Origin of the sequence: Rothia similimucilaginosa (genome assembly GCF_029850875.1) — a bacterium.
In the GTDB taxonomy this organism is placed as follows: domain Bacteria; phylum Actinomycetota; class Actinomycetes; order Actinomycetales; family Micrococcaceae; genus Rothia.
This window is the reverse complement of the sequence record NZ_JAOVAM010000003.1, coordinates 57672-228915: the sequence shown is the minus strand read 5'-3', so window position 1 is coordinate 228915 and position 171244 is coordinate 57672. Positions and strand designations below refer to the sequence as shown.

Genomic DNA, 171244 nt, shown 5'->3' with positions numbered 1-171244 from the left:
ATACCCCGCCCCCCCCCCACAGTCGTTTTCTGTCTTCTCAAGGAGAAGCTCCACTCAGATGATTCCTAGAGCGAGATGAGCACTGTATCGCCCTGGGCGACCTCGCGTGCCAGAGAGTCCGCTAGCAGCCCCGCGTAGCAGCGCTGCAGCTGTTCGGCGGCGGGGGAGAGCGCATACAACGCCTTGAGTGGGTGGTGCACCGCGGCGGGTGCATCCGAGGGGAACGCCAAGTCAGGCGAAGAAGCTGCAGCGGGTGAAGAGGCCGTGCCGCCAGCCGAGGCTACACCCGCACCCAGGATGAGCTCGCGGTCCACCGGCTCATGCGCCGCACGCAACACCGCCATAACCGCCCCGCGTACCTGACGGTCCGTGCCGTGCCAGCTCTGGCCCTTGGGGGCGTAGTCCGCCTCCGGCTTGCCCGCCGCAACCCAGGCACACAGATCCTCCACGGGGCAGAGCTCGCAGGTTGGGGACTTCGCCGTACAGACCAGCGCACCAAGCTCCATGGTTGCCGCATTCCACAGGCAGGAGGTGGGGGTGTCGGCGGGCATGAGCGCCTCCGCCAGGCGAGTCTCAGCCGCCGTCAACGAACGGGAGGGCAGCGCCTTGCCGGACACGGCGCGCGCATGCACGCGACGGATATTTGTATCAATGACCGTGGCGCGCAGACCAAACGCGAACACGCTAATCGCCGCCGCCGTGTAAGAACCTACGCCCGGCAGAGCCAGTAGCGCCTCATAGTCGGCGGGAACTTCACCGCTGTGCTGCTCCACAATCGCGACAGCGGTACCGTGCAGACGCTGCGCACGGCGCGGGTAACCCAGGCGGCCCCAGGCGCGCACCGCCTCCGATGCGGGCTCGGCGGCAAGGTCGGCGGGGGTGGGCCAGCGGCGCATCCACTCCTCCCACACGGGTAGCACGCGCTTGACGGGGGTCTGCTGCAGCATGAATTCGCTGACCATCACTCCCCAGGGGGTGCACTCGTCACGACGCCACGGCAAATCGCGTGCCTGGTTGAGGAACCACTGGTTGATTCGGTGGTGGAGTGCTTTGATGTTCGTGTCTTCAGCCAGGGTAGGTTCGGGGCGCGTGCGTGTGGTGCGTTTGGGCTCTGAGGTCATCCGAAAAGCCTACGCCACAGAATATATATTCCCAAAATTGCATGAACAGAGTTCACTGTGAATCTCAAGGTTAAACCCGGTATCCTAGAGGTATGTCTGAAAATGGTCCCGTTCTGCCTCCCGAAGTGTACCGTCGTCGTCGTATCGTGGCGGTTATTGCTCTGCTCGCTATTATTTTGCTGCTGGTTGCTGGCGTGACCTCCATGATCGGCATGATTAACGGCAAGAAGGACGCCACTGTAGCCTCTACTGCGACGCCTTCCGGTGCGCCCTTCCAGAGCTTCAGTGCTCGCCCTACAGAAACTGCTTCGGCTACCCCGTCCACTAGTGCGACTGCCTCTGCAACCGCGTCTGCTTCGGCTACTGCTTCGGTAACCCCCTCGGTGACCGCTTCTGCGGCACCCACTGCAAGCGTGACCACCCCCGCACCGGTCCCTTCGGTGACCACTGCGGCTGCTGTTGCGGCCTGCACCGCGAACGACCTGAAGGTGACCGTCACCCCCGCGAAGCATACCTTCGCAACCGGTGAGCAGGTGTCCTTCCACGTGACCTACACGAACTCCTCGAAGACCCCCTGCGCTGTGGGTGGCGAGGGTGCGAACACCGGCGTGGACCTGAACATCACCTCCGGTGCGGCTCGGGTGTACACCCGTAGCCTGTGCGCGGCGACCACCCTGCCTAAGGCGGACGTGGCTGCAGGCTCTGAGGGTGCGACCGACCTGGCGTGGGACCGTAAGATCAACGTTCTGGGCTGCTCCTCCGCTTCGAATGCTCAGAAGGGTTCTTACTGGGCGACTGCTACGGTGAATGGTGTGACTTCGACTCAAGTGAACTTCGTGATTCAGTAGTTCACGTCTATAGTTTTCACCCCTGTGTGAGTGTACAAAGCCCCTTCGCTGGATATTTTCCGGCGCGGGGGCTTTAGCTTTTATATGGTTATTACTTGGAGGTGCGAGGTTTGGCGAAGCGGCGCTCGCCCAGGTACCCGAGCAGACTACCGAAAGCGGTCCACTGCAGTGCCGCCAAGAGCAGGGTGGACAGGTCGGTCACCTCAAAGGAGTTGGGGATGACCTTGAACCATAGTAGTGGCAGGTAAATCAGGAACAGGATGGGGGATGCCCATACAAAGAACGGGACGGGACGCTTGGTGCGTGAGTATGACATTGTGACCTCCTTGGGGTGCCAAGGTACGGAGAGAACTCCACTGTCACTGCATCATATCGTAAAACTATTTTTGAGGGATGGATAATCTGTTCTCTTAGAGGTACTTCTCCAAGCTGCTCTCCGCCATGCGGGACAGCTGCTCGCGCACCGTGCGGGCACGAGCCTCACCCACACCGTCCACGGCGCGCAGATCCTCAAGGGACGCCGCCATCAGAGCCTGCAGGCTGCCGAAGCGCTCCACCAGACGCTCAGAAATAGCGTTCGGGATGCTCGGAATGCCGGCGAGCAGGCGGAAACCGCGAGGCTGCAAAGGGAGCTCCAGGTCGGGGTTCTCGCCAAAGCCGACAGTGCGGGCAATCGTGCGCAGATCCACGATGTCCATATCGTTCAGGTTCTGAAGCGCCTCAACGCCAGCAGTCATCAGCTCGTCGTTTACCTCGGGCAGATAGTCGCGCAGAATTAGGTCGCTAGCGGTCATCTCGGGGGCGCGTAGCTCCTCCAACTGCAGGGCAATCAGGCGGCCGTGCACGCCGAGCTCCAGCACGTAGTGGCTGACCTCGCGGATAATGCGGTTCACCATCTCCATGCGCTGCAGGGTCATCGCCACATCGCCCAGGGAAACGTTCGATTCAATCTCCAGGGCAGACAGGCTGGAGAGCACAGAACGCAGGCGCTTCTTATAGCTTTCAAGGGTCTGAATCGCCTGGTTTGCGCGAGCCATCATGTACTGGCTGTCTTCAACCATGTAGCGGGTGCCGTCAACGTACACCGAAATCACGGACATCGACGCGCTTACTGAAATCACCGGGAAACCGGTCTGAATCGCCGTGCGTTCGGCGGTGCGGTGGCGGGTGCCGGACTCGTTCGTGTCAATGGAGGCGTCCGGCATGAGCTGCACGCCGGCGTGCAACAGGCGGGTGGCGTCGCGGTCGCAGATAATAGCGCCATCCATCTTCGCCAGCTCGCGCAGACGGGTTGCCGAGAACTCGGTGTCGATATTGAAACCGCCCGAGGACATGGAAGATACGGTGCGGTCGGATCCGAGGACGATGAGTGCGCCCGTACGGCCACGCATGATGCGTTCCAGACCCTCACGGAGCTCGGTGCCGGGGGCGATTCGGGCGATAGTTTTAATCAATAGGTCACTATAATTCATCTGCACAAAAAACATTGTACCCGTAAGGGTGGTTATTGAGCCAGGTCAGCGGCGGAACGGCGGGCTAAAGTGCCTTAAAAACGAACGGATATTCTCAATATTTATGTGGGAGTGTACAGGTCTAAACTATCTGCATTTAAGAGTAAAAATGTATTCTGTGGTGCCCTATTTCGCCGTGACCAAACACCGCGCACCATATCGTCCCAGACCCTAAAATAGACCCATGACCGCGCGCACGAAAAACACCAAAAACGCACCCGCCTACCGCTGCACCGAATGCGGCTGGACCACCGCCAAATGGGTAGGCCGCTGCGGCCAATGCCAAACCTGGGGCACCGTCGAAGAGGCCGCCGGGGGCACCCGCGCGCGCACTCGCGCCGCATCCAGTGTACAGAAACCCGCCCAGCCCATCGCAGAAGTCGACTCGCGCGTAGCCGCCTACATGAGCACCGGAAACCCCGAATTTGATCGCGTGCTTGGCGGCGGACTTGTACCCGGCGCGGTCATCCTCATGGCGGGCGAACCCGGCGTGGGCAAATCCACCCTGCTGCTGGACGTCGCCGCCACCTTCGCGCGCGGCACCACCCGGAATGCGGGGCAGAATAACCCGGCACACAACACCCAGCCTCCGCGCCCAGTCCTGTACATTACCGGCGAGGAATCCGCCGCGCAGGTCAAGCTCCGCGCCGACCGCATCCGCGCCATCGCGGACACCCTCTACCTGACCAGCGAAACCGACCTCGGCACCGCCCTGGCGCATATTGAGCAGGTCACCCCCTCCCTACTGGTCATCGACTCCGTGCAGACCCTCGCCTCCGCTGAAGTTGAGGGTAGCGCCGGTGGCGTGACCCAGGTGCGTGAGGTTGCCGCCTCCGTCATTGCTGCCGCAAAGGAACGCAATATGTGCACTCTGCTCGTGGGTCACGTGACCAAGGAAGGTACCATTGCGGGTCCGCGCCTACTCGAACACCTAGTGGACGTGGTCTGCCAGTTCGAGGGCGATAAGCACTCGAATATCCGTATGCTACGCGCTATCAAGAACCGCTTCGGACCCACCGACGAGGTCGGTTGCTTCGATATGGACGAAGACGGTATCGCGCCGGTGCTGGACCCCTCCGGCATGTTCGTCTCCAGCACTCCGCACCCCGTACCCGGTACCTGCGTGACCGTCACAATGGAGGGCCGCCGACCCCTGCTCGCGGAGGTGCAGGCCCTGCTGGATCAGGCGGTGGCACCCGCCCCTCGCCGTACCGTTTCGGGTCTGGATTCGGCGCGTATTCAAATGCTATTGGCGGTGCTACAGCGCCGCGCCGGTCTGAATGTGGGCAAGCTCGACTGCTACGTTTCTACCGTGGGTGGCGCAAAGATTACCGAACCCGCCGCTGACCTGGCCTGCGTGATGGCGTTGGCTTCAGCGGCCCAGAATAAGCCGCTCCCGCGTAAGCTCGCGGTCTTTGGCGAAGTCGGTCTGGCCGGTGAGGTGCGCGCCGTGCCGGGCATCCGCCAGCGTATTGCGGAAGTGGGCCGACTGGGCTTCACACACGTGCTGGTGCCAGCCTCCCCGGCAGGCGTAGGGGATGTACCCGAAGGTGTCACCGTACGTGAGGTAACCACCCTGGGTGAGGCGTTGGCTCTGCTCTTCCCGCAGAAATAAAACACTCTAAAAATAGCAAGAAAGGGGGCTCCCGGCTGGCGTCATGCCCTCGGGAGCCCCTCTGTGGGAAATACCGCTAAGAGCGGCTCTCCTCCTCGTTCTCATGCAGCATAATGTTGATCGAACGGGTATTCAGATTATTCGTGTGGTGGGCGTTGACCGCGCTATCGGCTGTGTCGTTAACCACCATCAGGTCGTCCACGTCAGTATCAACAATTGGGATGGCCGAGGTGCGCGGCGCATGCTGTGTGACCGCCTCGCCCAGGGGTACCAGAACATCGACAGCGTCCTTGTGTGACATGCCAGTGGCCTCCATAAAGTCGACCACAATCAGACGAAGCATCAGCACTAGCGACTCACCCTCAAAGGTTTCCACACCCATCGCACGCGGCTCAAGGGTGCCTGCGAGCTTCACCATGCGTTTGCGGGCTTCCATCATGTAGTGTTCGCGTTCGCCTTCGGTCGGGGCAGACATACCCAAGCCGAGACTCTGCGCCGCGAGCGATAGCTCAGTCAGTGCGTCACTGAGCGAAATCTGCGCGGCGGTGCGCAGTTGCACGTGGCGAATCGTGGACGCCATACGGCGGTTGAGGACGCGGTCGTTACGAATTGCCAAATCCACCGCGGCTAGGGTCTTCGACAAGCGCGCCAGCTCGCCTTTGCTTTTACGGCTATTCCAGGACAGCTCGCTCATACCCTGCGCAGTAATTAGATCGCCACGGCAGCTATCGTAGAGCGGCTGCAGAGCGCGCGCGTCGAGTAGGCTCTGGTACGCCTTGTCGTAGTTGTAGTAGCGGATTGCCTCAGAGGAAAGAGCGAAAACCTTTGCGAAAGCATCCATCAGAGTCATAGCGCGGGCACGCGGGTTCTTACGCGGATCACGCGGCATCAGATACATGGCAAGGAACGCGAAGGCACCACCGACAATGCCGTCAAAACTGCGGGTGAACGCGTCATCAGGCACCGGTAGCAGTAATACAAAACACGCCTGGAAGCTGAGCTGAATCGTAAAAATAATGCCCTTATCAATAAATCGGGCAATAATCACGGATAAGAACAGCACGACCGCCGCCTGCCAGGTGCCGTGACCAAGCAGAATCAGCAGAAGGTCACCGATAAGAATACCGAGGGTTACGCCGAAGGAAACCTCAAGGATTCGGCGGGAATGCTTAGCGCCGCTCACATAGCCTAGGGACACGAGGGCAGAAACCGCCGCGAAAATAGGCTCTTGATGGCCCAGGACGCGTTCAGAGAAAAGCCAAGCACCCATAGACGCCGCAACAATCTGCACAGACTGAAAGAAGTCTGCTTGGACTCGATGAATACCCTCACGAATGAACTGACGGGTATTCTGTTCAGTAGTGCGTAGAATCTCTGCGAAGCGTGCCATGAGCACCATCATACCGGCGTGTGTGCGGTGCACAAGGGGCTAGGACAGTGGCGGGCTCAACTATGAGAGAGTCCGCGCACTGTACCCGCTCTGGAGCCGTATTTTTTCGAGGAAACCTAGCCCCGAACCGCTACTTGAGCCTCCCGTTACACAACCTAGCTGCGGAGGCGGCGAGCCACCCTCGCTAGCAGGCCCGGCTGGGCGGGGTGTGGCTGTGCGGGTGCTTCGGAAGATGACTCAGGCTCAACGGTGACGGGGTGTGTTTCTTCGGCGCCGTGTGCACCGTGAATACCCTGCGTGCTGTGCCCGCCACCGATTGCGCGGGCATGTTCGAGCTGTCGGCGGTGCTCAGCGTCCCAGGAGTGCGCTCGGTCAGACATCGCCCACTCAAACCCCGCGGTGAGGGAGGTTTCGGTGAAGAGATCGCGGGCGGCATGGACGGTCGCCGTCAAACCGGCGTTGGATGCCGCCTCCATGTTGCCGCCGGCGGTCAGCAGCTGTACGTGACCGGAATCCAGCGGGGATTCCTCAATGACGGCGCGGGCTGCCTGCTCGTCGCCTCCATCGTTAATCACGCAGACCGTGTAGTCGGTGAAGGTCTGCTGCGCAATGTTCTCCAATGTGCGGCTCAAGAAGCGGGGACGGTCCTTCGTGCGGACCAGAATAGCTACGGTAGGGGAAGACATAACCACAATCAGTCGAGGGTGAATGGGCCCATGCTAGCCCAGGAACTCAACCCATTATGAAGGTGTGCACTGTTCAGACTCAACCCGCCGCCCGTCCACGCTGCAACAGCATGCATGCAGAGGCATGCGCCGCCCCTAAAAATTAGCTGATGGACTGTAGTGCCACCATTGCCAGCACCCCAAGCACAAAGCATGCCGGAATGGTTACTAGCCACACCAGAAGAATCTGCAGAACAATCCTGGACTTCAACGCGTTAAAACGCTGGTTCACGCCCGCACCGAGCGCCGATGCAGTCGCCAGGTGCGAGGAGGAAAACGGCACCTGCAGCAGGAAGTAGCCGAGCACCTGCACCACCGCGGTCGTGCCCTGAGCGACCGCGCCACGGAACGGGTCCAGGCGCACCATCTTGTAGGCGAAGGTGTAGCCGATGCGGCGACCACCGGTCAGCGTACCCGCACCCAGGCTGAGGGCAATAATGAGGGTGCCCAGCAGCATCCCGCCCCCGGTGAGGGCTTGAATCAGCGCCGGATTAGTGATGCGTTCGCTCAGTAGCGCCCACAGCAGCAGGTACAGGTAGCCAGTCTGCAGGCCGTGCAGCAGCGAAATCGCGGAGGCAGACACCGCCAGTACCTCGCGGGCTCGCTGATTCACGAGGCGCGGGTTGTGGCCGACCACGAGCCGGTAGAACGGCACCACCATCAGCCAGGACAGCAGAAAAATGAGCGGCGGAAGGTAGAAGAGCGGTAGCAGAGTCGCCCCAAAGATATGCGGCAGGAATGCGAGGGAACCGAACCCTTCGGCGGCGCTGTCGATCTTCGTCTGGGTCCACCAGCTCACACCGGCGAGGGCACCGATCAGCGCGTGGGTCGAGGAGGACGGAAAACGCAAAAACCAGGTGAGCACACCCCAAATAGCGCAGACCAGCAGCGCAGCAACGATGCCGTTCAGGCCTGTGATGCCCTCCGGGGCGCTTACCCACGAGGCGGAATACTCGCCGAGTAGCAGGAACGCACCGAGCACGCCGAGCACGTTGAAGAGCGCGGCAAGGTACGTGGCGGAGTGCTCGCCAAGGGCGCGGGTACGCACCGGAACAGCGACGGAGTTGGAGGCATCGTGCACACCGGTAACGTAGACCGCGGCAATGAAAGCGCAGCAGGCTAGAAGACCCAGGAGCATTAGGATTCCTGAACGATAATGCGGCCGATCTCGGCGGACACATCGCGCATAGAGTTGGAGGCGGCGGTCAGCTGCGCCAGGAAGGTGGCGTAGCGGCGGTACCGTTCGGGGGTGTAGCGTTCGGCAATGTACGCATCGTATTCTTCGGCGGTTCGTAGCGCCTGGCGGGAGATGCGCAGCATGTCCATCCAGTAGTTATCGAGGCCGCGAATATCGGCAAGTTTGGGGATGACGGCGGCTGTCAGCACCGCCTGACGCTGAATGATGTCCAGGATTGAGGTGATGTGCGTGGCGAAGCCGTCAATGCTGTGCAGAGACAGCACGTGCGCGGCGCTGGTGAGCTTCTCAACGGCGTTAGTGAGCTTGCGTGCCAGCGTATACAGGTCTTCACGCGGAATCGGCGGGGAGAAGGAGCTACGCACCTCGGTGAGGGTGCGGAATAGCAGGTTCGTGGAGTCTGCCTCGTGGGTGAGCATGCGTTCGAAGAGTTCGGGGTACTCCGCGACGGGGGAGCCGACCATTTCAGAGAGCAATGCCGCAGCCTCACCGACCTGCGCTGAAATTTCAGCGAGGGAGGCGAGGGATTCGTTGGCGTGGGGGAAAAGTCGGTGCAGCATAGTTCCCAGTCTAACCAGTATTGGACGCTGCGGGTGCGCATAGCCCGTGCGTACATCACTAGAGCCCGACCTGCAAATGTTATAGCGCCGAGCTGTTTGCGGTTGCCCGTGAGGATTTTAAGCAAAAAACGGTGGGAATCGATTTCTCGACCCCCACCGGAACGTTGAGGGATGTCGGGTTGGGAGCGCCTCTCGGCGGAAGGCCGCTCGAAGCGGCTAAAGATTTGGAGCCCGGGGCTACCTATTAGCAACCCGACATCTTGTAATTATTATCCACCCGCACCCGGTACAGAGTCAATTAGAAACAGGCTTTTAACGCCTTTGCAACCCAATGTGGAACCTGTGCCAATTTACGGCACGAACCCGCATTTTTAGGCGCCCAAACGCTGAAGAAGACTAGAATATTTTGAGGTTGGTCTGCGATTTTTCCTGCGCAGAATCAGCCTCCGAAGCCCCGTCAGCCTGCTCACCAGCCTCAACGGCGCGCAGCTGGGCGGCGACCGCCTCCAAATCGTGCGCGATCTGCTCCATCTGATGAGCCTGATACGGCAGACGAGCACGACGCTCCACCGCCTCACGCTTCACCTCGTGGCTGCCCAGAACCGCACCATCCTGCCTGGCAGAGCGCGCATAATCGGTGCGAATACCCAACGCCACCACGTGCGCAAAAGCCGCGCAACGTTCCATCGCAATGTCCATATCGCCGGTGTACAGGCCCGCCAGAATCTCATCAATAGTGCGGACCACCTCGTCGGCACTCGGCGGGTCGGGAACACCCGCCACCACGTGTGAACGGTAATCCTCCGCCATGCCCAGCTCAAAAGCACGGCTCACCCCGCGCGGCGAACGATGCACCACATCCCGCAGCCAGTACATACGCCACAGCGCACCAGGCAGGGAGTGGGCGCTCGCGTGCGACCAGAGTTCGGCGAGCATCTCAATACCGTAGTCGTCGGTGAAGCTGACAAGCCGCTCGGTCATCTGTTCGTCGGTGCCGCGTCCACGCATCAGTAGGATGCGTGCGGAGGCGTGCGCCGCCTCTTCGCGTGCGGCGGGGTCCATGCCGCCTTCGTGGCGTTCAAATTTCTTGGCGGAGTAGAGGACAGGGCGGTGGTGGGTGCGGTGTCGGGTGTGCCCGGAGGCGCTGCTTGATGCTGCGGGTGTAGACATAGGATTTTCCAGTGTACCGTTTATTAGCTGGGAGTCGGTAGTGTATAGTATTTCTATCTGCACACTTTCAGTTTTGTGTGGATAGGAGCGCCTTTAGCTCAGTCGGTAGAGCTACGGACTTTTAATCCGCAGGTCGTGGGTTCGAGCCCCACAGGGCGCACTAGCCGATCCGTCGCCTCCCGCTTCGCGGGGGTCGGCGGGTTTTTGCGTCTTCACCCTCATGTTCGGGGTTTTACCCCGTGTTGATTCCGTGTGGATGGGGCGCGTCCTGCCGGATTGGCCTGGCAGTTGTTGATTTGTGTACGTTGACCCGAAAAGATGAGGAAACCCGTGAGCGTCACCATTAAGAACTCCGAAGAAATCACGATTCTTGCCACTGGCGGCACGATCGATAAGTTCTATTCGGTGGCGGGCACCATGGATATTGGAGAGCCTGCCGCTAAGGACCTGCTGGACCGCGTTATCACCGATGTGCGTTTTCACATTCGCCCGCTGATTGGTAAGGACAGCTTGGACATGACCGATGCGGATCGTGCCGAGCTGACCGAGGTGCTGAATGCTGTCACTAACGACCAGGTGCTCATCACTCACGGTACCGACACCATGCCGGAGACCGCACGTTACTTGGTGGAGCACGCCGACCTGGGCGATAAGGTTGTGGTGCTAACCGGTGCGATGCAGCCCGCCGTGATGGCTCGTTCGGATGCCAGCTTCAACCTGGGCGCCGCTATCGCTGCCCTAAACCTGCTGGAGCCTGGCGTGTACATCAGCATGAGCGGCCGTATTTTCCCTGCGGAGAGCGTGCGTAAGGACCGTTCCCGCGGCATTTTCGAGGGCTAAATGGCTGATTCCGCTCGTACGCAGCGGGGCAAACCAGTTTCTGCCGCTGAGCTTGCGCAGGTGGTGGGTTCCTCGGATCTTGTGCCGCAGGAATATATGACTCAGACACAGCTGATGCAGTTGCAGGCCTTGGAGGAGCTGGAACAGCAAGCTGACGAGTTCTGGAATGTCGCCAGTGATTACCCGTTGCCGGCTAAGAACCTGTACCTGGTGCGTGTGCTGCTACTGGTTGTACCCTCGCTGATTATTGTTTATTACTTCATCCGTGTCACGCTTTTCCCGATTGGTGCGGTACCGCTGGTCTACCTGGTGATGCACATGTGGCTTGCCATGATTTACCGGGTGAACCGTTCAGTGAAGCTGGTGCTGCTGGCGAATGTTGCTTCCGCGGTTGCTGCTGCGGTGATGACGGCGTTTTTCATCTATGTGTTGGTGGCTCTGCACGGTCCACAGACGTTGCTGGACCGTGTGGACGTGTTCTATGCGGTGAGCCTGCTGACGGTTATGGCGTCCTTTGCTGTGGAGGTTTTATTTTCGCTGTTATATAGCGTGGTGATTCGTAGGAGTCTGCGCCGGAGCAAGCTGGAGAAGCAAGCAGGCGCTGAACAATAAAAGTTATGGTCTTGAGGAGTGGCGTTCAATCACCCCAGCGGGTGGGGTGCTCCTTTCTGCATTCACGCCTCTGAGAGGGTGATGACGAGGTAGCGAAAGACAGCGGGCAATGCTTTCCGCGACGCTCAGCTACTACTCAGAAACCCCTCAAGAACGCGTGGTGATACGGTAAGACAGAAACACGACTTGCACCTGCCAGGAGACCACTCATGGGCGCTACACACCTGAACACAGATGCTGCTTCATCCGCAGAACACCCGGATGAAGATATCAGTGTACAGACTCGCTATCAGGCGCCTATCCGCCACGCGACTCCTGCCACGCCGGAGGGGTCCGTTCCGCTGAACGTGCCGCCGGTGGTGACCGGTTCGCATCCGGTTATTTCGGCGACTTCTACCGTCATTATTCAGGAAGGTGCGAACCAGCCGATTGTGGTGCGTACGCATCCGACAGGTCCTCTACCGCCGTTCCCGGGGCAGGGGCAGGTGCCCACTTTTCTACGCACCTACACCGCTAATGAGGTGAATGATCGCAAACAGAAGCTCAAGAAGAACCTGCTGGTCCGCGCCGTTATTTTGTGCATTTTGACCCTGGTTGAGGGTCTCATTATCTCCCAGTACACGCAGCCGTTGGCGATTTGCTTTGGCTTTGTTGCGGCGCTTTACCTGGTGGTTCAGATGTGGCCGCTGATGCACCCTCCGCGTGATTCAGCGGACGCCTCCGTGTATAGCGTTTGGGCTATATGCTCCCTGACTGGGTATGTTGCGGTGGGCTTGGTACTTTCACCGATTACGTTCCTGCTGCTGATGCTTGACTGGGCTGGGGTTTCGATGGGGTTGGATCCTTTGCTGGTTCTCGTCCTTTTGGGTATGGTCTGGTTGAGTGAGATCGGTTTATCCTTGCTGACTATTTACCGCTTCAGTAACTTGCGAATTGCGATGGCGAACCGGACAGATTCTCCGTCGTTATCTAAAAGCATTTCTGCGACGGTGGATCCGTCCACTTCTTCCTAATTTTTTTGAGGCGGTGAGCCCATCGAATACCGCGCCGCCACCCACATTCACACCACGTGCTTGCTCATACATCCTCCGCACACTATCAGCCGACATTCGAAAGATTCCGCCATGTCCGCCGTTGAGCCTTCGCCGCCATTCACTCCGAACACCACGTATCTTACGAAGCCTGCTACCCCGACTCTCGTGTCTGTGGCAGGTTGGGTTTTGCTCGCTATTGCTGTGGGCTGGCTGGTGCTGATTGGGTACACGGGTTTTGTGTATGCGACGACGCAACTGTCGCACCTGTCCACCTGGCGTGCCCAGTCACTGGTGGATGCGCAGGCATACTATCCGGTGCTTTTTCTGATGGTGAGTGCGGTCAGCAACGTAGCCCTGCACGGCTTCTGCACGGTGGCGTATCTGCGTGGTTACCGTTGGGCGGCGTTGGTGCTGTCAGTAGCGTTGGCGTTGGGCGTGCTGGCTTCTTTGCTGATTATGCTGGCGGTCGCAGCTCTTTTAGGTACTCTGAATGGTGCTCCGAGCCAGGATGTTGAGCTGCTGCTCAGTAGCGCTTCGCCGCTGTACACGCTGGTATATATTGCTGTGCCGTATATGCTGGTGTGTGTTGTGGCGTTGGCGTTGGTGTGGTCGCGCCAGTCGCGTACCTATATGGAGATGCGCCGTGATTGGCGTGTGCGCCGAAGCGAGGATTACCTGATTTAGCGTTATGCTGCCGATGGTGGTGGCATACGTGAGGAAGGAAGCGCATAACAGAACGTACCCCGAAGCAGTCCTTGAATAAGAATAATCCGGAGTACACGCTTTCCGAATACAGCGTGCTGCAACCCTCCGACCAGGCTGAAAACAGCACGGTAGAGAGTAACGCCGCCTCCATAACGTTGCCCCCAGTAGTACGGTAGACAATAATGCAGCAGTGGACAACGCACCCGGCGACAGCACCCCGAGTAAGCCACGACCACCAAAAGGTTCAGAGCATGAAAGGGCGGGGATACCAGACGGTATCCCCACCTTTTCTCATCCCCGACTCAGCAGCCGAGAAGGACTCACGTATTACTCAGCAGATTCCTGCTTCGCCTTTGAACGGCCACGCAGGTACTCGATAATAACCGGCACCACAGAAACCGCCACAATAATCACAGCAATGTACTCAATGTTGTTGTGTACGAACGGGATACCGCCTAGCAGCACACCCGCCAGACCAATCAAACCAATCCACGCAACCGCGCCAACAACATTCCACAGGTGGAACTTCTTACGGTCGTACGAAGAAATACCAGCCGCAAGAGACACAAAAGTACGAACAATCGGCACGAAACGACCTAGAACCAAAGCCAAACTACCGCGCTTCTGGAAGAACTCCTCAGTAGTGTGCAGGTTCTTGGTGCTCAGAATCTTCGCGTCATCCTTGAAGATCTTACGGCCGTAACGGGCACCAATCTGGTAGCCAACCTCAGCGCCAGCAATAGCAACCAGCACCAGGACCGGGAACGCCACCCACAGGGACAGGCCCATCTGCTCATGCAGCATACCCAGAGCAAAAATCAGGGAGTCACCCGGAAGAATCGGGAAAAGAACACCGGACTCAATAAATACGATAATTGCCGAAACTACCAGAACCCATGGGCCGGTATCGAGCAGGAACTGCTCAAGGTCGAGGCCCAAGAGCGCAACCGGAAGATGCGCCAAAGCGGTGGCAAGAAAAGTCATGAAAAATCCTGAACTGTGAGTGGACCGCACGCACGGATCGGCGGCGGAGTAACACCAGCATAGAAAGCGTACCTATGGCGAACATTGTGCAAAACTATGCGGAGGCTGTGTATTACTGGCACAATTCTACCGGCATTTACGCCGGATGTATGGGTGAGTGAGGTGTAAAATCTCCGGGCCGGCGGAACCGAAACCACAGGAGGTGATGCGGTGCTCGCACGCCTCCCTAGGTAGTGACCGTCCGCCAGGCTAGGGGATGCGGGGTGTGACATGATGGGAAGAGAGCACGGCGCGTCGCGGCGTAGCGATTGACCCAACCACCCACCGTTGGAGAGAACATGAATCCCCAGCAGCCAGCTTCCAGCCCCACCGATTCCCTACACGCTGAAGCCCGCGAAGTGTTGCGCCGCCTCACCGGTGTCGCCGATGCTGAGTTCCACGAGGGACAGTACGAGGCGATTCGAGCCCTCGTAGCCGATCGGGCCCGCACCCTCGTCGTGCAGCGTACTGGCTGGGGTAAGTCTGCGGTCTACTTCATTTCTTCCCTGCTCTTGCGTGCCCGCGGTATGGGTCCGGCGCTTATTGTCTCCCCGCTGCTATCCCTCATGCGTGATCAGGTTGGGGCGGCATCCCGTGCGGGGGTGCGCGCCGCTATGGTGAACTCCGCGAACGTCACCGAATGGGATGAGATTCGTACCCGCCTCGAAGCTAACGAGCTCGACGTGCTCCTGGTGGGCCCCGAGCGCCTTAACAATCTGGCGTTCCGTGAGCAGTGGCTACCGTACCTGTTGCCGCGCCTGGGTCTGCTCGTTATTGATGAGGCGCACTGTATTTCTGACTGGGGCCATGACTTCCGCCCCGATTACCGCCGTATAGGTTCGCTCATTAGATCTCTGCCGGCGGGTGTGCCAGCGCTGGCGACTACCGCAACCGCGAATGACCGTGTTAGCCGCGATATTGCCGAACAGCTCAGCACTGATACCACCGTACCCGTGCATGTGCTGCGGGGTCCGCTGTCCCGCGAGTCCCTGCGCCTGGGCGTCCTGACCCTGCCCGATGAGGCGCAACGCATCGGCTGGCTGCTCACGCACCTGAGCAGCCTGCCCGGTTCGGGCATTATTTACACGCTGACTGTCTCTGCGGCAGAAGATACCGCAAACGCCCTGCGTGCCAGTGGCCACGAGGTGCTCGCCTATACCGGTAAGACTGACCCGGATGAGCGGCTGGTTGCAGAGCAGGCACTCAAGGAGAACCGGGTGAAGGCTCTTGTGGCGACAAGTGCCCTCGGTATGGGTTTTGATAAGCCTGATTTGGGTTTTGTTGTGCACCTGGGTGCGCCGTCGTCTGCGGTGAGCTACTACCAGCACATTGGCCGCGCCGGACGAGGTGCCGTTAACGCTGATGTTCTGCTTCTGCCCGGTCGTGAAGACCGCGCCATTTGGGAGTACTTTGCGAGCGCCTCTATGCCTGATGAGGAGCAAGCATTGGCTGTTTTGGATGCCCTTGCCCAATCCCCGAAGGGGTTGAGCATTACCGCGTTGGAGGCGCGCGTTCAGTTGCGTCGCTCCACCCTGGAGCTTCTGCTGAAGGTGCTGGACGTTGAGGGTGCCGCCGTGAAGGAAGGCAACTATTGGCGTCGAACCTCTTCGCCGTGGCAGTACGATAGTGCCCGTTATGCGGCGGTGGTGCAGGCGCGTGTGGTGGAGCAGAACGCCATGCTCGACTATGAACGCACTAGTCAGTGCCGTATGGTTTTCCTGGCCCGGCAGCTTGATGATGCTTCCGCTGTTGCTTGCGGTCGTTGCGATGTGTGTGCAGGCCCCTGGTACCCGGTTGAAGTCCCCACTGAGGCGCAGCAGGTGGCACAGAGCAGCTTTAATACGGTGGGTGTGCCCCTGCAACCGCGCCGTATGTGGCCGAGCGGGCTGGATCAGCTGATGGGTGCGGATGCGCCGCGCGGTCGTTTGTCTAAGGACGAGCAGGCTGAATCCGGTTACGCTTTGGCGCGCCTGAGCGATATGGGGTACGGTACTCGTCTACGTGAGCTTCTGGCGACGAATGAGCTGGGTGAGCCGGTTGATTCTGAGGTCCCTGCCGAGCTGGGTCACGCCTGCGTGAAGGTGCTTGCCGCTTGGGAGTGGCCTGAGGCGGGTCGTCCGGTGGCGGTGTTGACTCTGCCTTCGCCGGTGCGTCCTCGTTTGGCTCAGTCTCTGGGTAGGGGCCTTGCGTCGGTGGGTCGCCTGGTGGATTTGGGCCAGGTATCTTTGGTGGGGGAGCCGCGTTTCTTTGGCGGTAATAGTGCGTTCCGTTGTGCGGATGTGCTGCGCTCGTACCGGGTGCCTGTAGAGGTTCTGGACTATGTGCGTGAGCATCGGTGCCCTGTTCTACTGGTTTCTGATGTGGTGGATTCGCGGTGGGTGTTTACGGTTGTAGCGCGTGAGCTGCGGCTGGTGGGTGCTTCTGCTGTTTATCCTTTCTCTTTGGCTGCTACCCATTAGTTGCGCCCATTATCGTTTATTTATTCCCCGACGAGGTTGTATGTCATATTCGGAATATTCAAAATTGACGGTTACAGACGGTTCTTCCGCCGTGCTCAGCGATATTCCCGCTCGCGCCGAACATAGCGAGTGGATGCTCCGCGCCCTCGCCGAGGGTGTCGCCGCAGGTGAGCGTGGTGAGATCCCTATCGGTGCTGTGGTGGTGGATGAGCAGGGTGTCATTATTGGTTCGGCAGGCAATACCCGCGAGCGGGAGCATGACCCCAGTGCCCATGCGGAGGTGAACGCGATTCGTCAGGCGGCGGCACATCGTGGTCAGTGGCGCCTGGACGGGTGTACGCTCGTCGTGACAGTTGAGCCGTGCCTGATGTGTGCCGGCACGATCCTCGCGTCGCGCGTTTCGACGGTGGTTTTTGGAGCCTGGGAGGAGAAGACGGGGGCTGCTGGCAGTCGTTACGATGTACTGCGTGACGGCAAGGTTGCGCCGGTTCCCGAGGTGTATGCGGGGGTGCGTGCTGATGAGTGTGCGCAGCTGATGGTGGACTTCTTTAAGGAACGCCGCCCCTGACGTTCCCTAAGCTTTACCCCTAAAAGATGGTTTGTATAACGCGAAAAGTCGCGTAGAGATTGCGTGGCTTTTCGCGTTATTTGTACGAAAAGCCCCATTTATTTGAAAAATACTTCAAAAATTTCAAAAATAACCCCTGTTTTTCAAGAAAAGCCCACCACATCACACATAACCGGGTCTACCATATATAGGATATAGGCATTGGAGCCTCCGCGCTGTCCGCGCCTAACGTCCAACACCCCGCGCGGTGCCCGCGGATGACTTCCAGAAACTCACCTAAACCATCCATTCTCTGAGGGGATCTAACCGTGTTAAGCGTTGACAATATTTGGGCGAAAGGGCGCCACACTCCGCTTTTTGACCGCACCACCTTCTCAGTGGGCGAGGGTGAAGTCATTATTGTTCAGGCGGATAGCCAGTTGGAGCGTACCTCTCTCTCGTTGGCGCTGACTGGTCGCCTTCCCCTGTCCGGCGGAACGATTAGCTGGAGCGAAGGCGATGATGACCCTCGCCGTATTTCGATGAAGCGTCTGCGTGCTCTCAGCAGCGTGGTGGACTCTCCTGATGTGACCGCTCCTGAGCAACATATGCGCGTACACGATTATGTGTCGGAGATGCTCTCCTATAACCTGCCGATTTTTGGTCGTTCCCGTGCGAGCCGCTGGTTGGCCGAGCGCGGTCTTGAGGACCTGGACGGCCTGTGGATGGATGAGATCAGCGGCGAGATGAATGTTGAGCTGATGGCTGCTTTGGCGCAGCATAGCCCCTCTGATTTGCTGGTTTTTGATACTCCTTCCCGTCACCTGAACCACACGTACATGTGGCTTCCGTACCTGGAGGAGCTTGCCGCCGATGAGGGTCACCCTCGCACTGTGGTGGCTGTTGTTCCGCATATTTCTGAGTCCTGGCATGGTGCGCGTGCGGTGGTCGGTCGTGCCCCTGAGGAAAACGTGTCGGCTCTTGTTGAGGGCGAGATTGAACCCTCCAATGAATCCCCCGAACATGGCGAAAACGCTGAGAAGGAGTAAGAATGACTGTTCTGCGTGTTGCACTCGTTGAGCTGAAGCGCCTGACCAGCGGTGTTTTGCCGGTTCTGGTGCTCATCGCGATGTCCTGTATTCCGCTGCTGTACGGCGCCCTGTACCTGTACGGCAACTGGGATGCTTACGGCCATGTGAATGGCATTGTGGGTGCCTTGGTGGTTGAGGATGAAGGCGCGACGGATTCTGAGGGTCAGCAGGTGAATACCGGTGCGGACGTGAAGAAGAACCTTCTAGACGCTGGCACGTTTGATTGGCGTCAGGTGCAGACTCGCACTGAGGCTGTTGAGGGCGTGGAGAACGGCACCTATGACTTTGCGATGGTGATTCCGAAGGACTTCTCCCGTAATTTGCAGAGTGCCGGTTCGTTCAAGCCTGATGCTGACGGCAAGACGGGCACTATTGATGCGCGTTCGGCGGGTATTGAGGTCATTACGAATGACGCGAACAACTATGTGCTGACGAATATTGTCACGAAGGCGGGCACTGCGGTGCGTGATTCGGTGGCTGAGAAGGTCGGTAATTCTACGGCGAATTCGCTGTTGGCTAGCTTCACGACTATTCATTCGAAGATGGGTGAGGCTGCTGATGGTGCGTCGAAGGTGAATAGCGGCACGGTGAAGCTGGCGGATGCTATCACTCAGCTGAAGGACGGCACTGCCACGGTGAATGATGGTGCCGTGAAGCTGAAGGACGGTACTTCCTCCTTGGCTGATGGTCAGTCCCAGTTGTTGGATGGTCAGAAGCAGTTGGCGGAGGGTGCTGCGAAGCTTGCTGATGGTGTTTCGACTTTGGATTCGGGTGCCGAGAAGCTGGATTCTGGTGCTGCGAAGCTTGCTGATGGTGCTTCGAGTTTGAAGGATGGTTCGTCAACTTTGGCTTCGGCTGCGGCGTCTGCTTCTGATGGTGCGGAGAAGTTGAAGGATGGTTCGGCTACCCTTGTTGAGGGTACTGCGAGCTTGAAGAGTGGTTCGGCTTCGGTGGCGAAGGGCGCGAATGATTTGGCGTCTGGTATTCATCAGTTGCGTGCCGGCATAGATCAGGCGGGTATTCGTGAGTTGCCGGCCGAGTTGAACACGATGTGCATGCACCTGCATGAGACGGATACTTCTGCCGGTAGCGGCGATTTTGGTCGTGATTTGTCGAATACTGTGGTGTCTGCGAGTGCGCAGAAGGTACGTACTCAGGTGACTCCGCTGGTTGAGGCGGGTACGTTGACTCAGGAGCAGGCTGATCAGCTGGTGTCTGCTGTTGATTCTGAGGAGACGAAGAATGAGGTTGCTGAGCTAAATCAGAAGGCTCTGCAGTCGCACCTGGCTACTCGTGATGCTGCCGCTGCTGATGCCCTGTCAAAGTTGGGCGCATTGAAGTCGAGCCATTGTATTTCTGATGGTTCGTCGTCGACTGCGGTGAAGATTCAAACTTTGGTGACTGGCGTGGATTCGCTGGATTCTGGTGCTTCGTCGCTGGCGAAGGGCGCTTCGTCGCTGGCTGAGGGTGCTGCTCGTGTGGATGCTGGCGCGTCCTCGTTGGCGTCGGGTTCGGCGAGCCTGGCTGATGGTAATTCCAAGATTGCTTCGGGTGCTTCGAGCCTTGCGAGTGGTTCTGCGACTTTGTCTGGTGGTGCTTCTGAGCTGAAGGAGGGTACTGATTCTTTGAAGAGCGGTACTGCCGAGCTGAAGGATGGTAGCGGTACTTTGGCGCAGAAGGAGCAGTCTGCGGTTGAGGGTCAGCAGAAGTTGGCTGATGGTGCGAATGAGCTGAAGGATGGTGCGTCGCAGCTTTCTAACGGTACGGCGAAGCTGTCTGATGGTTCTACTCAGCTGAATGATGGTGCTTCCGAGTTGAAGGATGGTACTTCGTCGCTGGAGAGCGGCCTGGCTTCTGGTGCTAAGCAGGTTCCGAGCCTTGCGCCGACTGATCAGGCGAAGGTTGCGGATACGATGTCGAACCCTGTGACTTTGTCGCAGGAGTCGCTGGCGTCGGGCCGTAACTATGGTGAGGGCATGGGCCCGTTCTTCATGTGCTTGGCGTTGTGGATTGGCGGCTTGATGCTGGTTCAGACGTTGCGTGTGATGAATAACCGTGCGCTGGCTTCGCATGCTCCGTCGATTCGTGTGATGCTCGGTAGCTGGATGCCGTTTGGCTTGGTGGGTATTGCGCAGGCGACTTTGATGTTTGCGGTGATTAAGTTTGGTTTGGGCTTTGAGATGGCTCATCCGTGGCTGGTATGGCTGTTCCTCTGCTATGTGGCTTTGGTCTTTACTGGCTTCATTCATGGTCTGACGGTGATTTTGGGTGCGCCGGGTAAGTTGGTGGCCTTGGTCATTCTGATTCTGCAGTTGATTACTGCGGGCGGAACGATGCCGTATGAGACTCTGCCTGATTCGATTCGTTGGATGCATGATTTCTTCCCGATGGGTTATGCGGTGACGGGTACGCGTCGTCTGGCGTATGGCATTAATGAGTCGAGCCTGTGGGGCATTATGCTGGTTTTGACGCTGTGGGGTTTGGCTGGTCTGGTGTTGGGTTACCTTGGTACCCGCCGTGATCGTACGTGGTCGTTGAAGAAGCTCGCCCCGGAGATTGAGGTATAAGGCGCCTTGTTAGCTCGCGCAGCGGAATACTGTCTAATAAAATAGAGGTATATCTGCAAAAAGGGAGGGAGGACTTCTGATGTTGCAGCGCCCAGTCGCTGAAGCTGCAAGTCGTCGTCCCGGCCGTACTGCTAGAACTCAGTTGAAGTTGTTCAATGCTGCTATGGAGATTATGACCCAGAAGGGGCTTGAGTACGCCACTGTTGAAGAGGTGGCGGCCCGGGCGGGTGTTTCTAAGGGGACCGTGTATTACAATTTCGGTTCTAAGAAGACCATGGTGGATCAGCTTGTTCAGTACGGCACGCAGTTGCTGCTGAGCGATGCGCGTCGTGCGGCGTCGGTTCATTCTGATCCGCGTGAGGCGTTGCGGAGTGCTATTCGTGCCGCTTTCCAGTATCTTGAGGACCGTCCGGGTTTTACTCGGATGTGGCTTGCGGAGGCGTGGAAGGGCGCGGATGGTTGGACTGAGGCAATGAGCGATAACCGTTTGGATCTTCTGAATTATTTGGAGGAGATGACGGAGGCTGTGGCTCGCCGCTATACGGTTGATACCGCTCAGAATCCTCGTGCGATTGCGATCTCTATGTTCGGCGCGATTTATATGCTTGCTATGGATCGTGAAGTGCATCAGGCGGAGCGCAATGCTGAGGATGCAACGCGTGCTGTCATGCTAGTTGTAGATGGGTATATCCGTCATTAGGCAGACCTGTTGGGTCTGCAGATGTAGCCGGGACTTCGGTGTCGGGTGTCGAAAAGGGCACGGTGAAAGGGACCGTGAAGAGGGCGACACCCGGCTGCCGTACGCGGTTTTTCTTGCCCTCCTGTTGGGGGGTGTGCTATAGTTTTCCACTGTTGGTGGTGTGTCCGAGCGGCCGAAGGTGCATCACTCGAAATGATGTTTGGTGTAAAAGCCAACGGGGGTTCAAATCCCTCCACCACCGCACCAACGAAAACCCGTCGAGATTTGTCTCGGCGGGTTTTTTTGCATGTCTGGCTTGTTCTGGGGTGGCGTTGGTGAGTGTCTATATGGCGGTATTTTGCTCTGGTTTATGGGGTGTGTGCCACTTCGGGGGCTTTACCGATGATTGCTGATTTGGGGGTGGGTAGAATCGTATTATGCGTATTAAGATTCTTGACCACCCGCTGGTCTCTCACAAGATTAGTGTTCTGCGTGATAAGAACACTCCGTCCCCGATTTTCCGTCAGCTGGTTGATGAGCTGGTGACCCTTCTCGCCTATGAGGCGACTCGCGAGATCCGCGTGGAAGAGATTGAGGTTGTGACTCCGGTGGCGACCACTACCGGTGTTCGTATTGCTGATCCTAGGCCGCTGGTTGTTCCGATTCTGCGTGCTGGTTTGGGTATGCTGGAGGGTATGACTCGCATGGTTCCGACCGCTGAGGTGGGTTTCCTGGGTATGGCTCGTAATGAGGAGACCCTAGACATTGTGACGTATGCGGAGCGTCTGCCTGAGGATTTGACTGGCCGTCAGGTGTACCTGTTGGATCCGATGTTGGCTACCGGTGGCACTTTGATTGAGGCTATTAAGTTCCTGCGCAAGCGTGGTGCTGAGTCTGTGACCTGTGTATGCTTGATTGCCGCTCCTGAGGGCATTGCTGCTCTGGAGAAGGGCGTTGCTGGTATGGAGAATGTTGATCTGTTCTTGGCTGCTCGTGATGAGCGTCTGAACGAGAAAGCGTACATTATTCCGGGTCTGGGCGATGCTGGTGATCGCCTGTACGGTCTGGCTGAGTAGTCTTTCAGTATAATTCACGTGATGTGAATAGGGCGCCTCTGCATATGTATGTGTGGAGGCGCTTCGCTATGTCTTATGGGTGTTTGGGTGGTTGAGTGCCGCAGGGTGGCGGTGCGTGTCTAATGCGTCCGGGGCTTGGGCGGCGATGGCACTGCTAGGGGGTCGGCGTGGGGTTTTGAGACACCCCTGCTATTATATGACGAGGAACACAATGGAGCACTAGAGGGGTGTATTAAAACTTCAAGTATATTCACAGCCTCACATGAAAATACAGAGTGATACCAGTAGATAAAAGAAGCTGTGAATATTTATAAGGGAAAAATACTGAAAGCTTCAGGCGGTTCCTGAAACCTCCCAAAATGGGGGAAAGATATTGTACTCTTCTCACCCATAAAGATGAATCCACTATGTTGAATCCGCTTGATTTATCCGTCAAATAGGAGAAATATTAAGTAAGAGGATTGAGACTCGAACAGGTATTGGGGACTGTTTGACTCTGCGTCGCTTCCGGCGCACCCCACACCACGTACGACTGGGATCCCGTACACAGACTTTGAGAGAAGGTTGAACCATGTCAGGTGCTGTACCTGGATATGTCCACATCTCCCAGCGCGGTCGTGCCGCTAAGCGTCAGGTCGTGCAGCCCCAGCGCCCCGCTGTGCAGGCCGCAACGTTGCGTCCGATGACCTTTTCAGCCAGTGATTCTGCCCATAGGCAGGCTCAGGAAAATGAGGCACGCGGCTTCGTGCTCTACGTGGGTTTGAACGAAGAACTTGCTGCCGCGAACGGCACCTCCCTGGTGCGTATCGTTCAGGATTTGCGTACTTATGCACACCATCTGGCTCCCGAGTCGGAGTCGTATGCCGCCGTGGCGTTGGCTCCGGTGAACGCTGAGGGTAGCGACCTTGAGGTGGTGCGTAACGCGTTGGGCGATCCGACCGCAATGTATATGCATCCGGAGGCAAATGCCGCCCGCGAGGCAGAGGCTACGAATAGCCACTCCTCGGGTGTATTGATTGATTTGGCGCGCCGCGAGGTGTTCCTGGACGGTGAGCCGCTCATGCTGACCTTCAAGGAATTCGAGTTGCTGGCACACCTGGTGGAGAACTCATCCCGCACCGTGGGTCGTGAGGAGCTGCTGAAGGCCCTATGGAGTTCGGGCGATGAGCATCCGCATGAGCGTACGATTGACGTGCATATCCGTCGTCTGCGTTCGAAGCTGGGTCGCCTGTCGGGTACCGTGCGTACGGTGCGCGGCCAGGGTTACCGTTTCTTTGAGCACCCCGAGGTTGTCGTCTGGGCTGCTCCGGAATACTCGATTTAGTTTTTAGCGTGCACCCCGGTGTGCTGGCGTGATGCCGGCGCGCCGGGGTTTACTTGTGCCCACCTTGTGGGTGTTAGTGCGCGTGCTGTAGCGGCGTACGGGACGTTCCGGTGCCCTCTAGCTAGAATGGGTGTATGGCTGAAAATTCTTCCAACACTGCATCTGGCTCGCACCGCCGCGAGGTTAAGCGTCTGATTATTATGCGCCATGCGGAGGCTGATTGGGGTCTGAATGATTTTGATCGTCCGCTGACGAAGCGCGGTCATGAGCAGGCTGCCGCCGCTGGTGCTTGGTTGGCTTCTCGCGGTTATATTCCGGAGCAGATTGTGTCGTCATCGGCATTGCGTACTCGACAGACGACGACTTGGGTTTCGGATGGTTTGGGGGCGAAGGCGCCTACCGCTCATTTGGATGAGGGGCTGTATGAGGTGTCTGCGTCCCGTATTATTGCGCGCATTAACAGCGTTTCGGAGAATGTTCATTCTCTGATGATGGTGTCGCATCTGCCCGGTGTGCAGGATGCAGCGCAGCGTTTGATGAGCCCGGATTCTGACCTGAATGCGTCCATGGATGTGTACTACGGTTTCCCGCCCTCTTCCATCGCGGTGTTTGAGGTGCTGGGGGAGTGGGCTCTACTTGATGGCGCGGATGCGCGCCTCGTGGACTTCAAGAGCTTCTAGGTTTCGTGCCTGAAAGGGTAAAGTAAAAGCCCCGTACCGGTTGGTACGGGGCTTTTGCGGCGGAGACGGGGGGATTTGAACCCCCGGTCGAGTTTAACCCCGACCCTTCATTAGCAGTGAAGTCCATTCGGCCGCTCTGGCACGTCTCCACGGTGCGCTCGTGAGCGCATCCCTATAAGAATATAGGCTGTTTTGCGCTTGGTCAATTTGACCCATGCTTTGGGGGATATTTCTGAGTGTGTGTTGCTCTATAGGGCGGACTATGGATTGTAGGCTTTGAGGCTTATATGCATCTTCGATAGACTGCTGCTGTCCGACCGATAAATGGAGGACGTCTCTGGCGTGTGATTTTTCCATACAGCGTTGCCAGAGTTGTCTTATGTACTCAACGAAATGAGAAATCATGTCTGAAAACCCCAACAACCCCCAGCCCCAGTTCAACCAGAACCCCCAGTTTAGCCAGCAGGCACCCCAGTTCAATCAGCAGGCACCTTACGGTGTGCCCGTTCAGAGCCCTGAGCAGCAGGCTCAGGCGAAGAAGGCAAAGACTCTGTCGATTGTTTCTTTGGTGAGCGGTATTGTGAGCTTGTTCCTCTTTGGTTACATCCTTGGTGCTGTGGCTATTGTGACCGGCCGCCTGGCTATGAACAACCCTGAGTTGAAGAATCGCGGTATGGCTATTGCCGGTACTATTCTGGGTGCCGTCGGCATTGTGTTGCTGATTGCTCTGAGGATTCTTGTAAAGTCCTAGGGTTGAAGCTACCCACTGTAACCTTATGATTTGAGGGAGCCTGCGTGTACTCCATGTGTACGTGGGCTTTTGTGTGCCTCGTCAGTTTTCTAGTTTGTGCATTATGGTACATATATCTCTAGAATGACGAATTTGTTTGTACCTACCTCATCGATAGGTTAGGGTGAATTAGGTTTAATGCATACCATTCACGCGAAAGAAGGACCATATGTCCCAGAATCCGCAGGACTCTAACTTCTACGACTACAACCCGGAATACGGCAACCTGAACCAGCAGAACGCTCAGAACGGCCAGTATGGCCAGCAGCAGTACCAGCAGCCTGGCCAGTACGGCCAGCCCCTGATGGTCCCCGTCGGCATTGTTCAGAAGACCCCTGAACAGCTCGCGGGTGAGAAGGCTGCTCAGACCTCCATGGTGCTGGGCATTATCGGCCTGGTTTGCAACTTCATCGTCAGCTGGTGGTCGTTCGGTCTGCCCTCCTTGATCCTGGGTGTTATTGGTATCTTCAAGGCGAACGAGGCAGAGCGCTACGGCGCGGCTGCTTCGGCTGGTCGCATCATGAGCTGGATTAACGCAGTTATTGGTGGTCTGTACTTGCTTTTCCTTGGAGGTTTTGTACTGCTGGGGCTTATCGGTATTGCAGGTGCTGCTTCTTCCTCGTCCAGCCACTTTGTTGAGCTGGCTAGCACCCTGGCATTCTTCTAAAAACTTCCGCCCTCACTGGAAGGTATGTAAAGAGCCCCGTTCCTCAATGTGAGGAGCGGGGCTCTTGATGTCCACACTGGAGCAGAAGCTAAAACGCGGATGGTAAGGGATTTGAACCCTTGAGACGGGGTTACCGCCTACTGGTTTTCAAGACCAGCTCCTTCGGCCGCTCGGACAACCATCCATATGCGCCAGAGACCGGCATCTTATGGCAATACCGTGCCGCAGGGCACTACGAGATTATCTCATGAGATAAGCTTTCTGTAAATCGCGCACCAATGATGGTGCTTCCGGCAATGAGGAGGACCCATGAGAGCAATTATTGAGAACAGTCACGGTGGACCTGAGGTTCTGGCAATCAGCGAAGTCCCCACCCCCGTACCCCAATCCCACGAAGTTCTCATCCGCATTCACGCTGCTGGAATCAACCGCGCCGACGCCCTGCAACGCCGTGGATTCTACCCGCCGCCCGCCGGTGCGAGTGCGATCTACGGCCTCGAAGTGGCAGGTGTGATTGAAGCTGTTGGTGATGGCGTCTCAGTTGAGAATCGCGGAACGTCAGTCATGGCGCTACTCACTGGAGGCGGCTACGCCGACTACGTGACCGTACCAATCGACCACGTGTTGCCCGTACCCGAACAGCTGAGCTTCGCCGAAGCCGCCGGTATTCCCGAAGTCGCGGCAACTGTCTACTCGAACCTGGTGCTCACCTGCGGTATGAGCATGAACCCCGCCGAAAACCTTAAGGAAGACGGCGAACCCGCGGTGGTGCTCATTCACGGCGGCACCGGCGGTATCGGTGTGCACGCTATTCAGCTGGCGCTCGCCGCGGGTACCCGTGTGTTTGCGACCGTAAGTACCGAGGAAAAAGCAGAATATGTGCGCTCACTAGGTGCTGAACCGATCATTTATACCGAATATTCGTTCTGTGAAGTTCTGTTGGCTGAAACCGGCGGACGCGGCGCCGATTATATCCTCGATGTGGTGGGTGGGAAGTACCTGGATGATAACCTGCACACCCTAGCCGACGGTGGGTACCTGTGCATTATCGGTCTCATGGGTGGCGCTAAAGCAGAAGTTAATCTGGGTTACATGCTCACCCGCCGCCTGTCGGTGCACGCCACGAGCCTGCGCACTCGTTCGGATCAGCAGAAGGCTGAGATTCTGCGCGGTGTACGCGAACACGTGCTGCCGTTGATTGAATCCGGCAGGGTTGGCGTGGGCCTGGATCGTATTTTCGATGTGGAGGAGGCGGCTGCCGCCCACGAATACTTCGACTCGGGTCAGCATTGCGGCAAGATTGTACTGCGCATGGTCTAGAAGCCGCTGTGCTCCCCCCGGTGCCGTTTCAGGTCGGTGCCGCGGGGAGTGTCGCGTGAGGGGAGAGATGAAAATCTGGGTTCGAAATAATCAGCTGACTGCTGACAGCTCGTCACTAAAAGAGATTTAGGGTAACCTAAGTATAAGGAGGTTTGCGGATCGCTGCAGGGCCCATCGTTAGCAGCCTCCACTGACCAACAAACACGGCACACACACCACGCAGAGGAGGACATATGGGACTTAAAAGCTACCTGCAATCGCGCCGCGACGACGCCGAACTCGGCAAAGGCATCTGGCGCCGATCCCACGACCGGTTCATTCGCGGCATTGACCGCTTCCACCAGGTCCTCGAACGCCTAGCGGCAACCGATTCGTCCACCTCCATGATTGAACTCATTGTGCCGGACGCAAACGCTCTCGCCGACCTCATCCCGCGCGTGCGTGCCGTCGTTATGGAAGCGCACCGCCTCGCCCCCAGCGACGGCGATATTCCCGCCTCCCCATTCGGCACCTACTCCGACCTAAATCGCGCCCTATCCAAAGCTGGTAATGCCGTGGCCCTCTGCGCCGAAGCGCTCGCCATGGCACGCTGCTTCGGCAATTGTGCGAGTGCATGCGACCGCCAGGTGAGCGTGCACCGCCGCGTAGAAACCGTCATCCAGCACATTGAGGATGCGGAACGCCTGATTCAGCGTGCCCAGAAGGAAGCTGCTGGCGAGCTGACCTTTGATGACGGAATCCCCGTCGGCCGCACCCAACTGGTTGAGGCATAACACAGGGCCTAAATTGCGATCAACAGGTGAGTTAGTTTGATGTGCACCTCAGCAGACGATAGGCTTAAAGAAGAGGTGTAGGACACTTCTTATGCGGTTCCGTCATAATGGAGGTGGCGACACAATGCGATGGTACGCGCGGAAGAACCGCAGACTTTTTCCTGTCCCTCTACGGCACAATCCAATGTATATACAATTCACGGAAGAAGTCACACACCATGTTTGAATTCCATCGCAATGAGCGTGCGCGTCAGCTGCGCCCCAGCCTCTCACGCTCCTGGCTCCTAGTGCGCGCCAACTCAACCGAAGAAGTTTTTGAAGAGGCCTTCAAATCCGAGGCTGACTCCATCATTATCGACCTGGAAGACGGTTGCCCCGCCGAAGAGAAGGACGCAGCCCGAGAACAGGTCGTTCGTATGCTCAACTCCGGTGTGGTCGCATGGGTGCGAATCAACGCCATCACCACCGAACACTGGTGGAAGGACGTCAAGGCTCTCAAGAACGTGAAAGGTCTGCGAGGCGTCATGCTCGCCACCGCAGAGCACGCCACCGACATCGACCGCACTGCTGCCGAACTGCCCGCCGGTACCCCTATTATTGCGCTGATTGAGTCCGCACTCGGCGTGCACCATTCGGTGGATATTGCCCGCGCTATCGGTACCTTCCGCCTCGCATTCGGTGCGGGTGACTACCGCCGCGATACCGGTTCTTCCGCAACCCCCATGGCACTGGCCTACGTGCGTTCGCAGCTGGTGATTGCCTCCACTCTGGGTGGTCTTCCCGGCCCCATTGACGGCCCGACCCTCGGCGCGTACGGTGGCGACCTCTCCAAGGCATGCGGCTACGCGAACGACCACGGCATGACCGGTAAGATCACCTTGGATATCCGCCAGGCGGAGACCATCAACGCGGCGTTCTCCCCCAGCGAGATCGAGATCGAAGAAGCACACCAGATGCTAGACGTGCCCCTCGACGGCCCCCGCGATGGATCCTACCTGCCGCGTTACCTGCGTGCAAAGAAGGTCAAGGAACTCGCCAAGGTGTACGGCCTGTGGGGCAAGACCGACAGCGACTTCCAGCGTGCCTCCAAGTAAGGTGCTGGCGTAAAGTATACGCATAAAAAGCCGCGCATCCGAGCTCTGAAAGGGGAATCGGAAGCGCGGCTTTTGTCTGCCTAAAACCTCACGAGGCTACAGTCTGGCGGGCTGCCGGTCAGTAGCCTAGTTGCGGGGTGATTTGCCGCCCGTCAGCGCATGAGCGCACACGTACGAAGTCACCAAAGAAATCACAATCGGTACCATGAACGTGGTGTCATTCTCATACACGGAGCGGTAGAAGAACCACACTGCCAGAGAAACGACCAGCGCCAACACATACACCAGAGTAAAACGTGTAGTCGGGCTCATTGGGCGTGCAGAGCCAGCGGAGGTGCGACCTGCCTGCGGGCGGCCCCTCTGGCGCTTAGTGGATGTGGATCGAGAAGACATGAGAATCTCCTAAAGTTCGACGGTGACATCTTCGAGAAAACAACATCTCTCAGATGCTAAAAACCGCCGCAACATACCGGAAACCGGCATGCGTTACGGCGGATGTGGAGCCTCCAGTGGGATTTGAACCCACGACCTTTTCTTTACGAGGGAAATGCTCTACCCCTGAGCTATAGAGGCGCATATGCTTCCGTTCTCAACTGCCCGAAAGCAACCGGCGAACAGTGCATACCCCGCAATAGTACCAAAAAAGGCGGGGGAGAGGCTAATTACTTTCAGCACCGGGCCCGCAGCTGAGAGCAGGCGGCAGAGCGGCTATGGTGTGCACTGCATTCACTCCGCAAACCCGCCCGAAGATAGGGAAAGTTCAGGGCAGGGGCATACAATAAAGCCTATACCCACGGCGGCCGACAGCACTTCACAGTGCACATCAACCACAGATTGATTACCCATAGGCCAGCCCGCCACCCGTAGAGAGAGGAACCCCCATGACTTCACCCCTCAACCGTCGTACCCTGCTGCTGGGCGTAGTGCCCGCCGCCGCACTGGGACTGAGCGCATGCGGTTCCAGCTCCTCCCAATCCTCCGCATCGGCGTCTGCGAGTGGTTCGGCGAGCGCATCTGCAAGCACCGCCGCTACCTCGGCGAGCGCATCCGCGAGTGCTTTGGCATCTGCTGACCCCTCGGCTACTGCTTCGGCAACCGCCGATGACGGCTACGTCGGCTACCGCCTCAATCGCGAAGTACCCGGCGCAGGCACCGCAACCCTGTACACCGACTACCAGTGCCCCTACTGCGCTAAGGCAGAACCTAAGTTTGAAGAAGCCGCCAAGAAGCTTGACGGTGTGCTGAACGTGACCGTGCGTCACATGCCGCTGAACATGCACGCCAACGCCGTACCCGCAGCGCTCGTCGTGGAGGCCGCCGAGGCGCAGGGTAAGCACGTTGAAATGGCGAACAAGCTCTTCGCCGCCCAGAACGACTGGAAGAACATCAAAGAACGCGATAAGCTGCGCACCCTCTTCAATGACTACGCCAAGGAACTGGGCCTGAATACCGAAGAATTCGACAAGGCTCTGCTCGACTCCAACACCGTCAAGCCCGTTCAGCGCGACTACGAGCACGCAGTGAAGATTGGTGTGAAGGGCACCCCCACCTTCGCCGTGAACGATAAGGTCGTTGAAGGACTGGACTCCTCCTCCTCGGTGGATGACCTGGTCAGCACCTTCAAACGTGAAGCTGGCGTGAAGTAGTGGCACATATTCAGCTCTCTGGTGGTCAGCGCGCCGAAATCCACCCCGACGGGTTCAGCGACCACGGATACGTCCTCGAAATCGGTGGCGCCGAGCAGTCCCACGTGGATGTGCAGAACCCCGACTACGTGTTCTACGAGTACCTGCGCCGCATCGCAAACACTGTGGATGTGCTTGCACCTGCCGGTGAACCCATCACTGCCGCCCACCTGGGCGCCGGTGCGCTCACCCTTGTGCGTTATATTCAGGCGACCCGCCCCGGCTCCCGCCAGATTGCCGTGGATATTGAGCCCGAGCTCATGGGCTTCGTGACGGATCGCCTGCCGCTACCCGCAGGTACCGACTGCCAGCTGGTGGTCGGTGACGCCCGCGAGCAGCTGGCAAACCTGCTCGAACTGCTGGGCGTGCCCGGCTTCGATGCGATTATCCTCGATATCTTCACCGGCATGGACGCGCCCGCCCACCTGACGAACCGCGACTTCTACCGCGAACTCAAGGACGCCCTGAGTGAGCGCGGTATGGTTGCCATCAACGTGGGTGACGATGCGGGTCTGCCCTTCTTCCAGCTGCAGGCAATCGCCATGCTGGAAGTCTTCGATCACGTGTGGTGTCTGTGCGAAAGCTCCATGATCAGCGGGCAGAACGAGGGCAACCTTGTGCTGGTTGGTACCTCCCGTAAGCTGGACGAGGACACCCAAGACCGGCTGTACGCCCTGGGCCCGCATCCGGCGGAGGTGCTCACCACCGATGAGCTGCGCGACCTGCTGGAACAACTGGATAAGAGCTAAACCGAACATACAAAACCGTTGAGGCGGGTACCTAGCTAGGTACCCGCCTCAACGGTTTTCTCTATGAGTTTTCTATAGGGGTTTTTCTATACGCCGCGCGCCGGCGGAATTTTGGTTTTTACTCAGGTAGCGGCATGGGAACGGGGTCCTTGCCGTCACCCTTCTGTGGAGGAGAACTACCCTTCGTGGTGGTGAGCGTAATGCCTATGCTCGCGGTCATCAGCAGGAAAATCGGCACCCAACGAATCGGGCCGGTCTTCTGATTCAGCAGCGCCCAACCGGCAATCGCCGCAATAGAAGAAGCCATTCATCAGACCGAAAATGATGACGGCACGCCACTGCTCCTTCGACCAGGACAGCGTACCCGGCGGCGTTTCGCCGCCGCGGCGGGTATGTCAATGCGCCGCCAACCACACGGCGCTACCCACCACAATGGAAGCAATCGTCAGGCGGCTGACGGTAATAGCCAGCGCGCCAAACAGCGGAAAGAGCGTCATCGCGAACGTGGCACCGAATTGCAGTGACAAGCAGGATATCAACACAAATATGACGCCCAGAGCGGGGCGTTGAGATGAAGTATGCGGCATGATTCTCCTTCCTGCGTCTTCGAAGGAGGCGGTGTATCTCTTAAGGTGTACAGGTGAGGTATCGATTTGGGCGGGGGCACGAACCTGACCAGCCCAGTTAAGCAGATAAAGAGTGCACCCCCGGGCAGCACGAGATACTATTCCACTCGTTACCCGGGGGTGCTAGAAACCGTTGATACGCTCAAAATCTCAGCAGGTTAGAGGCCCTTTGTCTCACGGTCAGCCTTAATCTGGCTGGCTGATGGGAGTGTAATGGAACTGGTTGCCATCTGTGCAATATCCACTGCGTGTGCATCCACCGCACCGGGCAGGTATCGATCGGAATCCTCGAAAGTACCCTCCTCCTGCGCCTTCTTTTGCGCACGAGCGTGAGAAATTGAAATGCCGATACTCGCAGCCACCAGCAGAGCAATAGCAGCCCAACGAACCAGACCGGTCGCCTCACCAAGCATCACAATACCCACAGCTGCCGCAATTGCAGGCTCCAGGGACAGTACAACACTGTAAATGTGTGCAGGGAGCAGACGCAGGGAAGAAACCTCACCCAGCGCCGGCAGAGCAGAAGCCAGCAGACCCATCACGCAGCCAATAGCTAGCAGGTTCACATCCTGGGTAACCTTCAGCAGGTTATTGCCGCTAATCAAGAATGGGAAGGGCATAACCAGTAGGGTAGAGACAACGTTACCCATGACCATGCCACCCATGCCCGGGATGAGCGCGCCCACCTTCTCCGTCGCCAGAATATAGGCGGCACGAGAAACAGCGGTCAGGACCGAGAAAAACACGCCCATCAGGGCGAAATCTTCAGGCTTAGCCTGGGACTCGGCCGTCAGAATCGCCATGCCCGTAAAGGACAACGCAATCCACACCAGGTCCAGCTTGCGGCGCGACATAACCGTCGCCAGAACCAGCGGGCCCATGAACTCAATTGCCACCGCAATCGCCAGCGGAACCTGCTCAATCGCCACATAGAAGAACGCATTTGCACCGGTCAGGGCGATACCAAGGACAATGACCGTCATCCACTGTTGGCGGGTCCACGAACGAATCTGTGGACGGAAGAACGCCCACAGGAGGACAGAAGAAGTCAGCAGGCGCAGAGCCACCACGCCCCAGGGACCCAAATCGCCCATCAGCTGCTTGGCGAGAGCCGCACCGAACTGCGCGGAAATAATCGCGCCGGTCGCGTACGCAACACCCAGCCCCTGAGTCGCCAGGGGAGAACGCGCAGCATTGGGCGTATGGGTGGAAGAAGTCATAGCAATCCTTATTAGTTCAGAAGAGGTGTCAGTCGCTATCTGTTATCAGGCGCGACCCAAATCTCCGTGAAACAGGTCACGCACTATGCAAACAATGAATAGTGTGTAATCTACGACAATTTTACGCGCTTTAAAATCCGACGCAAATAGAGACCAAAACACCTTAACAAGCGGTCAAAAAAACACACGCCCTCGGTGAAATTTCATCCCTACACCCCACCACAGGCCCCATATTCAGGAAATATTCACCAAGCCATGATTTACTGAGAGCATGCTTGACCCGAAGAAGTCTCTATTTGATAAAGACGGTAACCCCCGTCCCGCGCTAACCACCACCCTCGACAACGTACTGCGTATGCAACGACCGCTCGCGCTGTCCATCGTCAAAAAACTGCGTGAAGCGCACCCCGACGAAACCCCCGAACAAATCCACAAGCGACTCGACCGCACCTACCTGCGTGACATCACCGCCATCGGTGGCGTCACCGGCGCATCCGCATTCGTGCCCGGCGTCGGTACCGTCACCTCCATGAGCCTGTCCGCGCTAGCAGTCGGCGGTTATCTCGAACGCACTGCACTCTACGCCCAGGCCGTCGCAGAACTGCACGGCGTGCACGTACGCGACGCCGAAACCGCCCGCTCCATGGTCATGGCAATCATGCTCGGTGAAGAAGGCTCCCAGCTCATGAATACTGTGCTGCTGCAAACTGGTAAAGCAAGCGGCGTCTCCAACAAATGGGGCATGCTGCTTGGCAACTCCTCCAGCGGCAAGATGTTCAGCGTCGAACGCACCATCCGCAACCTGTTCATCCGCCGATTCCTCATCCGCCAGACCGGCGCACTGCTCGGCCGTGCCCTACCCTTCGGCGTGGGCGCAGTCGTTGGCGGCGGCGCAAACCTGGCGCTTGGCAAGGACGTTGTACGCAACACCCGCCGTGCTTTCGGCAATGCACCCGCGTACTTCCCCTCAGAGCTCATGATTACCCCACGTGCACCCCGTGTGCAGGATAGCTCCGAAGACACCTCAACCGGCGTGGCTGGCTACCTGCTCAAAGGCGTCAAGGACGCAGGTAAGGTAGCTGGCAAGGTCTTCACCCGCGGCAAGGATCACGATACCGAAACCGGCCGCCGCCGCATGCTCGGCCGCTAAACCCGCTGGCCAGCAGAACAAAGCAAAGACCCAGTACACTGAAGACCCCGGATCCCTAAGGGAACCGGGGTCTTCAGTTTTTAATCCTTCGCTACGGACTAAGCGTTCTTCGCGTGATCCAGCAGCTGAGCCGCAATACCGTTATAAGTGTGCGGAGTCAGAGCCGACAGACGTGCCTCAGCTTCGGGAGAGAGGCCCAACGTAGCCACGAACTCCGTCAGGCGAGCGGCATCCACGCGGTGGCCGCGAGTCAGCTCCTTCAGGCGCTCATACGGGTTCTCCATGCCGGGAACACCCGCGATAGCCTCAGCACGCATCACCATCTGGATCGCCTCAGCCAGGACTTCCCAATTCGCATCCAGATCAGCCGAAATAACCTCGGTTGCAATATCCAGACGCTCAAGACCCTTCACCACATTGGAGATAGCCAGCACCGAGTGACCAAATGCCACACCAATATTGCGCTGTGCTGAGGAGTCCGTCAGGTCACGCTGCCAACGAGAAGTCACCAGGGTCGAACCCAGCGAATCCAGCAGAGCGTTGGAGAGCTCCAGGTTAGCCTCCGCATTCTCAAAGCGAATCGGGTTCACCTTGTGCGGCATGGTCGACGAACCGGTTGCACCAGCCACCGGAATCTGGCGGAAGAAACCAATCGAAATGTAGCTCCACACATCGGTGCAGAGGTTGTGCAGCACGCGGTTGAAATGAGCGATATCCGAGTATAGCTCAGCCTGCCAGTCGTGTGACTCGATCTGGGTGGTCAGCGGGTTCCAGGTCAGGCCCAGGTGCTCCACAAAACCACGAGAAACATCCTGCCAATCAGCGTCAGGAACCGACGCATAGTGAGCAGCGTAGGTGCCGGTCGCACCATTAATCTTGCCCAGGAACTCGGTTGCAGCAACGTGCTTCACCTGGCGCTTCAGACGGTACGCGAGCACGCCCAGCTCCTTACCCAGGGTGGAGGGAGTTGCAGGCTGACCGTGAGTACGGCACAGCATCGGCACGTTGCGGCCTTCCTCAGCCAGCTTAAGCAGCACCTCAATCAGGTTCTCAGCGGCAGGAACCCACACGTTCTCAACAGCATCCTTGATGCCCAGCGCGTAGGCGAGGTTGTTAATGTCCTCGGAGGTGCAACCGAAGTGAACCAGCGGCACCAGGTGCCCCAGACCCAGACCCTCCAGACGGCGGCCAATGTAGTACTCGACAGCTTTCACATCGTGAACGGTGACTGCCTCAATCTCTGCCAGCTCAGCGACAGAATCAGCATCAAAATCAGTGACAATCGCGCGCAGACCATTCTTCTGCTTACCGGTGAGCGGGGACAGGCCCGGAAGAATCGAATGCTCGCACAGGTAGATGAACCACTCAACCTCAACGTGAATGCGATCGCGGTTCAGAGCGGCCTCAGAAAGGTAGTTGGTCAGGGGTGCGGTGGCGGATGCGTAGCGTCCATCCAGAGGGCCCAGCGCAAGGTCGCCGGTGCCCAGGTCGATACGGCCAGAAGGCAAAAAGGTGTTATTGATGTGAGACATAACTCTATTTTTGCACGAATCCGCCGAAAAAAAGAGGTGGGCAGAGTACATAGACGTGATGGGCGGTTCGGTTAGTTGCAGAAATATGACAAATCGAGGTGCGGCGGAAGGGGCATTTTTCGGGTTTTGAAGGCGCAAAATGTGCGAATTTTTGAAACATGCCTGAGTTATCCACAGGTTAGCGTACTCAGCCTGCACGGTCACCGCGGCAGATTTAGCCTAAAACAAACCCGCCGCGAAAGGACACACCATGAACGCCATCGTCGACACCGCACCACCTCCCGTACTCCAACTGCCCCGGATCGAACCAACCGATATCCTCCGCGCAGCAGGACACATGGGCATCGGCACCGCAGCCGGCCACACCCTCGCCACTCAGCTCATGGCTGCCGCCGCGCTCGCCCGAGCCAAAGGCGCAGAACTCTCCCACAGGATGCGCACCGAAGCCCAAGAAATCCGCATCGCACACCAACACGCCAACGAACTCAACGGCAACCACTGGGTATCCGAAGCCGGACGCGCCTACCGGCGACAACTCCAAGAACACCGCGAAAAAGTCCGCAACCAAGCTGAACAAGCCGAAGGTGCCGCTGCCATGATTGCCGCCGCTGGTGAAGAACTCGCCAACGACCTCACTGCCAAAGCGCAGGAAATCCAAGCCGCCGCCTCCGTAGTAGATAACCTACTCGGAAAACTCGCTGATAGCGCCGCCGACCTCCTCGAAAAGCTCGACCCCGGCGAAATCATAGCCCGCTCAGGCGTACAAAAAGCCCAGTCAACGCTGAATTTGCTCATGCACGTGAACCTGCCCGACGGGCTGAGCTCGCTTATCTGAACCCACTCACCTCACCCTAGGAGATACCATGATTACCGGACCCACCGTTGCACCCATCGGTGACCTCACCGACTCCGCAGGGCCCACCGCAGGCACCATCAGCGTTGAGCTTGAAGAAATGCCCGCCATTGCCGACGGCCTCGACGCCGTCAGCCGCACCTGCGTCGACCGCACCATGCCCATTCTCGGCATCGCCGCTGAAACTCGTCTCTTTCTCGGCATCAACGGACGTGCCCAGCAGGCTGCCGCTGTATGCTCCGTCCTTGCCACAGACCTCGGTCTGAGCGCCACAAAGTTCGGCGCCACTGCAGCCGCCGTCCGTGCAGCCCACAGTTCTTACCTGCAGGTTGAAAAGACCGTCGCTGGTTGGTTCGATTCGATGGGCATTGCAAAGGGCGGTAAGCTCACCGACGGACGTAGTACCCGAGACCACCTGCGCGGACTCATTGCTGGAGAACCCGGCGAAGCTACCTACCTCTTGAAGCTCACCATTCCCGAGCTCGGGTACTTCTCGGCCTATTGGCTGTTGCCGTATTCGCCTGTCGTAGCGGGTATTATCTTCGGTGTTACTGCCTACTTTGATACCAAGTGGAATCCCGAAATTGCCCGTCAGCGTATTGCTGGCCGACTCTCTGCCGTGACAAAAATACCCCAGGGATTTATTGAAAAAGTCTTAGCAATAGGCGGAGTTGGAATCGTCGGTCCCCTCCGTGATCCGGATTCTGATAAGAAAGCACATAATGTGCGCACCACCTCAGCCGATGAGTATGGGGTTAGTGCGCATTCCGGCGAGAAAGACCGTCTCACAGTGGACGCCAGTGCTGAGCGTCTTCAGGCGGCCGCCAAGGCGCAGGACCAGGAGTTTGAACGCTCCCAACAGGACCCGACTAAGGGTGAACGTGGTGCCGTGCTCGTCACCGTTATGTACAAAGCAGGACACGAAGGGGATCCCGCATATGCCCTGTACGTCGTGAGCATTCCGGGCACTAACTTTTCTTCCTTTGGTGGATCTCCTATGGATATTCCTGGGACTCTTCGTGAAGCACTGGGTAACGATACTCTGGAGAACCCCGCCTATCAGATGGTTTTGCAAGCCCTCCGTGATGCCGGAGCACCTCAGGGTGCCCGAGTGTATATGGAAGGCTTCAGTCAGGGAGGAATGATTGCCTACAATATGGCGAATAGTACTGAAGTCGCTAAAGAGATCAACATTGTGGGTGTCTATACTCAAGCCTCCCCGCTACGAGGTCTACCGGCTAAACGCCGTGATTTTGGAGTGGACTACGTGGAAGGAGATGGAGACCCGGTTCCTGACTCTGCTCTGAGGGCGTTTGGAGGTTGGCGTCCCGATGAACGCGATACCGCAATTACGGTTTCAAATTTCAAACATGACGGAGGGGCATATAGAGAAACCTTGCAACGCGAAGGATACGGAAACCAAACTCTGGGTGCTCTCAGAGCAGAAGATTATGTGCAAGGGGAACAAAGGGTTACCTCGGGCTCCGCTATGCCAGATGGTTACACGTTTGAAGAACGTCTGAATGAGTATGGATTACGTGGGGCTAGGTACACTCAACATGCTCTTGATGCCGGGGTACAACTTAACCCTCAATTTTATTACGAGGCCGCAGACCAATATACAGATGGAGAACTGCACCGAGTAGATAGTGTAGCGCGTGGCAACGTCGAAAATACTTGGCAGAAAATTGAAGATACCGTTGCAGATGTCCAGCTGGGCATGGAGATGGCCAAGCAGAGGGCCGAGGGTCTCCAACGAGAAGCTGGAGAAACCGTACAGGCGGTTACTGGGCACATTCCCGCCGTCATTGAGGGTGTCCAAAAGACCATCCCTCATCCCGAGCCGACTCCGCAGGAAAAGCCTCAGAACCCGAAGCCTACCTGGCCCGAAACCCCTGTACTGCAGATGCCGAATTCAGGTTCCTTGCCCGCACCGAACCTTACACCTGCACAACCCGCGCTATTAGCCGCAAAGCTACTGGCCTCCACTACCGAGGCACCTGCCAACCGCGGATTTATCGTCAACGCACCGCAGGACACTCAGCCCGTCAGCCGCATGCCCATGGCACCGGCAGAGGACATCGACCCCGGATTCATCGTGCGCCCGGAAGCACAACCCGCCCTTGGGAACTTCGCACCCCGCCTCATTCAGGGCCCCCCAGATGTGGTTGAATCGCTACCTCGGATTGGTGACCTAACGGCTATGCTGCATGTGGTCGGTGGCGATAGTCAAGGCGGAGACTACGACGGTGGTGAGTCGCTCATCCCGACGCTGCCAGACCTGAAGCCTGCGCCTATGTTCCCGTCTAAGAGCATTGACCCCGGGTTCCTCGCACCAACTCCGCCCGAGAACATCGACCCCGGGTTCCGCGCCCCGGGCCCTCCTGAGGACCTGACTCCCATCGAGGAGCGTGAACCACTGATGATCTAAAAGTACCAGTCTAAAAACCCAGTCTTAAGAGCCAATCTTGACGGCTCGGTCGAGGGTGGAGGGCGAGTAGAGCAGAAAAAGAGAAAGGGAGGCGTCTGCGGGAACGACCCCGGCGGCGCCCCCCATCTTTGCGTACAGCCTTTACATGTAGCCTTTGCGTACAGCGCTAGCGGCCACTATCTGCTACCTGCATAGCTACAGCTTGATCGCGACCTGCTCTCCAGGTGAGAAGCGTTAGCCTCCGAACCGCCCGCAGGCACATACTGGAACCATGAGCCAGTCAGCTGAACACGCCAATATCCCGGTCCGCCCCGTCTTTAGCACCCTGCCTAGCTACGCGGCAGGTAAACCGCCCACACCCGTTGAAGGCCTCACCCAGTACAAGCTCTCCTCGAACGAGAACCCGCTGGGCCCCGTGCCCGAGGTCGCGCGCGTCCTCGCAGAATTTGCGACCGCGCACCGCTACCCCGATCCGCTCTCTACCGCCCTGCGCCAGAAGCTCTCCGCACGGCTCGGTGTGGACGCTGACGACATTGTTACCGGTGCCGGAAGCCTCGGCGCGCTCAACCAAATCCTCAAAACCTTCGCCGGCGTAAATATCGACGGCGTGCAAGACGAAGTCATCTACGCCTGGCGTTCCTTTGAGGCATACCCGATCCTCGTCGGTATTATGGGTGCTCGCAGTGTGCAGGTGCCGAACCTGCCCGACGGTTCACACGACCTGGACGCCATGGTGGCAGCCATCACCGAACGCACCCGCCTGATCCTGGTCTGCACCCCCAACAACCCGACCGGCCCCGCCGTCACTGAAAGCCAGATCCGTGCGTTCCTGGCGAAGGTGCCCGCTCACATTCCCGTGGTGATTGACGAGGCGTACTTCGAGTTCTGCGCCGCCTCCACCGTGCCGGACAGTGAAGAAGCTCCGCTGAACGGCATGGACATTTACCACGACTACGAGAACGTCATCATTCTGCGCACCTTCTCCAAAGCGCAGGGCCTGGCGGGTCTGCGGGTGGGCTACTCGATATCTCACTCGCAGATTACGCAGCACCTGCGCGTGGCGGCAACCCCGTTCGCCGTGACGGCGCTGGCTGAGGCGGCGGCTATCGCCTCCATCAAGCATGAGGATGCGGTGATGGAGCGTGTTAGCCACCTGGTCTCTGAGCGTGAGCGCGTGACCACTCGACTGTGGGAGTTGGGCTATGATTTCCCGAGCACTTACGCGAACTTCGTGTGGCTATCCCTGGGGGAGTGCACGGGTGAGTTTGTGCAGCTGATGGCTGAACATGCGCTGTCGGTGCGTGCGTTCGGTACCGAGGGTGTTCGTGTGAGCATCGGTGAGGTGGAGGCGAATGACCGTTTTCTCTCGCTCTGTGAGGTCTTCATGAAGGAACTCTAGGGCATCTTGTGAAGGGATGGGGGTGCCCATTCGACCCTAATTGAACAATGTACTATTTTCTCTTGTCGGGGATTGTTTAGAGTTCAATATTTGTGCTTCGGAGAGAAAAATCTGGTCTCTAAAGTGGCTTTAAAAGTTAAATTAAACCTCCCATATATTCCATGAAAAGAATGTATGGGAGGTTTAATTTGATGATAATCAAATACTGAACGATAGGGCATAATACGCTGTGTTATCAGCGTAACTGCCGCGAGATAGAGCCGGAAAGAGTAGACTGGTAACTGTATATGCCCAGACCCTCACAGGCTTGCCGGAACACCTCAAATCCTGCACCATTAGGTGAAAGTTGAGACTAAAACCTAAGCCGCTGAGGGCCAAGCCCTCGTCACGTGTGGAGGTTAGATGCACGAGAACGACAAGTATCCCGGAGTGCCCGAACGTATCCAGCTCATGGATGAAAATGGCACCGTACACGAACACCCCACCTACAGCCGGTACATCGAAGACGTCAACGCAGACACTCTGCGCGAAGCATACCGTCTCATGTACACCACCCGCCGATTCGACGATGAGGCAACCGCCCTACAGCGCCAGGGACTGCTCGCCCTCTGGGTACCCAGCCGAGGCCAAGAAGCCGCGCAGATCGGCTCTGCATTTGCCTACGCACCCAACGACTACATCTTCCCGTCCTACCGTGAGCACGCCGTCGCACTGGCGCGTGGCGTGGACTTCCGCGACCTGATTACCATCTTCTGCGGAGCCACCACCCACGGCTGGGACATGAAGGCGCACAACTTCCATACCTACACCAAGGTGCTTGCCGCCCAGACCCTGCACGCCGTCGGCTACGCCATGGGCCTGAACTTTGATGCCGATATCGAGGCTGAAACCGGCACTCGCCGCACCGGCCAGGGTCAGGCAACCGACCCCGCCGAGGATACCCAGAAGCCCGCCGTGGCGGTCTACTTCGGTGACGGTTCCTCCACCGAGGGTGACGCGCACGAAGCCATGGTTTTCGCCGCCTCCTATAACGCGCCGGTGCTCTTCTTCGTGCAGAATAACCGCTGGGCTATCTCCGTGCCCTTCGAGGTGCAGTCCCGCGTGCCGGTGTCGACCCGCGCCGCAGGCTACGGCTTTGAAGGTATCCGCGTGGATGGTAACGACGTTCTCGCGGTGCTCGCCGCAACCCGCTATGCCATGGAGAAGATTCGTGCCGGTGAAGGCCCCGTGCTGATTGAAGCTGAGACCTACCGCCTCGGCCCGCACACCACTGCGGACGATCCCACCAAGTACCGCACCGATGCCGACCTGGAAGGTCCTCTGCGCCGCGACCCCATGTTGCGCCTTGAGAAGCACCTGCGCGATAACGGCTACGCCGATGATGCATTCTTTGCTGAGGTCGCAGAATCCGCACAGCAGGTTGCATCCGGCGTGCGCGAGGCACTGCTGAACATCGAAGTTGCAGACTTTGAGCATTTCTTCGACCGCGTCTACGCGCAGGAACACCAGCAGGTGGAAGATGACCGCGAGTTCTACCGTAACTACGTTGCAGGCTTTGAAGAGGAGTAAGCATGAGCGAGAAAATTGAACGTTTGACCCTCGCCAAGGCGATTACCCGCGGCCTAGAAGACGCCATGGAAGCCGACCGCACCGTCGTCATGCTCGGTGAGGATATCGGTAAGCTCGGCGGCGTGTACCGTGTGACCGAGGGTCTGCAGACACGTTTCGGTAACCGCCGCGTTATGGATGCGCCCCTGGGCGAGTCTGGCATTATCGGTACCTCCATCGGTATGGCGCTGCGTGGCTACCGTCCCGTGCCGGAGATTCAGTTCGACGGCTTCGTGTTCCCCGCCTACAACCAGATCACGAGCCAGCTGGCGAAGATTCATAACCGCACCGACAAGCAGTACACGGTGCCGGTGACTATCCGTATTCCGTATGGTGGTGTGATTGGTTCTGTGGAGCACCACTCCGAGTCCCCGGAGGCGCTGTTCGCCCACACTGCGGGTCTGCGTATTGTGACCCCCTCGACCCCGCACGAGGCGTACTGGATGACCCGTAAGGCGATTGAGTGCCCCGACCCGGTCATTATTTTTGAGCCGAAACGCCGCTACTGGCTCAAGGGCGAAGTGGATTTTAGCGACACTTCCTTTGATCCCTTTAGCGCCCAGGTGGTGCGTGAAGGTACGGATGCGACTATCGTTGCGTACGGTCCGCTGGTGCCGGTTGCTCTGGCTGCCGCTGAGGCTGCCGTGGAGGATGGCCGCTCGATCGAGGTCATTGACCTGCGCTCGATTTCGCCGCTGGATGTGCCGACCGTTGCTGCTTCGGTAGCGAAGACTGGTCGCCTGATTATTGCCCACGAGGCGCCAACCTTCGGCGGTATGGGTGGTGAGCTGGCTGCGGCGATTACGGAGCGTTGCTTCTACAGCCTGCAGGCGCCGGTGATTCGCGTGGGTGGCTACTACATGCCGTACCCGGTTTCCCGTGTTGAGGAAGAGTATGTACCCGATATTGACCGTATTCTTGAGGCGGTCGACCGTGCTTTTGACTACTAGTCACTCCCTCAGTATTAGCGTGTTGCGCTACGGCGGGTTGCAAGCCCGCACATAATATTCCGTATAGGGTATATACCCTAGTGAGAGGTAAAAATGTCCCAGATTTTCCCGCTCCCTGACGTGGGTGAAGGCCTGACCGAAGCAGAAATCCTCAGCTGGAAGGTAGCAGTCGGCGCCGAGGTCGCCATCAACGACGTCCTCGTTGAAATTGAAACCGCTAAGAGCATCGTGGAACTTCCCTCGCCCTTCGCCGGTACCGTCGAGGCGCTGCTTGTTACTGAAGGTGAAACCGTTGAGGTGGGCACCCCGATTATCAGCATCTCCGGCGGCGACAAGGCACCCGCAACCCCGATAGCTCCCACCGCCGCAGAGGCTGAGTCCGGCACCGCGCTGGTCGGCTCCGGTCCCAAGGCGGATGTGGTGAAGCGTCGCGCCCGCAAGCGCAGCGCCTCCGCAACCCAACCCGCACAGGCTACTGTGGCATCGGTTGCACCGGCTGTTCAGACACCCGTAGCGCACGCCCCCGCCGATCCGGTGAATCGCAACCAGGGCCTGTTGGGTGAGCTGGCTGAGCGCGCCTCCCGCTTTGTGGAGAACACTCCGCTGAACTCGGTGGTGCAGCGTCTAGCACCCGAGCCCGTAGCGGCTCCTGCGCCGACTCTGGCTCCCGAGCAGGTTCCGCACCGCCCAACCCTCGCGCCGCCTCCGGTGCGTCTTGCCGCAAAGGAGCTGGGTGTTGACCTGGCGAACGTGACCGCTACCGGTACGCGCGGCCAGGTGACTAAGCAAGACCTCATGAACTATGTGGCGCACCTGAACGATGTGCAGCATAGCGGTGCCCGCCAGCCCTTCTGGCAGTCTGCAACCACCCCCGGTGACCGCATCGAGCGTATCCCGGTGCGTGGCGTGCGTAAGGCTACCGCGAAGGCAATGGTTTCCTCGGCGTTTAGCGCTCCGCACGTGTCCATCTTCGTGGACGTTGATGCCTCGCGCACCATGGAGTTCGTGAAGCGTCTGAAGAAGTCTCGCCACTTTGAGGGCGTGAAGGTCACCCCGCTGCTGGTGCTTGCCGCCGCGGTTATTTGGGCTGCTGAGCGTAACCCACAGGTCAACGCAACATGGACCGATAGCGAAATTCAGATTAAGCACTTTATGAACCTGGGTATTGCTGCGGCAACCCCGCGCGGCCTGATGGTTCCGAACATTAAGGACGCGCAGGAGCTGTCCCTGCGTGAGCTGGCTATTGCACTGAACAACCTAACCTCTCGTGCTCGTGAGGGTAAGACTCAGCCTGCTGAGATGGCGAATGGCACTCTGACCATTACGAACATTGGTTCGCTGGGTATTGATACGGGTACCCCGATTATCAATCCCGGTGAGGTCGCGATTATTGCCTTTGGTACGATCAAGCAGAAGCCGTGGGTTGTTGATGGTGAAGTTATTCCTCGCTGGGTGACGACCCTGGGTGGCTCCTTCGATCACCGTGTGGTGGATGGGGACCTGTCGGCTCGTTTCATGGCTGATGTGGCTGCAATTCTAGAGGAGCCTGCACTGCTGCTGGACCACTAGGCGGTATGTTTTAGATAGCCAGCGTCGTATCGCTGGGTAGCTGAGGTTGTTGAGGATACAGATATTTAGATACAGAAAACCTCCGGTACCTTACGTAAGGTACCGGAGGTTTTCTGTACGGTTTATTCTTATCGCAACTAGGTGCAGGTGCTTAGAAGTCTAGGCGTCCTTGCGTGCCACCTGGTCGCTCGGATACTTGTCCACGCGGCGGTGGTACAGGCGTCCGCATAGACCGCCGAGGATAGCGCCGAGGAAGCTCAACGCCAGAACCAGCAGAACCGCCAGCAGACCGTTCGCAAAATCGCCCGCAATCAGCTTCTGCAGGGACAGGGACGCGACACCGTTCTGGAACAGCTGAGGCGCGAGGAAGGTCGCCAGGGACCCGATGATGAGTGCCATAATCTGCCAGAGCCATACGGCAATGCCCTGCTTCACGCCAGCGAATCGTGCCATGCGTCCGGCTGCGTAACCGCCCACCAGGTAGGCGAAGAAGATGAGCACACCCAACGCCACCGCGACCGGCACAGCGTGCGATGCGCCGCTGAACAGACTGGAGACCACCGAGGCATACTCGACGGACTCGGTCTGACCGGTCAGGGTCAGCCACGATTTGATAGCCCACAAGCCACCGTCCATGAGGGAGATGGTAATCAGCCAGCCGAGCAGACCGGGCAGCAGGTGCATGCGGGAGTAGCGGCTCTTCTGCATGGACAGCGCGGTTGCGGCGGTGAGGATGGGTTCCGAACCAGCGGCATCACCTGTGGGGGTGGAGATGATGAAGTGGTCATCTGCCGCGGGGGCAGCCTGCGGGGTGCTCGATGCAGCGGGGGCGTTGCTGGGTGTGGGCACCTCGTAGCTTGTAGCGGTAGCGGGGGCGGCAGTTGCGCCGTTGCGTACGTTGTCCGGGCTGGGGAGCGTAGGCTTGTCGAGCCAGCTGAGGTTGTCATCTCCGGGCTCGCCGAAGTTAGCGCCGGACTCTGCACCTTGATAAGTGGCATCGGGGGAGAGGGTCGGCTGGGTTGCGGTAGCCGCCCCGGTGAGGGGACGGGTTGCATCCTGTGAGGACTGCGCCGAAGAGCTCGACTTGCGCGCTTTTTCGTGGGCGTGGCGTGCCGCGTTCAGCTCCTCATCGGTCAGGACCACGGTGGGGTCGTCGGAGGAGAATGCTGCCTCCCACAGGTCACTTTCAGTGGGGGAGGACGCCGCAGCAGCCGGATGCTGCTGCGGGGTGTTGTTCTGTGCGTTCATTAAGTCCTTTATATCTCTAATCCTGGGGTCGTGGTAAGCGGGTTGCCTTAGAGTGCGCGGTTAGCGTAGAAGGCGCGTGCTTCTTCCATAGCTTCTGCGGAGAAGGTGTGCGGGTGTGCGGGGCGCTCGTTCTCATCCAGGGTGCGGATGACGCGGCCGGGGTTGCCCACCACGAGGGAGCTAGCGGGGACGTCCTTGGTGACGACAGTTCCTGCACCGATCACGGAGTTCTTGCCGATGGTCACGCCGCCCAGGATGATAGCTCCGCTACCGATCCATACGTTGTCTTCAACGGTGATGGGCGCGCCTGCTTCCCAGTAGTCGGCGCGGTCGCCGGGGTGGAGCGGATGGGTGGGGGTCATAAACTGTACGTTGCTACCAACCAGTACGGTAGAGCCGATGCGGATCGGGCAGACGTCCAGGAAGACGGTGCCGAAGTTGAAGAAGGAACCGTCACCGATGTAGGTGTTCACGCCGTAGTCAAAGCGTACGCCGGGTCGGATGTGGGCGTGTTTGCCCAGGTGGCCGAGGTGTTTACGGTAGACGTGCATTGCCTGCGCCTGCTCGCCGCGTGCGTAGTGTTCTTCGGCGAGGATGGTGGCGGCATAAATGCGTTTGAACTGTGTGGCGCATTCGGCGTCGGGCATGTAGACGGAACCGTTGGTCATACGGTTGAAGTTTTCACCGGTGGGGCGCTGCGGGGTGTGCATTAGTGGGCTCCTCCCAGAAGGTAGACTAGCGCGATGATAGCCATTCCGAACAGGATAACGACTCCTCCGGCGATAGTGAATCGTTTGGAAATTTCGCGGAGGAGCTTCTTGAACTGTTCGTCAGTGATCTCTTGCTGTCGTTTACTCATGCTTTAAGTATCCCAGAGTTGCTTGGGTTTACCTTAGTGTTTCGGCGTTTATTGCGGTATCTGGGGTGGGTGTACGGCGTGATTTTCAGCGTGGAAAGAGGCGCCACTGAGTTGAAGCGTGAGGGCGTGGGAAGGCACAATCAATGCATGACTGAGGCTCAGAAGAATACGAACCTGCAGGATGCGGTGGCACCTGCATCCCCCGCTGGCGCGCATCCGTTGGCGCATCGCCCCTGGTTGAAGAACTATACTCCGTGGACTGCACGCGATATTGAGCTCCCGGAGACGTCATTGAGTCATCTCATTGATGAGGCGGTTCGTACCGCACCGCATAAGGTGGCGCTGGAGTTTTTTGGTGCGACGACCACCTACGCTGAGTTGGGGGATCAGATTGAGCGTGCGGCGGAGGGTCTGCGTGTGGCGGGTGTGCAGCCGGGTGACCGTGTGGCGCTGATTTTGCCGAACTGTCCTCAGCATATTGCAGCGTTTTACGCGATTCTGCGTCTAGGGGCGATTGTGGTGGAGCATAACCCGCTGTATACGGGCGCGGAGTTGCGTCACATGTTTGAGGATCACGGTGCGAAGATCGCGATTGTGTGGGATAAGATTGCTTCGCATATTACGGGTCTGCCGTCGGATATCCGCCCATCTCATATTTATTCGGTGAACATGATTTCGGCGATGCCCGCGCTGATGCGTACCGCGCTGAAGTTGCCGTTGAAAAATGCACGTGCTTCGCGTGAGAAGCTGACTGGTTCCGCTCCGGGGACTATATCGTGGGCTCATTTGGTGAAGAGTGAGCGTATTGACCCGTCTCATCGCCGTCCGACCGCGTACGATATTGCGCTGTTGCAGTACACCTCGGGTACGACCGGTCGGCCGAAGGGTGTGATGCTCACCCACCGTAACCTGGAGTCTAACGGCCGTATGGGTGAGGCATGGATTAACCCGGGCGATGACGAGGTGATTTACTCGGTTCTGCCGTTGTTCCACGCGTACGGTATGACCCTGGGCGTGACGATTGCGTCGCTGTGCCGTGCCCGCCTGGTGCTGTTCCCGACCGTGGACATGGACCTGATTTTGAAGGCGATGAAGAAGACCCGCCCGACCATTCTTCCTGCGGTTCCTCCGGTGTACCGCCGGCTCATGGACGAGGCGAAGAAGCGCGGCGTGTCCCTGGAGGGTATCCGTTACGCGGTGTCTGGTGCGATGAACCTGCCGCCTGAGCTGGTTGCCGAGTGGGAGGAAGCCTCCGGTGGTTTCATGGTGGAGGGCTACGGCCTGACTGAGTGTGCCCCGCTGGTGTCCTGCAACCCGCTCAATGATACTCGCCGCGCCGGTTTCATTGGTGTTCCGTTCCCCTCCACCGATATTCGTGTGGTAGACCCGGAGACCGGTGAGGATATGCCCGATGGCGAAGAGGGGGAGCTGTGGGTGAAGGGCCCTCAGCGTTTTGCTGGCTATTGGAAGCGTGAGGACGAGACGGCAAAGACCATCACCCCTGATGGTTGGTTGCGTACCGGTGATATTGTGCGCCTGGACGAGGACTACTTCATCCAGATTGTGGACCGCATTAAGGAAGTTATTATTACCGGCGGTTTCAATGTCTCCCCGACGGAGGTTGAGGTCGCCCTCAAGCAGCATGATACGGTTGCTGATGCGGCGGTGGTGGGCATTCCGTTGCCTGCAGGTGGTGAGATGGTCGTTGCTGCTGTGATTGCCGCCCCGGGTCGAGTGGTGCAGGAGCATACTCTACGTGAGCACTGCTACTCGAAGGTGACCCGCTATAAGGTTCCGCGCCGCATCGTGGTCGTGGATGATCTGCCGCGTTCGATGCTGGGTAAGGTTCTGCGCCGTAAGGTGCGTGAGCAATTGATTGCTTCGGGCGAGTTCGATTAGTAGTACTGGTTGATTCCCCCCCCCGGTCCGTAACAGGTGGGTAGGATGAACGCCGGCTTGGGTTTGTTTTGCCCGGGCCGGCGTTTTTGTGTACGGAGGATCGAGGAGCGGGTTTTAATGACGTTGCAATAATCAATCTGTGAAGAATTATGACAAAATATGACGACCTTGACGTTCTGTGTCTCATGAATAGAGCTCAACTTCCACACCCGCCCCTGTGCGTGCTGTAATTGTCCCATCATCATTCCCATCGGACGTGCTAGTACCAACGTGAGCACCCGGTGGAACGCATCATCATTCAACAGAAAGATTCATAGCCGTGAAGAAGTTTGCTGCTGCTCTCGCAGTCGTCCCCATGGTCTTTGGCCTGGCAGCCTGCGGTTCCACCAACTCCTCCTCTTCCTCCAGCTCCAAGAAGGTCACAATCGGTGTGGTTGGTTCTGAGAAGTTCAACAAGACCCTGAAGGAAGAAGCTAAGAAGCAGGGCATCGACATTGAGTACAAGGAGTTCAGCGCGTACACTGAGCCGAACCCCGCACTGGACGCCGGTGACATCGACATGAACCGCTTCCAGCACATCGCATACCTGTCGAACTACAACGTCAGCGCCAACAAGGACCTGCAGGTTGTCGGCCCGACCGTGATTTACCCGATGGCTCTGTTCTCCAAGAAGCACTCCAAGCTGGCTGACATCCCCCAGGGTGGCGAAATCGTTATCCCGAACGACACCGTGAACGAAGCACGTGCGCTGAAGCTGCTGAAGACCAACGGTCTGGTCACCTTCAAGAGCGCTGACGTTGACTCACCTACCATCGATGACGTTGACACCTCCGCCTCTAAGGTGAAGGTTACCCCCGTTGACGCAACCCAGACCGTGGTCGGCATGGAATCTGCAGACGGTGCTGTTGTGAACAACGACTTCCTCAAGGACGCCGGCCTGAAGCCCGCAGACGCTCTAGCTCAGGACGACCCCAAGAGCGACCCCTCCGCTATCAAGTACGTGAACCTGTTCGTTGCACAGAAGGACAAGGCTGACGACGAGACCTATAAGAAGATCGTCGAAATCTTCCACACGAAGGCCGTCATGGACGTCGTCCAGGAAGAGACCCGCGGCACCGCTGTTGAGGTCAACGTAAGCACCGACGAACTCCGTCAGTCCCTGGCTAACGAAGAAGCCAAGCTGCGCGCTAAGAAGTAATCTTCTGAATACACGCCTCATCTAGGCATACGCAAAGGCGGTAAGTCTATGCACCCGATGCGGGGCACGAAAGGCTTACCGTCCTTTGCGTACCGGCGTTAAGGCCCTTGACGCCCCAACCACGACATATAACGGATACAAATTTATGAGTGAACTGACACAGAGCCTCGGCGACAGCATCGCGCCCATGGTGGTTCTGGACGGAGTCTCCAAAGTCTTCGGCACCGGCCCCAAGGCAGTAACTGCCGTCGACAGCGTCTCCCTCACCATTAACCGCGGTGAAATCTTTGCAATTATCGGCTACTCTGGTGCCGGTAAGTCCACCCTGGTCCGTCTCATCAACGGTCTGGAAACCACCACCAGCGGCACCCTGACCGTTGGCGGCTTTGAGATTTCAGGTAAGCGTGACTCCGAACTGCGTGAAGCACGCACCAATATCGGCATGATCTTTCAGCAGTTCAACCTCATGAACTCCCGCACTGTGCTCGGTAACGTTGAGTTCCCGCTAAAGATTGCTGGCTGGTCTAAGAAGGACCGCCGTGCTCGCGCCCTGGAGATGCTTGACTTCGTGGGTCTGGCAGACCGTGCAGGTCACTACCCCAACCAGCTCTCTGGCGGTCAGAAGCAGCGTGTGGGCATTGCGCGTGCGCTCGCCACTAACCCGGCTCTGCTACTGGCCGATGAGTCGACCAGTGCGCTGGATCCTGAAACCACCCATGAAGTGCTTGCACTATTGAAGAAGGTCAACCGTGAACTGGGTGTGACCGTTGTGGTCATTACCCACGAGATGGATGTGGTGTCCACTATTGCTGACCGTGTGGCAGTGATGGAGTCCGGTCGTGTGGTGGAGCAGGGCAACGTGTACGATGTCTTCTCCAACCCGCAGACTGAGGTGGCAAAACTCTTCGTGGCAACCACCGTGAAGCTTGCCCCCACTGGCAAGGAAGCGGCTGAGTTGCGTGCAAACCACAAGGGGTACCTCGTCAACGTTGAGATTGTGGAAGGTAACCAGGAGCTCGGTAAGGTGCTGTCCTACCTGGGTTCCCGTAACGTCCGCTTCAACATTGTGGGCGGTGGTATCGAGACCCTGCAGGGTAAAGCCTACGGCACCCTCACCCTGGAACTCCTCGGCGAAATCACCAGTATTGATGCTGCTGTTGCCGAACTGAAGACCGTTGCCCGCGTGCAGGAGGTGCGCTAAATGTTTGCTACTACTCTTCCGCTGGCTACCTCGAAGACGGACTGGTCTGAGTTCCTACCCGAGAAGCTACTCCCGGCTATCGGCGATACCTTCTACATGGTGTCTATTACGATGCTGTGTGCAGGTCTGGTCGGCCTGATTGTGGGCGCTCTGCTGTACACCACCCGTGCAGGTAATATCTTCCAGAACCGTTTTGTGTACACTGTCCTGAACATTCTGGTGAACGTGATTCGCCCGATTCCGTTCATTATTTTGATTGCGGCTCTGGGCCCGCTGACTAGTGCTGTGGTGGGTACCCGCCTGGGCGTGAACGCGGCGGTCTTTGCGATGAGCTTCGGTGCAGCATTCGCTATTGCTCGTATTGTGGAGCAGAATATGGTCTCCATTGATCCGGGTGTGATTGAGGCGGCTCGCGCGATGGGTGCTTCGAAGATGACCATCCTGTTTACCGTGATGATTCCGGAGGCGCTTGGCCCGCTGATCCTGGGTTACACCTTCCTCATTATCGGCGTGGTGGATATGTCCGCTATGGCCGGTTACGTGGGTGCTGGTGGTCTGGGTAAGATTGCGATTGTGGATGGCTACCAGCGCTTTAATGACGAGATTACCTGGGCTGTTGTGGCGATTATTATCGTCCTGGTTCAGCTGGTTCAGTTCATCGGTAACTCCCTGGCGAAGAAGGTTATGCGTCGATAAGTTTGTGCTCCTGTAGGTACGGCTGATAAGACAGAGAAGACCCCCGGTCTGCTCCATAAGGAGCGGGCCGGGGGTCTTTCTTCATACCGGGGGAGGGGGTGCTAATTACTTAGCCCTGCGTTGCTTGAGACTGCTGCGTCGCTTCAAGCTTGGTGATTCAGGTGCGCACCAGCGGAAAAGCATACGCACGTAGGAAAGAAGAAGAGAGGTGGGTGAAAGCAACAGGGGAAGTGAAGACTGTTTACCGCTGTATCTGCGATAAGAACCTAGAAATGTGTAAGGCAGAGGAGCATCTGAAGCGCATTAAGACGACTTAGGATGCAAGTTTGCTGAGGAGAGAGAACGGGCTGGGAGCTTTAGCCGCTAAACACTATAGTTTGTAGTGGTGCAAATTATTATTGAATTATTACTAAAATAATCTTGACTCCCATTTTGCTGATTGATATCATAAAAGTGTTCCGGTTCATATCAAACTAGAGATATCATCAACAGCGAGAGAAGGACAGGCAATGAAAAATTTTAGTAAGTCAATCGTAAGTTGTATTTCTGCGACTGTGGCGATAGGTATATCTGGGGTGGTGAGCTATCCTGCTCACGCAGAATCCACTGCTCCACAGAGCGTCTCATCTGTTTCACCTACTTTAGGTAGCTTTTCTGCAAACTCAAATGAAACGGGCGAAGCATATGCGAATCTCGTGGATACCTTAAAATATGAATTCACATTTGATCGCGATGGAAATCTAGCCCTGAAGTCCTCTATGCGGGATCTTGCTAAAAAATACTCACTGACTGATGTAGAAGTTTCTCAGCTCGATACCCTACTGAATACAGCAAATACATCTACGGGCAGCGTGGCTCAAAGCATTTCCACTGCTCCTAGAGCTGTAGTGGCGGGAGACCGTGGAGATGGCGCGCGAATTTTGTACATCGACAATGCCACCCTAACTACGGGTACAGCGTCCATGTTGTTCGCAGCTGCTCAGGTTAGCCCTGCTGCCCTCATGGCCGCTTGGACAGCCTTTACTGCCACTTTTAGTGGCCCCATCGCGATAGGTTCCTCAGTTCTGGGGGCGCTGTTCTTCGGCGACCTAGCCGCAAAAATTGTCGGAGCCGGTATAGAAGGACGTGGAATCGCGTTCTACGCAGATTGGGGTATACCACCGCTGAAAGCAAAAATTGAATAAATATCTGAGGTGATTAAGTTGGTCGACACTAGATACATACCGGTACCTGAATTATGTTTCGCAGGTTATTCTTTCTATTATTTTACATCTTCGCATGATTCAATGTTTTATAATGTTGCCGGTATTTTAATTCTTTGTGGATTTGTTGGATACTCTGCATATCGTGCAAATAAGAACTACGTACAACCTGCGGCATCCTTCATAAAATCCGTATTTTTTATGTTGGCTGTGGTAATTTTACAAGTGTATTGGCTTGACCCTTTGGCTCAGGTTGTAGTTCTACTTATGAGTATCCTGTACGCTTTTGTTTTCTATAAGCAACAGCCGAAATAAGCATCCTTGGAGTTCTAAAACACCTAGCATCACGAGAACCTGCCAATGTTCAGGTTCTCGTGATGTTTTGTATTGGTACCGTTTAGTGACACTTTGGAAAAGTAGCGCTCCGCGAGAGTGCTGATGAAGTCAAAGGGCTACAAGAGCGGGTGCTAGAGAGGCAGCTGATAAGCATAAAAGACCCCCGGTCTGCTCCATAAGGAGCAGACCGGGGGTCTTTCTTTATGCTGCTACGAGGTGGGGCGGGTGCCACTTAGCCCTGCGCCGCCTCAGACTGCTGTGCCGCCTCAAGCTTGGCGATCCAGGTGCGTGCCGCCTCCCAGAGCTGCGGGTCATTGAACGAATCGAAGCGCCCAAAACCGGCCGGTGTCTTTGCCGGGTCGGTGCCTTCCGGCACGTAAATCATGACCTTCGTACCGGCGTCACGTGCCGCCTGCGCGCCCGCGGGGGAGTCCTCGAACGCCAGCGCCTCGTGACCTTCAAAGCCGAGGCGACGTGCCGCCTCCAGGTACATGTCCGGGGCGGGCTTACCGGCCGGAACGTCGTTGCTGCTGACCCAGGTGCGCACCAGCGGGGCGTAACCGTAGCTTTCCATCTTCAGGGTCAGAATGTTCGCGGTGGAGTTCGACGCCACCGCAACCGGCATGTGCTCGCTCAGGAAGCCCAGGAACTTCTGTGCACCCTCAATCAGGTCCACGCCGGAGCTGATGACCTCGTGCTCGGTGGTGAGCAGGTCCTTCATCACGCGTTCATGGTGTTCGGCGTACTCTGCGGAGGCGGTGTCCGGCTTCTGGCCGTTCTGCGCCTCGTAGGAGAGCAGTGCAAGCTCCTCGGCGACATCGGCTGCTGCCAGGCCGGTGAGGCGATGCTCCACCTCTTCGGTGAAGGGAACAGACCAGCGTGCGAAAAGCTCACGCTGCACATCGTTCCAGACGGTCTCGGAGTCGAGGAGGATGCCGTCGCAGTCGAAGATTGCGCAGCGGGGGAACCAATCGGAGGGTACTGTGTGTTCAAACATAATGTCAGTCTCTCACAGGGGTTTAGGCTATGGAAGCGGTGGCCCGGTGCGTGAGAAAACATGCGGGGTTGCGCCTCGCCCGCAGAACGGAAAACCAGATGAAGAAACCCTCCCGCCGCATCCAGAACGGATGCAACGGGAGGCAGAAGCTAAAACAGTTTAGAGAGCGGACACCGGCTTATGAGTCACCTGACGCATAAACGGAATGGTCGCCAGCAGGCCCGCATAGACCAGCACCAGACCCAGCGCAATAGCGCCGAAGGTCAGACCGAACATCTTCGCCAGAATCTCACCGGGAAGACCCTGAGCCGCAATCAAAGCCGTCAGCGGCAGACCCAGCAGTGCAGAAATCACGCTGATGAGCACCAGCGGACCGAAGACCACGGTCAGGCGCGAAGCCTGCAGCAGCCTCGTGGGGGTACCCATCATATTCAGCGAAGAATACAGCGAAACACGCTCGTAAATGGCGGCGCTCTGGTTCAGCACTGCGGAGAGAGTGACCAGCAGGTACGAGAAGAACAGCATCATCAGCATGCCCTGAAAGATATCCTGCATGATGGTCATGAAAGGGCCGGCAGCAGGACCGGCTTCCTTTGCGTCTTTGCTCATCTCACCTGCCAGAATCAGGATGGGGCCGAAGAAGGTCACCAAGAAGGTCGACAGCGCCACACCCGAAACCTGACGCCACGCCCCGCGCGGGGATTCCAGCACCGCACGGTAACCCAGCAGAACCGACGCCTTCTGGGTCATGCGCACACGAATCTTCGCGTACGCCCACACGAGGAAAGTACCAATCAGGTCGATAGCAATCATCATCAGCACACCCGGCAACGCAATGAAAATCGCCAGGTTCTTCATTGCGCTATCGGCACCGCCGTTCTGGAAGGGCGAGAACATGCTGAAGCCTGTGGAGGTCGATGCCAGAATCATCACGGCAATAACCAAAACAACACCGATACCCAGGGCAATGTAGCCGGCGGATCCAGCCTTCGCACGGGTACGCACACCCAGCGGGCTGATACTAACCTTCGCCAGGCCGAAGAGGGAGCTGAGAGCCGCCAGGACCATACAGCCCAGGAAGCAGTAGAAAATCACGATCACCGGCAGGAGCATATTCTCAGCACCCAGCGGAACGTTCATGAAGTGCAAAGCGCCAAAGGGGAAAATCAGCACCAGGTAAAGCAACAGACCGATGATGAAACCCACAAGAGAGTACACCAGCGCGTCCGCAACAGACAGCCCCACAATCAGGGTCGTGGAGGCACCAATCAGACGCAGGGACGCCAGACGCTCATCACGGCGGCGGGCACTCAAACGAGCAGCCGAAGCGCCCAAGGTAAAGAGCGGAACAATCAGCACCAGAGCGGCAACCCACGCCAAACCCATGTAGAGCTTCTGAATGCCCATCAGGTTGATCATTTCGTGGTCAACGTTGGCGTGCTCAAGCCACGTACTCAGCGCTTGAACACCACCGGCAACCGTCAAAAACAGTGCCGAGGAGGCGGCAAAAGCCAGCACGGGAAGAATCGCCTGCGAACTCCATAGGGTTCGCTTGGCGAGTAGAGCATAGATTTGCATTATGCACCTGCCTGAGACTGAGCGCCGAAGCTCTGAGCGTGGTTCTGGGAAGCGGGAACACCGCCCTGGTTATTGCGCTGATCGCTCACAATCTGACCATCCTGCAGATACACCACCCGGGAGCACGCCGCCGCCACGTTCGGGTCGTGAGTAACCACCAGCAGAGTCTTACCCTGCTGCGGAATCATGGTCAGCAGCAGAGCCATCACCTCACGCGCGGTCTTCGAATCCAGCGCGCCGGTCGGCTCATCCGCGAAAGTCACGGGAGCACCGTTCACCTGGGAGCGAGCAATCGCCACACGCTGAGCCTGACCACCGGACATCTCACCCATACGGCGATCCAGCATCTGCCCCAGACCCAGACGGTTCAACAGATCAGCCGAAATGGAACGCGCCTGCTGGCGGGGAACACCGGCAATCATCGCGGCGAGGGAGACGTTCTCCTCCGCAGTTAGCTCGGGAACCAGCAGACCCTGCTGGAACACGAAACCAAACGAGTTAGCGCGCAGGGAGGTGCGCCCACGCTCGCTGAGGGACTCCACCGCCACCTGACCGGCTGGGCCATTAAACAGCACAGAACCGGCATCGAGCTTGATAATGCCCGAAAGCGCATGCAACAGGGTGGTCTTACCGGAACCGGAAGGACCCATAATCGCCACGGACTCGCCGGGGAAAATATCCAGGCTCACGTTACGCAGCACCGGGTTATTGCCGTACGACTTGTGCAGGTTACGTGCAGAAATAATCGCACCGCGCGCGAAGGGCGCCTGCTGCATCTGCTGAGGTGCCTGAGCCGGGTAGCCCTGCTGCCACTGATAGTAGCCTGCCTGACTCTGCTGGGTAGGCTGACCGGGCTGACCCTGCCGGGGATGACCTTGCTGAGCGGAATACTGACCGGCAGGCTGCGCCGCCTGCGGAGGGGTCATTGAGTACGGGTTCTGAGCCTGGAACTGCGGGTTCTGAGATTGAGGATTCTGCGTCATGACAACCTTCATTGGGTATGAACTAACGGAAGTACTCTTCTATCATCTCAGCTTCTCGGCAGCTCACCCCTCCGTCTGGGGGCTGAAAAATATGGGAAAACCCTGAAAAAATTCGCCCGACCGGGCGCTCAACCACCCCGCAGTTCATACCGCGGTATGAGTGCGCCTCAGCAGAAGGGATAAGTAAGCCGCACACCCCTTGAACTGCACTGAGGCTTTGAACTGCGCGGCGGCCTTGAACTGCATGGAGGCAGTGCCATACTAGAAGGATGACCGACGCACAGAACACCCCCATCATCACTCCGGTGCCCAACCTCGAAGCAGGAACCCGCATCATCTTCCTGCGTCACGGCCAGACCGACTGGAACATTGACCACCGCTTCCAGGGCGGCACCGACATCCCCCTCAACGACACCGGCAGGGAGCAGGTCCGAACCGCTATCGGCGCCCTGCAGCAGGTAGCAGCTGAGGGCATCACCGTGGACGCTATCGTCTCCTCGCCCCTTTCTCGCGCCGTAGAAAGCGCCGAAATCGTAGCCGAAGGCCTGGGCGTACCCTACCGCGGTGCCGTTGACGGCTTCCAGGAACGTTCCTTTGGTGACCTGGAAGGCCAGATCGCTACCCGCGAGCTGATTCTCGCCTCCCGCCAGTCCAACAACGCTTTCAATGTGGAACCGAAGAAGGACTTCCTCGCCCGCTCCCTCGCGGCGCTGAACCGAGTCCGCAGCGAATACGAGGGTCAGACCGTTGTGGTCGCCGCTCACGGCATGCTGATTGCCATGACCATGACCGCCCTGGTCGCTGAACGCCACCCCGAACTGCTCAATGAGGACGGCATCTACCCGATCCCCGTGAACGCCTCCCTGACCGAGGTGCCCCTGCAGTACCTGGACGACGCAATCGACCGCCTGCTCGTGCAGCACCAGGAACCCGAGCTGAGCCCTGAAGAAGTTCCGGCGGGCGCCGAAAACACGACCCTTACCCTGATTCGCCACGGCCAAACCGACTGGAACAAGGCGAACCTGATGCAGGGCATCACCGATATTCCGCTCAACGACACTGGCCGTGAGCAGGCACGCACCACAGGCCAGAAGCTGGCCGATATGGGTCTGAAATTCACCGTGCTGGTGTCCTCTCCGCTGTCCCGCGCCCACGAGACGGCGCAGCTGGTCGGTGAGCACTTCGACCTGCAGGTGCACAAGACCTACCCCGAGCTGGTGGAACGCGCCTACGGTGCCGGTGAGGGCCTGGACATTCCCATCCCCGAACGCCGCGCCCCGGAACGCTACTACCCGAACGTGGAATCCGAGCGTGACGTGTACATTCGTGCCGTGCGTACCCTGCGCGGCATCGTGCGTGAACTCTCTGAAGCCTCGGGAGACCAGAAGATTATTGCCGTCAGCCACGGCAGCTTTATCCGCCGCGCTCTCTCCGCAGCCGCCGGTGAAGAGTGGACTGTGACCGTGCCGAATGCCGAACCGCTCACCATTGACGTGCCGGGCCTGTTTGCGTGGGACTCGACCAAGCAGTTCGATGAGGCGGGTCGCCTTGTTTGGTAACGGACAACCCGGTAGCGGTTGCTCCGGAGCTCGCGTGTGGCAGCTGATTCTCTGGCCCGTCACGGCGCTGTACTGCGCGGTGGTGGCGAGTATTGTGTTCGCGCCCGTGCACGTGGACGATAACGAGATGGGCGGCCGCATGGTGCAGTTTTTGGACACCGGCCACGCCGAAGGCTGGCTGCCCGCGTTCATCACCTATTCGAGCATCGAGCAGCTCTCGAACGTCATAATGTTCATTCCGGGCGGTTTTCTCTTTGCCCTGCTGCTCAAACCGAAGGCACGCCCCCATGTGCTGTACTTGGGGTTCCTGGTCAGCGCCTGCATTGAGACGATTCAGAGTTTCATGCCGGATCGTACAGGTGACGCGGTGGATGTGCTGATGAATGGTTTGGGTGCCCTGCTGGGCGCGGCGGGTGCTTTGGGTGTGCATCGTTGGCGTCGTGTGTGTCGCGAACGTCAAGGTAAGTAAGGTGCTGCACTCGGTGGAGGCGCTGGTTTTGAGGGTTCTTGGGGCCTGCGCCTCCACTTTTTGCCTTGTTAGGGCGCTGTGTAGGGTTTAACACTGTGCGGATGGTGGGGGAGTGAGAAAACCCAACAATTTATTAGGTCAAACAGACATAAACAGGCGGTGACCTCCGATATAGTGTGGTTTCGGTAGGGAACATTCGGGTAATATTCTGGTAAATACAGCGTTTTGTATTGACTCACCCACAAAAACCCACATAAAATCAAGTATTACCCTCACGTGTTTTGCTGGCTCACTGAAACCATGTCTCTCATGGCCATATAAGCCGAGCAGAATGCAGAAAAGAACGCACAGATTTCCTCCCACTAGCCCAAAGGAACACCAGAGTTATGTTCGCAGAAGAACGCCGTGCCGAAATTGCAAAGCTTGTTGCCTCCGCACGTCGTGTCAACGGCGCTGACCTTGCGCGTCGTTACGATGTGACCATGGAGACCGTGCGTCGTGACCTCGCCGCACTGGAAGAGGCAGGTAAGCTCCGCCGCGTCCACGGTGGTGCGGTCACCATTGAGCAGTCCACCTCCCTGGAGTCCTCCATCTCCTCCCGACAGGGCATGAACACCCCCGAGAAGCGCCGCATCGCCACCAAGGCATACCAGATGTTGCGCGACTCCGAGGCAGGCTCCATCGTCCTAGATGCAGGCTCCACCATCGAAATTCTTGCCGACCACATCGGAGCCGAGAACTTCAGCCTCAAGACTGGCAACGACCGCATCATCATCACCCACGCACTGCATATTGCAGTCAAGCTCGCCGAAGCCGAGGGCGTTACCCTTGAACTGGTTGGCGGCCAGCTGCGCAAGATGACCTGGGCTGCTGTTGGTGCACGCGCCGCAGAGCACTTCGGTACCATGCGCCCCGATATTGCTTTCATCGGTGCCAACGGCATTGAAGCCCACTTCGGCATCTCCACCCCCGGCATGAACGAAGCCATCGTCAAGACCGCAATTTGTAAGGCAGCCCGCCGTGTGGTTTTGCTTTGTGACTCCGCGAAGTTCGGTCAGGAATCCCTGGTCCGCTTCGCTGGATTTGAGGATATTGACACCCTCATTACTGATCGCGAGCCCGAAGGTGCCCTTCGCCAGGCACTCGAGGCCGCAAATGTTGAGATAGTGATTGCCTAATGATTATTACTCTGACCGCCAACCCCAGCCTGGACCGCACCATTGAACTTGGTACACCCCTGGCTCACGGTGCCGTGCAGCGTGCTGTCGGTGCCGTACAGGATCCCGGTGGTAAGGGCGTGAATATTTCCCGCGCTCTGCAGGTTTCCGGTGTGTCGACCCTCGCCATTGTGCCCGGTGAAGCCAGCGACCCGGTGCTGACCGCACTGCAGGCTGTGGACGTCGAGTTCACTAACCTGCCCACCGGTGAGCCGATTCGCTCAAACATCACCGTGGTTGATCCGGATGGTACCACCACCAAACTGAATGCCCCCGGCACTGTTTTTGATGCCGAACTGCGTCAGAAGCTGGACGAGCTGGTAGTTGAGCGTTCCAAGGGTGCCGACTGGGTGGTTCTGGCTGGTTCGTTACCTCCGGGTCTGGAGCCGACCTACTACTCCGAGCTGGTGGCGGCACTGCGCGCCTCCGGCTACGAGGGCAAGATTGCTATTGATACCTCTGAAGCGCCGCTGATTGCGACCGTTGCCGGTGAGCATAAGCCGACCCTGATTAAGCCCAACTCGGAGGAGCTGGCTCAGTTGACCGGTAGCGATAACTGGGAGGAGCTGGAGGCCAGCCCCGAGCTGACCGCCCGCACCGCCCAGAAGCTACTCGGCGACGGCATCGAATATGTGCTTGCCACCCTCGGTGGCGGCGGTGCCGTGCTGGTCACTGAGCAGGGTATCTGGCACGCTGTGCACGAGCCGATTCAGGTTCGTAGCACTGTGGGTGCCGGTGACTCGTCGCTGTCCGGTTTCTTGATTGCTCACACTCGTGGTGAGGATGCCCCCGGTTGCCTGGTTCAGGCGGTAGCTCACGGTTCGGCTGCTGCTGCCCTGCCCGGTACCCGTATGCCTTCGCTAGAGCAGACCGCTCCTGAGAAGGTTAGTGTTCGTCAGTTGCAGCTCTAATTCGGCTGTTTTCACACCTCCAGCTTTTATTCTCAGAAGGGAATATAAGCTGCGGTGCTACCTAAACAGCCACACACATACGAACACAACACACTGCACACACTTTGAACCCATATAGGGGAGAAGCACCGCACCACTGAGCGAATCCCCGCCCCAACACATACCCGAGGAGGGAATATGTCTGATCTGATTACCGCAGATCTCGTCCTGTTGGACGAGAATCTCGGTGAGACCCGATTCGACGTAATTGCCAAGCTTGCCCAGGCAGTCGTAAACGCTGGACGCGCTACCGACTTCGAGCAGCTCTACGCGGCTGCCGAGGCACGCGAATCCAAGACCGACACCGGCATCCCCGGTGGTATTGCGATTCCGCACTGCCGTAGCGCTGCCGTCACCGAGCCGACCCTGGCGATGGCACGCCCCAACCCGGCAGTTTCCTTCGGCGCAAAGGACGGCCCCGCCGACCTGATTTTCTTCATCGCTGCACCCGACGGCGCTGACCAGGCTCACCTGAAACTGCTCTCCACCCTGGCACGTTCCCTGATGAAGAAGAGCTTCACCGCGTCCTTGCGTGAAGCCTCCTCGGCTGAAGAGATTGTTGAGCTGGTCAACGGTGCGCTCGGCGTAGGCGAGAAGAAGGCAGAAGCTAAGCCCCCCGAAGCTGTCCCCGCCGCCTCCGCTCAGGAAACCCCCGCTGCTTCGGCTCCGGTGAAGAAGATTGTTGCTGTGACTGCATGCCCCACCGGTATCGCCCACACCTACATGGCTGCGGACGCCCTCAAGTACGCTGCTGAAGAGCTCGGCTACGATCTGAAGGTTGAGACCCAGGGCTCCTCGGGTAATGAGAAGCTGACCCAGGCTGATATTGACGCCGCAGACGCCGTGATTTTTGCGGTGTCTGTGAACGTGCGTGAGCGTAACCGCTTCGCGGGTAAGCCCTTTGTCGAGTCTGCCGTCAAGCGCGGTATTGACGAGCCTAAGGAAATGATTGCGGAGGCTCTAGCTGAGGCTGAGAACCCCAACGGTGCACGCGTTGCTGCTGCCGCATCCAGCGGTGAGGACAGCCCAGGCGCTACCGAAGGCGCTTGGGGCTCGCGCATCTACAAGGCTGTAATGACCGGTATCTCCTACATGATTCCGTTCGTTGCTGCCGGTGGTATTCTGGTCGCCCTGGGCTTCGTTTTCGAGGCAATTACTATGCCGAATCTCGGCGATGTGAACACCAAGGCAATTCTCGATTCGGCAACCCTGTTCAACCTCGGTGATGTGCACTGGACCCTGTACCTGGGTGCTGTTCTGCAGACCATCGGTGGTTTCGGTCTGAGCCTGATGGTTCCGGCTCTTGCCGCGTACATTGCGTACGGTTTGGCTCAGCGTCCCGGTATCGCTCCGGGTTTCATTGCCGGTTCGGTGGCTCTTGCGGTGAACGCGGGCTTCCTTGGCGGTATTGTTGGCGGTATTCTCGCCGGTCTGATTGCGTACGCTCTGGGCACCCTGAAGCTGCCTCGCTGGCTTGGCTCGATGATGCCCGTGGTCATCACCCCGCTGGTAACTTCTCTGGTTGCCGGCCTGGCGATGTACCTGCTGCTCGGTGCGCCTCTGGCTTGGGTTATGACCACCCTGCAGGATTGGCTGACCTCCATGTCTGGCGGTTCTGCTCTGCTGCTGGGTCTGATTCTGGGCGCCATGATGGCTTCTGACCTGGGCGGCCCCATCAACAAGGCTGCTTACCTATTCGCAACCGCTGGCCTGTCCTCGGGGGCGACTGTGAACCAGGAAATCATGGCTGCTGTCATTATCTCCGGTATGGTTCCGCCGCTGGCTATGGCTCTGGCAACCACTCTGCGCCCCAAGCTGTTCAACGAGAACGAGCGTGAGAACGGTAAGGCTGCGTGGCTGCTGGGTGCATCCTTCATCTCTGAGGGTGCTATTCCCTTCGCTTCGGCTGACCCGGCTCGCGTGATTCCTTCGACCATTGTTGGTGGCGCTATCGCCGGTGCAATCTCCATGGGTGCGCACGTGGCTTCTCCGGCTCCGCACGGTGGTATTTGGATTATTGGTCTGGCGCAGAACCCGCTGATGTTCCTGGTGGCTGTTGCTGCCGGTACCATTGTTTCGGCGTTGCTGTACGTGGTATTGAAGTCCCTGGGTGCCCGCTCTAAGGCATCCGTGTAAAGGCCGTATAACCTCACCTTGCATTTGATCGTCTGTTTGCGGGCGTGAGTGTGAAAAAAACACGTTACACTGTAGACAAACCACAGATAGGACATGAACTCTATGACTACCTACAAGGGCGTCGGCGTATATGCCGGCCGCGTTATTGGCCCCGTTCTTCAGATGCCTAAGCCCATCGAGGAACCCAAGGATGGTCTGCGTCTGAGCGGTGAGACCGCTGAGGCTGCGGCACAGCGCATCAAGGACGCATCGGTCCGCGTCAAGGAAGACCTGCTGGCTCGCGCAGAGAATGCAGGCCGTGACGGTAAGGCTGTTCTGAAGTCCACCTCTCAGATGGCTACCGACCGTGCACTCATCAAGAGCGCTATCAAGCTAGTTGAGGCTCAGGAGATGGCTCCCGAGCGCGCAATCTGGGAGGCCGCAACCTCCTTCGCAGACCAGATGGCTGCCCTGGGCGGCTACATGGCTGAGCGCGTCACCGACATCCACGACGTGCGTGCCCGCATCGTTGCTGAGCTGACCGGCCAGCAGGCTCCCGGCATCCCCGTTTCTGACGAGCCGTTCATCCTGGCTGCTATTGACCTGGCACCGGCTGATACCGCGACTCTGGACCCCGAGAAGGTTATTGCACTGATTACCTCTGACGGTGGACCGCAGGCACACACCGCTATTCTGGCTCGCGGCTTGGGCCTGCCCGCTATTGTGGCTGCTAAGGGCGTGACCGACATTGCTGACGGCACCATCGTCTACGTGGACTCCAACGAAGGCATCGTTGACACCGAGCCCACCGACGCTGACCGCGAAGCAGCAATCAAGTACGCAAACCGCAAGCCCGTCGCTGACTTCGACGGTCAGGGTGTGCTGGCTGACGGCACCCGCGTTGAGCTCTACGCAAACGTTGGTGACGGCAAGTCCGCTGAGAAGGCTGCAAGCCTGAAGGCTGAGGGAGTTGGCCTGCTCCGCACCGAGTTTGGCTTCCTGGGCCACGACGCTGAGCCTTCCATCGAGACTCAGGCTAAGACCTACAAGTCCGTGTTTGACGCATTCCCCGGCAAGCACATTGTGGTTCGTACCCTGGACGCTGGCGCTGACAAGCCCCTACCGTTCCTGAACGTGAACCCCGAAGAGAACCCCGCACTGGGTGTTCGTGGTTTCCGTACCGACTGGACCGTTCCGGGCGTTCTGACCCGCCAGCTGGAGGCTATTAAGGCTGCTTCGGAGAACTCCGACGCTGATATCTGGGTTATGGCTCCGATGATTTCGACCACTTCGGAGGCGCGAAACTTCGCGAACATGCTCAAGGAGATTGGCCTGCCCGTTCACGGTGTGATGGTTGAGACCCCCGCAGCTGTGATGAACGCTGAGGCTATCCTGGGCGAGGTCGACTTCGTGTCCATCGGTACCAACGACCTGACCCAGTACACCATGGCGGCTGACCGTCTGCTGGGCGACCTGGCGCACCTGAACAACCCCTGGCAGCCTGCAGTGCTGAAGATGATTAAGATGACCGTTGAGGGTGCTCAGCGTGCATCGGTCACCGCGGGTAAGAAGAAGTACGTGAGCGTCTGTGGTGAGGCTGCGGCTGACCCGGCTCTGGCTGTTGTTCTGATTGGTTTGGGTGTTGACACTCTGTCCATGAATGCTGGCGCTATCCCCGCTGTGGCTGCGGTTCTGAAGTCTGTGACCAAGGAGAAGGCACAGCAGATTGCGGCTATCGCTCTGCAGCAGATTTCTTCTGCTGAGGCGAAGGAGAGCGCACGTAAGGCTCTGCCGATTCTGGACGAGCTGGGCCTCTAAGCCTTAAAACGATTCCGTGTTCTGCCTACCGCCCCTCGACGGGGTGTGGAGGTAGTGTCCGGATCCGTAAAAATGCCGGGTGCAGGGTCTTATTTTTGCATCCGGCATTTTTGTACTTGTTAGCGTATGGCTGAACGGTACAATTTATAGAGTAAGGGCGGGTCCTGAAGCGCCCCGTTCATTTAGAATAGGTACTGATATATTTTCAGTTCCTTAATCAAAGGAGAAACATAATGGCAGAGCGCGAAGCCACTATTGCAAGCCGTGTTGGCCTGCACGCACGTCCGGCAGCTATCTTCGCTGAGGCAGCTGGCGACCTCCCCGTTGAGGTGACCATTGCTGCTAAGGGTGAGCCCGCAGATGAGGCTATGGACGCTGCATCGATTCTGTCCCTGATGTCCCTGGGCGCAAAGCACGGCGACGTTGTTGTCCTGCGCGCTGAGGGCGAAGGTGCTGAAGAGGCTCTGGACTCGCTGGTTAAGATCCTCGAGACCGACCACGACGCTGAGTAATTGACTCTCGCCTCTGAGGTCAACCCTAAGCGGTGCACTTCGGAGGCTGTGAAGGCTACAGCCTTAAAGCGTGAATATCCCGTCACTTCGGTGGCGGGATATTTCTTTATTTTATTATGAATAATTCGTATTTTATTGAGTTATGAGTGAAGGTAGATGGAAGATATTTCTTTGTATAAATCTTAATGTACATATAATATTTATTTTTCCTTGAAAATATCTCCCAAAATATTTTCTGTATACTAGAAACCTATATTTCTCTCCAGTGCAACGAAGCTATCTATTGTAGATATCGTAGAGCGCTTTTTTGCTCATATAACCGCTGGATAGAAAAGCGATATTTCTGTTTGCCAGTGCTACCACAGAATCCTGCCCTTGTTAGACTAAATAGGCACTGTCTATCTGGGAGGGACATTGGCAGAATCGAGGAACACCCCCGCGAACTCCACATCGCGGGAAGCTTCGCATGCAGGCGAAGCAAACACTGCCGCGACGGAAGGAAGCGAGCAGAATACTACCGAAGGCTACATTGCCGGTAAGCGCGGTTTTCCCCTGGTTTCACTAGACCAGGTCACCGACGAGAAATTACGCCGTGTATTGGCTCGGCAGACCCCCTCTGCGAAAACTCAGGAGGGTACCGTCGCAGCAGAAGCTGTCAGCGAAGTACTCCAAGAAGTAGCTGCGGACATGGGCATCCCCGCGCAGGAGGTAGAGCCCGCCAGCGACCCCGAGCCGAGCTCTAACAGTCACGGTGCACGCACCGTTATTGATCCCTCCCTCATACCTGTGGACGACCTGGACGCATACCGTGAGGACCCGCACCCCACCACTTCAAGCAATATGGTGACTGAGGCGGCGCTGACTCGGCCCTCCCAACCGGTACCTATGACTGGCATGATTCCGCAGGTGCCGAACTCTCACGCAGCCCGACGCTACGGTGCGGAACCTACCGCCGTGCCGAAAACTGGACCTGTCTCAATGTCCACCACCTCCGTACCGCTGGTCAACGGTGGCTCTCGCGGCCTGTTTGGGCGCGGTAGTGGTGGCCGTTGGGGTTCGCGTCGCCTCCGCTCCTTCGTGCGCGCTGAGGAGGCTGCACCGGCTGCCCCGCGCGGTGCCCAGCGGATTGCTCAGCGTCAGTTTGTGCCGACTATTCGTACCGAAGACCATGAGCGTCGTGAGGCATTCCGCCGCGAGAAGGAATACGCTCGTGACACGCTGAACTTCACCTTGCGCCTGGCAGAGGCGATGTTCCACTATGGCGCGGATGCTATGGATGTTGACTCGGCGATTATTGCGGTTTCTTCGGCGTATGGTTTGGACTCGGTTGAAGTGGATATTACAAACCAGTCGGTGACCATCAACTATACGTCGGACCCCGATATTTACATGGAGTCCCGCATCGCTAAGCGCAATGTGAACGCTGAGGAGCGCTTCACCCACACTTTGGTGCGTGTGGTGCGTTCCTCTACGGAGAACTATGAGGCACTTTCTGAGGTGTACGGACTGATTTACAAGATCACTCGCGGCGGTATGACCCTGGAAATGGCTGATTTGAAGCTGAACCAGATTACGCACCGCCCTAAGCCGTTCCCGCCTCTGGTGGTGTGGCTAGCGAATCTAGCGTGTGCTGGAACCCTGACAGCGGCGCTGGGGGCGAGTTTTGCGACGGCGTTGAGCGCTGCGATTATCTTTATTCCCGTGTATCTGCTGATTCAGTGGTTGAGTTCGATTGGTATTCCGGCGTTCTTCCGCATGGCTGCTAGTGCGGGTCTGATGACTTTCTTGGCGATTTGGCTGGGCGGTGAAGGGTCCATTCTTTCGGTGCTTCAGCGTCAAGGAGAGGCGATTTCGGCACCTCTGGTGGTGGCTGCGGGCATGATTATGTTCTTGCCGACTCCTCGTCTGGTGGGCGCCGTGCAGGATGCGATCAATGGCTTCCCGGTGACGGCTGCGGGCCGTTTTGTATCGACGGGTATGAGCTTCTTGGGCCTGGTGGTTGGTATTGCCACCGCGGTGAGTGCGATTAATATTTTCAACGGACCGACCCTGGATATTGAGCAGCTGCGTTTCGAGCCGACGACCCCGCTGGCGGCGTCTTTCTTCTTCCTGGTAGCGATTGCAACTTTTGCAATTACCTTGCAGACGAAACTGGTGAAGGTCGGTTGGCTGATGGTCATTACGGGTTGCGGTTTGGCGGCGTATTACGGCTACGAGATGTTTGCCGGGCCGAGTACTGGTCGTGGTCCGACGGCGTGTGCGGCGGTTGTGATTGGTGCGTTGAGCACGTATTTTGCCTACCGTCTGCATGTGCCTCAGGCAATTTTCTCGATTCCGGCGATTACGTTCTTGCTGCCGGGTCTGTCGTTCTTCCGTGGTATGTATTTATTGACGGTTGAGACGGATGTGATTCTGGGTCTACAGAATATGATTACGGCGGTTTCAATTGTTGTGGCGATGGCTTCGGGTGTTGCCTTGGGCAATTACACGATGCAGTACGCGCTACAGCATTTTATGACTCCGCGGAATGTGGAGCCGGCAAATTCTTAACCTTATTTTCAAGGGTATATAGTCAATATTGCATATATTGGATGTAGCGAAGGGGCGGTAGCATACGAGTTCAACTCACATGCTACCGCCCCTTCGCTACATCCATTGCGTCAGTTCTTACGCTGGATCTTTTACTGTGCCTAGCGAGCCGTCCTAGTGGACTGTCCAATCCACCGGCTCCGCACCCTGCTGCACCAGCAAAGAATTTACGGTTGAAAACGGGCGCGAACCAAAGAAACCACGATGAGCAGACAGCGGCGAAGGATGCGTCGACTCCACGCTCGGGTACGGCTGCAGCATGGGTGCGCACTTGCGCGCATCCGCGCCCCACAGTAGACCCACCAGTGGCTGGTTACGCGCCACCAACGCGCTGATAGCGCACTCGGTGATCTCCTCCCAACCCTTGCCGCGGTGCGAACCCGCATCAGACTCGCGCACCGTCAAAACCCTGTTGAGCAGCATGACACCCTCATTAGCCCAACAGGACAGGTCACCGTGATCAGCCGGGGCGATACCCAAATCATCCTGCAGCTCCTTGTAAATATTATTCAGCGAACGAGGCAGAGGCATACCACGGTGCACAGAGAACGACAGACCCATCGCATTACCCGGAGTGGGGTAGGGGTCCTGACCAATAATAAGGACCTTCACCTGGCTCATTGGGCGGCGGAACGCATTGAAAATATCGGTAGCAGGTGGGAAAGTACGGTACCCCGCCGCGTGCTCCTCACGCAGGAAAGCGCCCATGGCGTGAATCTGCTCTTGGACGGGGGCGAGTGCTGCCGCCCAATCCTCGCTCATAATGCTGCTGAGGGGCTGGTTCATGAATCTCCTGAGGCTGATGCGACCCTGACGGTAACGGGAGGGGTGCGGGATGAATGCTTCTCCTCTAGACTGAGGCTTTCTCTAGACTGAGGCTTTCTCTAGGCTAGGGTTCTCTTCTAGACTAGGGGATGACGAATACATACGCTAGAGACGCCCGCCGTGGCAGGTGAGCTACAGACAGGAGGGAATGTGTCAGAACAGGAACGTACTGAAACCGTGCAGAGCCAGGCGGAAGTAGAAAACCAGTCGGAACTGCAGAGCCAACCCGGCGGCCTGAGCCCGGTGGAGCGCCGCATCATTGATGTGGAGCGCCGCCGCTTCAAGCACCAGGGCTCAAAAGAGAAGGCGATTATCGCCGCTGGATTTACCCCGATTGCATACTATCAGCGCCTGAACGTGATGCTCGATGATGAGCGGGTATGCACCGCAGCGCCGCAGATTATCGATGTTCTGCGTGCCCGCCGAGACGCTGACTAGGGGTTTGAATTGGGGGAGCTGTGAGAGCTTTCCACCTCCTGCTTTCAGATACCGTACACCTTAAGTTCAACCAGAGATTAAACACTGTGCGGTGTCTGCCTCTTTCACAGCCGGTTGCGAGGCGTTCACGTTGGTTCTCGCTAGTTGAGCCGGTACTCTAGGTACTAGAACACCAAGACCGTACCTTCTGCAGCTGCGACTGCGCGCGCGGTAGGGCGGTACGGTACCAGCCGGTAAACAGAGACCCGTGAAATGAGGATAAATGAGCTACCCCCGCGACGAATTTGATGAGGTAGACGAAAATACCGCCCGCCGCGGAACCTACCGCGCGGTCAATGCTGACCCGGCAAAGAGCCTCAAGGGCGCTATCCCCCTGGTAGCTGCAGGTGCAGTTGGTCTGCTCATCGGCGGCGCGATGTACGTGTACGCGCCGCGCACCGCCTCCCCGCAGTACTCGGCATCCGCCGCGAAGAGTAGCTCCGCCTCCGCAAGAGCATCGGCGTCCTCCGCGCCGGCTAACGCTTCCGCATCGGCAAGCGCTACGAAGACCGGTCTGGCTGAGTCCATCTCTGTGGCAGTCTACAATGCGGCGGCTCCGGCGGGTAGCGCATCTGGTGCGGCGGCTCTGCTGACCGGTTACACCATCAGCGAGACGGCAAACTACACGGGTGTGGCACCGGCAACCAGCGTGGTCTACTACGCTGAGGGATATCAGTCGCAGGCGCAGAGTATCGCCTCGAAGCTGGGCATTACTCAGGTGCGTCAGGCAACCTCCGATGTCCAGATGGGCAACCACGAGGTCATCGTAATTCTGTCGTCGGACTACACCGGCTCTGCTACTGCATCGGAATAGGTTCAGGCGGTTGCCCGGGTGAGTCTAAGCCCGCGCCCCACTGTTTCTGCTATAACGACTTCTGCTCAACCCCATCCGCGCAATTCCACTGATGCGCCGGGTGGGGTTGATGCTTTTAACGCCCCTCATGTACTCCCGGCGGGCGCACCATTAATGCCCCTGTAGGCGGGCTTGATGAGCGCAGATTAAGCACTGGGCGATTAACCCTTCAACCTTGGGCTTAAACGTTTGCTCCATGCCGGCGCGGGTGCCACAATTGATGTAGCATTCGGGTGCTTTATGCCCTACTTTGCCCGCGCTTCCGTAACGCGGGCGTTGTGGAGGGGAAACCACCCGATTTAGATGTACCGCACCCGCAGGGGTGAAGGAAAAATCCGATCGTCCAGGAGGACACTTATGGCAAAGCTCATTGCTTTTGACGAAGAGGCACGCCGCGGCCTTGAGCGCGGTTTGAACACCCTCGCCGATGCAGTGAAGGTGACCCTTGGCCCCCGCGGCCGCAACGTTGTGCTGGAGAAGGCGTGGGGCGCCCCCACCATCACCAACGACGGTGTCTCGATCGCGAAGGAAATCGAGCTGGAGGATCCGTACGAGAAGATTGGTGCGGAGCTCGTTAAGGAAGTTGCTAAGAAGACTGACGACATCGCAGGTGACGGTACCACCACCGCTACCGTTCTGGCTCAGGCACTGGTTCGCGAGGGCCTGCGCAACGTGGCTGCTGGCGCTGACCCGCTGAGCCTCAAGCGCGGCATTGAGAAGGCTGTTGAGGCTGTGACCGAGGCTCTGCTCTCCTCCGCGAAGGAAGTTGAGACTGAGGAAGAGATCGCTGCAACCGCATCTATTTCCGCTGGCGACGCTGAGATTGGCAAGCTCATTGCTGAGGCAATGGAGAAGGTAGGCAAGGAAGGCGTCATCACCGTTGAGGACTCCAACACTTTCGGTCTGCACCTTGAACTGACTGAGGGTATGCGCTTCGACAAGGGCTTCCTATCCGGTTACTTTGTGACCGACCCGGAGCGTCAGGAAGCAGTCCTGGAGGACCCCTACATCCTGGTTGTGAACCAGAAGATTTCGAATGTTAAGGACCTTGTCCCCGTCCTGGAGAAGGTCATGCAGTCCGGCAAGCCGCTGCTGATCGTTGCTGAGGACGTTGAGGGTGAGGCTCTGGCTCTGCTGGTGCTGAACAAGATGCGGGGCTCCATCAAGTCTGTTGCTGTGAAGGCTCCGGGCTTCGGCGACCGCCGTAAGGCTCAGATGGCTGATATCGCTATCCTGACCGGCGGCCAGGTCATTACCGAAGAGGTTGGTCTGTCCCTGGACGCAGCAACCCTGGATATGCTCGGTTCCGCTCGCAAGGTCGTTGTGACCAAGGACGAGACCACCATCATCGAGGGTGCAGGCGACGCAGCAGCTATCGAGGGTCGCGTTGCTCAGATTCGCGCAGAGATCGCTAACTCCGACTCCGACTACGACCGTGAGAAGCTGCAGGAGCGCCTGGCTAAGCTCGCCGGTGGCGTTGCTGTGCTGAAGGCTGGTGCCGCAACTGAGGTTGAGCTGAAGGAGCGCAAGCACCGCATTGAGGATGCTGTGCGTAACGCTAAGGCTGCTGTTGAGGAGGGTATCGTCCCCGGTGGTGGCGTTGCTCTGATTCAGGCTGGCGTGAAGGTCTTCGACAAGCTGGAGCTGACCGGTGACGAGGCTACCGGCGCAAACATTGTGCGCGTAGCTATTGATGCACCGCTGAAGCAGATCGCTGCTAACGCTGGCCTGGAGCCGGGCGTTGTGGTTGACCGCGTTCGTTCCCTGCCTGCTGGTACCGGCCTGAACGCTGCGACCGGCGAGTACGAGGACCTGATGGCTGCTGGTATTGCTGACCCGGTGAAGGTGACCCGTTCGGCTCTGCAGAACGCTGCGTCGATTGCTGGTCTGTTCCTGACCACTGAGGCTGTTGTTGCGAACAAGCCGGAGCCCGCTGGTGCTGCTGCTCCCGGTGCGGACGCAATGGGCGGCATGATGTAATAACTTTTTGTCCCTGATGGGGCAAAAAGTTATGGAATCCGAAGGGCCCGAAGTGGCCTTCGGCGGTGACCTAACGCTGGTACTTTAGCCGGCACAGGTCCACGCATCCGTACGAGGCGGGGGTGGCTACCCATGAGGGGTGACCGCCCCCGCTTTTGTGTGCCCATGCGTCCTGTCCCGGCGACGGAGGCGGTAGAATGGCTCCTTATGGAATGCGTCTATTACCGTGAGAGTCTTTGCCGCTCCTGCACCAACATCGAAACCCTGTACCCCGCGCAGGTGCAGGTGAAGCAGGAGCACGCCCGCGCCCTGCTCGCTAACTACCCGCAGTTGCAGTGGCTGGACCCGGTGACCAGCGCGGAGGCGGGCTTCCGCAACAAGGCGAAGCTCGTGGTGGGTGGTTCGGCGAAGAACCCGACCCTGGGCATCGTGGATTACCGTACGGGCACCTCCACTGATCTTGGAGAATGCCCGCTCTATATGGAGCCGATTCAGGCGGCTATTCCGGTGCTGCGTGAGCTGATTCAGCGTGCGGACCTGACCCCCTATGACATTCCGAACCGTCGTGGTGAGCTGAAGAATATTCTGGTGACTGCTTCGGCTGTGGGTGAGCTGATGGTGCGTTTCGTGCTGCGTTCAAAGAAGCTGATGGTGCCGATTCGCCGCCAGATGGACTGGCTGCAGGAGCAGCTGCCGAACTTGGCGGTGCTGTCGGTGAACCTGCTGCGTGAACCGGTGGCGCGTGTTGAGGGTGATGAGGAGATTATTCTTTCGGAGCGTCAGACTCTGCCAATGCAGGTGAATGACCTGACTCTGCATCTGCGCCCGCAGAGCTTCTTCCAGACAAACACGAAGGTTGCTGAGGCGATGTATGCGCAGGGCCGCGAGTGGGTGCGTGAGGTTGCTCCGCGCTCGCTGTGGGACCTGTACTGTGGTGTGGGCGGTTTTGCCCTACATGCCGCTTCGGTGATGGATGGCGGCTCGGTGACGGGTATTGAGATTAGTGCGGAGGCGGTTGCTTCGGCGCAGCGCACGGTGGCTGAGTACGGTCTGGAGGGCGTGAGTTTTTCGGCTCAGGATGCGCCGGAGTTCGCGGTGTCTTCGGGCACGGTGCCGCAGATGCTGGTGGTGAACCCGCCGCGTCGCGGTATTGGTGAGAGCTTGTGCGCTTGGGTTGAGGGTTCGGGTATTGACCGTGTGGTGTATTCGAGCTGTAACGCGGTGACTTTGGCGAAGGATCTGGAGTGTATGCCCTCGTATGCGCCGGTGCAGGGCCGTGTGTTGGATATGTTCCCGCATACGGACCACTATGAGGTAATGGTGCTGCTACAGAAGCAGTAGCGGCTTATAGACGTGTAGGCGGTGGCGTCTCGGATGGTTGTGTCCGAGGCACCACCGCCTTTTCGTGCCTGCTGTTGGGGCGAGGTTTAGCTCTCCGCTCTTAATTCTGCGCGGCAAGAATACCCGCCGCGTAGGCTGCCTGGCCTACGTGCTGGGCCGCGTCGTCAATCAGGCTGACCAGGCGCACACCGCGAGTTACCGGCGGAGTCCACGAAAGGTCAATAATCTCGCTCAAATCAGCCTCGCTCAGCCTATGTGCGTAGTCGGCGAGCGCTTCGCCGGTTGCCACAAGGTATTCCACCATCAGCGTAGAATTTTCAACCACGATGGAGCGTGCCTGCTCGGCGGTGTGGCCGTAGCCCATGGTGTCGCCGAGCTCGCCCAGGTTGAAACGCTCCCTGAAACCCTGAGTCTTCCAGACCTGCGGCTGACCATTCAGAGCAGAAAGCTGCATATCCATTTGTCGTCCGGCGTGCCAGAGGAGCCAGGCGATAGAGTTCGGGTGCCCGCCCGGGTGGGCGTTGAGCGCCTCGGGGGATAGCCCCTTGACGGCTACGGCGGCTTCGATACCGGGGCGGCTGGCGGCGTCGCGCAGAATCTCGTGGGTTTTCATGGAATCCTCCTGAAGATGACGGCTTCTCATAAGGAACCGGGTAGTTTCAGTCTACGCCCGCGCGGGCTCTGAGGGGTGGCTGTGGAAGGAGAGAGCCGTCTTTGTGTTTATGGCGCACGTCGTAGATATAAAACTTGACGATGTAAGCTTTTACTGCCATAGTTGTACTTGTATCCGATACGGATACAACTAAGGTATGTGGCACACAACCCAGGAGGGGACATGGACACCAAATTCTCGGTAGCACTACACGTCCTAACGATGATCAGCGAAAGCGAAAAAACGCTCAGCTCTGAAGACCTCGCGCGTAGCGTCGGCACCAACGCCAGTTACATTCGCAAAATCATCACCCTTCTCAAAAAGGCAGACATCCTCAGCTCCCAGCGCGGCAAACCCGGCTACCAGCTCACCCGCTCGGCAGAGAACATTAGCCTCCTCGACATCTACCTCGCCGTCCAGGAAAGCAGCAGCATCAACCTCTTCCACACGCACCACAACGCGAACGAAGAATGCCCGGTCGGCGCCCACATCCTCCAGGCGGTCAACCCCATCTTCGAGGAAACCCAAACTAAGCTGGCTCAAGACCTCGCGCAGCGAAGCCTGCGCAACGTCATCACAAACCTCTACACCGCGGCAGGAAAAACCCCTCCCGCATAACCGGCTCAAACACGGCTAAACCCGGCACTAGAACTTACCGAATAACACCACACCCGAAAGGACACCCCATGAAGGCAGCACAGATCGTTTCTTACAACAAGAACAACATCGCCCTCACCGTCACCGATGTACCCGCACCCCGCCCCGGCGCACAGCAGGTACTCGTCAAGATCAGCACCGCAGGCGTCAACCCCCTCGACAACATGATTTCCCGCGGTGAAGTCAAGCTCATCACCCCCTACACACTGCCTCAGATTGCAGGCAACGAAATCGTCGGCCGCGTAGAAGCCCTCGGTGAAGGCGTCACCTCCTTCAAGGTCGGCGAGCGCGTCTTCGCCCGCCTGCCGCTGAACAGCATCGGCGCTTTCGCAGAATACGTAGCCGTGGATGCGGCCGCCCTGGCACGCGTACCCGAATACCTCAGCGACGAAGAAGCGGCAGGCGTTCCCCTGACCGCCCTGACCGTCATGCAGGCATTCGACCTGATGGGTGCCCAGCCCGGCAAGACCATCTTCATCTCCGGCGGTACCGGCGGCGTGGGTGCCATGGCAATTCCCCTGGCAAAGGCAAAGGGCCTGACCGTCATCACTAACGGTAGCGCCTCCGGTAAGGAACGCGTGCTGGGTCTTGGCGCTGACCGCTTCATCGACTACAAGACCGAAAACTACGCTGAAACCCTCAGCGGTATCGACTACGTGCTCGACACCCTCGGCGGCGACGAGACTGAAAAGCAGATGAGCATCATGGCGCCCGGCGGTCAGCTCGTCTCCCTGCGCGGCATGCCCAACAAGGCATTCGCACAGCGCATGGGCATGCCCTTCTGGAAGCAGCTGCTCTTCGGTGCGGCAGGTCGCACCATGGACCGCAAGGCGCAGAAGTACGGCGTGACCTACCACTTCATCTTCGTCGAATCTAACGGCGCGCAGCTGCAGCAGGTTGCTGACATCTTCGCTGAGCGTCAGATTAAGCCCTCCATCGATACTGTCTTCCCCTTCGAAGACGTCAATGCGGCCCTGGACAAGGTCGCTAACGGCCGCTCCAACGGCAAGACCGTTATCTCCTTCGCCTCCTAAGCGCCCCACTCAACGAAAAGAAGAATCATGTCTTACCTCGAAACTCCCACCCGCTACACCACCGTTAATAACCAGGAGATTGCCTACCGAGAACTCGGAGAAGGCAACTCAGACATTCCGTTGGTTATGCTCGTGCACCTCGCCGCCACTATGGACGACTGGGACCCCAAACTACTTGACCTGCTCGCTGAGCGCCAGCACGTAATCGTGATGGATCTGCCCGGCGTGGGTTCTAGCGAAGGTTCTGTTGCGACCACTATCCCCGGTATGGCTCATCAGGCAGCAGAAATTATTCAGGCCCTCGGCTACCAGAAGGTCAACCTGCTGGGCCTGTCCATGGGCGGCATGATCGTTCAGGAAGTTGTACGCGCCTACCCCGCCCTCGTCAACCGCCTGGTGCTGGTTGGCACCGGCCCGCGCGGTGGCGCTGGAATTGATGCCGTCACCGGAACTACCTTCGGCTACATGGCGCGTGCAGCCCGCGAGAAGATCAACCCGAAGCGCTACATTTTCTACACCCACGACGCACATGGCGGTATTGAGGCGCAGCGAGTACTGGACCGTATGGGTGCCCGCACCGAGGCGCACCGCGGTACCCCGATGAAGGTTATCGGATTCCTGCGTCAGCTGGTGGCTATCCGCCGCTGGGGCAAGCAGCAGCAGGACGATATGGCATACATTGCCCAGCCCACCCTCATCGTCAACGGTGAAACCGACATGATGGTGCCCAGCGTCAACTCCTACGATATGCACCGCAAGGTTGCGCAGAGCGAGCTGAAGATTTACCGCCGTTCCGGTCGCGGCGCACTCTTCCAGTACGCAGATGAGTTCGCTGAGGACCTGCTGAAGTTCCTGAGCTAGCCACCTCCTGTGAAGCCCCTACCGTCCTGTGCGGTGCGTCCTGTGCAGTGCGATGGGGGCTTTATTTATGTCCTAGCGGTGGTTGAGGGGGGAGAAAAATATGGAGCGCGGGAATAATACTCATTTCTTCCCGTTGAACTTTGTGAAGACATCATCATCTAAATTTCACAGGAGAATATTATGACCACCCCCGCTCAGTTGCACTTTGACATGGTCGTCATCGGCTTCGGTAAGGGCGGCAAGACCCTCGCCGGAGCATACGCCAAGACTGGCAAGAACGTTGCCGTCATTGAACAGTCCACCGGCATGTACGGTGGCACCTGCATCAACATCGGTTGCGTACCCACCAAGGCGCTCGTACACCGTGCCGACGAGTTCCGTGCCAGCGGTGAGCGTACCCCTGAAGAGGTAAACGCCGCCTACGAATCCGCCGTGGTCTTCCGCGACAAGCTGACCGGCATGATGCGCGCCAAGAACCGCGAGATCCTGCTCTCCAACGAGACTGCCAAGCTCATTGATGGTCACGCACGTTTCATTTCCGACACCGAGGTTGAGGTTACCGCGGGCGAGGACACCCTGCACGTTACCGCCGATTACTTCATTGTCAACACCGGTGCCGTGTCGGTTATCCCGCCGATTGAGGGTATCCACGAATCCGAGCGTGTGCTCACCTCCACCGAGCTGCAGAAGCTCACCCCGCGCCCCAAACGCCTGGGCATTATCGGTGGCGGCCCCATCGGTGTTGAATTCGCCGGTATTTTCTCCTCCTACGGCACTGAGGTGACCATTCTTGACGGCGTACCCGCCCTCTTCGGCCGCTACGATGAGGACGTTGCCCAGGTTGCCCGCGAGATTATTGCAGATCAGGATATTACCGCTCACACCGGCGTACGTGTGCAGTCCTTCAAAGACGGCGCTGACTCGGTGACCGTGACCTACCTCGACTCCGAGGGTGCTACTCAGGAGCTGGAGGTGGACTACGTGATGGTCGCGACCGGCCGCAAACCCGCCACCGAGGGTCTGGGGCTGGAGAACACCAGCATCGAAACCAACGACCGCGGCGCAATCGTCGTGGATGAGCACCTGCGAACCACCGTGCCGAACATTTTCGCGCTCGGTGACGTGAACGGCGGCCCGCAGTTCACCTACATCTCCATGGATGACTACCGCGTGGTGCTTTCCCAGCTGGTTGGTGACGGTTCCCGCTCCACTAAGGACCGTAAGGCAGTGGCTGCAACCATCTACATGAACCCGCCGCTGTCCTCCGTGGGTCTGACTGAGCGTGAGGCAATCGAGGCTGGCCACAAGGTGAAGGTCGCTTCGAAGCCGGTTGCTGCAATTGCTGCGATGCCGCGTGCGAAGACCCAGGAGAACCCGCGCGGCATCATGAAGCTTGTGATTGACGCGCAGAGCGACCAGATTCTGGGTGCCCAGCTGTTGGTCATTGAGTCCATGGAGGTTATTAACCTGGTGGCTCTGGCGATGCGCCACGGCATTACTGCTTCGCAGCTGCGCGATGAGATTTACACTCATCCCTCAATCACTGAGGGCCTGAATGAGGTTCTTGCCGTCGCGGTGCCCGTGAACTAGTTGAACTAGAATCGCGTCTGGAGTCGCGGTTCGTATAGTGTTTCTGCTTGTCTGAGTGCTTCCCTGCCCGTTCCACCCGTTGTGCTGTCAACGGGGGTGCGGGTGGGGAAGCATTTTTGTTAAGGCTCAGATATACCTTGTAGCTAAGCATGCCCTAAGATGGTTATGAGATAAGCGCAAGCTCACTGATTTGGGGGATGTGAGAGGGATCGGAGGAGACTCCCACTCGCTACTACGCCCGCCACAGTGCACCGCCTGCGCCGCGCATACAACCGAAAACCATAGGCACGAACCGGGAGAATCATGGCACTGCCCAAAATCAAGCCCTACACCTACGTTGACCGTGAACACAGCAACCGCGTGAGCTGGACTGTAGACCCCAGCCGCGCTGTACTGCTTGTGCACGACATGCAGGTACACTTCGTGCAAGCCTTCGAAGGAGCTGATCTGGGTGAGGGCAACGCTAACCCGGACGCCCAAATCAACGTTGCTATTCGGAATCTGCGCAGTCTCATTGACGCCGCCCACGCTACTGGAATCCCCGTCTACTACACCGCGCAGCCGCCGCGCCAAAACCCCGAAGACCGCCGCCTGCTCATCGACTTCTGGGGCGACGGCCTGCAGAATGACGAGTCCGCCCGCGTGCTCGACGCACTTGCACCTACCGGCCGCGACACCATGCTGACCAAGTGGCGCTACTCCGCATTCGTGCGCAGCCCCTTCGAGGACCTGCTCAAGGAGTCCGGTCGCGACCAGCTCATTATCGGCGGCGTGTATGCACACATTGGCTGCCTGACCACCGCGCTGGAAGCGTTCATGCGTGATATTCAGCCGTTTATGGTTGCCGATGCGCTCGCTGACTTCTCGGAAGGTGAGCACCGCATGGCGTGTGAGTACGCTTCGGGCCGTTGCGCCCGGGTGCTGAATACCGCCGATGTACTCGCCGACCTACAGACCGCTGAGGAGGCGCACGCATGAGCTGGGTTATTGTGACCGGTGCAAACGGCGGTATTGGTGAGGCAACTGTCCACCAGCTCATTACGAACGGTTATTCGGTATTTGCGGCGGACCTTGCACAGCAACCCATTGCCTCTTTCGCTACCTACGGGGATGCTATCTTCCGCTACCGTGCCGTAGACGTTACCAGCGAAGAGTCCGTTACCACCCTCGCAGAAGCCGTGGCGGCACTCGACGAACCCATCACCGGTGCGGTGCTCGCCGCGGGTATCGCCCACAGCCAGCCGCTGCTGGAAACCAGTTTTGACACCTGGAAGCGCCTGCACGCGGTCAACTCCGACGGCGTGTTCCTGTGCCTGCGCGAATTCGCACGCATCATGATTGACCAGCAGGAGAGCGACCCGGCGAATAGCCGCTCCCTGGTGACGGTCGCCTCCAATGCGGCGCGTGTACCCCGTGCGGAGTTTGGCGCCTACGGTGCGTCCAAGGCGTCGGCGGCACGCGTGAGTTCCAGCTTCGGTCTGCAACTTGCCGCGCACGGTATTCGTGTGAACTCGGTCTGCCCCGGCACCACCCGAACCCCCATGGTGACTGACGCCTGGGAGGGGGAGGACCGTTCCGTTCTACCGGTTGCCGGCAACCCGGAGACCTTCCGCCTGGGCATTCCGCTGCGCCGTATTGCTGATCCAACGGATATTGCCTCGGTGAATGCTTTCCTCATTTCTGAGGCATCACGCCACATCACCATGCAGGAGATTGTCGCCGACGGCGGTGCGACCCTCTAGCGGCACTGATGTGACCGCAATATACCCGCGCCTGCACTGTACTCTATGTGCTTCCGGCGCGAACTCACACACCACTGATAGAAGTACGATGACGAACCTTCCCGACTTTATCTTTGCTACCGGCACTCGCATCCTGCGCGCATCCGGTGCGATGACCCCTGTCACCTTCGATAATGCCCTGGACGAGGCGAAACGCGCCGGTAGTGCCGTCGTGGGCCTGATTCCTTTTGACCCGGATATGCCCGCTTACCTCTTCGTGCCCGAACGCTTGGAGGAGCAGCAGGTACCGGTCCCCGAGCAGACTGTGGCGCTTGCCGAGCCGGTATCTGTCACCGGCCGGCAGAACGACCGGTTCCGTGCCGCCGTGGCGACCGCCGTGGAGCGCATGAAGACGGGTGAGCTGAGCAAGATTGTGCTTTCTCGTATTCTGCGTGCCCGCTACGCACCCGGTGCCCTCAACCTGGAGGCGCTGTATAACAACCTGCGCGCCCAGCAGCGTTCCGCATTCAACTTTGCGGTGCGCCTGCCCGAGGGCGAGCGTGGCATGAGCGGAAGCTACCTGATGGGCGCCTCCCCGGAGCTGGTGTTCCGCACCGAGGGTCGCGCCTTCAAGACCCACCCGCTTGCCGGTAGCGCCCCGCGCATTGCCGAGCCCGGTAGCACCGAGGATGAGGCGATTCGTGACCGCCTGTTTGCCTCGCCGAAGGACCGCGACGAGCATGCCTACGTCATCAACGATATTGCCGAGCGCCTGGCACCCATCGCCGAGGAGCTGAACGTGCCGCAGGTGCCCTCGCTGCTGCAGACCCCTCAGCTTTGGCACCTGGCAACCCCCATTGACGGCGTGCTGAAGGAGGGGTTGACCTGCCTGGACGGTGCCCGCGCGATTCACCCGACTCCCGCGATTTGTGGCGCACCCACTCAGAAGGCTCTGCAGATGATTCGTGAGCTGGAGTCTTTTGATCGCCGCTACTTTGGCGGTCTGGTCGGCTACATGGATGCTGAGGGCAATGGCGAGTGGGCGTTGGTGTTGCGCTGCGCCCAGGTCAGCCCAGATGAGGTGGTGCTGTACGCCGGCGCGGGTATTGTGGCTGAGTCCGATCCGGAGCTGGAACATACGGAGACCGGCACGAAGCTCGGTAGCTTCGGCCGCGCCCTGGGCGTGGATACCCTGGGTGAAGATACCCCGTAGGGTCTGCCTCGAACGCCTTGACGAGGCAGAATACAACGGCCGAATAAAAACAGCAGAATACAACGACTGAACGCGCCCGCTGGCATGGCGGGCGCGTTCAGTCGTTGTATAAATTGTTAGGGGAATGAGCGTGGCTAATCGGTGAGCAGGCGCTTGAGTTCCAGGGGAGTAGCCACCGGCAGAAGCTGAGCCTCAACCTGCGCGGGCTCACCCTCGGTCGGGCTCTCCACCGCCAGGGCGATGAGCATCTTCTGCGTGTGCTCGGGGTTCTCTGCGTCGGGCAGTGCCACGGGAACCCACTGCAGGCTAAAGTTTCGCTCGATAGCTTTGCCGCCCTGATTGCCGCCCTGGGGGGCGCTAAAGGTCGCTTGGGTGGCAACCCTGTCCTGGGTCAGCACACGCAGGGCAGCCGGCTCGGGAACGTCACTGTCCAGAAGGTCCCCCGGAACCTCCTCGTTCATGGCAAGCTCGAGCGCATCTAGCAGCTCATCGGTGAGCTGCAATCGAACCAGGGAGGGCACCACGCTCAGGCCGTGACCGGTCGCCTTGAGCACCGCCTCCTTAGCGGTCCACAGCGCCACAGAAAGCAGATGCAGTACGGGTGCTGGGCGTTCCTGCGCCACCCGCTCATAGAACGCACGTTCTTCATTTGAGAGCGCCAGACGCGCAAAACCGGAGAACAGGCGCGCATCCAGGGTCTCAACATCCACGCCAAGTACTGCCGAGGTGTTACGGCTAAACGCACCAACCACCAGCGGATTCACCTGCGACATATTGAAATTCACGCCCGCAATACGCGGCTTACCGTGCTTCTTGCCGCTGGTGCACAGGGCACAGGAACGATCCACCTCGATCTCAGAAGCGGCACTCGAAGGCACATCCAGACGAGCCGCCGCCATAGCGCGCATGAGCGCCTGAGTGCTCAGATAGCTAACTGCCGCCGTGGAGGTCGGCAACTGCGCCGCATGCTGTTGCTCAGCAAGACCCAGGTAGCTCAACCAGCTAAAACGCAGGGAACCGTACATCGTGCGGGTGAGAAGAGCGAAAATCTGCACACGCTCGCTCGGACGGGCGGTAGGGAGCTCCGGGTGCTGTGCGCTGGGTGTTTTGGGGGCAGAATAGCTCATAGGTTTAGTGTACCCGCCCGGCATTACGGCAAATGGCGCTACGAGGTAGCATGAGGTTGTCCACAGCTGTAACTGCGCGCTACGCACCCTCGCCGCCGGTGCGGTAAAGTCATCTCAGACATCATTACGGACAGCCGCCCGCACGATAGAGCAGCGGCGCAGAAAGAAGGTACCGTGAACAGCATGCAAGAGATTATTGCCGCCGCAGACGGCTCGGCGCTGGGCAACCCCGGACCGGCGGGCTGGGCATGGTATATCGATAACGACCACTGGGCGAGCGGCGGCTGTACGCACGGCACCAACAACATGGGTGAGCTCAAGGCTGTTCTGGACCTGTTCGAGGCAACCGCATCCCGCCCGGAGGCGAAGCTGCGCGTGTACTGCGATAGCCAGTACGTCATTAACTCGCTGACCAAGTGGATGCCCGGCTGGAAGAAGAAGGGCTGGAAGAAGTCTGACGGCAAGCCCGTACTCAACCGCGAGCTTCTGGAGGCGTTAGATCAGGCGCTGACCGGCCGCGATTACGAGTTTATTTGGGTGAAGGGCCATGCGGGTCACGAGCTCAACGAGAAGGCGGACTCCCTGGCAAATGGTGCTGCCCGCGCCTACCAGGAGGGCCGCGAGCCCGCGCACGGTCCCGGCTTTGGAGCCTCTGCTGAACCCGCTACTGCGGCTAAGCCTGTAGAGGCTCCGGCTGTTGATGTTCCGGCTGTTGAAGCCCCGATTGTGAATGCTCCGACTGCGGAACCTGCACTTTCTGACATTGCTCTCTCTGATTCGGCACCCTCTGAGTCTTCTGCGAATGCCCACCTGCCTGTACAGGAATTCACCGCAGCCGAGATTGAGAACGCCCAGCGCGGTATGGAGAGCCTGCGCCTGTCCGGTCTGCTGCGCCCTGCATCCGCGATGAATGCCCCCGATCTGGAAGCGGTCCGCGCCCGTAAGGAACAGTTGGCGCTCGCGGCAGAGCGTGCCGCTGAGCGTGATGCAAAGGCACTGGCGCACCAACAGGAGACCGCTCAGCAGGCATCCAATGGCGCGCAGATGGAAGAAGAGGATGACCTGACCGGCCTGGAAGAGTTCGCGGGCTTGGACCCGAATGATGTTGACCCGGCGGAACTTCTAGGTGAGACGGAAGAACACGCAGAAAATCAGGCGGCAGAGCCTGCCATAGAGCCAGCCGCGATACCCGCACAGACCGTAGAGTCCGCTCAGCCTGTTGCGCATACCCATCCATCTGCACCCGCGCCCGCTGATCCTGCTCCCGCCGCGCTTGCGTTGAACCCTGAGGAGGCCGCCACCACAGAACAGCTACTCGAAAGCCGCGGCTCCGTTATGGAGGCGGCGCAGCTGGAGTCTATGCTGCACGAGCGTCTGGTATGGGTTACCGCCACCGGCAAGTCGGTGTCCCGCTCCTCGGTGCTGCAGTACCGCGAACGCGCCTTCACCCAGCAGGGTGCCCCGCTCAAGCAAGGTGTGCAGGTGTTGGATACTTCTAGTGTGCTGGTCATGGCGGCGGTTGCCACCGCACGCGGCCGCGTGAGCCGTTCGAGCATCTGGCATTACGACGCTGAGCGCGGCCTGTGGCGTCTGCGTTTCCGCCAGGAGACCCCCGCCTCCTAAAGCTGAACTCCTAACGCTCGGCTCCTAAGGATTGGGCTCTTGGATCCAAAGATTTTCGTGCAATAAAGCCCCACCGCATCCTCACTTGCGAGGATGCGGTGGGGCTTTTCTCAATGTTCGCCGACTTCTAGTGAGTCTGGCGGGCGGTGTGCCATGCGGTCGGGACCTTTTAGCCGCCCGATCTACCCGCCTGCCTGCGGGTGGGCTTCTGGGCTTATTGCCCTGACCTCTTAGCCGACGAACATGGAGGCGTTAGCCTGCTCGGTGTCTGCGTAGTTCACACCTGCGCGGGTAAGTGCCTCGTTGATCTGGGTGATGGACGCTTCGACCTGGCGCTGGGTTGCGTGCCACTGGTCCAGAACACCCTGGAAGTTAGCGGATGCAGAGCCGGTCCAGGAGCTCTGCAGGTCGTGTAGGGATGAGGTCATACCGTTGACGTCTGCGGTGATGGATGCGACGTAGGATCGTGCCTGTGCGCTCTTGGCTGCGATGACTTCGGAATCGACATTGAACTGTGCCATGGTTTTTCTCCTTTGAGATATGTGAGATGGGTGGGGCGGTTGCCCCGTGATGGTGCTTGGGCTTTGGATCTCTGGAAGAGTTGAGTTCCTGACCGGAAGCTTGTTATCAATATATCCTTCAAAATGTATCAAATGAGATGAAAAATGATGTTTCGATAAATCTGTGGATAAACCCGCCAGATTCACTCCAGTATCTCGAAAAAATCGAAAACCCTCCTGAAAATGACGCCGCCATGACGTACGCTAGATTGCCCTGCTGTTCTTGAGCCTCGTATCTTCTCCTCACTCACACCGCCGAGAGTTATCGCCTCGCCGCGATATAGTCCCACCTGCAGGGCACACCAAAACCCCCCGAACCGTAGAACACTCAAGTTCTACAATCCGGGGGTTTATGCGTCAGTGTTACTTCATCAGCTGATCGTCCGAGACAGGCGGCGGATAGAACGGCAAAGAAATCACGAAGGTAGCACCGCCACCATCGGTCTCTTCAATATGAATCCTGCCCTCATGCTGCTCAATAATCGCAGCCACAATGGACAGGCCCAGACCCGTACCACCGGTCTCACGCGAACGTGAAGTATCGGTGCGGTAGAAACGCTCGAAGACGCGCTCACGGTCCTCGCCGTGAATACCGGGGCCGTGGTCGCGCACCTCCAGCACGGACAGTGGGAAACCGGGAACCTCTTCGCGCACGCCCACCGCAATCTCCAGGGGAGAACCGTTGGGGGTGTAGCGCATGGCATTGGTCAGTAGGTTCGCCACCACCTGACGCAGACGTGATTCGTCACCGAGCACGATTGCGGAGGTCGGCGCAACCTCTTCGTTCAGGCCCACCAGGGACACTACACGATCGGGTGCCGTAGCGTAGGCGTCGTTACTAGCGTCCACCGCAAGATTGAACAGGTCGAAGGGCGCCAGTTTGGATTCGCGGCGCTCATCAATACGTGCCAGGGTCAGTAGGTCTTCTACGAGCTGGCCCATACGCTTGGACTCCGATTCGATGCGGCTCATCGCGGTAGCGACAGCTTCATCGGTCGGTAGCGCGCCCTGACGGTACAGCTCTGAGTAGCCTCGAATACTGACCAGCGGGGTGCGTAGCTCATGCGAAGCGTCACCCACGAACCGGCGCATTTTGGCTTCGCTCTTCTCGCGGGCTTTGAAGAGCATTTCAATCTGGGTGAGCATCGTGTTCAGTGAAACCGCGAGGTTACCAATCTCATTGCTGGGGTTGTAGTCCTCAATACGCTGAGAGAGGTCACCGGCAGCAATCTTGGCGGCGGTCTGCTCCACGCGAGCCAGCGGCTCGAAGGTGCGGGTCACAATTACCCAGGTCATCGCAATTGCGGAGGCGAGAGTTGCCAAACCAAATGCAAAGGTCAGCACACCCACGAGGGCGACCACCTGGTTCGTTTGCTTCAGCGGCATGGCAATGATGAGGGAGGCCTCCTCCGACAGACCTGACGTGTCGTTGGCTACAATGGGCACGGCGAGCACACGCCAATCGGAGGAGCTGCCCATCGAGTTGACGGTGACCGCCTCCTCGTTTTGCTTGCGAACCTTCTCTTCGGTCCAGCCCTGCAGCACCGGCTCGCTGAACTGTTCGCTGTCCTCAGACTTGAGCGAGTACAGTACGTTGCCATCCTTATCGAGCAGGTACAGGCGGTAGGTGCTCAGGGATTGTTCCTGATTGCCGGAGGGGCGTACGGTCGCCAGCTGCACGAGTGAAGGGGCGCTGCTTTTCATCTCTTCGTCCAACTGATGCACCATCTGGGCGCGCAGAGCGGAAATCGCAACCAGGCTCGTCACCGCAATGGAGAGGGCGATGAGCATGGAAGTGATGAGCACCAGCTGGGTGCGAAGGGAGAGAGACTGGGGAATCCGGTCGAGGGGTTTGAGCGCCACGTTAGCCTCGAGAACCGCGAATCATATAGCCCACACCGCGCTTGGTGTGGATGAGCGGCTCGTGGTTTTCACGGTTGTTGTCAATCTTGCGGCGTAGGTAGGAAATATAGGACTCAACGATGGAGGAGTCGCCATTGAAGTCGTACTCCCACACGTGGTCGAGAATCTGCGCCTTGGACAGTACGCGGTTGGCGTTGAGCATCAGGTAGTGTAGCAGGTTGAACTCGGTGGGGGAGAGGTCAATCTCTTCGTCATCGAGGAACACTTCGTGGGTGTCCACGTTCAGGCTGAGGGCATCAACGCGCAGTACGGCATCATCCTCATCCTGGATACTGCGGCTACGGCGTAGAATGGCGTGGATGCGGGCAATCACCTCGTCGAGAGAGAAGGGCTTGGTGACGTAGTCGTCGCCGCCGACACCCAGACCGGTTACCTTGTCTTCGGTGGCGTCCTTCGCCGTCAAGAAGAGTACGGGGGTGGTGGTGCCGTTTTCGCGTAGGCGGCGCGTCACCTCGAAACCGTCCATGCCGGGCATCATGACGTCCAGGACAATGAGGTCGGGGTTTTCGGCGTGTGCCTTTTCGAGGGCTTCGCGGCCGTTACCGGCGGTAACTACTTCAAAACCGGCAAAACGCAGGGAGGTGGCGAGCAATTCAAGAATGTTGAACTCGTCATCGACGACTAGGAGTTTTGCTTCAGCAGACATACTCTATCTTTCTCTCTGAATGGCAGGCTGTACTTGATAAGTGAATGATGCGTGTGAGCTTGAGGCTCGAATCTCTATGCCTTGTTGCGGCGCATGACCGACAAGAACAGTGCAGCCATGAGTGCAATAAAAGCGACGGGTAGGAGGACCAGCGGAATCTGGCTCATGAGGGCGGGCGGCGTTGCCCCAACCCACTTCATCGCGAGCATGGCAACTCCGGTGAGCAGACAAAGCAGGGCGAGAATCGCGCCGCCTGCACCGAGCCAGCGGATGGCTCCGGCATAGGGCAGGGATATAGGGGTCTGCTCTGCAGTGTTGTGCTTGTCCTGTGCGGGTTCATTACTCATGGATTTAACGGTATCAGCTCACACATAGCTGTTCGTGGGCGAATCCCCAGATTTAGCGGTTTGAGACCCAAATTCACCCAAATTCACAGTGTATGTGAAGCTTGGGGGAGCGGCCACACTGTTTGTGCACCCGAGATGCTTTAATAGGGGTATGTCTGAACAGGTTATTGAACTGCTCCCCGAAACTACACCCGCTACTAACGCGCCCGCAGAGTCCGCTGTGCCTTCTGCCGCGTCTGAGAGTGCTGACGAGGGTAGCGCTGTACCTGCTGAGACTCAGCCCTCCGTGAACGCTGAGGAGCCTGAGGTGGCTGGGACGCCTGCGAAAGAATCTACTTCCGAGGAATCCGCTGCCGAAGAAACTGAACAGGACGAAGATTCCACCCCCGACCCCTTCACCCCGCTGGATGAAGAGGTAGGGGCCCCCTCCCTGGGTGTTCCGCACAAGCTGCGCCGCACCTCTAAGGTGGATGAGATTCTTGCCGCCGCTAAGGATGTAGCACTGCAGGGTGTGCGAGAAATCGCCCCTGCACACGCTATCGGTCTGGTTCACCATGTGCGCGCCGAGGAAGAGCGCTTGAGCACTCACCTGTTTGAGTGCACCCTGCCCGGTTACCGTGGCTGGTTCTGGTTTGCGACCCTCTCGCGTGCGCCTCGCTCCCGCGTGGCAACGATCTGTGAGGTAGGCCTGCTGCCCGGTGATGATGCGCTCATCGCGCCAGATTGGGTTCCGTGGGCTGACCGCGTTCGCCCGGAAGACCTGGAGGAGAACGCCGCGCAGGAGAACGCAGAATCTGATGCAACTACTGAGGAATCTGCTGAGTCCGGTGAGCCCGTAGAGAACAACTCGGCGGAGAAGGAAACCACGCAGAACGCTTCTGCTGCGGAGGAAATTGCCGAGGCTGAGTCCGCAGAGTAGAGCCTACTGTCCACTCCTCTTAATAAAGGGTGGGATAACAAAATGTATATATAAGGTGTTGTATTGAGTCGTCCAATGGTTATTGTTGGGCGACTCAATGACTTAAGCCGTGGCAAAAGCCGCTGAAAAAGTACATAATAGATTATTGAATAAGTAACGACTTAGGCAGTGCTATCTAAGCACTGTTGTGGTGATAGCTGGGAGAGATATATGACAGACCTCATCGATACTACAGAGATGTATTTGCGCACCATCCTCGAACTGGAGGAAGAGGGCATTGTCCCCATGCGTGCGCGCATCGCTGAACGACTCGAGCACTCCGGCCCGACCGTTTCCCAGACTGTGGCGCGTATGGAGAAGCACGGCCTGCTCACAGTTGAGCCGGATCGCCACCTCGAACTGACTGAGGAAGGTCGCCACAAGGCTGTTGAGGTGATGCGTAAGCACCGCCTAGCTGAGCGCCTGCTCTCCGATATTATTGGTCTGGAACTTGAGTACGTGCACGAAGAGGCATGCCGCTGGGAGCATGTCATGAGTGACAAGGTGGAGAAGCGCATCCTGGAGATGCTCAAGGACCCCAAGTTCTCGCCGTACGGTAACGCTATCCCCGGCCTGGAGTATTTGGGTCATACTAGCGAGAAGAATGACGAGCGCACCGTACCCATGTCCCTGGCTGCACGTGACTCCGGTCCCGAGGATCGTTTCACCGTTTCTCGCTTCCCCGAGTCCATTCAGACTGACGTTGAGCTGCTGAAACTGCTGGCTGACGCAGGTATTGTCTACGGCGCTTCGGTGTCCGTGGTTGCTGGCCAGAACAATGATGTGATTGTTCACGCCGATGGTGAAGAGGACACCCTCTCCCTGGATATGGACGTGGCAAACGCAATTGTGGTCAAGCGCGGTGGCAGCCTCTAAGCTCCAGTTTTGAGAGTCTACTAACCCGCTTCACGCTTTAAACGGTGGTATCGCCTTCTTACTTGAGGAGGCGGTACCACCGTTTTTTGTGCCGTTGCTTCCCGAGAACTGACTTTGTCTAGATAGTGACGATTTAGCTCAATAATTGGCGCAAAACGCCGTATATACGGGAAGAAATGGGCAAAAGCGGAGGAATGCGGCGTATTCGGGCTACAAAAGGTGAATTAAACGGCGTGTATCAGTGGTGCAGACCACTCTCGCGTGAGCGAGCATATACTCCTCTCATAACTCTTTGGCAGCTGTGCTTGAGTGCATTTTTCGTGGTTTTCGCTTAAATCTGAAGTTGAAACTGAGGGACAAGCCGGTTTCTGGGTGGGTAATGGGGGGGTAAAACCTTAAGAGACGAGGTTCATTTTTATGAGTTTTGAACCACGTCCTTAAGGTGCGGTGTGCGTTAAAAGCGAATGTGTATCCTTGTGAAATACCTAGTCAAATGCCTTAAATTAATTAATTGCCCGCAAATAAGCGGGGTTCTGACCGCCCAAACTCGCTCCGTTCCACCGGGGGAGAAAGCTCAAAATTTAAGTCCAAATGAGGTGACAACTGGGAGTTTTCTGTGTATTCTCGATTTGTGCCAAAATCCTCATCGTAAGAGGGCACCGTCGGAGCGGTTCCGCTGAGTTCTGCCAACGCTTCGATGTAACGTCTACCCAATATGGCAGAAGCGGGGGACCCAATCCCCAAGCTGGGATACGGCTTCTCAATCGAGAAGCCTCGGGGCTAAGTCACTTCGGTGGCCGAGCGAATCCATGCTCGAGTCCGACAGCTCACCTCGTCAGGCAATGGAGGAATTACCAATGGCTAAGAAGATCGTACGTACCGCAGGTGCAACCATTGCTGCAGGCGCACTCCTGCTCGGCGCAACCGTTCCCGCGAACGCATTCGCACAGATTCCGGCTGCTGCTGATCTGTCCTACGACTACACCAACTACGAGTTCGATTACACCAGCTACAACACCCCCGCAACCACCTATGTTGCACCCCAGGCTGAGAACCAGCAGGCTTACGTTGCACCCGCTGCAGCTCCGGCACCCGCAGCTTCCTCCGCTTCCACCGGTAACGCATCTCGCGATGCAATCGTTGCAACCGCAATGAGCGGACTGGGTGGCGCATACGTTTGGGGCGGCAAGACCTTCGGTGCATGGGACTGCTCCGGCTTCACCTCCTGGGTTTTTGCTCAGCACGGCATCAAGCTGACCGCTTTCACCTACGCAATGAAGAACGAGCTGCGCCCGACCGCTAACCCCCAGCCCGGCGACATCGTCTTCCAGAACGGCTACAGCCACGTTGGTATCTACCTGGGCAACGGCAAGATGATTTCCGCTCTGAACCCCACCAACGGTACCCTGGTACACCCCACCTCCTGGATGTCCGTTGACGGCTACTACACCGCTCTCTAAGCCTTAGCGCATAAGAGCTGGGTCTAGCCCAACATACTTCAAAATGGCGCCCACCCCATATGGGGTGGGCGCCATTTGCATACCCGAGAGATTCCGTGACAATACCGTCGAGAGTGCATCTTAACGTGGGTGCATTCTCAGCTGTATGCGGCTAGGATATCAGAGCTTGCAGAAGCCTCTGCGGCTCCTGCTCCCACTCGCTGAGCTCAGCACGCAGATTAGCCTGCGCGGGCTCCTCCCAGAGCTGTAGAGCCTGTTCGGAGAGGAAGATGCGCTCGCGGCCCAGGATGGAACGCAGGAAGGTCGTACGACCGGTACGGAACGCCTCATCGTCAAAATGGGAGTACTCGCTACGCACTCCGCGCAGGTAACGGCGGTAGCGTGCCGAATCAGCTGCCAGGATAGCCATATCGGCATCGAGGAAGAGCTCAATATCGGCCGGTTCATAGCCCGCCGGTAGATCGGCAGACTTGGGAAGCTTGTGGGTTGCCGTGGCACGCACCAGAAGGCTCACCATCTGCAGCTCGTGCTCGGTGAGTAGACCCGCGGTAACTAGCGGCTTCAGGGAGGCGCTCGCTAGCTGCTCGCTGCGGCGCTCATCATCACCCGGTGTGCCCTCATAGACCGCGTCGTGGAACCACGCCGCCAGAATCAATGCCAGGGGGGTAGAACCTGCCTGGGCGCGATGTGCGTGGAGGCGGTCCAGATCGGTGAGCATCTGTGAAAGGTGCCCGCTGTGGTGGTAGGCTCGGTGCGGCTGTTCCCACGCATGAAGCATGCTCTCACCCAGTTCCACCACCTGCGCCGTGAGTTGAGCCCGTAGCTCGGTAGGAGCCTCCACACGCTTGAGACGGGGAGTAAACGCCGCCTCCCAGGCGCGAAGCAGACGCGGGCGAATCTTCTCGGGGCGCTCCTTCAGGGGAATCCACAGACCGCTCGCAATGAGCGTGCGAGTCAGCTGCGCGCCACTGAGTTCCTTCGCACCTGCCCGTACTAGATCCTTGTAGAGGTGTGCTGGAACATCATAGTGGTCGCGGTCGAAGGCGCGCTCACTGATGTCACCAGCTGCGGCGAATTTGTGCAGTTCCGTCAGTGAGACATCGGAGATGAGGTGTGAGAAGACGGTGCCGTGTGCGGGCCAGGTGGGCGGGTCAATGTAGATGCTCATTTGTACATTGTAGGAGTGGTTCTGCCGCCGGAAGCGGGTGTCTTCGGGTGGCGAACACGGGTTGGGACAGGGGAATAGCGCGGCGTGACAACCGGTGGATGCTGGCGGCTTGGGCGGGCTATGCGGACTCGCGGTGCGGGGTGCTTTATACTGGATAGGTACGCCCTCGTAGCTCAGGGGATAGAGCACTTCTCTCCTAAAGAAGGTGTCGGACGTTCGAATCGTCTCGGGGGCACACAGAACCGGTAGTCACACCGGTACGAGAAAACCGCCCGTCGCTTGCATTAGCAGGCGCGGGCGGTTTCTCTGTTTCTGCTCGAATGATGGAGTGGCGGGTGACTGAACGGGTGGGAGCTGCGGAGTAAATGCGGTAGCATGGAATATCGAACGTGTATTCTAGGCAGCGAGGTAGATGATGAGCGACAAGCCCGAACAGCAGAAGCAGCCCTTCACCGAACAGGATGGCCTGTTCGCCGCCGAACTTGTCACCCCCGCAGCACCGGTAGTGGATGATGAGCCGCCCTTCGACCCCTACTACGATGTACCTCCTGCCGAGGATGACTACCACGCCCCTGCCATGGATGCTCCGATGATGGAGGCACACGCCCAGGACGTACCCGTCGCACCCGCAGCCTTCACCGCCGCAGATCCGCTCGGTGACTTCATGCCGCCCGCCTACCGTGTCGGCGGCTACGGCGAGGACTTCGACCCCGCTGACCCCTATAACGAACGCACCCACAGCCTCAACGCTGTGGATCCCGCCTCCCTCACCGCCGGGCTCAATGAACGGCAGGAAGAAGCCGTGTTGCACTCTGGGTCGCCCCTGCTCATCGTCGCGGGCGCCGGCTCCGGCAAGACCCGCGTGCTCACCCACCGCATCGCTTACCTGCTCGCAACCCACCGCGCGACCCCCGGCCAGATCCTCGCTATCACATTCACCAACAAGGCTGCCGCCGAAATGCGTGAACGTATTGAGGCGCTGGTCGGCCCGCGCGCCAAGCACATGTGGATTTCTACTTTCCACAGCTTCTGCGTGCGCGTGCTGCGCCGTGAGGCCGCCGCCCTGGGTCTGAAGTCCACCTTCACCATCTACGATTCGACCGACTCGCAGCGCCTGCTGAGCCTGATCATTAAAGAGCTCAACCTGGACACCAAGAAGTTCACCGCCAAGGCCGTGGGCAACCGCATCTCCGCGCTGAAGAACGAGCTGGTCAGCGCCGAAGTGTATGCCTCCCGCGTGGCTAGCGATAACCCATACGAGAAGACTATCTCGCAGATTTATACCGTCTACACGCAACGTCTGCGTGCCGCCAATTCCCTCGACTTTGACGACCTGATTGGCCGCACCGTCTTTTTGCTCAAGAAGTTCCCCGAAATCGCGAACTACTATCGCCGCAAGTTCCGCCACGTCCTCGTAGATGAGTACCAGGACACCAACCACGCCCAGTACCAGCTGGTGCGTGAACTGGTTGGCGCCCATGCGAAGGCACCGGCTGACCGCGGCCCCTACCCGGACGCCGTGCCCCCTGCCGAGCTGACCGTGGTGGGTGACTCCGACCAGTCCATCTACGCCTTCCGTGGTGCGGATATCCGCAATATCACGGACTTTGAGAAGGACTACCCGAACGCCCACACGATTCTGCTGGAACAGAACTACCGTTCCACGCAGAACATCCTCTCCGCGGCGAACGCGGTCATTGAACGCAACCCCGACCGTCGCCCCAAGAAGCTGTGGACCGCCTCCGGTGCGGGCACGAAAATCATCGGTTACGTCGCTGAATCCGAGCACGCCGAGGCACGCTACATCACCCGCGAAATTGATCGCCTTGCCGATGAGCACGGCGTGCAGCCAGGTGACGTCGCTATCTTTTACCGCACCAATGCGCAGTCCCGAACCCTTGAGGACATGCTCATGCGCGCCGGCCTGCCCTACCGGGTAGTCGGTGGCACCCGATTCTACGAGCGTAAGGAAATCAAGGACGCCCTGGCGTACCTGCGCGCCCTGAGCAACCCCGACGATGACGTGAACGTGCGCCGCATCCTGAACGAGCCCAAGCGCGGTATCGGTGCCAAGTCTGAGTCCGTGGTGGCGGAGTACGCGAGTGCAAACCGCATCTCCTTCTACACCGCCGCACGCCAGGCGGCCGACATCCCCGGCCTGGGCGCCGCTGCCGTGAAGAAGTACGCCGAATTCGTGCGTCTCATGGACGATTTGGCGCAGATTGCCCGTACCGAGCCCGCCGCAACCTGCCTGGAAGCGGTTCTGGAGCAGACCGGGTACCTTGCAGCTTTGCGTGCCTCCAAGGACATTCAGGACGAATCGCGCGTGGAGAACCTCTCTGAGCTGCTCGACGCCATGGTCGAGTTCGAGACCGAGAACCCCGGCGCTGACCTGGAGCAGTTCCTTGAACACGTGGCTCTGGTCGCCGATGCCGACTCGATCCCGAACCGCCCCGCCAGTGCGGAGGGTGAGAACGCTTCCGCCGCGCAGATTGCTGCCGAGGCAGCTGAGGCGAAGGCACAGGGTATGGTCACCCTCATGACCCTGCACACCGCCAAGGGTCTGGAGTTCCCGGTGGTGTTCCTGACCGGAATGGAGCACGGCCTGTTCCCGCATCAGCGTGCCCTGACCGACGAGAAGGAAATGAGCGAGGAGCGCCGCCTGGCATACGTGGGTCTGACCCGCGCCATGGAGCGCCTGTACCTGACCCGCTCTGAGACCCGCACCATGTGGGGTAAGAGCCAGTTCAACCCGCCTTCACCCTTCCTGGAGGAAATTCCGGAGGAGCTCATCGAATGGAAGCGTACCGCCGGTTTCTCGGGCTTTGGTGCCTCCGGTATGGGCGCGTATGGCGCTCGCGGTGGCGGTTCCTACGGCGGCAGCTCCTACGGTAGCTCGTATGGTGGCGGCTATTCGGGTGGTTCTCGTTCCGGCTACGGTTCCGGTGGTTACAGCTCCGGTAGTTCGCGTGGCTCCTACGACCCCTACGATTCTCGCCCCGCAGGCCGTTCTGAGCCGTCCACCGCGGATATTAACGGCTCGGCAAGCTACGGGCTGGCGGCGGCTGCCTCCTCGAAGGTGACGAACCGTTCCCGCGTGCACCAGAGCAAGGAAATCCCGACTCTGGCGGTCGGCGATACCGTGCGACACACCAAGTTCGGTGAGGGCCGCGTGCTCGCCGTTGAGGGTAGCGGCGATAAGACTGTGGCGAAAGTTCGCTTCGGTTCGGAAGAGAAGCGCTTGCTACTGCGTTACGCGCCGCTGGAGAAGGTGAGCTAACGCGTCAGGCGTGCGAACCTAACAATGCCGATGGAGGGGAGGGCACCTGAGGGTGCCCGCCCCTCTTTTGTGTGCTGTGCCGGGCGTGTTGTTCGCCTGCTGAGAAGGTGGCCGGGGCTTTGCAGAGTAGGGCGGTAAACGCCGCATTTTCGCTGGCATTTCGCGGCAGATGGGGGAGCGTTAGTTTGGGTTAGTTACCCGGTACGCAGCCTTTGGGTGAAATGTACCCAAAATATTTGTGAGCTGAGTCGCTAAAATCTCAGATTTGGGGCTCTGTGAGTGCGAGCTCACGCCGAATCCGATAGAGTAGAGACGAGAGAAATTCCCCGCGTCAATGATGTGTGTGCGCCGGGTGCGAGAGACGCCCATCGCACGTACCGGACACACAGGGGAAGGCTCCTCTAATGACCAAGCCGAGTGCACCAGTACTCGGCACCACTTCGAAGAAGAAGGACACCTGTGGACCTTTTCGAATACCAGGCGCGCGAGCTCTTCGCAAAGCACGGTGTACCCGTGCTCAAGGGCATTGTTGCGACCACCCCTGAAGAAGCAAAGGCAGCAGCTGAGGAAATTGGCGGCCTGACCGTTATTAAGGCTCAGGTTAAGACCGGTGGCCGTGGTAAGGCTGGCGGCGTTAAGCTCGCAAAGTCCCCCGAAGAAGCTTACGAGCACGCTAAGGCAATTCTCGGCATGGACATCAAGGGCCACACCGTTCACCGCGTGCTGGTCGCTGACGGCGCAGACATCGCCGAAGAATACTACTTCTCCCTCCTGCTGGACCGTGCAAACCGCTCCTACCTGGCAATGTGCTCGGTAGAAGGCGGTATGGAAATTGAGCAGCTCGCTGCTGAGCGCCCCGAGGCGCTGGCAAAGATCGAGGTTGACCCGCTGGTTGGCCTGGACCAGGCTAAGGCTGAGGAAATTGCTAAGGCAGCAGGTTTCTCCGCAGAACTGCAGGAGAAGGTTGTTCCCGTTCTCGTCAAGCTGGGCGAGGTCTACACCAAGGAAGACGCAACCCTGGTTGAGGTTAACCCCCTCGTTCTGACCCCTGAGGGTACCATCCTCGCCCTGGACGGCAAGGTCTCCCTCGACGACAACGCAGAATTCCGCCAGCCCGAGCACGAGGCTCTCGTGGACAAGTCCGCTGAGAACCCGCTGGAAGCTAAGGCAAAGCAGTTCGACCTGAACTACGTGAAGCTGGACGGCGAGGTCGGCATCGTTGGTAACGGTGCAGGTCTGGTTATGTCCACCCTGGACGTCGTTGCCTACGCTGGCGAGAACCACGGCAATGTCAAGCCCGCGAACTTCCTTGATATTGGTGGCGGCGCGTCCGCTGAGGTTATGGCTGCTGGCCTGGAAATCATTCTGGGTGACGAGCAGGTCAAGAGCGTTTTCGTGAACGTCTTCGGCGGCATCACCGCATGTGACGCAGTGGCAGACGGCATTGTGAAGGCTCTGGAGATTCTGGGCGATGCAGCAACCAAGCCTCTGGTTGTACGCCTGGACGGCAACAATGTTGCTGAGGGTCGCCGCATCCTCTCCGAGGCGAACCACCCGCTGGTTGTTCTGGCTGAGACCATGGACTCCGGCGCTGACAAGGCAGCAGAGCTCGCTCACAAGGCGTAATCGCCAGCAAAGGATTTCAAGGAAGTAATATGTCTATCTTTGTGAACAAGGACTCCAAGGTCATCGTTCAGGGCATCACCGGTGGCGAGGGTACCAAGCACACCGCACGCATGCTCGCAGCGGGCACCAACATTGTGGGCGGCGTGAACGCTCGCAAGGCTGGCACCACCGTCACCCATAAGGCGAAGGACGGCTCCGACATTGAGCTGAACGTGTTCGGTTCCGTGGCTGAGGCTATGGAGAAGACCGGTGCGAACGTTTCCATCGTCTTCGTTCCCCCGGCCTTCACCAAGGCAGCAGTTCTCGAGGCTATCGAGGCTAAGATCGGCCTTGTCGTCGTTATCACCGAGGGCGTTCCGGTTCAGGACTCTGCAGAGTTCTGGGCAGCTGCTAAGGCATCCGTGGACGAGAACGGCAAGCAGATTACCCGCATCATCGGCCCCAACTGCCCCGGCATCATCTCCCCCGAGGAGTGCCTGGTCGGTATTATCCCGGCGAACATTACCGGTAAGGGCAAGATTGGTCTGGTCTCCAAGTCCGGTACCCTGACCTACCAGCTGATGTACGAACTGTCCGATATTGGTTTCACCACCGCTATCGGTATTGGTGGCGACCCGATTATCGGCACCACCCACATCGACGCGCTGGAAGCTTTCGAAGCTGACCCCGAGACCGAAGCAATCGTCATGATTGGTGAGATTGGTGGTGACGCTGAGGAGCGTGCTGCAGAGTACATCAAGGCAAACGTGACCAAGCCCGTCGTTGGTTACATCGCAGGCTTCACCGCTCCTGAGGGTAAGACTATGGGCCACGCAGGCGCTATTGTCTCCGGTTCCTCCGGTACCGCTCAGGCGAAGAAGGAAGCTCTGGAAGCAGCAGGCGTGAAGGTCGGTAAGACCCCCTCCGAGGCTGCAAACCTGATGCGCGAAATCTTCGCAGCGAAGTAAACAGCATAAATAATGCGGCAGATGCCGGTAGCCCGTGAGGCTACCGGCATCTGTGCTTTAACAGTGAACTAAACAGGGACAGCGCGCCGAAAAATACTGGAGGTGCAGGGGGTGCGCCGGGGTTTCTTTGCGCTTAGGCTGTGGCATTTGCAGGGGAATGCAACACATGCATGAGCGGCTATATACACTTGTTGAAAGCTTATTGGGGGAGTTGCGACTAGGCAACCGTTGTACCAAATGCCAAACCCAGCAGGTAGGTGACAAACGCCGCGCCGAAACCAATTAGAATCTGACGGATACCGCGCTTGAGCGGGGAAGCACCTGACAGCAGACCCACCACGCCGCCGGTGAAGCCCAGAGCCGCACCCACAAACAGCAGAGACAGCACCATCGCGAACACACCCGAGAAACCGAAAATATAGGGCAGAATCGGGATCAACGCACCCGAAGCGAAGAACGCAAATGACGCAGCGGCGGCACCAATATCGGTGCCCAAAGCCACGTTCTCCTCACGATCCTCATCCTCGCGATGAGACAGTGACGGGTCGCAATCACAATCCAGGTATCCGAAACGCTCCATCGCGCGGTGATGCGCCGCCTCCGGCTCCATACCGCGGGCACGGTAAATAAGCTCCAGCTCGTTCGAATCCAAATCCAAATCGTGTGCAACACGCAGGGTCACCTGGGTTGGCTGGGATGCATCCAGTAGCTCACGCTGAGAACGCACTGACACGAACTCACCCGCCGCCATGGACAGTGCACCCGCCAGCAGGCCCGCGATACCCGAGAGCAGAACCATTGAGCTGGATGCGCCCGAGGCAGTAATACCCATAATCAGCGCCAGATTCGACACCAAACCGTCATTAGCGCCAAAAACCGCCGCACGGAAATTACCCGAAAGCTTCTCGCGACCGTTAGTCGCCAGGGCGCGAATAATCTCCTCGTGAATCGCCTCGTCAGCCGCCATTTCCTCGGTAGCGTCTGGGTCCTCAGCGTAGGGGGATCGGGACTCGGCGCGCTGAGCCATCGCCAGAATAAACACCGAACCAAAGTTCTTTGCCAGGAACTGCAATACCAGAGACTGAATGGACGGGCGCACGTGCACATTTGCGTGCTCACCGAGCATGTCACGCCAATGTTGCTGGTGACGCTTCTCTGCCTTAGCAACCTGCAGAAGGATTTCGCGATCGGTACCCTCTGCACGGCGAGCCAGGTAGCGGTAGATGCGCGCCTCCGACTCCTCATCGGCAAGGTAGCGGCGCCAACGCTTAATCTGCGCGGGGGAGGGGGAGGTGACGGCGCTATGGCGGGTGGTTCGCGAAGCTTCAGTGGTGGCGTTTTCCGGCTGAAGCTTTTCGGTTTCTTCGACGTGCTCGTGCTGGGCGTGCGTGCTCATAGTTCCCTTTCCGCTACTCATGCGGTACGTGTCGGGTTTGCCGGTTAGCAACCCGTTACGCCTTCAAGTCTGTGCGCTCTGTCATGAACAGTGAACCACTCTAGAGCACTCTGAACGGAAAATCTAGGACGGCCTAACCCGATAAACATGTTCGCCTCAACGTACTTTGCTGTACTACGTGGACGAGGAACGATGAGTGAACTCGGTGTATATTTCATGTGAAAAACCGGGCGGGTGCACCCTCCATAAGGAGAGTGCACCCGCCCGGTTTTGTGACTCTAAAAGCTGGCGCCTATATACCTTGCCGCCATAAGTAGGCTGTGGTTTAGACGCTACGACTTAGATGGTTGTAGCTTAGATGCTGCCTTCGCTGTTTTCCAGGAATGCGCGGATGAACCACTGGAACTTCTCCAGCTCAGCGGTCTGGCCAATCAGCAGATCCTCGGTGACGGGGTCGGACTCGCCTGCGAATGCAATCGCCTTGCGGTGAGCTTCAATCACGCGGGTGTAGACGTCGTTCAGGGCGCGCAGGTGAGCGGCGACGGGTGCGCGGCCAACTGCGTAGTCTTCAACGGTACGCTGTGCGACCAGTGCGCCAGCCAGGCCGTTGGGGGTTGCGCCCAGGGTTGCCATACGCTCTGCGATGGCGTCGACAAAATCGCGGACAGTATCGACCTGGGGGTCAATCATTTCGTGAACGGCGATGAAGCCGGGGCCGGTCACGTTCCAGTGAGCGTGCTTCAGCAGCAGGTGCAGGTCGTTCAGGTCGTGCAGACGTGCCTGGAGAACCTCGGAAATGCCCTTGCCTTCTTCAATGGTCAGGCCGGGTGCGGTGTAGTTTGCGAATGCCATGATGGTCTCCTTCATGATGCTGTGATGCTTGTGCTTCGGTGGGGTTTGTACCCCGCCGAATCATTATTATTGAGTAAATCATTTTAAGGAACTACTGTCAAGGTTATTTTGATTAATTCGTAATAAATCGTCATCTGTGTGTTGCGCCGACCTCAAGCCCTCGCTCAAAAGCCCCTGCTCAAATCCCCACGGCTTACCACCCAGGCATGCGCAAAGGGTAGGATGCACAGTATCTCGTATCGCGCATCCCATCCTTTATGGTGAAGCCTATTCAGTTTTCTGCAGAGCTTCCAATCTGCGAACCAAGCGGCTACGCCAGCGCGCGCACCGCCTCTAGGGTCAGTTCCTCATGTTTGAGGTGCACGGTGCCCAGCTCTGCTGGAACCTCCAGTTCACCCGGCACAACAATGACACGCATACCCGCCGCGGCCGCACTGCGCACACCCGAAGGCGAATCCTCAAGAGCCACGCACTGTGTCGGATTAACACCCAGGCGCTCGGCCGCCAAAAGATAAGGTTGCGGGTCCGGCTTGGGGTGTGTGGTTTCATCATTACCAATAACCGCTGAGAACGTACCCTCAGGTGCCGCATTTGCGGTGCGGCGAGCCACGGAGGTGGCTGCATTCGTGACGACTGCCGCCGGAATCTGCGCCTCGCGAACCTCCCAGAGGAAACGCTCAAGACCGGGCAGGAACTCGACCGGCTGGTGTGCCAGGGCATCGTGCACCTTGGTGACGAGTCGCTCGTTGATTTCTTCATCCGGTAGGTTTACACCGCGCTTACGTAGGCGGTCCAGGGTGAACTGCATGGATAGGCCCAGGCAGTCGAGGGTGTCCTGCGCAGTCCAGGCGCCGCCAAATTCTGCAGCGAGAGCAACCTTTGCGGCAGCCCATACGGGTTCGGTATCGACGAGGGTTCCGTCGTGGTCGAAGAGAATGGCGGCGGGAAAGATGTTCGTAGTCGTCATGCCATTAAGCCTACCGGTTTATTTCTGGGGTGAGCGTAGGGCAACGTCCCCAAGTGTCACCAAAAAATCCGTACCTGCGTTCTGGGGGTTCTTGGCGATAGTGAGCAGTGCATCAGCGACGTCCTCACGGGCAATCGTTGGGATGCCTGCAGTTCGCTCGACACTCGCCATGTCATATACCTTCACCCCACCCCTGCCGGGTTTATTGGTCAGCCTGCCCGGATGCGCATGTGAAATATACGGCTGATATTCGGCGACCAGGGCATCCGCCTTAACTCGGTCGGTGAAAATGCCGCGCATGATGACCTTGCATACTAGGCGCATGGGGAGTGATGCGGTCCGTACCGTATCGCCCACGCCGTATGCGCTCATCAGAACACAGTGCTTCACGCCTGCGCCCGCCACCGCCTCCATGATGAGAGGCAGACGATCCTGCATGAACGTGGAGGAGAGAAATTCTCGCACCGTGGCTTTCTGGCCCAAGATGCTAACCATCACGTCCTGCCCGGAGGATGCTACGGCGAGCTGCTCGGCGTCGTCCAGGGCTCCCGGAACGATAGTGAGATTGTGGTGCGCCCCCAAAAGCGCTAGGGCCTTGTTGGGGTTGCGTACGTAGGCGGTGACGGTGTGCCCGTCCTTCAGAGCTTTGCGGGTAAAGAGATAGCCGGTGCGGCCGGTTGCGCCTAGAACCAGTATTTTCATGTGGGTCCCCATTTCTGTCTGTGATTATTGTGGGAACTTGCAAGTACCCAATGTGGTCACTATAACAATAGGGCTTTTGGAAGGAGTTTATGGCTGGAGCCTGTGTTTTCGCCGCTTTATTCGTGCGAAGCGCCCATGGTTATTGCCGAAATTTTAATCTCCAAAACCCCGGTTAACCTATTGCGCAGAATAATTGAGTGTAGTAGACTCAAGTTATGTAATGCAGGGGCACATAGGATAAGCCCCCGAAATACGAAAGGAACATCATGGACAACAAGTTCACCACCAAGAGTCAAGAAGTCATCTCGGCGGCAAATACTAACGCTCAAACCGCCGGCAACCCCACTATTGAAACCGCGCACATCCTCAAGGCCCTCATGGACCAGCGTGAAGGCGTCGCCGTAGCAGTCCTCAAGGCTGCAGGTCTGGATGTGGACGCTATCTCTGAGGCAGCATCCGCTGAAATCAAGAAGCTGCCGAAGGCATCCGGTGCCTCCGTGCAGAACGCTTCCCTCAGCCGTGCCGCGCTCTCTGCTCTGCAGGCGGCACAGACCCGCGCCCAGGGCTTCGGAGATACCTACGTTTCTACCGAAATGATCCTGCTCGGCATTGCCAGCGGAACCGATAGCACTGCAACCGCAATGCACAAGCTCGGCGCTACCGCAGAGCTCATCGCGCGGACCATCCCCAACGTCCGAGGAGACCGCACCGTGGACACCCCCGACCCCGAGGGCACCTTCCAGGCGCTCGAAAAGTACGGCACCGATCTGACCGCCATTGCCCGCGCGGGCAAGCTCGACCCGGTCATCGGTCGTGACTCTGAGATTCGCCGCGTCGTGCAGGTGCTCTCCCGCCGCACCAAGAACAACCCCGTTCTGATTGGTGAGCCCGGCGTCGGTAAGACCGCCGTCGTGGAAGGCCTGGCACAGCGCATGGTTTCCGGCGACGTGCCCGAATCCCTGCGCGGCAAGACCCTCATCAGCCTGGACCTGGGCTCCATGGTCGCAGGCGCAAAGTACCGCGGCGAATTCGAGGAGCGCCTGAAGGCAGTCCTCGAAGAAATCAAGAAGTCCGAGGGTCAGATTGTGACCTTCATCGACGAGATTCACACCGTCGTCGGTGCTGGCGCATCCGAAGGTTCCATGGATGCAGGCAACATGCTCAAGCCCATGCTTGCCCGAGGCGAGTTGCGCCTGATTGGTGCCACCACCCTGGATGAGTACCGCGAGAACATCGAGAAGGACCCCGCCCTGGAGCGCCGCTTCCAGCAGGTGTACGTGGGCGAGCCCAGCGTAGATGACACCATCGGTATTCTGCGTGGCCTGAAGGAACGCTACGAGGCACACCACAAGGTGCAGATTGCTGACTCTGCACTGGTTGCAGCAGCAACCCTGTCCAACCGTTACATTCCCTCCCGTCAGCTGCCGGACAAGGCAATTGATCTGATCGATGAGGCCGCATCCCGCCTGCGCATGGAAATTGACTCCGCACCGGAGGAAATCGACCAGTTGCGCCGCGCCGTGGACCGCCTCACCATGGAGGAACTCGCGCTTGCCGGCGAAACCGATCCCGCATCCGTGGAGCGTCTGGAAGCGTTGCGCAAGGACATGGCAGACAAGAAAGAACAGCTTGACTCCCTCAACGCCCGTTGGGAAGCCGAGAAGGCGAACCTGAACCGCGTGGGTGACCTCAAGACTGAGATTGACGAGCTGCGCTCCCGCGCCGAGGTGGCACAGCGTGAAGGTAACCTTGCTGAGGCATCCCGCCTGCTCTACGGCGAGATTCCCGCAAAGCAAGCCGAACTGGAGGAAGCACAGCGTGCCGAGGACCGCGCTAAGAACGAATCCATGGTCTCCGAAGAGGTCACCGCAGACGATATCGCTGAGGTTATCTCCTCCTGGACCGGTATTCCTGCAGGTCGCATGATGCAGGGCGAATCTGAGAAGCTGCTCGAAATGGAGAAGCGCATCGGTGCCCGCCTGATTGGTCAGGAAGACGCAGTGGTAGCTGTCTCTGACGCTGTCCGCCGCGCCCGTGCTGGCATCTCCGACCCGGATCGCCCGATTGGTTCCTTCCTGTTCCTTGGCCCGACCGGTGTCGGTAAGACTGAGCTGGCTAAGGCACTGGCTGAGTTTCAGTTCGATGACGAGCGTGCCCTGGTACGCATCGACATGAGTGAATACTCTGAGAAGCACACTGTTTCTCGCTTGGTCGGCGCCCCTCCCGGATACGTTGGCCACGAAGAGGGCGGTCAGCTGACCGAGGCTGTACGCCGTCGCCCCTACTCGGTGGTCCTGCTCGACGAGGTTGAAAAGGCACATCCCGAGGTCTTCGACATCCTGCTGCAGGTGCTCGATGACGGCCGCCTGACCGATGGCCAGGGCCGCACCGTGGACTTCCGCAACGTCATCCTGATTCTGACCTCGAACCTCGGTTCGCAGTACCTGGTCAACCAAGACCTGCCCTTCGAAGAGCGCTCCGAGAAGGCGCTGGAGGTTGTGCACCAAGCATTCCGCCCCGAGTTCCTCAACCGACTGGACGACATCATCATGTTCCAGCCGCTGTCGGCTGAGAACCTGGGTCAGATCGTAGGCCTGCAGATCAAGAGCATGGCTAAGCGTCTGGAGGACCGCCGCCTGAGCCTGAACGTCACCCCCGCCGCCCTGGAGTGGCTGGGTAAGACCGGCTACGACCCGGCATTCGGTGCCCGCCCGCTGCGCCGCCTGGTACAGCGCGAGATTGGCGACCGCCTGGCTCGCGGCATCCTCTCCGGTGCTATCCACGACGGCGACACCGTGACCGTGGACGTGAACCCGGACGTTGCCAGCGACGGCCTGTCAGTGACCTCCGAGCGTGAGCAGAAGGCTGAGAACTAAGCTCAACCGGCTGGGTGGACTTAGCCTGTGGCTGAGTTTTGCACATTCGAAACCATAAAAAATAGGCTGTGGGGTACCCTCAAAGGGGGTGCCCCACAGCCGTTTAACGCACTAGAACCGCGCTGAACCGCACTAATACACAGAGCATTGAGGAGAAGAATGGACCGCTGGACTGACCACCAGAACTTCGCCGCCGCCGGTGAGCAACGCGAAGAAATTGCCTCCGTGCACCGTGCCGCAATCCGCTCGATTCAGCGCGTTGTCTCTGAGAACGCCACCCCGCACGACGAAGAATACGTATCCGCGGGTATTGCCGAGCTACTCAAGGCGGGCAAGGTTCTCGTGCTCACCGGCGCGGGAGTGAGCACCGAATCCGGTATCCCCGACTACCGCGGACCCGGCGGCTCCCTGCATGACCACCGCCCCATGACCTACCAGGAATTCCGCTACGATGACGCCGCCCGCCAACGCTACTGGGCGCGCTCCTACGTGGGCTGGCGCCGTATGCGCCGCGCCGAACCGAACCGCGCCCACTATGCGCTCGCCGAGCTGGAACAGCTGGGTGCCGTGAGCGGTGTGATTACGCAGAACGTGGATGGGCTGCACGCCCGTGCTGGAAGCCCTCGCCTACTGGCATTGCACGGCGACCTCTCCCGTATTGTGTGCCTGGACTGCGGGCAGGACGAGAGTCGCGAAAGCCTGGATACACGTCTGGACGCGGCGAACCCCGGCTACCTAGCGCACCTTGAAGATGAAGAGCTACGCGTGAACCCTGACGGTGATGTGGAGCTGGACGACCTCTATATCCGCGATTTTCAGATGGTGCCCTGCCTCGGCTGCAGTTCGACCCGCCTCAAGCCGGATGTGGTGTACTTTGGTGAGTCTGTGCCCGCCGAACGTAAGGTACGCAAGGATGCCATGCTCGCTGAATGTTCGGCGTTGCTGGTGGTGGGCTCCTCGGTTGCGGTCATGAGCAGCTACAAGATTGTGCTGGAGGCTCTGAGCGCCGGCAAGCCGGTCGCTGTCGTTAACGGCGGCCCCGGTCGTGCAGATGCGAAGGCTACCTACCTGTGGCGTACCGGCGTGGGCGAGGCGCTGGAACTCATGCTCGACGCCGTTGATGTTTAAGGTTGCCGAGGTTTAGGCAGCGCTGTTTCTATAGTGAATGCTGTTTCTCCAGCGAATATTACTGCACGTGCAACGACCCAAGGTTAAGTGCACGAAAATGCTATTTTGTGTTGCAAGTAATTGCACATAGCCTCTAGACAGGCGGCTAAACCCACCACGCGGGGATAAAATGATGGGATGGACATTCGACACACTATCACTCGCTTCGGTGCCACCGCCCTGATCGGTTGCGGTCTGGTAGTCACCGCAATCCCCGCAACTTTCGCTCAGAACGGTGAAGAGTCCGTCACCTACGTCTACGCCGACAAGGCGGCCTCCCATATTTCTGAGGTCTGGTACAAGGGCGAAGCCCTGAAGATTACCGGCGAAGGCTTCCTGACCCAGGACGGTACCTCCGGCTCCACCATCGCTATCAAGCTGAACAAGGGTACCGTCAAGATTGACGGCAAGGACTACCTGGAAGTTCAGGCTGATGAGAAGGGCAACTTCTCCGTCTCCATTCCCTGGCAGGACGACCTGGATGAGCGTATCTCCGTGGACGTCTACCTGCTCTCCGGATCCTTGAAGGATAACGACACCGCTCGCGGCGGCAAGGCAGCCACCGTGAAGATTGAGGCTCGTTCCGTTCAGGAAGCAACCCCCTCCGCTACCGCGTCTGCGAGCGCTTCTGCTTCGGCAACCGCTTCCGTGGTGGCTACCCCCTCCGCTTCTGTGGCGCCTTCCGCATCTGCTACCGCCTCGGCTTCTGGTGCTGATGAGGTCATTGCCTCCGTGGATGCAGAGATCAAGGACCGCGTGGATGGGAAGGCTTCTGCGACTGCTTCAGCGAGCCCCTCGGCTACCGCATCGGCTTCCGCTTCTGTGGTGGCTACCCCCTCCGCTTCGGCATCTGCTTCTGCTTCGGCTACTGAGTCGGCTTCTGCCTCGGCTGCTGCTGATAAGAACGCATCCGTTGCGAATGATGCGAAGGATCAGTCGGGTGATTCCACTTCCGCTACTGAACAGGTGACCGGTTCGGCTGAGAGCACTCGCTTCGCGAACTGCTCTGAGGTGGCGGCTGCTGGTCTGGCTCCTATCTCTTCGAGCCACCCGGACTTCCGCAAGCAGTTCGATACTGATAACAACGGTCTGGGCTGCGAGGTTATTAACAGTGAGGTCACTGACGGCGGTTCCTCCTCCAATATTTCTTCGGGTTCTTCTTCCCGCAACTCTGGCGGTCTGGACAACTTGGGTTCTTCCTCCGCTTCGACTAACTACACTTCTAGCCGCGCTCAGCGCTCTTCCCTTGCTAATACCGGTGCTTCCAATGCTTTTACCATTGCTGGTATGGGCCTGGTAGCTCTGGGTCTGGGTGTTGCTGGCGTGTCTGCTGTCCGTAACCGCAAGAACTCCTAAAACTATTACCGCTGCCCGGTGGTGAGTGAGGGTCCCTTCCCCCCGAATGCTCGAGTGTTTGGATGGAAGGGATTTTCGCGTTTAACGGGGTGGTTTTTGCTATTGGGTTGTGCTGATGGGGCGGGGTATGTACTTGTTATTCTCCTCAATGTTAGATTGAGACTTTAGGGGTGTACGACGGTGTAAAAGGCTTATATAGTTCAACCATGCCTTCAAGAAACCTTCAAAAAAATATATTTTGTGAGTTAGGTCATAACAAATTGGCTTCTTGGAGGCCGGTATCCTAAGCTTCGCTCGTTAGAATGGGGGCATGAGCATTCGAAACAACATCGCACGCATCGGCGCCACCGCACTCATCGGCTGTGGCCTCGTTGCTACTTCCGTCCCCGCAACCTTCGCTGTTGAAGGCAAGCCTCAGGTCGTCCACACCTACGCAGACTCTGCACAGTTCATTGCCCCCGACGTATGGGTTGAGGGCGAAGGTCTGAACATTGGCGGCGAAGGCTTCAAGACCGCTGATGGCACCTCCGGTTCCGTTCTGGCACTAAAGCTGAACAAGGGCGCCGTTAAGATTAACGGCCAGGACTACCTGGAAATCCACGCTGACGAGAACGGTAACTTCTCCGTTACCATTCCCTGGCAAGCAGAACTGCACGGCAGTGTTTCCGTTGACATTTACCTGCTGTCCGGCTCCCTAAAGGACGGCGACGTTCCCCGCGGCGGTAAGGCAGCTACCGTGACCATTAAGGTTGCAGAGCAGCCCGCTCCCGCACCTAGCGAAGAGTCCACCCCGGCTCCTTCCGAGAACCCGACCCCGGCTCCCACTGCTGAGCCGACCACCGAGCCCAGCGCTGAGGCATCCGAGTCTGCATCTTCTGAGGCAACTAAGCCTGCCGAAGAGCAGAAGTCTGACGAGGCTACTCAGCCCTCCGCAAAGGACGAGAAGACCTACAAGTACCAGAACTGTGCTGACGTATGGGCAGATCGTGGTACCTCTATTTTCAAGGGTGATCCGGACTTCCGCGAGAAGTTCGATGCTGATGGCGACGACGAAGGTTGCGAAGAGCAGCCGAACTACGAGAACTCCACCTCTGATCACGTTGGCATGAGCTCCAACTCCAATGACGACCTGGGTTCTGGTTCCTCCAACGCATCCTCCAAGGGCTCTTCTTCCCTGGCTAAGACCGGTGCATCCGATGCGATGACCGCTGCTGGTCTGGGTCTGATTGCTCTGGGTGCTGGTGGCGCGACTATCGTGGCAACCCGCATGCGTAAGAAGGCATAATAACGCCTAGTTGCTAAGTTTTTAGCTGCTTTTATGGGCTCCCTCCGTATCGGAGGGAGCCCATTTTTATACCCTTTTCGCTGAGTACAAACAAAAACAGGTCACGTTTTCATCACATGTATTGGGGGGCTCAGACCGGGGGTATTTTCTGAGAGTTGTAACACTTAACTCTAAGTTAATGCAAACACAGCAAAAACATAGCTTCAACCGGGAGTCTAGAGATTACAAAGAACGCACAGCTTGGAGCTGAAGAACAGACAGCAAAAAGCGCCGCAAACATCACGACACGACGTCTGGAGCGTCCAATGACTATTTTGACCATGGCGATTGCCGATGCCATAGCCATCGCAGCCCTCTGCACCCTCTACATGGCGCGGCACCGCAACCGCGAACTAATGATTTCTTACGCGGTCATCAACGCCGGCATCTTCACCGTCTCGGTGGCGCTGGTATCTGCCGGCTCGAATGCATCCGCTATGGGCATGGGTCTCTTCGGTGTCTTGTCGATTATCCGATTGCGTTCCACCGCCCTGAGCCAGCGCGAGGTGGGTTACTACTTCGTAGCCCTCTCGGTCGGCATGATCGCCGGTGTGAACATCAGCCCGGCGTACATCGCCTTCGGTCTCATGGCTACCCTGGTCGCCCTGATTGCGATTCTCGACTCGCGTAGCACCCCGATCTCTACCGACCAGACTCAGACTGTCACCGCCGATCGTGCGATTAGCGACGAGGAAGAGCTCAAAGCATACCTGAGCGCTCGCCTGGGTTACACCGTCACCTCGCTGAAAATCACCGAGCTGGACATGGTGAACAACCTGACCCGCGCCACCGTCACCTACCAGCCTAAGGAAACCACCGAGGGCGGCACCCATGCAGCGGTGGAGGCGGCACAGGCTCACGTAGCACCCATCTCGGCAGTAGCTCACCCAGCAGCACCGCAGATGACCGCAACCCGCCAGCCTGTAGCACCCACCGCTGAGGCGCACGCCACGCTGGACACTCGGATGATTCCCCTACAGCGCACCCCGGTAGGTAAGTAAAACCAGCCAGTACAAAAGCCTCCGATTCACTCATACTGCACGACAGCCCTAATACCCCCATCACGACCAGCTACCTCGAACGCACCGAGGCGGCACCCCCAGAAGGACGAAGACCCATGACTAACGCAGCCGCAAATATCATCCCCGCCGAGTGGAAGAGTATCAGCCTCGAAGCCATGAACGAGCAGGCAGCCATGCAGACCCGTGTGGACCGCAAGTACATTGTCGAGGCAGAAACCGCAGCCAAGGTACTCTCCACGCTTGACGCAGGAGCCTCCGTCATGGAAATCGATGACCAGCGCGACTTCGCCTACGAATCGGTCTACTTCGACACTCCGCAGATGCAGAGCTACCATTCGGCAGCGTACAGCCGCCCGGACACCTTCAAGATTCGTACCCGTAGCTACCTGGACTCGGAACTGACCTTCTTAGAGGTCAAGACAGACGGTGAGCAGGATATGACCGTCAAGAAGCGTATCCCGTATACCTTCGAGAACCGCGATACGCTCACCGCCGAAGGCCACGAGTACATCACCGCAGCGCTCGGCGATATCCTTGCGGGCCCCGTGCACAAGCTGGAGGCGGTTCTGACCACCGGCTACCGCCGTACCACGGTCTTCCTGCCGCAGAGCGAGAAGAACCCCGTCGCCTCCCGTATGACGGTAGATAACGCCCTGACCTGGACACCTCTGTCTGAGAACATCCTCATGGCGGGCGTGAACTACCGCAACTACCACGGTAACCTGGTTGGCACCACCTACGGCCTGCCGAACGCGGTCATCATTGAAACCAAGTCCGGTGTGGAGCCCTCTGTGGCAGACCAGCATCTTTGGGATGCGGGCATCACCCCCACGAAGATTTCCAAGTTTGCAACCGGTATGGCGGTGCTAAACCCGCAGCTGGCAAGCAACAAGTGGGAAGAAACCATCAAGAATTGGATGCACCTGGAACCGGTCAACGGTACCCGCCTCAACGTGGATGACATGACCGAAGAGGATTACCAGAAGCTGCTGACCGAGGGTTTCGCAGCCGCATAAAACGGCAACCTCGCTAAAACGGCAATGTGGGAGGTGCGGGTAGGGTAGCGCACCTACCTTACCCGCACCTCCAGCCACCAATCCTCTAAACCGCGTATCTAACCCCGAACCAAATACAACACCGGCTTTATCACCCCACACAGGCAATAACCGCTCTCACACATATTCACATTTCACATACGTCTTACCCCTGTGGCGTTGGCTCTACGTGAGTAGTCACCCAAACACAAAGGAAAACCCATGAAAAAGAGCAATATGATTAAGAGCGCAACCTCCTTGACTCTCCTGTCAGCCCTGGCGTTGAGCGGCTGCTCGGCAAACTTGGCATCGACCGCTAGTGCAGCGAGCGCAACCACTACCTCCGCTTCGAGCACTTCGGACACCACCTCGAAGGTGGCGGACTCCTTCTCTACCGACGTGAAGAGCGGCGAGAAGCTCGTCGAGGACACTCACTACTCTGCAAAGGACGTCACCTGGGATTCCTCCAGCGAAGTTACTATCAATCTTTCTAACCCGACTGCGATCGACGGCGTGACCGTAAGCGACGGCGTCATCACCATCACCAAGGCGGGCAACTACAAGCTCATCGGTACCTACGAGGGCCAGATCAAGGTTGAGGCAGCCGACAGCGACATGGTCCGCCTGGTCCTGAAGAATGCGACGATTACCAATTCCACTGGTGCAGCTATCAATGTGGTTGAGGCGGACGAGGTCGTTATCTACACCGCCTCGGGTACCACCAACACCGTCTCTGACGGCTCCTCCTACGCGGATACCGCCAGCGGTAGCCCCGACGCAGCTATCTACTCCAAGAGTGACCTGACCCTGGCGGGCGAAGGCACCCTGAAGGTTGAAGGTAAGTATGAAGAGGGTATCCACACCTCTGACGGCCTGGTCATTGCCTCCGGTACCCTGGAAGTGAACGCGGCAAACACCGGCATCAAGGGTAAGGATTACGTCGATATCCTGGACGGTACCGTCACCGTAACCGCAAGTCAGGACGGCATCAAGGCAACCAATAATACCGATGGCAACCGTGGCTGGGTACGCCTGAGCGGTGGTACCGTGAACATCTCTGCAGATGATGATGGTTTCAAGGCTGAGCGCGTGCTTGAAATCTCTGGTGGGACCCTGAACATTAACCAGGCGAACGAGGGTATTGAGGGGCAGTACATCAACATCCTGGACGGCACCGTGAACGTGACCAGCTCCGATGACGGTATCAATGCCTCGTACAGTACCACCTCGACCAGCACCGAGTCGGCTTCGACCTCCACCACGCAGACCGCCCAGCGTAACCAGGCTGCACAGGGAAATACGGGACAGGGTAATGCGGCACAGGGTGGTCAGCCCCCGGCTGGCGGTGGCGCAGGCGGCACCTTCGAGGTGGTTGATGCAACCATCAACATCTCCGGCGGTACGGTCACCGTGAACGCGAAGGGCGACGGCATCGATTCCAACGGTACGGCAACCCTCTCCGGTGGCACCGTGATTGTCTACGGCCCCTTCACCGGTGGTAACACCTCCCTGGATACCAATGGCGACCTGCTGCTCAACGGCGCGACCGTGACCGCGGCTAACTCCGGTGACATGTTCGAGGCGCCCTCGACCAACTCCACCAGCGGCTACCTGAAGATTAGCAATGTATCGAACCTGAGCGCCGGCACCACCGTACAGGTGACCGACTCCTCCGGTAACGTGGTGGCGAACTACAAGGTGACTAACTCCAGCACCGCACTGATCGTGGTCTCCAGCTCCAAGATCACTAAGGGCGAGAGCTACACCGTGTACACCACCACCGATAGCGTGGATGTCTCCAGCACCACCCTGGCTTCTAACGCCACCTTGCTGGGCTCCTTCACCGCAAGCTAAACGGCAGGAGTGCCCCTCAAGCCCCGTGCTGGATGTCATGACCGGCACGGTACCTTCTCTGAACCCGGTTTTGTGAGTGAGCCGGTAGGATAGGCACTCGCCCCGCATTGGTTGTAGCGATACGCCCGGTGCGGGGCTCTGTGGCGTCTGGGGTAAAAAGCCGCGGGTGCAAAATAAAACGGTTGTTCCGGTGCGAAGAAGTGCTCTGATACGCAAAATAGGTGCCGCTGAGCGAGACATTCAGGGCTGAAACAGGGTACTCTATAGTGTAGTAAAGACTGTTGAACGATCCGAGAGCGATGCGCTGCACGTGCTGTTCGCCTCGGACAGGATGAAAGAGGGGGTCACGCCATGGGGCGCGGCCGTCAGAAGGCTAAAGCAACAAGGCAGGCTCGGGAGATGAAGTACTTCAGCCCCGAGACCGACTACAGCGCACTCGAGCGCGAGCTCAGCAGCGCGAAGAAAACGAAGTCCTCCGATTCGTCCCGCCGTCGCTATGACGACGAGGACGACTACTCGGCATACGCAGAAAAGTACGCGTCCTACGAGGATGAGGCATAAAGAATACGCGGAATGATTCGGTGCATATCGACCGAGCGTATTTCATAGTTGATGAACCGGCTTGAGACCCCACACGGGGTGCTCAGCCGGTTTTTTCGTGCCCGCAGTTTGTGCGGATGCACCCGGGTGTGTGCGAAGGCAGGCTGCCGACGGGGGGGTCTTAACTATGTGGAGCGCAGAGCCAATAAACATGCTTATACATATATGTGCATAAATCTATTTGGTAATAAGGCATAGTTGGTAATAAAAAAGTTTGAAATGAATAATCATGCATAGCTCCTGCACAGCTTAGTCATGACTGGCACAGAGAATAGGCCGGCATTCTAGAGACATGAACAACGAACAGAACATGACTCAGAACATTGACCAGACCACCCAGACCGCGGCAGAACAAGCTAACGCAGTACAAACCGCTGCAGAGCAGAAGCTAGCCAAGAAGAATCTCACTCGTCGAATCTTTATCGGCGGCGGCCTCGGTGCACTCGCAGTAGTCGGCGGCGGTACGGGGTGGGCATACAACCGCTACCTGGCAGAGCACACCGAAATCGAAGACACCACCGCCTACGAGGCGGCTGCAGCCCAGGCAAACGCAAGCGCCTCCGGCTCCGCCACCGCAGACCCCACCGAACTGACTGGCGTGAAGGTCAACGGTCAGAGCCTCACCGCTAACGAAGGCTCTATCACCATCACCTCCAACACCACCGGTAGCGGCTCGGATGTGGTCGTCTCCTTCGTAGCAGACATAAAGCTCGACAACGCGACTCTGCTGCGAAGCGCCTTCGCCAATAACAAGTTCGGCCAGAACATCATCGACACCCCCTCGAACATGGCGGCTGAACACAACGGCATCTGGGCAATCAACGGTGACTACTATGGCTTCCGTACCACCGGCATCGTGATCCGAAACGGTGTTGTCTACCGTGACTCTGGCGCACGTGAAGGCTTCGCCTTCTACCGCGACGGCTCCGTCAAGCTCTACGACGAAACCGCAACCAATGCCCAGACCCTCGTCAACGAGGGTGTGTGGAACACTCTCTCCTTCGGCCCCGCGCTGGTCAAGGACTCCGCAATCGTCGACGGCATCGACAGCGTCGAGGTGGACACCAACTTTGGTAACCACTCCATCCAGGGCAACCAGCCGCGAACCGGTGTAGGTGTGCTCGGCACCAATCACCTGGTCTTCATTGTGGTCGATGGCCGCTCCACCAACTACTCGCGTGGCGTGACGATGCCCGAGTTCGCCCAGATGTTCAAGGACCTCGGCTGCGTGAGCGCCTACAACCTGGACGGTGGTGGCTCCTCCGCCATGGTCTTCAACAATGAGCTGGTCAATCGCCCGCAGGGTGGCACCAAGGAACGTGGCACCAGCGACATCCTCTACATAGCAGGGAGCGCATCGTGATTATCCTGATACCCGCCTATAAACCGGACCAATCACTAGTCCGCTTTGTCCGTGCCCTGCGTGAACAGGATCCGGATACAGAAATTCTCATCATTGACGATGGCTCCGGCAGCACCTATGCGCCAATCTTTACCGAACTGCGTATCGACGGCGTGACCGTGCAGGCCCACCCGGTCAACAAGGGTAAGGGTGCGGCACTGCGCACCGGCATCGACTGGGTGAAAGCAAACCGTTCCGGCGAGGTCATCGTCACCGCCGATGCAGACGGCCAGCACCTACCCCGGGACATCTTCCGTGTGGGCGTGCGCACCGAAACCGCAGCGGCGGCAGGCCAGATGAGCATCATCCTCGGCGTGCGTACCAAGCCCGACCCAAACGCCGGCGAAGAAGGCACCAAGGTGCCGCTACGCTCCAAGATTGGCAACAGCGCAACCGTAGGCTTCTTCGCCCTGGCGACCGGCGCCCGCGTGGCAGATACCCAGACCGGTCTGCGCGGCTTCACTCCGCAGATTCTGGACTGGCTGCTGCAGATCCCCGGCGATAAGTACGAGTACGAGTTCTCCATGCTTCTGCGAGCAACCCGCGCAGACGTGGAGCTGGTGCAGGTACCTATTGTGAAGGTCTACGAGCCGGGCAACCCGACCAGCCACTTTAGGCCTCTGCAGGACTCGGCGCTCATTTACGCGCCGCTGCTTGCCTTCCTGGTTTCGTCTTTCCTGACCGGCTTCCTCGTGGATGCTATCGCCTTCTTCGTCCTGATGGGCATAGGCGCTCCGCTGCTGGCAGCCGTGATTGGTGCCCGCGTCATCTCGGCGCTAACGAATTTCACCGTCAACCGAATGCTTATGCATGACGGAGGTGCATGCCCCTCCGCATCCTCTTCGCTGGTACGTTACACCGTGCTGGCGGTGGGCATCCTCGCAGTCAACGCGGCTCTGATGGAAGCTTTGACCGGTCTGGGGGCGTCCCTGCTGGTCACCAAGATTCTGACCGAACTGATTCTAATCCCGATCAGCTTCGCGGTTCAGCGCCGCTGGGTCTTTCTACCTACCCAGCGTCAGAAAAATACGCGAGAAAAGACTCAATCAATCGCCACCTCTTCCGGTTTGCGTGCGGTGAGCTACGAGTCGGCTCGCATGGAGGCTGCCGGTATTCGTGCCGGAATGCCCGCCTCCTAGGTAGGTCCCTAGCGGCTAGTTCACTAGAGGCTACCTACAAAACTTCTCCCACCCATCAGTCGTGAGGATAGGTGGGAGATGCAAGCTGCAGCATCAAAAGCGGCAGCGTTCTGTTCACGAAAAGACCCCGATGAGAAAACTCAACGGGGTCTTTGCGTATGTGAGCGCTGGAAGCGGCAAGGGGGTTGGTCATCCACTAACATAAATGCACCTTTTAGAAAATATCTGCATTCTTTGTGTATTGGCTTGTGAGGAGCGAATAGAAAAAAGAAAATGCATATCACTGCATTGATATATATTTTCTCTCAGCCTGTGTGCGGGAGTTCTTTGGAAGTAGTTTATGTGGTGGGATGTCGCTATCCTAGTATCTTTTCCTATGTGTGAAGCGGCTAAAGCTCGATAGTGTGGCGTAAATAATAAGATTTTTATTTCACGTAAATGCAAATAAGGAAATGCCTGGTTGAGCTATTCTCCTGGGCTTGAAGTAAAGATTTAAGTTTTACTTATCTTTACATAAAGTGACCTGCATCATAAAGGTTATTTTATTCATAAAGTAACCCAAAAAGGGTGATAGAGTATCTCACGGTACGTACCCGTGCATGCATATTGTGAGCTACCCTCAACAGCCGCACAAGCTACAATGCAGACACCACGCACCACAGCGCCATGCATCAACCACCCCGCACAACAGCATCTACCCACAGAGACATCTGCCCGGCAGATGCGTGCGATGAAAACACCGCACAGCGCTAACACCCCACTCTTCCGTATTCACTCGTACCGAGTACACACACCTGGCTCTGCGCCCTCAACGCAAGTCGGCAACGCTACACCGCATCGTGCGCACCCGGTACCACTCACCTCAAGGACGTCCATGTTTCGCATTGCTCGCCCCTCCCAGGCACGCTCCTCACAGCGTTCCCTGCTGAGCTTCGTCACCGCGACCTGCCTGCTCTCGGTAAGCGTGATCCCCGCCGTGGCGGCACCCACCGCGCAGGCTCCCCACCCTAAGGCATCTGCGACGGCAGAGGCATCTAATACTGCCCAGATCTCCGATACTGCGCAGTCCGCGCCCGTGGCATACAACCGCTTCATCATCACCTACACCGATGAGGCGAAGAACGCCGCCTCCGCCGACGCCGCTGCAGACCAGATTGACTGGTCCGCAGCTGCGGGTACCCAGCAGGCAACCTGGAGTGACGCACTCTACGCAGGCATCACCTCCGATGTGCAGAGTATCGACGAGCTGCTGAACATTAAGACCAGCTACGTCCGTTCCACCGCACTGGATGCCAGCGTAGTCACCACCTCTTCGGAGCTCACCCCGGCTCAGGCGCAGCAGTATATGAACGCCCTGAGCACGAACTCCAAGGTCGCCTCCGTAGTACCCGATATGCGCCGCTACGCCACCGTGGATCACACCTCGGAAACCATCAAAATCAATGACCCGAAGATGAACCGCATGTGGTCCCTCACCGGTGAGAACGGAGTCTCCGCGCTGGAGGCGTGGGGCACCACCCGCGGTAAGGGTGTGACCGTGGCGGTGCTGGACTCCGGTATCACCGCTCACCCGGACCTGGACGCTAACGTGCTGCCCGGCTATGATTTCATCGCCGAGTCGGCGTTCTCCAACGACGGTAATGGCCGCGACTCCGACCCGACCGACGCCGGCAACTGGACCGTAGACAACCAGTGCTTCACCGGTTCGAAGGCAAGCCCTTCCGACTGGCACGGCACCCACGTGGCGGGCACTATTGCCGCTATTGCGAACAATAACGAAGGCATTGCCGGTGTGGCGCCCGAGGCGAAGATTGTACCCGTGCGCGTTCTGGGCGCCTGCGGTGGCTTCGACTCAGACATCACTGACGGCATTATTTGGGCTGCTGGTGGTAGCGTGCGTGGCGTTCCCGCAAACCAGAATCCCGCCCAGGTCATTAACATGTCCATCGGTAGCGAGGGCACCTGCACCACCCCGTACCGCCAGGCGATTGCTCAGGCAAATAAACGCGGCTCCATCGTGGTCGTCGCAGCCGGTAACAACAGCTTTGATGCCTCGAAGTCCAGCCCCGGCAACTGTGAGGACGTCATCAACGTGGGCGCAACCGATAAGAACGGCAAACGTTCCTACTTCTCCAACTACGGCTCCCGCGTGGACGTGAGCGCACCCGGTGGCGACCGCCGCTACTGGGGCGGCGGTATTCTCTCCACCCTCAACGCTGGTAAGACCGCTCCCGGCAAGGCTGACTACGCCGAGTACCAGGGCACTTCCATGGCGGCACCGCACGTTGCTGGTATTGTGGCGCTCATGAAGGCGGTCGACCCGAAGCTTACTTACGCTCAGGCGAAGAAGGCTCTGCAGTCCACCTCTCAGGGTGTTGAGTGCGACCAGTCCGCGTGCGGTTCCGGCATTGTGAATGCAGCACGCGCGGTTCAGCGGGTTCGTTCCGATCGTGAAGCTGCGGAGGCTGCCGTAGCTGAGGCGGCACGCAAGAAGGCTGAAGAGGACGCTAAGCGTCAGCAGGCCCCCGCACCGAAGGTGATCCCGGCTCCTAAGGCTAGCCGTCCGGTGACCCGCCCGTCCCGCCCGGTTAGTCGCCCCTCCTACCCGTCGCGTCCGCGTTACCGCCACACTCCGCGTTACCGCTCCTGGTACGGTGCTTCTGTGAACACCTACCCGAACAATGGCTATCTTGGTTTCGCGACCGGTAATCGCCACTAGTCATCTCCGCCAGTTGAGTTAGAGTTTAGATACGAAAGGCCCCCGATGAGTTCTCTCATCGGGGGCCTTGCTATACCGGCGGGGCGAATATTATGAAGAATCACCCCGGCAGTGCGGCTAGTGCTTTTCTTCGGTCTCGCGGGCTTCTGCACCGGGTTGGTGACCAGCGGCTCATCCTGGATGATGGGCTCGGTGTCACCATTCAGGTCGTAGACCTGGGCATCTCGGGGATTTCCAGTGCGGGGGCGCCAGGAATCCGGTCGTAGTCGTCAGCGAGGTTCCACTGCTTGCTGTACTGCGGGGCGTACCCGGGGCTGCCGCGGTGGGGGTGTTAGGGCGCGCTACACGCCGAAGTATGGAAGCCTCATCTGGTTCTCCTGATGTAGGTGTGTTGGTGCGGACTGTGTGATGTGTATGGATGTGTTCGGCCTATTTTTTGGTTTGGTTTTACGGGGCGGCAAAGGGCTCTGTTTTTGGGTGTGCTGAAGTGCTGAAAGGGGTGAGGGAATAGCGTTTTTGACCCTTTTTACGTACCGGAAGAACTCTTTTTCGATGGTGTGTAACGTACATTTCTAAGGTATTACTTCAAGGTGAGCTTTAGGGATTTTTAGAGCAGTTTTCGTGGGTTAATGTGTAGAAAATTAACCTATCTAGGCTGAATAGTGCCTAATCATTGAGGGTTTATGTAGGTGAGGCTTGAAAGTTTGGGTGTGTGAGGTGAACTGCATGGTGCCACTGAAGGGTGGGGTGATAAGTAAATGTTTTTAACACTGTGATGTAAGCACTCAAATGCATTAAAAATGCGGTTGATATTAAAAGATAAAAACCAGTCAAAATACGCCTGAAATTAAATAAAAAGCTGACATCAAACACGCCAGACAGCGCCCCCTGCCTGCAGGCACACAAAAGACCGGGGCGGCCACCGCGCATGGGTGACCGCCCCGGTCTGTAGAAATCATTAGCACCAGCAAGCTGGCGCTCGCTGTCTACTAGAGAAAGCGTCCTTAGGAAGCGTAGGAGCCCAGCAGGCGAACCGCGCCGCCGTCCACGCCCTTAGCGCCCTGAACGTAATCGGGGTTGTTAGCCTCGGGCTCGCCGGCGGCAACAACGTCACCCATAATCCAGGAGGGGATGCCGCGGTCGTTCAGGCGCTTGGTAGCAGCCTCAGCCACGGAGGGGTCAACGATAGCAATCATGCCCACGCCCAGGTTTAGGGTACGCTCCAGATCGGCCAGGGGTACGTTGCCCAGCGAACCAATCAGGGAGAAGATTGCGGGAATCTGCCAGGTGGAGCGGTCCACGCGACCCTCCAGGCCCTGGGGCAGAACGCGAGCCAGGTTAGCTGCCAGGCCGCCGCCGGTCACGTGGGAGAAGCCGCGCACACCGCTACCGGTGGTGCCGTCCTCACCGTTGACGGGGAATGCTGCCGCCAAATCCAGGCAGTCTGCCGCGTACACGCGGGTGGGTTCGAGCAGCTCTTCACCGATGGTGCGGCCCAGTTCGTCCACCTGACGCTCCAGACCCCAGCCGGCAACGTTCAGGACCTTACGGACCAGGGAGTAGCCGTTGGAGTGAATACCGGAGGACGCCATAGCGATCAGTACGTCGCCCTCACGCACGCGCTCGGGGCCGAGCAGTTCGTCTGCCTCGACCAGACCGGTTGCTGCGCCCGCAACGTCGTACTCGTCCTCTGCGAGCAGGCCGGGGTGCTCAGCGGTTTCGCCGCCAACCAGGGCGGTGCCAGCCTGTGCACATGCGCCAGCGATACCGCGCACAATGTTAGCGATACGTTCGGGAACGACCTTGCCGGTAGCAATGTAGTCGGTCATGAACAGCGGCTTCGCACCGCAGACGACGATGTCGTCCACGACCATGCCTACCAGGTCGTAACCGATGGTGTCGTGAATATCGAGTGCCTGCGCGATAGCGACCTTGGTGCCCACACCATCGGTGGAGGTTGCCAGGTAGGGCTTGCGGTACTTGACGAGCTCGGAGACGTCGTACAAGCCCGCAAAGCCGCCCACGCCACCAACTACGGAGGAGTTGTGGGTCGCCTTGATAGCGCCCTTCATCAGCTCAACGGCGCGATCGCCAGCCTCTACGTCAACACCTGCGCTCGCGTAGGTTACGGTGGTGGTGTTCTCGCTCATTAGGATTCCTTCGGGGTAGTGGTAGCGGAGGAGTTTGCGGGGGTGCGGTCCTGCTCCGTGAGCAGTGCCTCGAGGTCGGCGTCGGGGCCGGGGTTGCACATGCCCATACCGGCATCGTCTGCGGCAACCTGTACTGCGGAGGGGTCGAACTTCGTTTCGAGAGTATCGGTGCCTTCGCGGGTATCGATGGAGACTGCCTCAGCATGCTCAGGCTTGGAGGGGACGGGGCGCTCCACGGTCACCTCAGCCGCCTTACCGGCGAGGGGGCCGCCATTGCCCTTCTCCGTGGAGTCGAAGAGGGACTTGCCGCGTCGTTCCTCACTCGGCAACTCAATCGGGTATTCGCCGGTGAAGCATGCGGTGCACATGTTTTCGGCGGGCTGCTCGGTGGCTGCCATCATGCCTTCCTGGGAGATGAAGCCGAGCGAATCGGCACCCAGGGAGGATGCGATTTCGTCCACGGACAGGCCGTTCGCAATCAGCTCCGCGCGGGAGGCGAAGTCAATACCGTAGAAGCAAGGCCACTTCACGGGCGGGGAGGAGATGCGCACGTGCACTTCCTTCGCGCCAGCTTCGCGGAGCATACGCACGAGGGCACGCTGAGTGTTACCGCGAACAATGGAGTCGTCAATAACGACGAGGCGCTTGCCGGCCACCACAGACTTGAGCGGGTTCAGCTTGAGTCGAATACCGAGCTGGCGGATAGTCTGCGAGGGCTGAATGAAGGTTCGGCCCACGTAGGCATTCTTGACCAGGCCGTTACCGTAGGGAATGCCGGACTCTTCGGCGTAACCAATAGCAGCCGGAACACCGGATTCGGGAGTGGGCATGACCAGGTCAGCTTCAATAGCGTGTTCGCGGGCAAGCTGACGACCCATCTCTACGCGGGATTCGTAGACGCTACGGCCGGAGATGGTGGTGTCCGGGCGAGCGAGGTAGACGTACTCGAAGACGCAACCGGCGGGCTTAGCTTCTGCGAAACGCTGGGAACGCAGACCGTTCTCGTCAATGGTGATGAACTCGCCGGGCTCCACTTCACGCACGAAGGACGCGCCGACAATATCAAGTGCCGCGGTTTCGGATGCGACAACCCAGCCACGCTCCAGACGACCGAGCACGAGGGGGCGTACACCCTGCGGGTCGCGTGCAGCGTAGAGGGTGTGCTCATCCATGAAGGTGAGGCAGAAAGCACCGCGCAGGGTCGGCAATAGGTCGAGTGCTGCTTCTTCAAGGGAATCGAAGTCATGCTCTGCCAGTAGAGCCGTAACGAGTGCGGTGTCGGTGGTGTTACCCTGAGCAAGCTCACCGTGCTTGGGGGGCTTGCCGCCGTTCTTTTCGAGAATACGGTCGTAAAGGTCAGCGGAATTGGTGAGGTTACCGTTATGCGCCAGGCAGAGCGTGCCGTGCGGGGTGGTACCGAGGGTGGGCTGTGCATTAGCCCAGTGGGATGCGCCGGTGGTGGAATATCGGGCGTGGCCGATAGCGTGGTCGCCGGGCATGGAGCTGAGGGTGGCTTCATCAAAGACCTGGGAGACCAGTCCCATATCTTTGTACACGTGGATGCGTTTGCCGTTACTGGTTGCGATACCTGCTGATTCCTGGCCGCGGTGCTGGAGTGCGTACAGGCCGTAGTAGGTTAGCTTTGCCACGTCCTCGCCGGGAGCCCAGACGCCGAAGACGCCGCAGGCGTCCTTGGGTCCGTGGTCAATCGGATCGAGGTCGTGAGTGAGTTTTCCGTCGGGGCGAATCAATTCACTTCTTTTCGACGTTGGGACTGCGGATGCGTCTGTGCAAGCGCAAGATGAGGGCGTGTTGCCGCACTCACACCTGCCCGTGTGTGCCGTAGCATACACCAGACCTTTAAAAGTGTACCGGGTTTCGGAGCCGATGCGGTGAAGGATACGCTAAATACCTCAGGATGGACCACTAGAACAGGCACCAAATACGCCAAATCACGAAGACTGCGTGGACCTGCTGGCTCGTAGCAAATTCTAGAAGAGCGGCAACAAACCCGAAAGATCACTACGCTCACCCGACGCATCGAGCGTACCGGCACCTACCGCCTGCGCCCACGAACAGGCACCCAGAACCAGTGCCGCCCACACGAGCGGACGCGCCTCCACCACGGACGGGGGAGTGCCGCGCGTATGTCGAGGACCCGCCACGCACTGGGTCACACCCAGCGGGGGCACACGCACCTCCACGCTATTGCCAGGGGCGAGGGTTGCCAGCTCCTCCAGGGTGAAGCGCACAAAGGTCGTACGCACTGAACGGGGGAGAGCGGCAAACGCCTGCTCTACCTCGGGGCTGTTCAGCAGGTACTCACCTCGGGCATGCACATCTGCAAGCTCACCGACTGCCGCACACTGCGCCTCAAAGAAGGCACGCACTTCGTGCACCGCCGCCATGCCCGCTTCCTCGCTGGTCTTACGCCGAATCGCCACAACTAGTTCCCTTCCGGGGCGCTGGGAGCCAGATTCTCGCGGGTAAAGAGCTCCTCGTGCACACGAAGCTCGCCCACTACAACCGGCTTGCCATCCACATAGCCGCCGGTCACCGAGCCAACCACCAGCGTGAGTAGGCGCTCGCATTCCTCGGCGCTCAGGTAGCCGCCAGCAGCAAGAGCACGCAGAGCCACGGCGTACATGGCGCGGTGCGAACCGTCGCTCATCTTTACCACCACGGACGCGCCCGAACGCAGACCAATGCAGAGCACGCCCTCCGCGCCGCCCTTGACGATTGCGTCCAGCTCTTCGCTGAGCACGGTGTCGGGGGAGCCGGGTGCCTGGATCAGTTCGGGGTAATCCACCATGGCGGTAGCGACCGTGGAGGCGCGCGCATCCGCCCCGAGGTTGCGGATTGCCGAGCCGAGGGTTGAGTAGGCGCGTGCGGCACCGACCAAGGAGACGGCGTGCACGGGTGCGCCACATCCGTCAACGCCGATGGCGGCTACCGGCTCGCTGGTGAACGCTTCAATTTCTTCGGTGATGACCTGCTGTAGCGGGTGTGCGGGGTCGAGGTAGTTGTGCAGGATCCAGTTCTGCGAGCCCTCTTCGAGGTCGCCACGCTCAAGCTTGGCGGTGCACGCCCACAGGAATGCGGCGTGCTTGCCGGAGCAGGGGTGCGCCAGGGCAGTAGCAGCGAGGTTCGCCTGAGTCATTGCCTGGCGTGCCTGCTTATCGGCAGGGAACATGGGCTCGAGTGCCAGGTTTTCCGGGGTGAGCGGGTTGGTTTCGGTGCTGCCCTGGGTGAGTACGTCCTGCACGGCACGCATCTGCTCGAAGGTGCCGCGGTGCGATCCGCAGGCGATGGCGACCTGGGAACCGCGCAGGGGTGCGCCCGCCTTCATGGATCCAATGGCCTGCAACGGTTTGGCGGCGGAACGGAGGAAGAATGGTTCGTGAATATCACCGAGGGCAAGCTGCACATCGCCATCGGGGCTGAGGAGGATGAGGCGGCCGCGGTGTCGTGCCTCAATGAGGTTGTTGCGGGTGAGTTGCGCGAGTTCTACGTCGAAGGCGCTGCTCTGGCAGGTGGTGGGAGTGGTTGCCTGTGGAGTGGTGCTGTTGGTCATTCTTCTAGTTTAAGGGGTGTATTGTTCTGCCTTATGTGCGCGGTTTTACGTGTATAAGGCGGCTCAGAATGGTATCCCCGCAAATATTTCCGTGCAGAACGTTGCCTGTAAGGGCGGGGCGGATTCATCCTTATTTTTGTATGGTTACGTGATATTTTTGGGCTGGCAGTGAGCTATATGCGTGATATCTCTCATGTTGATCGGTGGTATTTAGCATGGGGGAATAGAATATTCGTGGAGTATGCCCGTAGAAGTCTGCGCATGCCTCTCAACATGGGAGCGGCCCCTTCCTAACGCCACGTATCCTGGTGCCACCCAGAACAGATTCTCCCATCATCTACGTCTCCACTGTTTGCGAGAACGACAGCCTCAGATAATACGCACATTAAATCATCAGGAATAGGTAACTTTATGGCAGAGCGGAACTACTCTTCTTCCACCACCCCTAAGAACACCGCAGAAAAAAACGGCATGAGCGCTGAATCTGAATTTCACGCCAAGTTTTTCCCCATTCTCGCGCGAGCTGCTTCGATTGCTGCCGTGCTCATGTATGTCTTCTACTTCCCGCAGATTATCGGTAACCTGAACGGCCACAAGGGCGACTGGATTCAGCCTCTGGTAGCCGCTATCAACTGCACTCTATGGATGCTGTACGGCCTGTGGCGCCCCAAGAAGGACATTCCAATTGTCATCGCTAATGCCCCCGGTATTGTTTTTGGTGGTCTTGCAGCTGTGACAGCATTGGTCTAACCCGAATCAAAGCCACCTATGTTGTGGTGAATACTCACCTGATGCGGTTCTTCTCTGATAGGCATTCTTTTGAGCGTGCCGTTCGATGAGAAGAGCCGCATTTTTAATGTGCCCAGCTCACATTTTTAGTGTGATAGCGGGTACCCTGAGTAGCATGAAGGTTTTGGTACTGGGCCCCGGCGGCCGCGAACATGCAATTATCCGAGCGCTTCTGCGCGACCCTGAGGTAACTGAGGTGCACAGCGCCCCCGGCAATGCCGGCATCGCCCAGGATGTTCCCGTCTACGCAATTAATGCGAATGACCCCGCTCAGGCAACCGCCCTGGCACGTGAGCTGAACGCCGACCTGGTTGTTATTGGCCCGGAGGCGCCCTTGGTCGCAGGTGTTTCTGACGCACTGCGTGAGGCGGGTTTTGACGTTTTCGGCCCCTCTGCAGCTGCTGCACAGCTGGAAGGTTCCAAGGCTTTTGCAAAGCAGGTCATGGAAGAGGCTTCCGTGCCGACTGCTCGTGCTTACGTGGCAACGAATGCCGCTGAGGCGCAGGCTGCCCTGGACGAGTTCGGTGCGCCCTACGTGGTGAAGGACGACGGCCTGGCTGCGGGTAAGGGCGTTGTGGTGACCGAGGACCGCACCGCGGCACTGGAGCACGCTCAGGCTTGTTTCAACGCTGGCGGCACCGTGGTCATCGAAGAGTTCCTGGACGGCCCCGAGGTGTCCCTCTTCGTCATCTCTGACGGTAAGAATGTTCTGCCGCTGTCCCCGGCTCAGGACTTCAAGCGCATTTTTGACAACGATGAAGGCCCGAACACCGGCGGTATGGGCGCCTACACCCCGCTCCCTTGGCTGCCCGAGGGCTTCGTGCAGGAGGTTGTGGAGAAGGTTGCCCGCCCGACCGTGGCTCGTATGGCTGAGCGCGGCACCCCGTTCGTGGGCGTGCTCTTCTGCGGCCTGGCCGTGACCAGCCGCGGCGTGCGCGTTATCGAGTTCAACGCCCGCTTTGGCGACCCGGAAACCCAAGCGGTTCTGGCGCGTCTGCGTACCCCGCTGGGTCAGCTGCTGCGTGCGGCTGCTCGCGGTGAAATTTCTGAGGGTACCGAGCTGGATTGGGATCCCCGCACCGCAGTTGACGTGGTCATGGCTGCCGAGAACTACCCGGACACTCCCCGCAAGGGTGACGTCATCTCCGGTCTGGATGAGGCGAACGCTCTGGAGGGCGTGCACGTGATTCACGCGGGCACTGCCGCATCCGAGGAGGGTGTGCTGACTGCTGGCGGTCGTGTGCTGGCTGTTGTTGCTCTCGGCGATGACTTGGCTGCTGCCCGTAACGCTGCCTACGAGGGTGTTCGCGCTATCTCTTGGGCTGGCGCACAGTACCGTACCGATATCGCGTTGAAGGCTGTGGAGAACCGCATCCACATTCCCGCTCCGCGTAGCTAAAACCTTAATGTGACCGGCTTCCCCGCTTGAGGGTGGGGGAGCCGGTCGCTTCTTTGCCTCAAGATTGTGCCGTATTGATGACTGATGGCACTATCGGTAGCCGCGCCTGTCGCGGTATTGTAATTACACAGACTTTTTGCATCCACATCACACCACCTCATCAGGAGAAATTCTCATGACTTCTCGTTCTAACCCCGTGGAAATCCCGGGCTGGACTCACATTTATTCCGGCAAGGTCCGCGACCTGTACGTTCCGAATGAGGAACGTTTTGACGCTACCGGCTTGACCGTCAATGATGACGCTGAGCTGCGTGCCGGTTCGGTCATGGTTGTTGCCTCGGACCGTATTAGCGCTTTTGACCGTATTCTGCCTACCGAGATCCCGGATAAGGGCAAGATTCTGACTCAGATGTCCCTGTGGTGGTTTGAGCAGCTCAAGCAGGTCCCGAACCACGTGCTGTCCACTGACGTTCCGGATGTTGTGGCTGGTCGAGCTATGATTTGCCGTTCGCTGAATATGTTCCCGGTGGAGTGCATTGTGCGTGGTTACCTGACTGGTTCGGGTTTGGCGGCGTATAACGAGACCGGTGAGATTGCTGGTGTAAAGCTGCCTGCGGGTCTGGTGGATGGTTCCCGCCTGGACACCCCGATTTTCACTCCGACCGGTAAGGCTGAGGTGGGTGAGCATGATGAGCTGGTGACCCGTGAGGAGCTGTACGCTGAGGTGGGTCAGCCGGTGGGTGAGCGCCTGGAGGAGCTGAGCCTGAGCCTGTACACCACTGCCGAGAAGATTGCTCGCGAGCAGGGCATTATTCTGGCGGATACCAAGATGGAGTTCGGTACCGATTCGTACCGCGGCGAAATCACCCTGGGTGATGAGGTGCTGACCCCGGACTCTTCGCGTTTCTGGGATGCGACCCAGTACGAGCCGGGTCGTGCACAGCCGAGCTTCGATAAGCAGTATGTGCGTGACTGGCTGCGTTCCCCGGAGGCGGGTTGGGACGGTTCGGATAACGTGCCGCACCTGCCTGAGGAGGTTGTGGAGAAGACTCGTGCCCGTTACGTTGAGGCGTATGAGCGTCTGACCGGCACGAAGTTCTAAACTCAATATTTCGGACCGAATAAGTCTTTGAGATAGCTAAAGGGCGGTGCCCCGGAAGGTCATTCTTCCGGGGCACCGCCCTTTAGCTATGTGGGGTTATGAGGTTGAGTGGCACATCCTAGCCGGCGTGAATGTTCTCGTGGCACAAATCCTCGTGCAGAATATCCCGCGCCGGATGCTGCCGCGCCCGCTCTTCCGCAGCACGGTCAGACAGCGAATAAAACCACGTAATGTGCTCGCACACCCGCTCATAGGCCGCCTGCTCATCGTGAGAGGTAATCGCCTCAATAATGCCGTAATGCTGCTGCTGCAACGTGCGCTTGACCGCCTCCCAATCCTTCAGGAAAGGAACCGCCTCCTGCACATAACTCATCGTTGCCATGTGCAGAGAGTCAATAACCGTATCAAGCACAATATTGCCGCCGAGCTTCGACAGCTCATAGTGAAAACGCGTATCGCAGAAATGGAAACGCTCATCGCTGATCTGCTCATCCATCTCCGCCAGATGTACGCGCGCCCGCTCCAACGCTGCCGCACGCTCCGGGGTGTCCGGCGCGGCAGCCGCCGCACGCGCCGCAGGGCCCTCCAGTAGCAGACGGGTTGAGACAACGTCCTTCACCGGCAGGCTACGGGTCGCAATGTGCATGCGTAGCGCCCAGCTGAGTGCATCCGACGGCTCCGAAATGATAATCGCACCGGACTTCGGGCCTGAACCGGTGCTGGAGCGAATCAGACCCAGCGCGTTCAGAACCCTCAAACCTTCACGGACTGAGGGTCGGGAAATGCCGTGCCGCGCCGCCAGCTCACGCTCGGAGGGGAGCTTATCGCCCACACGCAGCTCACCCAGGCGCAGGCGCCGCTCAAAGTTCTCCAGGATGATGCTGTAGCTGCGGTCCGCCAGAATCGGCTGGCGGTCAACCGCAGGGGGCGCCTCAGCAGGCTGGGTATCGTCATAAGAACGAGGCATAATCTCTCCTGATAACGAGGCGGATAACGAAAAGAAATACTCTGCGCCTGAGATATCTCAGAGTTAATTCAGAGATATTTCGGGCTATTCGTTGAGTGGTCAGGACATAAAAAGCGGGGCGGCGGAACCGAGAAGGTTCGCCGCCCCGCCGTGGCCACCGGAAAATACCGGGGCGAATGTCCTACGGCCCTTGAGGCTTTCACCTCAAGAACTCTCTAAGGGGTGAGCCTCAGATTAGGGAATCATGAAGGACAGAACGTTGGTCTGCAGGAAGACCAGGACGCAGACGAACAGGAGCATAGCGAAGGACCAGGGGAGGACAGCCTTGAGGATGTCGGATTCCTTACCTTCCATGTCCACGGAGGTAGCAGCAATAGCCAGCGACTGCGGGGAGATCATCTTACCGACCACACCACCGGTGGTGTTAGCAGCCAGCATGAGCTCGGGGGTTGCGCCGTGGATACCTGCGTGCTGCAGGTTCTCAGCAGCAGACACCTGCAGCTTGGCGAACAGTGCGTTCGCGCTGGTGTCCGAACCGGTCACAGCGGTACCGATCCAGCCCAGAGCCGGTGCGAGGAACGCGTAGACGGTGCCCAGGCCTGCCAGGAAGGTACCCATAGCAATGGTCTGACCGGAGAAGTTCATGACGTATGCCAGTGCCAGAACCGAAGCAATGGTCAGGATGGACCAACGCATGCGGTAGACAACGGAACCGAACTCGGTGAAGATTGCCGGGAACTTGAAGGCGTAGCGGCCCTTCTCGTTGAAGAAGAAGTAGACGACAGCAACAACCAGACCGGAGATGATCAGCAGGGTGCCGGGGTTGGACATCCACGCGAAGTTGTAGACAGCGTCCTTGACGGGCTTGCCGTCAGCGGTGACGAGGCGGGAGCTCAGAGCCTGGATATCAATCTTGATGACGAAGCTCTTCAGCCATGCCTTCAGGCCAGCGTGCAGGTTAGCAACACCGAAGATTGCAACGACGATGACGTAGGGCAGCAGTGCCATCCAGACGCGAACGGCGGGCAGAGCTTCCTTCTCTTCAGCCTGTGCGGGCAGACCGTAGCGTTCACGAACGCCTGCGACGCCGCGCGGCTTCCAGAACTGCAGGAAGACAACAGCAACACCCATGGAGACGATGCAAGCAACAACGTCGGTCAGGTTGTATGCGGGGGTAGCAGCGGTGACCCACTGTGCAATTGCGAAGGAGACACCGATGACCAGTGCGGGCAGCCATGCGTCCTTCAGACCCTTCATACCGTCAAGGATGACGAGCAGGATGAGCGGAACGAGCATTGCCAGGAACGGAGCCTGGTGACCAACGATGGTTGCGATAACGTGTGCGTCCTTGCCGCCAACGTCAGCTGCGGTGGTAATCGGGACAGCAACCGCGCCGAATGCCACGGGGGCGGTGTTAGCGAGCAGAACGGTAATAGCAGCCTTGAGGGGCTTGACGCCCAGGGCGAGAATCATGGTTGCGGTAATTGCAACGGGAGCGCCGAAGCCAGCCAGTGCCTCGAGCAGACCGCCGAAGCAGAATGCGATGAGGATAGCCTGGATGCGCAGGTCGCCGCCGCCGAGGCGGTCGAAGACGCGGCGCAGGTCTTCAAAGCGGCCGGAGAGAACGGTGAGCTGGTAGAACCAGATTGCACCGAGGATAACCCAGCAGATGACCAGGCCGTAGATGCCACCGCGGACGGCGCTCAGACCGGCGAGGTCAGCGGGCATGTGGAAGCCCAGCGCTGCTACGAGGATGGATGCTGCCAGTGCCACGAGTGCGGACCAGTGAGCGCGTGCCTTAACGCCCAGTAGCATCACAAAGAAGGTGAGGAGGGGAATGGTTGCCACGAGCGCGCTGAGGCCGAGGCTACCTCCCACTGCATTGGTTACAGCGGTATAAGTTTCCACTGGAACTCCTTTGGTTCAGGGTGTGTTTTGTGTGTGGTCAGACCATAGATAATTCTGTGGGGAACGAGTCATTGTTCCCTGCATGGGGATGTGGTCAGACCATTGATCGCATGTTTAGAAGAGTACCGGATAATGTGGTGTTTCACCAAAAGTGACCTGACTCATTTTTGTGGAAGGCGACCGGAACCTGGGCTCGCTTCCAGTGAAACTGCCGAAATATTGCGGTTCTGATAGTTAATTCCAGGTTCTGAAACTCGAATATTTTCAGATACATCACGAGTTGGGTGTATGGGTCATTGGTTTACCCAGGGGAGAGTCTTCATTTGGACGCATATACCCGAAAAGAATGTTGTTTTAAAAAGGAAAAGCCCCATAAAACAACCATAAAATCTTCAGAACGGCGGATTTCTAGGGGGTTTATGGTCCACTTCTGTGTGTTTGATAAATGTTCAATCTGCGAAAAGAATATAGGGGTCTTACGGGGGGTGCATGGGAGATGAGGTCACATGTACCGGAAGGTAGGGAAATATACCTTAAGGTCAGGTCGACCTAACCGGTTATTTAACAAGGAAAGTATGTGCTATTCCAACTAGAGAAAAGCCGTCCAACGGTGTTAAATGGCTAGAAAGATAAAAGACATCACCACGGTTTCTGATCCCACCGCATCCCACCTCCACTTGGGGCGCGCACATTAGCCGGAACCATCCGGCCCAGCTTCCCCGACTCAATACATCTGAGTCGCTTCTTTGGAAGACCGAACTTGTTCGGACTGTGCCCCGCCTGCCCCAGACGCAGGCGGTGAGACCGAGAAACTCTGAACACAGAGGAAAGGACGGACAAGTCATGCGCATTGCACTCTTCTCCACGTGCATCGTTGACGGCATGTACCCCCGCGTAGCACGCGCCACCGTCGAAATTCTTGAGCGCCTGGGCCACGAGGTCGTCTTCCCCCCGAACCAGACCTGCTGCTCTCAGATGCACGTCAACTCCGGCTACTTCGATGACGGTTACGAAGTCATCAAGAACCACGTTGAAGCTTTCGACTCCTGGGACTGGGACGTAGCTGTTGCGCCCTCCGGCTCCTGCGTTGCTTCCCTGCGTCACCAGCAGGCAATGGTCGCACGTAGCCGCGGCGACGAAGCGCTGGCTCTGAAGGCAGAGCAGATCGCTTCCCGCACCTTCGAGCTTTCCCAGCTGCTGATCGACATCCTCGGCATCACCAACGCTGCCGAGCAGCTCGGCTCCTACTTCCCCGAGCACGTCACCTACCACAGCTCCTGCCACGGTATGCGTATGCTCGGCCTGGGCACCCGCCAGCAGGACCTGGTCCGCACCGTCGAAGGCATCAAGTACACCCAGCTCGAGGGCATGGACCAGTGCTGCGGCTTCGGTGGTACCTTCTCCTTCAAGAACGCTGACGTCTCCGGCGCAATGGTCAACGACAAGGCAGACAACGTTGAAGCAACCGGTGCTTCCGTCTGCACCGGCGGCGACTGCTCCTGCCTGATGAACATCGGCGGTGCGCTGATGCGTCGCGGCTCGGACGTTCAGACCATCCACTTCGCTGAGATCCTCGCATCCACCAAGGAAAACCCGCTCAAGATTAACTCCGAGCGTGTTGAGCTCTCGATCGGCTAAGGAAAGATAAGACCTCATGACCGCTATTCAGCTTGGTATGCCCAAGGTCGTTCACTACGGCGAGGGCAACATTTTCGAAGAAACCCCCTTCCCCAAGTACGCGAAGGAAGAGCTCAAGAACGAGCAGCTACGCGCCAACCTGCGCTTCGTGACCCACGCGATCCGTAACAAGCGCGCACGCGTCACCGCAGAGGTGCCCGACTGGCAGGACCTGCGTAACACCGGTGAGTCCGTCAAGAACTACGTTCTGGCGAACCTGCCCGAGCTGCTCGAACAGTTCGAGCGTAACTTCACTGCCGCAGGCGGCCACGTGCACTGGGCACGCAACGCCACCGAGGCGAACCAGATTGCTCTGGACCTGATTCGCGAGCAGGGCGTGGACGAAATCATCAAGATTAAGTCCATGGCAACCGCAGAGACCGGCCTGAACGAATTCCTCGAGGAAAACGGCATCAACGCTATTGAGACCGACCTCGCGGAAGAAATCGTCCAGCTCGGCCACGACCGCCCCTCCCACATTCTGGTGCCCGCAATTCACCGCAACCGCCGCGAAATCCGCGACATCTTCCTGCGCGAAATTGAGGGTATTAACCCGGACATCACCGATGAGCCGGCAGAACTGGCAGAGGCATCGCGTAACCGTCTGCGTAACAAGTTCCTGAACACCACCGTGGCAGTCTCCGGCACCAACTTCGGTATTGCTGAGACCGGTACCCTGACCATCGTGGAGTCCGAAGGTAACGGCCGTATGTGCCTGACCCTGCCCGACACCCTCATTACCTTCATGGGTATTGAGAAGATTCTGCCCACCTTCCAGGACTACGAGGCATTCCTGCAGCTGCTGCCTCGTTCCTCCACCGGTGAGCGCATGAACCCCTACACCTCCATGTGGACCGGTGTAACCCCCGGTGACGGCCCGCAGAACATGCACGTCATCCTCATCGACAACGGCCGTACCGCCGTTCTGGCTGATGAGCTCGGCCGCCAGGCACTGCGTTGTATCCGCTGCTCCGCTTGCATGAACGTGTGCCCCGTGTACGAGCGCGCAGGCGGTCACGCCTACGGCTCCACCTACCCGGGCCCCATCGGCGCGATTCTGTCCCCGCAGCTCTCCGGTATCGAGGCTGCAGAGAACAACTCCCTGCCGTACGCATCCTCCCTCTGTGGCGCTTGCTACGAGGTTTGCCCCGTGAAGATTAACTTCCCTGAGGTCCTCGTGCATCTGCGCGCTAAGGATGTTGAGTCCCAGCACGCTGTCCGCGAGTTCGAGGGCAACAAGAAGGCTCCCTTCTCGCAGATGGACGGCATGATGCTCGGCGCGAAGAAGCTCTTCACCTCCGGCAAGATGATGTCGATTGCAGAGCGTGGTCTGCCCATGTCCCGCCTTATCAGCGGCCGCAAGCACAAGATCACCGCTGTTCCCGGTATCGTCAGCGGTTGGACCGCTTACCGCGACATCCCCGAGCCCCCCAAGGAATCCTTCCGCAACTGGTGGAAGAAGGAGAAGGGTCAGGCTCCGGCACGCGATAACGCTGAGCGCGTTGACATTCAGGCCCTCATCGAGGCAAACAAGGGTAAGGTCGCTGAGGCGGCAGCAAACGCCAAGGCAGCTATGGACGCCCAGGCAGCCCGTGAAGCTAAGGAGAACAACTAATGTCCTCTGCTAAGGAAGATATCCTCGCACGTATCCGCTCGTCCCTGGCTGACGCACCCGTCGCCCCCGAGCCCGTACGTAACTACCGCCGCGTCAGCGAGCTGAACGAAGAGCAGACCATTGAGATGCTCGTCGACCGCCTCATTGACTACAAGGCAAACGTGTTCCACGCGAACAAGGAGAACATCTCCAAGGTCATCGCAGAGCGCCTGGGTGAAAAGTCCACCTACGTGGTTCCCGAGGGCCTGAACATGGAGTGGCTGCCGGCTGACACCGCTGACCGCAAGCGCGTCACCGACTCCGGTAGCACCCTCAAGCCCGGCTGCCTGAGCCTGGAAGAACTGGACGCAGTTGACGCTGTGGTCACCGGTTCGACCGTCTCCTGCGCAGAGACCGGCACGATCTTCTTGAACACCAACCCCGATGAGGGTCGCCGCGCCATCTCCCTGGTGCCCGACCACCACATCTGCGTGGTTCCCCGTTCCACCGTGGTGGAGCTGGTTCCCGAGTCGATCGAGCGTATCACCTACACCCGCCCCGTGACCATGATTTCCGGTCCGTCGGCAACCAGTGATATCGAGCTGATCCGCGTGGAGGGCGTGCACGGCCCCCGTACCCTGGACGTCATTATCTACGACGCCTAAGGTGCAGCGCCAGAAGGCAAACCTCTAAAGAAACCGCCCGAGAGTTGATGCTCCCGGGCGGTTTCTTTATGCCCTCGCGGCTTCTAGTCTTCAGAAGCGTATGCACCAGTCATGAGGATACAAAAACGGTGGCGGGCCCATGTACCCGCCACCGTTCTTTATGTGGTTGCTTATCGACGCGCTACCTAGCGGAGCGCTGAAGGCTCTACCGTAGCGATGCCTCTGCGTGGGCGCTTAGGCGCGTGCGTCGAAGTGCTGCAGACCGGAGTCCTCGCGGCTACCGCCCTGGCCATCGCCAACATCGCGGTAATCCTTAATCCACTCGATCTTCTGAACCCACTTAACCATCTTGTAGCCGTGCATGGAGTCCGCACGCAGACGGAGCGGGCCGCCGTACACATCCGGCAGAGGCTTATCATTCATGCCCCAGGCCAGGATGGTCTCATCCTCCATAGCCATGGAGATATCCAGGCACTCGTAGTACGGTTCGGTCGGTCGGCCGTCGTAGGTGTGGCCCACGTGGCCGAAGGAGGTCACCATAACGTAGCGAGCCTCGTCAGTCTTCTCAACAAGTGCGAGAACGTCACGCAGACGCACGCCCTCCCACTTGGCGATACCGGTCCAACCCTGCATACAGGTGTGCATGGTGATGTTAACTTCCTTGCCCAGCTGCTTGAGGTCGTCAATGCTCAGGGACTTGGATTCCTTCACCAGACCGCCCAGCTCCAGGCGGTAGTCAACGAACTCGTGCTCCTTCAGGCGGTTCCACTCGGTGCTCTCACGCTCTGTCGGCGGGCGAGTGTTAACCCAGTGGAAGGGCGAAATATCGGCCTCGGTGAAGGTCTTCTTCTGCACCTGACGGGAGGTGATACGATCCAGCAAGACGTTACGAATCGGCTGGGTCAGACCCCAAATGAAGGTCTGGGTGAATCGCAGGTCGCGCAGGGACCAGTACGAAGCAAAGAGCCACAGAGCGACGGCAAAGACAATACCACCAATGAGCATGGTGACTGCCTGAGCGAACTGTGCTGCATCCACCTCGTTGTAGGGCTTGTTCAGCATCATGTGGGCGATGTTGTACTGGGGGTGAACCACGAACACCAGAGCCACGTGAATAACAGTGAATACGCAGTAGAAGGCCATACCCAGGAAGTGGATGGAACGTGCGGTCTGGCGGTTACGGAAGAGGCGCACGTAGCCGGGGAAACGGCCGCAGAATGCCGGGCTCATAATCGGGCCGGTTGCAATCATCAGCGGTGCCACAATGAACACCACGGTGAAGTACATAATCTGCTGCAGAGCGTCGTACGGCTGGAAATGCTCAATGGAGGGAATCTGGAAGCCAGCGTAAATCTGGATGGATTCCCACGCCTGCGGGATGATGTCCCAGCTGGTCGGGACGATGCGGCGCCACTGGCCGGTCAGGAACAGCAAAGAGACGTAGACGAGACCGTTAGCAATCCAGATAAAAGTTACAAGAGCGTGCCATGCACGGCCGAGACCAATCTGGCCGTTACCGGGTAGGGAGATAAGCGGCGACAGTCGACGCTGGTCGTCGCGGGCAGTGAACTCACCGGGGACAGTCGAAACCTTGTCCTTGGTGAACTTGAGCCACTCGGAACCCGGGGTGCATTGGTTGTTCCAGTACAGACGGGGGTGAGAGGCGAGAACTTCCCAACCTGAACGAATCAGGAAGCCCATCATAATGAAGTTGATGAAGTGCGTAATTCGGAGCCATGACGGGAAGTCTAGCTCTACGCCACCAGTGCTCGCGGTGAGGAGTAGTTGGTGCATGATTTTTCCTTCGGAAATGACTGTGTGTGCAGACAATCGTTAGGATTCAGTGCGAGGCCTTGAGATGTGAGGTTAGAAATAATTACCTTTCTGACCCATATGGTCCTCCTCCGTGGTTGGGAGCCGCCGGGGTATCGTCGCGGATACTCCCGAAAGGGGCGCCTCCCGTGTGTGAATGGGGAGGTACACCAGCTCCCGCTGGGGCGGAAGCGGCTCTGTGTATGTATGTTGGTTTATGTGTGTTTTAGGGAAATTCCCTGTCTGCTTTCAATTTTATAGGACAAAGTGTCAGTCGAGAAAGCTAAGACACGTCATGTTCTGTAATATTTGCATAAAAAATCCGAATTTAAGGAAGATTCTCATCTTCCCGCGGTTTATAAGGTTATTCGGATGCAAAAAGCCCACCGCAGCCTCAAGAGAGGGTGCGGTGGGTTTTGATCATATATGTGGGATGCATGTTGGTTTGCAGGGCTTTAACTGCCTGGTATTGTGTGGTTTTATAAATTCAATCCCACATAAGGTTGCGGTGACTGTAAGCGAGATTCTCACTCAAACCGATTCGTCAGCCCGAATTTGAAGGTTTGAAGGAACGAAGCACAACCCGGCGTCGCCGCAGCTACTTCTCTGCAGAACCAGTAGGCTCCCCAGAACCGGCAGTCTTCGCAGAGCCGGGCTGAGCATCAGAATCAGACTGCGCATCGGCGTCAGACTGGGACTTCAAACGAACCACCGGAATCATGCCCGTGGTCAACTTCGTCTGAGCATTACGCTGAGCCTTCAACGCGTTCATCTGCTCCTTACGGCTCGGCTCCTGCTGAACCGGCTGACCAGAGCCAAACGCCTGACGAATACCCAACGCCCACAGCGGGAACAGCAGAACCGTCAGCGCACCGCCAGCAACCAGCAGCGACGCCGTGGACTCCTCCAAAAGATCCGAACTGGTCGCAACCTCCGTCACCGCCACAATAATCGGCAGACCCGCAGCCGAATACAGCGCCAACTGCGCCTTCTGCGCGCGCGTGGTCAAACCCGAACGGGTATCAAAGAAATGCTCCGCCAAAAGCACCGGAACACCGCGGCACAGCAGAATACCCACCACCACGGCAAGCAGACCCAAAGGATTAGCCACCACAGCAGAGACATCAATGCCCATACCGCTGACCACAAAGAACAGCGGAATCATGAACGTAAAACCAACCACCTCAAGGCGGCGAGTCATCATGTGCAGAGCCGCCGGAGGGGTCAGGGTACGCAGAATCAGGCCCGCCGCGAACGCGCCCAGCACCGCATCCAAATCAAAGAGGGCAGTGCACATAATCAGGGTCGCCAGCAGGAACATCGCAAGACGCAGAACCGTCTGACCGGTCGTATTCGCCTCCGCAGCCATAATCTGACGCAGACCCGGCACATGCGCAAACAGACGATGCGGAATCAACGCCACAATCACCGCCACCACCATAAACGCCAGCAACACCACAATCGCCATGCCCGGCGAACGCGAAGACAGCAACAACGAGATAGCGAAAATCGGCAGAAGCTCACCCACAGCACCGTGCACCAGCACCGCATTACCCACCGGCGTACCGGCAGCACCGTGAGACTTCAACATCGGTAGCAGAGTACCCAACGCCGTGGAACTCAACGCCACGCCCACCGCAATATACGTATTCAGCTCATGCGAGAACGACGTAATAACCGCCGCACCCGTCATACCCAGAGCAAAGCACACCACCCACGTGGCAATAGCGCTATAACCCTGACGGCTACGCAACGACGACACGTTAATCTCAAAGCCCGCAATCAAAAAGAGCATGCCCAGACCAAGCTCCTTCAGCAGCGGGATACCGCCCTCACTGCTGGCAAGGTTGAGCATATTTGGGCCGATGAGCAGACCAAAAATAAGCAGGAAGACCACATCAGGGATCTTCTTACCCGTCAGACGCGAAAGAATCGGGGACAGCAACGCAACCAACGTAATCCAGAAAATGGACACAAACTGGCCGCTATCGTGGCTCGACCCTTCCGACAGAGTCGTACCCGAAGCAAGAAGAGCACCAGAAGCCCCCAAATCCGTCAAGAAAAGCGGGGAAAAAGTCGAAAACATAAAACCTCAACGTGGTGTGTGCAGGTGGGGCGCGTTTGAGACAGTGAACGGGGCGAAAATATGCTCCCGCGGGATTGCCCCACCTTTAAGAACGTACCAATGGTACACACCTAACCTCGTGCAACAACACTTGAACAGCACGTATCGAGCGCCTGAACACCGAAAATAACCGCACGAGGAAACCACATGAGAGCAAAACCTCCGCGCCACCACCCGAGCAGCCGTTACACTTAACACCTATGCCAGCGCATCCGGCTCACACCACCGGACGCGGCAGATACCCCGGCAGGGCACACCCCCTGGCGTAGCCCTAGCAGGGCGCACAGACTCTCAAACACGGCACTACAAGGAGCGAGGACATGGCAGCAGGGCGCACACAACCCATCCCCACCGTCAGCAGCGGGGCACGCGCCGCCTCCCTCGGAGGCACCCGACGCGACCTCGGGCTCGACCTCGCCCGCGCCTTCGCCGTGCTCAGCCTGCTCATCCCCTTCGGATACTGGCTGCAACTGATCCCAGTGTCCTGGAAGTTCTGGATCCCGCAGACCCTCGTGCCGGCTGAACCGCTCTTCGCCGCAATCCTGGGTGCCGCCGCCTGGCGCTACGCCCGCACCGCAAACTTTCCGCAGCTCTTCGCCGGAACCATCGTGCGATTCCTCGCGCTACTCCTGCTGGGCGTGGCACTCATGCAGGGCATCACCTACCTGCCGCAAGCTGACGTGACCGTACCCGCGCAGGGCTTCTCCTACTCCCTGCCCTTCGACATGCTCGTGCACCTGGCGCTACTCACCCTGCTGACCCTATTCGTCGTGCACCTTCCCCTGTGGGCAATCGCAGTGCTAGCGGTAGTCACCAGCCCCTTCATTACCTGGACCTACACCCTGCTCATGGACGTAGCCGCCCAGGCAGATGCGTGGACCGCCGTCCAGCTACCCTTCCTGGCAACCCACGGCGTCAACCACGCGCAGAGCGCACAGCTCATCTGGGTCATGTGCCTGGGCATTGTGCTCGTGCGCCTTTACGACAACCTGCAAGCCAAGCTAGCCATCCCCGTGGTACTCGCCGTGCTGGCGCTTGCCGTCTACCGCACCTTCAACCCCTACACCGAGCTGGGCTTCCTCAACAGCCCGCAGGTGCTACTGACCCTGAACCTGGCGGCAACCCTGTACTTCTGGGCTGAATGTGCGCGTCTGCTCTCCGCGCAGACGGGAATGCTCACCCCGATCGCCCGCCTGGGCCAGATGTCGCTGAGTGCATCCATTGTTCTGAGCGGAATCATCATCTACGCAGGTCCCACCGTCAAGGCTCTCACCGCGGGCGAGCACTATATAGCTACCGGAGGCTGGGGCACCGCCGTGTACTGGAGCGCCTTCCTTCTGCTCGGCGCCGCAATCGCCCTGGGCTTCTGCACCCTCTGGTCGCGCATGGCACGCTCCATTGCCGGACGCGGACCCCTGGAGGCGATTCTCGCCCTCATCTCCGGGCGCGGCTAAGCGGCTGAAAACCAACAACCTAGAAAGCGACCCCCTACCTGTGTATCTACGCGGGTAGGGGGTCGCTTCTATGTACTCAGCATCTGCAACAGAATCTGCGCCGGAGTCTGCTTAGGCACCTGCATCAGAAATGCTGCGGGTACGACAAAGCCCCGGTCCAATGGACCGGGGCTAACTGTCGGGATGACAGGATTTGAACCTGCGACCTCGTCGTCCCGAACGACGCGCGCTACCAAGCTGCGCCACATCCCGATGTTGACCTATCAGCGAATACCGTAGGCAACTCACCTAGGATAACCCAAAAAAATTCAGAACGCAACACAGCGGCACGCCACCGGTCGGGGAGTGGCAAATAAAGGTTCTAGGCTTCAGCCTCCTGAACCTGATTCAGCTCATCCCAGGAGGCGTACATCGCCGCAAAACGACCGCCGGAAGCAATCAGCTGCTGCGGGGAGCCATCCTCCACCACGGACCCCTCATGAATCACCAGCACGCGATCAGCGCTCAGAACCGTCGAGAGGCGATGCGCAATCACCAGCGCCGTACGCCCCGCCAACACGGTCCGCAGCGCCGCCTGCACCGCGCGCTCACTCGGAATGTCCAGCGAAGCCGTCGCCTCATCCAGAATCAGCACCCGCGGATTCGCCAAGAACACGCGAGCAAAGGACACCAGCTGACGCTGACCCGCCGACAGGGTAATACCGCCACGGCCCAGCTGTGACTCGTAGCCCTCACGCAGACGCTCAATGAACGCGTCAGCACCCACCGCCTTTGCGGCAGCCTTCACCTGCTCATCGGTCGCCTGCGGGTTACCCATGCGGATATTCTCCAGAATCGACGCGGAGAACAGGAACACCTCCTGGGTCAGCATGAGCACCTCACGGCGCAGCTGCGCATCCGCCAGCTGGCGGACATCCACGCCGTCAATACGCACCTGACCGGCTGAAACATCGTAGAAACGAGCCACCAGCTTAGCGATCGTCGACTTACCGGCACCCGTAGCACCCACCAGCGCCACGGTCGTACCCGGCTCAATGCGCAGGCTCGTCTCCTTCAAAGCGTGACGATCCGACGTGTACCCAAAGACCGCCGAATCCAGCTCCACCAGAGCACCCTGAACTTTGCCGGATCCGCCCTCAGCAACGCTAGATTCAGAAGCAGACTCTACAGCGCGCTCATGCGGATGCTCCGGCTCAGCAACCTCCGGCTCCTCAGCCAAGAACGACGACAGCTTCTCCAGCGCGGACATCGCCGACTGGAACATGTTGTAGAACTCAGAGAGCTGCATGACCGGCTCAAACACGCGGTTCGCGTAAATCACCAGCGCCAGCAGGGTACCGATCTGCATGGTGCCGCCCAGCACCGCATAACCACCCAGCACCAGCGCACCGGCAATAAACACATTGCCCAAAAGCATCAGCACAGGCGAGTAGACGCCGAAAATCTTAATCGAATCCATCACCGCAAGACGGTAACGCTCCGACGCCTGAGCGTACTCGGAACGCATCTGCGCCTCCGCACCAAACGCCTTCACCGCGCGGATACCCGTAAAAGTCTCCACAAAACGGCTCGTCAAATGCGCAGACTCGGTACGCATCGTACGGAAAACCGGCACCGCAGCCTTCTGGAACCAGCGCGTCAAGAAGTAAATCGGCACGCCCATGACCAGCATAAACAGACCAATACGCCAATCCAGAAGGAAAATAGCGACCGCAGAAATCACCATGGACAGCAAGGTAATCGCCAACTGGCTGATGCCGCTGTCCAAGAAGCTGCGGACCGTATCAATATCGCTGGTCAAACGCGAAATGACCTTGCCCGAGGTGTACCGCTCATGGAACGACACGCTCAGCGACTGCGCGTGACGGAACACCCGCTTACGCAGGTACACCACCACACCCAGCGACACACGCACCGTGTACGCCACGTTGACCCACGAAAAAATCGCGGTCACCGCGGTAGCCGCCACAAAAAATACCAGCAGGGTCAGCAGGGGAGAAACGTCACCCTGCTTGAGTGGCTCAATGGAACTATCCAGGACGCGGGCAATCAGAATCGGCGCAATCGCCGAGGAACCCGAGACCAAAAGCACCGAAATAATCGACAGAGCCAACGCCCCACGGTGCGGGCGCAACATCTGGCGTAGCAGCGCCATCGAGCGTTCACGGGTCTCCGCGCGCTCCTGCGGGCTCATCTGCTCCCGCGGCTCCGCCGGACGATGATGGGCCATTAGCCCTCCTCCATCGTCATCAGCTGACGGTACTGCTCCGAAGAGTCCATCAGCTCAGCGTGAGTGCCCTCAGCGACCACGGCACCATCAACCATCAGCAGCACGCGGTCAGCCAGAGCTACCGTGGAGGGGCGGTGCGCCGTCAACAGGGTAGTAGCGCCGCCCAGGCCCTCCAGACCCTCACGCAGGCCGGTAATAATACGCTCCTCGGTGTTCACGTCCAGCGCCGAGAACGGGTCATCCAGCAGCAGCACGGAGGGGCGCTTCGCCAAAGCGCGCGCCAACGACAGACGCTGACGCTGACCACCCGAAAGGCTCAGACCCTCCTCACCAATGACGGTATCCAGACCCTGCGGAAGCTCCGCCACGAAATCGCACGCAGCCAGCTGCAGCGCGGTCTGGAGGGTCGCCTCCAGCTCTTCTGCGGCGGGGTAGTCCTCATCCTCGGTGCCGTGCTCGTACTGCTCGGCAACGCCCATCAGTACGTTCTCGCGGACCGTGCCGGAGAAGAGTACCGCCTCCTCAAAGACGAATGCGGTCTGGGCGCGCACCTCCTCAAGAGACATGTCGGCGGTATCTCGGGTGCCAAAACGCAGGGAACCGGAGGTCGGCTCGTAGAAACGCGGAACCAGCGACAGCACGGTCGACTTGCCGCTACCGGTTGCACCCACCAGCGCCAGAATCTCACCCGGGAAGACCTTGAAGTTTACGTCCTTCAGCACCGAAACCTCGGGTGCCTTCACCTCAGAGTTCGCGTCGGTATCCTCAGCAGAAACAGGTGCTTCGGCAGCATCGTAGCTGAACTGAACGTGATCGAAAGTGACAGATACTGCGCCACCGCTGGGGTACTGCATAGTTTCCTTCCCGGAGCCGCCCTCGGCAGACACTCCAGCTACTGTTGACGAATCAGAAGCACCCTGCGGATGCTCGGGCCCAGACACAGCCGCGGAGCCACGAACCAGCGGCACCGCCTCAAAGCCGGGCTCGTCCATAACCTCGTTGTGGCGTTCCAATGCCACCTTATAGCTTAAATAGGCAGACATCAGCGCGGTCGAGCGCGTCACGTGGCTGAGCACGGTCGTCTGCACCGCAAAGTAGGCGGTCATCGCGCCCAGGCTCAAGGTGCCCGCCGCAACCTGCGAAGCGCCCACAGCCAGCGCCACCGCCGTGGAGACACCCACAATCAGGCCCTGGTACAGGGCAACACGAGCCACCAGCATCGACCTGCCGTACTCGCGCACCTGCAGGGCGTCCACCGACTCGGAATATTCCTGAATCTGCTCGGGGGAGCGGCCCAGCGCCTTAATCACGCGGATGCCGCGCACCGACTCCTCAATGCGGGTGGAGAGGTCGCCCGTCATCTGCTGAATCTCATGTGAAGCGCGGTAGTACTTGCGGGTGAAGTTCACCAGCGACAGCACCAGAATAGGCACGGTCACCACGAACACCAGCGCCAGAGACGGCGAAGAACGCAGCATGAAGAAGCCACCGACCAGGAACATCACCGCAACAGTCAGCATCTGAACAATACCGAAAGACAACCAACGGCGAATCGTCCCCAAATCGCTCATGGAGCGGGTCAGCAACTGACCGGAGGGCCAACGATCCAGCAGAGAAAGCGGGGCACTGAGCAGGCGGTCAAAGAAGTTCATGCGCATGGACAGCTCAATCGTGGAGGTCGGGTCCACAATCAGCCAGCGCCTCCAATACATGAAGGAGGCATGCGCAATACCCAGCAGAAGCACCAGGCCGCCGGCAATCCAGATGGCGCTCTCGGTGGTGCTCTGCGAGAGATGATCCACAATAATCTGCAGTACCTGCGGGATGGAAATCTCAAGGGCACCGGCACCGAACGCCACGAGCAGACCCACGCCCCAGCGCACACGAATCGGACGCGCATACGCGGCGAGGGTGTGCGGGGCACGCTGACCGTGCGCGTAGTCGATTGGGCTGGGGGTTGGTTCGCTCGCGGTCTCCAGGAAGGGGTTGCGGCGCCGCTTAGGCGTGCGTGCTGTAGAAGCCTCGGACATTAGCGGCGGCCACCTTTCGAAGCGGCGGCTTCACCCTTATCGCGAGCCGTGAGGGTCACCAGGATTGCCTCCGGCGGGCAGAACAGACGCACCGGCGCAAAACGAGAGGTACCCAAACCGGCAGAAACCTGAACCGGAATACCGGACTGCTCACTGACACCCTTCGCACGCGAAGGCGGCAAATCGCAGTTGCTGACCAGGGCATGACCGCCGGGCAGGCAGACCTGACCGCCGTGCGTATGACCGGCAAAAATAGCCTGCGCACCGTCCTGCACGAAGCGGTGCAGGGTACGCATATAGGGGGCGTGCGCCACGCCGATACGGACGCTCGGCTCCTCACCCTCATCGAAGGCGCCGGGAGCGAAGCCGGGGTGCTCATCGTAGCGCAGGTGCGGGTCATCCACACCGGAGAACTCCAGACGCAGACCCTTAAGGTTCAGCGTATCGTAGCGGTTGACCAGGCCCGTCCAGCCGCGCGACTCGAACGCCTCGTGCATCCGCTCAATGGGCAGTGCTACACGCGAGCCCTCCTCAATCATCTGCGGGGTGCGCGGCTGCCACAGGTAGCGTGCCGGGTTCTTGAAGACGGGCGCGAAATAGCAATTCGAGCCGGGCACAAACACGCCGGGGAAATCCATGAGCGGGTCGAGCGCCTCCAGCAGCGGACCCATACCGTCCACGTGGGAGAGATTATCGCCCGTGTTCATCACCAAATCCGGCTCCAGGGCAGCTAGCGAGTGCATGAAATCAATCTTCTTCTGCTGGCCCGGGATCATGTGCATATCCGAAATATGCAGAATCCTGAAGTCAGGACTACCGGCGGGCAACACCGGCAGGGACTCGGTGCGGAGCTGAAAATTGTTCAGCTCAATAAAGTGCCCATACGCCGCCGTGGCGGCCCCCAAGGCTGCAGTGGCGGCTACCGCCCCCGCTACCTTCTTCAGGAGCGGGGAGGGGCCGCGTGCGCCGGGGACCGCCACGGGGACGCGGGCGTTGACTGCGTTTTCACACATTATCAATCGCCTTTCAGGCTTCAGCTGATGAGCTGTGATTCTAGCTGTACGACAGAATCTTATCGCTGGGGGTGGTGAAGTCCTTCGTGTTGTACTTCGGTGCGATCGTCTTCATGAACGACTGCCACTGAGCACCGGCGTAGGTCGCACCATCCACATAGTTCAGAACACGACCGTTAATGCCCACACCGTTCAGGGAACGGAAGCCGAGGTTGTTAGAACCAACCCAAGACGCGGTGGACAGGCCACGAGTGTAGCCAACCTGCCAGGTCTGGGAGGAGTTATCGTTCGTACCGGTCTTCGCAGCCGAACCGTTCGGCAGACCAATACCGCGCTGAGAAGCGGAACCGCCAGGCTGGATAACACCCTTCAGAACCCAGCTGACACCGTTCGCGATGTCCGGATCCAGAACCTGCTCACACTGGTTCTGGTATTCCTTCATGGTTTCACCGTTGGTCTTGGTGATCTTCTCGATGGGGCGCGGGGTGCAGTACTTACCCTCAGAAGCGAAGATAGCGTACATGGATGCGCTGGTCAGCGGGGAGATACCGTACTTGGTACCACCAATGTTGGTACCCAGGTCGGGGATGCTGTGCAGCGGTTCGCCGGTACCATCCAGGGCGTGCATCTTGATGGACAGGTCGTGCACATCGCACAGGTCAATCTGGGAGAGCATGCCGTACAGGTACGAGTTCAGCGACTGGCGAATACCGTATGCAGCGGTACCGTAGGTCAGGCCGCCGTTGACTGCGTTCTTGTAGGACCAGCCGTTCGGCTGACCGGTGTAGTAGTACTTGCCGCCGTCGTAGCACTTGGCGTTCCAGCCGAAGCTGGTGGGCCAGAACAGCTGGGTGCCGTTCACGGTAGCGTTAGCGCCGCGGCCGCTGATGAGCCACTGAGCCAGAATAATCGGCTTGAACGTTGAACCGGGCTGGAAGCCGCGGGTACCACCGTAGGCGCTATCAACGTTGTAGTTGTACTCGGTCTTGGAGTGGTCGTTTGCGTCTGCGGGGCTACCGAGCTCGGTGTTCTGTGCCATCGCGATGACGCGGCCGGTGCCGGGCTCAACACTGGTCAGCGCGGAGTTCACGTCGTTCCAGTTGGTTGCTGCCGGCTGGGTGGAGTCAACTGCCTGCTTTGCCGCGGTCTGAGCCTCGGGGTTCAGGGTGGTGATCACCTTCAGGCCGCCACGCTTGATGGCGGTGTTACGCAGCTCAGCGGTTGCGCCGAGGGACTCATCCTGCAGCAGGTAGTTGACCACGTAGCGGCAGAAGAACGCCTTGTCGCCTGCCAGGGAGCAACCCTGGGACTTGGTATGGACGTTGAGCTTAATGTCGCTGGCGATGGCGTCGCTGTATTCCTTGTCGGAAATCTTGCCGTCGCGGAGCATAGTGCCCAGAACGATGTCGCGGCGTTCACGGGCGAGCTCGGGGTTCACGGTCGGGTCGTACACGTTCGGTGCCTGCACCAGACCAGCCAAAAGCGCGGACTGTGCCACGTTCAGGTCCTTAGCGGAAATACCCCAGTAGTACTGTGCAGCAGCCTCAACACCGTAGTTCGAACCGCCAAGGTTCACGATGTTCAGGTAGCCTTCAAGGATCTCGTCCTTGGACTTGTTCTGCTCCATAGAAATCGCAAGCTTCATCTCGCGAATCTTTGCGGCGTAGGTCTTGTTACCGTTCAGGGTTGCGGTAGCGTCCTCACCACGAGCCACAGCGGAGTCAACAATGAGGTTGTTAACGTACTGCTGGGTCAGGGTAGATGCACCCTGACGGCGGCCGCTGTTGGAGTTAATGATGTTGTTCAAGAACGCACGACCGATACCGATAGCGGAGACCGCACCGTGGTTGTAGAAGTCACGGTCCTCCACTGATACGATAGCGTCCTTCATGTGCTGAGAAATCTGATCCAGCTTGACCGGTTCACGGTTCTCTTCAAAGAAGGTTGCGATTTCGGTCTTGCCATCAGCAGCGTAAATAGTAGAAGGACGGGAGGAAATGCCATCGGCAATGTCGTCAGGAAGGTCCTGGAACCATGACATCGACGCGTTCGCGACCATACCGGCACTCACTGCCGGGGGTACGACAATAATTGCCGCGAGGAAACCGGCAATCACGCTGAACGCGAGGAACTGCAAAAAATCTCCCGGGCGGCGACGCGCACGGGTTTTCTTAGATGAAGCCATTCATTCAGTTTATCCCATGAAGCTGTGAGAGAAAGCCCGTCTCGCCGCCCCACAGGGAGGTGGGCGCCTCAGCGCTGAGAATAAAGCCCCAAAAAGCCCCGGACATTGACCGAAACCATAGTTAATCCCTTTTACTTATTCGACCCTGAAAGCTAGGCTAGAGGGTATGAAGAAATGGGAATACGCAACTGTACCGCTGATGATCCACACGACCAAGGCAATCCTCGATAACTGGGGTGAAGATGGCTGGGAGCTCGTCACCGTGCTGCCCGGTGCCTCCGCACCTGCCGGTGCAACCCCCGCATCGAACATGGTCGCTCCGACTCAGGGCAACCCCATCGCCTACTTTAAGCGCGAGAAGGCTGACTAAGAGCAGCGTACCCGGCGGTCACCTCGCTATCCCGGCTCTCCTTTAACTAGGGGAGCGCGGGAATAGATGAGGAAGGCCGCCGGTTAGCCGTTTAACAGCTGCCTGAATATCAGTAGCGTTTAGATTTACGGCATTTCCCCTATCACCGTTTGGGTGCCATCACCCGCCATCCTTCTGGAGTAATCATGACTGAATCCCGTATTGAAGCACGTATCCGCGAACTCGGTTACGAACTGCCCGTAGCACCCGCCCCCGTTGCCGCATACGTTCCCGCGGTGACCTCCGGCTCCTACGTGTACACCTCCGGCCAGCTGCCCTTCGTTGAGGGCGCCCTGCCCGAAACTGGTAAGGTGTCCGACTCCGGTGCTGAAGGCTTCGTGACCCCCGAGAATGCGAAGAAGTACGCGGGTATCAGCCTGCTCAACGCCCTGGCAGCGGTCAAGTCCGTCATTGGCGACCTGGACCGCGTGCAGCGCGTCGTGAAGGTTGTCGGCTTCGTGGCATCCGAGGTGAACTTCACCGCTCAGCCCGCCGTCATTAACGGTGCCTCCGAACTGCTCGGCGAAATCTTCGGTGAGGCAGGCCAGCACGCCCGCTCCGCCGTCGGCGTTCCCGTTCTTCCCCTGGACTCGCCCGTAGAGGTCGAGATCATTGTTGAATATGTCTAATCTGTACACCGGCGCGCTGCCGCTGTCTGCTATTCGTGCTGCCCAGGCTCAGCGGGCAGCACAAAGTGGCGCCCAAAAGACGGTGAACGGTATCGACGGTCACGGATCCGGCGAATCGCAGGATATCAAGACTCTGCCCCTGCCGGTGCAGGAACGCCGCTTCGGCACCCCCACCCCGGCTGAAGGCGTGGAACGCCCCCGCATGTTTACCGGCCGCCAGTCTGCGGCTAACCCGCGAACCTCCTGCATCCAGCGTCTCTACACGATTCCCGAGTTCATGCGCACCGCAGCCGAAAGTTGGCGTGAAGGCGGTAACGAAGGTGCGACCGGCTGCACGATGCGCCAGGCGGCATCCGTCATTTTTGTGCGCGATGGTGACAACGGCCTTGAAACGATTCTGACCTACCGCCCCGGCAGTTCGCCGTTGGGCGTGGTGGCTTTCCCCGGCGGTACGGCTCTTCCCGGTGATGATGAGTCTGCCTCCTGGGTGGGTCCCGGCGCCGACTACTGGCAGGACCAATTCCACTTCTCCGATATTGCGCAGGCACGCCGCAGCGTCATGGCTGCCGTGCGTGAATGCTTTGAAGAGACTGGTATTTTGCTTGCCGGCGAGGACGAACAGGACGTAGTGGAGCGCTCTAGCACCCCTGAGCTCATGGCGTGGCGTGAAGCAGTTGCCAAGCAGGAGAAGAGCTTCTCTGACTTCTTGACCTCCAGCGGTTTGAGCGTACGCGCTGATCTGCTACGCCCGGTCGCGCGTTGGCAGTCCCCGGATTTCTTCCTCAAGCGTTACGATATCGCCTACTTCACCACGGCGTTGCCCGTGGGCCAGGACCCGAAGCTACTGCTCGGTAAGGGTGTGTGGGGTGACTGGCTGAACGTGCGTGAACTGCTTGAAGCCAAGGACACCAGTGAACTGGGCGACCGCATCGGACAGTTCAACACGGTGGGCCGTACCCTCGACCAGCTTATTACCCCCGGGGTGATGTGCATGCTTGAATCGCTGGCGAAGGCACAGACTTCCGTGGCGTGGCTGTCCAAGCGCCGTAATATTGAGGTGAAGAAGCCCGTGCTCGTGACCCACAATGGTGCGTGCATGCTCTCCTTCACCGAGGTGGTTCCGGCAACCACCGGTAGCGTGTACACCGGTGCAATGGGTGTGTTCTAACGAACTGCCGCAATGCGCGCCCATACGATAAAGCGTGAAAGAAATCAGGAGCCGTTTCCCTCTACATGGGAAACGGCTCCTAATCTATTTAAGTCGCATGTCTTTCAATGAAGGCGCCCTAGAACGCCCTAACGCAAAAAGGCTTTAGCGGGAACGCTGGCGCAGGCGGGGCAGGTCGAGAATGACAACTGCGCGTGCCTCCAGGCGAATCCAGCCGCGGGAAACGAACTCGGCAAGAGCCTTATTCACGGTCTCGCGGGATGCGCCAACCAGTTGTGCCAGCTCTTCCTGAGTCAGCTCGTGAGCAACGAGCACGCCGTCGGTCGCGGGGCGGCCGAAGCGATCAGCCAAGTCCAGTAGTGCCTTAGCGAGGCGGCCGGGAACGTCGGAGAAGACCAGGTCAGCCAATGCCTCGTTAGCGTGGCGCAGGCGGCGAGCCAGAGTCTTAATAACCTGATCGGAGATAGTGGGATCGAGCTGCTGTGCACGCTTGAAGGACTCGTGCTTGATGGCAGCCAGGCGAGTCTCAGAGACAGCCACAGCGTTGGTCGAACGGGGTGAAGGATCGAAGAGAGCCATCTCGCCGAAGACGTCACCGGGACCCATGATTGCGACCATGTTCTCGCGGCCGTCAGCGGCGGTGCGACCCAGCTTGACCTTACCGGAGAGCACAGCGAAGAGCTGGTCGTCCTGGTCGCCCTCGTAGAAGAGGACCGCGTTGCGGGAGAGGTCAATCTCCTGAATATCATCGGTCAGCAGAGCGAAAGCTGCGTCGTCGAGGTTAGCAAAGAGAGGGGTACGACGGAGGATCTCGAGATCCATAAAGTTCTCCTAGATATGAGGTGATGAGCCGAAACTCATAAATGTTCAGTGAGTGAGCCCGAACCGATGTCATGCGTCTCAACATCTAAAATGTGAGAAGGGTCAAGCTGGTGTGACATATTCAACTGATATGAGCGTACCCTAAAAAAGCGCTTCACGCATTCCGATACAGCGAGCTTTGCAACAAAAGTTATTTCTTTCGAGTAAATTCAAAGCTTCCCCACAGGTTCACCACCTAATATCAGGCATTCAGGTGTGTACTTTTATCGGCACTAAGCATGCTGACGCCCTCATGACAAGGAAGCTACTGTCTCCACGCCCCGGGTATACCAGCTCGCCGCACCCACCACCGGGTGTTAACGCGCCACCACACTCACCGGGCACAGCCCACACCAACCACAATGAGCACACCGTGACCACTTCTACCCACCAAGGAGGCAATTAGTCATGACGACTGGCATCAACCTGCTTGATATTGCTATCCCCATCATCCTGCTGCTCTACTTCCTCGCCGGAGTCCGCAGCGGATTTTTCACCACTCTCGGAACCTTCCTCGGCCTGGGCCTGGGCGTCTGCGCCGCAGCCTGGCTCGTACCCCTCGCAGTAGCATCCGTGGGATCCCAGTGGAGCCTCATGACCGCCGTCAGTGTGCTCATCATCTGCCTGACCATCGGACAGTGGCTCGGTCTCCTTGCCGGACGTACCATCCGCCGCGTCACCGACATCACCCCGCTCAAGGGAATTGAACGCTTCTTCGGCGGCGTGCTGAACCTCGCCGCCTGCGCCCTGGTCATGGTCGTATTGACCATCTCCATGCGCACCGTACCCATCCCGCAGCTTAACACTGCGCTCAGCGACTCCAAGACCCTCTCCTGGATGGTCGCCTCCACCCCCGAGATTGTTAAGGACCGCATCAATACGGTACGCAATGATGTGCTCGCCTTCGGGACCATTCCGGAAGTCAGCGAGCTCATCGCTCCCGAAACCAGTGCCCCCACCCAGACCGTAGAATCCGCGGCACTGAATCGGGCGGCTGCCTCCGTGGTTGAGATTCTGGGCGCTGCCGAGCAGTGCGGCTACACCTCCACCGGCTCCGGTTTCGTAGCTGATAACGGCCTGGTCGTCACCAACGCACACGTGGTTGCCGGCGTAACCTCTCCGGTAGTACAGGACTCCCGCGGCCGCACCTGGCCCGGCACCGTCGTCTACATGGACAGCAAACAGGACATCGCCTTCATCAGCGTCCCCAAGCTGCCGCTCGAACCGCTGAGCATCGGCAACAACGCCACCGCAGGTAGCCTCGTAACCTTCATGGGCTACCCCAAGGGCGGCCCGCTCAAAGCAATACCCGCCACCGTGCAGGGCATCGGCAACACCCAGACCATCGACGCCGACACCGGCCGCGCCAACGCCATGCGCCAGGTCTACCAGCTGGCAGCCGACGTGCAGCACGGCAACTCCGGCGGCCCCGTCCTCGACGAAAACGGCAACGTGGTCGGCGTGATCTTCGGTAAGGCAACCACCGGTAAGGCCGGCTACGCCGTCACCGCAAGCACCCTCAAGCAGGCACTGGCTGAAGGGGGCGACAACACCGCCGCAGTCTCCACCGGATCCTGCCGTAAGTAACCAGCCGCTAGATAGCGATAAAGGTTCAGGCTCCCGCCCTCAAGTAAGGAACGGGAGCCTGAACTATTTAACGAAAGGAGGCGGCGCGCTGGGCTATTCCACCAGATGCTGCACTGTTATTCCGCGAGGTGCTGTGACAGGAAATCAACCGCCATGACGTATCCGTACGCACCCGCACCGGCAATCACCGCAGTAGCCTGTGGCGACACGAACGAATGATGACGGAACTGCTCACGACGATGCACATTCGACAGGTGCACCTCAACCACCGGAAGCTCAGCGGCCTCCAGCGCATCGTGCAGCGCCACCGAAGTGTGCGTGTACGCCGCCGGGTTAATAATAATCGCCGCGCCACGAGTACGAGCACGCTGAATCTCATCTACCAGTGCCCCCTCATAATTTGACTGCATAAACTCAACGTCAAAACCATGATTCGCCGCGCGCTCACGCACCATACGCTCAATATCGTGCAGAGTGGTGTAGCCGTACACCTCGGGGCGGCGCTGCCCAAGCAGGTTCAAATTCGGTCCATTAAGCACAAAAATCGTATCTGACATAAAACCAGTGTGGCACAGCAGACGCCCGCTGAGCGATAGTCGACGCGAACTGCCCAGAAAAATGATGGTGAGCGAGCCAAGTACGGTGAACCTCGCTACCGCCCACGCACCTGAACCCGGTACCCTCGCGCTATGACCGAGAACGCCACCCAGCCCGCAGCAGACGTACAGAATACCGCAGCACGCAACACTGCGGCAGAGAATACCGAATCGCTCCTGCAGATCCGATTCGTTCCCGAATTCAAAGCCGCAGCCGCCGCCCGCCGCCTCAATGCACGCGCACCCGAAAGCCACCTCGCCACCGTGCGCCGTGCCCGCAAAATCAACCGCATCCTCGGCGAAACCTACCCCTACGCCGTCGCAGAACTCGACTTCGACAACCCTTTCGAGCTGCTCATCGCCACCGTGCTCTCGGCACAAACCACCGACGTGCGCGTTAACTCCGTCACTGGTGCACTCTTCGTACGCTATCCGGACGCTGCCGCGCTCGCCTCCGCACGTACCGAAGAGGTCGAACCCTACATTCAGTCCCTCGGCTTCTACCGCGCCAAGGCACGCTCCATCGTCACCCTCTCCCAGCAGCTTGTAGAACGCCACAACGGGCAGGTTCCCTCAACTCTCGAAGAGCTCGTAGAACTCGCCGGGGTCGGCCGCAAAACCGCGAACGTGGTCCTCGGAAACGCCTTCGACGTGCCCGGACTGACCGTAGACACCCACTTCGGCCGCCTCGCCCGCCGCATGGGGTTCACCACCGCAGACGCCCCCGAAGCAGTCGAAAAAGACGTCGCCGAACTCATCGAACGCAAGGACTGGACGCTTTTCTCACACCACGTGGTCTACCACGGCCGCCGCATCTGCCACGCCAAAAAGCCTGCCTGCGGCGTATGCCCTGTCGCCGATCTCTGCCCGTCCTATGGAGCCGGGGAGACGAACGAACAAGCAGCACGTAAACTCATGAAATACGAAATGGCACCCGGTCGAGAAGACCTGCACCTGCGATTCCTGCAGGGGGCAACCCGCCGCGAACTCATGGCAGAAGGCTACCCGCTCAGCGCCTAACGGCGACTGAACCAAACCGGAATACAGCCGCGCAGAAGAGAGGTACACAGATGAGCGCACCCGAGGTACAACCTGAACAGGCGGAGCAGGATGCACAGCACCCCGCCCAGCAGGCACTGGCGGCTCTCGCAGATGGCGGCGTGGAATTCGACGTCCAAGCCCTGCTGCGCAGCGCACCCGCCAGCCCTTTGAGCAAAGAAGCCGCCGTGCTGATTCTCTTCGGCGTGCTCGACAACTCGCCCTCCACCGGCGAATTTGAAGGCTGCCCCGAGAACGTTAGCGCCGACCTGGATGTACTGCTCCTCGTGCGTGCCGCAACCCTGCGCTCACACGCCGGTCAGCCCGCCTTCCCCGGCGGTAAAATCGATCCCGAAGACTACGTACTCGCAGCAACCACCGGCGAACCCGTCGCCCACATAGCCGCCCTGCGCGAGGCGGTCGAAGAAACCGGGCTCGACCCCGCCGGTGTGCAGATCCTCGGCCAGCTGCACACCCTGCCACTACCCATCAGCAACTTCATGGTCACCCCCGTCATCGGCTGGTGGAACAGCCCCGTGCCCGTCGAAGTCGTCGACCACAACGAGTCCGCGCTCATCGCCCGCGTGCCCGTGCGTGATCTGCTCAACCCCGCTAACCGGCACACCGCCTACGTCAAACGCGGCCGCACCTCACACCGCACCCCCGCCTTCGAGGTGCATATGCCCGGCGGCGAGGAATTCACCGTGTGGGGATTCACCGCGATTCTGCTGGACCGGATCTTCGACTCGCTCGGCTGGACCGTGCCCTGGGATACAAAAAAGATGCGCCCGGCACCCGGCTATGAGGAATAAAAATCGAGTGGAATAAAAACCGACTGGAATAAGTGCCTGACCAGCGGATATTAGGGTGCAGAATAGTGCGCATATAGGGGCGGCAGATAGCTTGGATGAAGCTACTTACCGCCCCTATTTTCACCCTTGTATGGTGCCGCTTATGTGCGGCTGATTATTTACCGCTGATTATTTACCATCTGCATAGTTGCGCACCCGAGCCACCGACACCGGAAAATCAACTGGAACCCGACCGAAAAGCAGACGTGCTGCCTCCGCAGCGCCCTCACGCACAATACGTTCCACACGATCGGCCTCCAGCTCAGGACCGCACAGCAGAAGCTCATCGTGCAAAAAATACACAATGCGGGTGCGCATCGGCATACCAAAAATCCGCTCCGACAACAGACGAGAACGCACCGCGCCCATCCAACACAGAGCCCACTCAGCTGCTGTGCCCTGCACAATAAAATTGCGGGTCATACGCCCGTGAGCACGCGCAGTCGACACTGCACGCGACTCAGCCGCAGGTGAAGACCGATCAGACACAATCTTACGGAAACGCTCATCCACCGGTGGGGATGTACGACCCAAAAAAGTCGTCACCTGACCGCCCGCCTCACCAATACGAGCCGCGCGCTCTGTAAACTCCATCGCCTGCGGAAAAAGCTCCGCCACATGCGGTAACAGGGCACCAATCTCACCGCTGCGTCCGCCGTACATAATCGCCAGCATGCCCACCTTCGCGTGGGAACGCTCCGTCAAACCCACACCCTTCATACGTGCCAACTCGGCAATACCCGCATACAGGTCAGCGCCACGACCCGCCGAAGCGAGTGCCTCATCACGGCTCAACGCCGCCAGAATACGGGGCTCAATCTGCGAGCCATCCGTCACAGTCAGTACCTGACCCTCCGGCGCCTGGACCGCCTGACGAATCTCCGCAGGCAGCTGCAACGCACCACCGCCGGAAGCACCCCAGCGCCCGGTCGCGGCGCCACCCACCTCAAGATGCGGGCGGAACGCACCCTCAGAAACCCAGGTATCAGCCCACGTCCAGCCGTTAGCAGTCCAAATGCGGTACAGCTTTTTATAGCGCAGAATCGGGTCAATCAGCGCCCAACGCTTTTCCCGCTGAGCCGGAATCGCATCCGCCCAACTCTTCAACTCCCACGAGCGCGTAGACTTCACCGAAACCCCCGCAGACTGCAGAGCGCGCAAAAGATCCTGCGGCGAATCCGGGTTCAACGACGGCATAAATAGCATGCGCTGAATCTGCTCCGCCAACTCCTGCATCTTCTGCGGACGCTCCCCAAGCACCGGGCGCGGACCCAACAACTCGCACAGATGCTCATGATGCGCCTGCACATTAAACGGGATGCCGTAATAGCCAATCTCAGCCGCCACCAACGCGCCGGCAGACTCAGCCGCCGCCAAAAGACGCAGCCGATCCGGGTGCCTCGACGCACCGATAGCGCGTGCCTGCGCCAGCCACTCACGCATCAGCACGCGCACCACCGGATGTTCCGGAAGCAGAGTCACCGGGCCCGCCGCCAACTGCGGGGCAAAAGGCTCATGAGGCGCCGCCTCAAGGAAATCGGGGGAGGAATCTGCGGGGGACTGGGTGGCGTTGGTAGCGGGTGCACTCAAAAAATCAGCACCGAACAGCTCCTCCTGACCCTGAATCTGCCGCGCCACCGGCAGATACCCCTGAGGCTCCACCGCCTCACACACATCAGAAAGATCCAGCACCGGCCTGTACTCCACAAAACCGCTCGGATGTGTAGCGGCAGTCACCAAAATTCGCTGCACCAGACGCAAATCATGGCACAGATGCACCCGCACCCCGCGGCGCAGAAGCAGCGGGTCAACGTGGCGGGTATCAGCCCAAATCCAGCGGGGAAAACGCCCCTGTGCTGAATCTGCCGCCTGCCGCTCTACCTCTCGAACATACGCCGGAAGATTCGCCGCGCTTACTCTGTCAGCGCGCGTAATCCGCGGAATAAAGGTCGGGTCCTGCAACTGCTCAGCGGTCGGCGCCGAAAAATGAAAAGCACCCCACGAGGTCACCGGCTGAGCACCGCGCGAAGACGCACCCGCGGCAATAGCCGAGGTGACCGGGTGCGTGGGAGAGCCGGTCTGGGTGGTAATACCCGCGCCGGTGGCAGGACTGAGCAGAATGTACATTCTTCCATTATCGAGGATGTGTCGGTAGAACGGGTGGTGCGTGTCCAACACCAGAATTTACAGGCGGTTTGTCATAAAAGCGTCGGATGCCTGCGTTTTGTTCGTTTGAGGTGCGTGCATTGTGGATAATTCGGGGTGCATGAGAAGTTATCCACAGAACGCTCATTCTCTTAAAAATTGAGGCGGGCGCAATGCTCTCCTAGAGTCATGAACCCCTCCAACAATCCCGCCGAGCACACAGCTAGCCACACCGCAAACCCTAACGGCTACCCGACCCGCACCGCGCAGAGTCCAACCATGTATGCGCCGGATATCCGCGCGCACTCGCTGCCCGCCCTGCTCATTCCCGAAGACTATCGCGCCCGCGCCGTGGCCCTGCACGCCCGCGAGCTGATCCTGCGATCGCCGCAGATGAGCGCTATCGCTCTGGGTGGTTTGAGCGCCGGGCTCAGTGCTGGTGTTGAGACTGCAGGGGAGCGCCCACCTGTAGAGGGGGGAACTGCCGCAGGCAGCTCAAACACTGCGAGTGCCGCGGACGGTGGATTACTCCAAGAACCCCAACCCCTCAGTGAGATTCTCGAAAACGCCGTGGACGAGGCAATCTGCACCATCGATGGCGGATACCTGGGGAACGCGAGCAAAGAGGGAACGGGGGTAGTGAAGCCCCGAAAGTTCCGCGCCAAAACGGTGCAAGCCGCCCCCGTCTCCTGGAGCTACCCCAGCGTGGAATACGTGCCCGTCAACCGGCAGACCGCGCTGCGCTACCTCGCTACGGAACTCTACGGCCTCGGCGCCCTCGACTTGCTCCTTGAAGAGGGGCAACGCGCCGGAACCATCACCGATATCTACGTGAATTCGCCTTGCGATATCTGGATGGGCATCAACGGAACCACCCGCCCCGTGGCGCTGAGCCTCGGCAATGAGCGGCGCGTGCGTGAGCTCGCTGAGCGGCTCATCCGCAGGTACGGCGGGCAGCTGGATGCCACGCATCCGGCGGCTGACATTAGCGACGAGCACGGCAGGCGCATCCATGCGATTATCCCGCCGCTGAGTGAACGCACCCGGCTCTCCGTGCGCCTACCCGCCCGCGAGCGCCCCACCCTAGCGCAGCTACAGGCCGCTGGGCTGTGCGATGAGGCGACTGCCGCCTACCTGTACCGCATGATGACCGAACGCCGCGGATTCCTCATTAGCGGAGGTACCGGTACCGGCAAAACCACCTTACTCAACGCCCTGCTGGGGCTGTGCAAGCCGCAGGAGCGCCTCATCCTGCTCGAAGACACCGCAGAACTCGCGCCGCAGCATGAACAGGTTATTGCCCTCAAAACCCGTGCCGCCAACTCCGAAGGGGTCGGTGAAATTGGATTGGGTGAGCTGATTGTGCAGGCGCTGCGTATGGGCCCGGATCGGCTCGTGGTCGGCGAGTGCCGCGGTGCGGAGGTGGTGCACCTGCTGACCGCCATGAACACTGGTCACCGCGGTGCTGGAACGACCCTGCACGCCAATAGCGCGCAGGCGGTGCCCTTGCGTTTGTGCGCCCTGGGTGCGCTCGCCGGACTGGACAGTAGAACGGTCGCTCTACATACGGCGACGGCTTTTGAGCGCATTATCCACCTGGAACACCGGGACGGACGCCGCCGTATCGAGGGCGTCTACAGCCTGCACCCCGCAGCTGAGGGGAGCGAAGAGTATCTGCAGGTCAGGCGTATTTCTGTGGGTTCTGAAGTTGGCTACTAACTCCGTAAAGGGGAAACAAAAAATGTGAAAGGAGGAAGCAATGAAGCAGAACGAGAAGAGTAACGGAAGCCTTCGCGAACGCTGGGCTGAGCGCTGGGCTGAGCGCCTAGCTGGGCCAGCCAGCGCCGAGGAAATGCGCATGTGGCCGCTCATGCTACGCACCCTCGCACTGAACCTACGCGCCGGTATTCCCCTGCAGGAAGCGGTGCACGCCAACCCGGGCTCCGGACAGTTTGCGCAGTTCGGACAGAATGAACCGGTGCCGGATGCAGGGAAAACGCACGCGAAGAAAACAACCGTCCGGAAAAGTGCCCGGAAAAGTGCCAGGAAAAGCGCCCAGACTCGACGGGTACGAGGTCTCTCTTTCGAAGACTACGAGCATAAGCGCTGTGCCGAAGATATCCGCCGTTTCACGCAGACGCTTGCCGCACTTGCCTCCTGGGGCGCACCCGCACACCTCGCCTGCGCCCAGCTACTCGAAAACAGCAGCCGGATGCGCCCGCACAGCCGCGAACGCCTGCATGACCTGCAACTGAGCCTGCGTATGAGCGAGAGCGCCGGCGCGCCGCTCGCCACGAGCCTGGAACGTGCCGCCGAACACGCCGAAGAACGCATTGATGCGCTCCTGGGGCGACAGAGCGCTCTCGCCGCGCCGCGTGCCACCGGCAGGATCCTCTCCTGGCTACCGTTGCTCGGCCTGGGGTTGGGTGTGCTCATCGGAAGTGACCCCGTGGGCGTGCTGACCGGCTCCATTCTCGGGGTGCTCACCGGTTTGCTCGGGCTGGGGCTCGCCTTCGCCGGGCGCCGCTGGACCGCCGCGCTGGTGCATCGGGCGGAGGTGGAGAGTGTGCGGACAGCGAATGCTGAATCTGAGACGGAAAAGCTTGCCTCACCAGCCGGTGCCGTGCCCATTGATACCGCTCTCGTGCTGGAGCTACTTGCCGCGCAGTTGCGAGCTGGGCTTGCGCCGCTTGCCGCCCTGGGCACCCTTGCCGAGGCACTCAATAGTCGACCTCTGCACACGGTCTGCCAGCGCCTACAGATGGGCAGCGGCTGGGGGAGTGCCTGGTCAGGCTCCGCCGCGGGAACCTTCGGCGAGCTGCGGGATGCGCTTGCCCCCGCCTACACGGGTGGTGCACCCAGCACGGCGCTGCTGCTCTCCCTTGCTGATGCGCACCGCCTCAGCGAGCGCCGTGCGGCAGAACGCGCCGCCGGAAAGCTCTCAGTAGCGCTCGTGGTGCCCCTCGGGCTGTGTTCGCTGCCCGCCTTTATTTGCTTGGGCATTGTGCCCATCCTCATTTCGCTACTGCCCACGCTGACCGGCTAAAGAACCATGCGTATAAGCGCTGTTGGCTAGCTGAAATGCCCAAAAGTTTAGACCCTCGCCCATCTGCCGTCAACGCGGATGAGCACCCGCCCCGCCCCGAATATTCAGGGCGTAACGAAAGGAAAACCAATGACGAACACCCTCTGCGAAGCAATCCGCCACGACCTGCACACTGTCGGCGCTCCGGTAAATACTCCGGTCGGCGCTCCGTCTGAAATTCAGCCCGCCGTACCCGATGCAGAAACGCAGACCATTCTGGGTCCCGTACCGCTGTCCATTGCCATCGCAACCACCATGAAGCAGCTGCGCGAAGAATGCCCTGAGCTTTTTAGCGATGCTGAGCTGAACCACACCGGCCCTAAGATTGACCCTCACGAAATGGAGATTGATATGAACACGAACAACCTGAACCCCGAGCAGGCGCTGACTATTGCCCGCGCGCTCGCCGAGGGCTGCACCCTGGACGAATGTGGCGCCACCTGCCGCAGTCTGGGTGAGCACGCGCCCGGCTGCGCCGAACATGTACCCGCTGGGAGCGGCGACAAAGTGCTCGAAGAGTACGCCCCGACGGGGGATCCTGAGGAAGGTGCCTCCACAGCAGAGTACGGCATTGTGATGCTTGCGGCGGTCGGTTTTGCGGGTCTGCTGGTGCTGATTCTCAAGTCAGATGAGGTGCGTTCCATGCTCCTGGATATTGTGCGTAACGCCCTGTCGATTGCGGGCAATACGGGACTGTTCTAGGGGTATCAGAAAACCCTCCGTAGGGTTTTGCCCTAGATGCTAGGTTCTTTGGAAAATCAAGTCAGAAGGGAGGAATAAAGAATGAACGATCATGTGAATTTGGGTGCTTTGTGGCGCACCTGCTCCGCGGGGAAAGCCGGGGCGGAACCGGCACCCTCGACCCCGCGTAAGAGCCCCGCAGAAGAGGGCGTGATTACCGCCGAATTTGCGGTCGCCCTACCCGCCGTGACGGTGGTGCTCGCCCTCTGCCTGGGTGCCGCCTCCACGGGTGTTGCGCAGATCAAGGTAGAGGAGTCCGCGCGAACGGCTGCACGAGCTGCCGCCCGCGGAGATTCCGAGGCGCAGATTCGCTCCGCCGTCAGTCGCGTCGACCCCGCGCAGAGGGTGCAGATTTCCGTTTCTCCTGATGCTGCCGCTTCTGATGGTGTGGTCGCCACGGATGTGGGTCGAGTCCGAGAAGTGCACGTGCAGGTGAGCCGCCCCGCCCCCGGCTTGATCGGGTCAGCAACCGGCTGGGTACTGCGGGCGGACGCCCACGCCCGCGTTGAAGGTGGCGCCAGCAGCGAAGAAAGTACCGGCGATGATGGTGAATAAAAGCTCGGTCCTTGCCCGGTACGCGGAAGAACACACCGAAGAGGGTAGCGGCACCGTCCTCGCCCTCACCATTATTGCCGCGCTACTGGTTCTGACCGTGGTGATTGCCGGGCTCATCGGGGTGGCGTCCGCGAACCGCAGGGCGTCCGCAGCCGCTGATTTGAGTGCGCTTGCGGCAGCGGACGCCTACCGCGGGCTCACTGAGGGGGACCCGTGTGCGGTTGCTGCGAATCTTGCCGAACGCTACGGCGCGCAGTTGGAATCCTGCACTTTTCCGGATCGCCCCGAAACGGTGGAGGTGACGGTCGTCGTCCCGGTTGCAGGCCCCATGGGCACGCTGGGTCCGGCGAGGGTGCGTGCCCGCGCCGGGGCTGAGTACATCGAAGAAGGGCGCCCCGAAGAAGAACACGCGACGGGGAGCACGGAGGAGCTGAGTTCTGCGGAGGTTGCCGATCTGGAGGAAGAGCTGGAAGCTGAGCAGAACTCAGCCCCCGAACCTCCCGAGTCAGAAAACCCGCCTGCGCCAGAAAGCATAGCCGACTAGGCTATTTACGCTCATCGGTAGTTGTCATCCCAGTACGCCTACGCCTCCTGCAGTAACCTACGCCTCCACAATGCTCTGCAGCATCGCCGTCAGTAGCGCCCGTGCGCCGTGCTTGCTGAGCGGCTCGTTGCGGTTGCCGCATTTGGGCGAGTGCACGCAGGAAGGGCAGCCGTTTTCGCATCCGCAGCTTTCAATCGCTTCGAGGGTTGCGCTCAGCCACTGCGCAACCGCGTTGAAGCCGCGCTCGCTAATGCCCGCGCCGCCGGGTGCAGCATCGTAAACGAAAATGGTGGGCCTGCCGGTGTCCACGTGAAGCAGCGTGGAGAGTCCGCCCAAGTCCCAGCGGTCGCTGGTGGCGATAAGCGGCAGCAGTCCGATGGCGGCGTGCTCGGCGGCGTGCAGGGTGCCGGGGCCGTCCTCTTCGGTCACGCCCGCGCCGAACAGATAGCTGGGCTCGAAGGTGAACCAGACCGCCTCGGTCATGAGTACTTCCGGTGGCATGGGTTGTGCCTCTTCACCCAGGTATTCGCCGCCGTAGACGGAGAATCGCCGGTAGCCGGTGACCTGGTCGGTGACCTGAACCTGCCCGCGGTGCATGGTGAGCGGGGCGAGCTGCTGCGTGTCAATCTCGGGGATAGAGATTTCGGGAATATGCTCTCCAGGAGTGGGATCACCGGGAGCAGGTTCGCCGGGAACCGCTTTCCCAACATTTTGCGTACCGTAACTAACCCGCGCACGCTCTGCCAGAATACGCACCTCGGTGCTCTCAATGGCGCGCGTGTAGTAGTCCGGGCAGACGCGGCTGAGCAGAATCACGCGCTCGCCCTCGCTGAGGGACTCGACCACGTATTGCGCGCTTTGGTGAATGTAGATTGCGCCCGGGTGCCCCTGACTCATGGCGTGTGCGGCGTCCATGGTGCCAACCACGGTGCCGTCTTCGGTGTCGATGAGCTGGTAGGGTCCGCCGCCGGTGCCGCGGATATCGACCAGGTCAGCGGCTGATTCGGCGTGCGTCCAGTACCAGCCGTCCGGGCGGCGACGCAGGTACCCCTGCTGTACCAGTCGATCAAGCAGGGCGGCGGTGTGCGGCCCGAAGAGGGACAGCTCTTCGGCGCGGATGGGTGCCTCCTGCGCGGCGGCGCACAGTTGCGGGGAGAGCACGTACGGGTTCGTCGGATCGAAAACGGTTGCCTCAACCTCCTGCCCGAAAATTGCCTCCGGGTGGTGCACCAGGTAGGTGTCGAGCGGGTTGTCGTCGGCAATGAGCACGGCGAGCGCGTCCTGACCGCTTCGACCCGCGCGGCCCACGCGCTGCATGAAGGAGGCGCGGGTGCCCGGCCAGCCCGCCACGAGTACGGCGTCCAGTCCGGAGATGTCAATGCCCAGCTCCAGTGCGGAGGTGCTGGCCAAGCCGAGCAGTTCGCCGTTGCGGAGTTTGCGTTCGAGTTCGCGGCGCTCTTCGGGGGTGTATCCGGCGCGGTATGCAGCGACGCGGTGGGCGAGGCCCGCCTCCACCTCGTCGAGGTAGCGTTGGGTCTTCTGTGAGAGGTTTTCTACACTGCGGCGCGAACCGGCGAAAACCAGGGAACGGGTGCGGGAAAGCACCAGATCGGTGAGCATTTGCGCGCCCTGCTCCACGGGGGAGACACGGCGCGGCGCCTCCTGCTCGGCCTTCGACTGGACCGCCTGCTGCTGGGTGCTGCGGGCATCCTTGGCGAGCTGATCGTGCGCCTTGGGTGGCATGAATTCAGGCTCCCAGAGCGCGACGGTGGTTTTACCGCGTGCGGAGGTGGACTCGGTAATGGCTGTGACCGCCTGCTGTGGCACGCCAATGAGCTTGGAGAAAGACTCGACCGGGTTGGAACTGGTTGCGGAGGCGCCGTAGAACACGGGTACGGTGCGGTAGAGTGCGCAGACGCGGCGCAGGCGGCGCAGTAGGTTGGCGATATGCGCACCAAAAACGCCGCGGTAGCTGTGCGCCTCGTCAAGCACCACGTAACGCAGTCCGCGCAGGAAGGACGCCCACTGCCGGTGATTGCTCAGAATTGAGTAGTTGAGCATGTCCGGGGTGGTGAGAATGAAGTTGGCGTGTTCGCGGATCCAGCGGCGTTCGCCGATGGGGGTGTCCCCGTCGTAGCTTGCCGCGTGGAGTCCGGGTAGGTTGTAGGAAGTGAGGGCGGTGAGCTGGTCGGCGGAGAGTGCCTTCGCCGGCGAAATATAGAGAATATTCGCTCTATTATTAAGGTTTTCCACCCCAGAATACGAGAAAGTTGAGCTCACCGGCTCACCGTACAATGCGCGATAAATAGCATCCAGAGTGGGCATCAGGTAGCTCAGGGTCTTGCCCGAGGCGGTACCCGTCGCCACAATCACGTGTCCGCCGCTGCCTGCACTTTTTGCGTCTTCGGCGTGCGGAGCCTTCGCCGACCCCTCAATACGCTCAGCTTCGATGCGCCCCGCCTGCCAGCCGTAGCGCGCCGCACTCGCCGCCAGCGCCGCATCGAGACCGGCATGGGCAGCGTTCGCTGCCTGCACCTGGTGGGCGTAGGGCTCGGCAATGCCGAGTGATTCAAAAGCCTCCACCACACGCGGATGCAACCACTGCGGCCACGGTGCGTAGCTCGCCTCCCTAGCGGCGATAGTGTGAATATGGGTTACCTGCTCGGGCAGGGTTCCGGTGTGTTCCGCCTCCGGCAGGAGGGGCGCCAGCACCTGCTGTGCACTCGTGGGCAGCTCACGGTAACGGAGCGTTTTTGGGCGCGCCGCATGCCCCTGCTCGGGCTGGTGCGTGGGCTGCTGTTCGGGCTGCTGGTTGGTGCTCTGCGAAGGGGTGCTGTGCGGCATGGGTTCCATTGTAGAGCGGCCGGCTACACCCCGACCTGCCTCTGGTCATGCACTGCCCTGAACGACGGCTCGGAATCTGGCGCTGAATCCGCTCGGCTCCTGCCCCGACCCCGAGCCTAACTCTGAGCCCGAACCCCGCCCCGGTACCGCTTTTGTGTTGCCGACCCCGTAGCCAGCGCGCATGTATCAAAAAATCTGCATGCTTTAGGCGTATATGACGATAAAATAGTTTCGTGGCTCAAAATAAGATTATTCTGTATTACCAGTTCGCCCCCATCGCCGACCCACAGGCGGTCATGCTCTGGCAGCGTGCCCTCTGCGAGAAGCTCGGCCTGCGCGGGCGCATCCTCATTTCCAAGCACGGTATTAACGGCACCCTCGGCGGCGAAATCAACGCGGTCAAGGCGTACACCAAGGAAACCCGTAAGTACCCCGGCTTCAAGAACATGGAGTTCAAGTGGTCCGAGGGTGGCGCGGAAGACTTCCCCCGCCTGTCCGTGAAGGCACGTGATGAGATTGTGGCTTTCGGTGCTCCCGACGAGCTGCAGGTGGACGAGAACGGTGTCGTTGGCGGCGGCGTGCACCTGAAGCCTGAAGAGGTTAACAAGCTTGTTGAAGAGCGCGGCGACGACGTGGTCTTCTTCGACGGCCGTAACGCGTTCGAGGCGAAGATCGGCAAGTTCAAGAACGCTATCGTTCCCGATGTGCGCACCACCCATGACTTCATCCGCGAGATCGAGTCCGGCAAGTACGACCACATTAAGGACAAGCCGGTCGTCACCTACTGCACCGGTGGTATTCGCTGCGAGATTCTCTCCGCGCTCATGAAGAACCGCGGCTTCAAGGAGATCTACCAGATTGACGGCGGCATCGTGCGTTACGGCGAGAAGTACGGCGATAAGGAACTCTGGGAAGGCTCGCTCTACGTCTTCGACAAGCGTATGCACATGGAGTTCACCCCGGACACCGTCACCATCGGCAAGTGCGAACAGTGCGGCGCTCCATCTAATAAGTTCGAGAACTGCTCTAATGATTCTTGTCGTGAGCTGGTTCTGCTCTGCCCCGAGTGCGCAGCTGATGACGCGAAGCGCCACTGTGTGCCCGAGTGCTCGGTGGACCGTGAATCAGCTGAGGTGAATGCCTAATGGCATTCGCTAAGGGCGGTGCGATTCAGATTTCTGAACCTCGCATTGAGGAGCACCCGGCGCTGATTGTTGCCGGGGTTTCGCAGGTGTTCCCCCTGGATGGCGACTTCTCCTCGCTGTGGGATGAGCTGAATCAGAAGGCGTCCCCGGCGATGCTGGATGTTCTGAATGTGACCCAGTACCTGGGTGTGTGCACTCAGCCGAACCCGAAGGGGCAGGTCCGCTACACAGCGGGCTTCCTGGTGTCGGAGCCGGCGAGCGCGGTGAAGCTTGGTCTGGGCGTGTTGGAGTTGCCTGCGAGTACCTATGCGGTGGTTGAGGTGACCGGCCCGATTTCGGAGTCCATTCCGGCTGGTTTTGCGAGCTTTGAGGAGGCGTTCTTCGCGAAGAATCCGCAGTACCGCCCGGTGGGTGGTCTTGAGGTGTACGGTCGCGGCGATATGCAGGCGGCTGATTACCGTATGGAGCTGTGGGTTCCGTTGGCGAAGCGTTCCTAGGGCAGTTTGTTTCTGTCGTTATAGTTGCAGTTTTAGATGTTGATTAGGAAGGGCCCGGTGGTGCGATGTGTTCGTGCTGCTGGGCTTTTCTGTGTCCCTTTTTTGGGTTTGGGGTGGGTGATACGTGCGGTGAAGGGGAGCGCTGCTCTGTGCGTAATACTCCGCAATAAGTACTTGACTTGTAAAGTATTGGGGTTTAAATTTAAACCACCAGCCCGGTACTACGTAAGCCCGAGCGCAACCCACAAAGGAAAAACTATGAACAACCCCGGCACTCCGCAACTCGACCCGCAGCTCGACGAATCCATTCGCATCAGCCACCTCGAACCTAAGCGCGGCGACGAGAAGAAGCTCGGCTTCCTCTCCTTCGGCCACTGGGCTGAGGTCCCCGGCTCCCGTGTACCCTCCGCCGCAGAATCACTGCACCAGGCAATCGACCTCGCCGTAGGTGGCGAAGATATCGGACTGGACGGCGCGTTCTTCCGCGTGCACCACTTCGACCAACAGCAGGCAACTCCCTACCCGCTACTCTCTGCAATCGCGGCCAAGACCGAACGCATTGAGCTCGGCACCGGCGTCATTGATATGCGCTACGAAAACCCGCTCTACATGGCGGAACTTGCCGCTACAGCAGACCTCATTGCGGCGGGCCGATTGCAGCTGGGTGTCTCCCGAGGTTCGCCCGAATCCGTCATCCGCGGTTTTGAGAGCTTCGGCTACTACCCGGCAGAAGGTGAAAACGAGAGCGACATGGCGCGCCGCCACCTTGATATTTTCCTCAAGGCAATTGAGGGTGGGGGCATGGCGCCCAGTGCTCGCGTGGCGGGTAAGTACGCCCCCGTCCAGCCGCAGTCGCCGGGGCTGCGTGACCGCATCTGGTGGGGTGCAGGCACTGATAGCACTGCCGTGTGGACCGCACAGAAGGGCCTAAACCTCATGTCTTCAACCCTGATGCTGGAGGATAAGGGCATTCCTTTCGATCAGCAGCAGGCGCAGCAGATTCGCCTCTTCCGCTCCGAGTGGGTGAAGGCGGGTAATTCGGGTGTTCCGCGTGTTTCGGTGTCTCGCTCGGTGCTGCCCATTATTGATGAAATCTCGGCACGCTACTTTGGTCGCCGCGCCGCGGAGGACTCGCAGGATTATACCGGTATTATCGACAACAGCTTCTCTCGCTTTGGTCGTAGCTACATTGGTGACCCGGCGGATATTGCCGAAGAACTTGCCCGTGATGAAGCGGTTCAGGCGGCGGACACCGTGCTGCTGACCATCCCGAACCAGCTGGGCGTGGACTTCAACCTGAAAATGCTCGAGGCAATCGTGAAGGAGATTAAGCCCGCGCTGACTACCAAAGGGGGGCTTGATCCTGTTATGACATGCCCTTGAATCATTTAAAATAGGGAGTAGGTTATGCTTCATAAAGTCATCTGACTTGGTGATTGAGTGATGTAGGGCAAGCTTGTTGAAGGATGTTTAACTTCAACAGGTGGTAAGTGATGAATATCATAGAGGTAGAAAAAGTTTCCCCCTTTACTTAAAAGTCAATGTTGGTTTTCTGAGGGGATGGGGGGAGGTTTTGTGGGTTTATTTGGGTTTAGGTTCCTGGTGAAGGGCTGTTATGTATTGCGTGTCAGATTAAAGCCACGCATCTTCCCTGGTGAAAATAAATCGCTCAAGGCGCGTAATGCAAATTATTTTCACCAACACATCATAATGCACTTTCAATATCGTTGGATTTTGTCTATTGTTAATACGCCACCCAGGATTCTCCAGCGATAATCATGCATTGCGGAGTGGGTAAGCCAGACGCTCACCTAAGGATAAAAATGATCTTGCGGGCGAGCATTTCTTCCTACGGCTGCCCTTCGGAGCATCTTCGGTAGCGCATCGTGAATTATCACTCAACGTACAAGATTAAGGACTACTCCTCATGACCCTTGAAAAATCGTCCACCGAGGCTCAGCAGTCCGGTCTGAGCCGTCGCCAGTTGGCTGCCGGTGCAGCCTGGGCGACCCCCGTTATCGCTGCATCCGCCGTCGTTCCGGCATACGCGGCGAGCACCGGTAACACCGCTGGCAGTGAATACGGTCTCTTCGTGACCACCATTTGTAATGGTGGTTTTCCGGGTTATACCCAGAGCGATAACTCTGGTTTTGATGGACCCACCACCCCCCAGGCATACTGGGCTAACGGTGGTACCTACACCCCGACCATGAACGTTACTTCTGAAGGTTGCGTCAGGGGTTCTGGCATGTCGAAGGTTGGTGCGGGTAGCTACACTCCTGTGACCAACATTGGTAGCGGTCGTGACGGCTCTTATACTAGCGCGACCGGCTTCTGGTTCTCTGTACCCACCACCGCAGTAAAGACTGGTACCGGTTACGTGCCCGGTTCTAAGGCGGTTCTGAAGGCGGGCGCACGCTTTAGCACCAAGGTGACCCTACTTCTCTCGACTACCTCCAACTGGCAGTACACTGTCAACCATATTGGCGTTGCGCGAACTACTCAGTATTGGACTAAGCCTCTCACCGGCCGTCTGAACGATTTGCCAGCTACTAACGCTAAGTACCTGAGCAACGCGAATGTGGCTGGCACGTGGAATGCTTCTGCGCCGACCATCAAGGATAACGGCGACGGTACCGCAACCTTTACCGGCACCATTACCTACACCACCAGCAAGGACTACACCCTGACCCAGTCTGGTTCTAAGTACTACGGCCAGGTCTATATTCTGCCCGGTGTGATTGAAGTTTACGGGGGATACGGTTTTGATAGCTTCACCCTGACCTCTCAGGTAGATTCGGCTACCATCACCTATTCGGGTGCTGAGGTGCCGAACGTTCAGCTGAATAACGAGCTGCAGACCACCTCTACTATTCGTAAGTGCTAATGCAGACGTCTTCTACATTAGAGAGCTGAGAGTGAGAAAACAGGGATTCTGTTAGATCCGACGTTCGGCGCAGACAGTAATTAACAATCTGTCAGATCACGCGCAAACATAATGGTTTTCAAGCCCTGTACCTTCACACTCAGTCGATAGGGTCCGGGTGCATCGCGTGTCATACGTGACTTGCTCCGGCGCTACCCGGTGTAGTAGACAGCACTCTGTTGCCATCGTAAAAGCCCCGCCCCCATCGTTTGGGAGCGGGGCTTTACCGCGCTTTAAAAGCTTGTGCAAAGGTTTTTAGATGCAGAAGTTCTAAGTCCCCCTGTCTAGAAAGCCTTCCTCTTTTCCCAGGGCTCAATAGCGCCCGGAACCACCTCGAAAAGCGGATGCGCACACGCCGCCAGCTCGCCGCGTGCCGCCGTCGCTTCCGTGATGGGCGGTGGTCGCTGATGATCGCGAACTCTGCCGCCTCCTGAGGGCAAGGGTGCGGAGCACGTGCGGCAGCCCGCACAAGTGGACAATCGGTCAGTTATCACTGTATAGTCATCGTATGCTGACTATTGCTTCACACCTCGACGTCATGAACCGGCTCGGCCGCGCCATGGCCGACCCGACACGTTCCCGGATTCTGATGACCCTCCTCAGCGGCCCGAGCTATCCAGCCGTGCTCTCGCGCGAGCTGGAGCTGACCCGCTCGAACGTGTCCAACCACCTGACCTGCTTGCGCGATTGCGGAATCGTCGTTGCCGAGCCCGAGGGCCGCCAGACGCGCTACGAGATCGCCAACCCGCACCTCGCCGCGGCACTGACGTCCCTGATCGACGTCACGCTCGCGGTGGACGAGGCCGCGCCGTGCATCGACCCGGCATGCTCGGTGTCGGGCTGCTGTGGAACGGCGGCGGGGGCATGAGCGAGACCCTGACCACCGCGCGCCGCGCGATGCTGCACCGGCGCGTCCGCTTCATCGTTGGCTTCACGATCACGTACAACGTAATCGAGGCAATCGTCGCAGTCTGGGCAGGCGTCCTCGCCTCGTCCGCGGCGCTCATTGGCTTCGGGCTCGACTCGGTTGTCGAGGTACTCTCGGCCGCGGCCGTCACCTGGCAGTTCACCCGCAAGGACCCTGAGCGGTGGGAAACGGTCACCGTCAAGGCCATCGGCATCGCGTTCTTCGCGCTGGCGGCCTACGTCTCGATCGACGCGGTGCTGGCCCTGGTCGGCCAGGAGGGCCCCGACCACAGCCCGCTTGGTCTCGGTATCACCGCGCTGAGCCTGGTCGTCATGCCTCTGCTGGCGTGGATTGAGGTCCGCACCGGGCGGGAGCTGGGCTCCAAGAGCGTGATGGCCGACGCCAAGCAGCTCATCCTGTGCATCTACCTCTCCGGCGCAGTGTTCATCGGCCTCGTCCTCGACAGCCTGTTCGGCTGGTGGTGGGCTGACTCGGTCGCGGCGCTGGTCGTGGCGGTGCTCGCGGTGCGCGAAGGCCTGGAGGCCTGGCGCGGCGACGTCGAGTCGCCGTTCGAAGTGCTAGGGGACCTCGAAGACGAGGACGACTGACCCGTCACCCGACGATGAAGAGCCAGTGCTGCAACCCAGATATGCGCTACGAAAACCCGCTCTACATGGCTGAACTTGCCGCCATGGCCGATCTCATTGCGGCGGGTCGACTGCAGCTGGGTGTGGACTTCAACCTGAAGATGCTTGACGCAATCGTGAAGGAGAATAAGCCCGCACTAACCACCAAGTAAAGACTCTGAGGTGAAGGTCCTGGGGTAGACCCCGTGCCAAGCTGTTTCCAGCGCTCTGTAATGCGCTGAGATGCTTGTTTCCATACAGCTTAGCCACACATACAGCGATGCCCCGGCAGGCACCCGCAAGGGTTCCGCCGGGGCATTACTATGCTCACCTTCTTAGAAATCCTTCTGTCTAAAAGTCCTTCGTCTTTTCCCAGGGCTCAATAGCGCCCGGAACCGCCTCAAACAGCGGATGCGCACACGCCGCCAGCTCGCCGCGCGCCGCCAGGCGCTTGTTCAACCGGTGCTCCCACTCGGGGTCGCGCCCCGCCACCTTGTGCTGCAGAAAGGCAAGCTCGTACTCCAACTGACCCAAAGGAACGGGAATCAGTGCGACCGAAGCGTACGGGCTTTCTGTCTTGTCGGCACCGTTCTCGCCCGCACCGTGTTCGCCCGCACCAATCAGTGTGCGGTTGAACGAGTAGCCGC

At 58.8% G+C, this 171244-nt stretch carries 141 protein-coding genes, 7 tRNA genes, 1 pseudogene and 1 riboswitch (1 of these 150 running past the window's edge); of the genes and pseudogenes, 98 read left to right on the top strand and 51 right to left on the bottom strand.

Annotated elements, in window-relative coordinates; translation table 11 throughout:
- Positions 1-65: 65 nt before the first annotated feature.
- The gene (locus QFX05_RS03825; protein ID WP_279741063.1) at positions 66-1121 is read right to left on the bottom strand and encodes an HhH-GPD family protein; all 1056 of its coding nucleotides are present in this window, start codon (positions 1119-1121) and stop codon (positions 66-68) included.
- A 92-nt stretch (positions 1122-1213) separates the two neighbouring features.
- Between QFX05_RS03825 and QFX05_RS03820 the strand changes: the two genes are divergently transcribed.
- A complete protein-coding gene (locus tag QFX05_RS03820) occupies positions 1214-1969 on the top strand; it encodes a hypothetical protein (protein ID WP_279741060.1) in 756 nt (251 codons plus the stop codon).
- Between the two features lie 91 nt (positions 1970-2060).
- On the opposite strand, the gene QFX05_RS03815 is transcribed toward QFX05_RS03820, so the two are convergent.
- A complete protein-coding gene (locus QFX05_RS03815; RefSeq protein ID WP_279741057.1) occupies positions 2061-2285 on the bottom strand; it encodes a phosphoglycerol transferase in 225 nt (74 codons plus the stop codon).
- Positions 2286-2379: 94 nt separating this feature from the next.
- The gene (disA, locus tag QFX05_RS03810; protein WP_279741055.1) at positions 2380-3456 is read right to left on the bottom strand and encodes a DNA integrity scanning diadenylate cyclase DisA; all 1077 of its coding nucleotides are present in this window, start codon (positions 3454-3456) and stop codon (positions 2380-2382) included.
- Between the two features lie 208 nt (positions 3457-3664).
- Between disA and radA the strand changes: the two genes are divergently transcribed.
- Positions 3665-5095 (top strand): DNA repair protein RadA, encoded by a 1431-nt coding sequence (gene radA / locus QFX05_RS03805; RefSeq protein WP_279741053.1) that lies wholly within the window; start codon positions 3665-3667, stop codon positions 5093-5095.
- A 76-nt stretch (positions 5096-5171) separates the two neighbouring features.
- On the opposite strand, the gene QFX05_RS03800 is transcribed toward radA, so the two are convergent.
- From QFX05_RS03800 to QFX05_RS03780, 5 genes are all read right to left on the bottom strand, one after another.
- Positions 5172-6497, bottom strand: a complete 1326-nt coding sequence (locus QFX05_RS03800; RefSeq protein ID WP_348635931.1) for an FUSC family protein — start codon at positions 6495-6497, stop codon at positions 5172-5174.
- Positions 6498-6640: 143 nt separating this feature from the next.
- Positions 6641-7171, bottom strand: coding sequence for a glycosyltransferase family 2 protein (locus QFX05_RS03795; RefSeq protein ID WP_279741048.1), 531 nt, complete (start codon positions 7169-7171; stop codon positions 6641-6643).
- A gap of 142 nt (positions 7172-7313) precedes the next feature.
- The gene (locus tag QFX05_RS03790) at positions 7314-8348 is read right to left on the bottom strand and encodes an inorganic phosphate transporter (RefSeq protein ID WP_279741046.1); all 1035 of its coding nucleotides are present in this window, start codon (positions 8346-8348) and stop codon (positions 7314-7316) included.
- Positions 8348-8965 carry a hypothetical protein gene (locus QFX05_RS03785; protein WP_012902791.1) on the bottom strand — a complete coding sequence of 206 codons (618 nt, stop codon included), beginning with the start codon at positions 8963-8965 and terminating at the stop codon, positions 8348-8350. Before QFX05_RS03785 ends, QFX05_RS03790 begins: the two co-directional genes overlap by 1 nt.
- Before the next feature lie 396 nt (positions 8966-9361).
- On the bottom strand, positions 9362-10135 hold the full coding sequence (locus QFX05_RS03780) for a histone acetyltransferase (protein WP_279741043.1): 774 nt from the start codon (positions 10133-10135) through the stop codon (positions 9362-9364).
- Positions 10136-10222: 87 nt separating this feature from the next.
- Here QFX05_RS03780 and QFX05_RS03775 point away from each other — a divergent pair.
- From QFX05_RS03775 to QFX05_RS03755, 5 genes are all read left to right on the top strand, one after another.
- Positions 10223-10295: transfer RNA gene (locus QFX05_RS03775), tRNA-Lys, on the top strand.
- Positions 10296-10465: 170 nt separating this feature from the next.
- Positions 10466-10975 (top strand): asparaginase domain-containing protein, encoded by a 510-nt coding sequence (locus tag QFX05_RS03770; protein WP_279741042.1) that lies wholly within the window; start codon positions 10466-10468, stop codon positions 10973-10975.
- A complete protein-coding gene (locus QFX05_RS03765; RefSeq protein WP_279741040.1) occupies positions 10976-11587 on the top strand; it encodes an amino acid transporter in 612 nt (203 codons plus the stop codon).
- A gap of 209 nt (positions 11588-11796) precedes the next feature.
- Positions 11797-12600: an organic solvent tolerance protein OstA gene (locus QFX05_RS03760; RefSeq protein ID WP_279741039.1), complete on the top strand. Its 804-nt coding sequence runs from the start codon at positions 11797-11799 to the stop codon at positions 12598-12600.
- Positions 12601-12711: 111 nt separating this feature from the next.
- Positions 12712-13305 carry a flagellar type III secretion system protein FlhB gene (locus tag QFX05_RS03755; protein ID WP_279741038.1) on the top strand — a complete coding sequence of 198 codons (594 nt, stop codon included), beginning with the start codon at positions 12712-12714 and terminating at the stop codon, positions 13303-13305.
- A gap of 348 nt (positions 13306-13653) precedes the next feature.
- Here the strand turns inward: QFX05_RS03755 and QFX05_RS03750 are convergent, their stop codons facing one another.
- Positions 13654-14310: a DedA family protein gene (locus QFX05_RS03750; RefSeq protein ID WP_254756501.1), complete on the bottom strand. Its 657-nt coding sequence runs from the start codon at positions 14308-14310 to the stop codon at positions 13654-13656.
- A gap of 338 nt (positions 14311-14648) precedes the next feature.
- Between QFX05_RS03750 and QFX05_RS03745 the strand changes: the two genes are divergently transcribed.
- From QFX05_RS03745 to QFX05_RS03705, 9 genes are all read left to right on the top strand, one after another.
- Positions 14649-16808, top strand: a complete 2160-nt coding sequence (locus tag QFX05_RS03745) for a RecQ family ATP-dependent DNA helicase (RefSeq protein WP_279741035.1) — start codon at positions 14649-14651, stop codon at positions 16806-16808.
- 40 nt (positions 16809-16848) lie between these two features.
- Complete coding sequence (locus QFX05_RS03740; RefSeq protein WP_279741033.1) at positions 16849-17376, top strand: nucleoside deaminase; 528 nt, start codon at positions 16849-16851, stop codon at positions 17374-17376.
- 308 nt (positions 17377-17684) lie between these two features.
- The gene (locus QFX05_RS03735) at positions 17685-18404 is read left to right on the top strand and encodes an ABC transporter ATP-binding protein (RefSeq protein ID WP_279741032.1); all 720 of its coding nucleotides are present in this window, start codon (positions 17685-17687) and stop codon (positions 18402-18404) included.
- Positions 18405-18406: 2 nt separating this feature from the next.
- Positions 18407-21013: a YhgE/Pip domain-containing protein gene (locus tag QFX05_RS03730; protein WP_279741031.1), complete on the top strand. Its 2607-nt coding sequence runs from the start codon at positions 18407-18409 to the stop codon at positions 21011-21013.
- A 79-nt stretch (positions 21014-21092) separates the two neighbouring features.
- Entirely contained in the window at positions 21093-21713 is a 621-nt protein-coding gene (locus QFX05_RS03725; protein WP_279741030.1) for a TetR/AcrR family transcriptional regulator, read from the top strand.
- A gap of 154 nt (positions 21714-21867) precedes the next feature.
- Positions 21868-21954: transfer RNA gene (locus QFX05_RS03720), tRNA-Ser, on the top strand.
- Positions 21955-22129: 175 nt separating this feature from the next.
- Complete coding sequence (upp, locus tag QFX05_RS03715; RefSeq protein ID WP_279741028.1) at positions 22130-22768, top strand: uracil phosphoribosyltransferase; 639 nt, start codon at positions 22130-22132, stop codon at positions 22766-22768.
- A 571-nt stretch (positions 22769-23339) separates the two neighbouring features.
- Complete coding sequence (locus QFX05_RS03710; protein ID WP_279741026.1) at positions 23340-24092, top strand: winged helix-turn-helix domain-containing protein; 753 nt, start codon at positions 23340-23342, stop codon at positions 24090-24092.
- 134 nt (positions 24093-24226) lie between these two features.
- On the top strand, positions 24227-24772 hold the full coding sequence (locus tag QFX05_RS03705; protein ID WP_279741025.1) for a SixA phosphatase family protein: 546 nt from the start codon (positions 24227-24229) through the stop codon (positions 24770-24772).
- A 60-nt stretch (positions 24773-24832) separates the two neighbouring features.
- Here QFX05_RS03705 and QFX05_RS03700 read toward each other — a convergent pair.
- Positions 24833-24921: transfer RNA gene (locus tag QFX05_RS03700), tRNA-Ser, on the bottom strand.
- Between the two features lie 254 nt (positions 24922-25175).
- Here QFX05_RS03700 and QFX05_RS03695 point away from each other — a divergent pair.
- Entirely contained in the window at positions 25176-25523 is a 348-nt protein-coding gene (locus QFX05_RS03695; RefSeq protein WP_279741023.1) for a DUF4190 domain-containing protein, read from the top strand.
- A 208-nt stretch (positions 25524-25731) separates the two neighbouring features.
- Positions 25732-26229, top strand: a complete 498-nt coding sequence (locus QFX05_RS03690; RefSeq protein ID WP_279741021.1) for a DUF4190 domain-containing protein — start codon at positions 25732-25734, stop codon at positions 26227-26229.
- Positions 26230-26325: 96 nt separating this feature from the next.
- On the opposite strand, the gene QFX05_RS03685 is transcribed toward QFX05_RS03690, so the two are convergent.
- A tRNA-Ser gene (locus QFX05_RS03685) sits at positions 26326-26413 on the bottom strand.
- 125 nt (positions 26414-26538) lie between these two features.
- Here QFX05_RS03685 and QFX05_RS03680 point away from each other — a divergent pair.
- From QFX05_RS03680 to QFX05_RS03670, 3 genes are all read left to right on the top strand, one after another.
- Complete coding sequence (locus QFX05_RS03680) at positions 26539-27549, top strand: NAD(P)H-quinone oxidoreductase (RefSeq protein WP_279741020.1); 1011 nt, start codon at positions 26539-26541, stop codon at positions 27547-27549.
- Positions 27550-27782: 233 nt separating this feature from the next.
- Positions 27783-28322 (top strand): dehydrogenase, encoded by a 540-nt coding sequence (locus QFX05_RS03675; RefSeq protein WP_279741018.1) that lies wholly within the window; start codon positions 27783-27785, stop codon positions 28320-28322.
- 218 nt (positions 28323-28540) lie between these two features.
- Positions 28541-29416: an HpcH/HpaI aldolase/citrate lyase family protein gene (locus tag QFX05_RS03670; protein ID WP_279741016.1), complete on the top strand. Its 876-nt coding sequence runs from the start codon at positions 28541-28543 to the stop codon at positions 29414-29416.
- Positions 29417-29542: 126 nt separating this feature from the next.
- Here the strand turns inward: QFX05_RS03670 and QFX05_RS03665 are convergent, their stop codons facing one another.
- Both QFX05_RS03665 and QFX05_RS03660 read right to left on the bottom strand, forming a co-directional pair.
- Positions 29543-29809 carry a hypothetical protein gene (locus QFX05_RS03665; RefSeq protein ID WP_279741015.1) on the bottom strand — a complete coding sequence of 89 codons (267 nt, stop codon included), beginning with the start codon at positions 29807-29809 and terminating at the stop codon, positions 29543-29545.
- A gap of 105 nt (positions 29810-29914) precedes the next feature.
- Positions 29915-29989 (bottom strand) — tRNA-Thr (locus tag QFX05_RS03660).
- Positions 29990-30297: 308 nt separating this feature from the next.
- Here QFX05_RS03660 and QFX05_RS03655 point away from each other — a divergent pair.
- Together QFX05_RS03655 and QFX05_RS03650 are read left to right on the top strand one after the other, a co-directional pair.
- Positions 30298-31062, top strand: coding sequence for a DsbA family protein (locus QFX05_RS03655; RefSeq protein WP_279741014.1), 765 nt, complete (start codon positions 30298-30300; stop codon positions 31060-31062).
- Positions 31062-31850, top strand: coding sequence for a spermidine synthase (locus tag QFX05_RS03650; RefSeq protein ID WP_279741012.1), 789 nt, complete (start codon positions 31062-31064; stop codon positions 31848-31850). The genes QFX05_RS03655 and QFX05_RS03650 overlap by 1 nt, the downstream gene beginning before the upstream one ends.
- A gap of 118 nt (positions 31851-31968) precedes the next feature.
- Here QFX05_RS03650 and QFX05_RS03645 read toward each other — a convergent pair whose 3' ends face one another.
- A complete protein-coding gene (locus tag QFX05_RS03645) occupies positions 31969-32157 on the bottom strand; it encodes a hypothetical protein (protein ID WP_279741010.1) in 189 nt (62 codons plus the stop codon).
- 477 nt (positions 32158-32634) lie between these two features.
- Positions 32635-33696 carry an EamA family transporter gene (locus QFX05_RS03640; protein ID WP_279741008.1) on the bottom strand — a complete coding sequence of 354 codons (1062 nt, stop codon included), beginning with the start codon at positions 33694-33696 and terminating at the stop codon, positions 32635-32637.
- Positions 33697-33967: 271 nt separating this feature from the next.
- Between QFX05_RS03640 and QFX05_RS03635 the strand changes: the two genes are divergently transcribed.
- Positions 33968-34846 carry a di- and tripeptidase gene (locus QFX05_RS03635; RefSeq protein ID WP_279741006.1) on the top strand — a complete coding sequence of 293 codons (879 nt, stop codon included), beginning with the start codon at positions 33968-33970 and terminating at the stop codon, positions 34844-34846.
- A gap of 98 nt (positions 34847-34944) precedes the next feature.
- Here the strand turns inward: QFX05_RS03635 and purB are convergent, their stop codons facing one another.
- Positions 34945-36378 (bottom strand): adenylosuccinate lyase, encoded by a 1434-nt coding sequence (purB, locus tag QFX05_RS03630; RefSeq protein WP_279741004.1) that lies wholly within the window; start codon positions 36376-36378, stop codon positions 34945-34947.
- A gap of 250 nt (positions 36379-36628) precedes the next feature.
- On the opposite strand from purB, the gene QFX05_RS03625 reads away from it, so the two are divergent.
- The 6 genes from QFX05_RS03625 to QFX05_RS03600 all read left to right on the top strand — a co-directional run bounded on the left by QFX05_RS03625 (position 36629) and on the right by QFX05_RS03600 (position 45188).
- Positions 36629-37213, top strand: coding sequence for an ABC transporter substrate-binding protein (locus QFX05_RS03625; protein WP_279741002.1), 585 nt, complete (start codon positions 36629-36631; stop codon positions 37211-37213).
- Positions 37214-37241: 28 nt separating this feature from the next.
- Complete coding sequence (locus tag QFX05_RS03620) at positions 37242-39662, top strand: extensin (RefSeq protein ID WP_279741001.1); 2421 nt, start codon at positions 37242-37244, stop codon at positions 39660-39662.
- Between the two features lie 271 nt (positions 39663-39933).
- Positions 39934-41061 (top strand): histidinol-phosphate transaminase, encoded by a 1128-nt coding sequence (locus QFX05_RS03615; RefSeq protein ID WP_279741000.1) that lies wholly within the window; start codon positions 39934-39936, stop codon positions 41059-41061.
- Between the two features lie 402 nt (positions 41062-41463).
- A complete protein-coding gene (locus QFX05_RS03610) occupies positions 41464-42630 on the top strand; it encodes a thiamine pyrophosphate-dependent enzyme (protein ID WP_279740997.1) in 1167 nt (388 codons plus the stop codon).
- Between the two features lie 2 nt (positions 42631-42632).
- A complete protein-coding gene (locus QFX05_RS03605; protein WP_279740995.1) occupies positions 42633-43619 on the top strand; it encodes an alpha-ketoacid dehydrogenase subunit beta in 987 nt (328 codons plus the stop codon).
- A 93-nt stretch (positions 43620-43712) separates the two neighbouring features.
- Positions 43713-45188: a dihydrolipoamide acetyltransferase family protein gene (locus QFX05_RS03600; protein ID WP_279740994.1), complete on the top strand. Its 1476-nt coding sequence runs from the start codon at positions 43713-43715 to the stop codon at positions 45186-45188.
- A gap of 159 nt (positions 45189-45347) precedes the next feature.
- On the opposite strand, the gene QFX05_RS03595 is transcribed toward QFX05_RS03600, so the two are convergent.
- Positions 45348-46436: a hypothetical protein gene (locus tag QFX05_RS03595; RefSeq protein WP_279740992.1), complete on the bottom strand. Its 1089-nt coding sequence runs from the start codon at positions 46434-46436 to the stop codon at positions 45348-45350.
- 47 nt (positions 46437-46483) lie between these two features.
- The gene (locus QFX05_RS03590; RefSeq protein WP_279740991.1) at positions 46484-47146 is read right to left on the bottom strand and encodes a sugar O-acetyltransferase; all 663 of its coding nucleotides are present in this window, start codon (positions 47144-47146) and stop codon (positions 46484-46486) included.
- Positions 47147-47442: 296 nt separating this feature from the next.
- Here QFX05_RS03590 and QFX05_RS03585 point away from each other — a divergent pair, with 296 nt between their 5' ends.
- From QFX05_RS03585 to QFX05_RS03565, 5 genes are all read left to right on the top strand, one after another.
- Positions 47443-49194, top strand: coding sequence for a long-chain-fatty-acid--CoA ligase (locus QFX05_RS03585; RefSeq protein WP_279740989.1), 1752 nt, complete (start codon positions 47443-47445; stop codon positions 49192-49194).
- A gap of 319 nt (positions 49195-49513) precedes the next feature.
- Positions 49514-50392 carry a MetQ/NlpA family ABC transporter substrate-binding protein gene (locus QFX05_RS03580; protein WP_279740988.1) on the top strand — a complete coding sequence of 293 codons (879 nt, stop codon included), beginning with the start codon at positions 49514-49516 and terminating at the stop codon, positions 50390-50392.
- Between the two features lie 145 nt (positions 50393-50537).
- A complete protein-coding gene (locus tag QFX05_RS03575; protein ID WP_279740986.1) occupies positions 50538-51593 on the top strand; it encodes a methionine ABC transporter ATP-binding protein in 1056 nt (351 codons plus the stop codon).
- On the top strand, positions 51594-52289 hold the full coding sequence (locus QFX05_RS03570; protein WP_279740985.1) for a methionine ABC transporter permease: 696 nt from the start codon (positions 51594-51596) through the stop codon (positions 52287-52289).
- 509 nt (positions 52290-52798) lie between these two features.
- Positions 52799-53473, top strand: a complete 675-nt coding sequence (locus tag QFX05_RS03565; protein WP_152901977.1) for a hypothetical protein — start codon at positions 52799-52801, stop codon at positions 53471-53473.
- A gap of 586 nt (positions 53474-54059) precedes the next feature.
- On the opposite strand, the gene QFX05_RS03560 is transcribed toward QFX05_RS03565, so the two are convergent.
- From QFX05_RS03560 to QFX05_RS03550, 3 genes are all read right to left on the bottom strand, one after another.
- Complete coding sequence (locus QFX05_RS03560; protein WP_279740982.1) at positions 54060-54824, bottom strand: HAD family hydrolase; 765 nt, start codon at positions 54822-54824, stop codon at positions 54060-54062.
- Between the two features lie 159 nt (positions 54825-54983).
- Complete coding sequence (locus tag QFX05_RS03555) at positions 54984-56402, bottom strand: ABC transporter permease (RefSeq protein ID WP_279740981.1); 1419 nt, start codon at positions 56400-56402, stop codon at positions 54984-54986.
- Entirely contained in the window at positions 56402-57385 is a 984-nt protein-coding gene (locus QFX05_RS03550) for an ABC transporter ATP-binding protein (RefSeq protein ID WP_279740979.1), read from the bottom strand. The genes QFX05_RS03555 and QFX05_RS03550 overlap by 1 nt, the downstream gene beginning before the upstream one ends.
- Positions 57386-57654: 269 nt before the next feature.
- Between QFX05_RS03550 and QFX05_RS03545 the strand changes: the two genes are divergently transcribed.
- The 8 genes from QFX05_RS03545 to QFX05_RS03510 all read left to right on the top strand — a co-directional run bounded on the left by QFX05_RS03545 (position 57655) and on the right by QFX05_RS03510 (position 68575).
- Positions 57655-58944 carry a histidine phosphatase family protein gene (locus QFX05_RS03545; RefSeq protein ID WP_279740977.1) on the top strand — a complete coding sequence of 430 codons (1290 nt, stop codon included), beginning with the start codon at positions 57655-57657 and terminating at the stop codon, positions 58942-58944.
- Between the two features lie 34 nt (positions 58945-58978).
- Positions 58979-59413, top strand: a complete 435-nt coding sequence (locus tag QFX05_RS03540; protein ID WP_279740976.1) for a VanZ family protein — start codon at positions 58979-58981, stop codon at positions 59411-59413.
- A 386-nt stretch (positions 59414-59799) separates the two neighbouring features.
- Positions 59800-60591, top strand: a complete 792-nt coding sequence (locus tag QFX05_RS03535; protein WP_049357323.1) for a DeoR/GlpR family DNA-binding transcription regulator — start codon at positions 59800-59802, stop codon at positions 60589-60591.
- Positions 60591-61541: a 1-phosphofructokinase family hexose kinase gene (locus tag QFX05_RS03530; protein ID WP_279740974.1), complete on the top strand. Its 951-nt coding sequence runs from the start codon at positions 60591-60593 to the stop codon at positions 61539-61541. The genes QFX05_RS03535 and QFX05_RS03530 overlap by 1 nt, the downstream gene beginning before the upstream one ends.
- 177 nt (positions 61542-61718) lie before the next feature.
- Positions 61719-63716 (top strand): PTS fructose transporter subunit IIABC, encoded by a 1998-nt coding sequence (locus tag QFX05_RS03525; protein ID WP_279740972.1) that lies wholly within the window; start codon positions 61719-61721, stop codon positions 63714-63716.
- Positions 63717-63818: 102 nt separating this feature from the next.
- On the top strand, positions 63819-65513 hold the full coding sequence (gene ptsP / locus QFX05_RS03520; RefSeq protein WP_279741072.1) for a phosphoenolpyruvate--protein phosphotransferase: 1695 nt from the start codon (positions 63819-63821) through the stop codon (positions 65511-65513).
- A 233-nt stretch (positions 65514-65746) separates the two neighbouring features.
- On the top strand, positions 65747-66025 hold the full coding sequence (locus tag QFX05_RS03515; protein ID WP_005504506.1) for an HPr family phosphocarrier protein: 279 nt from the start codon (positions 65747-65749) through the stop codon (positions 66023-66025).
- Positions 66026-66439: 414 nt separating this feature from the next.
- A complete protein-coding gene (locus QFX05_RS03510; protein ID WP_279740970.1) occupies positions 66440-68575 on the top strand; it encodes a threonine/serine exporter family protein in 2136 nt (711 codons plus the stop codon).
- A gap of 153 nt (positions 68576-68728) precedes the next feature.
- Here QFX05_RS03510 and QFX05_RS03505 read toward each other — a convergent pair whose 3' ends face one another.
- A complete protein-coding gene (locus QFX05_RS03505) occupies positions 68729-69400 on the bottom strand; it encodes a uracil-DNA glycosylase (RefSeq protein ID WP_279740968.1) in 672 nt (223 codons plus the stop codon).
- Between the two features lie 189 nt (positions 69401-69589).
- On the opposite strand from QFX05_RS03505, the gene QFX05_RS03500 reads away from it, so the two are divergent.
- The 4 genes from QFX05_RS03500 (at position 69590) to rlmC (ending at position 74090) form a co-directional block, all read left to right on the top strand.
- On the top strand, positions 69590-69877 hold the full coding sequence (locus QFX05_RS03500) for a DUF3263 domain-containing protein (protein ID WP_279740967.1): 288 nt from the start codon (positions 69590-69592) through the stop codon (positions 69875-69877).
- Between the two features lie 262 nt (positions 69878-70139).
- Positions 70140-70730, top strand: a complete 591-nt coding sequence (locus QFX05_RS03495) for a LytR C-terminal domain-containing protein (protein WP_279740966.1) — start codon at positions 70140-70142, stop codon at positions 70728-70730.
- 396 nt (positions 70731-71126) lie between these two features.
- Entirely contained in the window at positions 71127-72749 is a 1623-nt protein-coding gene (gene groL / locus QFX05_RS03490; protein ID WP_049346117.1) for a chaperonin GroEL, read from the top strand.
- 207 nt (positions 72750-72956) lie between these two features.
- The gene (rlmC, locus tag QFX05_RS03485; RefSeq protein ID WP_279741068.1) at positions 72957-74090 is read left to right on the top strand and encodes a 23S rRNA (uracil(747)-C(5))-methyltransferase RlmC; all 1134 of its coding nucleotides are present in this window, start codon (positions 72957-72959) and stop codon (positions 74088-74090) included.
- A gap of 100 nt (positions 74091-74190) precedes the next feature.
- Here rlmC and QFX05_RS03480 read toward each other — a convergent pair whose 3' ends face one another.
- Positions 74191-74703 carry a mycothiol transferase gene (locus tag QFX05_RS03480; RefSeq protein ID WP_279740963.1) on the bottom strand — a complete coding sequence of 171 codons (513 nt, stop codon included), beginning with the start codon at positions 74701-74703 and terminating at the stop codon, positions 74191-74193.
- A gap of 222 nt (positions 74704-74925) precedes the next feature.
- Between QFX05_RS03480 and QFX05_RS03475 the strand changes: the two genes are divergently transcribed.
- From QFX05_RS03475 to QFX05_RS03445, 7 genes are all read left to right on the top strand, one after another.
- Positions 74926-75360, top strand: a complete 435-nt coding sequence (locus QFX05_RS03475) for an Rrf2 family transcriptional regulator (protein ID WP_279740961.1) — start codon at positions 74926-74928, stop codon at positions 75358-75360.
- A gap of 68 nt (positions 75361-75428) precedes the next feature.
- Positions 75429-76433: an NADP-dependent oxidoreductase gene (locus tag QFX05_RS03470; RefSeq protein ID WP_279740959.1), complete on the top strand. Its 1005-nt coding sequence runs from the start codon at positions 75429-75431 to the stop codon at positions 76431-76433.
- A 27-nt stretch (positions 76434-76460) separates the two neighbouring features.
- Positions 76461-77294 (top strand): alpha/beta fold hydrolase, encoded by an 834-nt coding sequence (locus QFX05_RS03465; RefSeq protein WP_279740957.1) that lies wholly within the window; start codon positions 76461-76463, stop codon positions 77292-77294.
- A 180-nt stretch (positions 77295-77474) separates the two neighbouring features.
- A complete protein-coding gene (locus tag QFX05_RS03460; RefSeq protein WP_279740955.1) occupies positions 77475-78884 on the top strand; it encodes an FAD-dependent oxidoreductase in 1410 nt (469 codons plus the stop codon).
- Positions 78885-79187: 303 nt separating this feature from the next.
- The gene (locus QFX05_RS03455; protein WP_279740953.1) at positions 79188-79862 is read left to right on the top strand and encodes an isochorismatase family protein; all 675 of its coding nucleotides are present in this window, start codon (positions 79188-79190) and stop codon (positions 79860-79862) included.
- Entirely contained in the window at positions 79859-80626 is a 768-nt protein-coding gene (locus tag QFX05_RS03450; RefSeq protein WP_279740951.1) for an SDR family oxidoreductase, read from the top strand. The genes QFX05_RS03455 and QFX05_RS03450 overlap by 4 nt, the downstream gene beginning before the upstream one ends.
- Positions 80627-80714: 88 nt before the next feature.
- The gene (locus QFX05_RS03445; RefSeq protein ID WP_279740950.1) at positions 80715-81818 is read left to right on the top strand and encodes an isochorismate synthase; all 1104 of its coding nucleotides are present in this window, start codon (positions 80715-80717) and stop codon (positions 81816-81818) included.
- Positions 81819-81952: 134 nt separating this feature from the next.
- Here QFX05_RS03445 and QFX05_RS03440 read toward each other — a convergent pair whose 3' ends face one another.
- A complete protein-coding gene (locus QFX05_RS03440; protein WP_279740949.1) occupies positions 81953-82945 on the bottom strand; it encodes a 4'-phosphopantetheinyl transferase family protein in 993 nt (330 codons plus the stop codon).
- A 183-nt stretch (positions 82946-83128) separates the two neighbouring features.
- Between QFX05_RS03440 and QFX05_RS03435 the strand changes: the two genes are divergently transcribed.
- Positions 83129-84568 carry an RNase H family protein gene (locus QFX05_RS03435; RefSeq protein WP_279741066.1) on the top strand — a complete coding sequence of 480 codons (1440 nt, stop codon included), beginning with the start codon at positions 83129-83131 and terminating at the stop codon, positions 84566-84568.
- Between the two features lie 230 nt (positions 84569-84798).
- On the opposite strand, the gene QFX05_RS03430 is transcribed toward QFX05_RS03435, so the two are convergent.
- From QFX05_RS03430 to QFX05_RS03415, 4 genes are all read right to left on the bottom strand, one after another.
- On the bottom strand, positions 84799-85089 hold the full coding sequence (locus QFX05_RS03430) for a WXG100 family type VII secretion target (protein WP_279740947.1): 291 nt from the start codon (positions 85087-85089) through the stop codon (positions 84799-84801).
- A 402-nt stretch (positions 85090-85491) separates the two neighbouring features.
- The gene (locus tag QFX05_RS03425; protein WP_279740946.1) at positions 85492-86991 is read right to left on the bottom strand and encodes a sensor histidine kinase; all 1500 of its coding nucleotides are present in this window, start codon (positions 86989-86991) and stop codon (positions 85492-85494) included.
- 1 nt (position 86992) lies between these two features.
- A complete protein-coding gene (locus tag QFX05_RS03420; RefSeq protein WP_279740944.1) occupies positions 86993-87697 on the bottom strand; it encodes a response regulator transcription factor in 705 nt (234 codons plus the stop codon).
- A gap of 74 nt (positions 87698-87771) precedes the next feature.
- Positions 87772-88044: a hypothetical protein gene (locus QFX05_RS03415; protein ID WP_279740943.1), complete on the bottom strand. Its 273-nt coding sequence runs from the start codon at positions 88042-88044 to the stop codon at positions 87772-87774.
- 151 nt (positions 88045-88195) lie between these two features.
- On the opposite strand from QFX05_RS03415, the gene QFX05_RS03410 reads away from it, so the two are divergent.
- From QFX05_RS03410 to QFX05_RS03400, 3 genes are all read left to right on the top strand, one after another.
- Positions 88196-88963, top strand: a complete 768-nt coding sequence (locus tag QFX05_RS03410; RefSeq protein ID WP_279740941.1) for a DUF3027 domain-containing protein — start codon at positions 88196-88198, stop codon at positions 88961-88963.
- Between the two features lie 210 nt (positions 88964-89173).
- Positions 89174-89878: a metal-dependent transcriptional regulator gene (locus QFX05_RS03405; protein WP_279740940.1), complete on the top strand. Its 705-nt coding sequence runs from the start codon at positions 89174-89176 to the stop codon at positions 89876-89878.
- Between the two features lie 697 nt (positions 89879-90575).
- Positions 90576-90735, top strand: a riboswitch (cyclic di-AMP (ydaO/yuaA leader).
- The gene (locus tag QFX05_RS03400) at positions 90736-91338 is read left to right on the top strand and encodes a C40 family peptidase (RefSeq protein WP_279740939.1); all 603 of its coding nucleotides are present in this window, start codon (positions 90736-90738) and stop codon (positions 91336-91338) included.
- A 151-nt stretch (positions 91339-91489) separates the two neighbouring features.
- Here QFX05_RS03400 and QFX05_RS03395 read toward each other — a convergent pair whose 3' ends face one another.
- Positions 91490-92506 (bottom strand): DUF4031 domain-containing protein, encoded by a 1017-nt coding sequence (locus tag QFX05_RS03395; RefSeq protein ID WP_279740937.1) that lies wholly within the window; start codon positions 92504-92506, stop codon positions 91490-91492.
- Positions 92507-92668: 162 nt separating this feature from the next.
- On the opposite strand from QFX05_RS03395, the gene QFX05_RS03390 reads away from it, so the two are divergent.
- From QFX05_RS03390 to sucD, 4 genes are all read left to right on the top strand, one after another.
- A tRNA-Arg gene (locus tag QFX05_RS03390) sits at positions 92669-92741 on the top strand.
- Positions 92742-92918: 177 nt separating this feature from the next.
- The gene (locus tag QFX05_RS03385; protein ID WP_279740934.1) at positions 92919-95786 is read left to right on the top strand and encodes a UvrD-helicase domain-containing protein; all 2868 of its coding nucleotides are present in this window, start codon (positions 92919-92921) and stop codon (positions 95784-95786) included.
- Positions 95787-96245: 459 nt separating this feature from the next.
- Complete coding sequence (gene sucC, locus QFX05_RS03380) at positions 96246-97412, top strand: ADP-forming succinate--CoA ligase subunit beta (protein ID WP_005504561.1); 1167 nt, start codon at positions 96246-96248, stop codon at positions 97410-97412.
- A 29-nt stretch (positions 97413-97441) separates the two neighbouring features.
- On the top strand, positions 97442-98359 hold the full coding sequence (sucD, locus tag QFX05_RS03375; protein ID WP_005504562.1) for a succinate--CoA ligase subunit alpha: 918 nt from the start codon (positions 97442-97444) through the stop codon (positions 98357-98359).
- Between the two features lie 217 nt (positions 98360-98576).
- Here the strand turns inward: sucD and QFX05_RS03370 are convergent, their stop codons facing one another.
- From QFX05_RS03370 to QFX05_RS03355, 4 genes are all read right to left on the bottom strand, one after another.
- Positions 98577-99755 carry a VIT1/CCC1 transporter family protein gene (locus QFX05_RS03370; protein WP_279740930.1) on the bottom strand — a complete coding sequence of 393 codons (1179 nt, stop codon included), beginning with the start codon at positions 99753-99755 and terminating at the stop codon, positions 98577-98579.
- A gap of 354 nt (positions 99756-100109) precedes the next feature.
- Positions 100110-100607 carry a Dps family protein gene (locus QFX05_RS03365; RefSeq protein ID WP_279740927.1) on the bottom strand — a complete coding sequence of 166 codons (498 nt, stop codon included), beginning with the start codon at positions 100605-100607 and terminating at the stop codon, positions 100110-100112.
- A gap of 310 nt (positions 100608-100917) precedes the next feature.
- Positions 100918-101574, bottom strand: a complete 657-nt coding sequence (locus QFX05_RS03360) for an HAD family hydrolase (RefSeq protein WP_279740924.1) — start codon at positions 101572-101574, stop codon at positions 100918-100920.
- An 18-nt stretch (positions 101575-101592) separates the two neighbouring features.
- Positions 101593-102276, bottom strand: coding sequence for an NAD(P)-dependent oxidoreductase (locus QFX05_RS03355; protein ID WP_279740922.1), 684 nt, complete (start codon positions 102274-102276; stop codon positions 101593-101595).
- A 266-nt stretch (positions 102277-102542) separates the two neighbouring features.
- Between QFX05_RS03355 and clpB the strand changes: the two genes are divergently transcribed.
- The 11 genes from clpB (at position 102543) to QFX05_RS03300 (ending at position 118769) form a co-directional block, all read left to right on the top strand.
- On the top strand, positions 102543-105152 hold the full coding sequence (gene clpB, locus QFX05_RS03350) for an ATP-dependent chaperone ClpB (RefSeq protein WP_279740920.1): 2610 nt from the start codon (positions 102543-102545) through the stop codon (positions 105150-105152).
- Positions 105153-105311: 159 nt separating this feature from the next.
- Positions 105312-106280, top strand: coding sequence for a Sir2 family NAD-dependent protein deacetylase (locus QFX05_RS03345; RefSeq protein ID WP_279740919.1), 969 nt, complete (start codon positions 105312-105314; stop codon positions 106278-106280).
- 177 nt (positions 106281-106457) lie between these two features.
- Positions 106458-107675, top strand: a complete 1218-nt coding sequence (locus QFX05_RS03340) for an excalibur calcium-binding domain-containing protein (protein WP_279740918.1) — start codon at positions 106458-106460, stop codon at positions 107673-107675.
- 310 nt (positions 107676-107985) lie between these two features.
- Positions 107986-108960: an excalibur calcium-binding domain-containing protein gene (locus tag QFX05_RS03335; protein ID WP_279740916.1), complete on the top strand. Its 975-nt coding sequence runs from the start codon at positions 107986-107988 to the stop codon at positions 108958-108960.
- 305 nt (positions 108961-109265) lie between these two features.
- Positions 109266-110000 carry a DUF4956 domain-containing protein gene (locus tag QFX05_RS03330; protein WP_279740914.1) on the top strand — a complete coding sequence of 245 codons (735 nt, stop codon included), beginning with the start codon at positions 109266-109268 and terminating at the stop codon, positions 109998-110000.
- 116 nt (positions 110001-110116) lie between these two features.
- Positions 110117-111037 (top strand): polyphosphate polymerase domain-containing protein, encoded by a 921-nt coding sequence (locus QFX05_RS03325; protein WP_279740913.1) that lies wholly within the window; start codon positions 110117-110119, stop codon positions 111035-111037.
- A 240-nt stretch (positions 111038-111277) separates the two neighbouring features.
- On the top strand, positions 111278-112909 hold the full coding sequence (locus QFX05_RS03320; protein ID WP_279740911.1) for a carbohydrate-binding domain-containing protein: 1632 nt from the start codon (positions 111278-111280) through the stop codon (positions 112907-112909).
- 351 nt (positions 112910-113260) lie between these two features.
- Positions 113261-113470, top strand: coding sequence for a DUF3073 domain-containing protein (locus tag QFX05_RS03315; protein ID WP_005504588.1), 210 nt, complete (start codon positions 113261-113263; stop codon positions 113468-113470).
- Between the two features lie 331 nt (positions 113471-113801).
- On the top strand, positions 113802-114872 hold the full coding sequence (locus QFX05_RS03310) for a phosphodiester glycosidase family protein (RefSeq protein ID WP_279740906.1): 1071 nt from the start codon (positions 113802-113804) through the stop codon (positions 114870-114872).
- Complete coding sequence (locus QFX05_RS03305) at positions 114869-116050, top strand: bifunctional glycosyltransferase family 2/GtrA family protein (RefSeq protein ID WP_279740905.1); 1182 nt, start codon at positions 114869-114871, stop codon at positions 116048-116050. The genes QFX05_RS03310 and QFX05_RS03305 overlap by 4 nt, the downstream gene beginning before the upstream one ends.
- A gap of 874 nt (positions 116051-116924) precedes the next feature.
- Positions 116925-118769, top strand: a complete 1845-nt coding sequence (locus QFX05_RS03300; protein ID WP_279740903.1) for a S8 family peptidase — start codon at positions 116925-116927, stop codon at positions 118767-118769.
- Between the two features lie 1004 nt (positions 118770-119773).
- Here QFX05_RS03300 and purM read toward each other — a convergent pair.
- From purM to QFX05_RS03280, 4 genes are all read right to left on the bottom strand, one after another.
- Positions 119774-120919, bottom strand: coding sequence for a phosphoribosylformylglycinamidine cyclo-ligase (purM, locus tag QFX05_RS03295; RefSeq protein ID WP_279740901.1), 1146 nt, complete (start codon positions 120917-120919; stop codon positions 119774-119776).
- On the bottom strand, positions 120919-122670 hold the full coding sequence (gene purF / locus QFX05_RS03290) for an amidophosphoribosyltransferase (protein WP_279740898.1): 1752 nt from the start codon (positions 122668-122670) through the stop codon (positions 120919-120921). Before purF ends, purM begins: the two co-directional genes overlap by 1 nt.
- A gap of 240 nt (positions 122671-122910) precedes the next feature.
- Positions 122911-123363: a sterol carrier family protein gene (locus QFX05_RS03285; protein WP_279740896.1), complete on the bottom strand. Its 453-nt coding sequence runs from the start codon at positions 123361-123363 to the stop codon at positions 122911-122913.
- A 2-nt stretch (positions 123364-123365) separates the two neighbouring features.
- A complete protein-coding gene (locus QFX05_RS03280; RefSeq protein ID WP_279740893.1) occupies positions 123366-124493 on the bottom strand; it encodes an asparaginase in 1128 nt (375 codons plus the stop codon).
- 411 nt (positions 124494-124904) lie between these two features.
- Here QFX05_RS03280 and QFX05_RS03275 point away from each other — a divergent pair, with 411 nt between their 5' ends.
- The 3 genes from QFX05_RS03275 (at position 124905) to QFX05_RS03265 (ending at position 127783) form a co-directional block, all read left to right on the top strand.
- Positions 124905-125243 (top strand): hypothetical protein, encoded by a 339-nt coding sequence (locus QFX05_RS03275; RefSeq protein ID WP_279740890.1) that lies wholly within the window; start codon positions 124905-124907, stop codon positions 125241-125243.
- A 154-nt stretch (positions 125244-125397) separates the two neighbouring features.
- Positions 125398-126681 (top strand): phosphoribosylamine--glycine ligase, encoded by a 1284-nt coding sequence (gene purD, locus QFX05_RS03270; protein WP_279740887.1) that lies wholly within the window; start codon positions 125398-125400, stop codon positions 126679-126681.
- A gap of 175 nt (positions 126682-126856) precedes the next feature.
- Positions 126857-127783: a phosphoribosylaminoimidazolesuccinocarboxamide synthase gene (locus QFX05_RS03265; protein ID WP_049351957.1), complete on the top strand. Its 927-nt coding sequence runs from the start codon at positions 126857-126859 to the stop codon at positions 127781-127783.
- A gap of 118 nt (positions 127784-127901) precedes the next feature.
- Here QFX05_RS03265 and QFX05_RS03260 read toward each other — a convergent pair whose 3' ends face one another.
- The gene (locus tag QFX05_RS03260; protein WP_279740884.1) at positions 127902-128750 is read right to left on the bottom strand and encodes a FadR/GntR family transcriptional regulator; all 849 of its coding nucleotides are present in this window, start codon (positions 128748-128750) and stop codon (positions 127902-127904) included.
- Between the two features lie 234 nt (positions 128751-128984).
- Entirely contained in the window at positions 128985-130658 is a 1674-nt protein-coding gene (locus QFX05_RS03255; RefSeq protein ID WP_049338340.1) for an L-lactate permease, read from the bottom strand.
- A gap of 843 nt (positions 130659-131501) precedes the next feature.
- Between QFX05_RS03255 and QFX05_RS03250 the strand changes: the two genes are divergently transcribed.
- Genes QFX05_RS03250 through QFX05_RS03240 form a run of 3 tightly spaced genes read left to right on the top strand, consistent with a single transcriptional unit; the run spans position 131502 to position 134594 of the window.
- The gene (locus tag QFX05_RS03250; protein ID WP_005504630.1) at positions 131502-132296 is read left to right on the top strand and encodes a (Fe-S)-binding protein; all 795 of its coding nucleotides are present in this window, start codon (positions 131502-131504) and stop codon (positions 132294-132296) included.
- A 16-nt stretch (positions 132297-132312) separates the two neighbouring features.
- On the top strand, positions 132313-133950 hold the full coding sequence (locus QFX05_RS03245; protein ID WP_279740879.1) for a LutB/LldF family L-lactate oxidation iron-sulfur protein: 1638 nt from the start codon (positions 132313-132315) through the stop codon (positions 133948-133950).
- A complete protein-coding gene (locus tag QFX05_RS03240) occupies positions 133950-134594 on the top strand; it encodes a LutC/YkgG family protein (protein ID WP_005504632.1) in 645 nt (214 codons plus the stop codon). Before QFX05_RS03245 ends, QFX05_RS03240 begins: the two co-directional genes overlap by 1 nt.
- Positions 134595-134828: 234 nt before the next feature.
- On the opposite strand, the gene QFX05_RS03235 is transcribed toward QFX05_RS03240, so the two are convergent.
- Together QFX05_RS03235 and QFX05_RS03230 are read right to left on the bottom strand one after the other, a co-directional pair.
- On the bottom strand, positions 134829-136388 hold the full coding sequence (locus QFX05_RS03235; protein ID WP_279740876.1) for a molybdopterin-dependent oxidoreductase: 1560 nt from the start codon (positions 136386-136388) through the stop codon (positions 134829-134831).
- 616 nt (positions 136389-137004) lie between these two features.
- Positions 137005-138492, bottom strand: coding sequence for a cation:proton antiporter (locus tag QFX05_RS03230; protein ID WP_279740874.1), 1488 nt, complete (start codon positions 138490-138492; stop codon positions 137005-137007).
- 359 nt (positions 138493-138851) lie between these two features.
- Here QFX05_RS03230 and QFX05_RS03225 point away from each other — a divergent pair, with 359 nt between their 5' ends.
- Entirely contained in the window at positions 138852-139985 is a 1134-nt protein-coding gene (locus QFX05_RS03225; protein WP_279740872.1) for a hypothetical protein, read from the top strand.
- A 178-nt stretch (positions 139986-140163) separates the two neighbouring features.
- Here the strand turns inward: QFX05_RS03225 and QFX05_RS03220 are convergent.
- The 5 genes from QFX05_RS03220 to QFX05_RS03200 all read right to left on the bottom strand — a co-directional run bounded on the left by QFX05_RS03220 (position 140164) and on the right by QFX05_RS03200 (position 147443).
- Positions 140164-140237 (bottom strand) — tRNA-Pro (locus QFX05_RS03220).
- Positions 140238-140346: 109 nt separating this feature from the next.
- The gene (locus tag QFX05_RS03215) at positions 140347-142215 is read right to left on the bottom strand and encodes an ABC transporter ATP-binding protein (protein ID WP_279740870.1); all 1869 of its coding nucleotides are present in this window, start codon (positions 142213-142215) and stop codon (positions 140347-140349) included.
- A complete protein-coding gene (locus tag QFX05_RS03210; RefSeq protein WP_005508250.1) occupies positions 142215-144245 on the bottom strand; it encodes an ABC transporter ATP-binding protein in 2031 nt (676 codons plus the stop codon). The genes QFX05_RS03215 and QFX05_RS03210 overlap by 1 nt, the downstream gene beginning before the upstream one ends.
- Entirely contained in the window at positions 144245-145258 is a 1014-nt protein-coding gene (locus QFX05_RS03205; protein ID WP_279740867.1) for a metallophosphoesterase, read from the bottom strand. Before QFX05_RS03205 ends, QFX05_RS03210 begins: the two co-directional genes overlap by 1 nt.
- A 40-nt stretch (positions 145259-145298) precedes the next feature.
- Positions 145299-147443 (bottom strand): transglycosylase domain-containing protein, encoded by a 2145-nt coding sequence (locus tag QFX05_RS03200; protein ID WP_005508252.1) that lies wholly within the window; start codon positions 147441-147443, stop codon positions 145299-145301.
- 166 nt (positions 147444-147609) lie between these two features.
- Here QFX05_RS03200 and QFX05_RS03195 point away from each other — a divergent pair, with 166 nt between their 5' ends.
- From QFX05_RS03195 to QFX05_RS03185, 3 genes are all read left to right on the top strand, one after another.
- Entirely contained in the window at positions 147610-147813 is a 204-nt protein-coding gene (locus tag QFX05_RS03195) for a DUF4177 domain-containing protein (RefSeq protein WP_005504647.1), read from the top strand.
- Positions 147814-147998: 185 nt separating this feature from the next.
- The gene (locus QFX05_RS03190) at positions 147999-148481 is read left to right on the top strand and encodes a RidA family protein (RefSeq protein WP_005508253.1); all 483 of its coding nucleotides are present in this window, start codon (positions 147999-148001) and stop codon (positions 148479-148481) included.
- Positions 148474-149649 (top strand): NUDIX hydrolase, encoded by a 1176-nt coding sequence (locus QFX05_RS03185; RefSeq protein WP_279740860.1) that lies wholly within the window; start codon positions 148474-148476, stop codon positions 149647-149649. The genes QFX05_RS03190 and QFX05_RS03185 overlap by 8 nt, the downstream gene beginning before the upstream one ends.
- 144 nt (positions 149650-149793) lie before the next feature.
- Here the strand turns inward: QFX05_RS03185 and QFX05_RS03180 are convergent, their stop codons facing one another.
- The gene (locus QFX05_RS03180; protein WP_012902921.1) at positions 149794-150471 is read right to left on the bottom strand and encodes a Crp/Fnr family transcriptional regulator; all 678 of its coding nucleotides are present in this window, start codon (positions 150469-150471) and stop codon (positions 149794-149796) included.
- Positions 150472-150918: 447 nt separating this feature from the next.
- Here QFX05_RS03180 and QFX05_RS03175 point away from each other — a divergent pair, with 447 nt between their 5' ends.
- Entirely contained in the window at positions 150919-152097 is a 1179-nt protein-coding gene (locus QFX05_RS03175; protein WP_279740856.1) for a MarP family serine protease, read from the top strand.
- Between the two features lie 116 nt (positions 152098-152213).
- Here QFX05_RS03175 and aroQ read toward each other — a convergent pair whose 3' ends face one another.
- On the bottom strand, positions 152214-152654 hold the full coding sequence (gene aroQ / locus QFX05_RS03170; protein ID WP_279740854.1) for a type II 3-dehydroquinate dehydratase: 441 nt from the start codon (positions 152652-152654) through the stop codon (positions 152214-152216).
- 132 nt (positions 152655-152786) lie between these two features.
- Between aroQ and nth the strand changes: the two genes are divergently transcribed.
- Together nth and QFX05_RS03160 are read left to right on the top strand one after the other, a co-directional pair.
- A complete protein-coding gene (gene nth / locus QFX05_RS03165) occupies positions 152787-153713 on the top strand; it encodes an endonuclease III (protein ID WP_279740852.1) in 927 nt (308 codons plus the stop codon).
- Positions 153714-153763: 50 nt separating this feature from the next.
- Entirely contained in the window at positions 153764-154543 is a 780-nt protein-coding gene (locus QFX05_RS03160; protein ID WP_279740850.1) for an NUDIX hydrolase, read from the top strand.
- 168 nt (positions 154544-154711) lie between these two features.
- On the opposite strand, the gene QFX05_RS03155 is transcribed toward QFX05_RS03160, so the two are convergent.
- Positions 154712-156709: a bifunctional 3'-5' exonuclease/DNA polymerase gene (locus QFX05_RS03155; protein ID WP_279740848.1), complete on the bottom strand. Its 1998-nt coding sequence runs from the start codon at positions 156707-156709 to the stop codon at positions 154712-154714.
- 207 nt (positions 156710-156916) lie between these two features.
- Here QFX05_RS03155 and QFX05_RS03150 point away from each other — a divergent pair, with 207 nt between their 5' ends.
- From QFX05_RS03150 to QFX05_RS03130, 5 genes are all read left to right on the top strand, one after another.
- Complete coding sequence (locus QFX05_RS03150) at positions 156917-158446, top strand: CpaF family protein (RefSeq protein ID WP_279740846.1); 1530 nt, start codon at positions 156917-156919, stop codon at positions 158444-158446.
- A 40-nt stretch (positions 158447-158486) separates the two neighbouring features.
- Positions 158487-159773 (top strand): type II secretion system F family protein, encoded by a 1287-nt coding sequence (locus QFX05_RS03145; RefSeq protein WP_279740844.1) that lies wholly within the window; start codon positions 158487-158489, stop codon positions 159771-159773.
- Between the two features lie 129 nt (positions 159774-159902).
- A complete protein-coding gene (locus tag QFX05_RS03140; protein WP_279740842.1) occupies positions 159903-160514 on the top strand; it encodes a DUF4244 domain-containing protein in 612 nt (203 codons plus the stop codon).
- Between the two features lie 81 nt (positions 160515-160595).
- Positions 160596-161108 (top strand): TadE family type IV pilus minor pilin, encoded by a 513-nt coding sequence (locus QFX05_RS03135; RefSeq protein WP_279740839.1) that lies wholly within the window; start codon positions 160596-160598, stop codon positions 161106-161108.
- Positions 161095-161652 (top strand): Rv3654c family TadE-like protein, encoded by a 558-nt coding sequence (locus QFX05_RS03130; RefSeq protein WP_279740837.1) that lies wholly within the window; start codon positions 161095-161097, stop codon positions 161650-161652. Before QFX05_RS03135 ends, QFX05_RS03130 begins: the two co-directional genes overlap by 14 nt.
- A gap of 57 nt (positions 161653-161709) precedes the next feature.
- Here the strand turns inward: QFX05_RS03130 and QFX05_RS03125 are convergent, their stop codons facing one another.
- Positions 161710-164505: a DEAD/DEAH box helicase gene (locus tag QFX05_RS03125; protein ID WP_279740836.1), complete on the bottom strand. Its 2796-nt coding sequence runs from the start codon at positions 164503-164505 to the stop codon at positions 161710-161712.
- A 224-nt stretch (positions 164506-164729) separates the two neighbouring features.
- On the opposite strand from QFX05_RS03125, the gene trhO reads away from it, so the two are divergent.
- From trhO to QFX05_RS08385, 7 genes and pseudogenes are all read left to right on the top strand, one after another.
- Positions 164730-165641 carry an oxygen-dependent tRNA uridine(34) hydroxylase TrhO gene (gene trhO, locus QFX05_RS03120; protein ID WP_279740835.1) on the top strand — a complete coding sequence of 304 codons (912 nt, stop codon included), beginning with the start codon at positions 164730-164732 and terminating at the stop codon, positions 165639-165641.
- The gene (locus QFX05_RS03115) at positions 165641-166138 is read left to right on the top strand and encodes a GyrI-like domain-containing protein (RefSeq protein WP_279740834.1); all 498 of its coding nucleotides are present in this window, start codon (positions 165641-165643) and stop codon (positions 166136-166138) included. The genes trhO and QFX05_RS03115 overlap by 1 nt, the downstream gene beginning before the upstream one ends.
- 258 nt (positions 166139-166396) lie before the next feature.
- Positions 166397-167521 carry an LLM class flavin-dependent oxidoreductase gene (locus QFX05_RS03110; protein ID WP_279740833.1) on the top strand — a complete coding sequence of 375 codons (1125 nt, stop codon included), beginning with the start codon at positions 166397-166399 and terminating at the stop codon, positions 167519-167521.
- A gap of 544 nt (positions 167522-168065) precedes the next feature.
- On the top strand, positions 168066-169025 hold the full coding sequence (locus QFX05_RS03105) for an amino acid oxidase (RefSeq protein WP_279740831.1): 960 nt from the start codon (positions 168066-168068) through the stop codon (positions 169023-169025).
- Between the two features lie 547 nt (positions 169026-169572).
- The gene (cmtR, locus tag QFX05_RS03100) at positions 169573-169932 is read left to right on the top strand and encodes a Cd(II)/Pb(II)-sensing metalloregulatory transcriptional regulator CmtR (RefSeq protein WP_049353865.1); all 360 of its coding nucleotides are present in this window, start codon (positions 169573-169575) and stop codon (positions 169930-169932) included.
- Positions 169929-170579 carry a cation diffusion facilitator family transporter gene (locus tag QFX05_RS03095; RefSeq protein WP_279740827.1) on the top strand — a complete coding sequence of 217 codons (651 nt, stop codon included), beginning with the start codon at positions 169929-169931 and terminating at the stop codon, positions 170577-170579. Before cmtR ends, QFX05_RS03095 begins: the two co-directional genes overlap by 4 nt.
- Positions 170580-170617: 38 nt before the next feature.
- Positions 170618-170704, top strand: a pseudogene (locus QFX05_RS08385) (luciferase); the annotation flags it as partial.
- A gap of 244 nt (positions 170705-170948) precedes the next feature.
- Here QFX05_RS08385 and QFX05_RS03085 read toward each other — a convergent pair.
- Positions 170949-171244, bottom strand: the 3' portion of a protein-coding gene (locus QFX05_RS03085; protein WP_279740821.1) for a pyrimidine dimer DNA glycosylase/endonuclease V. The gene runs 208 nt beyond the window's last position; only the last 296 of its 504 coding nucleotides appear in the window; the start codon falls outside the window, past its right edge — the gene reads right to left on this strand; the stop codon is at positions 170949-170951.

Coding starts and splice junctions, on each gene's coding strand:
- QFX05_RS03825 (WP_279741063.1), bottom strand. CDS start 1,121: ATGACCTCAGAGCCCAAACGCACCACACGCACGCGCCCCGAACCTACC.
- QFX05_RS03820 (WP_279741060.1), top strand. CDS start 1,214: ATGTCTGAAAATGGTCCCGTTCTGCCTCCCGAAGTGTACCGTCGTCGT.
- QFX05_RS03815 (WP_279741057.1), bottom strand. CDS start 2,285: ATGTCATACTCACGCACCAAGCGTCCCGTCCCGTTCTTTGTATGGGCA.
- disA (WP_279741055.1), bottom strand. CDS start 3,456: ATGTTTTTTGTGCAGATGAATTATAGTGACCTATTGATTAAAACTATC.
- radA (WP_279741053.1), top strand. CDS start 3,665: ATGACCGCGCGCACGAAAAACACCAAAAACGCACCCGCCTACCGCTGC.
- QFX05_RS03800 (WP_348635931.1), bottom strand. CDS start 6,497: ATGATGGTGCTCATGGCACGCTTCGCAGAGATTCTACGCACTACTGAA.
- QFX05_RS03795 (WP_279741048.1), bottom strand. CDS start 7,171: ATGTCTTCCCCTACCGTAGCTATTCTGGTCCGCACGAAGGACCGTCCC.
- QFX05_RS03790 (WP_279741046.1), bottom strand. CDS start 8,348: ATGCTCCTGGGTCTTCTAGCCTGCTGCGCTTTCATTGCCGCGGTCTAC.
- QFX05_RS03785 (WP_012902791.1), bottom strand. CDS start 8,965: ATGCTGCACCGACTTTTCCCCCACGCCAACGAATCCCTCGCCTCCCTC.
- QFX05_RS03780 (WP_279741043.1), bottom strand. CDS start 10,135: ATGTCTACACCCGCAGCATCAAGCAGCGCCTCCGGGCACACCCGACAC.
- QFX05_RS03765 (WP_279741040.1), top strand. CDS start 10,976: ATGGCTGATTCCGCTCGTACGCAGCGGGGCAAACCAGTTTCTGCCGCT.
- QFX05_RS03760 (WP_279741039.1), top strand. CDS start 11,797: ATGGGCGCTACACACCTGAACACAGATGCTGCTTCATCCGCAGAACAC.
- QFX05_RS03755 (WP_279741038.1), top strand. CDS start 12,712: ATGTCCGCCGTTGAGCCTTCGCCGCCATTCACTCCGAACACCACGTAT.
- QFX05_RS03750 (WP_254756501.1), bottom strand. CDS start 14,310: ATGACTTTTCTTGCCACCGCTTTGGCGCATCTTCCGGTTGCGCTCTTG.
- QFX05_RS03745 (WP_279741035.1), top strand. CDS start 14,649: ATGAATCCCCAGCAGCCAGCTTCCAGCCCCACCGATTCCCTACACGCT.
- QFX05_RS03740 (WP_279741033.1), top strand. CDS start 16,849: ATGTCATATTCGGAATATTCAAAATTGACGGTTACAGACGGTTCTTCC.
- QFX05_RS03730 (WP_279741031.1), top strand. CDS start 18,407: ATGACTGTTCTGCGTGTTGCACTCGTTGAGCTGAAGCGCCTGACCAGC.
- QFX05_RS03725 (WP_279741030.1), top strand. CDS start 21,093: ATGTTGCAGCGCCCAGTCGCTGAAGCTGCAAGTCGTCGTCCCGGCCGT.
- upp (WP_279741028.1), top strand. CDS start 22,130: ATGCGTATTAAGATTCTTGACCACCCGCTGGTCTCTCACAAGATTAGT.
- QFX05_RS03710 (WP_279741026.1), top strand. CDS start 23,340: ATGTCAGGTGCTGTACCTGGATATGTCCACATCTCCCAGCGCGGTCGT.
- QFX05_RS03705 (WP_279741025.1), top strand. CDS start 24,227: ATGGCTGAAAATTCTTCCAACACTGCATCTGGCTCGCACCGCCGCGAG.
- QFX05_RS03695 (WP_279741023.1), top strand. CDS start 25,176: ATGTCTGAAAACCCCAACAACCCCCAGCCCCAGTTCAACCAGAACCCC.
- QFX05_RS03690 (WP_279741021.1), top strand. CDS start 25,732: ATGTCCCAGAATCCGCAGGACTCTAACTTCTACGACTACAACCCGGAA.
- QFX05_RS03680 (WP_279741020.1), top strand. CDS start 26,539: ATGAGAGCAATTATTGAGAACAGTCACGGTGGACCTGAGGTTCTGGCA.
- QFX05_RS03675 (WP_279741018.1), top strand. CDS start 27,783: ATGGGACTTAAAAGCTACCTGCAATCGCGCCGCGACGACGCCGAACTC.
- QFX05_RS03670 (WP_279741016.1), top strand. CDS start 28,541: ATGTTTGAATTCCATCGCAATGAGCGTGCGCGTCAGCTGCGCCCCAGC.
- QFX05_RS03665 (WP_279741015.1), bottom strand. CDS start 29,809: ATGTCTTCTCGATCCACATCCACTAAGCGCCAGAGGGGCCGCCCGCAG.
- QFX05_RS03655 (WP_279741014.1), top strand. CDS start 30,298: ATGACTTCACCCCTCAACCGTCGTACCCTGCTGCTGGGCGTAGTGCCC.
- QFX05_RS03645 (WP_279741010.1), bottom strand. CDS start 32,157: ATGGCTTCTTCTATTGCGGCGATTGCCGGTTGGGCGCTGCTGAATCAG.
- QFX05_RS03640 (WP_279741008.1), bottom strand. CDS start 33,696: ATGACTTCTTCCACCCATACGCCCAATGCTGCGCGTTCTCCCCTGGCG.
- QFX05_RS03635 (WP_279741006.1), top strand. CDS start 33,968: ATGCTTGACCCGAAGAAGTCTCTATTTGATAAAGACGGTAACCCCCGT.
- purB (WP_279741004.1), bottom strand. CDS start 36,378: ATGTCTCACATCAATAACACCTTTTTGCCTTCTGGCCGTATCGACCTG.
- QFX05_RS03625 (WP_279741002.1), top strand. CDS start 36,629: ATGAACGCCATCGTCGACACCGCACCACCTCCCGTACTCCAACTGCCC.
- QFX05_RS03620 (WP_279741001.1), top strand. CDS start 37,242: ATGATTACCGGACCCACCGTTGCACCCATCGGTGACCTCACCGACTCC.
- QFX05_RS03615 (WP_279741000.1), top strand. CDS start 39,934: ATGAGCCAGTCAGCTGAACACGCCAATATCCCGGTCCGCCCCGTCTTT.
- QFX05_RS03610 (WP_279740997.1), top strand. CDS start 41,464: ATGCACGAGAACGACAAGTATCCCGGAGTGCCCGAACGTATCCAGCTC.
- QFX05_RS03605 (WP_279740995.1), top strand. CDS start 42,633: ATGAGCGAGAAAATTGAACGTTTGACCCTCGCCAAGGCGATTACCCGC.
- QFX05_RS03600 (WP_279740994.1), top strand. CDS start 43,713: ATGTCCCAGATTTTCCCGCTCCCTGACGTGGGTGAAGGCCTGACCGAA.
- QFX05_RS03595 (WP_279740992.1), bottom strand. CDS start 46,436: ATGAACGCACAGAACAACACCCCGCAGCAGCATCCGGCTGCTGCGGCG.
- QFX05_RS03590 (WP_279740991.1), bottom strand. CDS start 47,146: ATGCACACCCCGCAGCGCCCCACCGGTGAAAACTTCAACCGTATGACC.
- QFX05_RS03585 (WP_279740989.1), top strand. CDS start 47,443: ATGACTGAGGCTCAGAAGAATACGAACCTGCAGGATGCGGTGGCACCT.
- QFX05_RS03575 (WP_279740986.1), top strand. CDS start 50,538: ATGAGTGAACTGACACAGAGCCTCGGCGACAGCATCGCGCCCATGGTG.
- QFX05_RS03570 (WP_279740985.1), top strand. CDS start 51,594: ATGTTTGCTACTACTCTTCCGCTGGCTACCTCGAAGACGGACTGGTCT.
- QFX05_RS03565 (WP_152901977.1), top strand. CDS start 52,799: ATGAAAAATTTTAGTAAGTCAATCGTAAGTTGTATTTCTGCGACTGTG.
- QFX05_RS03560 (WP_279740982.1), bottom strand. CDS start 54,824: ATGTTTGAACACACAGTACCCTCCGATTGGTTCCCCCGCTGCGCAATC.
- QFX05_RS03555 (WP_279740981.1), bottom strand. CDS start 56,402: ATGCAAATCTATGCTCTACTCGCCAAGCGAACCCTATGGAGTTCGCAG.
- QFX05_RS03550 (WP_279740979.1), bottom strand. CDS start 57,385: ATGACGCAGAATCCTCAATCTCAGAACCCGCAGTTCCAGGCTCAGAAC.
- QFX05_RS03545 (WP_279740977.1), top strand. CDS start 57,655: ATGACCGACGCACAGAACACCCCCATCATCACTCCGGTGCCCAACCTC.
- QFX05_RS03535 (WP_049357323.1), top strand. CDS start 59,800: ATGTTCGCAGAAGAACGCCGTGCCGAAATTGCAAAGCTTGTTGCCTCC.
- QFX05_RS03530 (WP_279740974.1), top strand. CDS start 60,591: ATGATTATTACTCTGACCGCCAACCCCAGCCTGGACCGCACCATTGAA.
- QFX05_RS03525 (WP_279740972.1), top strand. CDS start 61,719: ATGTCTGATCTGATTACCGCAGATCTCGTCCTGTTGGACGAGAATCTC.
- ptsP (WP_279741072.1), top strand. CDS start 63,819: ATGACTACCTACAAGGGCGTCGGCGTATATGCCGGCCGCGTTATTGGC.
- QFX05_RS03515 (WP_005504506.1), top strand. CDS start 65,747: ATGGCAGAGCGCGAAGCCACTATTGCAAGCCGTGTTGGCCTGCACGCA.
- QFX05_RS03505 (WP_279740968.1), bottom strand. CDS start 69,400: ATGAACCAGCCCCTCAGCAGCATTATGAGCGAGGATTGGGCGGCAGCA.
- QFX05_RS03495 (WP_279740966.1), top strand. CDS start 70,140: ATGAGCTACCCCCGCGACGAATTTGATGAGGTAGACGAAAATACCGCC.
- groL (WP_049346117.1), top strand. CDS start 71,127: ATGGCAAAGCTCATTGCTTTTGACGAAGAGGCACGCCGCGGCCTTGAG.
- rlmC (WP_279741068.1), top strand. CDS start 72,957: ATGGAATGCGTCTATTACCGTGAGAGTCTTTGCCGCTCCTGCACCAAC.
- QFX05_RS03480 (WP_279740963.1), bottom strand. CDS start 74,703: ATGAAAACCCACGAGATTCTGCGCGACGCCGCCAGCCGCCCCGGTATC.
- QFX05_RS03475 (WP_279740961.1), top strand. CDS start 74,926: ATGGACACCAAATTCTCGGTAGCACTACACGTCCTAACGATGATCAGC.
- QFX05_RS03470 (WP_279740959.1), top strand. CDS start 75,429: ATGAAGGCAGCACAGATCGTTTCTTACAACAAGAACAACATCGCCCTC.
- QFX05_RS03465 (WP_279740957.1), top strand. CDS start 76,461: ATGTCTTACCTCGAAACTCCCACCCGCTACACCACCGTTAATAACCAG.
- QFX05_RS03460 (WP_279740955.1), top strand. CDS start 77,475: ATGACCACCCCCGCTCAGTTGCACTTTGACATGGTCGTCATCGGCTTC.
- QFX05_RS03455 (WP_279740953.1), top strand. CDS start 79,188: ATGGCACTGCCCAAAATCAAGCCCTACACCTACGTTGACCGTGAACAC.
- QFX05_RS03450 (WP_279740951.1), top strand. CDS start 79,859: ATGAGCTGGGTTATTGTGACCGGTGCAAACGGCGGTATTGGTGAGGCA.
- QFX05_RS03445 (WP_279740950.1), top strand. CDS start 80,715: ATGACGAACCTTCCCGACTTTATCTTTGCTACCGGCACTCGCATCCTG.
- QFX05_RS03440 (WP_279740949.1), bottom strand. CDS start 82,945: ATGAGCTATTCTGCCCCCAAAACACCCAGCGCACAGCACCCGGAGCTC.
- QFX05_RS03435 (WP_279741066.1), top strand. CDS start 83,129: ATGCAAGAGATTATTGCCGCCGCAGACGGCTCGGCGCTGGGCAACCCC.
- QFX05_RS03430 (WP_279740947.1), bottom strand. CDS start 85,089: ATGGCACAGTTCAATGTCGATTCCGAAGTCATCGCAGCCAAGAGCGCA.
- QFX05_RS03420 (WP_279740944.1), bottom strand. CDS start 87,697: ATGTCTGCTGAAGCAAAACTCCTAGTCGTCGATGACGAGTTCAACATT.
- QFX05_RS03415 (WP_279740943.1), bottom strand. CDS start 88,044: ATGAGTAATGAACCCGCACAGGACAAGCACAACACTGCAGAGCAGACC.
- QFX05_RS03410 (WP_279740941.1), top strand. CDS start 88,196: ATGTCTGAACAGGTTATTGAACTGCTCCCCGAAACTACACCCGCTACT.
- QFX05_RS03405 (WP_279740940.1), top strand. CDS start 89,174: ATGACAGACCTCATCGATACTACAGAGATGTATTTGCGCACCATCCTC.
- QFX05_RS03400 (WP_279740939.1), top strand. CDS start 90,736: ATGGCTAAGAAGATCGTACGTACCGCAGGTGCAACCATTGCTGCAGGC.
- QFX05_RS03395 (WP_279740937.1), bottom strand. CDS start 92,506: ATGAGCATCTACATTGACCCGCCCACCTGGCCCGCACACGGCACCGTC.
- QFX05_RS03385 (WP_279740934.1), top strand. CDS start 92,919: ATGATGAGCGACAAGCCCGAACAGCAGAAGCAGCCCTTCACCGAACAG.
- sucD (WP_005504562.1), top strand. CDS start 97,442: ATGTCTATCTTTGTGAACAAGGACTCCAAGGTCATCGTTCAGGGCATC.
- QFX05_RS03370 (WP_279740930.1), bottom strand. CDS start 99,755: ATGAGCACGCACGCCCAGCACGAGCACGTCGAAGAAACCGAAAAGCTT.
- QFX05_RS03365 (WP_279740927.1), bottom strand. CDS start 100,607: ATGGCATTCGCAAACTACACCGCACCCGGCCTGACCATTGAAGAAGGC.
- QFX05_RS03360 (WP_279740924.1), bottom strand. CDS start 101,574: ATGACGACTACGAACATCTTTCCCGCCGCCATTCTCTTCGACCACGAC.
- QFX05_RS03355 (WP_279740922.1), bottom strand. CDS start 102,276: ATGAAAATACTGGTTCTAGGCGCAACCGGCCGCACCGGCTATCTCTTT.
- clpB (WP_279740920.1), top strand. CDS start 102,543: ATGGACAACAAGTTCACCACCAAGAGTCAAGAAGTCATCTCGGCGGCA.
- QFX05_RS03345 (WP_279740919.1), top strand. CDS start 105,312: ATGGACCGCTGGACTGACCACCAGAACTTCGCCGCCGCCGGTGAGCAA.
- QFX05_RS03340 (WP_279740918.1), top strand. CDS start 106,458: ATGGACATTCGACACACTATCACTCGCTTCGGTGCCACCGCCCTGATC.
- QFX05_RS03335 (WP_279740916.1), top strand. CDS start 107,986: ATGAGCATTCGAAACAACATCGCACGCATCGGCGCCACCGCACTCATC.
- QFX05_RS03330 (WP_279740914.1), top strand. CDS start 109,266: ATGACTATTTTGACCATGGCGATTGCCGATGCCATAGCCATCGCAGCC.
- QFX05_RS03325 (WP_279740913.1), top strand. CDS start 110,117: ATGACTAACGCAGCCGCAAATATCATCCCCGCCGAGTGGAAGAGTATC.
- QFX05_RS03320 (WP_279740911.1), top strand. CDS start 111,278: ATGAAAAAGAGCAATATGATTAAGAGCGCAACCTCCTTGACTCTCCTG.
- QFX05_RS03315 (WP_005504588.1), top strand. CDS start 113,261: ATGGGGCGCGGCCGTCAGAAGGCTAAAGCAACAAGGCAGGCTCGGGAG.
- QFX05_RS03310 (WP_279740906.1), top strand. CDS start 113,802: ATGAACAACGAACAGAACATGACTCAGAACATTGACCAGACCACCCAG.
- QFX05_RS03300 (WP_279740903.1), top strand. CDS start 116,925: ATGTTTCGCATTGCTCGCCCCTCCCAGGCACGCTCCTCACAGCGTTCC.
- purM (WP_279740901.1), bottom strand. CDS start 120,919: ATGAGCGAGAACACCACCACCGTAACCTACGCGAGCGCAGGTGTTGAC.
- QFX05_RS03280 (WP_279740893.1), bottom strand. CDS start 124,493: ATGACCAACAGCACCACTCCACAGGCAACCACTCCCACCACCTGCCAG.
- QFX05_RS03275 (WP_279740890.1), top strand. CDS start 124,905: ATGGCAGAGCGGAACTACTCTTCTTCCACCACCCCTAAGAACACCGCA.
- purD (WP_279740887.1), top strand. CDS start 125,398: ATGAAGGTTTTGGTACTGGGCCCCGGCGGCCGCGAACATGCAATTATC.
- QFX05_RS03265 (WP_049351957.1), top strand. CDS start 126,857: ATGACTTCTCGTTCTAACCCCGTGGAAATCCCGGGCTGGACTCACATT.
- QFX05_RS03260 (WP_279740884.1), bottom strand. CDS start 128,750: ATGCCTCGTTCTTATGACGATACCCAGCCTGCTGAGGCGCCCCCTGCG.
- QFX05_RS03250 (WP_005504630.1), top strand. CDS start 131,502: ATGCGCATTGCACTCTTCTCCACGTGCATCGTTGACGGCATGTACCCC.
- QFX05_RS03245 (WP_279740879.1), top strand. CDS start 132,313: ATGACCGCTATTCAGCTTGGTATGCCCAAGGTCGTTCACTACGGCGAG.
- QFX05_RS03240 (WP_005504632.1), top strand. CDS start 133,950: ATGTCCTCTGCTAAGGAAGATATCCTCGCACGTATCCGCTCGTCCCTG.
- QFX05_RS03235 (WP_279740876.1), bottom strand. CDS start 136,388: ATGCACCAACTACTCCTCACCGCGAGCACTGGTGGCGTAGAGCTAGAC.
- QFX05_RS03230 (WP_279740874.1), bottom strand. CDS start 138,492: ATGTTTTCGACTTTTTCCCCGCTTTTCTTGACGGATTTGGGGGCTTCT.
- QFX05_RS03225 (WP_279740872.1), top strand. CDS start 138,852: ATGGCAGCAGGGCGCACACAACCCATCCCCACCGTCAGCAGCGGGGCA.
- QFX05_RS03215 (WP_279740870.1), bottom strand. CDS start 142,215: ATGGCCCATCATCGTCCGGCGGAGCCGCGGGAGCAGATGAGCCCGCAG.
- QFX05_RS03210 (WP_005508250.1), bottom strand. CDS start 144,245: ATGTCCGAGGCTTCTACAGCACGCACGCCTAAGCGGCGCCGCAACCCC.
- QFX05_RS03205 (WP_279740867.1), bottom strand. CDS start 145,258: ATGTGTGAAAACGCAGTCAACGCCCGCGTCCCCGTGGCGGTCCCCGGC.
- QFX05_RS03200 (WP_005508252.1), bottom strand. CDS start 147,443: ATGGCTTCATCTAAGAAAACCCGTGCGCGTCGCCGCCCGGGAGATTTT.
- QFX05_RS03195 (WP_005504647.1), top strand. CDS start 147,610: ATGAAGAAATGGGAATACGCAACTGTACCGCTGATGATCCACACGACC.
- QFX05_RS03190 (WP_005508253.1), top strand. CDS start 147,999: ATGACTGAATCCCGTATTGAAGCACGTATCCGCGAACTCGGTTACGAA.
- QFX05_RS03185 (WP_279740860.1), top strand. CDS start 148,474: ATGTCTAATCTGTACACCGGCGCGCTGCCGCTGTCTGCTATTCGTGCT.
- QFX05_RS03180 (WP_012902921.1), bottom strand. CDS start 150,471: ATGGATCTCGAGATCCTCCGTCGTACCCCTCTCTTTGCTAACCTCGAC.
- QFX05_RS03175 (WP_279740856.1), top strand. CDS start 150,919: ATGACGACTGGCATCAACCTGCTTGATATTGCTATCCCCATCATCCTG.
- aroQ (WP_279740854.1), bottom strand. CDS start 152,654: ATGTCAGATACGATTTTTGTGCTTAATGGACCGAATTTGAACCTGCTT.
- nth (WP_279740852.1), top strand. CDS start 152,787: ATGACCGAGAACGCCACCCAGCCCGCAGCAGACGTACAGAATACCGCA.
- QFX05_RS03160 (WP_279740850.1), top strand. CDS start 153,764: ATGAGCGCACCCGAGGTACAACCTGAACAGGCGGAGCAGGATGCACAG.
- QFX05_RS03155 (WP_279740848.1), bottom strand. CDS start 156,709: ATGTACATTCTGCTCAGTCCTGCCACCGGCGCGGGTATTACCACCCAG.
- QFX05_RS03150 (WP_279740846.1), top strand. CDS start 156,917: ATGAACCCCTCCAACAATCCCGCCGAGCACACAGCTAGCCACACCGCA.
- QFX05_RS03145 (WP_279740844.1), top strand. CDS start 158,487: ATGAAGCAGAACGAGAAGAGTAACGGAAGCCTTCGCGAACGCTGGGCT.
- QFX05_RS03140 (WP_279740842.1), top strand. CDS start 159,903: ATGACGAACACCCTCTGCGAAGCAATCCGCCACGACCTGCACACTGTC.
- QFX05_RS03135 (WP_279740839.1), top strand. CDS start 160,596: ATGAACGATCATGTGAATTTGGGTGCTTTGTGGCGCACCTGCTCCGCG.
- QFX05_RS03130 (WP_279740837.1), top strand. CDS start 161,095: ATGATGGTGAATAAAAGCTCGGTCCTTGCCCGGTACGCGGAAGAACAC.
- QFX05_RS03125 (WP_279740836.1), bottom strand. CDS start 164,505: ATGGAACCCATGCCGCACAGCACCCCTTCGCAGAGCACCAACCAGCAG.
- QFX05_RS03115 (WP_279740834.1), top strand. CDS start 165,641: ATGGCATTCGCTAAGGGCGGTGCGATTCAGATTTCTGAACCTCGCATT.
- QFX05_RS03110 (WP_279740833.1), top strand. CDS start 166,397: ATGAACAACCCCGGCACTCCGCAACTCGACCCGCAGCTCGACGAATCC.
- QFX05_RS03105 (WP_279740831.1), top strand. CDS start 168,066: ATGACCCTTGAAAAATCGTCCACCGAGGCTCAGCAGTCCGGTCTGAGC.
- cmtR (WP_049353865.1), top strand. CDS start 169,573: ATGCTGACTATTGCTTCACACCTCGACGTCATGAACCGGCTCGGCCGC.
- QFX05_RS03095 (WP_279740827.1), top strand. CDS start 169,929: ATGAGCGAGACCCTGACCACCGCGCGCCGCGCGATGCTGCACCGGCGC.